This window comes from Bacillus sp. FJAT-50079, assembly GCF_018343515.1.
In the GTDB taxonomy this organism is placed as follows: Bacteria; Bacillota; Bacilli; order Bacillales; family Bacillaceae_C; genus Lederbergia.
The window spans coordinates 57,672-288,357 of record NZ_JAGYPD010000004.1 but is presented as its reverse complement, the minus strand read 5'-3'; the positions used below and the strand labels follow the sequence as shown (position 1 = coordinate 288,357).

Sequence of the window (230,686 nt, the reverse complement as noted above, 5' to 3'; positions counted from 1 at the left end):
TTAATAGCTTCCCTATAACAGTTAACAATATTTAATTTGACTCACTATATATTTCGAAGAAACATTGTATAAACTTTATACTGTCTTCAACCTTAATTAGCGAACAATGTCCCCCGCTTCATATTCTAGCAATAAATTTAATTCCTTCGGATTTGTATTAACAACTTCACCATATTGGCTTAACGCTAAAGCTGCTGTTAAGACTCCATATTTAAGCCCTTTTGCAAAATCTCCTTCTAACCAACCGTATAATACACCACCTGCCAAACCATCACCAGCACCTATTCTGTCAATAATCACAACCTTTCGTGCAGGTTCCTCATAAATCACATCATCTTCTAATCCAAGAACACCTGACGCTCCTCTTGACATAACAACCTTGGAAGCGTTTGATTTTTTTTGCAACTGACGGATGATTTCATGATCGCTACCCTCACACCCGAATAAAAATTCAGCATCGCGCTTCGAACAAAACAGCACTTCTACATTTTGTATCATTGGCAGCATGGTTTCATATGCTTCTTCTTTACTCCATAAAGTACTGCGATAATTGACATCAAAGCTAATTGGTACTCCCTTCTCACGTGCCCGCTTGATCGCTTCTTGAACGATTTCTTTTGTATTTTCGGATAATGCTACCGTAATTCCAGTTAGATGAATGATCTTTGAGTCTAATAAATAAGACCAATCTACATCCTCTTTACGAATATTGGTGAAACAAGTATTTTTACGATCAAAAATAACATTTGTCGAACGCGGAGGTGTTGCGTACTCCACATACAAGGTTGCAAGCCGATATTGATTGGACCAAATAATATTATCTACATTAATCCCATGGCTTCGGTATTCATTTCGAACCCTTTTACCTACTGGTGTTTCTGGCAAACAGCTAATCCATCCAGTTTTTCGACCTAAACGTGATAAACAGCCAACTACATTTGCCTCTGCACCAGAAACACCGATTTCAAAAGAGTTTGCTAGATTAAGCCTTTTTCCGGCTGGAACAGATAAGCGAAGACTTCCTTCTCCAATTGTTGTGACATCAAAGCCCATGTTCATTCCCCTCTCTTTTACAAAATTTCACAATTAGGAAATAATGTTCATTTTAATTATATTAAATTTTCAGATCACCATCAATAAAAATAAATAATTTTACCCGTTAATTCATGAATAATAAACGAATCGAAATACGGCAAGCATTTCTTCTTTAGGACATTTCCTTGTATTGAGCTTGCAAGCAGACTTTCTTTGGCTATGTCTGAGTAAATTAACACATCTAATGGAAGAGATCCCTCGTTAGCTAAGAATCAATAGTTGCTGCAAAAGGCCTTAAGGAATTGAATCGGAGGCTTTCCTTTCTACGAATAATTGGAAAGAACCGATGTTTCAATCGGCTATCCACTACGAAGAACAATTTTTATCCTTATTGATCTCCAATACAGCGTTCCCAACCTCTGGGGCTATTCTATCCCTTTTTATTTAATAGTTTTCTCCCTTTCGAACGAACCGATCACACTTTGATAGATATTTGCCGACTCAGCTTCGAATAACAATTCCTTAATTGTCTTTTGTTCCATTAATTCCTGAGCAATCTCCCTATTGCTCACGATGGCAGGTGCAGGATAACTTTCTTGCAATTTTAAAGGCTAATTCCTGCCCATCTATTTCCGGATTTCCTCTGCCAAATGCCCGACAATTTGAATGACTGTTGCCTGTGGAAAAGAAACATCAGCAAACGAATCAACAAAGGCTTTTATCGTCCTCCCCACGAGATTCCTCTCAATATGGAAGAAAACTACTTCGGCAACTATGGACACGGAAGCTTCCGGCTCCACATCCCCACTATCTGACACCAGCACACCTTTTAAGTTTAGCTTTTTACGTAGCGTTTCTGATAACTGGAAATCTAAAGAAACAGGAGTATGCGCTTTGATTTTCATCAATCCCTGTTTCTTTGCTTCTTTTAAAAGCCGTAACACTATGGGGTCTTGATCCCCCCTGATTTCCACAATCTTTAGTTACGTTAGATTTCTTGATAATATAATCCAACCACCTGAATATTCCGTTAATTACCCAGTCAACACCGACGCTCATTTAACTAAATCTTTTTTCTGACCGTAGGTATCATTGTAAATTTGATAGCCTCGTTCTACGACTTCTTCTGATAAAGGTTCAATTTTTGTTCTCAACATCGCATAATGAACGGATTGTGCTGTTTCCTCTAAAACAACGGCATTTTTTAATGCATTTTCCGACGTTTTCCCAATTGTAAAAACACCGTGATTGCGAATTAAAATTGCCGCTGATTTTCCGATTTTCTCCACTATCTCTTGCCCAATTTCTTCTTCACCAATAACGGCGAAATCAGAAATAGGAATCGACCCACCGAAAACTGCAGCAGAGGTAGTTGTGTATATATGCAACGGCTCCCCGGCAATTGCAAAACTCGTCGCATAAGGAGAGTGAGTGTGTACAATACCATTGACGTCATCGCGCTGGCGATAAACATATAAATGGGATGCTGTATCAACGGAAGGTTTAAAATCTCCATCAATTACCTTGCCGTGTAAATCCACAACTACCATCTTTTCAGGTGTAAGTTCATTAAATAATACACCACTTGGTTTAATTACAACATAATTGGTTTCTGGATCCCTTGCGCTAACATTGCCACTTGTCCATAAAACTAAGCCATTATCAACCAGTGCTTTATTTTGTGCGCATACGGTCTTTCTTAACTTTTCAAGCAGCACATCGCCACCTCCTTAAAGTGCTTCTAATTGAGATTCCTTGATTTCTTCATTTTCTACCTTAAAGTCAAATGCTTTAATATGTTCTTCCGTAATATTAAATTGCTTTCCTAATACTTCTTCAATCTTATTCAATAAACCAAAAGTATCTAGACCGAATTTACGCATCAAGTATTCTGCTGAAGCCCCATGTCCATAAGTGTCGGGAATACCAATTTTTGTTAATTTTGTTGAGATTCCATTTTCAGCCATCACTTCTGCTACGGCAGAGCCTAAGCCACCAATGGTCGAGTGATTCTCAATCGTAATAACTCCGTTTTTCGATTCCTTAAGAGCCTTAATAACACGTTCATCAGTGAATGGTTTTAAAGTAGATATATGAAGGTGTTTCACTTGGACACCTTTTTCTTTTAATAATTCGACCGCCCTCATTGCCTCTTCCGTACAGATCCCACTAGAAAATACAGTAATATCGTCGCCTTCATTTAATATTCTAGCTGTATTAAATTTAAAGGGTTCATTTTTCGAGAACAAACGTGGCAAACGTCCGCGTAGCATCCGAATGTATACAGGACCGTTGATATCATCGGTTGCATCTAGAACCGTTTCAACTTCAGTAGCATCTGCTGTTTCAAAGATCGTCATATTCGGTACGCCGCGTAATACTGAAATATCCTCAATTGCTTGGTGTGTTACTCCTCCAGGTGTCATGATTCCTGGAAGAAATCCAACTAAACGAACCTTTAAGTTAGGATAAGCTACGGACATAGATAACTGATCGAATGGTCTTCTATAAAGGAAGACAGCAAACGTATGCAGAAATGGAACATAGCCTTCTCTTGCTAAACCACCGGCCCAGCTTAACATATTTTGTTCTGCCATACCCATAGAAATAAATTTCTCAGGTAGTTGTTTTTTGAACTCAGTGATCTCAGTTGAACCTGTTAAATCGCCTGATAAAACAAGAACTTCATCTCTACTTCTTCCATATTTAACCATATTATGAGAGTGAGGATTATTTACAAATTCAACCATAATTACCTAACCCCTTTCTTCATATCTTCAAGAATCCCCTTGAATTGTTCTACTTCATGATCTCTAAATCTTACAAAATGAAGATTTGGCTTTCGATAATCCAATTCTGGTAATCCTTGGGCAGAGTTGGTATAGCATAAAACAAACAGTGGTTTTCCTTCAGTTGGTGTTTGGCTTGCCTTTACTAATTCTTCGATATTATGTCCATCAACAGTGACACAAGTTCCACCAAATGCCTCAATACGAGAATTGATTGGTTCGATATTCATGACGTCCTTTGTCCAGCCATCGTACTGTTGGCCATTAACATCGACATAAACGACAAGATTATCTAATTTATAATGAGCAGCAGCTTGGATTCCTTCCCAAGTTTGCCCCTCTTCTAGCTCTCCGTCAGACATGAATAAGAAGACTCTCCCATCTTCATGCCTCATTTTTCTAGCATGAGCTATCCCGCCTGCTTGACTGATTGCTTGACCAAACGAACCCGTTGTCAATTCAAAACCAGGGGAATGTTCCGCGCCTATTTGCTCGACAATGCTTCCATCCACATTAAATTCTTTAAAAGATTCTGGAGACAACCGACCGGTCTCGACTAAAGCGGCATAGATGACGACTGCATAGTGGGCAGGAGAAATTAATAAACGATCATACCCCGGTCCAGTTGGTCCATTATAAGCAGAACCTGTTACATAATCTTTATTATTTTCTCCAGGAACTCCGCCAAACGGAGGGGCAATATATGGCGCCTGACTTTTTCCTAACTTCATAACCCCGCCATATAAAGCGGCAACAGTTTCAGCACCGGAAAGGGCTTGACTCAAATAACATCCATTTTTATCAATCGTTAATTCCAATACCCATTGGCGAATCCCATGGGCTATTTTTTCTATTTTTTTATAATCATATTGCTCATTAAGTTTTGGCTGCGTGCTTGTTGCGGCATTTGATCCAATATCCATTTTCTTGCCTCCTTAATAATTTCTAAGCTATTTTCGCTGTTGTCGTTCCACATTTCTAATCCAAAAGGTCCATCATAGCCAACTTCAAAAAGGACCTCAAACACTGCTTTAAAATCGACGATTCCTTCTCCATATGGAACCCTTCTGAAAATCCCATCCTTAGTATCTTTAAGGTGTATGCCGATAATATGGTCGATACTCTCAACTAACGACTGCTTCACATCAAAATGATGCGCTGCTAAATTTCCGACATCTGGATACATCTTGAACCAAGGTGAGCGGACTTCTTCGATAATTTGTTTCATTTGCTCAATAGAAATGATGTCCCTGTCGACATTCTCAATGCCGAGCATCACCCCAGATTTGCCAGCAAGTTCGGCGGATTGATACATACCTTCTAAAAATCTTTTCTTTGAATCATCCGTTGCCTTTTCATGTTCAAGCGTATAATAACCGGCGATTTGGATTGTTCGAATTCCCATACTTGCCGAAAAATCAATGGCCTGTTCCATAATTTGAAGTGCTTGCTCCCGGATCTTTGCTTCCTTACTACCGAAAGGAAATTCACGATGGGCACTTAAAACCATATTGTAGAAGTTAACCCCGCTGTTTAAGCTAGCACGAAGCCAAGTGGCTTTTTGCTCTAACGACCACTGGAATCTTGATAAGCGGTCTTTGTCCAAAGATATTTCAAAAAAAGAATAACCTGCTTCAGCCGTTAAATGTAGAATACTTTCAATATCTTTGTTAAACGGCAATGCTTTCTCATAGATTCCTAGTTTCATTGTTTTCATCATCCCCTCCTCTATCACCCAAACACGCGGATGATTTCATCTTTATACTCTTTTGCCACTAGTAGGGGATTGGAGGAATTAGCGATTTTCCTACCAGCAATAAAGCAATAAACAGGGATATCTTTAAAAAGTTTGATTTCATCAACTGATAATCCGCCGGTAATACTCAAATTAAAGCCCTTGTCAGCTAAATTTCTTAATTCATTGATGACTTGAGGACTCCACTTTTCTTCTTCCTCTACTACTTCGCTGGAACGGTGATAAATTAACTGAGTAATCCCTAAAGATCGCCAGTAATCTGTTTGTTCACTCGTAAAGGATTGATTAATTTCTATCTGAACATCTTTGTTTTCTCTTGATTTTACTTCCTTAACTACTGCTTCAATCGTATCATTTGAAGCATCGCTCAATACCGTTACCCAATCAGCACCGGAGTCAAAGGCCAATTTGGCCAATTTGCCTCCAGCTTTGATAATGCGGATATCCGCTAGCAAGATGTGGTCTGGAAATAAGCTTCTCATAATGCGAACCGCTTGCATTCCATTTTCAATGGCGAGCATCGTACCGACTTCCATCACATCAACTAGTGATTGGGCTTTTTGAGCAGCAGCTAAAGAACTCGACAAATCATGGTTATCTAAAGCTAGTTGTAATTTGGGTCTGCTCATTTCGCACCTCTATTTTTCCATTTGGTAAACCCTTGCAGGGTTGTGAATCATAAACTTATCAAGCACCTCTTGACTGAATCCTTCTTCTAGCAATCTTGGTAAGAAGCGTTCTTTAATCCAATTAAATCCTGGTCCATATCCATACACTTTATGGTGAGATCTTCTTCCCATATCATTAGATAGCATAATTTGATCTTCATAACCATCCGCCACTAATTGTTTCAGCAATTCAACTCTCATGCTGTCTGGATAGTATTTTGCTTTACCTGGCCCATCATAAATAACATTGGCACCAGTTTTTAGAATTTGTCGGTGGTACCATAAATCAGGAACACGGTCTACGTGTGCAACGATGAACTTGCTCATATCAAATCCTTCTTCTAACACAATTTCACATTGCTCGATCCCCATCGTTCCCGCAGTTGTATGGGTGTGAAAGCAAGTACCAGCTTCTGTTGCTGCACGCGCCCCTGCTCTTAACACCTTCTCTTCATTCGGAGTGATGTGGTTGTAAGCAGTACCGGCTTTAATCCATCCAGCTTTTACAGACGTACCGTCCATCCCTACTTGAACATCGTGTAGCATTCTTTCAGCAATATAGTTAGCGGACCAATTCGTTAATTCTGGTTCCATACCGTGTTCTTCACAAATATAGCCTGTAGTAGCAAGAACATGTACACTAGATTCCTTTGATGCAATCACCATTCCCGGAGTGTTTCTTCCCCAAGATTGTGGAGTTGTTTCAATGATACATCCGCCACCGATTTCTTTAAATTCCCTCAACATTTGGATCGCTAATGGAAGACTGTCTAAATGGTGATCTAGATTATTTTTTGTTCCATCCCCCTGTGGATTTGTCAAAATATGCTCATGCGCCATTGTAAATCCCATTTCCGATGCATCGATATCTCCTAATACTGTTCTAACTTTTCCTTTTGCCATATAATAAACCCTCCTATTATTGAACAAAATTTCACACTAGTGAACATTTGTTAACCTTACATTTAATATAACACAAAAGATAACGTTTGCAATAAGTTTTTTTAAAAAATTTTGCATTAATTAAATAAATTGAATACCAAATTGTTTTTTTCCTTTATCAGGACCAAGGTGAAAAATAAATTACATACCTTAAAATATTGGCTACTATAAGAAAGCAGGGGATAAAAAGACAAAAAACAGCCGTAGCTCTGGCTATCGACTGCTTCCAATGTTAATGGCTCAAAAAAGATATGTCACAGTATATTTTTACCAAAAAAAATACCACAGCAATGCCGTGGTAACTCCCAAATTTTTAACCTTTTATAAGAGGATCGGAGAAAAGTTTTTTATCGAATCAAAATACAAACGTTAGCATCTGAAAATAACTCGCTTCGTAAATATACATCGCTTTCCGCGGGCGGCTGTTGAGCCTCCTCGTGCTACGCACTACGGGATCTCACCGATGTCTTTCCTCCCCCAGGAGTCTACATATATTTCCTACGCTAAGATATTGCATTGTTCGTCTATATAGAGTTGATCACTTTAGTTACGTCCCAGCCTCTTTCATACTAGAATTAAATAAATTACACCTAAAAGAATAAAAATGCCACATACAACGAATAGCACTTTTGCAAGTTTTTCCACAGTATCCTCCTATTAATGTATACTCGCGCCAATGACATAAGATAATCCAATGGAAATAACCATTGAAAGAAATCCGACGGCGCGGTTATTATTTTCTATTTCTTTATCAATCTTAAATTTTGGTGTTAAAAATTCAAAAATAAAGTAACCGGTTAATAAGAGGAAAAATCCGTACACGCCCCACCCGATCATAACAAGTAAAGAATCATGGTGCAAAATGGAATGCCTGAACACATTGGCAATCCCAAAAATCTTACCACCCGTTGCCATCGCAACCGCAATGTTTCCTTTTTTGATTTCGTCCCAATTACTATATTTTGTTACCAATTCAAAAATAAATAAAAATAAGACGATGCATAAAATGGTCACGCTATAATATCCAGCTGTCTGCACAAACGAATTTTCCCAAAAAGAGTTCATTCTCATCTCTCCCTTATCTATTGAGAAAAAGCTCGCGGCGCTTTATTTAAATTCTACCACGGTTACGCCGCTGCCACCTTCTCCTGCTTCTCCTAAACGTATACGTTTGACAGATCGATGTTGTTTCAAATATTCACTCACACCTGTCCGCAATGCACCTGTTCCCTTTCCATGAATGATGGACACGCGTGGGTATCCAGCAAGCAATGCGTCGTCGATGTACTTTTCTACCTTTAAGATTGCATTTTCATATCGTTCCCCACGAAGATCAAGCTCTAAACTGACATGATAATCTTTCCCTTTAATGGTCGCAAGTGGCTTTGCTTCTTTTTTCGGTTCAGATTTAATGAATTCAAGATCTTTTTCTTTCACTTTCATTTTCATAATTCCGATTTGCACTTGCCACTCTTGTTCGCCTGTTTTTTCCAGTAATTGGCCACTCTGACCAAATGTGGTTACTTTTACTTCATCTCCAGGCTGAAGCTCTCGTTTTTTTGCTTTCGCAATCGGTTGATCTTTTTGTTTATGAAGGGTTGGGACCGCCAAGTCAAGCTTACGTCTTGCTTCAATTAATTCATGTTCCTTCACTTGCGCTCCGCTTTCAAGGCGCATTTGTCGCAATTCTTTCATCACTTGCTCTGCTTCTTCCTTCGCCTTTTCAACAAGCTCAGCCGCTTTTCCCTCTGCTTTTTCGTATAATTTCTGTTTATGATCATAAAACTCGATCATTTGCTGCTGCAAATCCCGATGAAGCTTTTCCGCATGCTTTAAATAATCATGAGCTTCCTCATACTGTTCTTCCGCCTCACGGCGACTTTTCTCTAACGAGGCAATCATGTTTTCGACTTCATTGCTTTCCGTATCGATCATTGACTTTGCTTTTGCAATAACCGCTTCAGATAAGCCCAGCCTTTTTGAAATTTCAAAGGCATTGCTTCGTCCTGGCACACCAATTAATAGCCGATATGTCGGCCGCAATGTCTCTACATCGAATTCCACACTGGCATTCGTCACACCTGGACGATTATAACCATATGCTTTTAGCTCTGGATAATGTGTCGTCGCAATCACACGTGCGCCTCGTTGATACACGTCATCCAAAATAGAAATCGCTAAGGCAGATCCTTCCTGCGGGTCGGTCCCGGAACCGAGCTCATCGAAAAGCACGAGACTTTCATGATCGACTTGCTGTAAAATCTGAACGATGTTTACCATATGGGATGAAAACGTACTTAAACTTTGTTCAATTGATTGTTCGTCACCAATATCTGCGAATACCTGTTTAAATACAGCAATTTCTGAACCTTCCTGTGCAGGTATATGAAGTCCAGCCTGCCCCATCAATGTGCAAAGCCCAACTGTTTTCAGTGTAATTGTCTTTCCTCCCGTATTCGGACCGGTGATAACGATCGTTGTATAATCCGTCCCAAGGATTACATCGTTAGCAACGACTTCATCAATCGGAATAAGGGGATGGCGTGCTTCATGTAAACGAATGATGCCTTTATTATTAATCGAAGGTCTTGTCAATTTCTTTTCTTTCGCATAGCGTGCCTTTGCAAAAATAAAGTCCATATCCCCCATTGTCTCGACAATAACGAGTAGTTCATTCGCATACTCCGCAACTTCATTTGATAATTCAGCAAGAATTCGATCAATCTCGGCTTTTTCCCTCATTTGTAATTCTTTTAATTCATTATTTAACTCAACAACCGCCTGTGGTTCAATAAATAACGTTTGACCTGATGCCGATTGATCATGCACAATTCCTCCGTAATGCGAGCGATATTCTTGCTTTACCGGAATGACATAGCGATCATTTCGAATTGTAATAATTGCATCTGATAGCATCTTCTGGGCATTGCTTGACCTTGTATAGCTTTCAAGTCTTTCACGAATGCGCCTCTCATTCCTGCGCTGTTGCTGACGAACGCTGCGCAATGTTTCACTTGCGGAATCAAGAATGTCACCACCCTCATCAACCGCTTGCTTAATTTTATGCTCCAATTCTGTTAACGGAAAAATTCTACGAGCCTTCTCTTCCAAAATTGGAATCTCTACTTCATTTTCAAGCAGTTCTTCGATAAATTGTTTCATCATTCTACTCGTATGAATCGTACTCGCTGTTTGTCCGAGTTCAACGGCGTTTAACACACCACCAATTTCCGCTCGTCTAATATGTGGTTGAATGTTGTAAATCCCACTTAAAGGCGCATGTCCTTTTAAGCGGAGCACATGTGCCGCTTCATCTGTCTCATCTTGCATCTTCACAACTTCCTCAGACGATACAGATGGAAGCAATGCTTTAATTCGATCAATACCAAGTGAAGATGCGGCAAAGCCTTCTAATTCCGCAATAATTTTATGAAATTCCAACGTTTTTAGGATTTTATCATTCATACGTTTTTCCCTTTCTTAGCTACTAATATCAAAAAGGAGCTTTGAACAACTTTATTCATCATTTCGCTTCAAAAAAGCAAGCAGTTCGTCAGGCTCCATTGCATTGAGTACCGTGGATGGACGAATCCATCCTTTTCTTGCTGCTGAAACTCCAATATTCATAAATGATAATGATGAAATATTATGAGCATCTGTATTAATAGCAATTTTTACTCCAGCTGCTTGTGCTTTACGCAAATGCTCTGCGGCCAGATCTAAGCGCTCTGGGTTTGCGTTTAATTCAAGTGCCGTATTTGTCGATTGGGCAAGTTGAATAAGCTGATCGATGTCAACATCATAACCATCACGTCGACCAATTAATCGTCCAGTTGGATGGGCAATGATATCAACGTGAGGATTTTCAAATGCGTTTCGTAGACGCTCCATAATCTTTTCCCTTGGCTGTGAAAAGCTTGAATGAATCGAAGCAATGACAAGATCCAATTCAGCAAGAAGATCATCGTCATAATTTAACCGTCCATCTGGCAAAATATCCATTTCGATTCCTGATAGTATGAGTATATCATCATATTTTTCATTTAAATTGCGAATCTCTTCGATTTGTTTTCTTAACCGATCAGCCGTTAAGCCATTTGCCACTCGTAAAAATTCCGAGTGGTCGGTAATCGCCATATATTGATAGCCTTTTCGTCTGCATGCTTCGACCATTTCTTCCAATGAATAGGCACCATCAGACCATGTCGTATGCAAATGAAGATCACCTTTCATTTTGTCAATTGTAATTAGTTCTTCATCGGCACGGAAATGGTCGATTTCAGAACCGTCCTCACGTATTTCTGCTGGTACGAACGGAAGATCGAAATGGCTGAAAAATTGTTGCTCAGATTGAAATGTACGAATTTCACCTGTTTCAATATTTTCTACACCGTATTCACTAATCTTTTCCCCGCGTGCTTTTGCAATCTGACGCAGACGGACATTATGATCCTTTGATCCAGTAAAATGATGCAATGCTGTCACAAATTCTTCTGGCTTCACAAGACGAAAATCAACCGCAACTTCGTATCTTCCTTCAAGCACAACGCTGACTTTTGTATCTCCACTCGCAATCGCCTTGCTAAATCCCTCCAGCTGAAGTAATTGTGCTTTCACTGCTTGTGGATCATCCGTTGCAATCATGAAATCTAAATCTTTAATTGTTTCCCGAACACGACGCAGACTGCCCGCACGGGAAAATGTATGAATTTCCTTGATTTTTTCGAGCTCTTTCTCAATTTTTTCCGCAATTGGGAGCATGTAGGCAATTGGGAGTCGTTCCGGCTGTGTCCCGAATTGATTAATCGATTCAAGTATTTTATCCTGAGATTTCTTACCGAATCCTTTTAATTCAGCCACTTTTCCAGACTCGCACGCCTCTCTTAATAATTCGATATCTTCGATGCCCAATTCCTGATATAAACGGGAAATCTTTTTACCGCCAAGACCGGGAACTTGCAGCAACGGGATCAATCCTTGTGGGACCTCTTCCTTCAATTCATTAAAAACGGTTGACACGCCCGTTTCGATATATTCACTAATGACTGCCCCTGTCCCTTTACCGATCCCAGAAATTTTTGTAAAATCTTCAATTTCGGCCAGGCTGCGATCGTCCGCTTCCAGTCCTGCCGCCGCCTTACGAAAAGCCGCTGTCTTAAAGGGATTTTCCCCTTTTAGCTCCATATAAATCGCAATTTTTTCAAGTAAGCGAATGACATCTTTTTTATTTACTTTCAACATATCCACCAACCGTTCTCATATTCTCCTCATATCATTTTAGCAAATCTCCGTGTAAAAAGAAAAACTTCCCTTTGATTAAGAGAAGTTACTTCTGTACGTAATCAATCCACCATTTTGTTACTTCTGTGGAAAAATAAGGTGTATGTTCGAGCATAGCAATTGCGACAAATGAATGATTAATCGCTGTCTGCACGCTAGCAATTGGGAGCAAAGCGGCGATATATAGTACAATGAACACAAGCAAGTATATTTCGATTAAGCCTAACAGTCCCCCTGCCCATATATTAAGTGTTTTTAACACTGGCAGACTCGCAACAACATCGAGCGCAGACCCTATGATTCCAAGTACAATTCTCACCGCGAAGAAAATAATGACGAAAGCAATTGCGCGATAAAATGCTTCGTCCATATTTACACTATCAAATAACATTTTCATCGCACCGTCTCCATCAGGGCTTGGATATGGAATCCAAAGTCTTAGCTTCGGCGCTAAATCTTGATAATACATATGGGCAACAATAAATGCGATAATAAATCCAATCATATGAATTAATTGTAGAATAAATCCTCTTCTCAAACCAATGAGAAATCCCAAAAAAAGAATAACAATGAGTGCAAGGTCAAGCATTATATATATCAGTCCTTTAAGCGTTGAAGTTCTTGTTCCATGCGATCATACCGCTCCTGCAATTTCACAAGATCGTGAACAGCATTTACAGCAGTAAGCACGGCAAGTCTACTCGTATCCAAATTAGGATTGATCGAGCTAATTTCTTTCATCTTTGAATCAACCAATGCGGCAACTTTCATCACATGCTCTGCCGAATCGGTTCCAGTAATGGTATAATTTTGTCCATGAATAGTTACTTGAGTCCGTATCCTTTGACTCTGTGTCAAGCCAATTTCCTCCATTTCATCAGAATCCTATCGTTATCATAACATGAAAAAAATCGGATGGGAATACGATGCCTAGTCAAAAGGTATATAGATTACTACCGATTATTGAGCTTTTACTACCGATCTTTGGTAGTTTACTACCGATTTTAAGGACTTTACTACCGATTATTAGCTATTTACTACCGATCTTAGAAAGGATGTTTCCTATTGTCGAATATCGTCATTCAAGTGAGCGAAACAACGATGCAAAAAATGAACACCCATTATAAGCCGTTTCACACGGGTAAAACGCCACCCGGCAGCCTTTTTGTCGCGAAAAAAAACAACTGTACGATCACCGCCTATCGTTCTGGAAAAGTAATGTTTCAAGGGACGGAAAATGTAGAAGAGGCGAAGCTTTGGGGAACGCCAACTGCCAAGCCTGCACAAGCAGCGGTCGGAAAAACATCTGGCAAACCGTTACCTGCCAATCTTTCATCTCTATCGGTCATTGGCTCCGATGAAGTGGGAAAAGGTGATTATTTCGGACCGATGACCGTTGTCGCCTCCTACGTAAGAAAAGAGCAGATCCCGCTATTACAAGAACTAGGCGTGAAAGATTCAAAACATCTAACCGATCAACAAATTGTCAAAATCGCCAAAGATTTGCTCTCATTTCTCCCGTATAGTTTATTAACATTGCCAAACGAGAAATATAACCACCTTCAAGCAAAAGGAATGACACAAGGGAAGATTACAGCAATTTTACATAATCAAGCATTGAATCATTTATTAGGAAAAGTTGCCCCAGAAAAACCAGACGCGATTCTCATCGATCAATTTGCCGAGGCATCAGTCTATTTCCGTCATCTTCAAGGCCAAAAGACCATTTGCCGAGAAAACGTCTATTTTAGCACGAAGGCAGAGAGTATTCATCTCGCAGTTGCTGCTTCATCGATTTTAGCGAGATACGCATTCTTAAAAGCATTCGAAACCCTTAGCAAAAAAGCCGGATTCGAGCTACCAAAAGGAGCAGGGGCAAAAGTCGACCAAGTAGCAGCAAGACTGATTAGGGAAAAAGGTATTGCTGCCTTAAACGAATTTACGAAAGAGCATTTTGCGAATACGGGAAAAGCAAGAAAAATTGCTGGTATGTAAAAGTAATCCAAAATTTTCAGCATTGTTAGTGCAAGACAGTTCTTCCGATTTAGAATGAGGAGCTGTCTTCCCGATTGATTTTGCATATTTCCCATCCTATCTCTCTTATTCATTCAACTCCATTTTCAATAGCTGATCATCATTCGGTTCAGGCGTCCCTCTTCCATCGGTATTGTTTGTCATATAGAACAAATGCCCATCCTCAATGAAAATATCTCTTATTCGTCCATCTCCTTCCGTAAAAACAGATGCCTTACCGCTTAAGAGATCAAAGATCCGGACTGCTTCCCCGCGCAATGTTGCGATATATAATTTTCCTTGATAAAAGGCCACTCCACTCGGTGCCCATGTGTTCCCATTTGTATGGAAGATCGGCGACTCCATTCCTTCCATCTTTTCATCACCTTGAATATGTGGCCAACCATAATTTTTTCCTGCTTTAATGAGGTTGATTTCATCATGAGCACTTTGCCCATGTTCCGTTGCATACAATTGTCCTGACTCATCCCAAGCTAACCCTTGTGGATTGCGATGTCCATACGAATAAATCGGTGAATCGTGAAAGGGATTATCACTAGGTACTGTTCCGTCTAGATTCATCCGTAAAATTTTTCCTGCTAATGACTGAAGGTTTTGAGCTGATTCAGGATTTGCTGCATCTCCTGTTGTAACATATAACTTATCATCAGGCCCAATTTTGATGCGCCCGCCATTATGAATCGCTGATCCTGGTATCCCGTCAATCAATGCGGATTTCTCTACCCACTGATTCTCTTCCTTTGCAATCCGAACAACTCGGTTTAGCACCTCACCATTTTCTTCATATGTATGATAGCCGATAGCCTCTACGTTTGTATTTGGTATCAGCTCCAGCCCAAGCAAGCCACTTTCTCCTTCGATATGGAGGCTTTCTTTTAGCTTTACAGGCAAATGATCCATTTCACCTGTTGGTTCATGAATAGAAACAATCTCCCCGGTTCTTTCACTTATGTAAAAAAAATCATCTTTTTTCGTGATCGACCAAGGCACATTTAATTTATTCACGCGACTGTCAAAGACTGATTCCTCCTTTTTGCGAGCCGTACAAGCAGTGATGAAAATAAATACGAGAAGCAGAATAAAGAGTTTAAAAAGATTCATTTGCCAGCTTTTCATATTCCACACTCACCTTCTCTATTTCCTGTAATAACTTGCCAATCTCCATACTGCCCATGTCTAGTTGATGAATGTCATACAAATACGTATAAAGCTGTTGATATGATTCCATTTGTGATTGAGAAACTCGTTTATCTTCTTTATTGTAAAAGGAAACCGCAACATGTTCTAATATTTCCTCTGTTTTTGTTGCAGTCACATCATACAATTCATATTCTAGGGCGATCTCTTTTAACTCAATATAGTTTGAAAATATTCGGTCCATTCCTTCAATCAGACGATCAAGCTCCCTTGCCGATAATCCTTCATTTTCCTCAATCACATGCAACGGAACTTTTTTCAACATACGTTCAATCCCAACTCGCATGCCATTCGTATATTTCTCCTTCATTTCAGGCGTGTACGTGTCTGTACCCGCTTTTCCGTATACCGCCATCGCAACAACGAATAGTATAAAGAGGAATAAATATAGTATTAGTCGATTTTTTTTCATATGAATGAGCCTCCAGATGATCAAAAAGGGGCTATCGTTCATGGTGACAGCCCCTTTGTTCACTATTTAGGAAATAATAATACGTAAGTTTGTAGATAACTTTCTACTAAAACAATCCACGGCTAACTCTAGATACACAGTGACTAGCAAACTTCACTCTTCTTCCTACGGTAAACCACTTTAAGGCTTACCGTGTTTAGGCCTACAAGATGTTGCCACAGATTGTGGCAGTTTTAGCCGTTGGCCATACTACTAGTCAGAATAGTTGTACGTCACTTAGCGAGTGCCTTGCGCTTTTATTATTAGCCTCTTAATTCAGCTCCCGCTTTTTCTTTTAATGCGGCAAGCACTTTTTCATGTGCTTTGACAACTTCTTCGTCTGTTAGCGTTTTTTCTCGATCTAAATATGTTAATGAGAAGGCGATTGATTTCTTGCCTTCTTCCATATGCTCGCCTTCATAAAGGTCGAACATATGCACATTCGTCAATAATTTTCCGCCCGCATCTTTAATGATTTTCTCAAGTGAACCGGCTGTAACGTGTTTATCCGTCACAAGTGCAATATCTCTTGAAATCGATGGGAAGCGTGGAATTGGCGTATATTGTAGCTCTGGAAGTTCAACGTGGAAAATTGGACTTGCCTTCACTTCAAATACGTATGTGTTTTTCAAATCCAAATCCTTTTGCTTATTCGGGTGTACTTGCCCTGCAAAACCGATCACTTCACCCGCTAAGCTAATTTCCGCTGTACGCCCTGGATGCATACCTTCGCGCTCAGCTGCACGCCATTCGATTTGTTCAGCGACACCGAGTTTGTCAAATAGCCCTTCTAAAATGCCTTTAACGACGTAAAAATCAACTGGCTTTTTCTCACCTTGCCATTCGTTTTCTACCCATAGACCTGTAATCGCTCCGGCAATATGCTCTCGTTCTTCTGGTTGAACATCCTTGCCTTCATTTAAGAAAACAGATCCGATTTCATACAAAGCAACGGAGTCGTGCTGACGTGCAACATTATATGATAATGCTTCGAGCAATTGAGGGATGATGCTTACTCTTAAGCGGCTTCTCTCCTCACTCATCGGCATCGCTAATTGTACGGGCTCTCTTGCTTCGATCGCATAACTAGTTGCTTTTTCCTCAGAAGTAAGCGAGTATGTTGTCGCTTGATAAAGGCTCGCACCTTCTAAGTATGCTCTCGTTGTTCGGCGTTTTTCTTGAGTTGGATTTAATCCGCCTGGTGTTGCTGCTCCCTTAGGCAATGTTTTAGGGATATTATCATAGCCATATAAACGCGCGACTTCCTCAAGCAAATCTTCCTCGATTTTTATGTCACCGCGACGTGTCGGAGCAGTTACGGTAAAGACCCCCGCTTCAACGGTTACATCAAATTTTAAACGCTCGAAAATCGCGACAACTTCAGTTTCACTCAAATCTGTTCCGAGAACACGGTTAATTTTTTCAAGTGAGACAGACACAATAGCCGGCTCAATCGTTAAATGATCCGCTTCAATGAGTCCGTCTAATACTTCGCCGCCTGCAAGCTCAGCCATTAATTGAGCGGCACGTTCAGCAGCTGGGCGTACTCTTGCCGGGTCAACCCCTTTTTCATACCGGCTGCTCGCCTCACTACGTAAACCATGATATTTCGATGTACTGCGAATCGATCCACCTGTAAAATAAGCAGACTCTAATAAAATCGTTGTCGTATCTTCACGTACTTCTGAATCGGCTCCGCCCATTACACCTGCTAAAGCAACTGAAATCGTTCCATTTGTAATGACAAGCTGATCAGCTGTTAGTTTCCGTTCTGTATCATCAAGTGTTTTTAAGATTTCGCCCTCATGTGCATGACGGATGACAACTTCTTTTGAACCAAAGCGATCATAGTCAAAAGCATGGAGTGGCTGACCATACTCTAATAATATATAGTTCGTAATATCAACGACGTTATTATGGGGACGAATGCCGCTTGCCATTAGTCTCGTTTGCATCCATAACGGCGATGGACCAATTTTTACATTTTTAATTACTTTCGCCGTGTATAACGGATTATCTTCTGGTGCATCAATTTTCACAGAAATATAGTCAGCTGCTTTTTCAGAAGTCGCATCGACTGTGATTTCTGGTAATTTGACTTCTTTATTTAAAATCGCCGCTGTTTCGTAAGCCATCCCAAGCATGCTAAGCGCATCGGCACGATTTGGTGTTAAGTCTAGCTCAAGCACCTCATCATCTAAATTTAAAAGGTTCAGTGCATTCGCACCCACTTCGGTTTCTTCTGGAAATACATAAATGCCCTCAGAAAATTCTTTTGGAACGAGCTTTCCTTCAATCCCAAGCTCTTGAAGTGAACAAATCATTCCATTTGATTCCTCACCGCGTAATTTCGCCTTTTTAATTTTGAAATTACCTGGAAGTACAGCGCCAACAGTTGCAACCGCCACTTTTTGTCCTTTTGCTACATTCGGAGCACCACAAATAATTTGCACTGGTTCTGCTTCGCCAATATTGACAAGACATTTGTTTAGCTTATCTGCTTCTGGATGCTTTTCACATTCAAGCACATGGCCAACAACGACACCTTTTACTCCGGCGCTAAGTTGTTCTACTCCATCTACCTCAATTCCACTTCTCGTAATCTTTTCTGCTAATTCTTTTGCTGAAACGCCCGTTAAATCAACGTATTCTTGCAGCCATTTATATGAAACAAGCATGTATGCTACCTCCCGTAATTATTCTTGCACCGAAAATTGTTGTAAAAATCGTAAATCATTCGTGTAGAAATGACGGATATCATCGACGCCATATTTTAACATCGTAATCCGTTCAGGCCCCATTCCAAACGCAAATCCTGTATATTTTTTCGAATCAAAGCCAGCCATTTCAAGGACATTTGGATGAACCATACCCGCCCCTAAAATTTCAATCCAGCCTGTTTGTTTACAGACGCGGCAGCCATCACCACCACATATTTTACAAGAAATATCCATTTCAACCGATGGCTCTGTGAAAGGGAAAAAGCTCGGACGGAGACGGATTTCGCGATCTTGACCAAACATTTTCTTCGCGAATACTTCAAGTGTTCCTTTTAAATCGCCCATCGTAATGTTTTCATCGATAACAAGACCTTCGATTTGAGTGAACTGATGGGAATGTGTCGCATCATCATTATCACGGCGATACACTTTTCCTGGACAAATAATTTTCACAGGACCTTTGCCTTCATGCTTTTCCATTGTCCGTGCTTGAACAGGTGATGTATGTGTGCGCAATAAAATATCTTCAGTAATATAAAATGAATCTTGCATATCGCGAGCCGGATGACCTTTTGGCAAGTTTAACGCTTCAAAGTTATAATAATCTTGTTCCACTTCAGGCCCTTCCGCAACTTGATAGCCCATTCCGATAAATAAATCTTCAATTTCTTCGATTACTTTCGTTAACGGATGGCGGCTGCCTGTTTTCACTGGACGACCTGGTAATGTCACATCAATCGTTTCAGAAGCAAGTTGTTTATTCACTGCCTCTGCTTCTAGCTCTACATGCTTATTTTCGATTGCCTTCGTAATTGTTTCTCTGATCACATTGACGAGTGCACCCATTTTCGGACGCTCTTCCGCCGATAATTTTCCCATTCCGCGTAACACTTCGGTAATCGGACCTTTTTTCCCGAGATATGCAACACGAACATCATTCAATGCTTTTAACTCAGAAGCATCTTTAATTTTTTCAAGTGCTTCTCTTTCCAGTTCTTGTAGTTTTTGTTCCACGATAATTGACCTCCTTATTTTAGAAAACAAAAAAAGCCCACCCCCATAAAGGGACGAGGCTTTGGTCGCGGTACCACCCTTATAAACATTTGCATGTTCACTTCATTGTCATAACGGCATATGCCGGAGCATCTTTACGTTTAAACGGTCCCGATGCCGACTCAGGAGGTGAACTTCACACAGATTCCGCTGAAAATGCTCACAGTCACGGCATTTTCTTCCTGAAAACTTTCTCTGGTTACTTTTCTCCATCATAGTCATTCACTTTATTCAGATAAATAATATTATAGTCGTTTACAGCGCTGATTTCAAATTATTTTCGTAAATGATAAAGAAGGATGCCTGCTGCAATCGCAACGTTTAAAGATTCGCTTTGACCATAGATTGGTATATAAAGATTTTTCGTTGTTTTTGTTAGCAGATCCGGAGCAACTCCTGCACCTTCGTTGCCAACGATTAACGCGAATGCATCAGTCGCCGCAGCATCTGTATATGGTGATGCACCTTCGAGAGCCGTTCCATAGACAGGCATCCCCTCCTCCTTGATTTTTTCGACCCATTCATGTAAATTTCCGATTGCTGTATTAATATGAAAATGGCTACCTTGTGCCGAGCGAATCACTTTCGGATTGTACAAATCACCGGAACCCTCTCCGAAAATAACCGCATCCATTCCAGCAGCCTCCGCCGTTCGAATCATCGTACCGATGTTACCCGGATCTTGAACCCGATCAAATAAAAGCAAGCGTTTATGAGTAGAAAGATCAATACCGGGCTGGCTTTTTCGACAAATAGCAAAAATTCCTTGCGGTGTTTCCGTATCCGAAATATGGCGGCTAATTTCAGAAGATATAATCGTAATTGAGAAATTTTCAGGGATTGATGTGCGATCAAGCCCCTCTTCGATCATAATTTCTTCAACTGTTGCTTTTTTGATCGCCTCTTCAACGAGATGAAACCCTTCAACGATATAAAGATTGTGTTGATCACGCCCTTTTTTTGTAAGCAGCTTTTTCCACTCTTTCACGCGGGCATTTTTTGTTGACTGAATATGCTCCAAACTTTTCATTTCCTTTCCGTACATTCTTTCACCATTATACATATTTCTAACGATTTGCGAAAAGCTAAAGAAGAAACTTTTTGAAGGAGCGAACGGAATGAACTTAAACTTACGAAATGCGATCATTCACAATGTTTCTGGCAATAACCAAACACAGTTAAAAGAAACAATCGTCGATGCGATCCAGCGCGGCGAAGAAAAAATGCTTCCAGGACTTGGTGTTTTGTTCGAAGTCATCTGGCAACATGCCGATGAACAAGAAAAAAATATGATGCTTGAAACATTGGAAGAAGGATTGAAATAGGAGGGAGCGGCTCATGATTGGGCCGCCTTTTTTATTTATAAATAAAATGCTTGATCGTTTCAATCCCATAATAGGAAGCGATGCCGAACACAATCCCCCATAGAGCAAGACTGATCGTCATCCAAAGCAGCGTCCATCGCTTTGTTGCTCCAAGTGAAAGACCAAGAAAAGCTGAAATATGTGTACCAACAAGAAGTGGACCGAAAAGAGCTAGACCGGGAAAGCCATATTTATTCCAAATCTTCTTTGCCCGTTTTTGCCGCTTGCCATTATCTTTGATTGTACCTTTCTTTGATGCGATAAAATTCTTTATCTTTTCAAATAAATAAATGACTAAAACAATTGTCGAAAAGTTCCCGATAAACGCTAAAATTACAACGATTGCAGGATTGAGTCCACGTAAAATCCCAAGCGGAATCACCGTTACAAGTTCAAACCACGGTGTTGCCGCAAGTATAAAGACAAGAATATACTCCCAAAGACTCCCCATCTGTTTTCTCCTTAAAAAATAATCTTCTTTGACCATACAGGATTTTTCACTAGATGAAAAGAAATATTTACTCGAAAGTCTAAAATGTATTGCTTAACGAAAAAATAGGACGAAATATTAGCGCATAATGTAACTCTTCAAATAATTGAAGCAATATTCTAGTAATGATCGGTAGATTTATGTCTATAATTACTGATTTTATACGAGGTTTGGAGTATGAGAGTTTTGGATTGTATTTATTATGAGAGGGATAACAGAGAAGCCCTATTGGACACCATGACCAGTTTTTTCGATTTACGGGATATTAGGGCACTCCTATTAGACAACATTTACCGATTTTTACGTTCGACAGGATATTAGAGCACTCCTATTAGACAACATCTATCGCTTTTTACGTTCGAAGGGATATTAGAGCAATCCTATTGGACAGCATTTACCGATGTTTACGTTCGACGGGATATTAGAGCAATCCTATTGGACAACATTTACCGCTTTTTAGGATTTACGGGATATTAGGGTACTCCTATTGGACAACATCTATCGATTTTTACGTTCGAAGGGACATTAGAGCAATCCTATTGGACAACATTTACCGATTTTTACGTTCGACGGGACATTAGAGCAATCCTATTGGACAACATCTACCGATGTTTACGTTCGAGGGGATATTAGGGTACTCCTATTGGACAATCTCTACCGATTTTTACGTTCGAAGGGATATTAGGGTACTCCTATTGGACAACATTTACCGATTTTTACGTTCGACGGGAGATTAGAGCAAGCCTATTAGACAACATTTACCGATTTTTACGATCGACGGGAGATTAGGAAACTCCTATTAGGCAGCATTTACCGCTTTTTACGATCGACGGGAGATTAGAGAAGCGCTATTGGACAACATTACCCGTTTTTTCGATCAACAGAATATTAGAGAGATGCTATTGAACAGCGTTTATGAACTTTAACCATTAACGGGCAATTAGCCCCACACAAAGAGAAGGCTAAACCTCGTTCTAACAAGGTTTAGCCGCCGAATTGTTAAATCTTATTCGTACGTAATTGTATCAACCGTTTTGCGATCTAATCGTTTCACAACTTCTGTGATTAATTTGACTGCATTTTCATAATCATCGCGATGAAGGATGCCACCATGAGTATGAATATAACGTGTTGCAATCGTTATTGCGAGTGATGGTGCACCTTCACCAGCAACATGTGTAGAGCCGGCATCTGTTCCGCCACCTGGAAGAGCGTCAAATTGATGCGGGATATTTAATTCTTCCGCGACAGAAACAACTAAATCGCGCAAGCCTTTATGTGATACCATGGACGCATCATATAAAATAATTTGCGGGCCGTCACCCATTTTCCCTTGCGCTTCTTTCTCTGATACTCCTGGTGTATCACCAGCAATACCTACGTCAACAGCAATCGAAATGTCCGGCTGAACTTTGTTAGCCGCTGTTTTTGCACCGCGCAGTCCAACTTCCTCCTGAACAGTTCCTACTCCGTAAACAACATTCGGATGGTTTTCACCCTGTAAGTTTTTCAATACGTCGATCGCAATCGCACAGCCAATTCGATTGTCCCACGCTTTTGCAAGCAATAATTTCTCATTATTCATTACTGTAAAATCAAAATGCGGTACCACCATATCTCCCGGTGCAACACCCCATTCTCTTGCCTCATCTCGGCTTGATGCGCCGATATCGATAAACATATCTTTAATATCGACCGGCTTTTTCCGTGCTTCTGGTGGTAAAATATGCGGAGGCTTCGAGCCGATAATGCCGGTGATTTCGCCTTTTGACGTAACGATTGTCACACGTTGGGCAAGCATCACTTGGGACCACCAGCCACCAACCGTTTGGAATCGTAAAAAACCTTTCTCATCAATTTGCGTAATCATAAAGCCAACTTCATCTAAATGACCGGCGATCATGATCTTCGGACCGTTTTCCTCACCTTTTTTAACCGCGATTAAACTGCCAAGACCGTCCGTCTCCATTTTATCTGCATATGGCGTTATGTACTTTTTCATGACTTCTCTAGGTTCACGTTCATTACCTGGAATGCCTTTTGCATCAGTTAACTCTTTTAGCATTGTTAATGTTTCATCAAGTTTAGCCATCGTATAATCCTCCATTTTTATGATAATATAAAGCTAATTACAATTAATATCCGTCTCGCTGACGCTGATAATTCACTTCATTTTTTTGGCGATATGCTTTTTGTACGTCATCAATCGAAAAACCAAGTGATTGACCAAGAATAAAATATTGACGGAGCAATTGCTCATAGTTTTCAAATGTTCTTGATTCTCGCAGTTGGTCGACTAAATGAATGATCATTAGAAAACATTGATCCAATTCTTTGTTTCCTTCGGATGAGACGATATCAATTTTCTTTTCAGCAAAGCCAAGTTCATTACCAATGGATAAAATAAAATGAACACCGTCGACAAATTCTTCTAAAATGATCTCTTGTGCTGACGGTTCTTTTTTGCTCCAAAATTTAAAACATCTCGTTTCATTGGCAAGCTCACCAATTTCGACGAGTAAAGCAAGAATCTTTTTCTCAACAAGGTTTTGTGTTTGCAGACCATGTTCCTCGACAATAAAGCGGTCTAGCTCATGTTGCATCGCAAACCATTCTTGCAAGGTCATATTGATCACTCCTTCAAAAAAAATTATACCAATAATGAAACCTTTTTCCTAATCATCCGTATACAGAGTAATATTAACTAATTGGAGGACCTAGCCATGATTATTTTGCTGAGACTTGTCATTTTTGCAGCAATTATTTATCTCATTTACAAAATTGTCATGTATATTGTAAGCCCAAAACGGAAATTAGAATCAGCACATGAACAAAAGAAATTTTTCTTTTATGATGTTCCCGATAATATTCGCAAAAACTTTCTCATTACATTAAAAGGTGTCATGTTTGAAGGGGAAAAATATTTGGGAACAACGGATCGTGCCTTTGATGTTGTATCGATTTTTGTCTGGCCGAAAAATTCCGACGTACTTCAAGGTTTAACATACGATGATTTTATGATGATTGAAAATGAAATTAAACTAAGATACCCGCACGCAGTTATTGACTGGAAAAGCCCGATTAAAGAATTAATCGCGAAAAACAAATAAAAACCATTGCGCAGCTAAACATGGACAATGGTTTTTTCATGATTGTGCAGATTCTTTTGCAAAAAACTCTTTCCACGTGACTGTGACGATTTTTTCTCTTAACAAATAGAATAAAAGGGCGAGCGCAGAAATGATCATGACGGCCATTCCAGGTGAAAAATGGGTAATAAATTCACCGAATACCGTGTAGAAAAAAACGAGCGGCACATTCGTGATAAAAGCTCCTTTCATAAATCCATGAAAATCCGGCTTTCTTTCTAATAAGCAAATATTTAGCAAATGATAATGAAAAAAAGGAATAAGTCGTAAAACAGCAATTTGGCCAATCGTCATTTTATTATAGCGGCCAAACCACTTATATTTTACATTCATTAACTTGGCGTGTGTTCCTGGCATTTTTCCAATGGAGAAATAAAAGAGGGCAGATAATAAAAGTAGTCCGATCATTGAATAAATCATTCCAAAAAAGGATCCGAATAACATCCCTCCAATCATACAGACGAGGATGACCGGGACGAACAGAAACTGCCTTACAATATGGAACGCGATAAATAAAAACGGGGCGAGCAATCCACTTCCTTCCATAAACGCAAGCATGATCAATAATTGTTCGTTCATCGCTGATCACCTGCTTTCTACTACATTATATTTTTTGCCCTTGTCCGTTATGCCAGACACCTAAGAACGAAAATATAAACGAGCAAGTCGATTGCTGCAAGAATAGGCAGACCGTATTTAAATGTTACATGTTTCGTTTTATGCCGATACATATGCATGCCGACCGTCATTCCAGGAGCACCGCCGATCAAGGCAAACATCCAAAGACGCTTTTCACTGATGCGTTTTTTCTTCAGCCGCGCACTTTTTTTATCAATACCCATCAATTGCAAACCCCATACATTTATGACGATAAAATACCAAATCACTAGAAATCGCAGCATGATCGAGCTTCCCCCTTAAGAAACAAAAGACCGTTCTCCAAATAGAGAATGGTCTTTTAAATTTATTATAATGCAGATTTTGCTTTGTTTGCTAATTCAGCAAATGCTTTTTCGTCATGTACAGCTAAGTCTGCAAGCATTTTACGGTTCACTTCGATGCCAGCAACTTTTAAGCCGTGCATTAAACGGCTGTAAGAAAGACCGTTTAAACGAGCAGCAGCGTTAATACGTGTAATCCATAATTTACGGAAATCACGCTTTTTGTTGCGGCGATCGCGATAAGCATAGTTATAAGATTTCATAACTTGTTGTTTTGCTACTTTAAATAATCTATGTTTAGAACCATAATAACCTTTAGCTAATTTTAATATTTTATTACGACGTCTGCGGGTTACTGTACCGCCTTTTACACGTGGCATATTAATTCCCTCCTAATTGGATCTAACCTTTAAAAATTACTTTATATTGTCAAGCAAATGACGGATACGACGGAAGTCGCCTTTTGAAACCATCGCAGATTTACGAAGTTTACGTTTTTGTTTTGTAGATTTGTTTGCAGCCAAGTGGCTTACATAAGCGTGTGAACGTTTCAATTTACCAGACGCTGTTTTTTTGAAACGCTTAGCTGCGCCACGGTGTGTTTTCATTTTAGGCATTGGGTTTTCCTCCTCAAAACATTACTTTTCAGTTTTTGGTGCTAGTACTAAGAACATGCTTCTTCCGTCCATTCTCGGTTTGGACTCAACCGTCGCCACATCTTCACACTCTTCGGCAAAGCGAGTTAGAACACGCTGACCGATTTCTTTATGTGTAATGGCACGTCCTTTAAAGCGAATCGAAGCTTTCACTTTGTCTCCTTTTTCAAGGAATTTTCGACCATTGCGAAGCTTTGTATTGAAATCATGTTCATCGATCGTAGGACTCAAACGAACTTCCTTCACATTAATCACTTTTTGGTTTTTACGGGCTTCTCTATCTCGTTTTTGCATCTCAAAACGATGTTTTCCATAATCCATTACTCGAGCGACTGGTGGTTTCGCATTCGGAGCAACAAGAACGAGATCAAGATTTACACGAGCAGCGATTTCCAACGCTTCATTTCGGGATTTAACTCCCAATTGCTCACCATTATGATCGATTAGACGAAGTTCACGGGCACGGATGCCTTCATTTACCAACATATCTTTGCTAATAGTTAGCCACCTCCAAGGTTTTTTAAGGAATACCTTTGTTTGCAAAAGCTTATTTATACACATAAAAAAAGCACGGGCATAAGCAACCCGCACCACATTCACGCACAAATAGTCAAGAATGGATATGAAATCAATAACCTGTTAACAGCTTTATGCGTCAATCAGGCGAGAAGCGGGCAGCCTCTTCTTTTACAAACGAGTATTCATTTTCACCTTAGTAAATATATCATATGCAGATGGCTCTGTCAAATGTTGATTGCTATTTACAACGTCTTTCATCATAACAAACAGACACTTAGAAAGCAATGCCTTTTTTAAAAATGTTTAAATTTAGCTAGAAAGGAAAAACTTTAATATATATAAGTTAAAGTTAGTAATTCAACTAACCGCTGAGTTCCGTTCCGGGCATGGGCTCGGGCCAACAGGTGTTGGTCACGAGGCTGTTACCACACGATGTGGCGACTTCCTTTTAATGCGGTCCAGCGAGCTCTTCAGCCGTGCTATTCCCACGGGAGCCGCCGCTCTCCACTCCAGTCAGCTGGAAAGTGCAAAATTATAACTTCAACTTATATAGATTCTTTTCTTTGGAGGTCTGTCATATGTTAAAAAAATTGAGCTACACGTTTGCTAGCTTTGCTTTATTGTTTGGACTCGTCGCCTGTTCAAACGATCCATCCGTTGATAACAATCCAAAAGAGCAAATGGATGGTGCTACTGAACCGAAAACCCCTGATAATCAAAGTGTTACCGACAGCGGGGTAAAATCAAATGGGAATGTGAATGATCCAGGGGCAACCGATCAAATGGCTGATCTTGACTTCATAAAATTTGATTTAGAAGTAAAATATGGGCCAAATAAAAAATATGATGTTGAATATGAACAAAAAGATCCAAAGGGTGTTTATGAGGCTGAACTAGAAGATGATATCAATGGGCAGATGATGAAAGGCGCGGATGCTTTTAATGGGATATATAACGTAATGAAGGATGTTTCCCTTACAGCTAATACCCCACAAACAGAAGTAATCCAGACCATTTTAAACGCATTTCAGCTTGCTGAAGATTATACAGAGTTTGATCTTGATTATACAACGAAAGACGGGACAAAAATCGATATTGAAGATAAAAAATAGGCTGGCACAGTTGCCAGCCTGTTTTTTTATTGTCTCGATCTCAATTGAACATCTGCGTTTAGTTGCTCAATAAAGTCTTTCAGTGAGACTGTTTCAGATTTTTGCTCTCCGTATTTTCTTACATTTACTGCTTCAGCGGATACTTCATTATCTCCAACAACGAGCATATACGGAATTTTTTGCATTTGTGCTTCACGGATTTTATAGCCGATTTTTTCATCTCGTTGGTCAAGCTCGACACGGAATCCTAACGATTTCAATTGATCTCGCACTTGTTTTGCATAATCAAAATGCACATCAGGTGATACCGGGATTACTTGAGCTTGAACAGGTGCAAGCCATGTAGGGAATGCTCCTTTGTATTCTTCGATTAAGAAAGCAACAAAGCGTTCCATCGTTGACACGACCCCACGGTGAATGACGACTGGACGATGTTGTTTTCCATCTTCCCCAACATAAGTAAGATCGAATTTTTCAGGCAAGAGGAAATCAAGCTGCACAGTTGACAATGTTTCTTCTTTTCCTAAAGCTGTTTTCACTTGAACATCGAGCTTCGGACCGTAAAAGGCTGCTTCACCTTCTGCTTCGAAGTAGTCGACACCTAGCTCATCCATCGCATCTTTTATCATTGCTTGTGCTTTATTCCACATTTCATCATCATCAAAATATTTTTCCTTATCCTCTGGATCACGATAGGAAAGACGGAAGGCATAATCACTAATGTTAAAATCTTTATAAACTTCCACAATGAGCTCGACAACGCGGATGAACTCTTCTTTTATTTGGTCTGGACGAACAAAAATATGTGCATCATTTAATGTCATGCCACGAACACGTTGAAGGCCTGATAATGCGCCTGACATTTCGTAGCGGTGCATCGTTCCAAGCTCAGCAATCCGGATTGGCAGCTCGCGATAGCTATGGATGTCATTTTTATAAATCATCATATGATGCGGGCAGTTCATCGGACGAAGAACGAGCTGCTCATTGTCCATATCCATGATCGGGAACATATTCTCCTGATAATGATCCCAGTGACCGCTCATTTTATATAGTTCAACATTCGCCATAATCGGTGTATATACGTGATCATAGCCAAGTTCGACTTCTTTATCAACAATGTACCGCTCGACAATTCTACGGATTGTTGCACCTTTTGGTAACCAAAGCGGCATTCCTTGCCCAACCTGTTGAGAGTTCGTAAATAGACTTAACTCTTTCCCCAGTTTACGATGGTCGCGCTCCTTCGCTTCTTCCAACATTTTTAGATGCTTTTCAAGCGCATCTTTTTTGAAAAAAGCAGTTCCGTATACACGTTGAAGCATTTTATTTTTACTGTCACCGCGCCAATATGCACCAGCAATGCTAAGCAATTTAAATTCTTTAATTTTGCTTGTTGACGGAACGTGGACACCACGGCATAAATCGGAAAATTCGCCTTGTGTATAAATCGTTACTTTTTCATCTTCAGGAATCGCATCAATGAGCTCTTGCTTATATGGATCATCCGCGAACAGTTCTTTCGCTTCAGCACGTGATACTTCTTTACGTACAACTTCAATGTTTTCATTGATGATTTTCTTCATTTCTTTTTCAATTACAGGTAAATCTTCTGGTGTAATCGCATGTTCGATATCCATATCGTAATAAAATCCATCTTCAATGACAGGACCAACACCAAATTTCGCATCAGGATACAGTCTTTTCACCGCTTGAGCCATAAGGTGAGCTGAGCTATGGCGCATTATCTCAAGTGCATCCGCGCTATCTGGAGTGATGATTGCGATTGAGCCATCTTCCTCAATTGGTGTTTTTAAATCGATCAGTTTACCGCTTAGCTTCCCGGCAAGCGCATTTCGTCGTAAACCAGGGCTAATCGAAGCTGCAATTTCTTCTGTTGTTACTCCCTTTTGAAACTCCTTTACTGAGCCATCTGGGAAAGTAATTTGAACTTGTTCTGACATCATGTGCCACTCCTTTATTAGATGTATAGCATCCGCGCCGATTGATTAACAATAATCAAGGCACTTCTACTTTTTGAAATAAAAAATAAAAAACAAAAAAACCCATCCCTGGAAAGGGACGAGTTTTTATACACGTGGTTCCACCCTCATTTTCAACATACGAAACGTATATTGACTTTGGATTCATTGTAACGGATCATTCCGCCGATCATTACTTCGTTCACGATCGGAGTTCAAAGGTGGTAAATATCATGCCCGTGTTAGGAAGCTCACAGCAATACTTCCCTCTCTGAAAACCGTAGCAAAATACTCATGTCCTTATCGCAACTTATTTCATGTTCGTTTATGTACGTAATTATAGCGAGTTGCGTAAGGAAAATCAAGGCTTATTCACATATGCCTTTTTTAGTATAGAAAAATGGACAGGCGTCAACACAGAAATCCGTTCTTCAAAAATATTAGACAGTGTTCTGATAAGCGGTTGATCTGCTTTATCTGTATAAACATATACTTTTATAGCAGCGATTGATAGAAGTGGAGCAATCACCGCTGAATCGACATAGATCGGATGATTAGCTAAAAGGCGCTGATCCATCATCTCTTTTATTTCATCACTCGACAGTTCATGGAGATGCTCATCGTAAAACTTCGGTGTTTGATTAAGCAGGAGATGGATAACTTCCATTCTTGTCGCACGGTTTCTCAAATAATCTCGTAACATTTGTACAAATGTCTGATATTCTTGCTCCATTTTATACTCATCAATTGCGATCTCTAAATATTTTTCCACCCGCTCATAATAAGGTTTTAAACGAAATCGGGAAAATGATTCAAAGGAAACGGCTCCTCCAAAGCTTAGTAAATCGGAAACAGCTTCCTTAATCAGCCCCGATTCATCAATCACACCAGCAAGCTCTGATAAATCATGACGAGCACCAGAAAACATTTGTGTCGCTATTTCGATAATATGGCTGCGCTCATCTTCATTTTCATAATGAAATTTGTGTTGCAGCGTGTTATTTAACCATTCATTTCTTTTCACATCTTTAATAAACGTAATTAATGCCTGCTCATAACGGCTCCTCTTCCTTTGATCGACTTGAAATGTATACATAAACTGGTCTTGGCTTTTTACCAGCGTTTCTCGTAAGCCATTTGCTGTTAAATATAATTTCAGACGGATCGCATCTTTTATCGATGTAAATAGTAACTCCAAGCCCGTCCCCCCTTACCCGCTTTGTATCATTTATATGAGAGCTCGGACGGACTATACCAACGAATTTTTAATAGTGAGAAGCAAACGTTGCAGGGGATGGGCATAAGAAAAGCGCAAGCGCCCGTTTAGCGACGTACAAACTGGGGCTGTCCAGAAAGCAGATGAAAACTGACTTTCTATGATAGCACCTTTTTTATGTATGGAGATATAAAGAAAGATGACATCAACGAAAAATTCGAACGACGTCACCGGTCTATTGCTTTCCGTTCCGGCCCACGCTTTCCGCGGACAGCCTTGCGGGGTCTCCATTCCCGCAGGGGTCGGTGCCTGCACTACAAGTAACAACAGCAAGCGGCTAGATACTAGAAAGCATTCAACATCAAAGAAATGAAGTTACTATGAGCGACTTGATTATTAGAGGTAATTTGATAAAAAATTTGGAAATTTATGATACAATTAGATTAACTAAATTTGTAATATAACATTATATCTTATTCAGCGAACGGGGCAGGCTAATTATATAAAGAAGATTGAAAGGAAAGTAATTTACAAAGAAGGGAGGTATAAAAGGTGGACTTATTGCTCTGGATAACGATTGGTTTCATAATAATCGGATTTGTTGTTCTCACTTCTATGAAAAAAGGTATGGAAAGTAAGCTCGCTTTTATAACAGCAAATTTGAAAGACGAGGAAAGTTCAACAAAAGCTAAATCCATAATTTGGTGGATAGTGAGTACCACAGCTTGGGGAATAGTGAGTATGATTCTTATTGTTTGGTGGTTTCATAATCACTTTGGATAACTGTTGGTTTCAAATGTACTTAAACAAACGGGTGCGTTTAGTCTAAAAGACTATACTAAAAATTAGAACTTCCAGATAATCGGAAGTTCTAATTTTTTTATACATATCAACATTAAACTTTAACAGGGCCTTCTTGTAAAAAAGTGTCCTTCTCATTTGAAGGACACTCTCCTATTGATGACGGCGATTCGGCCCGTCCAATTTGACTGGTGTAGCAAGATAGCGAATTCTTTCCATAATCCGGGCTGCTTTCATTTTTTCCTCTTCCCCACGTTGCGTGTAGGTGAGATGATATTCAAGCCCGTTAAAATCAAAATTAGAAGAGAAAAAGGTTGGGAGTTGTTCATGCATCCGGAATTGGAGAATCGAGCCTAAAATTTCATCCCTTGTCCAGCTCGACATCGCTTCCGCGCCGATATCATCCAGCATGAGAATCGGGGCGTTTTTCACCGCTTCGAGTTTCTGATTTAACGTTTGGTCACCAAGCGATTGCTTCATTTCTCTGAAAAACTCAGGTACATAAACGATGAGCGAGGCAATTTCCTTTTCAGCAAGCTGATTGGCAATTGCTCCGAGTAAGTATGATTTTCCCACACCAAAGCTTCCGTGCAAATATAAGCCTTTCATCTCTTTCCCCGGCGCATACGAAGCGGCAAATCTTTCCGCATATTCGAAAGCAAGATCTCTGCCGGGATTATCGAGCGAAAAATCAGCGAAGGAAGCACGTAAAATGTCCTTCGGTACGTAAATGCTTTTAATCAGCTTTTCCGTTTTTCTCCGTTCATCATGGACGATCTTTGACGGACAGGGACGATAATGAACTTCAATGACTTCTTTATGCAAAACGAGAACAGGCTCGTACCCCGACATCATATTGATACAGCCTTCCAAATTGGGGCAATCCTCACATTTTCTCGTTTGCGTCGTATATTCATAAAGCTTCATCATGTTTTTTTCAATGATGCTGCTTGTGATCTGCCCTTTACTTTCTTCAATAAAAGCGCGTATATCACGGTTTGATAATACTTCTGCCTTCAATTGTTCATAGCTCTCTTTAAAGGATGAGGAGTTGGTAATTCGGTTCAATGTTCGATTAATCGGCTCCACCTTCTTCACCTCCGTTTTTCTTATACTTTTGTTGGATCGCTTCTAGTCGTCGGCGGCGCTCCTCGATTTCACTTGCATTTTCCGGTTCTGATTGATTCGTTTGATTTTGAGATGTAAACCAATCAGGTAATTTCTCGGTACGAATCGGCTTATTTTTCCGTTGCTTCGGCTCTTTATTGCCACTCGCCCATTCTTGGTATTGACGATGTTCATTTTTCGCTAATTCCATTGCCGCTGATACGGTTTTTATTTTTTTACGCGACCAATGCGAAGCGATTTTCTCCAAATAATTTTTCGTCAGCTTCATATCCGTTTTTAAAGCGACATAATGAATCAGGACATTTACCACACCAGGAAGCAGCTTTTGTTGAAATAAAATATCCTCTACCGCTTGAAGATCGGCTTTTGCTGGTGCTGCACCATCTGATAAATCAATCAGTAGCTGCCTTGGTGAGACGGTTTCCAAATAATGAATGAGCTTACTTTCCATCGTTTCCCCTTGCGTGACCGATTCACGGTGAAGGGCAGGCTGATGATGATCAACAAGCTCTGGCAATTGATCAGCGTTTTCCATTTGGTACCAATCTCTTGCCGCTTTCCTTAATTCTTCTAAATCGATCGTATCATTTGCATTTAGACTGGATAGGACGATATTTTTCATATCAATCGCATTTACTCCATATAAAAAGCTTAATTTCGCAATTGCTTCTTTTACTTCCTTAGTGAACAGCTTTCTCGGAACCATCATTTCCGTTAAACCAGCAAATAATAAATCAAAGTCGAAATCCGTTTCATCGATTCGTATCGGGGTCGTCCGTTCTTTTTTGAAAAATTGCTGGCCCTCATCAGGCTCACTTGCTTCATGCCCATCTGTTTGATGAAGCATTGCCGTTCCGTAAGAAGTAAATACATCTTGAAAGGATCTTGTAATATCATGAAATTGCTTTGTATCAATGCTTTTATCAGAAAAGAACCTTTTTAATTTTAAAAACTGCGACTGACCGAGCTTTTGATATAAATAAATATTTAACATCCCATCGGTAAAAAATTGCTCCGGGGAAAGTGGAGGATGAAGCTCGTATACGAAGGAGCGCGCATCTGGTTCATTTTTGATATATGTTTTAAGCAGGCCGATTCCTTCTAGCTTTAATCGCGCTTGATAAATTTCTTGTAAATTTAATCCAAGCAAATTCATTAAATGATAATGATTCCATTGCTCTGACCATAGTCGATTTTCCTCGACGGCATGCCAAAGTGTAGAATACATGCTTGTGCAAATCGGACCAATGAGCGGCTGATACAAAAAGGTGATGACTTTTTTATCATCATTATGTAGCATTCCCTTCATCGTCACGGAAAAAGAATCGACAGGCTGCACTTCATTCCAATGCTGTCTCATGTAAAACCACACTCATTTACTCTTTTTTAATTAAATCTTTCAGTTCATCAAGGAATACATTAATATCTTTAAATTGGCGATACACGGAGGCAAATCGAACATATGCGACTTCATCAATTGTAGCTAGTCTATCCATCACCATTTCTCCAATATGGTCGGATTTTACTTCTGCCTGTCCTTGATTGCGTAAATCTCTTTCAACATCATGGGTAATTTTTTCAAGTTGATCAAGAGAAACAGGACGCTTCTCACAGGCACGAATTAAGCCGCGTAATATTTTTTCCCGACTAAACTCTTCACGAATTCCCTCTTTTTTTACAACAATAAGTGGCGTTGCCTCCACCCGTTCAAATGTTGTAAACCGATAAGAACATTTCTCACATTCCCGCCTTCTTCGAATTGCTCTCACTTCATCTGCTGGTCTTGAATCGACCACCCTTGTGCCATTATGTTGACATGATGGACATTTCATCCTCATCAGCTCCGTTCAACTGCTTGTCATTATTATTACATTATACCTTACTTTTTCTTGGAATGTGAAGAAAAGCGGAAGCGACCGTTTGGGGTTATTGCAGAAGGAGCATTGATAGCTAAGCTTAGCTAGAAATAATGGTTGGGAACAGATAAAAAAAGAGTGCTTAGACACTCTTTATGGATTTAATTCCCATTTTTCAATTAATTGGTCGAGCTGGATTTCGCTCTCTTCTATCGAGCGATTATTATCGATGATTGCATCGGATAGACGTTTTTTATCTTGCAGTGGCCATTGTGACGCAATTCTTGCCAGAGCATCGTCTTTGCTCAGTTGATTCCTCACCATTAGGCGCTCGAGCTGGACTGATTGCTCGACGAACACAAGAATGATTTTACTGACAAGATGGGTCAGATTGCTTTCAAACAAAAGGGGAATGTCATAAATAATTGTTTCCTTACCTTCTGCAATCGCCGCTTCTTTCCAATCATTCATTTTTTCTCGAACAGCTGGATGAACGATTTGATTTAATTGCTGTCTTTTTTCCTGATCATGGAAAATGATGGAGCCAAGCTTTTTTCGATTGATCGCTCCATCCTCCAAAAGGATCTCGCTGCCAAATGCTTTAACAACTTGTTTATACGCTTCTTCCCCCGGTTCTACAACTGCCCGAGCCGCTACATCCGCATCGATGACTGTGAATCCTCGCCTCTTGAACATATTTGCGATCGTACTTTTACCACTAGCGATTCCGCCCGTCAATCCGATCAATGTCGCCATCATTCAACCTCTTTCATTTACATTTTTAACATTCCTATAACCATAAGGAGCACCCCAGGAAGAAATGCTAGCTTTTGCATCCAACTTGATTTAGAAAAGAACCGTCCGATATGCAAACCGCATGTAAGAAATAAACAACTCATCACTGCCGCACTCGTTGCTAAAAGAAGCGGAGAAAACCCGAGCATCGCAGCCCCAATTCCCGCACCAAACGCATCGAGTGATAAAGCCAAGCCGAGCAGTAAGGCTTCTAAACCTGTCACTGTTCCTGAGTCATCCATATCTGCCATCGTCGGTTTTTTTAAAATATGAATCACAACGCCAAGCGATTTTATTTCCCATTTCAACACTAGTTTTTCTTCGGATGCCTGAGGATGGTCCTTTTCTTTTTTTAAAAATTGAAAAACAACAAATGCTCCAATGAAGATTAAGATCAAGCCGCCAAGGCGATTGGCAAAACTTGGGCTAAGAAACTGCTGGATCAATTGACCGGCAAGCATAGCAATGCCTAATGAACCGGCTGTGCACATCGCTATAATAAAGATGGACCGAATCGGGATCCGCATTTTTCTAAGCCCATATGCAAGACCCGTACTAAAGCTATCGAGACTGATTGCCATCGCAAGCAGCAATAAGGCGAATGAAAAACCCATAATCAAGCTCCTTCCTCTCTACAAACCAATATCTAACTCATTGTATGAGGAAGCTTCTCTTCTTGTTATGGAATTCATCTAGATTGTCATACGCCTAATTTTTGGCAAACAGGACAAAAATGGGTTCCCCTTCCAGCCAATTTCATTTTTTCAAGTGGTGTTCCACATTGCTTGCATTCTTCCCCTTGACGACCATAAACAAGCAGGAGCTCTTGGTACGTCCCACTTTCTCCAAATGAATTCATATACGTATTCACGGAGCTACCACCTGCTTGGATCGACTCTTGTAAAGTTTCAACTGCTTGTTTACGCAAAAGAGCAATCTCATCATCCGTTAACGAGCTTGCCACCCGCCCTGGATGAATATTGGATCGAAACAACACTTCATCTACATAAATATTGCCAAGTCCTGTTACGACGGTTTGATCAAGGAGGACTGCTTTAATGACTCTTTCCGTTTTCATCAGCCGCTCTTTAAAATACACGTCGGAAAATTCGTTTGAAAAAGGCTCAGGACCGAGCTTTGAAAGCGGCAACTCGGCATGTTCCGTTCCTTTTGCAAATAAATGCATCGTCCCAAACTTGCGAACATCGCGGTAGCGAAGCTCCGTTCCATCCGTGAATCGAAACAGAACGTGAACATGCTTATCTTGCTCATCTCCCCGTCTTGCCAAACGATAATTTCCTTCCATGCGCAAATGAGAAACGAGTGAGTAATCATCGAGCATAAAAATTAAAAACTTGCCTTTTCGGTCGATGTCATCGATCGTTTGTCCTTGTAACGCATCGATAAATTGTTCAATTTCCAACGGATACTTAATGATTTTTGGCCAATGAATAACTACATCTTCGATTGTTTTTCCTTTGACAAGCTCAATTAATGACCTGCGCATCGTTTCTACTTCTGGTAATTCTGGCATTGCTTTTTTCCCCTCACTTATTTCGCGTCGAACCACGTAGGTCCGTAAGAATATTCCACTTTTATCGGTACATCTAGCTGAAGCGCCTGCTCCATTACCGCTGGTACAATTTCTTTTAATCGCTCAATTTCCTCCGGTGGTGCTTCGAAAATGAGCTCGTCATGGACTTGAAGTAATAAGCGCGTTTGTAATCCTTCCTCTTCAAGTCGCGCATCCATATCAATCATTGCTTTTTTAATAATGTCAGCAGCGCTTCCTTGAATCGGCGTATTCATCGCTGTTCTTTCCGCGAAGCTTCTCAAATTAAAATTACGGCTCGTAATTTCAGGTATATAACGTCTGCGATGGAGTAACGTCGATACATAGCCTTTTTCTTTTGCCTCCATGATAATGTCGTCCATGTAATGTTTCACACCTGGAAAGCTTTCTAAGTAGCGTTCAATAAATAATCCCGCTTCTTTCCGTGTAATTCCTAAGCTTTGGGATAATCCGTAATCGCTAATTCCATATACAATTCCGAAGTTAACCGCTTTTGCTTGCCTTCTCATATTTGCCGTTACTTCATCTGCATCAACATGAAAAACATCCATTGCCGTTTTCGTATGAATATCTTGATCATTTGTAAAAGCTTCGATCAATTTTTCATCGCCAGCAATATGAGCAAGTACGCGAAGCTCGATTTGCGAATAATCAGCTGCAAAAATGACCCAATCTTTTTCAGATGGTATAAATGCTTTCCGAATTCTTCGACCTTCTTCCAACCGAATCGGGATGTTTTGCAAGTTCGGATCGATCGAGCTTAGCCTGCCCGTTGACGTAAGCGCCTGATTGAAGCGTGTATGCACTTTTTTCGTATCTTCATGAACAACTTTTAACAAGCCTTCAAGATATGTTGATTGCAATTTTCCAAGCTGGCGATAGTGAAGGATTTCTTCGACGATCTCATGTTTTGGAGCTAATTTCTCCAAGACATCTGCCGCTGTCGAATAGCCAGTTTTCGTCTTTTTAATGACCGGCAAGCCAAGCGTTTCAAATAATATGACACCAAGTTGTTTTGGAGAGTTAATATTAAACTTTTCTCCGGCATGTTCATAAATTTTTGACTCGATTTCTTTCAGCCGTTCAGCAAGTTCTTCCTTCATTTTTTCTAAATAGTCCGTATCAACGGTAATGCCTGTATATTCCATTTTTGCTAAAATAAACGATAGTGGCAGCTCCAGCTCATAAAATAAATCAGATTGCTCATTTTTTTCCAATTCCGCCATGATTGGCTCATATAAAGCCGCAATTGCGCTCGCCTTCCTAACAAGATGCTCCGCTAGGACATCACCTTCCGCCACTTTCTTTTTTGCGCCTTTTCCGTAAATAGCCTCATCCGAAGAAACATCCGTATAGTGATGACGCTTCGCTACTCCGGAAAAATCTTCGTTCGACTCAGACGGATTAAGTAAATAAGAGGCAAGCAGCAGATCGAATTCGATCCCCTTTAATTCAATCCCATGTCGATGCAATGTAACGATTGAACGCTTCGCATCATATACTTGTTTCTTTTTCGTTTCATCCTCTGCCCAGCTTTTGAACCGTTCAGACTGAAGAGCAACATCTGTTGGAATGTAAAAATTTCCATGTTCGTTTACTAATGCAAATCCAGCAATCGGCTCGGTATGATAGCTGTCTTCAAGTACTTCTACGTAAAAAGCATTTTCTGCTGCAAACATCTCTTCTGTAATCGTCTCAATCGTTGTAAAAGAAATGTCCTTGATTTCTTCTTTTATCTCCTCTTCTTCCCCGCCATCCACTTTTTCAAGCAAGGAATTAAAGCCAAGTTCTTTAAAAATAGCTGTTAGCTTCGCTGGATCATAGCCTTCAAATTGTAGCTCGTCCACCGAGATCGTGACAGGTGCTTCCGTCGTAATTGTTGCTAACTCCTTACTCATCTTTGCTTGATCGCTAAATTCTGTAAGTCGTTCTTTCAACTTTTTCCCGCTTACATTATCAATATTATCAAGTAATTCCTCTAATGTTGGATATTCCTTAAGCAATTTGATCGCCGTTTTTTCCCCCACCCCAGGCACGCCAGGAATATTATCGGATTGATCGCCCATTAATCCCTTCATATCAATGATCTGCTCAGGTATCAGCCCGTATTTTTCTTGAATATGTTCCGGAGTGTATTCCTCAATATCGGTAATTCCCCGTCTCGTAATACCGACAGTAATGCGATCTGTCGTTAGCTGTGTTAAATCTTTATCTCCTGAAATGACTTTAACGTCGTATCCACCCTCAGCTGCTTTAACTGCCAAAGTTCCAATAATATCATCCGCTTCATAATTATCCAGCTCATAACGTTTAATGCCATAAGCATCTAGAAGCTCACGCAGAAATGGAAACTGCTCAGACAGCTCTGGTGGCGTCTTTTGTCTACCACCTTTATACTCTGTAAATGTCTTATGGCGAAACGTCGTTTTACCAGCGTCAAAGGCAACAAGAATATGTGTTGGCTTCTCATCCTCAAGCACTTTCATCAGCATCGTTGTAAATCCGTAAACCGCATTCGTATGTATGCCCTTATCATTATTTAAAAGTGGCAAAGCAAAAAAAGCACGGTATGCAATACTGTTTCCATCAATTAACATTAATTTCTTATTCATTAATCCTTAACCCCCATTTTGGAGTGCATTTGTTCTATCTATTTTAGCATGTAGAGTGATGAAAGTGAAAATAATGCTAGTACCCTAATAATTTCAACTTAAGAAACGTTAATAAAATGCCCTTTAAATGCGGACATACTTGTGTATCCAGCGGAGCAGCTAAAATTGGTATCATGAGGATGCCTTATAGACAAAGTCCGTCGTTTTAAACATGTTATGGGAGATTAGAGAACTTCTTATGGACAGTGTTTGCAGGTTAAAACATGTTACGGGAGATTAAAGAACTTCTTATCGACAGTGTTTGCAGGTTTAAACGTGTTACGGGAGATTAGAGAACTTCTTATCGACAGTGTTTGCAGGTTTAAACATGTTATGGGAGATTAGGGAACTTCTTATCGACAGTGTTTGCAGGTTTAAACATGTTACGGGAGATTAGAGAACTCCTTATCGACAGTGTTTGCAGGTTTAAACATGTTACGGGAGATTAGAGAACTCCTTATCGACAGTGTTCGCAGGTTTAAACGTGTTATGGGAGATTAGAGAACTTCTTATGGACAGTGTTTGCAGGTTTAAACATGTTATGGGAGATTAGAGAACTTCTTATGGACAGTGTTTGCAGGTTTAAACGTGTTATGGGAGATTAGAGAACTTCTTATCGACAGTGTTTGCAGTTTCAAACGAGATATGGGCTATAAGAGCTCACCCATTAGACATTGTTTGTATTGTTTTTATATTTAATGAATTGTAACACCTGTTCATTGACCTTAACGCTTTTTCCTGTGGCGTACCAAAATTATCTTTAGAAAAAAAAGACACCCTTGATGTATCAAGAGTATCCTTTTTTATAAATTTTTTTAATAAAGTAATCACATGCGGTACATCTTTATTGCGTGTATCCCATCAATAGACGAGCATAAGGTGAATCGGATGGGATGACGATAACTGTATCCTCACCGATCGTTTTCTTATATGTCTCAAGCGTTCGGAATAAATTGTAAAATTCCCGGTCTTTCGAAAAAGATTCATTATATATTTGCGCTGCTTCCCCTTCACCTTCAGATCGAATGACATCTGCATCCGCTTGAGCTTTCGCAAGCATTTCACGTACTTTTCGATCCGTTTCAGCTGTGATTTCGTTTTTCTTCGCGTCCCCCATTGACAAATACTCTTGCGCTTTTGATTCACGCTCGGAAACCATTCGCGTATATACAGAGTTTTCGTTCTCCTGTGGCAAATCGGTTCGCTTCGTTCTAACATCTGTAACAACGATCCCATAATTATCTCTTGCAAGCAATTCATTCACTTTCTCTGTTACACGATCATTTAGACTTCCGCGTGATGATTTCTCATCATTAATGATTTCGTCATAGTTTAATTGACCTAGCTCGGCGCGAACGACGGAATGGATAAACTCTTGCATCCTCGACTCCGCGTTAACAACAGTTCTCGCATTTGCAATCATTTTGCGTGGATCATCAATTTTCCATACGGCATAATTATCAATGATCATTCGTTTTTTATCTTTCGTATTGATTTCTTCTGTATGTGATACATCGTATGTCATTTGATATTTTGGCAATGTCGCTACCGTTTGAATAAACGGTACTTTAAAAGAAATTCCCGGTGTACTTTTAATGCGTACAACTTCACCAAATTGACGTATAACTTTATGTTCTCCCTCTTTTACAACGAAAACACTGGCCATGAAAAGGATGAATAAAACGAGTAAAATAACGAAAAACAGACCAAACTTCGTATATTTCTTCCATTCCTTTTCCATGCCTCTACGCGCTTCTAAATCAATAATATTCTTATCCATTATTGATTCCCTCCCTCTTCTTCTTTTTGAACGGCTTGTTCACGTTCCAATGGACGAATAGGGAAGTATTTCAGCGTATTGCCATCATCATTCATAATATAAATTTCTGCATTTGGTAGAACTTGTTCCAATGTTTCAAGTGTTAAACGCTCACGCGTAATTTCAGGATTTGTTTTGTATTGTTCATACAATTTATTAAAAACAGCTACATCTCCTCGCGCCGCCTCAAGCCTTGCCGCTCTTTCCCCTTCAGCTTTAGAAATGATCGCTTTCTTTTCCCCTTCAGCCTCATTCATTCTTTTATTCTCATATTTTTCTGCTTCATTAATTTTTGTGTTCATCATTTCTCTTGCGTCTGTTACAGCTGTAAATGCTTTGCGCACATCATCGTTAGGGAGCTCAACATCTTTCAGATTTACCGAAAGAATTGAAATCCCAATATCATACTTATCAATGAGCGACGCTAATAACTCACGTACATCTGCTTCGATCTCCGCTTTTCCTGATGTTAATGCATCGTCAATCTTCGAGTTACCAATGATGCTTCTTAGTGAAGCCGATGTCGCATTATACAGAATCACTTCTGGCTCCTCAGAATGGAATAAATACTTTTTCGGATCAGTAATTCTCCATTGCACAACAAGGTCTGCAAGTACAATGTTTTCATCCCCAGTGATCATTTTTGTTTCACTCGTATTTCCTTCGCCATCCTTAAAACCAAACTCCAACTTTAACGTTTCTCTTGCAAGCTTTTCTACATTTTGAATCGGCCAAGGCAGTTTAAAATGTAAGCCTGGATCCGTTACCGTTTCCTCTGCTTTTCCAAATGTTAAAATAACTGCTTGGTCAGACTCATCCACGGTATACCATGACGTCAATAAAATAAGTACAAGTACTAGAGCAGCAACGACAAGTGCTGTGACCGTATAAACCCTTTTTAAGCTCATTATCCACTTTCCTTTCTATATTTCTCTTATACTTCTATACGAACAAGTAGGGATAAGGTTTCATTATGAAAGGAGAGATTCAAATGAATCTCTCCTTATTAATCGAAATGAAGCGGCGGGCTTACAAGTAACTTGCCTTTAATGACCGCTTCCTCTGTTTCATTCATTGCTTCCACATAAATTGTTACGGTTTTATCTGCATGATTGACATCGACAACTTCAAATAAAAATTGAACAATCGCATAATGGTGAACTGGTTGGAGAAAATCAATTTCTTGTTTTAAAATATGCGAGCCGGGGCCAGGTAAATATTTTGATATGGCGGCAGTAATTATTCCTGTGAGCATGATCGTGGGTACAATCGGCTTTTTGTACGTTGTTTGTGAAGCATAGTCATGTTGGATATACAGTGGATTTGCATCATTTGTTAAGCCAAGAAATAACAGCAAATCTTTGTCTTCCATTTTTTCAGTTAATGATAATTTTTCACCAACTGATATTTGTTCGAGCTTTTTGCCGAGCTTGCGTTTTTTTCCCAATAGCAAAACATGCACCCCCATGATAATTAAAAGTTTTCAAAATAAACTTTCTATTATCATACCATGTTCTTACTCCTTTTTAACAAGAAAAAAAGGTGTTCACTGATTTTTTTCAGGAACACCTTCTGATGATTAAGCTAAAACTTTCATCACTTCTTGAACAGCATTAGCTGATTTTTGCAATGCCCCTTTTTCTTCCTCTGTTAGCTCAAGCTCGATAATTTTTTCGATTCCATCTTTTCCAAGGATTGTTGGAACGCCAAGATAAATGCCGTCGAAACCATATTCCCCCTCAAGATAAGCAATTGCAGGAAGGACACGACGTTGATCTTTAACGATTGCCTCAACCATTTCAACAAGAGATGCTGCCGGAGCGTAATAAGCACTTCCGTTTCCTAGTAAATTAACAATCTCACCGCCGCCTTTACGTGTACGCTCAACGATCGCATCAAGACGGTCTTTTGGAATAAGCGTTTCCAACGGGATTCCACCAGCATATGAATAACGTACGAGTGGAACCATCTCATCTCCATGGCCACCGAGAACAAAACCGGTTACGTCCTTAACCGAAAGATTCAACTCTTGAGCAACGAATGTACGGAAGCGTGCCGTGTCAAGTACTCCTGATTGTCCGATCACTCGGTTTTTCGGAAAGCCGGATTCTTGGAAAACCGTATATGTCATCGCATCAACTGGATTTGTAAGGACGATGATATAGCAGTTAGGCGAATGCTTCGCAATTTCTTTTGTTACACTTTTCATTACCTTTTGATTCGTTTGAACTAAATCATCGCGACTCATTCCAGGCTTACGAGCAATTCCTGCTGTAATGACGACAACATCAGAATCTTTCGTATCTTCATAATCGGAAGTACCGATGATGTTTGCATCAAACCCTTGAACTGGACCCGCTTCAAGCATATCAAGTGCTTTTCCTTTTGTCGGATTTTCCATTTGCGGAATATCAACAAGTACGACATCACCAAGTTCTTTTTGTGCAAGCAAAAATGCAGTTGTTGCTCCTGTAAAGCCGCCGCCAATAACTGAAATTTTTTTCCGTTTCATCGTCATAAGAAATCCCTTCCTTCTTAAAAGTCAATTGTGCCTCGGCGTAATAGCGTTCAGGTTTTCGAGCCCGTGCCCGCAGGATGCGGCAAACTTAGGTTGCCTTCCTAAACTTCTCTAAAAATCTACAACATCCGCCCGAGGTTTAACTTGAGTCAGCAAATCTTCTTGTACCGAAAGTGAAGCGTCAGAGACAGGAAGTTTGAACTCCCCCTAATTTGAAAAGTAATACGACCCCACCCTTATAGAAGTGAGGGACTTCCGCCCATTCGAGTTAAAAATATGTATGGAACGAGCGCAGCCGTTACAAAGACGAATGCGCTCGCTTCTTGGCATAAATGCCAATTTCATACTACTTACATGTTTTCGATTAATGCGTTCGCAAATTCAGATGTTTTCACTTCAGTTGCGCCTTCCATCAAGCGTGCAAAGTCGTAAGTAACTACTTTTGATTCAATTGTTTTTTCAACAGATTTAATAATTAATTCTGCTGCTTCTGTCCACCCTAAATGCTCAAGCATAAGTACTCCTGAAAGAAGAACAGAAGATGGGTTTACTTTATCAAGACCAGCATATTTTGGAGCTGTTCCATGTGTTGCTTCGAAAATAGCGTGTCCTGTTTCATAGTTAATGTTTGCCCCTGGAGCGATTCCGATTCCACCTACTTGTGCAGCAAGTGCATCAGATACGTAGTCACCATTTAAGTTCATTGTTGCAACAACATCGAACTCTTTTGGACGTGTAAGGATTTGCTGTAAGAAAATATCAGCAATTGCATCTTTAATGATAATTTTCCCAGCTGCTTCTGCGTCAGCTTGTGCTTTATTTGCAGCATCTGTTCCTTGCTCTTCTTTAATTTTATCGTATTGGCCCCAAGTGAATACTTTGTCACCAAACTCTTCTTCAGCAAGCTCATAGCCCCAGTTTTTGAACGCGCCTTCTGTAAACTTCATGATGTTCCCTTTGTGAACTAAAGTTACAGATTTACGGCCTTCTTTAATCGCATAATTGATTGCCGCACGAACGAGACGCTTTGTCCCTTCAGCTGAAACCGGCTTGATTCCAATTCCTGAAGTTTCAGGGAAACGGATTTTGTTTACGCCCATTTCATTTTGAAGGAAATCAATAACCTTTTTAACGTCTGCCGTACCTTCTTGATATTCAATTCCTGCGTAAATATCCTCTGTATTTTCACGGAAAATAACCATATCTGTGTCTTCTGGACGTTTGATTGGTGAAGGAACACCGTCAAAATAACGTACTGGACGCAAGCATACGAACAAGTCCAATTCTTGACGAAGTGCAACGTTCAATGAACGGAATCCGCCACCGATCGGAGTTGTAAGTGGACCTTTAATCGCGATAAAGTACTCACGAATCGTTTCTAATGTTTCTTCAGGTAGCCATTCACCAAATTTATTGAACGCCTTTTCACCCGCGTATACTTCTTTCCATTCGATTTTCTTTTCTCCTGCATACGCTTTTTCAACCGCTGCGTCTAATACTCGTTGTGCTGCCGCCCAAATATCAGGACCTGTGCCATCTCCTTCGATAAAAGGAATGATCGGATTATTTGGAGTGTTTAATACACCATTTTCAACAGTAATTTTTTGACCTTGTGACATCTTTTTCCCCTCCAACTGTATTCTCAACTTCATATGTTATCAGAAATATTGACAAATTTCTAATCCTATTCGATTTCAGCGCTCTGAAATCGGGATATATTTTTGCATCCCTGGCCCTGTATACTCAGCGCGAGGACGAATAAGACGATTATTTTCATACTGCTCTAAAATATGTGCTAACCACCCTGACACCCGGCTCACTGCAAATATCGGCGTGAATAAATCATGGTCAATGCCAAGGCTATGATAAACAGACGCTGAATAGAAATCAACGTTTGGCGGCAATGGCTTCTGTGAAGTAAATACTTCTTCTACCTTCGCAGAAATTTCATACCATTCAGGCTCGCCTGTAATTTCTGTCAGTCTTTTAGACATTTCTCTTAAATGCTTCGCGCGTGGGTCGCCTTTACGATACACACGGTGACCAAAGCCCATAATTTTCTCTTTATTATTTAACTTGTCAAGAACGTATTTTTCCGCATGATCGACTGTACCGATTTCAGAAAGCATTTTCATAACTTGCTCGTTTGCTCCACCATGAAGTGGTCCTTTAAGAGCGCCAATCGCAGCTGTAATTCCAGAGTAAACATCAGAAAGCGTAGCTACGCAAACACGCGCAGTAAATGTAGATGCATTTAGTTCATGATCAGCGTGTAAGACCAATGCCTTGTCCATCGCTTCGATTTCGATTTGATCAGGTTGTTTTCCCGTCAACATGTATAGAAAGTTCTCAGCAAACCCCATATCTTCGCGAGGGGCAATCGGTTCAAGACCTTTACGCACACGCGAAAATGCCGCTACGATTGCTGGCATTTTCGCCTGCAAACGAATCGCCTTGCGGTAATTAGCTTCTTTATCCATTACATCTGCTTCATCGTCATATAGTCCAAGCGCCGAAACAGCTGTACGAAGCGCTGCCATTGGATGTACTTTGTCAAGTCGGTATGTTTTAAAGCTTTCAATTAATTCTTGTGGAAGCTCCATATTTTCCGCCAATTGCTTTTTAAGTTCCTGAAGCTGAGCTTCATTCGGCAGTTCTAAATGCCAAAGTAAATAAATTACTTCTTCAAAACTTGCATTTTCAGTTAAATCATCAATATCATATCCAACATATGTAAGGGTGTCGTCGATGATCGAACTGATCGAAGATGTCGTAGCTACGATACCTTCAAGTCCGCGTGTTGCTGTCATTCATAATCTCTCCTTTTACTTTCTTTTCGTATGAAAATGCATGTTGCAAATACAAATAGACTGCTATGTAAATATAACGTTTTTAGCAATCGATCATTTGCCTGATCAAATCCTTCTTTCTACTCACATGCAAACTGCTTCCCTAAACATTATAACCAACTCTTCGCCATTTGGGAATGGAAACGCTTATAAAAAGACAATACTAGACTTTTAACCTGATTTCTAAAATCTATTAATCGTTCATGAAAAGGTAAAAGCTACCTTTCGCCCTGAAACCAGGTAAGGGACTTCCGCGAGGTTCTCACTTCGTTCGATCAGAGGAGGTATGAAATCTCCTATCGTACAAGATCATCTAATGGTGTGTTAGGGACTCCACACACCATTTTAGTATAAATAAAAAAGTAATTAAACAAACGTTTTATTATGTTTTAGTTTTCAACCGTTCAACCTCCCAAACCAGACCCTGATTTTACCAACTCAAATATTTTCATTGCCATATAAGCAATACCTGCGCCGATAAGTGGACCAACAGCAACACCTTTAAATACAGCCACAGCTAAAATTGTTCCAATGACGAGGGCAGTCGTTATATGAGGATCTGCCGCAAGCAGAGCCACCCCATATTTAGCAATCATTGCAACTGCCATTCCGGCCCCTAAGGCAATCCATGCATATGGCGATTTTACAGCAGAACCTAATTCTTTAAAGCCGATATAACCACTTGCAATCGGCGCGAGGACAGCGATTGTAATGACGGTAACTCCCCAGTTAATTCCTTTTGTCTGTATCATCGTAAATACCTTTTCATCGACTCCGATTAATTTTAGGAGAAGTAATGCCCCAACAGCTACCATTAATGATTCGTTTTTTGCGACAAAGCCGATGCCAAGTAATAAAAGCATAAATAACATTGGTTGATTAAACAATTTGATCATCCTTTACAAATTTTATAACCGTTCCATCTTTCACATGGTATTATATGTATTAAGATCATATAAGGTGGGAGATATATGAATCGGGACACATTCGATAAAATCATTCGTTTTTTTATTGTCATACTAACAGTCGTCGCTTCCCTTTTTCTATTATTTATCATTTGGAAAGTGACGTATCCGTTTATCCTGGCGATTATTTTCGCTTTGTTAATGAATCCTGTTGTCCACTTTCTAGAAAAAAAGTGGAAATTCCCTCGTACGCTTGCGGTCATCACGACGCTAATCCTAATGATTTCCCTTTTCGCTGGCTTCATTACATTATTAATAGCCGAAATCGTTGCTGGAACAACATACTTAGCAACCGTCGTTCCAGAGCATGTTGGGACTATGATTACGTATTTGGAAAATTTATTCGCCAGTCAAGTCATTCCATTTTATAATAAAATGGTCGGGTTGCTCAAAGGTCTTGATAGTGGGCAGCAAGATACGATTATGAATAGTATTACAACGACTGGAAATAAAATCGCCGCAAGTGCGTCAACATTTTTACAAAACTTTTTCTTAAAACTACCTGCGCTTGTTTCTTGGATTCCTAACGCCGCAACAGTGATTGTCTTCTCTTTACTTGCTACCTTTTTTATTAGCAAGGATTGGGATAAGCTCAGGGCAACATCTAGCCAGTTTTTGCCGTCAAAAGTGAAGTCCAGTGGAAGCAAAGTATTTGCCGATTTAAAAAAAGCATTCGCTGGCTTTATTAAAGCACAGCTCACTCTCGTATCAATTACGCTTGTCATAGTGTTAATTGGTTTGCTCATTTTGCGCGTCAATTATGCGATCACGATCGCTTTAATCACAGGGATTGTTGATATATTACCTTATTTGGGAACGGGTGCCGTGTTTGTGCCTTGGATCATTTACGAAGTTGTGATGGGTAATTACGGACTAGCTTTAGGGCTAGGCATTCTATATACCGTTGTTGTTGTTCAGCGTCAAGTGATGGAACCGAAAATTCTTTCGTCAAATATTGGCCTGACTCCACTTGCAACACTCGTTTCTTTATTTGTTGGGTTTAAGTTAATTGGATTTCTTGGTCTTATCATCGGCCCTGTAACTCTTGTACTCCTTACAACATTACATAAAGCCCATGTTTTCAAAGATATTTGGAATTATATAAATGGAGCACCAACCAGCAAATAGTAGACAATAAAAAAATCGTCACTTCTAGAACAACATTTAGAAAGGACGATTTTTTTTATTAGTAAAAAAGATGTCACTTCAATCGCAATTTCCGCTCTCCATTTTATCGGTATATATAAAAACGCCGATGACCCGAGAACCAATTTTTAATGACTTTTAAGAGAATTGGGCGAATATACTTTTGCATAAACGGCAGGAGCAGTAACAATCCAATAGCATCTGTAATAAACCCTGGACTTAACAATAAAATTCCGCCAACGAATCCACAAACACCATCCAATAATGCGTTGCCGGGCGGCTGTCCTAAGCGTAACTGCTCTTGAACTTTTCTTAGTGCACTCATTCCTTGACGCTTAGCAAAATAAGCACCGAGAATGCCTGTGGCGATAATGAGCATCACCGTTGAAAAGACCCCAATCGCTTTTCCAGCCAAAATAAACATGCCGATCTCTAGTGCAGGTACTACGATGAATAGTAATATTAATCCATATTTCAAACGGATCACATCCCCGTCATTTTTCTAGTTGAACAACTCTATTATATCAAAAAGGCAGAAGAGCTGTCTAAAAATCCCTTTCAATAAGCATGGTGCATTTTGTCAAAAGCACTCTTATCGATGTATTCTCGTAAATAAAAAGCAGGTGAAGAGTTTTTCTTCACCTGCTTTAACTAGTAGGCTAATGGGCTAGCCTCTTATATTCATATTACAATACGCTTGCGTGACCGTTATAAACAATGCCTCTTGTTGCATCAACGGTAATTTCTTGACCATCTGTAAACAAGGTTGTTGCGTTTTCTACGCCAACAATAACAGGAATACCGAGATCAATGCCGACAACTGCTGCATGACTCGTTAATCCGCCTTCTTCAGTAATTAGCGCTGAGCATTTTTCTAACATTTTCACCATATCGCGATCTGTTCCGATTGCTACCATGACAGAGCCTTGTTCAATTTTTGCATTTGCTTCTGCTGCATCTTTGACGATAACTGCTTTGCCGAAAGCCGATTTGCGACCGATTCCTTGTCCTTTTGCAATGACATCGCCAACGACATGTACTTTCATTAAGTTGGTTGTACCTTTCTCACCAACAGGTACACCAGCAGTAATAATGATCAAATCTCCATGTTTAACAAGTCCTGTATTTAAGCTTTCTGTTACTGCATTTTCTAACATTTCGTCCGTTGTTTCTACCGTTTGACTAATTTGAGGATACACACCCCAAACTAGTGCAAGTCTGCGAACAACGTTTTCATTAGATGTAACTGCAACAATTGGAGCTTTTGGACGATATTTTGAAATCATGCGTGCTGTATGGCCAGTTTCTGTCGGTGTGACGATTGCACCAACTTCTAAATTGATTGCTGTATGTGCAACAGACTGGCAAATCGCATCTGTCATATTATGATCGCTGCTTTTACTAATGTTTGATAAAATTTCTTTATTATCAAGTGCTTGCTCTGCTTTTAAAGCAATGTTACTCATCGTTTGCACTGCCTCAACCGGGTATGAACCAGCAGCCGTTTCACCGGATAACATAACTGCATCTGAACCGTCAAAAATGGCATTCGCCACGTCACTTGCTTCGGCTCTAGTTGGGCGAGGGTTGCGCTGCATTGAATCAAGCATCTGTGTCGCTGTAATAACTGGCTTACCAGCGCTATTACATTTTTGGATGAGGTGCTTTTGTACAAGTGGTACATCTTCTGTCGGTATTTCTACACCAAGATCACCACGAGCGACCATAAGACCATCTGACACTTCCAAAATTTCATCGATATTATCGACGCCTTCTTGGTTTTCAATTTTAGGAATAATATTAATATGTGATGCATTGTTTTCTTCAAGCAATTGGCGGATTTCTAATACGTCTGATGCTCTTCTAACGAATGAAGCAGCAATAAAATCAACGCCTTGCTCAATTCCAAACAAAATGTCTTTCGCATCTTTTTCAGTCATTCCTGGCAAGTTAACGGAAATTCCTGGACAGTTGACACCTTTCTTATTCTTCAATGTTCCACTATTCAATACTTTCGTTACGATTTCATCGCTCTCTCTCTTAATTTCCGTTACTTCTAAAGCGATCAAACCATCATCAAGTAAAATGATCGAGCCAGTATGAACGTCATTGAGCAAACCAGAATAAGAAACTGAAATCTTTTCCGTTGTCCCAGCTACTTCTTCCATTGAAACAATCAATTCAGAACCTGCAACTAATTCAACTTCTCCTGTTGCCATATCATGCGTTCTAATTTCAGGTCCTTTCGTATCCAATAAAATTCCAACATTTGTTCCTGCTTTTTTAGCAGCTTCACGAATGTTGACGATACGAGAACGATGCTCATCGTGATCTCCATGAGAGAAGTTTAAGCGAGCAACATTCATTCCAGACTTAATAAGTTGTAATAATGTTTCTGGATTTTCACTTGCAGGACCTATCGTACAAACTATTTTTGTTTTCTTCATTCCTTATTCCTCCTAAAATTCTTGCCACAATTTAAATCGATAATTCTTTCGATAATGAGTACATATCTTCATGGAAATAATGCGGTTGGTCTAACACCGTTAAAATGTCTTCATCAACAATCATATCTTGTTTAATACCCACAGCACGTCCCGCTTTTCCTTCCATTAACAGTTCTACGGCCTTCGCGCCAAATCGGCTCGCAAGCACGCGATCGCGCCCTGTCGGAACTCCACCACGTTGAATATGACCGAGGACAGATACTCTTGTCTCAATGTTTGTCAATTTATGTAATTCCTCCGCAAACTGTGGACCACTCATTACACCTTCAGCAACAACGATAATACTATGCTTTTTCCCACGCTTTTGACCATTTCTTAACCGATCAGCAATGTCTGCCATATCATCTTTTGCTTCCGGGATCAAAATCGTTTCAGCACCGCCAGCAAGACCTGCCCAAAGTGCGATATCTCCCGCATCGCGTCCCATTACTTCAATAATAAATGTTCGCTCATGAGATGTTGCTGTGTCACGAATTTTATCGATCGCATCAAGAACTGTATTTAAAGATGTGTCAAATCCAATCGTATATCTTGTTCCAGGAATGTCATTATCGATCGTTGCTGGTACTCCAATACATGGAAATCCTAGGTTTGTTAATTTTTGCGCTCCCATATAAGAGCCATTACCACCAATGACAACTAGTCCATCAAGACCAAATTTCTTCAATTGCTCTAGGCCTTTAAGCTGACCTTCCTCCGTTTTAAATTCTTCACATCTTGCCGAACGTAGAATCGTTCCTCCACGTTGAATAATATCACCTACAGAGCCAAGTTCAAGCTTTTCGATGTTTCCTGTAATTAAACCACTAAATCCTTGGTAGACACCATATGCCTCTAATCCATGATAAATCGATTTTCTGACAACGGCACGAATCGCCGCGTTCATTCCCGGGGCATCGCCACCACTTGTTAAAATACCAATCTTTTTCATTATTTCACCTCTAATTATGAACTAAATAAACACTATTCAACCTAATGCTGCCATTACAGCCTCAGATATCTACATAATATAAAAATACCATTTAATCAACTTATTCTCAAATTTCGACTCGTTTCTACACAAATCAATTACACCCTGACAAAATTACGTCCAGATTTTTTTCGAGCTCGCTCTAAATAAATATGTGACACTTGAATTCGCAAAATTTGTGACGAAAGCGAAGCATCAAGTACAGGAGTTTGAACTTCCCTAATTTGCATTCATCCTGCCCTTTTAGAAGCGGGATTTCGAGCCGATTCGAGTTAAACATAAATAAAGCACTACCCCGTGGGCAATGCCTTGCAGAGGATGTTCAAAAAGTCGAAGTATAACAACAGATCAAACTTCTTCGGTTGCTTGCCTTTTTCGCATTTTTTGCGATGCTAGAGAGCAGCCCTTATCTTAATGTATCTTACATAAATAACTGGCAAGGTACATTATAAACAAGTTGCTGCTCAAAGCTGGTGCCACCTCGAACTTTATGATCCTCCTTTTTGAACACATCTTTATATATGAATATTTTCATAATGAGCTGAAGCGGTGAACTTCCCCATCTTTTTATATTTTTCATAACGTTCTTGAATCAATTGGTCTGGATCCGTTCCTACGAGTTGCTTTAATGCTGATAAGAGCACTTCGTCAATTTGCTTCGCTTGCCCTTCGATATCTTTATGGGCACCGCCTCTTATCTCTGGAATAATGTCATCGATGATGCCTAGCTCCTTTAAATCTGGTGCTGTAATTCTCATCGCTTCTGCTGCCTGCTTTGCAAGTGACGCATCTTTCCATAAAATCGATGCTGCTCCTTCTGGTGTAATAACGGAATACGTGGAGTTTTCTAGCATAAACAGCCGATCACCGACACCAAGAGCCAATGCACCACCACTTCCTCCTTCACCCGTTACGATACAAACGATGGGCACCTTCAAGCCAGCCATTTCAAATAAATTTCTAGCGATTGCTTCACTTTGCCCGCGCTCCTCAGCTGCCTTCCCAGGGTAAGCCCCTTTCGTATCAATGAAACAGATGACTGGACGATTAAATTTTTCCGCCTGTTTCATGAGTCGAAGTGCTTTGCGATACCCTTCTGGATGTGGCATACCGAAATTGCGGCGAATGTTTTCTTTCGTGTCTCTTCCACGCTGATGACCGATAATAGTAATCGGAACACCTTTATATTTAGCAATCCCACCGACAATTGCCTCATCGTCCCCAAAAAGACGATCACCATGTAGCTCGATAAAGTCAGTAAACAAATGCTCAATATAATCAAGTGTCGTCGGTCGATTAGCATGACGAGCCATCTGAACACGATCCCACGGTGTCATGTTTTCATACACATCTTTTTCTAATTTCTCAAGGCGAGCTTCTAATCGATCGATTTCCTCAGATAGATCAACATCCGAATCTTTCGTAAACTCTCGAAGCTCGGCAATTTTATTGCGTAGATCAAGGACTGGCTTTTCAAATTCAAGTCCATTTACCATGTTGGTTCACCTTCTTGCTGATGGATTTCTAGCACAGTTGCCAGTTTGTCCTTAAGCTCGTGTCGATGAATTACCGCATCAAGCTGCCCATGATTTAATAAAAACTCAGCAGTTTGGAAATCATCAGGCAAGTCTTCACGAATCGTCTGTTCAATCACACGGCGTCCCGCAAATCCGATTAAAGCACCAGGCTCCGCAAAATTGAAATCTCCGAGGGAAGCAAAGCTTGCAGATACTCCACCTGTTGTTGGATGTGTCATGACAGAAATAATTAAACCGCCTTGATCACTAAATAATTTTAAGCCCGCACTCGTCTTTGCCATTTGCATTAATGATAAAACCCCTTCTTGCATTCGGGCTCCACCAGATGCTGTAAAAATAATAAATGGTACATGCTTTTCAGCTGCCTTTTCAATGGCTCTGGCGATTTTTTCACCAACGACGGACCCCATGCTTCCCATTCGGAAATGTGAGTCCATGATCGCTGTAACAACGTTAATGCCATTGATCGTTCCTTCACCTGTTAATACAGCCTCATCAAGCTTTGATTTTTTACGATCACTTTCTAGTTTTTCTAAATATCCTGGAAATCCTAATGGATTTTCAGAAGCGATTCCTTCATCAAATGGTTGAAAGGAGCCTTCATCAAATATACTGTCAACGCGTTCAAACGCAGTCATTTTATCGTGATATCCGCAATGAAGACAAACTTTCTCGTTTTTTAGAAAGTCCTTTGTATACATAATTTTCTTGCAGCCCATGCATTTCGTCATAATGCCTTCGGGAACATCTTGCTTAGCCGCTTCAGATGGTATCGCTGCATATTTTCTTTTCTTTGGTTTTGTAAATAAATCTCTAAGCAAGTTTTTCCCCCCTTAGTCATGCTCTTTGCTTTTAAAGTTTGTTCAAAAAATGTGGGAGTAATACACGCTCGAGCTGCATCGCCTTGAAGCGAAGCATATGCGTATATGTTGTCCTACTTTTCTTTTCCGATTACGGCGAGCCGCATTGTTCGTTCCCGTACTTCGTTAGGATCGACCTTGATTCTTGCTACGCCAGTTTCCATCGCTGCTTTTGCAACTGCCGCCGCTACATGTGGTGCAACCCGCGGATCAAAGGGCCCAGGAATGATATAGTCTGATGTTAACTCTTCATCCGTAATTAATTCCGCAATTGCCGCAACGGCTGCTTGTTTCATTTTTTCATTGATATGTGTCGCACGAACGTCCAATGCACCTCTAAAGATGCCTGGAAATGCAAGGACATTATTCACTTGGTTCGGGAAATCGGATCTTCCTGTACCGATCACCTTCGCACCAGATGCGATTGCGTCTTCCGGCATAATTTCGGGCTCAGGATTGGCCATAGCAAAAATAATCGGATCTTTATTCATTGACTCGACCATTTCCTTCGTTAATGCGCCTGCAACCGACACTCCAATAAATACATCGGCTTCTTTAATCACATCGGCAAGCGATCCCGATTTTTTATCACGATTTGTATATTTTGCAACAGCTGCTTTCACATCGTTCATACCTTCAGTGCGCCCTTCATAAATCGCGCCTTTTGAATCGCACATAATAATGTCGCGAACTCCATAACTATATAATAATTTAATGATGGCAATTCCTGCTGCACCTGCACCGTTTGCCACAATTTTAATTTCCTTCATATTGCGTCCTGTGATCTTCAATGCATTCACAAGCCCAGCAACCGTGACGATCGCCGTTCCATGTTGATCATCGTGAAAAACGGGAATTCCAACCTCTTTTTTCAATCTTTCTTCTATGACAAAACAACTCGGTGCTGCAATATCTTCTAAGTTGACGCCTCCAAAGGTTGGCTCGAGAAATTTCACTGTTTCAATGATTTTTTCCACATTCGTCGTATTGAGGCAAATCGGAAAAGCATCGACGCCAGCAAAGCTTTTAAAGAGCACAGCTTTTCCTTCCATTACAGGTAAAGCTGCCTCGGGTCCGATATTGCCAAGCCCAAGAACAGCCGTCCCATTTGAGACGACAGCAACCATATTGCCCTTCATTGTATAATCATATACCGTTTCCGGCTTTTCATAGATTTCTTTGCATGGTTCAGCTACACCAGGTGAATACGCAAGACTTAAATCAGTAGCATTTTTCACTTCTACTTTGGATTTAGATTCCAACTTCCCTCTATGCATTTTATGCATATGTAAAGCTTCTTCACGCAATGTCAAAGAGATCCTCCCCTTCATTTCCCACATTTGTCCGCCTATTTCAGAAAACTATGTAGTCACGATGATGGCAATTGTATCTCGCATTAACGGTCAGTAAGACTCCCGATCAATTACTCCTCTGCGTAGCGTCCAGATTTTTTCAAACTCCTCTAAAACCTGTAACATCCGCCAAAGGCTTAGCCTGAATTAGCACATCTTTTTGTACCGAAAGCGAAGCGTCAGATACAGGAAGTTTTCACTACCTCTTTGAAGATGGCAATCTCCCGTCGCTTATACAAGTGTTGGAGTTCTGCTAATTCAAGTTAAAGTTATGTTACATTGATAAAAACGGGAGGTCGACTACCCGCAAAAGCCCAGTTTGTTCAGAATTATTCCCACACTGATTGAAGATCCATTTTATCTCTTACACAATATATCATATTTTTTACAGTTTGAAAAAATTATTTTAAGATGACACATTCATTCCCCAATAGATTGGCAATTTTATCTAGACAGGTTATATTCGCATCTATCCAATCCCTTTGTCCAAGCTGAATCGTTTGCTTTGTCGCTTCATAATGCAAAACGACTGGAGTATCACCTTTATGTTCCTTTAAAATATCTTGAAGCTGGTTTAATGTGTCCTTGTTCTGTAAATGAGCTCGTACTTTTACAAATAAAGTTTGCGCATCAATTATTTCGACCGGTTTTACTAATTTTTGGACGATCATTTGGCGATTTCCGTCTCTACTTTCTACATGTCCGTTTATGAGTGCGATTTCTCCCTGTTGACAAAGCTGATGAAACCTTTTGTAGACATTTGGAAAAACAACAGCGTCGATTTCAGCTGTTGCATCGCTCACCGTCACAAAGGCCATTACTTCACCTTTCTTTGTTCTAATGGTTCTTACTTGTGAGATGTAGACCCCAATTGCAACATTTCGCTGCCCTTCTTCTAAGGACATGATCGGAACCGTACGCATTTTACGGAAATACTTCTCATAAGAACTAGCCGGGTGTGCCGACAGATAAACACCTGTCGCCTGTTTTTCAAAAGCAAGCTTTTCAGCTAAACTATGGGATTCTACCTCAATATACTTCGGCCTCAATTGGAACATTTCCTCTTCGACAAATAAATCAGCACCCGTCTGTGCAGGTTTCATTAATTCGGCATGATCAAGTGCGACATCTAACGTGGCTAACAAGACTGCTCGATCTTGACCAAATTCATCGAAGGCACCAGCAAAGACGAGCGCTTCTAGCACTTTGCGGTTTGCTACCTTTGATGGGACACGTAGGCAAAAATCAAAGATATCTTGAAATGGCTTGTCCTTCCTAATCTGTAAAATTGCCTTTAATCCAGCGACACCAATGCCTTTAATTGCAGCAAGACTAAAACGAATTCCCGCTTTTTCAACGATAAAAGGATAATGACTTTGATTAATGGAAGGCGGCAGAATGTTTAAGCCAGTCTGCTTTGCTTCCGCAATATATTGAGCAATTTTATCTTCGTTGCCAATTACGGACGTTAGCAATGCAGCGGTAAAAGCATGCGGATATGTTGCCTTCAAATAGGCCAACTGCCATGAAATCATACTGTATGCAACAGCGTGGCTACGGTTAAAGCCATAATTAGCAAAACGAAGAATCAAATTATATATTTCATTCGCTATTTCTTCCGAATATCCTTTTTGCAATGCCCCAGAAACAAAATGAGTTTTTTCCCGGTCAAGCACATCCCTTTTTTTCTTACTTACCGCCCGCCGTAAAAGATCGGCTTCACCTAGTGAAAAGCCTGCCATCACGGAAGCGATTTGCATAATTTGCTCCTGATAGACAATGACGCCATACGTTCCTTCCAAAACCGGTTTTAAATCAGGATGTGGATAATGGATTGACTTTTGTCCATGCTTCCGAGCAATATAGTCTGGAATTTGTTCCATCGGTCCTGGTCGATATAAAGCATTTACGGCAACAATATCTTCAAACTCTGTCGGCTTTAGTTCTCGTAAAACCTTTCTCATTCCTTCTGACTCTAGCTGAAAAATACCAGTCGTATCTCCCCTTTTTAATAATGAAAATGTTGCTTCATCAGAGAGCGGCAATGCTTTTAAATCGATTTTTTCCCCTGTGTTGATTTCAATGCTTTTCACAATTCGTTCAAGCAACGATAAATTACGCAAACCTAAAAAGTCCATTTTCAATAGACCGATTTCCTCTAAATCTTCCATTGGAAATTGTGTTAAATAACTGCCCTCATCATGACCCATTTGCAATGGAACGAGATTGACGAGCGGCTCACCCGCGATAACAACACCAGCAGCATGTGTCGATGTATGGCGTGGCAGCCCTTCAAGTGTAAGTGCCGTTTCAAATAATTTCTGATTCTGTTCTGAAGCTGACACGAAATTTTGTAGCTTTGGAGACTCCTGATACGCCTGTCTTAAATGAATCCCCAATCTGGATGGGATCATTTTTGAAAGCTGATCCATTTCCTTCGTCCCAAGTCCAAACACTCTTGCCGTATCCCGAAGTGCCGCCCTTGCTGCTAACGTTCCAAATGTAATAATTTGGGCAACATGTTGTTTTCCATATTTGCGAACGACATAATCAATCACTTCATCACGACGATGATCTGGAAAATCGATATCAATGTCTGGCATCGAAATCCGCTCGGGATTTAAAAAGCGTTCAAACAATAAACCGTACCGAATTGGATCAACATCGGTAATATGTAATAAATACGCTACAAGTGACCCGGCGGCAGATCCGCGTCCAGGTCCAGTTAAAATACCATGATCACGCGCATATTTCATAAAATCCCAGACAATGAGAAAATAATCATTAAACCCCATCTCATTTATAACTGAAAGCTCATAGTCTAGTCTTTCCATATAAACATGGTCTGCTTCAATTCCTCTGATGGTCAAGCCTTCCAAACAAAGCTCTCTCAGCATCCCTACCGTCGTTTGGTGCTCGGCAAGCGGATACTCTGGAAGAAGCTCCTGATTTGTTTTAATGGCCACATTGCAAGCATCAACAATTTTCAGTGTGTTTTCCAGCGCTTCTGGCATATTTGCAAATAGATCAGCCATTTCCTCTTTGCTTTTAAAATTATAGTTTTCATGCTGTTCCATTTCCTCAATCTCTGCCAATTTTGCACCGTCACGGATTGCCGTTAAACACTGATAAGCAAACGCATCTTTATGATCTAAATACTTTACATCATTCGTTGCCACGATTGGAATGTCAGCTTCTTTTGCTAAGTGAGTTACTTGCTCGATTATCTGTTCACTTGCATGTCCATGATTTTGCACAGCAAGATAAAAGTCCCTTTGAAAAAGTTGCTTATATTTTTCAGCGGCATGTAAAGCAGCTTCCACCCCCTCATCAAGAAGTTTTTTCTCAATCTCGCCCTCCAAGCCTGGCGTAATCGCAATTAACCCTTCACTATAAGCGGCAAGCCATTTCCACGAAATCGCTTCGTTCGGCTGTGTTTTAATGACACTTGAAATTTTCAGCAAGTTTTTATAAGCAATGTCGTTTCTAGCTAGCAGGATGATTGGATGAATGGATGTTTCATCTGTTTCTACATCTGCTGTTAAGCCGATAATTGGTTTTATCTTTGCTTCTATACATGCTTTATAAAAAGGAAGCACCCCATATAATCCGTTCCGATCTGTAATCGCGAGTGCTGAATAATCCATTTGTTTCGCTCGTTCCACTAAGGCTGGAATGGAAATTGTACTCGAGAGCAGACTGTAAGCCGTAGAAATTTGCAAATGGGCAAAATCCATGCCCTCATCTCCTTTCACCATTCTCTATACGAGTTTGTTCAAAAATACGATTGTGCAACATTTTTGTACGTAGCGTTTGAACACAGTATACCTCTATTATGAACTAGTTAATGAAACTTGTCCTCTCCTTTCATACATTTCTCGGTTGTCCCATATATATAAACAGTAGGATTATATATATTGGAGTTGGTCGTCATGAATGAAGCTTTTTTACCAACGTTTTTCAATAGTTATTTCATCGCATGTGGAGTCGTGCTCGGTGGTTCCCTCATTGGCGGACTTGCAGCTTTTATTACTGGTGAGCCATTAATGACAGAAATCGCCAGAATTGCTACCCGTGTACGAATTTGGGCAATTATCGCCGCTATTGGTGGGACATTTGATACCGTGTACAGCTTCGAACGAGGATTTTTGGATGGCGGGACGAAAGATCTTTTCAAACAATTATTGCTCATTTTATCAGCAATTGGCGGAGCAAAAACTGCCGCACTCATTATTTCATGGTTAACACAGGAGCATATATCATGAGAATTCCCCCGCTTTATCACAAACCCGGCTGGCAACGTTTTTTAGCAGGGGCGGCTGTTGGCGGTTGTATAAGTTGGCTTATCTTTTTGTATATGTTTGGCTCCATCCAGGAAAAAAGCAGCTTTATTATTAATAAGCAGGCGAATGACATCAAGGAACTACAAGAAGACATTAATATTTGGAAAAAAGAGTACGACGAACGTAATAAAGAGAATGCCGACTTATTAACAATCCAACAAATTGAAGTCAAGCTTGTTCGTTATGAAAAATACAATATTACAGATAAACAAAGCATTATTGAAATCGAAGAAGCGATCAAAGAAGACTTAAAATCATTGATCGCAAAAGACATTAGCTCCGTTTTCAAAAATAAAGAAATTGTCAAAAAAACAATTGAAAATAAAATCGTGAACGTCAATAGTAAGAAATATCAAATTGTCGTAAGTGAAATCTATTTTTATACGACATTAAGCATCGAGGTCGAAATCAAATTGGCCGGCTAATTTGCCGGCCACTCTTATTCAGGACGACAAACTGCGGCAATTTCCGCTTTGACTTGCTCGGCCTCTTCCCACGAGTAGACGGATGCACCTGCAGCAAGCGGATGACCTCCTCCGCGATACTTCATTGCAATCGTGTTAATGATCGGCCCTTTTGATCGTAAACGTACACGAATTTGGTCTTCTTCTTCAATGAAAAAGCACCATGCTTGGATGCCCTTAATATTGCCGAGCGAACCGACAAGCAATGACGCCTCTGATGGACTGACCCCAAATGCATCAAGTGTTTCCTTGCGGATGTCAATTGTCGCCGCTCCATCTTCATTCATCGTAAAATGCTCCAACACATATCCTTGAAGCTTAACCACCTGCGGTTCTAGCTCATACATATGGTTAAATAATTCAGTTCGGTCAAATGAATAGCGGATCAATTCCCCTGCATAATCAAATGTACGCCCTGTCGTACTCGGAAACAGAAATCTTCCTGTATCACCAACAATTCCGGCAAAAATAAGTCTGGCTGCCTTTTCATTCATGACCAAACCTTGATCCTTCCCAAATAAATAAAACTCATAAATCATTTCACTAGTTGAAGAAGATGTCGTATCAACCCATAGAATGTCGCCATACGCATCCTCATTTGGATGATGATCAATTTTAATCAGCTTTTCGCCTTTCGTATACCGCTCATCACAAACACGTTCCTGATTAGCCGTATCACAGACGATGACGAGCGCTCCTTCATATACATCATCAGCAATCGTATCGGGAACGAATAAATAGTCTAAGCCTCGATCACGTTCTCCAACTACGTACACATTCTTTTCAGGGAATGACGCTTGAATGATTGCTGCCAGCCCTCCTTGGGAGCCGTAAGCATCAGGATCTGGCCTCACATGCCGATGAATGATAATCGTATCAAATTGCTTAATCGCCTCAATGATTGTCTGCTTCATTTTTTCGCCTTCTTTCAACTGTCTGTCTCATTGTTCAATAATTGTCCATGTATATGCGCTAGCATTCGGCTTTTTTTCCCGTTACAATGGACATAAGAAACGGAGGATTTTAAAAAATGCCATTTTTAGTTTTTTTAATCGTTATATCATTTTCTTTTTATGTATTTTATAAAGTGAAGTATGTCCGTAGCAGAATGCCGATGGAAAGAAAAATGCTAAACGGAAAATCGAGTGTCGCTCTCGGTTTATTCGTTGCCTTGTTTGGTCTCAATCAATTTTTTATGTTTTCCACTGTTACAACATACATCATTGGCGGTATTTTCATCCTTTTAGGCTGCTTAAGCGCTTGGAATGGATATCGAATTTATCGCCATCACGTGCCGTACGCTATTAAAGAAGCAGAGGAAGCAATAAAATAAACCTCCAACTCTAGTGGGGGCTTCTTCATCCCCACTAGATAAGAAGATATAAAGGCTGAGAGCAGAAGATGGAGCAACCACTAGCGTCGACACGTCCTGCGGCAACCTCTGTGACTCGCTACATGCGAGCCATCTGTCCCAATGCCTTTGGACCTGCATCGCGCAACATCTTTACTTTTAAAAGTCTGTATTTGCGTTAAACACTTGCACTTCGCTATCCAATTAATCGGCACATCATGAGTGCCTTTCCAACGAGTTTGTTTTCGTTATATACTTCCACATCGACTTTTCCAAACTTTCGTCCTGCCTCAAGGATCAATGGATGCACTTCAATGACACTATCCATCTGCACCGGTTTAATAAAATAAATCGTCATACTTTCAACCGCTAATTCGCCCTTTTTCTGTTGACGGAACATTCGATTGGCCGCCTCGGTCACAATCGTTGTGAACACTCCATAAGAGATCGTCCCAAGCTGATTCGTCATTTGTGGGGTAACTTCAAAATCGAATGACGTTTTCCCTGACTTGTCAGCAGCTGAGAGCTGATTCGATATCGTATCATCGATCGTTTCTCCTACTTGTGGTTGCCTTTGTACCATTTGCAAAGCTTTTAATACATCTTGCCTGCTTATGATCCCTTCGAAGCGTTGCTGGCTATCAACGACAGGGATCACCTCAATCCCTTCCCAAATCATCATATGAGCAACAGACGCGACACTTGTCTTTTTCCCAGCTGTAAGTGGATTTTTCGTCATCACTTTCTCAATCAATAATTCATCATCTTGCCCAATCACATCTTTACCGGTTACGATTCCCTGAACCTTTCGATTCTCGTCAACTACTGGAAAGCGGCTGTGGTTCGTTTCCTTTTTCTTTTTATACCAATCTGCCACCGTATCGTTTACGGACATGCTCGCTGCTTCTTTAGCAGACGTTAAAATATCTTCTACAAGGATAATTTCTTTTTTTATCAGTTGATCATAGATTGCCCGATTGATCATCGTCGCGACCGTAAACGTATCATAGCTCGTTGATAAAATCGGTAGCTGAAGCTCATCTGCCAGTAGCTTTACATGTTCATCTGTATCAAAACCACCTGTAATAAGCACAGCTGCCCCTGCACGTAAAGCTTGTTCATGTGCTTGGGTTCGGTTTCCAACAATTAATAAATTCCCAGCCCCTGTATACCTCATCATCGCATCAAGCTTCATCGCACCGATAACGAATTTGGTGAGCGTTTTATGCAAGCCATCCTTGCCGCCGAGCACTTGTCCATCAATGATATTAACAATTTCTGCGAAAGTCAGCTTCTCAATGTTTTCTTTTTTCTTGCGCTCGATTCGGATCGTCCCTACCCGAGCAATTGTACTAACATATCCTTGATTTTCAGCATCTTTAATGGCCCGATACGCCGTTCCTTCACTTACACAAAGTGTTTTTGCAATTTGACGAACGGATATTTTTTCTCCGATCGGCAAACGATCAATATGCCGAATAATTTGTTCATGCTTCGTAGCCAAGCGTTTCACCCTTTTCTTGAAAACTAACTAATATCAGTATATCGAGAAAAGTGAGATTCTTCAATTTTGGCTATTATCGTGCTCGCAAGCGTTTGTTCATTTTTACTGGTCCCTGCAGTGGGCGTTTCTTTTTTGGAGCAAATAATAAAGCTGATAAATTTCCGGCCGCAACAATGAGAGCGAATGCAACCCATGCGATCGCAAAGATTCCTTCTAGTCCATCTGCCCACATATTGATTTTCGGCAACGCAAAGTAAATCATCGCCACAGATAATAATAAGCATAATAAATAGCGATTTCTCATCGTAAACCTCCTGTTATACTGTTTTCCACAGTATATGCAAGAATTAGGCTTATATTTCTAGGATGTCCCCAGCATTCATTACTTTTCCTGTAATCGTTGAATCTAGCATTTCAACAAATACATGCGGATCTTGTTTAATTGGCGGGAATGTATTGTAATGGATCGGAACAACCATTTTGGCTTTTAAAAATTTTGCTGCTAACGCGGCATCTTCCGGCCCCATCGTAAAATTATCGCCAATCGGTAAAAAAGCCACATCAATCGGATGACGCTCACCAATTAATTTCATATCCGAAAATAGCGCCGTATCTCCAGCATGATAGATCGTCTTGCCTTCGGCTGTGAACAGCACTCCCCCCGGCATCCCCATATAAATGATTTCCTTTTTATCTGTAATTACTGCTGAGCCATGGTATGCCTGTGTGTATTTCACCGTTCCAAAGTCAAATGTATAGGCACCCCCAATATTCATCGAATGTGTCCGTAATCCTTGCCAGCCTAAATAAACAGCAAGCTCATTCAATGCAATAACGAGTGAATCCGAGCGTTTCGCAATCGTTTCCGTATCACCTACATGATCCCCATGACCATGGGTTAAAATAATTGCATCAGCATGTTGCTCTTCAGGTTTTAAATCACTTAATTCATTTCCAGTAATGAACGGATCGATGAAAATCACCTTTCCATTCGTTTCGATTTTAATAGCAGAATGACCATGATATGAAATTTTCATCATTACAACACTCCTTACAATCATTTTCGTACTCTATTATACCATTTCGTTACTTTTGACTTTTTTCCTTTATTTCCGACTTTGTTTTTCTCGAAAAAACTGTTAGTCTCTAATGGATAGGAGATGATGATCATGAATCAAAGATTAACTAAATTAATCGCATGGCTAAAACAAGAACAAGTCGATGCCGCGTTCATCACATCACCGGATAATGTGTTTTATTTAACAGGTTTTCACAGTGATCCACATGAACGATTGCTCGCTCTTGCTGTCTTCCCAAATGCGGAGCCTTTTCTTGTTTGTCCAAAAATGGAAGAACTCGATGCAAAAAACGCTGGCTGGGAACATGAAATTCTTGGATATAATGATACAGATCCCACTTGGGAGCTTGTGGATAAATTCGTCCAAAAACGCGTGAACAAGGTAAATACATGGGCGGTAGAAAAAGAACATTTAAATGTGGAAAGATATGAAGAGCTCTCCCAGCGTTTCAACGGTGCATCATTCATCCGAGCTGAACAAATATTGAATGAGCTGCGCATGGTAAAAGATGAACAAGAGATTGCATTGCTGAAAAAAGCATGTGAACTAGCCGACTTTGCTGTCCAAGTTGGAATGAATGAAATCGCGGAAGGAAAAACCGAACTAGATATCATCGCAGCAATTGAATATGAAGTGAAGAAAAAAGGCGTTTCAGGCATGTCCTTTGACACGATGGTATTAACCGGTGCAAATGCTGCTATGCCCCATGGAACACCAGGATTAACGAAAATTAAGAAAGGCGATCTCGTCTTATTTGATCTCGGTGTCATTTATGAAGGATATTGCTCCGATATCACGAGAACGATCGCATTTGGTGATATTTCCGAAGAACAAGCTCGAATTTATAATACGGTATTGCAGGCTGAAGAAACTGCATTGAAGGCGGTAAAACCTGGAATGAAAGCATCTGAGCTTGATTTAATGGCAAGAAAAATCATTGAAGATGCGGGTTATGGTGACTTTTTCCCACATCGATTAGGTCATGGACTCGGGATTAGCGTCCATGAATTCCCATCGATGACTGCGACAAATGATTTAGAATTGAGATCAGGAATGGTGTTCACGATTGAACCGGGCATTTACGTTCCAAACGTCGCTGGTGTACGAATTGAAGACGATGTCCTTGTTACCGAAAACGGCGTGGAAGTACTAACTTCGTTCCCAAAATCATTACAAATTGTTGAATAAGCAAGTGACTGATTAAATTTCTAAGCCATAGGCAAGATTTCTAAGCCATTGAGCGGATTTCTAAGCCATTGAGCGGATTTCTAAGCCATTGAGCGGATTTCTAAGCCATTGAGCGGATTTCTAAGCCATTGAGCGGATTTCTAAGCCATTGAGCGGATTTCTAAAAACCAAGCTGCCCTTCGGACAGCTTGGTTTTTTAGATTAATTCCCTCACATCTTGGAATGGTAGATTAAGAGAGTCAGCAACTGCTTTATATGTTACTTGACCATTGAACGTATTGATTCCTTTTAATAATGCCTCATCTTCTTGACATGCTTGAACAATGCCTTTATTAGCAATTTTAAGTGCATATGGAACAGTAACGTTTGTTAATGCCATCGTTGCTGTGCGAGGAACAGCTCCTGGAATGTTTGGAACAGCATAATGCACAACACCATGCTTTACAAATGTTGGGTCGGCATGTGTCGTTGTTGTATTGGCTGTTTCAAAAATACCGCCTTGGTCAATCGCAATGTCTACGATGACAGACCCAGGCTTCATTGCCTTCACCATTTCCTCTGATACTAATTTCGGTGCTTTAGCTCCCGGAATTAATACAGCCCCAATGACTAGGTCTGCCTCAGCAACCGCTTCGGCAATATTATAAGGATTCGACATTAAGACAGTAACGTCAGTGCCGAATAAATCATCTAGCTGTCGTAAACGATCAGGATTTACATCTAGAATTGTCACATGTGCTCCAAGTCCGATTGCCATTTTAGCCGCGTTCGTTCCCGCAATTCCACCGCCAATGACTGTAACTTTCCCGCGTTGTACACCTGGCACTCCAGATAATAAAATACCGCTGCCGCCATGAATTTTCTCAAGGAATTGTGCTCCTACCTGTGCAGCCATCCTTCCTCCAACCTCGCTCATTGGCGTTAATAGCGGCAAAGTGTTATTAGCAAGTTGCACTGTTTCATAAGCGACCCCCGTTACGTTGTTAGCATTCAATGCTTCAACAAGTTTCGGTTCTGCTGCGAGATGTAAATAAGCGAATAAAATAAGACCTTCGTGAAAATATTTATATTCTGCTTCTAACGGCTCTTTAACTTTCATCACCATTTGAACGGACCAAGCCTCTTCCGCATTGTTTACAATTTTAGCTCCAGCTTCCACATAATCGTTATCAGTGAATCCCGAACCGAGCCCAGCCCCTGTTTCAATATATACTTCGTGGCCGGCCGCCGAGAGCGTCAATACGCCCGCAGGGGTCATCGCAACCCGATTTTCATTATTTTTTATCTCTTTCGGTATTCCGATCCGCATTTCTTTTCCTCCTGTTCGATGATTCTACCTTACTAATATAACATTATGAGGAAACGTTGACAGCATTTTTTTAGCTTAAAAGACGAAAATTCAGATCATTCGACAATAAACATAATAAATGTAACCCAATAATTCTGAGGAAAATCAAGATGAGTAAAAAAACAATCGAACTTGTCCTTCATCACTATGACGAGGGGAAAGTTCGATATACAATCCGTTTATGGACGACTGAGTAGATGAGCTTCGATCGTCTTCGCTATTCTTCAGGCTGATTTTGCTCATATTTTTGCTTATGCTCATCCATTTCTTCTACAACCCCCAATGAATAAACATCCATAATTTGCTTCATCGTTTGACGATTTTCTTCTTCTGAATAATGTATACTTTCATCTATATTTTGTTTTTTCATTTTTCGACAGCTCCTTTTCCCATAGTATTCGTCACTAAATATGAGATATACTGTCTAATTCATGTTAAAATAAAATTAAGGAGGGGATGATTTTATGTCACGAACATATCAAAATATTTTAGTCGCAGTCGATGGATCAAAATCAGCAGAATGCGCATTCAAAAAAGCGGTCTATATTGCCCTTAGAAATAATGCACAGCTTACACTCGTCCATGTCGTTGATACGCGATCATTTGTATCGATCGAAGCGTACGATGGAACGATGGCTGAAAGAGCCGAAAGATATGCCGAAGAACTCCTTGAAGATTATAAAAAAGAAGCAGCAGCCAAAGGTTTACAAACATTAAATACAATTATTGAGCATGGTTCACCAAAAACAATTATCCCGAAACAAACCGCTAAAAAAATAAACGCGGACTTAATTATTTGTGGAGCAACAGGATTAAACGCCGTAGAACGATTGCTCATCGGAAGCGTTTCAGAACAAATTACACGATCCGCTTCATGTGATGTTCTCGTCGTCCGGACTGATGACGATGTGACTCTTTAAAATGTGAGTTGAAAAAATGCCTAGTCAGTATAAACTGCTAGGCATTTTTTATTCTAAATGAAGTTTCGCTTGCTCCAATTGCTTTTCGACTTGGGCAAATCCGGTTCCACCGTAAGAATTTCTCCGTTTTACCGCTTCTTTTGGTGATAATACGGTAAAGACATCTTCCTCGATTTCGAAACAAGCTTGTTTCAATTCATCTAATGATAAGTCGAGCAAAAAACAATTTTTATGAATACATGTGAGCACAAGCTTTCCAACGATTTCATGCGCGTCACGGAATGGAATGCCTTTCGTCGCTAAATAGTCAGCAAGCTCCGTCGCATTGGAAAAATCCTGATTAACCGCCGCTTCCATTGACTTTGTCTTCACCGTCATCGTCTCGATCATCCCAGTGAAAATTTTCAAAGAGCCGATCAGCGTGTGGACTGTGTCAAACATTCCTTCTTTGTCTTCCTGCATATCTTTATTATATGTGAGCGGCAAGCCTTTTAAAATGGTGAGCATGGACATCAAATTCCCAAATACTCGACCGCTTTTTCCTCGAATTAACTCAGCCATATCAGGGTTTTTCTTTTGTGGCATAATGCTGCTTCCTGTTGCATACGAATCATCTAGTTCAATAAAATTAAACTCTTTACTCGCCCATAGAATGATTTCTTCTGCAAATCTTGATAGGTGCGTAATTGTTAGAGCAGCATTGCTTAAAAATTCAACGATAAAATCTCGGTCACTGACCGCATCCATACTATTTTCGTACACACCGGAAAAACCTAATAGCTCTGCAGTATAATAGCGATCGATGGGGAATGTCGTTCCTGCCAAAGCACTTGCTCCAAGCGGTGATAAGTCGATTCTTTTTAAGCTTTCCCGGAATCTTTGCTTATCACGTTCAAGCATCCAAAAATAGGCAAGCAAATGATGGGCGAAGGAAACCGGCTGAGCCCGCTGCAAATGGGTGTACCCTGGAAAAATCGTCTCGATGTTTTTTTCAGCTTGAATCGTTAACACCGTTTGCAGTTCTTGAAGATGCTCAATAATTGTTCCGACCTGCTTTTTTAAATAAAGATGCATATCTGTTGCCACTTGGTCATTTCTGCTTCTACCTGTGTGCAGTTTTCCGCCAACAGGTCCGATTTCAGCAATCAACATCTTCTCCAAATTCAAATGAATATCTTCTTCTGAAATCGAATATTCCAATTGGCCTACTTCAGCCTTTGCTTTTAATTTCAATAGTCCTTCAGCAATTTGTTTGCTTTCTTCTACTGGAATGATGTTTGTCTTCCCAAGCATTTTTACATGAGCGATGCTTCCTTCAATATCTTCAAAAACAAGCTCTTGATCAAAGGAGATAGAGGCGCCGAACTCCTCTATCCATTGCTCCGGTGATTTTGCAAAGCGGCCTCCCCATGCTTTTTTCATGATTTTAAACCGTCCTTTTTATGAATCGTACTATGAACTTCTGTCGGCAAGCCCCATAATTTAATGAACCCGACAGCGGCGGATTGATCAAATTTATCAGCAGATGTGTATGTCGCTAGTTTCTCATCGTATAATGAGTTAGGCGATTTTCTTCCTTCAACGATTGCATGACCTTTAAATAATTTTACTCTGACGACCCCATTCACATACTTTTGGGTTTCTGCAATAAATGCCGTCAACGCTGGCTTTAATGGAGAGAACCAAAGTCCATCATAAATTAATTCCGTCAATTTCTTTGAAATGACCGGCTTAAAATGGGCTAGTTCTTTTACTAATGTTAAGTCTTCCAATTCTTTATGCGCTGTTAAAAGCGTCATCGCCCCAGGGCACTCATATATTTCACGTGATTTAATTCCAACAAGTCGATTTTCCACATGATCAATACGGCCAATTCCATGTTTCCCCGCGATTGAATTTAGTTCTAAAATCAACTCGCTTAACGGATATTGCTTCCCGTCAAGCGATACAGGTACACCATTTACAAATTCGATTTCGATAAGTTCTGGTGTATCAGGTGTATGCTCTAATGCCGCTGTTAAATCGTAAGCTTCTTCTGGTGGAGCAGCCCATGGGTCTTCTAAAATTCCACATTCATTCGCTCTTCCCCATAGATTTTGGTCAACAGAGTACGGGCTGTCCAAATCGATTGGGATCGGAATCCCTTTCTCTTTTGCATACTCGATTTCCTCTTCACGTGACCAGCTCCACTCACGCACAGGTGCCAAAACCTCTAGATCAGGATTCAATGCTTTAATCGAAACTTCAAAGCGAACTTGGTCATTTCCTTTTCCTGTGCAGCCATGTGCAACGGCGTCCGCATTTTCTTGTTCCGCCACTTCAACTAATTTTTTCGAAATTAACGGGCGTGATAACGCCGAAACTAATGGATATTTATTTTCATACATTGTATGTGCCTGCAATGATAATAACGCATATTCATTCGCAAATTCTTCCCTTGCGTCAATGACATAACTTTTTGATGCGCCCATATCCAATGCTTTTGATTGAACAAACGCAAGATCTTTTCCTTCCCCTACATCTAAGCAGCATGCCACAACTTCATAACCTTGATCAAGGAACCATTTAATGGCTACGGACGTATCTAAACCACCGGAATAAGCGAGAACAACTTTCTTTTTCATTGTGTGAAAACCTCCTGCTTGATGTATATATATACAACCAAACTTATTTTTAATCATTTAATGAAAGAATATTATCATACTTTAATAGCACCTTTCAATACTTTTTTTCAAAAAAATGTATAAAAAAATGAACAAGGTTAATCCTTGTTCATTTCGTAAGCTCCCTAATAAGATGTCCAAGCTCTTTTATAATTAATTTTTCCATAGCAAGCTTTACTGCCCCAGAAGAACCCGGCATAATAAAAATAACCTTCTGACCATATGTTCCCGCCGCTGCTCTTGACATCATCGCAGCCGAGCCAATATCTTCTGTATAACTAAGCATGCGAAATAATTCTCCAAAGCCAACAATCTCTTTATGAAACAGTGGAGAGACGGATTCAATCGTCACATCCCGCTCAGAAATACCCGTTCCTCCCGTTATAAGGATCGCTTGAATATCAGTTTCATCCCCAAGCGTTTCAACCGCTGAGCGAATCAATCCTCGTTCATCCTTAACAATTTGCTGCTGCTTCACTGTATGTCCAGCTTCTTCAACATATTGCCTGATGAGCCGACCGCTTTTATCCGTCGCTTCCGTTCTCGTATCACTTACCGTTATGATCGCACAGTTAATCGTTTGTGGCGCTTGTTGTTTATGTTCGTTCACACTCACCGCACGTCACCATTCTTTTCGAGTAAATACTTGTACTGATAATATTTTAAAGCGAAGTTTGTAATCTTTCTCGTCGTGTTATAATTCATCCCTGCCCCGACCGCCATCGAGACAATTGGTAAACCAGATATTTTCTTTTTTGAAAAACAGACGATGAAGCCAAGTTTAATCAACTGTTTAATCGGTTCATCGATCCATGTTTGGTCGATGATTCGCTCATGAACATTAAAGTAAAATTGCTCCGTACCTTTTTGTAAATCATCCATTAAATCTTCCCAACCGAACATTTTTATCCGATCAGGCATCGTCGCTGTATTAAATACTTTCACCGTTTCGAGCACCCCTGCCGGTGATTGCACATCATAGCCAAATGACATGGCTGTTAATTGAACAGCGCGCATATTAATAACGAACATCGATAAAAAGTCACTGCCGATTAAAAGCGGCTGCCCAGAACCAGCAATTCCCCCTTGCATCAATGAATAAAGACGATGTTTTGCAGCCTGCTGTTTTGCTATAAAACTGAGCTGATCAATCGGCATCTTTCTCATATCCGCAAGTGAATGAATGTCATCATTCATTGCTCGGGCCGCATCAAGAATCCGATCGCTTGCTTCATTTTGAATTTGCATTCCTCGGATCAATGAGCTTACTTGAAAAAACCAATTATCCATCTTTTCAAAAAATTGGGATTGCACAGACTCTGGAATAAGAGCAAATGCACGATCAACCCATTTATCATACGTGTTTTCAAAATCAGTTGCTTCATACTCATAAAATGACTGACGCCAATCTTCCAAAGACTCTAAAAGAGTTTCATCTCTTTTAGTCAGATTCATTCAAGCCACCCCTTACCTTTATATTACTGTCTTCTCTTTTATCGAATTATACAGTTAACATCGTTTCGATTGCAAATGATTCGAGGATTCTTTTTATGCGTAGCCCATCTAGACGGTAGATGTTTTCCACGTCCCTTGATATGATCGTTGAAAGGGACAAATTCCTAAAAAATGTTAGGAGGATACTCATGTTTCTCTTTCATATGCTAGCAGCAATCATTGGTATGACTATTTTGATTTGTTTTCTGATTTTCTTTGTCTATGACATGCTACGAAGCAAAAAAAATGCTTACACGTGGTTTATTTTAGTAATTACACTCTTATTTTTAACACTTGCTCTTCGACAAAGTTTTAAATTTTTCGGAGTCCTGATGTTTCGATATTAAAAAAACGAGGCTGGAACAAAAGCTTTTCATCAAATCCAAATGCGAACGATAGCAACTGCAAATAACTCGCTCCGGAAATATACTTCGCTAAGTTATCCCATTGTTCGCCTTTAGATTTGATCGCTTTCGTTATGTCCCAACCTCGTTAAGAAATTCTTTCGTTTTTATCACTTTTACTCCATGCCGACCGCGTCGCGCACTTGGCCAGCTAAGGTAATTACATGTGGACCGTAAATGATTTGGAATGCATTTCCACTTCTAACGACTCCGCTTGCACCCAAATGATCGACCCAATGATCATTCGGGGCAACAAGCTTTTCATTAACTACTTTAACTCTTAATCTTGTCGCACAGTTTGTAATGCTGACAATATTATCTTTCCCACCGAAAGCTTCAACAATGGCTGGGATTTGATCATTTGTCACAGCACCTTTTTGATCGAGATAATCTTTCTTCGTAAACAGCTTAATTGTATCCGCTTCCAATTCTCTTCCTGGTGTTTTTATATTAAACTTTAGAATCGACCATTTAAAAGCGAAGTAGTAAGCGGCAAAATAGGCCGGAATTAATAGAAGCATATACATTGCATGAACTTTCTCCGGTTGAAGCAAGTTCGGGAACATATCTCTAACAGCCGTCCCCATTATTGAAATATTCATCGCTTCTGCTAATACGTATGATAAACCTGAAAGTGGTACATGAATTAGAAAATAAAGCAGTGGTTGAACGAATAAAAATGTATACTCGATAGGTTCTGTAACCCCAATTAATACAGCAGTCAGTACAGCTGGGATTAATATACTTGCAACTTTCTTACGATTTTCGGGCTTAGCCACATGATACATTGCAAATGCAGCGCCAGGAAGACCACCAAAATGAAATAGAATTCTTCCAGTTGTAAAGTTCCTGACAATATACTCAGATTCATTTGGGGAACCCATTTGTGCTAGCATAATGTTTCTTACGCCCTCATAAACGGTTCCATCTACTAGCATTGTACCCCCAACCTTCGTATATTCGATAGGAAAAGCAATTAAATGATGGATCCCGATTGGCAATAATGCTCGATCCAACGCACCAAAGACAAATGTTCCAATGAGTCCGCTTGCGGTAATGAAATGACTAATACTTGATAATCCCATTCCGATGAATGGCCACACATAGTATAAAATAATTCCTACCGGAATCGTTACGAAAAAAATAAGAATTTGCACATATCTTGGTCCTGAGAAAAATGAAAGAGCATTTGGAAGTTGCTTTTCGCAATATTTATTATGAACGATACTAGCCACAACTCCAGCAATAAGTCCCGAAAAAATCCCCATATCATAACTGAAGATTCCTAAAACATGCCCAAAAAGTGCGTTAAAGTTTTTTGCACCAACTTCGGAATAACCAGAAGCGATTAAAGCTTCCACAGTTGTTGTTTCTGGATTTAAGTTATTAATAGAAAGCATTGTATTAATGACCGTATTTAACCCTAAAAATAAAACGAGCCCCGCAAGCGCCGCCCAGCCCTTTTCTTTTTTAGCAAGCCCAAAAGCAAGTCCTACCGCAAAGAATACAGCTAAAAATCTCATAACCATAAAACCTAAGCTATTTACGATTGAAAAAAATCCGTGAACAATATTTCCTTCTTTAATTAACCAACCCAATCCCAATGCGTTAGCGTTATCAATATTAACAAGTGCGGCGCCAATTCCGATAAAAATCCCGGCTACTACTAATAAAATAATTGGAATCATCATCGAACCAGCAAAAGCTTGAACTCTCTCTCTCATTATACTCCCTCCCATTCGCTGCTTCTTCTAATCTAAGTTTGCTAACAATCTAATTGCTTCACAATAAATGATGACTGATGTATACAGTGTTTCAATCCGTATTCTTTCATTTGCTAAATGTGTATTCGTGATTTCATTTGGAAATGTAGGTCCGAAAATCACACAATTGTTAATTGCCCGAGCATACGAAATGCCGCCCTTTGTGATACATTCAGGTTCATCGCCCATTACGTTATAATAAGCAGTTTTCAATCTTTGAATAAATGGCTCCTCTTCATTAACAAAGTGTAAATCCTTCAAAAAATGATCCGATATTTGGAAGTTTTGTTCGATAGCAAACGAAGAAGATAATAGATTAAATGCCGTAGTCGCTTTTATTTTTTGGGTATATCGATAATCAAAGCCAAACTCAAAATTCCGATTATTTAATAGGCAATATGTTAGGGCAATAGTTGACTCCCCCATGTCAGGATCTATATAATTTAGACCTATTTTCTCTCCATACGCATCATCAAGTAAATATTGTTCCAAAAAACTCACAAATGACTTCCCCATTAAATCCAAATGATTTTGAAATGTGATTAAATCCCTCCCCAACTTAAAAATTGCATTATCACCTTTATGAGGATTTCTGGAAAGTACTTTGTCTGATTTGTAAGTTGCGGTAATAACACTATCTTCCACGTTAATTCCCGCTGATTCTTTCAAAAATTCCAATAATTCACTAGGTCGTTTACTTTTGAATTTAACCGTAATTTCATTGCACACAAATCCAAACTGCTTTGCACTTTGCAACTCTATGATCGAGTGAAGGTTCGCCTCTTCACCATTCATTCTATTAAGGGAAAACGTTCCTTGAACGACCCCTTTTTCTCCGTTTACAATTGGAAAATTGCCATCTGGAGAAAATGAATATTTTGGTTCGGGCTTCTTCTTAAAATAGTGATCCATACATTCCCAAGTTGTTTCCTCGGCTCCACCTAAAATAAGGCGTATTTTACTTTGAACGGGTATATTTAAATCCCTTAAAATTTTGATTGCGTAGTAGGCTGCTAGAGAGGGTGCCTTATCATCATTAACTCCTCTTCCATATAGAAATCCATCTTCGATTCTTAATTGATATGGGGTGGAATCCCACTCGGCTAAGTCCCCCTCTTCTACAATATCTAGATGGCCAAGTATACCGACCAGCTTTTCACCTTTCCCTAAATCTATTTGAAGTGCGTAGCCATCCACATCTTCAAATTCAAATTGATCGCGTCTTGCCATCGTAATCATTTGGTCAAAAGCCTTCCTGACTCCTAAACCAAAAGGTGCATTAATTGTTTTTGTTTTGTGATCCGCAACAGATTTAATTGCTGTTAAATCCGCTATATCATCTATAAGCTGATTTTCATATTCCTTAAGTTTTTCCTGATAAAGAGGTATATAGTTAATCATTTTGATGCCACCTCAAGGCTGCTAATTAAATCTTTTTGAAATTTTTCATTACCGGAAACTGTCAGCGAGTGACGAAAACTATCCTCGATAAGTAAATACGGAACCGCCGCATAATCCGCATATAGAGCTGCCTGTTCCAACTGCCTTTGATTTCGTAGGCTTGCAGCGATTATTTTTGTTTTATAACCGTTCTTAACAATAATCTCAGCAACATTTTTTATAAATCCAATGCCATCTTTCCCCACATCTTCATTTCTCGCTACAAAGAGAAAAAGATAATCTACTCCAGCTTGCATAGACATAAGGGCTTGATTGATATCGAATACAAGGGTTACTGCAGTTATAATACCTGTTCCAGATACTTCCTTTATGAATTGCAAGCTTTCTGCCGAATAATTAAGCTTCAAGATAATTTGATCTGAAATCGATTGTATGTTTTGGGCTTGATCATACAATTCCGTTAAATGATTTCCAATGACTTCTCCTGTTAATAACACATCTTCAGTTTTGTATTTTTCAAGAAAGTGCAGAAGATTCACTTTTTCGTTCGCATAAAGTGATGGATTTGAAGTAATCCCTACTACTCCCATTTGTAACGCTAATTGTATTTCTTCCTCATTGGCGGAATCTATAAAATATTTCACTTGTTAACTCCCTTCTTCGCGAATCAATTTACCATTATTTTGACAGCGGTTACACAACTGTCATATGTTAGACGATACTGTTGACCTTCTTAGGAAAACAGCATCATCCAATGCATTACATACTCTTTGAAAAGATCTCTTTCATTTGATTGGCATTCGTGATCGGCATATTGAAACTAAGCTTACTCATTATTTCTTTTGCCATCCGATCATCCAAAGCTAATCCTTCAAGTGTTGAAGATAAACCAAGCTTTTGAATAAATAATGTAAATGTAGCAAACGTTATTTCACTTAAAGTGTGAGAGTGACCCTCGGGTTTGTAATTTTCAAATATAGCAAGAAGATCTTTTATCTTGACTTCGTTTTGCTCACTTGCATGTTCCATGAAACGCGGATAAATATAAGCTAGCGTCTCTCCGTGCGCTAAAGCTGGATAATAGCCATTAATTATTTCAGCAATTGGGTGCGGTGCTTCCGCTCCCGCATTCGATAGACATATTCCAGCAAGAGTATCAGCATATGCCATATGCTCTCTTAGAGAAAGATTTAATGGATCGTTTAGAAGCTCTGGCAAAGATTTTACTATAATCTTAATTGCCTCTAAAGAAAGCAATTCTGTTAAAGCTGACGCCCTTGGATTTAAATAACTCTCAATCGAATGGCAAAGCGCGTCAAAACCAGTCGCTGCTGTCACTTTAGTTGGTACAGTTATCATCAATTGAGGATCCACTATGGCTTGTTTAGGAATAAGACAAGATTGAAATAGTGTAACCTTCTCGCTTTTAGCACTATCTGTAATGACTGCTGCTTGGGTAATATGCGAGCCCGTTCCCGATGTAGTTGGAATCGCCACGATCGGCAACGCTCTTCTTGTTTGATCCGTGTCTTTAAATGGGTTTGAGAATTCTGCAAAACTTTCATCCCAACTTAACTCCGGGTTGATCGCTAATAATGCAATCGCTTTAGCAGCATCTATCGTTGATCCGCCGCCAAAAGCGATCACAAAATCAACATTGTTTTCATTTGCGATCTTAACTCCCTTATCCACTATTTCCGTAGTCGGATTAGGAATCACCTGATCGAAAATTGAAAATGCAATTCCATTTTGCACTAGATTTTGCGTCATATCGTTAAACAGCTGCTCGCGCTTCTGATCTTTCATTGGCGTCCGAACAATCAGACAGTGATGTCCATATTGTTTTGTATATAATCCAACGTTCAGTCTCTCACCAGAGCCAAAATGAACTTTCACAGGCGAGAAAAAGGAAAATTCCATATTCTTTCCCCCTTTATTCTCCAAAGTGTTCAATACTTGCTTGATCAATCGCTTCTCTGCATGCTTTCACACCCGCTGTAATGCCTTCCGGATGTTTGAAAATTCCTGAAGAAAGAACGATGACATCTGGTTCTGCAGCTACCATGTCTGATAAATTATTCGCTCTTAATCCTCCATCTACGGCTAACTCACATGTTGGATTTTTTTCGTTAATAAGCGCTCGAGCCCGTCGAACTAAATCGAGCGATGATCTGCGCCATCCCCAGTTATCGCGTCCATCTGTTTCGTCCACACCGTGAACGACAATATGCAAGCGATCAATATCGTAAATAGCTTCTTCAACAAAAGAAAGAGGCGTGTAACAACCGATAGTCAGCCCAACCTTCATGCCAAATTCACGGCAATAATTAATGATGTATGCTAGCGGCGCTCCTAGAAATTGTTCGGCAGGAATAATAAGCATATTGGCTCCAGCTTCAGCAATTTTTTCTATAAAGAGCCTGTCACATTCACGCGTATAAATATGGCATTCAATCGGCTTATCTGTAACCGGACGGATGCCTTCAATAATTTGATGTCCTCCCATTAACTGTTGGTTTCTTAAATCATACATATCTGCCGCATCTGAATGAATATAATCCGCGCCCGCATTAGATGCTTCTTTTACAATATCTGCAATATGACCATAATCTACATGTGCAAGACCAGCAGCAATTTTAATATATTTTTTCATTGTGAAACCTCCATTAATCAATTCTAGTTTTTGTCACTTTTATAGAAGCTCAAATCCCGCGGTAAAATGTCTTAATGAAGTGATCGGACCTTCATAAACAAGTTTCATACCTTTATATTGATCTCTTTTTTCATAAATATCGCCAAGCGCATTTGCGATGACATCCATATGACTATTTGTATATACTCTTCTTGAAAGTCCAATTCTCATCGTCTCAACTTCCGGCCATATTGGCTCTCCCGAAACGGGGTCTTTAGAACCAAACGCACAAGCGCCTAGCTCAACTGCTCGTACTCCCGCCTCTTCATAAAGAGCTGTAACAAGTCTTTGCGACGGAAATTCATGCTGGGGTATATGAGAAAAAAACCTTCTCCCATCGACATATACTCCATGCCCGCCTGTGGGTTCAATAATTGGGACACCTCTCTCAAGCAATTGGTCGCCTAAATATTTCACCTGATTAATTCTGTATTCAAGATATTGTTGATCGCATCCTTCTTGAAGACCAACAGCAAGTGCTTCAAGGTCCCGACCAGCCAAACCACCATATGTAATAAAGCCTTCATGAACGATTGCTAATTGCTGAGCGTGTTTAAATATTTCCTCATTGCGTGTAACAAATAAACCACCAATATTGACCATTCCATCTTTCTTCGAACTCATTGTGGCTGTTTCGCAATAAGAAAACATTTCCCGAGTAATTTCCTTGATTGACTTATCTTGATAGCCCTCCTCTCTTTGTTGAATAAAATAGGCATTTTCAGCTAATCGAGCGCTATCAATAACAACTGGAATGTTGTAGCTTTTCGCTAATTCACTTACTTCACGAATATTTTCCATAGAAACCGGCTGACCGCCATTATTATTACAAGTAACTGTGATAATAACAACCGATATTTGGTCCGATCCTTTTTCTTCAATTAATCTTTCCATTTTCTTCAAATCAATATTCCCTTTAAATGGTTGAGCTGGACTTGTGGTATCTTTCCCTTCATCAACAACATAATCTACTGCGAGAGCACCTAACACTTCCGCATTTCCTCTAAATGTATCAAAATGCATATTTCCTATCGCGTATTTTCCTTCCTTAGCATATAACTTTGCCATAATATAATCCGCTGCCCTACCTTGATGAGTAGGTTGGACAAATGGCATCCCAAATATATCTTGGACTGATTTTTCAAGTTTATAGAAACTTTTTGACCCGGCATACGATTCATCCCCAAGCATCATCGCCGACCATTGTTCGCTGCTCATCGCTGATGTCCCGCTGTCCGTTATACAATCTATATATACATTTTCAGCTTTTAACTTGAATGCATTATAACCTGCTTCTTTTAACCATTTTTGTCGTTCTTCTTTCGTTGTTTTTTTTACTCTTTCAACTACTTTTATTCGAAATGGTTCCGCTGTCATATATTTCATTCTGTTCCCCTCCAACTACTGTAAAAATATTTACACCGTATTAAAATATTAACATGACGGTTTACATTATTCAACATATTCCGAAAATTAAATTCAAAAAAGAGTAGACATAAAAGCAAATGCTTCTATCTTCTACTCTTTCGCAAATTTATAATTTATTTATATAACGATATACGGTTGTTTCAGTCGTATTTAAAATTTTGGCAAGTTCTGTGACGGATCCTTTTATTAAAAAGGTACCCTTTTCGTCTAACATTCGAATCAATTCCATTTTCTCATGATGAGACAACCGATCCGGCGGCAAATTAAACTTGGTGAGCGCTTCTTGGATTGTATTATTCATCATGTCTTCAAACGATAGCTCAAAATTTTCAAAGATGTATTGATCTGTCTGCGCCGTTTTTTCTGAGCCACTGATGAGTCTGTTAATGATATCACGGAGTTCGATTAATTCATCTACTTTTAAATTTATCGTTAAAACTCCCATTAGCTCCCCTTCTTCGTTTTTAATAAAATGGGTTGCCGATCTTAGTTTTTTTCTCTCCGATGACAAAGCACGGTAGTTTAACAATGAATCCGTCTCATTGAAAACCTGTTCCTTAATGAATTTTCTTTCAATACTAGGAAGATCCATACCAACTTTTGTTTCATCAGTAAATGAATGTTTAACATAGACCGCCTTTTTCGTTTTCATATCATATAAAATGATTTCGGCATCAGTACCAAGAAAACGCCCGATAAAATCTATCAGTGGAATGTATGATTGAAGCTGGCTCAGAAAACCACATCCTTTGCTCATCCTGTTTTATTAATTAGACAACCTTACAACATCTCTTGCAATCATGATTTCTTCGTCCGTTGGAATCACGATTACTTTTACAGGTGAATGCGGGTAACTCAAGAACGTTTCTTCCCCGCGGATTTTATTCAGGTCTGGGTCCCAATAAACACCCATAAATTGAAGTCCTTTTAATACTTTTGCACGGATAACATCACTGTTCTCTCCGATTCCAGCTGTGAAAATAATCGCGTCAACTCCACCCATTTTCGCTGCATAAGAACCAAGATATTTGTGAATACGATCGGCAAAAATATCAAGCGCTAATTCTGCGCGATGATTTTCATTCGCTGCTTCGATTGTAATGTCACGCAAGTCACTTGAAAATCCAGAAACACCTAGCATTCCTGATTTTTTATTAAGGACATCTAAAACTTCATCCGCTGTTTTTCCTGTCTTTTCCATCAAGAACGGAATAAGGGCTGGGTCGATGTTTCCTGATCTTGTTCCCATTGTTACTCCCGCTAAAGGTGTAAAGCCCATTGACGTATCGATCGATTTTCCACCTTTAATGGCAGCAATACTAGCTCCATTTCCAAGGTGACAGGAGATAAGACGTAGTTGAGAGAGCGGTCTTCCTAGTAACTCAGCCGCACGCTCAGACACATATTTATGTGATGTGCCGTGGAATCCATATTTTCGAATGCCATATTTCTCATAATACTCGTACGGAAGACTGTATAAGTAAGAGCTATCTGGCATTGTTTGGTGAAATGCTGTATCAAATACTGCAATTTGTGGAACATTCGGCAATGCTTTGCTAAATTCCTTTATTCCAGTTATATTTGCTGGATTATGAAGTGGTGCAAGCTCAGAAAGCCCCTCAATTTGTTCCAATATTTCATCTGTGATTAATACAGATTCATCGAAAATTTCACCACCGTGAACCACTCGATGTCCTACTCCTTCAATCTCATCAAGTGATTGGATGACACCTAATGAAGTAAGACGGTTAAGCAACATCTCAACTGCTTGTTCATGGTTGGCAATATCCAATGTTTCCTTATGTCTTTCACCATTGACAGACATAACAAAAACAGAATCTAGTAAACCAATTCGCTCGATCATCCCTTTTGTGATAACCTCTTCACTCGGCATATTAAAAAGCTGGAATTTCAATGAAGAACTTCCGGCGTTAACTGCAAAAATCTTTGCCACGATTAGCACCTTCCTATTGTTTATTTTCTTTAAACCACTTTTCCATCCCATGAAGCATTGTATCAAGTGCAGCTTTGTTTGACAATTTCGGGAGGGATGCGAGTAATACTTCTTTTGGAGCCTTGCTGTCAGCTGTTTTCTTTTGAAGGATGAATATACTCTTTGCTGCTTGCTCATTAGCAAACATAGATAATGGCAATTGAATGACAGCTTGAATATGTGCTGTTTTTTGCAAATATTCATGGAGCTTTCTCGCTTCTTTAGATTCAAATAAATCATTTGGAATCAAGAAAAACAAATAACCGCCTGGCTTCGTATATTGAATGCTTTGTTCAATAAATAAATGATGGGCAAAAGCATGTCCTTCATCACTATGAAGCTGAAAAGATGCCGCCTGTTCATCATTTGGATAATAGCCTACAGGCAAGTCACAAACGACCGCATCAACGGGATCGATGAATAACGGTCCAAGCCCATCTTGATGAAAAAGTTCAATATGCTGTTTTTGCAAGCTTGCACCTACGTAGGCGAGCTTCACTAGCAGATCATCCACATCGACACCATATGCTTGAATATGCTCCGATTCACCGTGGCGATTGAAGATCGTTGATAATAAATTGCCTGTTCCAACAGCCGGATCTAGTATGGTCAACTGATCACGTTCGCCTAAAAATTTCCCCGTCAAATAACTAATGATGTATCCAATTGAATCAGGTGTCATTTGATGATTCGCTTGTACATGACCCTTCATTCCTTTTAAAATTGCCATTTGATACGCTTTGCGAATATCCTCGGCGTCAAAGGCGTCTAAAGAGATCTCATCGTATTTCTTTTGAAGTCGACGCTTAGTCACTTCACTTATTTCTTCTTGTAAAACCGTTACTTGAAAAAGGTTTTCGCCCGTTTCGGCTAGAGCCTCTAAATATGTACATTCAAGTTCTTCTTGTAAGATGGATGCTGTTTCATCAAATACGGAAAATAAACTTTCCATGGGGGTTAATTTCATGATCTTGCCTCCTCGTTCGCATCAATCTATATTTTAACGCTCTGACCGTGCGAAAAACAAGGATTAAGCCCTATTTTGAAAGAGGTTTGAATTGAGGGAAAATTGCCTCGGAATCAGTTTCCGAGGCAAAGTTGATTATTTCGCTTGTTTTGCTGCTTCTAACGCTTTTTCATAATCTGGGTGGTTCGTCACTTCAGACACGTATTCCACATGAACAATTTTGTTATCACTATCCACAACAAAAACACTGCGAGATAATAAGCGTAGCTCTTGGATAACGACTCCATATGCTTCACCAAAGGATAGGTCACGATGGTCTGAGAAAATTCTCGCTTGTTCTAAGCCCTTTTCATTCGCCCAACGCGCTTGCGCAAATGGAAGATCCACAGAAATTGTTAGTACGGATACATTATCAAGATTAGCTACTTCATCGTTGAAGCGTTTTGTTTGAACAGCACACACACCTGTATCCACAGACGGAACAACACTAATGATGCGCACTCCGTTAAAGTCACTTAATTTTACTTCTTGTAAATCATTTGTAAGGACCGTAAAATCTGGTGCACTATCACCTACTTTTACTTCATTTCCCACTAATGTAACTGGATTTTCTTTAAATGTAACAGATGCCATCTCCAACCATTCCTCCTTTTATGTACTATACCTCTCTATCATTACCGATTTTTCCCATACATGCAAGCGTAAACAACTAAATCTCGCAAAGGGGTGCGAGATTTTTAAATATCGTAATCGATTGTACTTTCTTTTTTTATTTCCTTTTCCACTTCTTCATGTTTAGAGTGATTCGTCATTTGTTGAATTTTCTCAATCGTGCTCGGAGCGAGGTCGATCAGTTTTTCAATTAATTGCGGTTTTTGCTCAAGATGGAGCATATTTACACCATGCTTATTTACAATTAAAAATGCAATCGGCGTAATCGAAACACCACCACCGCTTCCGCCTCCGAACGGAAATGCTTGACTATCCCCGTCAGAGCTCGCGTTGAATTCACTTCCTCCCATCGCAAAGCCAAATCCAACCTTAGATACGGTTAAAATGACACCTCCGTCAGGGGTTTCAACTGGATCACCGACGATTGTATTTACATCAATCATCTCTTTTAAATTTTCCATCGCCGTTGTCATCACATCTTTAATCGGATGATGGTCAGCCATCTAAACTCCTCCTATCAGCCGCATGAACGCGGGATGTATGTGCTTTTTGTGTTTTCTTCCATAATCGATACAGCTTCCAAGCCGTCAATATAGCATCCCCCGCTTTAAAAGAGATCATACATTGCAAATGCATCCGCCATGTATATTCGTGAACATTTTGCACGACATCTACGTCTGGCTTGCTTTTCCAACGCATATGCGTTTTTAAGAAAGTGAGCACGATCCCCTTCAATGAATAGATCATTCCAGCAGCAATTGCTGTTGCGTGGGCGTCACCGAGTCCAATCATCGTTTTCCAAGTAAATACGCGCCTGCGGGTTTTTAAAAAAAATCGATCTACTTGACGAATCATCGGCTTTACATCACAGTACTTTTGTTTCAGATTGTCTAATCGCTGATCTAATGAAATATCTTTCCTTTCAGGGATATTCAGCAAATCGAGTTCTCTTTTTATACGAATCAAATGAAAGAAAGTACTTATTTTTATTTTTACATGTGTGTTTTTTAACGTAATCGTTATATGTATTCTCAAGAAATACAAGAAAATAAGGGCGACTGCAACAATAAGGATGATGACGGGAAAAAGCATATGATCCCTCCAACATGTTAGTATGCCCCGCTGAAAATAAAATAAACCCGCTTAAATTAAGCGGGTGTGTTGTATCGTTCTTTATCTTTCATGAACAACCGTTGTATCGGCAAATAAATCATGCAGCGCTTGTTTTTTCGGTGTAAAAGCAGCAATGATGTATAAAAATTGCAATGTTGCCGAAATATAGCGGCCGACTCCTTCTCTGAAAATGATCGTACTCCATGAAAGTTTATTGGCTTGCAAGGAAACAACCTTGAGACCGAAGACCATTTTTCCGAGTGTTTGGCTAAAATATTTCGTCATGAGAATAAAATACAAATAAAAAATCAAGCCCGCTGCAATTCCGTAAGCAGATATGATCCCTGCTTTTGATAATGAAATATCAAATGCCCGAAATATCGGTTTAACGAGCAGGCCATTTAAACTAAAGATGATGATTAAATCAAGTAAGTATGCCCAAAACCGCATCCAAAAACCTGCATACCGCTGTTCCGGTACTTCTGTGTGGATTGCCTGTGGCTCTATTCGTTCTTGATGATTTTCCTCCATAGTCATTCAACCTCCTTCTGATCATCATTCAGAGTATAAATACATAAGCCTTGGCGCATTTGGTTTTGATAGAAGGTGTAAAATCCCTGACATCTCTGCCTGCTTACCGGCGATTTTTTGAGCCGTTAGCCCAAGCAATGATCCAAGTCCACCAAGATTGGATGTGTAGCGAATGACTTCTGCATCCTCTAATTGATGATCTGCTTTCAACTGACTAATCACATCTTCCTCATAACCAAAATCGTCGATAAGATCAACTTCCTTTGCCTGCCTGCCGTCATACACTCTGCCGTCCGCAAGCTCTCTTACTCTTTCTTCCGTCAATCCCCGACCTTCGGCAATGATACGAACGAATTCATTATAGGAATTATCGAGCATCGATTGTAAAATATCTCTTTCATCATCCGTCATCTCGCGGTATTGGCTCATAATGTCTTTATAAGGTCCACTTTTAATCGTCATAAAGTCGACTCCATACATTTCCGCAAGCTCACCGATGTTCACACCTTGCATAATAACCCCGAGTGAACCTGTTAATGTTTCAGGACTTGCGAAAATTTTATCAGCTGGAGCGGAAATATAATAACCGCCTGATGCCGCCATCGCTCCCATCGACACATAGACTGGCTTTTTCGTTTCTTCTCTAATTTGCACGATTTTTTGATGGATTTCTGCTGATTCATTCGTACCGCCGCCTGGTGAGTTCACTCGAAGAACGATCGCTTTGACGTTTTTATCATCCTTCACTTGATTCAGCTGTTTCATAAAATCGCGATGTAAATAGCCGCTAGAAAAAATTGAAGCTGTATCACCTGTATCTTGAATAACCCCGTTCACTTCAAGAACAGCGATTTTTTTCAATGGATTACCAACTTCAATCGTTTCCTCAGCAAACGTATTACCAGACATAAAATTCCCTTCAAACGCCTTTGAAAAATCAGTAAACAAAAAGGTGCTTGCTGCATTAACAATGGATGATACAAATAATACTCCTGCTGCGATCGCTAATGCCGCCCAACGTTTTCCATTCATATAAAATCTCCTCCCTACACATGTACATACGTGTCATTCTTTTAAAAAGTTTCAATCTCATGTTAAAATGAAAGACATGTTCATTATTGTAACAAATATATAGGATTTTTTCCGAGGAGGACTTTTAAATGACACAACGCAAAAACATTTTCTTTTTTCATAAAAACGATTCGGTCGTGAATGATAAAATTATCGCATTACATGAACTTGCAGAAAGACATGATTTCACGATTGTGAAAAAACACGAAGAGGCAAATATTATTGCTAGCATTGGTGGAGATGGCACATTTTTGCAAGCAGTAAGAAAAACAGGGTTTAGACAAGATTGCTTATACGCGGGCATTGCTGAAGATGGTACAAAAGGACTTTACTGTGACTTCCACATCGATGACCTCCATTCAATCGTAGATGCTATGACGATGGAACAAATCGAAGTAAGACGTTACCCAATTATTAAAGTCGATGTTGATGAGGAAGGATCTTTTTACTGCTTAAACGAATTCACGATCCGTTCTGGAATCATTAAAACACTCGTTATGGATGTGTTTATCGATGATTTACATTTCGAAACGTTCCGCGGTGATGGCATGGTCATCTCAACACCGACAGGAAGCACAGCCTATAATAAGTCGATTAAAGGGGCGGTTGTTGACCCACTTCTTCCTTGTATGCAAGTAAGTGAAATGGCTTCACTAAACAATAATTTATATCGCACACTTGGCTCTTCCTTTATTTTAGGGGATGACCGTAAGCTTCTTCTAAAAGTCGTTCAAGACGGAAATGACTATCCTACAATGGGAATGGATAACGAAGCATTAAGCGTCCAACAAGTAGAAAAAGTAGAAATCCAATTAACAGATAAACGAATTAAAACAGTTAAACTCAAAAACAACTCGTTCTGGGAGAAAGTAAAAAGAACGTTTTTATAAGAAGAAGAAAACGAGCACCTCAATCAATGAGATGCTCGTTTTTGTTTTAGCGATTTTAAACTTTTTCCCTTTGTCGCTCCTTTGACCGCCGCAAATGTTACGAGGGCAAGGGCACCCCAAATGAGAGAGAAAGCGAGGATTTGTGTTGACTCAAAGGGCTCTTTATAAAGAACAACTCCGATAATAAGCATAATGGTTGGAGCTAAATATTGTATAAACCCTGCTAAATAGAGGGGAATTCTTAGCACCCCTTTGGCAAAATATAAAAGTGGTATGGCCGTGGCCGCTCCGGATCCGATTAAAAGTAATATCGTGTGAAGTGAACCCGAAAACAGAGCAGATTCTCCTTTGATCATGCCGTATATCATATAAATAAAGGCAAGCGGCATAATAAACATTGTTTCTAGTGTTAAACCAATTCCAGAATCTACTTTTACCATTTTTTTCACTAAGCCATAGAAACCAAATGAAAGGGCAAGGAAAAAAGCAATGAACGGAAATTGTCCATATGAAATGGTTAAAACGAGAACACCGGCTAATGCGAAAAAGAAGGAGACAATTTGAATCCGTAATAATTTTTCTTTTAAAACGATGACACCTAGTAAAATGCTTACTAGCGGATTAATATAATACCCAAGGGACGCCTCTACGATTCTCCCTTCATTCACTGCCCAAATATAAATAAACCAGTTACAGCTAATCAAAATCGAAGCCCCTGCAAGGGCAAAAAACGTTTTGGGCTGTTTTACAATCATGCGTAAACTTGTTACAAAACTACTCCATTTCTTTCCGATGAAAAGAACGAGTATCATGAAGCAAAACGACCAAAAGATCCGATTTGCTAATATCTCTTCAGCTGTTACATGCCCAAGAAACTTCCAATAAATCGGCAAAAATCCCCATACGAGATAGGCGATTACCGTATAAACTATTCCGAGCTGTTCGTTTTTTCCCATCATTAAAACTCCCCAATAAAACAAAGCCACCTTCTTACGATTGTCGTTGAAGGGGCTTTGTTCTTCTAATAAACAATATTATAAAATTTTATCATAGTTTTTATTTTTTATAAACGGGTTAGTTTCTCTCTAACTCACGCTTCCTTAATTCCACACGCATAATTTTCCCAGAAACAGTTTTCGGTAATTCATCGACGAATTCAATTTTCCGCGGGTATTTGTATGGAGCAGTAATTTCTTTTACGTGATTTTGCAAAATGGAAATTAGGTTAGGTTCATTTTCATCGATGTTGTCTTTTAGGATAATGAATGCTTTAACAACATTTCCTCTTATTTCATCAGGACTTGCTACAACCGCACATTCCTTTACGTATGGGTGCTTAACGAGCGCATCCTCTACTTCGAATGGTCCAATTGTATAACCCGAGCTTACAATGATATCGTCTCCTCGACCTTCAAACCAAAAATATCCATCTTCATCTTTTCTTGCTTTGTCGCCGGTAATATAATATTCGCCTCTAAATTGCATCGCTGTTCGTTCCGGCTCCTTGTAATAATGTTTGAATAAGGCAGGTGTTTCCACGTGAACGGCAATATCACCGATTTCGCCGACCTTACACGGGTGCCCAAATTCATCAATAATTTCTACTTTATTACCAGGTGTAGGTTTTCCCATTGACCCTGGTCTTAACTCCATCTCTTTCGTAATCCCAACAAGTAATGTATTTTCGGTTTGTCCATAACCATCGCGTACATCCACTTGAAAATAATGGCGAAATGTATCAATCACTTCACGATTTAATGGTTCTCCAGCTGAGACTGCACTGTGTAAATGAGAAAGATTAAATTCATTTAAATTATCTACTTTCGCCATAAGGCGATATTCGGTCGGTGTACAGCATAATACATTAATATTATATTTTTCAAGCAGCGATAAATATTTTAACGGATCAAATTTTCCATGATAAACGAATCCTGTTGCGCCCATTCCAAGCACAGATAATAAGGGACTCCATACCCATTTTTGCCATCCAGGACTTGCCGTAGCCCAAACGGTATCGCCTTCTTGGATACTTAACCAATTTGGTGCTGCTGTTCTCAAGTGAGCGTAACCCCAACCATGTGTGTGGACGACTGCTTTTGGATTGCCCGTGGTGCCCGATGTGTAGGATAAAAACGCAGTGTCTGTGCTAACTGTTTTAATAGCTGCATAATCATGTGATGCTTTTTCCATTTCTTCATCAAGGTACGTCCAGCCACTTACATTTTTACCGATGACAAACTTTTTCACATCGTCAATATTTTCTACCTGATCAAATTGATCAACATATGGGAAATAATTCACAATTGCCTTTACATCACCATGATCAACTCGATATTGCAAGTCTGCTGGTTTCAACATTTCGGAGCTTGGAATGAGTACGAGTCCTGCTTTTAATGCTGCGGTATATACTTGATACGCCTCGATAAGTCTAGGAACCATAATGAGAATGGCATCGCCTTTTTGTAAACCAGCTGCTGTAAATACGTTAGCGATTTTATTCGCCGCATTCATCAGCTTTTTATATGTAATCTCTTTTGTCTCCCCTTGATCATTTTCCCACTTCAAAGCAACTCGATTCGAATCAGCTGCAAACCTTTCAAATTCCTCGGTAATATTATACATTTCAGGCGCAAGTAAATCTTCTCGTTTCATCGTTGCCCCTCCTTCTTTTTTACTTATTCCTATTATACAGAATGATGCTCATAATTAATATTCAAGACTACTAGTTTCCGAGACAAAAAAAGACAATTCATCATTATTACACTGCAAAGAAGCGGGATTGCTCCCGCTTCTATATCCATTGAATATACGAATGTTAGTGTGCGCGGCCACCAAGTTGTTGTTCAGCCATTTGAACAAGGCGTTTGGTGATTTCTCCACCTACTGAACCGTTTGCACGTGAAGTTGTCTCTGCTCCCAATTGAACACCGAATTCTGTTGCGATTTCGTATTTCATTTGGTCTAGAGCCTGTTGTACTCCTGGTACTAGAAGTTGATTGCTATTGCTGTTGTTTGGCATGTGTTTTCACCTCCTTGTATGGATAGATTGTGCGAAAACACATGCCATCATTCAATATTTTTTTGGTAACATTACCATTTTTTTCTTAAAACAAATCATCCATTTCATCTTTTTTCTGGCCATTAACAACAACAGCTTCGGTTTTTTCAATTGCTTCAGCTACAAGTGGTGCCCAATCAAATTTGTTTTCAAACATTTCCATTTTATCTACTCGTGGTTTCGTTGTTGGCGCTGGCGGAGTAAAGATCGTACAACAATCTTCATAAGGCCGATTTGAAATTTCCATCGTGTCTAGTGTTTCAGCAATAGAAATAATTTCAAGTTTATCCATTGTAATTAGCGGGCGTATAATTGGCGTATTCGTCACATCATTAATCGTAAACATACTATTCATCGTTTGACTTGCCACTTGTCCCAAACTTTCCCCAGTGACAATCGCGAGCGCTTTTCGCTGTTCCCTAATTTCATCCGCGATCCGCAGCATCATTCTTCTTGTCGCTGTCATCGTATAGGCGGCAGGAATCTCTTTATGAATCGTTTCCTGTATAGCCGTAAATGGTACCATATGAATTCTTACTTTTCCTGTATATTGGGCAAGCTTATCCGCAAGATCGATTACTTTTTGTTTTGCTCGTTCATTCGTAAATGGTGGGCTGTGAAAATGAACAGCCTCAATTTCGACGCCACGTTTCATCGTTAAATATCCGGCAACTGGACTATCGATTCCCCCAGATAACATGAGAATCGCTTTTCCAGATGAACCTGCCGGGAACCCGCCTATTCCTTGAATGACTTCTCCGGAAATATAAGCAGCATCATGACGAATTTCAACGATCAAATTCACGTCCGGTTTTTTTACATCTACTTTAATATCGTCCATATGGATTAAAATATGCGCACCAACCGCATGATTTAAGCCGTTTGTGTCATAGGCAAAATTTTTATCCGATCTACGTGCGGATATTTTAAACGTATTACCTGGAACATGGGCTTTTTTCATAATCTGCAAAGCCGCCTCACGAATTTTTTCTATCTCTTTTTCTGTTTTAATCGCTGGACTAAACGATTGAATACCGAATACTTTCTTCAATTCCTCCATGACCGGCTCTGCTCGTTCGCCGTTTAGCAAAACATACATGCGATCCCATTCAGATTCAATTTGTACATTCGGAAAATCTTGTAGCATTCTCTTTATGCTTTTTCTTAATTTTGTTACAAAATGTTTTCTATTTCGCCCTTTTAAGGACATTTCTCCATATCTAATTAAAATTCGATCATAATTCATTATTTTCGCCTCATTACATGATTTAATCTTTGCAATACTTGATCCAGCCGCTCAATGAATTGCTTCGCTTCCTCAAGCGTATTTTCATATGAAAGGCTGATGCGAACTGCACTTTCTGCTATTTGATCAGAAACACCAATCGCTGTCAACGTTTTACTCGGGCGTTGATCTTTTGATGAACATGCGCTTGTCGTTGAAATAATGATTCCTTCTTCTTCAAGTGCGTGAACGAGTACTTCTCCTTTTATACGCTGCACAGAAAAATTAATAATATGTGGAGCAGCATCCATCGGTGTATGAACGATTATCTCTTGATTTTGCTTCAGTTCATCATATAGACAATTCCTAATTAATTCTAAATTATCCATTTCATGAACACGCTTTTCTTCCGTTAAACGTAACGCACGTGCCATCGCAACGATCCCAGCAACATTTTCCGTTCCGCTTCGCATCTTTCCTTCTTGATTTCCTCCACCAAGAAGTGGATTGATTTTCACACCTTCGCGAATATAAAGAAAGCCTGTCCCTTTTAAGCCGTGGAATTTATGGGCGGAAACACTGCATAGGTCAATCGCTGCCTCTTGAAAATCGAGGTTTATTTTCCCGGCTCCTTGAACATGATCAACATGAAAAAGTACTTTTGAATATTGCTTTAACATATTACCAATCGTTTGGATCGGTTGAACCGAGCCAATTTCATTATTTACATGCATGACGGATACGAGAATTGTTTGATCCGTAAGAGCAGCTTCGATATCAGCCACCGACACTCTTCCTTGCTGATCGACTGGAACATACGTAACCTCGAATCCTTGTTCCCTCAGCTGTTCCAACGATTCAATCACAGACGGGTGCTCAATTACAGTAGAAATAATATGATTTCCACGTCCTTTATGCATCATTGCCGCACCCTTAATCGCCATATTATTTGCTTCTGTTCCACCAGATGTAAAATAAATTTCCGCTGGTTTGGCATTGCATAGGTTCGCGATTTGCTCTCGAGCTCGTGTAAGTAGTTGCTCAGATTTCCCGCCAAAATTATGCAAGGATGACGGATTGCCAAAAAACTGGCGATTTACTTTTACATATGTGTCCAATACATCATCATATGGTTTTGTCGTTGCACTATTATCAAAATAGATCAAAATAAACACCTTCTACATTATCTATTCACAAAATAAAAAGGTTGGAGAGATTTTGTGGGCACTGAAAAAGTCATCTTAATAATACTGTTGCTTTCCGCCTGCGGAAAGCAAGTACCTGGAACGGAAATCAACACTCATATTAGAATAGGTATAACATTTTTGAAGAGACTAATGTTTTTCGGCGCCCTCGAAATTTGATACGTCTTTCTCTCTCGGCTTTTCAAATACGCTTTAAATAAAATTCTAATGCCAATTGTATATGTTATCATATCTGTCTTTCCAAAGAAATAAAAACATGGCGATGCAAACATGCACCACCATGATCGATTATACGTGTATTTTTTCATTCATAATTTCTTCGATTCGCTTTAACGCACCAGGCTCTACTTGCTCAACAGCCGTTGCTGCTTGCTCAAGCGCTGATTTATATTCATAATTGCGAAAAGCTTGTTCTGCCTCTTCAAGCTTTGCTCTCAATTCTGGATTGCGTGCACGATAACGATTTCCATATTGAATGACTTTTTCCGCAAGCCTTGAATTTTCAATATGCTCATCTGTCCGGGTATATAGATGCTCCACCGTATCGATCGCTTCGTATAAAAACTTTTGGACCGATTTCATATTTAATGGTTTTTCATTCAGACTTTTGTACACATCATCGATATTTTCTTCTGCTTGTTCATACAACGATTCAAAATCAGCTGGAAGCCCTGGCATCTTGCTCTTTCGAACCATCCGAATAATTTCGTTGATTCTTCTTTGCAAGCCTTCTAATTTTTCTCTCGCTTCTAATTCATCTTTTCGTAAACTTTGCAAGCGCTCGGTAAACTCTGCCTGTTGAACTTGCATTGCCTCTAGTTGCTTTTCAATTTCTTTTAATTCCTCGCTTAAAACCGAATATGCGGAACGCTCCTCTGACATTCTTGCCTTTAATAATTCATAGCGTTGTGTCAATTGGGCAAGCGTTTTTTCAAATGATTTCGGAGCTTCCAGATCATCCTCTAACAAATGATAACTATTTTTCACTTCATTTGTTTCTGTTACGATTCCAAGATTCACTTCTTTTAATTGCTCTAAAATCATTCCCGCCTTCTCATTTTCCTTTACGAGATAATGTTTTTCCAATACTTCCTTCTCTAGTACATCGTAAAGTGAATCGAGCTTTTCAGTCATTTCCCCAAGACCATTTTCAACTTCGCCTACCTCGGCATTTTGCAGAAACTCACGATACGCCTCAAGCTGTTTTTCAATCTTTTCTACCTGTGTTTCAATTTGTAAATGGTCTAATATAAATCCCGCTTGCTTCATTTCTTCATAGCCATCTTGCAATTCATTTATTTGCGCGGGGATGATTGTTTGACATTCTGTTAAAAGATCAGGGATTTTCTCCATCTTCCCTGTCAGTTGGTCCATTTGTTCACCCAGTGTAAGGACAATTTCGCGCGCTTTTAAATAGTCCCCTTGATTTGTTAATTCATCAAATGCTTCAATATTTGTAGAAGTTTCCTCTAAAAGCCCATCTAGCTTCTTCGTTGCTATTCCAAAACTATGGCGATGAGCGAGTAGATTCTTTTTTGCAATTTTATATTTTTCTAAGATATCTTCCATTTCCAATCGGCTTTTCTCTTCACTTCCAACAAGCTCCGTCAATTGATCAAGGATCTGTTCGATTTGTTCACCAATTTCCTCAAGAAGACGTTCAATTTTTTCATGTACTGCTTTCGCCTGATTGAAGCGATATTTATCAGTCATTTCCTCTGCATCAAATAGCCATTCATCAATCGTCGGCAGCTTCTCAGTCACAATCTCATCCCAAGATTTACGCCAGCCTTCAAATAATTTTTCTGCTTCTCCTGTCATATTCAGTTGTTTCATCTTTGCCAACTCTTCAATCACAGGGCGATGCATTAGTTCCATCTTCTTCGCTTCTAGTCGATCAACCTCTTTATAATACCGTTTTCTTAGTATGTATCCAGCTACAATTATAATAAGTATAAGAACAATCGTTGCAATCACGATTTCCACGCCGTATTTCATTATTAGCCCCCTGTTCAACCCAATTCATTTCAGCCATATATGTGAATTTATTATCATTAAAGTTATGTTCTTCTATGATAACATGAGAACGACATTTTTTGACTATTAAAAGCATTTATTTCTTATTTTTCTTTTAGAAAAAGAATAACATCTGTAAATGACCGATTTTCTTTTTGAAATTTGAGGAAAAAAGGAATGTTGAACCAACTTTTCGATTTTCGCCCGCAAAAAAACACACCTCCAAAAGTTGAAGTGTGCTTCCCTTTAAATCGTATATGAAATCGGCATCGCGCTGATATGATTGGGTCGAACATACCCATCTAGCATCACATCAAGCCACTTTTGAATGACTTGAAAATATTTATCTGTATAATATTGCTCATGTGGGCGCATACTCCATACTTCCATTACGTATTGACTGTTTAAGTATGGCATCATTAGCATACCTTTTAGCTGAATAACAAGCATATCGACCATGACCGTTGTCCTTTGTTCCTTCAATGCTGCTTGAATTAATTTCTTCAAATAAAAACGCTCTTTCATTAAATAGGAGGCGATGATTTCTCGAGTTAATTGTGAGTCAATTGAAATTTCTCTCCATACGAACCGGGTAAGCAAATGATTTTCCATTTGAAATTGTATGATTTTTTTTAATGCTCTACTCAGACAGATGTGTGCGTTATCCATCTTCATCTTTCCACTTTCTTCTTCAAGACAAGCGACATAGGGATCAAAGAAGCGAACGAGACAAGCTTCAAGCAGCCCTTGCTTCCCTTGGAAATAATACGATATATTCGCCGCATTCACATTTGCCCTTTTTGCGATGTCTCGAATGGTTGTCCCTTGGAAACTCTTCGTATTAAAAAGCTCAATCGCCGCCTCAATGATTACATCCTTCGTCGTAGCTTGAACAGTCATAGGCTCCTCCTACTCATGTCTTGAATATTTTGAAATGATATGCAAAAATAAAACATACTACTATATGACTTCTCTCTATGATCAACAATTCCTTTGAATAGTTCTCGACAGTTTCATTCAAAGTTTGTCATATATTGTTTATTTTTGAAAAAGAAAGGTAGGAAGATCAATGTTTGAAGTGAAGCAGTACAGTGAAGACCGAGTAAAAAGCTATGAGTTAGTCATACAACAACTACGCGCCTTGCTTGATGGAGAAACAAATCAAATTGCTAATTTAAGCAATGCCTCTGCATTACTTGGCCAGTTTTTAGATCGAATTAATTGGGTCGGCTTCTACTTAATCGAAGAGGGAGAACTTGTACTCGGACCTTTCCAAGGTTTGCCGGCTTGTGTAAGGATTCCCTTAGGAAGAGGTGTTTGTGGAACTTCGGCCGCTCAAAAAGAAACGATCGTTGTTCCTGATGTTCATGCTTTTCCAGGGCATATTGCATGCGATGCTGCTTCCCAGTCGGAAATTGTTATCCCATTAACAAAAGATGGAAATGTCATCGGCGTTTTGGATATTGACAGCCCAGAAAAAGATCGCTTTGATGAAATCGATAAAGAATATCTCGAAAAGTTCACAGAAGCTTTGCTTGCTTATCTTTAATTTAAAAGGAGGCCGCTTGAATCAAGCGGCCTCCTTTTAAATGATGCCTTAACGTCTAAATTTGCCAAGCGGCGAACTTAGATTGTCTTCCTAAGCTCCTCTAATAGATCTGTGAGATTCACCGAAGGCTTCGCTTGAATTAGAAAATCTTTGTACCGAAAGCGAATCGTTAGGGACAGGAAGTTGAATTAAAAGCCACTTGCGGGTACCTCTGCTAATTCGAATTACAATTGTTTAATCGCAATTTGATTTTTCCCGCCACGCTTAGCTTCATAGAGTGCAGTATCTGCGCGGTTAAATAAGTTTTTCACTTCATCTTCTTGCTCGTACTTCCAGCTTGAAATACCACAAGAAATTGTCACTTTTGGGGATGTTTCTTTAGGGACATATTCTCTCAATCTTCGCGCAACAGCAATCCCATCTTCCAACGACACCCCTGGCAAATATATGGCTAGTTCTTCACCGCCCCAACGCGCTCCGATATCTGTGCTTCTTAAGTGTTTTCTAATCGATTCCGCTACTTGTATTAACACTTCATCGCCAATCTGGTGTCCATATGTATCATTAACGGCTTTAAAGTCGTCTAAATCTACTAATATAAACGTACCTTCTTGGTCAATTTTCATCGAGCGCTTAATCGCTTCATCCAAATAATTTCTTGCATATAACTGAGTTAATTGATCCGTAATGACCATTCGTTGAAGTTCTTCTCTCAAGATTGAATTTGTTACAGCTAAAGTTGAACGCTGAATAAATAATTGGAAAAGCTTGTACGTATCGAATGTAAAACAATAAGGCTTATCACCTAACGCAATAACAATTCCTTTCATTGCTTCTCCTTCAATCATCGGGACAACCATAGCTGTCGCGTATGGGCATATAGTCCCAGCCATTGATTGATGAATGTTCCCAATAAATAAAGCCTCTTTCGTTTCATTTACTTTATGAAATATTTGCTGAATAAATGGCGTTGCCGATTGTTCGAAAAAATAACTAGAGCTCTCTTTTAAAATATCCGGTTCATTATCAACTTTAAATACAAAGCCAATTGCGGAGGCTGAAAAAGAATTTAAAATTTGATCATACACGTATTCCAATGTTTCTTTTACAGTGGCTCGTGAATTTAACTCATATGAAGTTTCGTTGATAAACTTTAAATCTTCAATCAATTTCCGAGATTGTTGATATAACTTAGCATTCTCCAATGCTCCACCCGCTGTATTCGCCACTAACTTTATGAAATCAATTTCTCCCTCTGTTAAAGGAAAGCTGTGATCCGCCTGCACTTGAAGCACACCATAAACAGCCTGCCTCCCATTTAATGGCGCATATAATAGCTGTGCCCCATTTATATCATTGATTTCAACTGTTCCATTCACATATGCGGAAATTGCAGCAGTATTCTCAGAATGGTACTTTAATTCTTTTATGGGCAATTGCGCAGTGGCCTCACTATCATTGGACATAAGTAAATGATAGTCATATTGAGGAAAAACTTTATGGAGGGTCTCTATGACTTCTGTAAGTATACTCGTTGTTTCCATTGTCGCATGAAACTTTTCCGTCACTCGGAATAACTCTTTATACTTATTGCCTTCTTGCTGCTCGTTATTTAATATGAAAGTTGAGTTATTTTTGCTCACAATCATCACCCGCCACTAAATGATAAAAAAAGCTATCCTATTTATATAATGACCTTTTTCCCATTAATCATATCATGAATAGATCTTTTAACCTAGAGCAAAACAACATTTTCCATTCTTAACAATGCTTGACTTCTCCTTTTATTCATCATATAATGGTCGTTGTGTAAAATAATGCAGCCTGGATGAATACTTGGTGTCTGTATTTTGTTCCTCTTTCTGAGGTGCATCGCGTAACCCGCCGCTGCTAGGGCGAGGGTGCATGAAAACAAAATATTCATCAAAGTGAATTCATATCGGTTTTTATTTTACAAAAATAAAAACAAAGGAGGAGACTTATATGTCTCGTTATACAGGTCCAGCTTGGAAAATTTCCCGTCGTTTGGGTATTTCTTTAAGCGGTACAGGTAAGGAATTAGAAAAGCGCCCTTACGCGCCAGGACAACATGGTCCAAACCAACGTAAAAAACACTCAGAATATGGATTGCAGTTACAAGAGAAACAAAAACTTCGCCATATGTACGGAGTGAACGAACGTCAATTTAAAAACTTGTTCGTAAGAGCTGGTAGAATGAAAGGGAAACACGGTGAAAACTTCATGATCCTTTTGGAGCAACGCCTTGATAACCTTGTATACCGTCTAGGTCTTGCACGCACTCGTCGCCAAGCGCGTCAGCTTGTAAACCACGGTCATATTCTAGTTGACGGACGTCGCGTTGATATTCCTTCATTCCGCGTAGCAGCTGGTCAAACGATCGGTGTTCGTGAAAAATCACGCAACCTTGCTATCATCAAAGAATCCGTTGAAGCAACAAACTTTATTCCTGAATACGTAACATTTGATGCTGACAAGCTTGAAGGTACATTCACACGTCTTCCAGAGCGTTCTGAATTACCATCAGAAATTAACGAAGCGTTTATCGTTGAGTTCTACTCACGTTAATAAGTTTGCTTTAATTAACAAAACCCCAAACCTTTACTATATAAAAGGTTTGGGGCTTTTTCAACGTAAAATTTGGGCACCTTTCAGGAAAAAGCTATCAAATGCATAATTCTTTCCTGACCCTCCTCATTAGTACAGGATAATGTTAGGGTCCTTCCCAACCGATCCCCTTTCCACCACCACTTTTTAAAAATGATACCATCCCAACTATTACCCATACATCCACCATTTAACTACATAAAATAATGAAATGCTACAGTTAGGAAGTGAGAAAATGCCAACAAAAAGGAAAAGTCGTATGAAAGTTGACCCATCCAATCCCGATACAATCCCGAAGTTCGTGGATGAACTTCCCATACCACTGGCGGCTGAACCGAGGGCAATGATTAAAGGTAGTCGATATTACGAAATTTCAATGAGACAGGTAAAACACAAATATCATCAACATTTTCCAGCGACAACGATATGGGGATACGATGGGATGCAACCCGGTCCGACGATAAAGGTCAAACAAAATGAAAAAATTTATGTGAAATGGAAAAATAAGCTCCCCAGTAAACACCTTTTGCCCATTGATCGAACGCTTCATGGATCTGCCGGCCCCCCTGACGTTCGAACAGTCGTTCATTTGCACGGTGCGAATGTAAATTGGGAAAGTGATGGACATCCTGATGCATGGTTTTCAAGGGATTTTGAAGAGACGGGAGCAAAATTTAACCGGAAAGTGTATGAATACACGAACAGGCAAATGGGAGCAACTCTCTGGTATCACGATCACGCCGTCGGCATTACGAGACTCAATATGTACACGGGTTTAGCAGGTTTTTACTTAATTGAGGACGCTGCGGAAAAGCACTTAAAATTACCAAAGGGGCATTACGATATACCATTAATGATTCAGGATCGATCTTTTAATTCAGACGGCTCTTTATATTACCCGGAAAACACCGACCCGCCGGCACCTGTAAATCCTTCTGTCCAACCATTTTTTATTGGAAACACGATAGCGGTTAACGGAAAGCTCTGGCCAAAATTAAAAGTGGAGCCCCGCAAATATCGTTTTCGCATATTAAACGCCTCCAACACAAATGCCTATACGTTAAGGCTTGGAGACGGACGTACCTTTTATCAAATTGCGACAGACGGAGGTTTACTGACAGAACCTGTTGAATTGACAACCATTCCTCTGGAACCAGCCGAACGCACTGAAGTGATCATTGATTTTTCAAAACTAAAAGGGAAAAGATTAATATTGCAAAATACAAATGATGAAGGAAATACAGGGGTTATTATGAGATTTGATGTCTCGCTGCCTTTGAATGGAAAAGATACGAGTAAAATCCCCGCAAAACTCATTCCGGATGAGAAGACATTGGATGAACATAATGCCAATAAAACTCGATTATTAAAGCTAGATGCGATGACTGATGAGTATGGCAGACCTATGCTTTTGCTTGATGACCGAATGTGGCATGACCCTGTTACCGAAAAACCGATAATCGGCGATACAGAAGTTTGGAAACTAATCAATGTCACAAACTTTCCCCATCCGATTCACATCCATCTGATTCAATTCAAAATTTTACATCGAACACCATTTAACTTGGAAAGATTCAATCAGGATGGCTATATTGAGTATACTGGCCCTGCTACCCGGCCCGAAATTCACGAAAGAGGTTGGAAAGACACGGTAAAAGCTGAGCCTGGAATGGTAACAAGCGTCATCATGCAATTTAAGGAAAACCCCGGCGAATACGTCTGGCATTGCCATATACTGGAGCACGAGGACTATGATATGATGCGTCCGATGAGAGTGGTTGAGAAAGAAGATAGCGAAGATGAAATATAAGGTTGGGCATACTTTAGTGTGTTTCGTATAGGGGATAATTCCAGGAGTGATCTTCGATTTACTCATACAGAAATCGTTCATTCTTTAAATGAGTTATGACGACTACATTTACCAGATTGGACGATTTTTATGTGCGTGTTTTTCGCTAGAATCAATGAATATTTAATGAATGTTTTAGGCAATAATAGCAATCCATGTATGGAAACTTAGAAATATCTTGATTAAAAAAAGAGTGATCAAAATGGAGAAAAATGAAAAAAAATTCTTTGACACTCGCTGGTAGAACGTATGAAGTTCAGGATTATAATCGGAAAGATACTTTGTCATCAGGACTTGCAACTACTCACGAGCAAGTTTCCGAAGTTTATATGGAAGGTGAAATTAAAGCGGTTGTTGACGATGTTAATGGATCAGATATTGAATTAAATAAGAAGGATCAGAAGTAATTGATATATCCAAATTCGATCTAAAAGGTAACACAAAAGTTTTTATCGGTAAGTAACATGTTTTTCAGATGGGAATTCCCCCTAGTTTGTTGCTGAATACGTAACTTTTTTGAAGGTACATTCACACGTCTTTCAGAGCGTTCTGAATTACATCAGAAATTAACGAAGCGTTTATCGTTGAGTTCTTCCTCACGTTAATAAGATTGCTTTGTCTTTTAAAAGCCCCAATACCTTATTAAATCAAGGTTTTGGGGCTTTATTAAATAATTGAATAGGATTTTAAATTTCACCTTGAATTAAGATACCTCTTATGATTACTTCTCCAAATGATAGATTAGTTGTACAACACCAGAAGAAAACTTTCTTGACCTTACCATTTTTAGATTTACTCTCTGTTTAATGTCAGTAAATAAAGGCTTTCCTTCCCCTAAAATAACAGGATGAACAGATAATCTAAATTCGTCAACAAGCCCTAAATTGATGAATGTTGTAATAAGACTTGCCCCACCATATAGCCAGATATCTTTACCAGGCTTATCTTTTAATTTATTTACTTCTTCAAGAATATTGTCATTTATGTATATTGCTTTATTGTCGATCCCTTTTTTCGTATTAGAAAACACATATTTTTCTTTACTATGAACGATTTCCCACATGTCTTTTTCAGTACCGGAATCTCCATTTTCCGGAGTATATTCTCCCCATAAATCGTAGCTTTTTCTTCCATATAAAATAGTATCAATTTGGTTTAAGAAATCGATAAATCCCATCTCAGAGTCCAGGATGCACCAATCAACTTCTCCTTTTGAACCTTCAATGAATCCATCTAAAGTAACTGCTAGATCTAGAATTATTTTTCTCGGTCTTTCATTATTGGACATTGTTTTTTCTCCCTTACGTGTATATTTTTCACGTGGCTTATTACTGTTGATCAACTTTCCTATAATAATCCCTCAACTTCATTAATACCTACCCAATACACAAGAAGAAGCCTCACGTGCCCTTTCAATCACTTTAATAAAGTTAATCTTAAGTAACCATTTCTTTATCAATGATTTTATTACTATATTCAATTTCTCGATGTACCTTCTTTATAAAATGATTTTCTATTTACACTCAATACTGCAATTGAAAAAATAATAGCTGATAATAACATCAAAAATGCCAACACAACAATCGTTAACCTCAAGGAAAGCAGATCGGCTGTCACACCAATCGCTAAAATAAAAACAACTTGGACGGCACTTTGGATCAGTTGAAAAATGCTCGTTACCCTTCCCATCACATTGATAGGTACATTATTTTGGTAAAAGGTCATGATTCCTGCATTTAAGAACGTATTAAAAAACCCTAAAATAATAAATCCAACGACAATTGACATAAAAGACCAAGAAAATGCGTAAATAACATATCCGATTGTCATCATAATCAGACCGATCACAATCATATAACGAATCGATAATTTATTTGAAAAAAACGATAATAAACCAGCACCGATGACAGAGCCAATTCCTGTGATACTAATTAATAAACTGTAATCAAATTCAGAAAGGCCGATCACTTGTTGTGTGAAAACAACTTCTTGTGCATCCATGGCAAAGGAAAAAATCATGAGCAATATAAAACCGAGGTAAATAAATGACACATATTTATTGTTTCTTATAAACTTTTGGACAACCGTAAAGTCACGAATCACTTGGGAAATAGTCAATGCTGGTATTATTTCTTTATCAATGCTTTCTTTTTCAGGAAGAAATAATAATAATATGGCTGAAATGAGAAAGAATATGGCATTTAACCATAGCGTTGCTTCAATAGAGGTGAGTAAGATAAGTGAGCCCGCAATTGCGGGACCGACGATAAATGCCCCAGAATCTGCAAAGGCGCGGATGGAATTGAAGCGCCTTCTCTTTTCTATTGGAACAAGAATTGTAACATATGTCATTGATGATGGATTAAAAAACGCTTTTGCGCCACTTAAAACAATGAGAATCATATAAATTACGATTATGTTTGGTGCAAATGGAATAAAGAATATGAACACTGCTCTTAGTATGTACGTTACTACCATTATTCTTCTTTTACTTCGGTAATCAATAAAGCTCCCTGTCCAAAACTTCGTTACAATATTTGTTAACGGTCCAATTATCCAAAGACCTGCTACTGCCGCCGCTGATTCCGTAAGTTGATACACAATAATGTTAATTGCAACTAAGTAAATAAAATCTCCAATACTTGAAATCCCAATTGATGAGAGCAATATTGCTGGGTCTTTCCAGTCTTTTAAGTTTTTCATCATAGGAAAAACCTCCAAACCTTCATTCTTTGATCATACGATAGTAGTTCTTTCATACATCAAGCATTACCTGCTAAGACACATATTGTTCATATCTCATTCACAAAAAGTTCCTCTATTTATATCTAATAAACGCATTCGATACTTAATCTTTTTCAATTTTTAAAAGTGCGTCGATAAAGATTGTTTTGAGACTTTCCGTTATTGTGATTGGCCGCTTTTTCAAATAACCTTACTCTTCATCGTTGTCACTGATCGGTACTTTCTTCCCTTTTAACCTCCTAAAAGATTGCTATACTGAATACGATAGAGAAATAGACTAATTTTACCTTTTATCCAAATACGAAGGAGGGGATAAAATGGGGGAATACCTTATTCGTTATTTCATATTTTTTTGCGTGATTGCGTTATTTGTCTTTATATCAGTAATGGCACGGAAGTTTCCAATTGTTGGAGCCCTTTTCTCTTTATTACGAAAGCTGCTCATCTTGTTGATTACGATTATTTTTATTGGGGTCTTTATTTTTTCCTTAAGTTTTCTTGCTTGTATTGGGATTGGCTTGGCTGCTTTTTTCCTTGAGGAAAATCTTTTTGTCTATGCAGGTGAACGTATCAATCCTTTCGATACTGATCATAGTCCAGCAGTCATTAAACTATCTGCTACATATGCTATATTATATTTCTTTGCTTATATCGCCTGTATTCTTTTGTATTCACGTGTTCGTGTACATCAATGGTTCGTAACAGCACTTGCTACGATCACTGCAACTTTTATCGTCGTACTGATCTATCCAATGATCATTCACAGCTTATTTTCTGATCTTACCGTTTCGATTAAAGGGGCACTTTTCCTCGTTATAACTATTTTTCTCACCATTCTTGGGCATAGGCGAAAGCAGGATGAAGATACAAATGTCAACACGCCTATACTTAATGTTTTATCTCAACTTATTCCATTTCTCCCAAAAAGGAAAAAGTCGGTCAACAATAATAGACCACAAAGCTTCTGAGATTCTCGCTTCTAATAGATATTTCAAAATCAATACAGCCCTTTCTCAAAATGGATGAGAAAGGGCTGTATTTTCCATTATACATAGGTTACAAATTCACCAATTGGTTTACGATAACCTCTTAGCCTTCGACTGCTTTCTTTTTCCTTACCTATTGTGATCATTAAAACAACTTCACGGCTAGTAGGTATATTTAATAACGTACGTATTTGCTCTTGGTCAAATCCAATCATTGGGCACGTATCCCACCCACGATTTTTCGCTGCCAACATAAATAACATAGCAGATAGAGAGCCATTACGGATTGCATCTTCCTTTTGAAATTCTTCCCCACGCTCTTCGTAGAATTCGTAATTTTCATCGATCATTTTTCTTAATTCAAATTCTGTTAACACTCCTAGATGCAACATTCCTTGATGTAGTCTTTCAGTTTGTTCGTATGCTTGCCGATCTGCTGTAACCAAGATGACAGCAGAGGAGGAATGTATTTTATATTGACCGTAAGCTGCTTCACGAACTTTTCCCTTCATTTCTTCATCCAAAACAACTACGTATTCCGTCGGTTGTAAATTGAATGAAGATGGTGCAAGCTTTACGTCATTGAAGATCAAATTTAAATCCTCAGGAGTGATTTTGACATCCTTTAAAAAGTTATTTGCCGAGCGACGCTTTTCAATTATCTTTGTAAATTCCATTTTCCAATCCCCCATCCAACCGATCATTTACTTAAAAATCATATTCCGCATCTTTTGCCTGCCGAATCTTAACATATGCATCTACAAGCAGCGCGGTATCGTCTACTAAGCGTTCGATTCTAAACAGAATATCATCATTTACGATTTCTTTCCGGTAAAAATCTTTTTCTTCTATAAATACATACGTTGGGACAATATGAGCCTTCATATAAGCTAATATTGGCTTTAGCTGCTGCTCAGCCATTAAATAATGCTTCGCTGTTCCAGCTGTCACAACCATACTTACTACCTTATCCCGGAAAGCATTAACGGGTAACAAGTCAAAAATATTTTTTAATGTAGCAGGAATAGATGCTTGAAATACAGGAGTCCCGATAATAATCGCGTCCGCTCCCATGATTGTCTCTGTTACATACTTTGTATCACCATCATATTCCCAATAATTGCGTCCATCGCTAAAGACGATTTCATACTCAGCTAAATCTAGCAATATAATCTCTGCATCTGGATATTTTTCTCGAGCTTTATTAAGTGTGTAATCCATCGCTATTCTTGTTTTGGATCCAACATTTGAGCCTGCGATTCCTACAATTTTCATCTTACTTACCCCTCGTATATTTCTTAATTGCCGGCATAATATCCGTAGCAATTAACTCAATATTTTTCGCGATTTTATCAAAAGGTACGCCACCAAAATCAATTTGAGCCATAAAACGTTGGTGACCGTATAGTTCATATTGATAAATCATCTTTTCAATAATTTGTTGTGGACTGCCAATCATTAACGCATCTCGATGATCTGTCGCTTGTGCAAATTGTTGTTTTGGATAGCCGCCGCCTCTTAACGCCAGCATACCGGCATTCAAGTGTGGGTAAAATTCTTTAAGTGCATCTTGAGTCGTATCTGCTGTATAAAATAAACTTGTCGTTGCGATTGGTAACGTTGCAGGATCAAAGCCGCTACGCTCCGCTGCCTCACGATACGCATCAACTGAGACTTTAAAGTTGATGGCGGGACCACCTAGCGTTGTCAGCATCATTGGTACTCCTGCATAACCAGCTTTTATAGCACTAGCAGGCGGTCCACCGACTGCACGCCAAATCGGCAAATGTCCATTTAAGGGTTGCGGGAGAATCATTGCATTATTTAGTGGTGCGCGGTATTGACCTTCCCATGTTATCTTATCTTCATTATTTAATTTCAGAAGAAGCTCCATTTTTTCTTCAAATAATTCCTCATAGTCACGGACATTGTATCCGAGCAAATCGTATGCCCCTGTACGTGAACCGCGTCCAGCGACAATTTCTGCTCGTCCTTTTGAAATTAAATCAATGGTAGCAAAGTCTTCATACACACGAACAGGGTCTGATACACTTAATACCGTTGCTGAGCTGGCGATTTTAATATTTTTTGTCGCCTGTGCAATCGCCCCTAAAATAACCGTATGTGCCTGTGTTGCAAAATGCGTTTGATGACTTTCACCGACCGCAAACACATCGATCCCCGCCTCATCCGCAAGCTTACTTGCATCGATTAATTCTTGAACTCGCTGCTGTGCACTAATCATATCACCTGTATGCGGGTTAAATAGGTGATCTCCAATCGAATATAAGCCAAACTCAATCCCTTCGCTTGGATCGATACGATATTTCTCCATGTTCATACTCTCCTTTTTTAAAGCGTCCAGATTGCTCGAAAAAATTGTGACACGCGCGGAGGCTTAACTTTTACTGGTGATGGTAGCACGCTTTTCATTAACTTCCGCGGAACTGGACACATCTGCGATGTCTTCCATTTATCGTCTTATCCCGTAGGGTTCTGACACAATCAACTTAGTTAAAAGTTAACAATATGGTTTAATCTATTGGTGCTAATTTCGCTTCAATTTCAGTACGTCTTTCTTCTAAAAATGGCGGTAAATCTAATATTTTCCCTAATTCTTCAACTGTCGAATCGACAGTAAATCCAGGACCATCCGTTGCTATCTCAAATAAAATTCCATTGGATTCTCGGAAATATAGGCTTTTAAAGTAAAAACGATCGACGATCCCACTTGAGTGAAAACCACGTTTCTTAACAATTTCATCCCAATATTGCAATTCTTCATCATTGTTTACTCGAATTGCAAGATGATGGATGCTTCCTCTACCAGGTTTTTCTCTTTCTCCGTCCTGCTGCTTAATGACAATTTCTCCAAATGATTGTCCTTCAACAGACTGATAAATCGCTTCTGTATCTGAACGACTCACTTCAAAGTAACCAAACATTTCTTGCAACGTTTTCGCTATTTTTCCTAAATGACGGACGGTTATTTCTACTGGCCCCATTCCTAAAATACGGTGCCCCTCTTCAACGGAAGAGTCTTCCCATGCTGACCAATACTCAGGAATATATTCACTGTTATTATTGATTAAGACCATTCGCAATCCTTCAGTGTCTTCAAAATGGAGTGCATCCCGCCCAACATATTTTGTAATCTCATCATGCTTCACATTCATTGATTCAAAACGATTTTTCCAATATACGAGGCTTTCAAATGATGGAACAAGTAAACCAATTCTTGTTATGGCATTTGTACCGCGATATGTCCTTCCTACCATAGGCATTTCAAAAAACGTCAACTCTGTTCCCGCACTGCCGGTCAAATCCCCGTAAAATAGATGGTACATTGATGGATCGTCTTGATTCACGGTTTTTTTCACTCTGCGAAGTCCTAATATATTTTGATAAAATTGGTTGTTTATTTGGGCGTCTTTCGTAATCATTGAAATATGGTGATGACCAGGTATTTTATACATATTGTTTCCTCCTCTTATAAATTGACTAATCAAGTGATAATGTAAAAAAAATTACTCAGACGGTAATTCTCTTTTTTGACTATATTTGTGGACACGGGTCATAAGTGTATACAATGTTTTCTTCTCTTCTTCAGTTAAAACATCATCAAAAAATGACGATTGAAATTCAAGTTGTGCTGGCATTGCTTCTTTTAATACTAATTCTGCCTTCTTTGTTAAACGAATCGTTTTCGTTTTCCAGTCTTGTTTCCGCGTAATATAACCTTCTTTCTCAAGCCTTGCGAGCATCCGGGAAATACCACCTTGTGTGACTGTTACCTTTTCTGCTAATTCGCTTTGTGTAAGTGGCTCATATAACTGAATTTGAACAAGTACATCAAATTGGGCAGTTGTTAAATCAAATCGCTTTAAAAAATCATTCGACATTTGGTTACTTTGGTTTGTAAAACGTATTAAACGTAACCAGATTAACGATCCTAATGTGTTATTACGTATTTTGTTCTCCTCCCTTTCAGTAACCTCACTATCACTTTACCAATCAAATGATAATATGTCAAATGATTTTATATCGTGAGAACAAAATAGTAACTGGCCTTATTCACCCGTATTAATTGGATAGAGGTTCCCTTTAAATCCAAATGAAACCTTACCTGTTTCTTCAGAAACTACTAGTACGAGCGCATCACTACGCTCAGATAAACCTAAAGCAGCACGGTGCCGAGTACCAAATTTTTTATCACCGACAGCCCTGTCCGAAAGTGGAAGAACATTTGCTGCGGAAACGATCTGATTACCCTCTATCATGACAGCACCATCATGAAGCGGATTTCCCGGATAGAAAATCGACTCTAATAAAGAATGCGTCAAGCCGGCTCCGATTGGAATACCCGGCTGAATAAAGCCATCTAGCGAATCTTCTCGTTGAATAACAATTAATCCACCATGTCTGCGTTGAGACAAATTTTGAACACAAATGGTTAATTCAGGATATTTGTCTGTAAATGGAGCTAAATAACAATTCAAATAAAAATTGGAAGCTTTCATATCAATAGATATAAAATGTTCCTTAATTTTTTCTAAATTCCCAAGGAGACAATAATTTTCATCGTCCATTGCATCTAAATTATTCTGAAGCGCCAATATTACTTGGTAAATCTCCTCTTTTATCGTCTGCTTCATTGGAGAAAAGTCACAATTCGCATAGTTCACGAAGGTACACCACCTACAATAGTTTGTCACGTATCTTTATTATGTGTACATACGACTCGGTTCATTCGATTATGAGCTATTCAGCGCTCTTTGAATAAAATTAGATAAATGTAACACGCTAATAAACCTATAAACCGTTTCAAATTTAGTTGACATCATATTAATAGAAAAGAGGAATGAACATGCCATACGTAACCGTATTAGGAGGAGTAACCTTCGAAGTAGATATGGGGAAAAAATTAGTATTAGCTCTTGAAGATAGCGGGATAAATATTCTTCATCGCTGCGGCGGAAATGCAAAATGTACTACTTGCCGAGTAGAAGTATTGGCCGGTGATTTTATGGAAGTCACTAAAAAAGAAAAAATAGCCTTTGCTAACAAAGGCATTGATGAAAACTTATTTGAAGATTGTTTACGTTTATCTTGTCAAATTCGGGTGAATGGGGACATAACCGTTCGACCAATCATGACAGTTGAAAATACTGGAAAAAAGGCAGGCCCAAGACCAGCTGATTAATGAGTGAGAGGTGTTTCAAAGGTCATGGCTTTTGTACGCGTTAATCACATGTATTATTAGTTTCTGGATTTAAGTATTTAAGCTACACCTTTTTCCAGCATATCTCCATCATCCATTACTTTTTCTCCTCTCATCATACTTTTAACAGTTCGATGTAAAGTTCATGCATCCAATTGTTCCGTTTTATGTTTCTGTGAATTTTCTCCATTAGCGATCATTTCACCACCAATATTGAACTGCATAACTTCGCCGCCCTCCAATGCGTAATTTGTAACATTTTCTCCATAAGTAACGATGTCACCTTTAATGGTCAAACTTTCAACTTTGCCTCCTGATTTAATACTAATTGCATTTGCCGCAAGCTTTGTTATTACGCCTTTAACTAAGGAATTACCCACAGAACCATATGTTGTTACGTTTTCTTCCACAGTGACATTTCCGATCGGTTTGCTAACTTGTATACCTATTGAGCCATCACCATAAGTTGTGATCGATTTAAACTTAATATTTTCAACTGTGCCATCATATTGATTAAAGCCTCTCGCGCCTAATCCATATGTTGTAATGGCTTGTGCCGTGAAATCTTTTACGATGCCAAAGTTCACGAACCCTATACCACTTGGGCCATAGGATACGATTGAAGCATGGCTCACCCATATCTCAACTTTGCCCCATGTATCAAGAACCATGTCATTTACACCGTAAGTTATAAGCTCACCATAATGTTCAACTCTTTTTGCCTCAACCCCATAAACAATGAAAATAGCAGCGGTAATAATATCCGCTGTCCCATAGGGTAACATCCCATTTGAATACACGGCACCAGTAGTTAGTGTTTCCAAATTAACTTTGCCACCTTCATCACCGAAACCACAAATAAAAATACCTGAGCCAATAACAGGAGCATTTTTAAACCCAATAGAAATATTCGTTAATTTACAATCAATTCTACTGTTTTCATTAGGATTAAAATTATATACAGTTAGTGCACCTTGGTATACATTAACGCCATACTTTTGTGGTTGCTCACTATAATGTCTAGAATCACAAGAAGTAATGTGTATATGATTTGCGATAAGGTTTATCTTATCCGTTCCTTGCCTAGAAATAATTGAAACCTGTCCCGTAATATATAAATTTTCAAGAACAATATCACCCATATTTGGCATGCCATAAACCGTGTATATTGCCCGATTCGTATGTTTTGTCATAACAGTTACGTTTGAAATGGTATTATCGCGAGTCACACCAAAACCATCACTATTGTTAAAGCTCACAATACATGAATCGTTACTTTTCCCTGTTAATTTGTAACCTTCGGGTAAAGTAATGGAGTGAGGAGACAGAATCGATGCTAAGATCTCCAAAACTTGTGGTATATTTTCGGAAATTGCTTGCATCAATTCTAAAAGTGTAGTTACCTTTGTAATTTTCATTTAAAAAAGCTCCCTGTATTTATTATTATCGCTTCGCTCGCTATCATTAACTACAATCCGACCATCATTGATTGAATCCACAAAATTATTCTGTCCTGAGAACCTCTCCCACATACAACCGCAAATTTATTAGCTAATTGCATGCCTAATATTGTGTAGTAATTGGATTTTAGGGAATTAGAAAGCTTTTTGTATTGAACTGTTGGTATATTTGACGAACGATTCCCTTCATTCTTACCAATAAAAAATCCGATTCAATTAAACTGAACCGGATTTTTATTATATTGGTGTAAAATAAGCATTTAATCTTATAGCAATTCCCGCGCCAATAATCGATAAACATTCAAACGCTTCTCTTGTGAATGGGGAATGCTGACAATCATCGCTTCATCGAATCCATATTGCTTCTGTTCTTTTTGCAGCAGCATGGCTATTTCTTTCACGTCTCCAACTAAATGAATGTTGCGATTTTCTTTTATGATCATGCGATCCATTTCCGTTAATGGATAATCGCGAGCTTCCTCTGGTGTTAACAGTGGTGTGATTCTGCCTCTTGTAAACAGCAAACGCCAAATGTCTTGAGGCTTTGCTTCGAATTCAGCTTCTTCTTTTGTTTCAGCTGTTGTCACCATATAGGAAACATTGATTTCTGGCTTTTCCAAGAAAGCAGAAGGTTGGAAGTTCTTTTTGTATGCATCTAAAATTTCTCTCGTCATCTCGCCATTGAAAAATTGTGCAAATGAATAACCCACACCCCTAACTCCAGCTTGAATGGCACTATTTCCAGTCGAACCTAGCAGCCAAGCCTCTGGCAAAACAACTTGGGATGGTGTAGCAATTGTTTGATTATATAGATCATCTCTAGGTACTTCATCATTGATTAACTGTAATGCTGTATCAAATTTTTCATACATATTATGCAGGAGCGGTTGACGCCCTTCGGATAAAGCATAGATGGAGCGCTGGTCCCCACCCGGAGCCCGGCCTACACCAAAATCAATCCTGCCCGGTGAAAAGGCGCTTAACGTTTTAAATACCTCAGCAAGTTTTAATGGTGAATAATGCATCATCATTACTCCCCCAGTGCCGATTCGGATATTTTTCGTTTTAGCCGCCAAATGAGCTGCTGTCACTTCGGGGGCTGAGCTTGCAAAATCATTTGTTCCGTGATGCTCTGCCATCCACATGCGATGATAGCCTAATTCATCGCCTAAAATAGCTAATTCTTCCGCTTTTATTAGAGCATCTGCTGCTTTATTCCCTTTCGTAATCGGGGCTTGGTCCAATATACTTAATTTCATCCATTCTTCCTTCCCATCCGTTTATTATTTTTCTTTCGCCTATATTTGTTTCAACGCATCTGAAATCGCTTTTTCACCAGACACTAGATCAAAAGAACGATTAAACGTATTTTCCATTGCTAACGCAGTAATGATCGTTTGCGCTACATCTTCACGAGGGATCGAACCTCTTTCTAAATCTTCAGCCGCAGAAATTTTTCCAGTCCCTGGCTCGTTCAATAAACCTCCAGGACGGATAATCGTATATGTTAGACCACTTTGTTCAAGGATTTTATCTGCATGATGTTTGGCAACCATATAATGTTTAATCGCTGTCCATTTTTCTCTTCTATGTGCATGAATCGCGCTTACCATCATAAACCGCTTAATGCCTATTTTCTGAGCAGCCTCGATCGTTTTAGCCGCACCGTCTAAATCAATTAAAAGGGTCTTGTCAGCCCCAGTATGACCGCCAGATCCCGCAGTGAAAACGATGGCGTCACAGCCTTTGGCCGCCTCTGCAATTTCATCTACACTTCCTTCCAAATCGGCTAATCTTGTTTCTACTCCTATTTTTTCAAATGCAGCTGCTTGTTCTTCCTTTCTGACCATCGCTCTTACTGTATGTTCCTTACTATCTTTTAATAAATCAATAAGCTGACGTCCAATCTGTCCATTTGCTCCAACAACAAAAACGTTCATCATCATTCAACTCCCTTTTTAATTAGTATGCTAATTATTTTTTAATAAAAGGGCTGAGCTTACGAAATATTATCAGCCATTCTTTTTAAAAGCTTTTTTAATAATAGACGTTCCTCTGCGGATATACCTTCTAGCAATTTATCCTGCTGTTTACGCCAAACTTTTTCGATCGGTGCTTTTACTTCCTTTCCTTTAGCGGTTAAATAAACCCGGTTGACTCTTCCGTCTATTTCATCGCGTTGGCGATAAATAAGACCATAGTTTTCTAAGGCTTTTACCGTATTTGCGACTGTCGGCGGCTCACACTTCAAACGTTCGCTTAGCTGGATTTGGGTAATCCCATCCTCTTTCCAAAGACGGCATAATAATTGATCTTGCCCAACATGCAAATTTAGTTCGCGCAACATTTCCGAATAATTTCTACGCATTTTCGTAGATAAACCATCTAATATTTCTCGAATTTCATCTTCGATCAAAAGCACACCTTCTTTCAAGCATATTAGGTAGCATGCTAACTATATCAAGTGATGATTGTGTTTTCAAATAATTGGTTTCGTGAAGTGAAAGAAATGGTAAATAGAAGTTATACTATTCACTTAGTTTGTATATAGTATTAAAATCAACATTCTTATTTAAGTTTATTTGTAAGCATTGTAAAAAAAGAGGGGGTACATAAAAATGGATAAAAAATTGCTAGAAATTGAACAAAGAGTAAATAAGGAACATAAAGATATTACGAAGTTCGTCAAACATGTATTCGATGAATTTGACAAAAAGGTAGAGGAACACCGACGGCTCGCTGCTTCTGATGCTTTAGCTGGAATAAAGACATCTGGGATTGAAGAAAAAGTATTCTACGATATGATAAAAGAAACCAAGCGCTGGATAATAGACGTATTGGAACGTACGACACAAGATTTCGAACACGTTGGAGATAAAAACTGGAAGAAAAATTTTAAAGACGGTGTAAATGAGTAACTATGTATGAATATAAATGAAACCAGCTTTCCCATTTAAGAAGGCTGGTTTCTTTTCATTCATATTAGTTCATACCTATATCCCGTTTTGTATCATCTAATGGCTGAATTTCTCCTCTTCTAGAGAAAAATGGCCACCAATTCGCTTTTCCAAGCATGTTGATCAATACTGGTACAAATAACGGAAGAATGATCAAGGCGTAAAATAATAGTCCTGTCAGCACGACCGTAGCAATTTGAAGCATTGATAATACACCTGAAGGGAGCATCGCTGCAAATGTCCCCGCTAATATGACCGCTGCGCTCATAATGACGGTTCCCATATTTTTCATCGCAAGAATGATGCCTGTTTTCACATCCATTTGTTTATATTCAGAGAAACGATCCATCAGGAAGATCGAATAATCGACCCCAAGTGCAATTAAGATAACAAAGCCGAAAAATGGAGTCGCCCAGTTAATGCCTGGATAGCCTAAAATATTGACAAAAATCACTTCTGTCATCGCAATCGAAGAATAATAGGTTAACAGTAGCGATGCAATGATATAAATAGGCATAACGAGCGAACGGAGCAAAATGATTAATATGAGTACAATTCCAGCCATCATAAATGTGACAGTTTTTGTATAATCGGAATTGGACATCGACTCAAGGTCACGGTTAATGCTTGTTACACCACCGATACCGATATTTGCTTGTTCGAGTTTCGTATGCTTGGTTGCATCAGCTAATGTTTGCTCTAATTTAGAAATCATATCCATCGATTGCTTTGCATATGGATTGGAATCGAGTACCACATCTAATGTAGTCATTTTTCCATCTTCAGACATATACAGATCGAATACTTGCTGGAATTCCTCATTTGTTAAAAGTTGATCTGGTATATAAATGCCCGATTGCTGCAAATCTGTTTCGTTCGCGAGATCTGAAAGGTAATTTTCCGCCTCTCCGAAGCCATCCTCAATTTGCCCCAGTCCTTCACTGCTTTGCGCAAGTCCATCACTTAATTGATCTAGCTGACCACCCATATTACCAAAACCTGATTGAAGCTGCTCCTGACCAGTCGCAATCTCCCCAAGTCCAGAGGCGATCGCTGGAATTTGTTGAACAACTTGGTGTTGCCCAGAAGTTGCTTCACCTAAGCCAGATTCCAATTGGGCAAGACCATTTGAAATTTCTTTTAAGCCATTTGAAAATTCTCCGAGACCTGCAACAACTTGTGCCAAATGTTGATTCGCCGTCTCTAATCCCGTCCGTACAGCATCCAATTGCTCATTTAATGCCGCCACGGTTCCACCGGCAATCGCCACTTGCTTTGTTGCATTTCCGACAATCGCTTGGATTTCTGCAAAATGAGGATCCCCAATGATTTCCGGATGGTTTTGAGCAAGCTTTGTTAATGGCTCCTCAAGGGACATCAGCTGTGCCTGTGCTTCTTCTAGTATGGTCGGCACTTTTTTATATTCAGCAATTAATTGCCCCAGTCCCGCTTGCGCTTGTTCATAACCTTCTAATAATTGGCTTACACCTGCTTGTAGTTCCGCTGCTTGATTACTAGCCTCAGCAGCACCTTTTTTTAATTCCCCTGCGCCTGCTGTTCCTTGGCGGATACCATTTTCAATCGCACTTAATGCTGTTTGTAAATCTCCCATTCCTGACTGCAATTGCTTCGTTCCTGATTGGAGATCGCCAATTCCCGCAGTAGCCTTTTCGAGATCAGGCTTAGAAGCATGAATCGAGCTGGCTGCTTCATTTAGACCATCCTTAATTTGAGCAATTCCATCGGTTCCTTCTCCGATTCCTTTTCCAACTTCATCAACTTGTTTTTTTACATAAATGTCTTCCAGCTTATCACCGGTTGGACGAGTCACACTACGAATCTTGTCTACATGATCGATCTTTTCAAGCTGATTACTGATCGACTCGATTAATGTTAAATATTCCTTCGTTTTCATTGAGTCATCATTTTCGATTACAACTTGAATCGGCATGATTTCACCGGGACCAAAGCTATCAGCGATTAAATTAAAGCCTTTGACTGAATCATACTCCTCACCAATTTCATCGAGCGAGTTAAAAGACAACTCACCATCATAAGATACGAGGAGCGGAACGGTCAGTAAGGCCACAATTCCTAGAGCGATGAGTGGTCTTGTAATCGCGAGATTCCCCATCCATCCCCATAAACGGCTTTCTTGATGTGATATATTCTTTTTAATCGGCCAAAAAATCGCCGATTTTAATGTGTACATAAAAAATGGGACGATCGTGAATAATGCGATTAAAAGGAATAATACTCCTACCGCTACACCGACCGCGGATTGATAAAGCTTAAACGATGCAAAACCAATCGATGCAAAGCCGATTAATACAGCAAGTGCACTGTAAATAACCGTTTTTCCAGCTGTTTGATAAGTTGCTACAATCGCTCCCGGAACATCCTGACCGCTTGCGAGCTCTTCCTTATAGCGGCTTAATAGCAAAATACAATAGTCGGTGCCAACCCCGAATAAAATAGCAACCATAAATGTGGCGGTAAAATTCGATACTGGAAAATTAATGCCATCAATAAGAAATGCAACAACTGCCTGACTAACAACGTACGTAATCCCGACCGTCAAAAGCGGAATGATTGGTGCGACGACCGAGCGAAAAACGAGCACAAGGACAACAAGGATAAAAACAACAGTAATGATTTCTGTCTTTTTTAATCCTTTCTCTGAACTAATAATAACATCCTCATTGATCAAGGAGTTTCCAGTCATATATGTTTGCACATGATCCGTTTCAAGTGCCTGATCTAACCGTTCACGTACCTCTCTAACCTCTTTTCCCGCCATTTGTACATCTAATAAAGCAATGATTGTATTCCCATCTTCGGAAACAAGCTGCTCCTCCAACGCATCGTCTGTAAAATGAGTAGTCAGTTCACTAATGCCAAGCTCTGCTTTCTCATTCTTCAATCGTTGCATCGTCGCTTCGATGTCCGTTAACTGCTCTTCCGAAAAAGCTTGGTCATCGTGGAATACAACAATAAACGCCTCTGTTCCGCTTTCCTTCGTTGAATGCTTATTAATAATATCTGACGCTACCGTTGATGGATATCCATCAACGACCGCCAGCTGCCCTTTATCTCGAATTAACTGCGCCATATCAGGCGAATTCCATACTAAAACAACTGCCGCGATGATCCACGCTGCTAATATCGCCCATCTTAAGCGCAACACTGCTCTCACTTTTCTTCCCCCTCATAATTCTCAATATAAGTTGCAATCTTTTCATAGACATTTAAAAAGCTTTCCATTTCTGCTTCGGAAATATCATGTAAAATCGATTCTACAAATCGATTAATATTTTTTTCTAACTCCTCATATACCATTCTTCCTTCTTTGGTAAGGGTTAAAAAAACATTCCTGCGATCTTCTTCATCTCTCTCTCTTTCTACCAATCCTTTTTTAACAAGCTTTTCTACCCTGGCGCTGATCGCACTCTTATGTACCAATTGCTTCTCGGCAAGCTCAGATGAACGAATTGGGCCTTGCAAGTAAAGCATTCTTACTAACGAAAACTGTTCAAGCGATAATTCCTCCATCAATTGCTCCGACATAAGTGAGGAAATACTTCTTCTCCCATGTAAAAAAATACTCATATACTTATCGAAAATATATTGAATTTTTTTCTCATCCAAAATAATTCACCCCATAAATGGTTCATACCATAAACTATATAAAAATTAGGTAGGCAGGTCAATGAGATTTTTGTGACTGAATGATGAAATTCAGTTCACAAAAAGAAAAGCGCAAGGCGGCCGTTTAGCGACGTACTTCCTTTTGCGACACATCAACGGCGAAGGAGCCATTCGCCACGTCCAGTGGCAACGCCTTTGTGACTCGCATCGTGCAGGTCTAAACACGGCGAAGAAAGAGCCGATGTTGACTTATCATATAGCTAGTCGCTGGGCGCCTAAGTATACACGGAAATCTGATTTTTGAAATGAAAACGATAAAATTTTTATACTTTCTTTACTTTAAAAAACACACAATTTTTTAGATCGTGTGTTTTTTATATTTATGTGAAGTATTCTAATTTAGCATTTGGAAAAAATTTTTCCATGTAGGAATAGAGATGACTTTTTATATCCTCTTCTTCTTCTTTTTGATAAATATATTTGCCAATCCCATATTTCCCCCACTTATACCTTCTCGCAGACTCATCTAATTCTAATTTGGTCATCGGGTAATTTTTTTCAATCACGCGTTTGGCTGGTTTTGTAAACCGATGTTGGATGAACTCAAATGTGATGTTATCCCTTGCATCCATTGGTAGTTGTTCATCAAGCTGTTCAAATAAATGATAGTATCCTTCCTCCCACCCTTCATGCAAGTAAATGGGAGCAACGATAAAACCTAAAGGGTAACCAGCTCTTGCCACTTTTGCCGCGGCCTCAATTCGTTTGATTAACGGAGAAGTACCTGGTTCGAAATATTTTATGACATAATCAGCGTTGACACTGAAACGAAATCTTGTTTTTCCATTATGCTTTGCATCAAGTAAATGATCAACATGATGAAATTTCGTTACGAAACGCAACCTTCCCATATCAGTTTTTCCAAAATGCTCAATCGCTCGTTTTAATGTATGGGTCAGATGGTCAATTCCGACAATATCGGAAGTACATGAAGCCTCAAATCGGGTAATCTCTGGTGCTCGCTCCTCCATATATCGATCCGCCGCATCCAGTATCTCCTCGACATTCACATATGTACGAATGTAAGGCTTTGACCCCATCGTTGTCTGCAAATAACAATAATGACAATGTCCCATGCACCCTGTTGCAAAAGGAATCGCATATTCAGCTGAAGGCTTTGATGTGTCAAATTTAAGGGTTTTTCTTATCCCGACCACCAATGTAGACTTGGCATTCCGGTATCGTTGAAAATCATTGTCGCCGGGGAGGTTTCTTACTTGATTATGTGAGGTTGTATATCGTATTTCCACGTTCATCTTTTCGAATTTTTTCATCAATTCCTGCCCTAGCGGATAGTCAAGCGCAGCCGGTTCAAAGTAAACAAGCTTTGGGCTAAACGGTTTATTCATGACATAAGCTCCATTCCTTCTTTATCCAAAATACTGTTCGTACGCTTGCATTGCATCCATCTCAGTAGCATACACTGCCATCTCATTCGTTAAAGGATAATACGTTTCATACAAAAATAATGCCAGTTCATTTGGGTTCTCAGGGTGCTTGACAACGGCAGCTTCTTGAACATTTGCTACGTCTTGGGTATGTGGGTTTCGATAAAACACATAGACAATATCTCCCGGATGATAGGTGGTATAATCATTATTTCCTTCCACTATTTTCACCGCCCTCTTGCAATTTCTAATATTTACAACAGAAAAAACGCCTTTTATTTCTTATCACTTTTGCACCTTTCTCTCCCTAGGATTTGTTACATTTGGGAAGTTATTCGAAACATTGTATGAATGAAAGAATATACCATTTCCTTATTGAAACAGACTAACTTTTCAAACAGGTATTTTATTCAATTTCTGGTGAAGAATAGTAATATACTTACGATTACAGGAGTGAAGTGAATATGTTTCAAATCCAATCAGAGATCGAAGGAAAAAGGGCCTATTTTGGTCTCGTTCGCGATATTTTTAAGTCTTATGGGTGTAGTTTTTGTAGTAATTTCGAATACGATCAAGGGAAATTCGATGCATTGTTGTGGCGCGAGAACGGAGAGTCTATTTATTTAAGGATTCCCATATATGTTTTAGACGGAGAATTAGATCATTCCAATGCGTTTATTGAGTTTGGAACACCTTTTATCATCAAGCATGTAGTGAATATTGGGTTAGATTATGATGAAAACTCATTTGTAACGGGTACTACAACAGGGCTTAATCAATTTCAAACACCATTGGATCAAGATGACTATATCTATGATAAAAGTAGATGGGCTAAAGCTGGCGAAGAAGCCATTGAACAAGTAATGAGTTCTATAACTGGATTATTAAGTTCATGAAAATGGGATTCAATGACAATGAACGACCGCATGGAATTGACATAGAAAAATTAATGAGATGATCTCTCAAGGCTCTTCCAATCATATTAAATGAAACGAAGAGCCTTCAATGATTTCTGCATCATCCCACGGAACAGGGATTCATCGTTTTTTTCCACCTCTATCACAAGTATTCACTTATTCCATCTGCGCTCACCATTCCACCGCTGAGCTTGATAGACGTTTGATTCCCCGGACAGCAGCTATTTCTTCGATAAGCTTCAGCATAGCAAGGTTCTTTTGCTTTGCTTCAATCATAATATCAAAGTCCCTATTTATTACCTTTGCCATTTTCAAAAAAGGAAGTATATATTCTAAAGAGACATAATCGGCGTGTGAACGATAGGCTTGATCTGATTTTGGAGACGATAGATGGACTTTTGGTATTGCAGAAAAACGATCCCATGTATCAAATATACGCGACAAATAATTTGATAGGTCAGTCCCTCCCTTATTAGCCATATGGTGATGATAATCAAGAACCATCGGGATATTTTCTTGTTCACAAGCAATCAGTGTTTCTTCAATATCGTATGTTTTATCATCATTTTCAAGCGTCATATGTTTTTTAATATTTGCAGGTATTTTTTTTATATTTTGATGAAAACGCCCTAACGCACTTTCTTTATCCCCATATGCTCCACCAATATGAATATTGATGATGCCTCTTTCAAGGGCATCCATCGCTTCAAGCATTTTATAATGGTATTCCATATCCCTCATTGCATTTATCGTCACTTCATCCCGCGGACTCGTAAAAAGTGTAAATTGGTTAGGGTGAAAACTTGTTCGCAGTTCAAATTGTCGGATGAGCTGCCCTAGTTCTTCCCACTCCGCTTTGAATGGCGTAACGAAATCCCACATTACTTCCGGATGTGTTGCTAAGGGGACAAGTGAACTTGAAAACCGATATAATTCAATTTCATGTGCGATATTATAATATAAGATTCTTTTCGAATGCTGTAAATTTTGAGCGGTTACTGACTTGAGCTTGTCCATTCTTTCGCTTTTTGAAAGCGCTGAATATCGAGCAAATGTTATTGTTTTGGAAGGGCTCGCGTCCCATAAACCTAATGCATTGGCTACATATCCAAAGCGAATCTTCATCTCTTCTTCTCCTTTAATACCGCAAATCTGAGCATTGGTTCGAAGTTACGTTATCAGTTTTCCATCTATGATGAAATGTATGCTATTTACGAAAAACAAGGTATAGCCCCCTTTTGATTTAGGGTACTATACCTTGTTTATGTCCTCCATTCCGGAGACTAGTCAGTTTTTATTAATAGCGAATCATAAAGTATTTTTTCTTCCCGCGGCGGATGATTGTGGATGCTCCGCCGAGTCGATCTTCTTCTGTTAATTCGTATTGCACATCTGTAACGCGCTCTCCGTTGATGGAAACTGCTCCATTTTGAATATCTTCACGAGCTTGACGTCGAGATGATGAAATTTTCGCAGCAACAAGGACATCGACAAGTCCGAGCTCTTCCCCTTCATACAGATGTGTCGGCACATCCTTAAAGCCTTGTTCCACTTCCTCTGCTGACAAACTTTTCACATCACCGCTAAATAATGCTTCTGTAATGCGAATGGCTTGTTGCAAAGATTCCTCTCCGTGGATCATACGCGTCATTGCTTCTGCCAATGCTCGCTGTGCATTCCGTAAATGCGGCTCTGTTTCGACCGATGCTTCCAACGCTTCAATTTCTTCTTTTCCTAAGAAAGTAAAGTATTTTAAATATTTAATGACATCTGCGTCCGCTGTGTTAATCCAAAATTGGTAAAACTCGTAAGGAGTCGTCTTTTTCGGGTCAAGCCAGATTGCGCCGCCTTCCGTTTTTCCAAATTTCGTTCCATCCGCCTTCGTGACGAGTGGAATCGTCATTCCGTACGCTTTTGCCCCTTCGCCGGCCATTTTTCGAATCATTTCCAACCCAGTTGTAATATTGCCCCACTGGTCACTGCCGCCAATTTGCATTTTACAATTGAAGTTCTTATATAAATGCAAGAAATCGATTGCTTGTAGCAATGTGTACGTAAATTCTGTAAAAGAAATCCCCGTATCAAGGCGAGATGCAACTGTATCTTTCGCAAGCATGTAATTAACACCGATATGTTTACCATAATCCCTTAAAAAAGTAATTAAGTTCATCGGACCAGCCCAGTCATAGTTATTCGTCATGACTGCCCCGTTATCACCTTCGAAGTCAAAGATCTTTTCCAATTGGCTTTTGATTCCTTGAACGTTGAGCTCCACCTGCTCCATCGTTTGCAGTTTACGCTCTTCCGACTTCCCGCTCGGGTCACCAATTAGCCCCGTAAATCCGCCAACTAATACAATCGGACGATGACCATGCTGTTGAAATCGTCTTAATGTTAAAAATGGAAGCAAATGTCCAATATGCATACTGTCTGCTGTTGGGTCAACACCACAATATAAGGAGATTTTTTCCTTTTCGAGCGTCTCTTCCATCCCGTCTGCATCTGTTTCTTGGTATATAATTCCGCGCCATCTAAGGTCTTCAAGTAAATGTCCCATTTTAAATAACTCCTCCATTTTTTTGAAAATAAAAAACGTCCCTTCGTTAAAAAACGAAGGGACGATGATTCACCGTGTTACCACCCAACTTGGGATTAAAAATCCCCACTCAACATGTTAACGATGTCGCTGCACCGTTTGCTGCTACTATCATGTTTCACAGCAAAAGCTCAAGGAGGTAATTCATCACGCTGTTTGTACCGATTTCCACCAACCACCGGCTCTCTTTCAACAGGGACAGCTGACTACTTATTCCTATCAAAGCATTGTCGTATGAATTTACATATAACGTATTTTAATCATATTGTAAAAGATTTGTCAAATAATCCGTTCAAAAAATGATAGGTGAAATTAATATTGCTTTTCTAATTTATTGTACACTATGATATTTAAAGTACTTAATCCATCACCAATCCACCATCAACTACTAAATTTTGTCCCGTTACAGCTCTGCTCCACGGAGAGGCAAAGAACAAAATAGCGTCAGCAACATCTTCTGGAGTAGTCACTTTTTGAAGCGGAGTGTTTGCTTTAATAATGTCGAAAACAAGATCAGGAGTTGCAGCACTTGCATCTGTTTTTTCCAATAGCCCACCTGAAACCATATTTGCAGTAATTCCTGCTGGACCTAGTTCTTTCGCAATATTCCTTGTTAAACCAAGCAGGGCTGCTTTGCTAGTATTGTAATCATGATAAGGAACAACCGGATTTTGAAAAAGGTTTGTACCAATATTAATGATTCTTCCGAAATGTTCTTTTGCCATATCCGCTTTACCAGCTTTAACAGTATGTAGCGCTGCCATAATGCTACCTTCAAATTGGGTATTAAAATCCTCCCATTCGATCGAATCCAAATTTTTTCGATCATCTCCATTAAATGTAAAATTAACTAATGCGTTATTTACAATTGTCGAGACAGATTGTCCAAAATGTTCTTTTGCTTTCATAAACATTTGGTTTACTTGTTCTTGATCGCGAATGTCAGCTTGAATGGCCATTGCTCTTTCTTGACCGATACTCTTAACGACTTCATATGCTTTTTCTTCATTATTAAAGTAATTAACGATTACTCTCGCACCTTCACGCCCAAATGCTTTGGCCGTTGCAGCTCCCAGTCCTCTGCTACTCCCCGTAATTAATACAACTTGTTCTCTAATCTCCACATTCAACAGCTCCTTTTCTCATTTACAATAAAAAAGACCACTAGGGACAGTGATCTTGATCTGAAAGAAGCATTTCAATAGATTCACTTTCCTACGCCGGCGTTAACCGGATCAGGTACAAAGGGTCGGAGTTTCCTCCTCTCAGCAAGTAGCGCCCCCAGTGATCGAAAATATTGTATTTTAATATGATAGTATCATAGACGAACTATAACAATGCTAAAATAATTTGTCAATTCACAAATTTATGATATAGTTAAAATCAGAAAACTAAAAAAGATTTACCACTAGGGGTGTCTTGTAAAAGGCTGAGACGTGTATATATATGCGGACCCTCGGAACCTGATCTGGCTCATACCAGCGAAGGGAAGTGGTTCGCTTCTTTCATATGTTTATTTCCTATGATTTTGCGAGCCGCTCCTTCAACGGTTGAGTTGGAGGTGCGGCTTTTTTACGTTTTTAAAAATCATGGGGAGTGGAGAACATGTCATTTTGTGAAGAAGTACGAAAAGAATGTAATGATATTTGGGAAGCAAGCTTTCAGCATCCTTTTATTCAATCACTTGCGGAAGGTACATTACCGGAGGCTGTGTTTAAACATTATGTTTTACAAGACTCATATTATTTAAAGCATTTTGCAAAAGTACATGCTCTAGCTGCGGTTCAAGCGAAAGATTTACGAACCGTTCAACGGTTTGCTCAGCATGCAGATGGGACATGCGGAGCGGAGATCGCCTTGCATGAAGGCTTTTTCGAATTACTCGGGATTACAGAAGGGGAGCTTGCAGCATTTAAACCTGCGCCAACTGCCTATGCGTACACGTCGCATTTATACCGGGCCGCACTTGAAGGTGATTTAGCGTATACATTATCTGCCTTACTTCCATGCTACTGGCTTTATTATGAAATCGGAGAGAGACTAAAAGATACGAAGCCAAATCATCCGATCTACGATAAATGGATTGCAACATATAGCTCTGATTGGTTCGAAAAGTCGACACGTGAACAAATAGATCGCTTGAACGACCTTACAAAAAATCTTCCAGCAGAGCGGATAAATGAATTAAAAGATCAGTTCATTATGAGCAGTCATTATGAATTACAATTTTGGGAAATGGCCTGGAGTCAACAAGAGTGGAAGATTATTCGATCAGCGGAGGTGCATGCATAATGAATAACCAACCTTTCATTAAACAGTTGCGTGAACAAAATCCGCTCGTTCATTGCATTACAAATTTTGTTGTGGCAAATTTTCAGGCGAATGGCTTACTCGCGCTTGGCGCCTCCCCGATTATGGCTGATGCGGTTGAAGAAGCCGGGGAAGTGGCAGCCATTTCATCTTGTACATTGCTTAACATTGGTACCCTTCATCCCGCTTCGGTCGAAGCGATGATCGTCGCTGGCAAAAGCGCCAACGAAAATGGACATCCGCTCGTTCTTGATCCAGTTGGCGCAGGGGCAACTATATATAGAAGAAAAACAGTTGAACAGCTTCTTAACGAGCTAAATGTATCATTAATCAGAGGAAATGCGGGGGAAATTGCAGCGATTGCTGGTGTAGAGTGGACAGCAAACGGAGTGGACGCTGGTGATGGTACAGCCGACATTGCAGCAGCAGCAAAAAGCGTTGCCAATCAGCATCATTGTATCGTCGCTGTTACAGGTGAAGCGGATATTGTTACGGACGGCAAGCAACTCGTTCGAATTACAGGTGGACATCCTTTTATGGCACAAGTGACTGGCGCTGGTTGTCTTTTAAGTGCTGTTGCTGGGGCGTTTTTATCCGTCGGGAAGCAGCAACCATTCAATGCAGTCGCAGAAAGTCTTGCCTTTTACAAAAAAGCGGGTGAATTAGCCGCGACAGACTCAGAAGGACCAGGGGATTTCGCTGTTCGATTTTTAAATGCGCTCCATACATTAAATGAAAAAACGTTCACGTATACGGATCATATACACGAAAAGGAGGAAGTGATATGACCGCTGTTGCTTTAACGATTGCCGGCTCCGATAGTGGTGGAGGTGCCGGCATTCAAGCCGATTTAAAAAGTTTCCAAGAATTAGATACATTCGGCACTTCTGCTCTCACCGCAGTGACCGCCCAAAATACACTTGGAGTCTATAAAGTTCAGCCGATTGACCCCGATATCGTCATTGCACAAATCGATGCAGTGCTAAAAGATTTTAATATAGGCGCGATCAAAACAGGAATGTTATTTTCGGCGGAAATTATTGAAGCTGTTGCTGACACATTAAGCAGCCATCCTTCTATTCCACTCATTATCGATCCCGTCATGATCGCAAAAGGTGGAGAAGATTTGCTGCAACAATCAGCCGTTGACACATTGAAAAAGAAATTAATACCACTCGCTACCCTTATCACACCAAATATTCCAGAGGCGGAAGCCCTTGCTAATATGGAGATCCAAACAGAAACGGATATCGAGCTTGCCGCAAAGCGAATGATTGAATTGGGGGCAGATGCAGTTGTCATCAAAGGCGGGCATCGCAATGACCATTTCGCAGAAGACTTTTTCCTTTCTGCAGCCGGGGAGAATTTCTATATGCGTAGTCCGCGAATCAACACGAAAGATACACATGGAACAGGGTGCACATTTTCCGCCGCGATTACCGCTGAGCTGGCGAAAGGAAGTCGAATACAAGATGCAGTTGTAACAGCGAAACAATTTATACACGCTGCCATTGATGACGGTCTGTCCATCGGACATGGCCATGGTCCAACGAATCATGCTGCATATCGAAATCGTGCAGCGAATCGAAAGGATGTTGAATTAATTGGCAGATATTGACTATTCCCTATATTTTATTATGGGTTCAGAGAACACCGAAAATCCGCTTAATGTTCTTGAACAAGCTTTGCTTGGCGGGGTTACCTGCTTTCAATTTCGCGAGAAAGGATCACAAGCACGACAAGGCTTTGAAAAACATTTCTTTGCGAAAAGTTGTCAATTATTATGTAAGCATTATGAAATTCCATTTATCGTCAATGATGATGTTGAATTAGCAATCGAACTAGATGCGGATGGTGTGCATATCGGGCAAGATGATGAAAGTGCATTATCGGTACGAAAAAAAATCGGTAATGATAAATTACTTGGTGTTTCCGTTCATTCTATACAAGAAGCGATCGAGGCAAAAGACGCTGGCGCCGATTACGTCGGAATCGGTCCTGTCTATCCGACAATTTCCAAGGCTGATGCAAAGCCTGTTGCTGGTACAAGCGTGATCGAAGAAGTATCTGCATATTTTCCTAATTTACCAATCGTCGGCATTGGCGGGATTACCCCAGAAAATAGTTTGCCAGTCTTTCAAGCAGGAGCAGCCGGCATAGCGGTCATTTCAGCAATTGCTGCTGCCAATAATCCTAAGGAAGCAGCACGCCGTTTTATCGCCGCGGTAAATAAAGAAAGGAAACTTATGAAACAATGAATACGAAGAAACTCATTCTTATGACTGTTTTCGTCGCGATCGCTGTGATTGGTTCCACCTTCATTTCGTTTCCAGCAGGAATTGCGCGCGCATACCCAATCCAACATGCGATTAACGTCATTGCTGCTGTTGTGCTTGGACCGATCCCCGCGATCACGATTGCATTTATAACCGGGCTTATTCGCGTCTTAACAGGAACAGGGTCCCTGCTCGCTTTCCCCGGTGGGATGATCGGTGCCGCATTAGCTGGTTTGTTCTTTAGACGAACAGGTCGAATTTGGATCGCTGCTTTAGGTGAGATGATTGGCACTGGTGTGATCGCCTCCTTATTTGCCGTACCATATGCTGCCATCTTAATGGGCACTACGGTCACAGCTCTTTTCTTTATGCCTCCCTTCCTTGTTTCCAGCATAAGTGGAGCAATCATCGGTGCAATCATAGCACGGAAACTAGAACAATTACCAAATGTGCGAAGAATTCAACAAGAATTTTTTTCATAAGTAAATCCCTCGCTAGGTTGACTCTATCCGTTCTCAACCTAGCTCCTCCCCTTCCTTTTAAAAAGAAATCCAAACAAATTTAGAGCAACCACTTCACTATCAATCATTTATGCTATAATAAAAAGTAATTTTGGGGGGATTTAACAACATGAACATAAATGAAAATAGTTTGTGGAGGCGGATCAAACAATCTGTTTCTTCATTAAAATATAAACAGATTGTGAGAGGAATTCGAATTACATATGGCGTTATTTGGAATTTGGCACTATTATTCGCTCTCGTCGCCGTGATTGGTGGTGCATTTGCCGGTGGTGTCGGTGCAGGATATTTCGCCTCACTCGTTAAGGATCAAAAGGTGTTACCTGCTGATCAGATGATTAAAGATATTCATCAATACGAAGAAACATCAACATTATATTTTGCTAATAATATTCCACTTGGAAAATTACGCGCAGATATCGACCGAGAAGAAGTGAAAATTGATCAAATATCGGATTACTTAAAAAAAGCGGTTATTGCAACAGAAGACGAATATTTTTATGAACATGATGGCGTTGTTCCAAAAGCGGTCCTTCGAGCCGTTTACCAAGAATTTACGAATGCTTCTGTGCAAACAGGCGGAAGTACATTAACGCAGCAGCTCATTAAAAATCAAATTTTAACGAATGAAGTATCCTTTGACCGGAAAGCAAAGGAAATATTACTCGCACTACGTTTAGAACGATTTTTAGAGAAAGACAATATTTTAGAAGCTTATTTAAACGTATCTACTTTCGGACGCAATTCATCTGGGCAAAATATTGGTGGAATTCAAGCAGCAGCAAAAGGAGTTTTCGGTGTTGAGGCGAAAGACTTGAATTTGCCTCAAGCGGCTTATCTTGCAGGAATGCCTCAAAGTCCATTTAGATATACGCCATTCACAAATACGGGAGAAGTGAAAGACCCTGAGCTATTGCAGCACGGGCTGAATCGAATGAAAACCGTTCTACATCGTATGCATCGTGAAGGCTATATTACAGATCAGGAATTAGCTGATGCGCAAAACTATGATGTCACAGCGGATTTTATCGAAAAGCAACCACGAACATTTGAAGAATATCCATACCTTACGTTTGAAATTGAAGATCGTGCGAGAAATGTCATGATGGAAGTTTTAGCGGAGAAAGATGGATATACAAAGGAAGATTTAGAGAACGACAAGCAACTTTACGGCAAATATAACACGTTAGCTGACCGGGATATTCGCCAAAACGGCTATGAAATTCATACAACGATTCATAAAGACATTTATGATGTGTTTCAAAAAGTGGCAGCCGAATATCAGAATTATGGTCCTACATTAAAAAGGGAAAAGCAAAATGAAGAAACGGGTGAAATCGAAATTGTTGATGACCCTGTACAAATCGGTGCCTTTCTACAAGAAAACGAAACGGGGAAAATACTCGCCTTCGTTGCAGGGCGCGATTATAACTTAAGCCCGTACAATCACGCGACACAAGCGAAACGACAAAATGGTTCGACGATGAAGCCATTGCTTGTTTATGCACCAGCGATGGAGCTCGGGGTAAGTGCACCAGGTGCAGTAATTGCCGATGTTCCATACAAAATTGGCGGATGGACACCGAACAACTTCGTCTACGGGAAATATTACGGACTTGTAACGGCACGAAGAGCGTTAGCTAGTTCCTATAATGCCTCTGCTATTGGAACATATATGAAAATTATGAATCAAAAGCCGGCACAGTTTTTAGAAAAAATGGGCTTCACTTCACTAGATCCTGAGGAGTATCATAATCCATCGCTAGCAATCGGTGGGATGAAGTATGGTGTTACGGTTGAAGAAAATACAAATGCGTATTCAACATTCGCCAATATGGGACAGTTTAAAGATGCGTATATGATTGAAAAAATTACTGACCATGATGGAAATATCATTTATGAACATCAAGTTGAACCAGTTGATGTGTTTAGCCCACAGACGGCTTACTTAATGATTGATATGATGCGTGACGTATTTAAAGCCGGTGGAACTGCTGCTACTCTTCCAGGCATGTTAAAGTTTTCCGCGGATTGGGCTGGAAAAACGGGAACGACGAACAAGACGGTAGATTCATGGCTTGTTGCGACAAATCCAAACGTTACATTTGGTACTTGGAATGGATACACATCCAATAAATCGCTTGCCTCTGGCGAAGCACAACGAAATTACCGTATTTGGGCGAATTTAATAAACGCCGCTTACGATATCGAGCCTGAACTAATTGCACCAAAGCAAAGATTTGACATGCCTGGTGGAATTGTTAGCCGATCATTTTGTGCAGTATCCGGGATGCTGCCATCTGAAGCTTGTTCGAAAGCAGGGCTCATCCAAACCGATATTTTCAATGCAAAATATGTGCCAACAAAAGTCGATGATAGTTTAGGTACTGGACGTTATGTAAGAGCAAACGGGAAAAGCTATATGGCCCTTTCATCAACGCCAGAAGAATTTACCGATACCGGTGCATTGCTAGATCCCGACTTTATTAAACGAATTACGCTCGGACTTGTCACCGACTATTCACAATTGATTCCAAGTAATGACCGTTGGAAAAATATATTTGTCGCTGATGCGAAACTAGCCGATGATGGAAAAGCGCCAAGTGCTGTTAACGCAAGCCTTTCCGATCGTACGCTAACGTGGTCAGCGTCGGCAAGCTCCGATGTGATTGGCTATCGAATTTACTCGGAAGATGGCAAAAAAATTGCTTCCATACGCTCTGGAGAAACATTAGCCTATACAGTTGATGATGCCGCTTATTATGTCGTGGCCGTTGATGTTGCAGGGCGTGAATCAGAACGTTCTAACCAGATTGGCAAAGACAATGAGACGAAAAAGTTAGAAGAAGAACAAAAGAAAGCAGAAGAAATGTTGAAACAAGAAGAAGAGAAGAAAAAAGCGGAAGAAGCGAAAGCCGAAGAGGATAGGAAAAAACAAGAAGAACAGAAAAAGCAAGAGGAAGAGAAAAAGAAACAAGAAGAAGAAAAGAAAGAAGAGCAGCCATAACCCTTGCCTCTCATCACATTTGATGAGAGGTTTTTTATTAATAAACATAGAACCTCTTTCAGTGCGGCAGTTCCTTCTCCCTCACTAATAAGGCTAACCATATCGAAGTTCAACATTTTGAGAGCCTTCCCTCACCATAATTGGAGAGAAAAATGTCTGTAAACCATAAAAATAAAGCAGGCATATCACCTGCTTTATTTTTTAATCTTCCATTGTTGACAAATCCCCTGTTGGGAGATTCAATTCCCATGCTTTCAACACACGGCGCATAATTTTACCACTGCGTGTTTTCGGCAATTTATCACGAAATTCAATTTCACGTGGAGCTGCATGGGCCGCTAATCCTTTTTTCACGAAAATACGAATATCTTCTTTTAGCTCTTCTGTCGGTTCGTTTCCATCGAGCAATGCGATGAATGCTTTTATAATTTCCCCACGAACCGGATCCGGCTTTCCAATGACACCTGCTTCAGCAACGGCCGGGTGCTCAAGCAATTTACTTTCTACTTCAAATGGTCCGACGCGTTCACCAGATGTCATAATCACATCATCAACACGACCTTGGAACCACAGATAGCCATCCTCATCCATATAAGCCGAATCGCCTGAGACATACCAATCACCTGCTAAGAAATAGGAATCATACTTCTCTTTGTTATTCCATATTTCATGCATCATCGCTGGCCAGCCTTTTTTAATTGCAAGATTCCCCATTCGGTTCGGTGGCAACACATTGCCGCGATCATCAACAATCGCTACCTCAACTCCAGGTATTCCTTTCCCCATCGATCCAGGTCGAATTTCCATAGAAGGATAGTTTGCAATTAATAATGCCCCTGTTTCAGTCATCCACCATGTATCGTGAATTCGCTTTTGAAATACTTTCATTCCCCAGCGAATCACTTCCGGATTAAGTGGCTCTCCAACACTAACAATATGACGGAGTTCTGATAAATCAAAACGTTTAACCACTTCATCTCCAGCACTCATTAGCATTCGAAATGCAGTAGGAGCGCTATACCAAATCGTCACACCATAGTCCTCCAACACTTGGTACCACGTTTCTGGATTAAAACGCCCACCAATGATGACATTTGTTGTCCCTGTTAACCAAGGGCCAAAAATCCCGTATGATGTTCCTGTTACCCAGCCCGGATCCGCTGTACACCAATATACATCATCCTCTTTCATATCGAGGATCCAGCGCGCTGTTTGATAATGTTGAATCATTGCATTATGTACGTGCAATACTCCCTTCGGCCTACCCGTTGAACCAGATGTGTAATGAAGAATCATCCCATCTTTACGATCGACCCATTCAATCTCAAAATTCTTATCTGCTTCAGCCAATTTTTTATTAAAATCAATATATTGTTCTGATTCTTCGATGTTTTCTCCAACAAGAAAAATATGTTTTAATTGCGGCAATTCGTCTACTGGTACACGCTGAAGTAAGTCTGGCGTCGTTACAAGTACTTTCGCCTCGCTATCTTCAAGCCGATCTTTTACAGCCCCTTCCATAAACGCTTCAAATAAAGGGCCAACAATCGCTCCAACTTTAATCGTTCCTAATATAGCAAAATATAATTCAGGTGTTCTCGGCATAAAAATAAAAACTCGATCACCTTTTTCAACATTCCCATATCGCTTTAACGCATTTGCTGCTTTATTCGATTGTTCCTTCATCTCACGGAACGTATATTTTTCCTCTCTCTCTGCGTCACGATAATATAATGCAATCTTGTTTTTTCGAAAAGTTTCCGCATGGCGGTCAATCGCTTCATAAGCCATATTTACTCGGCCAGTTTCATGCCATGAAAAATTCCTCTCTGTTTCGGACCAATCAAAGCTTTTACATGTTTTTTCATAGTCTTGTAGATTGTATTCTCCTTTTATGACTGGCAACGCTTCCAATTCCATGTGTACAACTCCCCTTTGTGTAAAAGATTACTCTATTATAATATCATAGAACAGAAAAATTTTCCCAATTTTTTAACAATGAGGTATAATTAATTATATGTCGATATCAATTACGCCTTGGCCTGTACTCAGTTTTTTTCGAGCTCATGACCGCAGGATGGGGTGAACTTAGGTTGCCATCCTAAGCCCCTCTAAAAATCCATGACATCTGCCACTTGAATCGGTATGGAGTTTGATTTGAAAGGCAATACGACATTCATTTCACCACTTATAGAAGTAGTGGAATTCTGCTCATTCATGTTAAAAGAATTAAAAACGGTCAAGGTCGTGCAATTTTAGTTCTGAGCATTTTTAAGACGCAACCTGACTTTTTTCTAATAGAATTTCATCACATATGGGGGTGATTATGTGGAGCATGTAAAGACGTATTATCAAATGGAGTTAAAAACTCCAAATGGCAGCGTCATCATTGAAGGCCCAATTTCTTCTGTCGAGCTTGAAGCGTTGGATTTTCACGAAGATTTAAAAGCATTTAGACAAGCTTCTGATCAGCATCAAGCTTTAATAGAAATCGCTCGTCTTCCTGAAGGAAGAATCATTGTTGCTCGAGAAAATAATCTTGTGATTGGCTATGTTACTTATGTTTATCCCGATCCACTTGAAAGATGGTCAGAGGGGAAAATGGATAATCTGATTGAACTTGGAGCTATTGAAGTCATTCCCGCCTTTCGGAGTGCTGGTGTCGGTAAAGGCTTATTAAAGGTTTCGATGATGGATGATGCAATGGAAGATTACATCATTATTACAACGGAATATTATTGGCACTGGGATTTAAAAGGGACGGGACTCGATGTGTGGGAATATCGAAAGATAATGGAGAAAATGATGAATTCAGGCGGATTAGTCTGGTACGCAACTGACGATCCCGAGATTAGTTCCCACCCAGCAAACTGTTTAATGGTGCGAATTGGAAGTCGTGTCGATACTGCATCGATTCAGCAATTCGATTCGCTTCGATTTATGAATCGCTGGATGTATTAAGTGAAAAAGGAGTTGAATATCGATGAAGATCGAACAAATTATGACAACAGATGTCGCTGTGTTAAAACCGACGGATACGATTCGATTAGCGATCCAAATTATGCGCGATCGAAAGATTCGTCACCTGCCGCTCGTAAATGATCAGCAGGAAGTCATTGGGCTCGTCACTGATCGAGATATCAAAATGGCTACACCCACAATGCTTGAAGGTGAAATGATTAAAGAGATCCATAATATGCCGCTCTCATCTATTATGACAAAAAATGTAATAACGGGGCATCCACTTGATTTTGTGGAGGAAATCACTGTCCTTTTTTATGATTATAAGATTGGTTGCTTGCCAATTGTCAACGCTGGAAAATTGGTCGGTATTGTTACGAGTACAGATTTATTACATACGATGGTCGAATTAACAGGAGCAAATAAACCTGGTTCGCAAATTGAAATTAAAGTTGAAAACCGCCTTGGCATTTTACATGATGTCACCCGTGTCTTTCTTCAAAACAATATAAATGTTCATAGCGTTCTTGTTTATCCTGATCCAAATGATGATGCATACAAAATTCTTGTTTTTCGCGTTGCAACAATGAATCCGTTATCAGTAGTTGAACAATTAACAGCAGAAGGGTTTCAGATTATCTGGCCCAATCTTTCAAGGACGCAACTATGAAAAAAAACGCCGTTTTTATCTATTCCGATGAACTACTTTCGTATCGCTTTTCGGATACACACCCATTTAATCAAAAACGGATTCAATTAACACTTGATTTATTAAAAAAATTACACGCGCTTACTGATGGCGACATCATCCCTCCGCGGATGGCAACCGATGATGAACTTTTACTTAATCATGAAAAAACATATATAGATGCGGTAAAGCAAGCTGGCCGCGGGGAACTTCCAATGGGAAAAGCAGAAAGTTTTGGAATTGGAACAGAGGATACTCCCATCTTTTCGCAGATGCATGAAGCCAGTGCTTTATTAGTTGGCGGAACGTTAACCGCTGTTGATCAAGTCATGCAAGGAAAAGCTAATCATGCCTTGCATTTAGGCGGAGGGCTCCATCACGGATTTAGAGGAAAGGCATCGGGGTTTTGCGTATATAATGATAGTGCAGTAGCAATTAAGTACTTGCAAAAAAAATACGGTGCACGCGTACTTTATATCGATACTGATGCGCATCATGGAGATGGCGTCCAATGGTCTTTTTACGATGACGAAACGGTTTGTACGATTTCCATTCATGAAACAGGAAGGTACTTATTTCCCGGGACAGGAAATGTGAATGAATGGGGGCAAGGAAAAGGATATGGATATTCATTCAATATCCCACTCGATGCTTTTACTGAAGATGAATCGTTTCTTGAAGCATACAAAACTGCTTTAACCGAAATTACTGACTACTTCCGACCCGATGTTATCGTTAGTCAAAATGGAGCAGATGCCCATTATTACGATCCTTTAACACATTTATCCGTATCAACGGAAACGTTTAAAGCAATTCCAAAACTGGCTCACGAACTTGCCCATAAATATTGTGACGGCAAATGGATTGCAGTTGGCGGTGGTGGTTATGATATTTGGCGAGTCGTACCACGGGCATGGTCCCTTATTTGGCTTGAGATGACTGAGTATGGACCTGTTTCTGGAGCCTTACCTCCTGAATGGCTAGAACACTGGCAACCATTATCACCAGTACCGCTTCCTGAACATTGGGAAGATGCAGCTGATATGTATCCTCCGATTCCACGAAAAAAGGAAATTGAGGAAAAAAATCGCCAAACTCTTGATCGAGCATTATTTTTTGTCAGGCAACACCAAGAACAACGAAAAAAAAGAAAGAACTCATAAATCTTGAAAATGCAGCCGGGTCTTATGGACAGTGATTTCGGGGGTAATCGATGAACGGGACATTAGAGGCCTTCTTATCAGCGGAGTTCGCGATTTAGAGTGGAGATCCGTCCATTAGAGAGATTCTTTTCGACTGTGATTGCTGATTCAATAGCGGAGCGGGATATTAGCCACAAGTCAATACACCAATAACACGATACAAATTGAGGCTAGGTCACTCGGTTAAGTTTCCGCTCTTATTTGAATTTGCGCCATTCAAAAAGGTTCAAATCATAGATGATTTGAACCTTAAGGCGCTTAAGCGGAGCTAGTCCGCTTTTGTCACACCATTCTTATTCTTTTGTCGAGCCTCTCATTTCGATTCGGTGTGGAAGGACAACAATTTGCTCACTTACTTCTTCCTTGTTCATTAATTTTGTTAACAACCTCATGGCAACAGCGCCGATGTCGTAGACAGGCTGAACGACAGAAGATAATTGTGGTCTAACCATTAATGATAAGCGCGTATTATCGGATGTAATTACTTCTACTTCATCCGGGATGACGAGCCCTTGGTCTTGTGCACCATGCATAATGCCAAGTGCCATTTCATCATTGCTTGCGAAAACAGCAGTTGGTCTTTGCTCGAGTGCACTAAATTTTTCCCAAGCTTCGAGTCCTGATTCGTATGTGTCATCGCCTTCGATTACATACTCCTCTTTAAATGTCAGACCGGCCTTTTCTAATGCTTCCTTATATCCGAGTAGCTTTTGGCTGCTATTGATCGGATTTTCCATTGGACCGATGATGCATGCAATTTGCGTATGACCTTTTTCAATGAAAGTTGTCACTGCGTCAAACGCCCCTTGATGATAATCGATATTTACAGAAGGTACATTACCTGCTTCTTCAATGGAACCCGCTAGCACAATCGGCACAGGAGATCTTTTGAATTCAGATACGAGCTCTTCTGAAATCGCTCCACCCATAAATACGATGCCGTCTACTTGTTTCCCTAGCATCGTGTTCAGTAAGTGCAATTCCTTATTTTTGTTTTGGTCTGAGTTACTTAAAATGATGTTATACTTATACATCGTTGCGATATCTTCAATTCCTCGTGCTAATTCCGCATAATATACATTGGAAATGTCCGGGATAATTACACCGACAGTTGTCGTTTTCTTACTTGCTAATCCACGTGCAACTGCGTTTGGACGATATTCTAGTCGATCAATAACATCTAGCACCTTTTTTCTTGTTGCTGGTTTTACGTTAGGGTTTCCGTTCACCACTCGTGATACGGTAGCCATTGATACATTTGCTTCTCTTGCTACGTCATATATTGTTATATTCATCAAAACATCACTCCTTATTTACAACTTTACACATTAAGATCCTATAATGATTCTTCTCCTAATCATACGATACAGACCCCTTAATCTGCAAACGTTTCCCCTTATATGTGAAAAATTTATCATATTTACAGCGAAAATGCCAACATTTTGTCGATTATTTATTATTCTATCTATTGTTTGATAAAAGCGATGCTTCAATTCAAGGTGACGATATGGTACATTTTAGTAAGTATGTGAACGAATAAGTAGGTGAAGCATTATGCAATCAGAAAAAATATTTGCCCTTGATATTGGTACCCGGTCCGTCGTAGGAATTATTCTTGAGTTCGTTGATGATCAATATCGAGTTCTTGATTTAATTGTAAAAGAACATAAAGAAAGAGCAATGTTAGATGGACAAATTCATGATATAGCTGCAGTTTCAAATGTGATTACTGAAATAAAAACAGAATTAGAACAAGTTTATGGTCCTTTACCAAAAGTGTGTGCGGCCGCGGCTGGTCGTGCATTAAAAACAGAAAAATCAAAAGCCGAAATTTCTATCATTGATAAACCGATGTTATCAAGAGAAGATATTCTTCACTTTGAATTAACAGCGGTCCAGCAAGCACAGGCGCTCGCAGCAGAAAAACAAGCAACAACGGATACCCATTCGTATTATTGCGTCGGCTATTCCGTTCTCCATTATTATTTAGATGGTGAACGTATTGGCAACTTAATCGATCAGCAAGGTAAGTTCGCTGCCGTAGAAATTATTGCAACATTTTTGCCAAAGGTTGTCGTTGACTCTTTGATGAAAACTCTCCATCGTACCGGATTGGAGCTTGAAGCGTTAACACTCGAACCGATCGCTGCAATCAACGTGCTTGTCCCTTCCTCTATTAGGAGATTAAACGTCGCCTTAGTCGATGTAGGAGCGGGCACATCGGATATTGCCATTACGGATGAGGAAACGGTTGTCGCTTATGGAATGGTTCCAGTTGCGGGGGATGAAATTACCGAAGCGATTAGTGACGAGTTGCTTCTTGATTTTCCTGAGGCTGAGCGGGTGAAACGGGAACTATGGACAAATAACACAGTTATAACAACAGATATTCTTGGCTTCGAGCTGGAACATCAGAAAACTGACATCGTCAGCCAAATTGCTCCGGCAATCGATCGACTAGCTACATCCATTTACGAGGAAATACTCGCTTTAAATAATCAGCATGCTCCAAAAGCGGTCATGCTTGTTGGAGGCGGAAGTATGACTCCTGAATTATCTGAACGCCTTGCTATAAAGCTTGGTCTTCCAACAAACCGGGTCGCAATCCGCGGAGCTGATGCCATTCAAGGATTAATGATTGCTGACCATATTCTTGGCGGGCCAGATCAAATTACACCAATTGGAATTGCCATTTCTGCTACTAATGCGCCCATTCATTATGTAACAGCTACTGTTAATGGACGAACCGTTCGCTTGTTTGAAGCAAAACAGCTCACGGTCGCTGATTGTTTACTCGCATCTGGGATTTCTATTGGAAAATTGTACGGTAAACCGGGAATGGCGATGATGATTACATTAAATAATCAGCAAGTGACACTCCCTGGACAATACGGGGAGCCACCTCTCATTTTAAAAAATGGTCAACCTTGTAGCATTGAAGATCCAATTGTAGATGGAGATCAAATCATCGCTGAAAAAGGGAAAGACGGAAAACCACCAATGATAAAAATTGGCGATCTCATTGATGTCGTTCCAACTCAAGTCGTTACAATTAATCAAAAGCGTTACGAAGTGCACTCTATGCTTCTTAATCATGGTGTGGAGGCGAAGATTTCAGACTTTGTGAAAGATCGTGATCATATTATCGTTTCCTTCCCGGAAACGATTGACCAATTGTTAACATCTTTACAACAATCGCATCTGCTTAAGCCGTTTCGGATCATTTTAAATGGAAAAGAATCATTCTTTCCCGCTTTTTCGGCTACGGTATTGATTAATGGGGAGGAAAGAAAATATTCTGATCCATTTCCGGCAAATGCGAAGATCACCATTGAACGAAAGCTTGAACCAACCGTTGGCAATTTAGCTCACGTAAAAGGATATATGCTGCATCAGTCCATCTCTGTCACATTCAATCGTCAACCGATTATATTGGAGAAAGCCATTACCGAGTTCTTACGGGGTGAAAAAGCGTTAGTCGCATCTGATAGCATTCAGTATGGTGATTCCATAACGGTCAAGGAAATTGAATACACCCCATTTATTTTTCAAGATATCTTTTCATATGTTGAGGTGGAAAAGCCACCACATGCAAAGGGGAATTTTTCTTTGCTTATCAATGAAAGTGAAGCAACTTTTTACAGCCCCATTCAACACGGGGATCATTTACAAATCATTTGGGACACCGTTCCTTCAAATCAATAAAAAGAAGGTGTGAAAAACAATCGTTTTTCACACCTTCTCTATTTTTAAGCAAGTTTTTTCTTTTATTTTTTTACGAGATCTTCTACTTTTTCTTCGGCAGAGTCAGCCGCCTCTTTTGCTTGGTCTACCTTTTCATTAATCGTTTCTCCTACATCACTGGCAGTTTCTTGAACCGTTTCTTTCCATTCGTCTGCCTTATCAGCTAGTTGCTCAGTCGTTTCCTTTGCTTTGTTTAACAATTGATCTGCTTTCTCTTTTACCGTTCCAGCTAGGTCATTTCCTTTTTCCATTGCAACTTGGCGGACCTGTTCTGTTTTTTCCATTGCATTCGATGTCAACTCAGTCCCTTTTTCCATAACTGTTTCTTTCCACTCACCCGTTTTTTCTTTCAACGCCTCTACTTGCTCATTAATATCACTTCGAAGCTCTTTACCAGATTTCGGTGCCATTAACAATGCTGTCGCAGCTCCAACGATACTTCCAACAATAATTCCTGTCATAAAATTACTCGTTTGATTATTTTTATCATTACTCATTTTCCATCATCCTCCTATATAAAATGAATAAAGTTTTTAGTGAGTTTGGGCGATTCTTTTAAGTTCGGATCGCTTTTTTTCATCCTCTTCTTTCTTTGATTTATCAAACCATTTATCCCTGATTTCTTTAATCACCGCCCCCCATTGGACGACTTGTGCGACTTTATCTTGATTGCGCACCATTGATGTGGAGACAGAAGTTGTTACTTTTTTTAGCGATGTGTTTAACTGTTGAACCGTTGTTCCTACATCTTGAACAGCATGTACAACAGTGTCCAACTTTTCGACCTTCCCTTGAATATCCTCTGCAAGGCCATTCGTTTTATGTAACAATAATGTTGTTTCCTTTGTTACACCTTGTAGCTGTGACTCAAGACCATCAAGCGTTGTTGCAACACTTTCTAATGTCCCTTTCATCGCCTTTAGTGTTTTTGTTAAGCTGAGAACAAGAATGAAAAAAGCAATCGCAATAACCGCGACACTTAAATAAAGAATGATAATCATTTTGCAGCACCTCCTAGATACAATTAACTCTTCCCTGTTTTCAAATAGATAAACACGGCTTTCTACTACTTCTAGATTGAATCACACTTCTCCTTTTATTTTTTCAAAAAATAAATGAGATTAAAAAACTGTCATTTGAAAATGACAGTTTATTGAGCCTTTTTAAGCTGTTGTTGCAATAATTGTTCATAAGAGGTTTGGAATTTTTGAATATCGCCAGCTCCCATGAATATGAGAATTGAATTATCAAAATGTAAAAGTGGCGACGTGTCCTCCTCTTTTAACATCTCGGCCCCTTCGATTTTAACAAGTAAATCTTTAATCGTTAGTTTGCCATGATTTTCTCTTGCTGAGCCAAAAATATCGCATAAATACACTTGATCCGCTTCCCCTAAACTTTCAGCGAATTCTTGCAAAAATGTTTGCGTTCGAGTAAAAGTGTGTGGCTGGAACACAGCGACAATTTGTTTGTCTGGATATTTTTGCCGTGCAGCATTAATCGTTGCCTTGATTTCGACAGGATGATGAGCATAATCATCAACGAGAATTTGGTTACCTACTCGTTTTTCCGTGAAGCGTCGTTTTACACCTTTAAAAGTTTTTAATTGTTTTTGAACGATTTGTGCATCGATCTCTTCGTAATGGCAAATGGCAATCACTGAAAGTGCATTTAATATATTATGGTCCCCAAAAGTGGGTATTTCAAACGAAGCATAGAAATTATTTCTTACGTACACATCGAATTTTGTCCCTGCGGTTGATTTTTCTATATTACGTGCTTGAAAATCATTTGTTTCCGCAAACCCATAAAATAATACAGGTGCTTCAGCATGAATTTTTTGTAATTGCTCATCGTCACCATAGGCAACGATTGCTTTTTTTACTTGCATCGCCATTTGCTGGAATGCGCTAAACACATCCTCTACATTCGCAAAATAATCAGGGTGATCAAAATCAATATTCGTCATAATTGCATAGTCAGGATAATATGAGAGAAAATGTCTGCGATATTCACATGCTTCAAACACGAAATAGTTCGCATCCCTGTCTCCCTTCCCAGTTCCATCTCCTATTAGGAAAGATGTTGGCTTCGCTCCCTCCATTACGTGAGAAAGCAATCCCGTTGTTGATGTTTTCCCATGTGATCCGGTCACAGCAATACTCGTAAATTCATTCATAAAATCACCTAAAAAAGCGTGATATCTCACAACCGGGATTCCTTGTTTTTGCGCTTCTTCGATTTCTTCATGTGTATCAGGAAAAGCATTTCCGGCGATGACCGTCATACCCTGCTTAATGTTTTCCCTGTTAAAAGGTAAAATTTTAATATTAGCATCTTCAAGGGCCGTTTGTGTAAAGAAAAACTTTCCCACATCTGAACCTTGTACGTTGTATCCCATATCGTGAAGGATTTGTGCGAGCGCGCTCATACCTGAGCCTTTAATACCTACGAAATGGTACATAGTCATAGTAGAACCTCCAACTATTCTCTATCTGTATGTATTATATGAAGACTACGTCATTTTGCTCAATTTGCCCGCCATCTTTACATGATTTATTCTAAACAATCATAAGCTTATTATGTAAGTTAAGGCATTATGCACGAAAAGCAATCGTATTCCTTTATAACCAAATGTACAGATAGATGATTTATATTTGCCCATTATAACATTTATCAAAAGTGCTGACTATTTCGCATGCTAATACCGCTAAAGTTTTAGCATGTGCGTATGTCATTCATGGTCATTGTATATCATAACATAGATCACAGAATGTAATATTAAAAATATGTTCCAATTTATTGACCTTAGATTTCGTTTTGTTTTTCAAGCTCCGCTTCACTTATTAAGACATCCCTTGGCCGACTTCCCCGAGCTTCTGAAATAATTCCTCGCTGTTCAAGCATGTCAATTAATCGCGCAGCACGATTATACCCAATTCGAAATTGCCTTTGCAATAATGAAGTCGATGCGGATCCTTGGCTAACAACGAATTCGCATGATTCAAGGAACAGTTCATCCTCATCCTCTTGGATTTGAGCCTTTTTCAAAAGCTCTTCTTGCTCAAAAAGATAATGCGGCTTTCCTTGACTGCGAGCATGTTCAATTACATGATCAATTTCTTCATCTGAAACATATGTCCCTTGTAACCGAATTGGCTTGGACGTGCCACTTTCTAAAAAGAGCATATCACCGCGACCGAGCAATTTCTCCGCTCCACTTATATCAATAATCGTTCGTGAATCAATTTGTGATGAAACAGAAAATGCAATTCTCGTTGGCACATTTGCTTTAATTAACCCAGTGATGACATCAACAGATGGTCGCTGTGTAGCAATAAGCAAATGAATACCGCATGCACGTGCTTTTTGGGCGATCCGACAAATTGATTCTTCTACATCAGCTGGGGCCATCATCATTAAATCTGCTAATTCATCAATGACAACGACAATAAATGGCAGCTTATTTCCCGGTTGCCCGTTCATTTCCGCTATTTCGTTAAAGCGGCTAATATCACGAACACTTGCATGAGCAAATAGCTCATAGCGGCGTTCCATTTCTTCCACTGTCCATTTTAAAGCTGCTGTTGCGGCTTTTACATCCGTAATGACAGGGCTAATAAGATGCGGGATATGATTGTATGGAGCTAGCTCAACCATTTTCGGATCAATGAGCAAAAGCTTTACCTCATCAGGTCTCGCTTTATAAAGCAAACTTACAAGGATCGAATTGATGCACACACTTTTCCCTGAACCTGTCGCCCCAGCAATTAAGCCATGTGGCATTTTATTAAGATCGGTCACGACCGGAGCACCCGAAATATCGAGTCCAAGCACAGCAGTTAGTGGTGATTGAGCTTGTAAAAATACAGGATTCCCAATAATTTCACTAATTTGTACCGGTCTACTTTCGGCATTTGGCAACTCGATTCCGATCGAACGTTTCCCTGGAATTGGTGCCTCCATCCGAATGTCTTTTGCTGCCATGCTTAATTTAATATCATCGGTTAAGTTTTTCACCCGACTTACTTTTACTCCCGGTTCAGGTTGAACTTCAAATCGAGTTACAGCAGGTCCTTGGCTAACATGTACGACGTTTGCATTCACATTAAAGTTTTTAAGCGTCTCATCAAGTAGAGCTGATTGTTCGTCTAACCATTCCCTGTTTTCAGATTTAATGATTGGAGGATGGAGTAGCTTTAACTCAGGAAACTGATAGACTGTTTCTTCCGCCGTAATGGCCACTTCCTCCATCGCCATTTGCACGGGTGATGGCTCTGTTTGCTTTTCTTCAACGATGATTGGATTGTTTTCATCCACTTTCTGTTCTTTTAAAACTTCCGTTCTTTCCGAACGTTGCTTTTCACGTTCTTCCCATTTTCTGCGGTCTTCCTTCAACATCAAGACATTAAACGGAAGATGTGCACGTCGTTTATTTTCCGTAGAAGTCCGTGTAGAAGCTGCTTTTTCCAAGGAAGAATTATCCTCTTGGCTATTTTGTTCTCCATCATTTTGATGACTCATCTCAGTTTGTTCGTCTTCGGTTCTATCCGTAATTACTTCTAATTCAGTTTCTTCCTTCACTTCGATTTCTTCTATTTTGGCTTCCACGTTCTCATCAGACTGATTTTCGTCTTCTCGTTGGGCTTTAAACTTTTCAACATACTCTACTTCGTTCGTTTCGTCTTCCTTTGTGTCATTTTGGAGATTTATCTCTGCTTCTTCAATTTCGTTTTCTACTTCAAAATTTTCTTCCTCGTTTGGATGGGAGTGCTCTGATTGCTCGTAACCCAAATCTTCCTTGGAAGAAAATACTTCTTGATAGTCGCTTTCTTCACTTCCATGAATTTGTTCTGCTTCAAAATTTTCTTCCTCGTTTGGATGAGAGTGCTCTGGTTGCTCGTAACCCAAATCTTCCTTGGAAGAAAATACTTCTTGATAGTCGCTTTCTTCGTTTTCATGAATTTGTTCTGCTTCAAAATTTTCTTCCTCGTTTGGATGAGAGTGCTCTGGTTGCTCGTAACCCAAATCTTCCTTAGAAGAAAATACTTCTTGATAGTCGCTTTCTTCACTTCCATGAATTTGTTCTGCTTCAAAATTTTCTTCCTCGTTTGGATGAGAGTGCTCTGGTTGCTCGTAACCCAAATCTTCCTTAGAAGAAAATACTTCTTGATAGTCGCTTTCTTTGTTTTCATGAATTGGTTCTGCTTCAAGATGTTCTTCTTCTTTTTGTTTTGGTTCCTTATAATCCTCTTCTTCTTTGGAAGAATAAACTTTCACGTCTTGATATTCACTTTTTTCATTTTCATCAATTTGTTCTATTTCAAGATGTTCTTCTTCATTTTGACGGGATTGTTCCGCAGTCCAATATTCCGGCTTTTCTTCTGGGAGAATTGCTTCCACTTCTTCAAATCGTTTCTCATTTTTCCCTAGCATTTCAATTGAATTGCATTCTTCAATACGCGTTTTGGGGTTGTCTTTCGCTAACGTACGTTCGTCTTCGATATCTATAAATGAATGTTCAAGTTCAAATTCGTACTCTTTTTTCTTTCTTTTCACAGGGCGTTGAAATCCATAAATTGGAGATGGAATTTCTGCCGGTTTAAATGGCTGTATATTTTTTGGCTGGATCGTCCGTGAAACGGGGCGAGAGTCTTGTTTCTTTTCCTGTACTTGAGGTTGCTCATTCTTTTCCATGCTCTGCTCTGAACTACGCTTTGAATTTGAAGAAGGTCGCATCGGACGGTCTTGAATAAGCGGAAAACGATATTGTCCTGTTGGATATTTATATGTCATTTTTGTTTTCATTTCTAATTGTTGGTATTGTTGTTTATTTTCTCGTTGTTCTTGAAACTCTTCATGCTCATCTTCAATATTCCATTTTGAAAAGATTCGCTTTAACCAGCTCATTTTTATCACTCTTTCTTTCGTATCAACTTTCCACCACATGTAACTATTGGCATTTACCTATTATAACAAAAAATCGGCATAAAAAATTGGGCCATTAGGAACATTAACTATGAACCACGAAAAAAAAGGAGGATCTTTTCATGAAACTTGGAAAAATCATGTTATCCGTTGGGCTTGTTTCTGTCATGCTAATGGGTTGTGGTACAGCAAATAATGACCGTTTTGCAAATGATACTAACAGGCCAATCGGTGTTAATTATACCGACAATAACCGCCATGCTGACAACTACACATATAATGATGGATATAGAAATGTCGGTGTGAGAAACGGTATGAATGGTACAATGAACACTACTACTCGTGGAACAAAATATCGAGATGCAAAGGATATTGCCGATAAAGTCGCCGATCTTCCTGAAGTAGATCGCGCACATGTTGTCGTAACTGACCATACGGCATATGTAGGTGTAAGATTATCTGGTACAGAAACAAATCGAATGGATCGTCATTTAGAAGACAGAATTGACAAAATTGTGAGGGATACTGATCGGAGCGTTAATAATGTTCATATTTCAGAAAGACCGGAGTTCTTCCAACATTTAACTTCCCTCCGGGGCGGAACATTGACAAACGATTTCTATAATATGGTCGATCGTATCTTCCCGAATAATCGCGTCGTTCGATAATAGGTATCGCCTATTTAAAAAAGGGCTGACTTGATTTGTCAGCCCTTTTTATTATCCTTTCACGGAACCTGCAAGTAATCCGCGAACAAAATATTTCCCTAATATAACATACACGAGCAATGTCGGCAGTGCCGCAAGGAGGGCACCAGCCATTTGCACGTTCCATTCAACAATTTGACTTCCCGATAAGTTTTGCAATGCGACCATTACAGGTTGTTGTGTATTTGTTGTGATCGTCACCGCAAATAAAAATTCGTTCCAAATATTTGTAAACTGCCAAATACCAACGACGACAAAACCGGTTATTGATAAAGGCATAATAATATTCCAATATACACGTAAAAAACCAGCACCATCGATTTTTGCAGATTCAATCAAATCTGTTGGGATATTCGCATAAAAATTCCGAAACATGAGCGTTGTAACTGGAATGCCATATACAACATGAACAAAAATCAATCCAGGAATGCTATTATAAAGCCCGATACTCCTTAAAAATTCAATGAGAGGGATAAGGATACTTTGATACGGAATAAACATGCCGAATAATAATGCGGTAAAGATCCACTCTGAACCTTTAAATCTCCACTTCGACAATACATAGCCGTTCATCGAACCAATCATAGCAGCAATTATTGTAGCCGGAATGACGAGATAAAAACTATTCATTAAGTTCGGCGCAAGCTTCTTAAAAGCGAAGCTGTAACTTGAAAAATCCAATGCGGAAGGGAGTTTCCACATATTAGACAAAGTTACTTCTTCAAATGGTTTTAAACTTGTGATAATCATGACATAAAGCGGCATGATATAAAACAAACTAAATAAGATTAATAACAAATAAAGAATCGACCGAAGTCCCACCCGCTTTGCAGTCATGACATTTCACCTCTGCGGTTCTTAATTAAATATGGAACGATAAAAATCGCGACGGATAAAAGCATGATGATCGAAATTGCTGATCCATTTGCGTAATAATTACCTCTAAACGTCGTTTCAAACATAAATATTCCCGGCACATCGGTCACAAAATTTGCACCTGACCCTGTCATCGCATAAACTAAGTCGAAGATTTTCAATGATATATGAGCCATAATAATGATGACACTGACCGTAATCGGAGCTAATAGGGGAAAAATAACTTTCCGATACAATTGAAATTCGGTAGCCCCATCGACGCGCGCCGCTTCCCTTACTTCATCAGGTATCGCCCGTAACCCTGCTAAATACATTGCGACCGCAAAACCCGTCATTTGCCAAGTTGCAGCAATAACAAGAGCAATTATTGCGACCGGAACTCCAAACTCAATATGCCCCCACTTCCACGCAGGAATAACCGTAGTATCAACATACCACATCGGTTTGATCCCGAACTTTTGTAAAAATATGTTTACACCTGTCGTCGGATTCAGCAGCCATTGCCAAACAACCCCTGTCACGATAAAAGATAACGACATGGGGAAGAAAAATACATTTCGAAAAAACGATTCTCCTTTTATTTGTTGATCAATTAAGATTGCAAGCAATTGCCCAATAATAATTACAACTCCAATAAAGAGAACGGTAAAAAAGAGCGTATTCCGTAAATCGGCCTGAAAGCGGAATTGATCAAATAAATAAGCGTAATTTTTGAACCCTGCAAACGATAAGTCTTTAACAATCGAATTCCAGTTACTTAATGACACATACCCACTCCATGCGATAAATCCATACACAAAAATGGCAATTAAAATAATTGAAGGCAATAAAAACAAAAGTGATAAAATTCGATCTGTCGACATTTTTCGTTTCGTTACTTTCCCGACAGGAATAGCTGTTATTTTTGTATTGACCTCACCATTGACTTTCATCGCAACCATCTCCTCTAAGTTGAATCAACGATCTATATATAGATAGAAAGAAAGGGAAGATTTCTCTTCCCTCATTCGCTTTTCTATTGTCTAGTTGAAGCGCCTAGCTCCTTGATCTCACAAACCATATAGAAAGAAGTTTGTGAGATTATTCGAAGAGATTATGTTTCCTCGTCGCAAAGCAGGCGAGGCGCTTTCGCTTTTTTACAACTCCTTAGAAGCAGCGACTAATTGTTCAATAAAGTGATCAATATTCTTTTGTGTTACAAACATCACCATTGCATCATTTACCTTTGTTACAAATCCTTCATTTGCTGCTGAACCATGCGCAAGACTTGGACCTAAGTCATTCGTCTTAAAATCTTCCATTGCCGCTTTTCCGTATTCATCATACTTTTCTACATCCGCATCAACCCTCGCAGGAATCGAACCTTTCTTTGGATTGAAAGCGTCTTGCCCTTCGACAGATGCAAGAACAGATAAAAATTCTTTGACTGTGTCGGGGTTCTCTACTTCATTCGGCAAACCAAATGTATCCGTAATGACCGTGAACATTCCCCCACTATTTGGTGTTGGTACCCAGCCGTAATCTGTTCCAACTTTTAAGCCATGCCCATCAAAATATCCTTTCGCCCAATCTCCCATCACATTCATTGCAGCTTCGCCTTCCGCGACAAGTTGAGCTGCATCTTGCCAGTTACGCGCACTATGATCATCATTTACGTACTCAAGCATTTTAGCAAAAATTTCTGTTCCTTCTTTTACTTTCGGATCATCAAATGCAAGTTCGCCTGTCCAAAGCTTGCCATAATCCGTGGTGCCTAAATGGCCCAACAAAACACTTTCGTACAAGTGAGTCGCAGTCCAAGCTTCTTTATCTCCTAAAGCTAATGGAGTAATGCCATTTTCCTTTAACTTTTCAGCCACATCAAAAAATTCGTCAAACGTCGTTGGCGCTTCTAAATCTAGATCCTCAAATACTTTTTGGTTAAACCAAAGCACGTTTCCGCGGTGAATATTAACTGGAACAGAATAAATTTCACCGTCTTTACTTACAAGTTCAATTAATTCTGCCGGAAACTTATCGTTTAGCCCTTGTTCATCAAAGAAATCATTGAGAGGTGTCATCTTACCAGCTACAACCCAACTCTCATTCAATTCAGCTCCGCCGTGCACTTGAAACGTCGATGGTGGATCTCCACCTTGCATTCTACTTACTAATACCGCTTTTGCATTCGTTCCCGCACCCCCAGCTACTGCCGCATTAATAATTTCAATGTCAGGATGTTTTTCATTAAACACATCGATTAGCGCTAATAATCCATCTTCTTCCCCCGCACCTGTCCACCAGCTAAATATTTCCAAAGATGCTTTTTCCGTTTCGGCAGTTGGAGGTTTCTCTGCTGGCTTTTCTTGTTCAACCGGCTCAGCAGGATCGTTAGAAGCCTGATTACCACTGCAAGCCGCAAGCACAATCATGAATACACCTAATAAGATCGTTAAAAACCAATTTCTTCTCATACATGATTCCCCCTTATATTTGGAAGCGCTAACAAATATTATTATATTACTTTGTTCAACTGTATCGAACATCAGAAAGCTAAACAATTTTACTTCTTTCTTTATATACTTGTGCTGCACTAAAAAAAAATTGTCTTACTCCTTCCTTATAAGCATTTTTTTACGATTCATAGCATTATTTTGTCATCGTTGCCTAATGACATATTTTGAAGCTGTTTACTTCGATATTCCGTTGGAGAAAAACCGGTATTTCTCCTAAAAACACGACTAAAATAATTTGGATCTTTATAGCCAACATAGAAGCATATTTCCTTTAAGCTTTTTCCTTTTTCCATTAACTCTTTCGCTCGCTCCACTCGAACTTCCGTTACATAATCAATAAACGATTTTCCACAACGTTCTTTAAAAAGCTTGCTAAAATAATGCGGACTAAATTGAACAACTTCTGCCACTTCTTCAAGTGTAAGTGATTTTTCAAAATGTTGTTGAATATATCCTTTAGCCAATGAAATCATATCTTTACTATCGGAACAATGCAGGGATTGGATCATTTTCGCAGTTCTAATTACTTTATCATTCATGAGCTCTTGTAATTGATAAATAGATGTCGCTTGAAAATACTTTTGATGGAACACTACTTCTACTTTTTTCTCATATACTTGCCGATTTAATAGGACAAAAAATTCATTCAGCTTCTCTTTTATTTTTTCAAGTTTTCCGCCCGTTGACCCGATCAGTTCATCAAAGTATTTTTTAAATGCTACCGTAGACTCTTCCACTTGTCCAAAAATAATATGTTCTAACAGTTGTTTCTCTAAATCGAATAAATTATCGATCGACTCACTCTCTGAGAGCAAGTGATTATAGTACGTATACGAATATGGTCGACCCGTTTTCGCTAGGGCAAAAAGCGCTTCATGGTAGGACTGAACAAAATCATCTATTTCATCATAAGGCGTGCCAATTCCAATTTTCACTGGGATAAACGCAAGCTGCTGTTGAATTTTTTTAATGAGAATTTGCACAATCTTTACTGCCTGGCTCATCGTTGATTCTTTTTCTTTATCGTGACTTTCTGCTTGAATAAGGATCGGAAGCTGATTCAAATGAATGATGCCAACAAAGCTTTGAGTTACAATCATACTTAATTGATTCGCAATAAAATTCATGATCTTCTGCCTATCCTCGTTCATAATTTTACCGCTAGCAAATTCAAGTACGATTACATAACTTGTTTTTTCATAAACATCCAGCCAATGATCTTCATTGTCTGCGGTCATCCCGTAGTCACCATTTCCAACGATTAATGAAGTAATCTCACGTGACTGAATGATTGATAATGCCCGTTTATAATTATCTCTTATGTTAATTTGATGATTTCGGTTTTGCCTCTCGATTACAATTTCATTAATAACATTGTGTAGCACATCGATGATTTCCTGATTAGAATACGGTTTTAATAAATACTCTTTGACACCCAGCCTCACCGCTTGTCTTGCGTACTCAAATGCCTCAAAAGCCGTAACCATAATGACTTTCACCGTATTGTCCATTTTTTTTATTTCTTCGGTCGCCTCAATCCCGTCAATGCCAGGCATTTTAATATCCATAAAAATAATATTTGGCCGGAACTCCGCCGCCTTCATGATCGCTATTCTGCCATTTTCGGCCTCTTCAAACATAATCGCGTCCGTCCCCAACTCGTCTTTGATAATCTTTTTTAGCCCTAGTCTTTCGATCTCCTCATCATCAACAAGTAAAATTCGATACATTATAATCCCCCTCTTGGTAATCGAAGTTCCACAATTGTTCCTTTACCTATTTCAGAATGAATGGAATAAATATGTTCACATTGGTAAAAGAGCTGTAATCTGCGAATCACATTCCCTAACCCCAAACCTGTTGAATGCCCAGTACTTGCATGCTTTTGCGTATGTGCACTGTTTATTAATGACTGCTTCGTTTCCTCACTTATCCCTACACCGTTATCGATAATTTTTAATATGACCTGTTCAGAGTCCGCATGACCAACAATTTCGATCAGCCCTTCACTTTCCAAAGATTCCACTCCATGTATGAATGCGTTTTCAACAATTGGCTGAAGGGTTAAAATAGGAATGTTCAAAGACAAACATTCTTCATCAACAGATACAACAAAATTAACCCTAGGACCAAACCTAGTTTTTTGAATGAAAAAATAATCTTGCACAACATGTAATTCATCCTTAAGTTTTACAGGTTTTTCAAGTTTACTTAAGTTATAGCGTAATAGTTTAGAAAGCGACATAATTAAATTTTGCACCCTGTCAGAACCTTCAATATAAGCCAACTTTCCAATTGTATTGAGCGTATTAAATAAGAAATGAGGATTAATCTGACTTTGTAAGCTTTTTAGCTCCATTTCCTTGATGAGCTGCTCTTGCTCCGATTTTTCTTGGATTTGGGTAAATAGTTCAATTAAATCTTTTCTCATTTTATTAAACGTAGCTGTTAAAAATCCTAATTCATCTTTTTTATAATAATTAATTTCCTCACCATCTAATTTTCCTAGTGCAATTTCATGCGCTGCTTTCGTTAATTGGTAGATCGGTTTCGTAATATTTTCGCTGAATAATAAAGAAAACAGAAGAACGATAAAGAACGAAGCAGAAAATAACGCAAAACCCATATATTCCATATGTTGGTTTCGACCATTCATTTCCAAATAATATGATTGAAATTGGGTGAATTCATCATTTAACAACTGCAATGTTCGATCTTGCAGAAAAGATAACAACTTGAATGATTCAGCTTGCCGCGTCGGATAGCTTTCAATTTGTTCACTCATAAACAGTCCGATCGTCACATCTGTTTCTTCAATAAAACTTCCAATCATCATCTCGTAATTTTTAACAGATACAGAATTCTGGCCATTCATAATCGTCCTTTTTAAAGCCCGTTGTTTTTCCTTTAGTTGCTTGCGATACGTATAAAAAGCAGTTAAATCATCTTGTGTCTTATGTAAGAGAAATGAATTCATCGAATCGAAGGTATCCTGTGAAACTTGAGATATATCATTAATCAAGAAAAAACGATCTAACAGATGATCGTATTGTGACAATGTATGCTTATGATTGATATATAAGAAAGCAGAAACACCATTCATTAATACAAAGATCGTAAGAAAAAAAATCATCAGTTTTACTTTTATTTTATTCATAGGACATCAACCTGACTATTCCAGATCTTTTTTACGTAGTATATTTGTCGTTGTGTAGTACGTTGGCTGAATTCGCTCGCCAGTAACTGCTTTATATAACAAAGAAACACCTTGATACCCCATTTCATATTGATTTTGTTTCACCGTTGCTTGGATTTTATCTTCTTTAATCAATTCGAGTGTTTCTTCTAAATCGTCAAATGCGTAAACAAGAATGGGTGAAATTGGATTAATCTTATCGATCGCTTGGGAAATTCCCATGCCATCTAATGCACTTGTCCCAAAAATTGCCGTGATCTCGGGATACTTCCGTAGCATTTGATGTGCCTTCTCTGCCGCTTGAATTCTACTTATGTTCGAACTTTCGATGGCAATTACTTTCATATTAGGTGTTTTCTCAATCGCATCCAAGAATCCTTGCACCCGTAATACCAAATTGTTTGAATAGAGCAATCCCGTAATAATCCCTACATTCGCTTGACCATTTGTATCCTGAATGAGCGCTTCACCGATTTGGTATCCAGCTTGATAATTATCCGTTCCGATATAAGATAACCTTTTACTATCTTCTAAGTCCGTATCAAATGTAATGACAGGAATACCTTGATTGACCGCGTGATCAATTGCAGGTTTAAACTCTCGGTTTGTCAGCCCCTGGGTTAAAATTCCATCAACCTTCGCAGCCGCTGCCATTTCGATCATTTTTATATGTTCTTCTACATTCGTTTGCTGCGGGCCGATATATTCAACATGAATATTTTTTCCTACTGCCGCCGCTTGGCCCCCTTCAAAAATCTTTTGAAAATACGGGTTGTCTACTTCTTGCCCAATTAAAACGAAGTGATAATCATATTTAGGAATAGGTTTATCGCTATGGAAAGAAATATCATGCGAAAGTGATTTAGATAGAAATAACGCGGCCACTCCTAATGAAATACAAATTCCAATACTAAGACAGAGATAAAGCAAATTAATCTTTTTCACCGGCTCCCCCCCGCCCTTGTAGTTTTCTCAATTGTACCACAATTCAAACTACTTTCTAGATACGATGGTCCTAAAAACAGCTCTTATCAGCAACGAAAGACCCGGCAAATAATGAAGGATCATTCGCCGGGTAAAGAATAACTTTTAACTTTAGACATGTAGAACCGGGATTACGTTTGATCTGCTTTGTTGATTAATCATTGGACATGTACAAGATTTACTGCCATTTCTTAATTAGAGAATCGGCGGCGTCCTTAAGCGAGCCATACGCCTTTCCTGAAATCAGCTTTTTATCCTTTTGTTGGTCAAGCAACAGGTGAAATCCTTCCATATGTTTGATCACCTTCTGTGCTGACTCTTGTTCTTCGTAAAGACTCAGTGCTGTTAAATGAAGCTTCAACGTACGAAGGGTGGCTTCATCTGTGAATGCCCCTTCTTTCTCGAATTGCTCCATAAGTTTCATCAATCCTGCTGTATTTACAGGTGGATTGTGCCCAAGTAGCTCAACTTCTGCTAAAGCCGTCGAATTGCCTCCCTCATTTTCAGTAACCTCCAACCTGTAATATAAATATTCCGCTGGCTCTTTGATTTCAAATGCCCGAGTAAATAGGCGCCATTTAAACGATTCATTCTTTCGTCTGTCTAGCTCCGTCCAATTTTCTCCGTCGTTGGAACCTTGTAGAGTCCAGCTTTTTGGATCACCTGTTTCTAGATTCCCAGAAGTAAGCGTATACATACTAACCTTTTGTTTCCCTTCTGTAAATTGATATTGTATCCAAGGAGTCTTGCTATTTAGCGTTAACCGTGTATTAGATGTATTATCAAATAACAAGCCTGTATTGCTGCCTTCACTATCGGTCGCAGTCCCTTTCTCCTTATCTGTTAAATCTCTGAGCGGCTCAGGACTTAATATTGACCCATCCTTTGATTTAGGGGTGATCGAATCAAGCAAATCCTTTACTTCACTTCCCCATTTTGATGGCTTCGGGCCCATATCGAAATCTAATATTCCACCATTTGCAATATCCTCATGTAAAAGGTAATTTTTGTTATAATTTTCACCATTTAACTTTAAGCTTTGGACATACTTATTCTCTTTACTATTTTCCGGAGCATTAATAACAATCTTCTTTCCATTCTCCAGATGAATCGTTGCTTTCTTAAACAGCGGTGCACCAATCGCATATTCTTGGCTGCCCATTTTAAGCGGATAGAAGCCCATGGCACTTAAAATATACCATGCAGACATTTCACCGTTATCTTCATCACCTGCATACCCTTGTCCTATTTCACTTCCGATGTATAGCCTATCCAACACTTCGCGCACTTTCTCCTGTGTTTTCCAAGTCTCCCCAGTGTAATTATACATATAAGGGATATGATGGGATGGTTGATTGCTATGACCGTACTGGCCCATTCTTACATCTCTTGCCTCTCTCATTTCATGAATGATCCCGCCGTATCCGCCGACGTATTTAGCTGTTTCCTGTGTACTGAAAAATTGATCCAGTTTTGCCGATAAGCCTTCCCTCCCACCATAAAGATTAGCTAGGCCCTGCCCATCTTGCGGTGCATGGAATGCCATATTCCAAGCATTTGTTTCTGTATAATCTCTGCCCCATTCCTCTGGATTAAAGTTTTCCGGTGTTGAACGCCAAGCTCCAGCTGAAGTTCTCCCATTGAAAAATTCTACATTCGGATTAAACATATGAATATAGTTTTGTGCTCGATTCATAAAGTATTGGTAATCTTGTTCGTAATAATCATTGTATGGGTCTGACGAATCGTTTAATTCAGCAAGTGCCTTCGCCATATTCGCTATACCGTAATCGTTTATATAACCATCCAATGCCCAAGATAGGCCTTCGCCAGTACTTGTATTCGTATATCCATCAAAGATGGAAGTAGCCATTCCTTTTCTTCCAACATTTGCATTAGGCGGATTGACCGCCGCATTTTTTAATGCTGCTTGATATGCACCTCGAATATCGAAATTTGTAACACCTTTAAGATAAGCATCAGCAAACGCAACATCAGAGCTAGTGCCCACCATTAAATTGGCATATCCTGGGGAAGACCATCTGGAAATCCATCCTCCGTCCCGATAATGTTGAACAAATCCATCGATTAGCTCGCCAGCCATAGTCGGAGTAAGTAGGGCATATGCCGGCCATGTCGTCCGATACGTATCCCAAAAGCCATTATTAACGTATACTTTTCCATCTTTTACTTCAGCACAACCGACCGTTGCAGTCGCTGAAGTACATGTATTTAGCGGGAATTGGGTAGCATATTTATATTCTGGATTTTCAGCAGTCCCGACATTTTCAAATGCTGAATTCGGGTACAGGAATAAACGATACATATTAGAATATAAAGTAACTAGCTGATCTTCAGTCGCTCCCTCAACAGTAATCGTCCCTAGCTTCTGATCCCATGCGATTTGTGCCCTTTCCTTTATCGTTTCAAATGTATCATTTGTGGAAATTTCCATTTCAAGATTTTTCTTTGCTTGTTCTACACTTATTAAAGATGTGGCAATTTTCATTGTTACTACTTTGTCTTTTGAGGTATCAAATTTATAGTATGCTTGGACATTTGATCCCCCGCCTCCGCTTCCGGATAGTCTTTCTCCCTTAATGATCGGCTTATCAAATTCCGCGTAAATAAACATTCTCGAAGCACCTTGAGATAGGCCGCTTTTTTGATCGGAATAACCGGATATGGTTCCATTTTCGGGATGAAGAGTAATTCCGCCATTATTGCTTTGATTGTCAAAAATAAGATTAGATGTATCACCAGTAAAAGTAAATTTGAACATGGCTGCGTGATCTGTCGGCGCTATTTCTGTTTGAATGCCATTTTCAAATGTAACGCCATAATAATGAGCTTGTGCGACTTCATTAGAATGCTGAAAAGTTAATGCACGGGTATTTCGATTAATCGGAGGGGTTCCAGTTGCATCATTCGGCATTACATGAAACGTTTGTCTTTCGCCCATCCATGGACTTGGCTCATGACTCAATCCGAACGCTTGAAGCCTTGGTAAATTTGCGTCAGTATTGCTAGCGTGATATTCATAAAGCCAATTGGATCCTGCATTTGTTAACGGCGTCCAGAAGTTAAACCCGTGTGGAACTGCAGCAGCAGGAAAATTATTTCCTCTAGAAAAAGATCCGTTGGACAACGTCCCTCTCGTCGTAATGACATAATCAGAAAGCCTTGAATATTCCTTTGCGACAGGATTCCGTTCTATTTTAATATCATCAATTGTTCCTTTAAAAGCTTGTCCTTCTATTGCTTCTGGGTTATCGTATGCGATTAAGATTCTTTTAATTGTTTTTCCGGCAGCGACCGCACCAATATTTGATTTTTTAAAATTCCATTGGTTATTGTACAATGTCTTTGAATTTCCTTGATCTTGAGGGTTTACCTTTATACCATGCTGATCAACAGCACCTAATTGATGAAGATATGTCCCGTCTGAAAATAGCAGATCAACAGCTGCATACGTACTTGGATATTCAATCTGTGCTTTATCAGCAAACTCTGGTGCAATAAAATAAGATAATTCGGTATTAGGCGTTACTTCGATGTCCACATCAAATATTTTATTATACGAGTATCCTCTTCCATCAATTAAGTGTCGACCCGAATAGGTAAATGCTTTCAATCCGGTCCAACCAACATTCGATTTCGCATTATAAAGACCTGTTGGCCCGTTTGATATCGCTGATTTCATATCAGCTGCAGGCGGAGGCGGAAGAACAACGCCGTTTGATAATTGAAATTCGGCCAACTGAATGTATGAGTCTCCACTATTTGCCGTAATATTTAAACGGTAATATAAATACTTCGTATCGTTCTTAAAATCATATACTTTCGTTTGAAAACGCTCATTAAATTTTTCATTTTCCCTTAAATCTAGTTGAACCCAATTCACTCCATCGTTTGAGCCGGCAAAATTCCAATCCTTTGGATCCCTTCCTCCAAAGTCATTTGCGGATGTAAGAGCGTATTTTATTACGGCTTCTGGTTCAGTTAGTTTAAATTGAACCCAGCTTGTCGAACTTGTATCTAGCCATTTTGTATTTTCATTCGAGTCTATTAAATTACTAGCAATTTCACCGGCAGACGTATATTCTCCCCTTGCTTTTACTTCAACTACTTCGTCAGTAATACTGCCAGGGATTCCGGTGAAAGGTGTATTGCCATCGATCCCTTCACTCATTTTTTTCCCCGAAGCATCTATTTCTACTGTATTTTCCCATGTTGGCTGTGGGTCATTTGCTTCAAATGAAGTAATGAAATCTGTATTTGCTGTTTCTTCTGCTGCTACCCTCATCTTAGGTGACGTGGACAATGTTCCCATCAGTAAGGCAATACTTAATCCGATTGAAAGTGCTCGCATAGCAATTCTTTTTTTCATTTCTTTAAGTGCCTCCATTTGGTTTTTATAATGAATCGCTGTCTCTAAGATCCAATTGTATAAATAGTTGCTGCAATTGAAATCATTGGAGCTACATGTAAACATCCCCTCGAATACTACAAAATTTCCACAATAGCAAAATACTCGTTATCTGCACTTCCCATTCGTTTACTGTTGCATTAAATGTCCATGTAAGATCTTGGAACTGATTTTGATTTTCTCCATTATTAAAGGAGATTTTAACAATTAGATCGTGCGAGGAGCCAGCAGGCCATCCTCGCTTCCTTAAATCCGCTTAAAAGATGTTTTGGTTGACCACCTCTAGGGCAATATTCTTTAACTTTAATAAAGTAGTTTCAAAAATATCTTCATCAAAGTTATCAACATTCATTTTTTAAATATTTTTATAAAAAATCATTTATTTCCACTTCTTAATCAATGAATTTGCAGCAGCCTCAAGCTCGTTATGCGCCTTCTCCGAAATCAACTTATTATTTTTTTGCTGATCGATTAACACTTTAAAGCCCTGCATGTGCTTGACTATTTTTTCAGCTGCTTTTTCCCCTTCATAAAGCTCCAGTGCGGTCAAGTGCAGTTTTAAAGTGTGAGCTGAGCGATCGTCTCCGAGCTCTCCCTCTTTTTCAAATCGCTCCACTAATATCCTTATATCAACACTTGAAATTTCTTCATCCTCCTTTTCCAATGATTTGGCTGCCATCCATTCCATGATTGTTGTTGTTTTTCCATTAATCGTTGCTTCAACTTCATTGTTGTAAACATAGATCCAGGACCAATGACCATCGTATTGATATGGTGTACCATCGGCATTTTTGTATAAACCTGTAGTGTCATGCACATCATTAAATAGAGTTAATTGAACATCTTGTGCGCCAGCTTCAATCAATCGTTCATACGTTGGAAGTGTATTATTTTCCGGCCGTAATGTTGAATCATTTTTTGCTGCTACAAACCAAATCGGAGTTTTTCCTATGTTCTGGATGTCTGCTTCAGTTATTAATGAATCGTTTAAGCCTTCACATACTGGAAATGCAGCTGCAAAATACCCCGGGTAATCGCGAACCATTAGCATTGTCATATACCCGCCGTTGGATGCCCCACCGATATAAATCCGATTGGGATCAATATCAGGGTTGGTGGCTACATAATCTTTAATTAATGCCATAAGTGCTTCCTCATATTTTGAAGTTCCGTCCGCTCCACCAGTCAAATAACCATCCATCCATCTAGTTGGTGCCTGTGGCACTAAAACATATGCTCCATCAAAATAAGATTGTATGTCATCCGTGATAAAGTTAACGGCTTTGTTTGCCGATAATGGAATAGTTGCGTCTATACCACCTTCACCACCACCATGTAACCAAATGATTAATGGATTTTTTCCCTTGTCTTTCTTAGGTGCGTAATCTGCATAGGTTAGAGTAACACCATCATAAGTTGCTTTTCCAGTTGAGAAATCATCCACAAGTTCCCTTGTTCCCCCATCAAACGTATTAATAACGAGACCTGAAATTGTTCCCGTATTTAAATCAATATCTTGCACTTGTGTAATTGTGTATTCGGAATCAATCCATACATTAGCCCCACCATAATAGTTCAATGCTGAACCTAAAGATAAGTTGGGGCCGATTTCCATTTCTAATACAACGTAATTTCCCCCAACAGCTGCTTTTCCATCTTTATCAGCCACATAAACATTTGTTACTGTACGGTAACCTTTTTCTAACAATGGATTCTTTAACCTGTCATCACTTCTTGATACATGAACTTTAAACGTATCCTTCGTTACTGAGTCTGGTTCTAGTGGATTACCTATATCCACAATTAACTTTGTAATCGCTGCACCCCAGTCATGTATTTCTGTAACAGTTCGATAAGATGTTTCTTTCCCTTCCACTTCCTTTGCAAGCGCAATGATACTAAACGAAAGTGTCATTGCTACTATTAAAATAAACAACACAATTTTTTTTCCGTATTTTTTCATTACATTTATGCTCCTCATTTGATATTTGTATTGAATCTATTTCTTATGCGATCAACTTGTACAAATAGAGCTGCAATTAAAATAATTGCAGCTGCATGTAAACATCCTTTCTCTGATACTATATTTTTTTCAAAACTGTAAGATATTTATTACCTTTGCTCACCATCCATTTGCTGTGCGTTAAATGTCCATGTAAGATTTAAAGATGCTCCTTGGAATTGATTTTGATCTTCTCCGTTATCAATAAAGGTAAATTTGACGATGAGATCATGCGTTTTACCAACAGGCAGTCCTTTATCACCGAAATCCGGATAAAAAATGTTTCGATTGACTGCTTCTGGTGTCATATTTTTTAATTCAGCCAGAGTCGTTTCAAAAATAACCTCGTCAAAATTATCGACATTATATAAAAATTCAACTTGAATATGCTCGCCAAAGTCATCTGAGCCTTCTACACCATCAGCTGTATAATCCGTTTCCAACAATACTTTTCCGATATCAAGGCTGCCGTTATTTATCAGTTCAAAATCACGAAGAAAAGAATCGCCTGGCTTTATATTGTTTACATTGATTAATTGGGTTGGATTCACAGATAAATCCAACGTACCTGCCGCAAATGTATTGTTTGTCACTTCACTATCGCTAAAATATGCGTACGTTCCCCCACCAATTAAACTAATGCCAAGCACCGCAGACATTAACCCCATGCTCAATTGTTTTTTAATCGTCATCATTTTTCCTCCTCAAATTTTATATGATTTGTATTTAGAACTTAATTTGCTTCCTTTGGAACTTCAATAAGTCGCAAAGCTCTCCAGATTGTAATTGCTGAATATCCTAAAAATATGAAACCAGGAATGATTAAAAATAATACTGCTCCTTGCCCTGTATTGAGATAATGAAGCGCGTAACCCGCATAAGGGATCGTAAATCCAGAATATTTACCGACGATATTTTGAGCAAGAACTGGCTCTACATCTGGTCCATTATTGTTATCACCTTGGGTAATATAGCTTTGGCCTTTGTTTTGGACCTCTATGATTCTATGTGTAATTAAAAGATTCTCTTTTGTTTTGAAGGTAATAACATCGCCCTTATTAAATTCGGCCGTATTTTCGGCTTGTTCGATTAAAATGACTGAACCCGTCTGCATTTCTGGCTCCATTGAACCAGATAGAACCGTCTTAAATTGGTAACCGAACAAGCTTGGTTCTCCCCCGGCAGCTCTGGAGGATATGACAATAAACACAGCCAGAAGCAGAAGGATGATTAATACGGTTGTGACAATATTGCTAATCCAACTCAACATCGTCTTCAATTTCATCGCCACTTTCACTCCGTTCCGTTTGATTTGCATCGGGTTGATTCTCAGCCGCTTCAGTAATATGCTCTTCAATCAGCTTATCGACTATATCTACTTCTTCAACATCAACAATTTCTGTTGGCTCATTGTCCATGCTCATCTCTTTTTGCTCGTCCTCGTCCTCCTTATGAACATTCTCAGCATCCACATTCCCAATATTCAGGAAATTCTCATCAACTAAAATCGTTCCTTCTATTTTTGTAACATCATTGAAACTCGCTCCAGTCGGGGAATATAACTGTGAGACAGTAAAAATAAGTAAGTACAAGAGAAGGAGCGTTTGAAAAAGCTTCCTGGGTCCCTTTTTATGCACACTCCTCTCCATTTCGATATTTCGATTTCTTTCCATTTGCTTCTTCCTTTCAATTTTCCAAATTTATATAGTCCCTCCCTATGGGAAATCACTGACTACCATAGGGAGGTCTTCTATATTAACGCAATTTGACCATGAATGAATCTGTACTTGTTTTAAGTCTGTTATATCCCTTTTCAGTAATTATTCCATTTGCTTTCTGTTGATCAAGCAACACCTTTAAGCCTTCCAAATGTTTAATCACTTTTCCCATGTCTTGTTGTTTTTCATAAAGTCCGACCGCAGTTAAATGAAGCTTCAGAGAGTGAGCAGCATTCCCATTTGTAAATTCTCCATTAGCTTCCATTTGTTCAACCAATCCTGTTAAATCATCCACAGTCCGAATTTTATATAATTTATCAATTTCTACTTGTGGGTAACCATCTTTTACGTATTCTACGACTAAATCCTCGTCGACTGTAAACGTAGTTTTTAGTTTGATATCTTCTGAAGAAGCTCCAACTCGCACTTCGTACGTACCTTTTTCTACTACCCAAGCTGAAAGCTCTTCGTTGAAGGAAGCAATATCGCGCGGATCAAGCTCAAATTTCAAGTTCTCTTTATTACCCGGTTCGATATTTTCTGTTTTCTTGAATGCCCTTAATTCCATTTCCGGCTTTTCAAGTTTTCCATCAGGCGCACTGACGTATAACTGCGCAACTTCTTTTCCAGCTACATTTCCACCGTTCGTTACAGTGGCAAAGACCGTTATGTTCTTTTTAAAGTTTCCATTATTCGTAATTTTAATGTCGCTATAATCGAAATCTGTATAGGATAGACCGTATCCAAATTCATAGGCCGGTTTTACATCAAATGTTGTATAGTATCGGTATCCGACATAAATATCCTCTTGATATTCAACCTGCAATCCATTGTCGCCGGTATGGGGGAAATTATCATATGTCGGGACATCTTTTATCCGTTTTGGGAACGTTTCAGGCAGCTTTCCAGATGGATTTATCTTGCCCGATAATACATCGGCAATTGCATTTCCGGCTTCCATTCCCGGTTGCCATGCAAGTAAGATAGAATCTGCATAGTCTTCCCATTCTTCAGTAATGATCGGCGCACCGATATTTAAGATGACAACTAGCTTTTTATTTTCAGCATGGTATGCCTTTGCAACCCTTTTTATCAAATCTATTTCTTTTGGACTTGTTTCAATGGATGCTTCGGTTGCATCCGCACCTTCTCCAGAGCCTCTTGCAATGACTAAAACACCAATATCTGTGTTTTCTGCCATATACTCCGCCTCTGCAATAGTCATATTTTCCATCAATTCTTCACCATTCTCATTTTGATAGAACGGTGTATAACCCGCATTTGCCAGTCCTTCTGGAAGCTGAACCGAATAAGGTGGTGTTACATAGGCACTTCCAGTTCCCATAAGGAACATTTTGGTTGCAGCGTTTGGCGTCGTACAAGCGGAGGCTGGCGTACCAAATCCACAACTAGGCATTGAATAGGAGTTTCCAACTAGACCGACCGTTTTCACATTTTCAGTAAATGGAAGTGCAGTCCTGTCATTTTTCAAAAGCACCATCCCCTCCGGTGCGGCTTTGCGGGAGAGTGTAGCATTCGCTTTGGACAGATCTTCAGTCACTTTATTTTTTGTATTGTCAACGATACTTTTTCCTTTAAAAGTAGGTGCTTTAACTACTAGCTCCAAAAAATTTCGAACAGCAGTATCTAGCTCAGCCATCGATAGAGAACCATCATTAATAGCGGTTTTAATGCCATTTTTACCGCTATTATTTAGTGATGGCATGGACAAATCATTTCCGCCTTTTAACATCGCGACGCCATCATTCTTTGACCCGCCCCAGTCTGACATAACTAAACCATTAAATCCCCAATCCGTTCTTAATACATCATTTAGAAGCCTTGGATTATGGGATGAATAAGCTCCGTTAATAGAGTTATATGAACTCATTACTGTCCAAGGCTTGGCTTCTTTTACAGCCATTTCAAATCCCGGAAAATATATTTCCCTTAATGCACGCTCTGTTATTACCTCATTGACTGTCATTCTATTTGTTTCCTGGTTATTAGCCGCAAAATGTTTAAGGCTAACCCCGACCCCTTGATCCTGAACACCTTTTGTAAACGCTGTACTCATTACACCATTTAAATAAGGATCTTCTGAATAATATTCGAAGTTTCTTCCTCCTCGCGGATCTCTATGGATATTGAGTCCAGGACCTAAGATTACGTCAACACCGTACTCTAGCGTTTCTTTCCCCATACCACTCGCGACTTCATACATTAAATCTTCATTAAAAGTTGCAGATAGCGCAGTTGGAATTGGAAATCCGGTTGTAGATTTATTGGCGGTTGAACCAAATCGTAAGCCTGCTGGTCCATCTGCAAACGTAAGTCTAGGGATTCCTAAACGCGGGATGGCGAAAGTGCCGCCAGCCGCACCGGTAATCGCTGATCCAGCTCCGCCTAATAGATCCACCTTCTCGTCCAATGTCATAGCGTCAATTACAGCATCAATAGAAGATGTATCGACTAATTGTGGCATTTCCTCTTTTGCTGCAATCGAATAATTTGAATTAAAGCCTACAATCGCAATTGTAAAAGCAAGTGCAAATGAAAATCCTTTTTTCAACTTACTCACGCTCTCCCACCTCTTTTCTTCTTAAAAGTCCCCCCTGTGACAAAGTCACTTTGCCGCAGGGAGAAATCATTACACAATAACGTTTATTGCCACGTCACAATTAGGGAATCCGCGCCAACTTTAAGTTTATTATAAGCCTGTTCAGAAATGCCCCCTTTCGTTTTCTGTTGATCAAGCAGTAATTTAAATCCTTCCATATGCTTGACCACTTTTTCAGAAGCATTTTGTTTTTCATATAAAGCTACTGCTGTTAAATGTAGCTTCAAGGAATGAGCAGCCTGACTATTTGAAATTTCACCTTCTTTTTCAAATTGCTCCACAAGTTCATTCATACCAACAGCTGTCGAGATCGATGGAGCATAGACCTCAAACGAAGCAATATTGAAACTCGTAGATGCAGGAGCTGCGTCTAATCCGATCACCCCGTTGCCTCTTCCTCCTGGACCGATTTGCGGACCACCCGGACGTTTTCCGGACATCGTTAATCTGATATATCGCTTTTTCACTGGGGTAAACTGCAAATCACTTACAGACGAACCGTTGATGTTTTTGACATTGTAAATCGGTACCCAATTTTTATCATCATCGGAGCCCTCAATAATCATCTCCTGTGCATAATTCGCATAGTCCCATCTAATAATTGCACGGTCGAAGATGGTTGGCTCTCCGAAATCAACTTTGAACCATTGCGGATCGGTACCCGTACTAGCATTTGTCGAGCTCTGCCATTTTGTATACATGGAACTTTCCAATGCTCTGCTTGCAGTATTTGACCCTTGTGTTGTTGATGCTGTTGCTGCTTTCCCAGCAGCCAGATTTTCCTTAGTCGGCCTTGGATCATTTTTCGATGTTAAGTTATTGTAGCTATCAACCTCAACGAACGGGACTGCATCACCAAGATCAGATAAATTGTATGTTGCAGTAAGAGTTCTTTGTTCGCCTGGTAACAGCATGAAATAGTTATCCTCCATTCTTACCGGAGCAATTAAATCACCATCTGTACCTTTCTTAATCTTGGCAAATACGGCATACGCAATTGATGCTCCATTGTTTTTCACCGTATACGTAAGCGTTTGCTCTTCTCCATCCGTTACTGCTTCAGGGTTGCCGACGATCTCCAAGTTGACCTTATCCAGTAACTGCAAATGAGTAAAGTCAGCAAACTGATCTTGAGGAGTATAGTTCCAAGCCTTATTCTGATATCTCATTGCATCCTTTCTCGTTGTGAGAGCATAGGAATTCACACTGACAGGATTGTCATCCGCGTCTTTTAATTCCAATCGCAGGAAATAAGTAGGTGATACATTAAGGTCACCTTCTACAATTTTGTCAACAATCGTAATCCCGTAGGCCTCTTCGATCTTCCCATCGAAATTGATCATCTGATAACCAATTTGCTTCGGTTGTCCCCCGACAGCTGTACTTGCTCCGTCTGGAGTCACGGCAAGGTTTGTAAATTCTTTATCATACACTTTATTGCTATCGATATTGTAAACTTGTACATTTGCTTTCAAATCGCCGTAATCCTTATTTGTACTATTAAGGATTTTGACTTCATGAGTTACGTAGTCGTACATAATATGGAGCGGCTCGTTTCCTTTTTTCGCTCCGAAATAAGAGCCGTTCGGATTGAAATAAAAATCAAACAGATTCCAAAACATACTCGGCCACGCGTTGTTCAGCATCCATTGAACCCAACCAGTAGCCTTCGTATATTTGTTGGCATTTAGCGCTTCAAACATTGCGCGCTGTGAGTCATATTGTTGAACTTGCGCCTTGATATTATACTCTTCAAGACTATTAGATTCTCCATAATGGTTGTCAATTGCTAGATTGAATTTTGAAAGATCAAGGAAATTGGCTCTAGCATTATGGTAATTCCATTGTTGATAATTTTCTCCTCCAACATTGTAGGGCCATAGATTCTCTTCGGGCAAAATCTTCTTCATCGTCTCAATAACTGGAATGCTTGGTCCTGGTCCCGCCTCCGACGTAAATCCGAAAGCGCCACCGCGATCCATATCTTCATACCACATCACAGGCGGAGCATAATCATAGGAAGCGTCCATATGCATCCCCCCCGTCGTTCCGGTTAACTCTGCTATTTTTGCAGATCCGCTGGAGATGATGGCACCGTACTCATCCCAGTGCAATCGATTTTCAATATCTAGAAAAGACTGCTCTACCTCTTTTCCACGAGCAAGGCTTCCTCCTGAAGGAATGCTGCTTCCATACGATGGAGGATTGTCGCTCCCGTTCATCCAGGCAATCATGCTTGGGTGGACCCTTAATTCACGAAGTTGAGAAATTAACGAATCATTTGCGATATCCAAGTCCTCATCGCTATATGCCGCAGGTTGCTGCCATTTACTGCAACATGTCCATCCGCCCATATAAAGCATGCCGTTTTCATCTAGAAGGTCGATCAGGCGATCATCAAAGAAAATCCCTTCATCCCTAATTGCATTTAAGCCCATATCTTCTAGGTATTGGACTAGAGCAATATTTGTGTCCATATCTCGGCGGAGGTACAAATCAGTAGGTGAATAACCTCCCGCCTTAATAAGTACAGGCTTATGATTCACATAGAACTGCACCATATCTTTAAGTGGCGGATTCGTTCTAGTTGATGGAGATACATTCATCTCGGTCGTTAGTTCACGAATACCAAATCTTTGTGTAATACGATCACTTACGGCGTTATCCTCTGTTCTAAATTGGAATTCTATCGTATGCATGGATGGCTCACCCATATCAATTGGCCACCATAATTCAGGGTTTTCTATGTTTAGTTCCTTGAAAGCATCTGAAGTAAAAATAACTTCATATTCCTTTTCACTCGCTTTAAGATTTACAACCTGCGAAATGGTTGCGAGTTCGGAACCAGACGGGTCTTTAATCGTTGCTTCTACTATCCCAGAAACTGGTTCTTCAGAATGGTTTGTTACATCTACGTATGCGTTGAGACTTGCATTAGAAAGATCCTTATCAACTTTTGACGTTACAAATGGATTGCGAGTCGTGACAGCACCACTTGTTGTAATGAAAACATCTCTCCATAAGCCCATGTTATTATCAGTCGGTCTAGGTACCCAGTCCACCCAATAAATAGAAAAATCTTGTCCAAAATTGGATTTAGTCACCTCGACTGCAATCGTGTTTTTTGTTAAACCATCAGCAACTACATAATCGGTAATATTCAATTCGTACGTTCGGAATGAACCAACGATATCTTTTTTATCCGCAATTTTCTTTCCGTTAACCCAGATGTCCGCTTTATAACCAATCCCTTGGAAGTTGACTAATATTTCTTTGCCCGCCTCACTTGCTGGTAAGACAAATTCAGTGCGATACCACCATGGAACTTCAAATCTACTTTCATCGGTAAATGCGATACGATCATGAATAAACGGATCTTCAATATCTCCCGCTTCAATAAGAGCCCCCATCACCGTATTAGGAACCGTCGTAGGAAACCAGCCTTCTGTATTGTAGCTATTGGTTGAAAGGGATTTTCCTTCCTCAGTAGCAATGGCTGATGATTGGATGTACCAATTGCTATTTAAATGATAGACATTGTCATACGTAATCGCCTTCTTTAATGAGTTCCCCTCACTTGAAAGAGGCAATTTGGAATTTGTGCCGTTGGAACTAGTTGATTCAGCTGACATTGATGAGCTTGTTGTAAATAAACTAGAAGTTACTATTAAGAGAGCGGCGGAAATACTAAGCATCTTTTTCAATGACTTTTTAACATGCATGTTACCTATCCTCCCTTATTTTCACCTACCATAATCCAAATAAAGGATTGTGATAAGATCCCCTTTCCGTCAACACTTTGCTTACAGTCACCCCCTTACCACATTTAACCCATGTGAATACTCATGTATAGAAACGACCTCCCCCCTCCCTTTTAATTCGAATGTATCTCAAATAAAAAATCCGAGTTTACATCACGATGAAATAGTAGTTTCATTCACGAAATGCCATGGCTCGGAAAACTGGGAATTTTATGTAATTATCACGATGTAAAATAATTGGTTATAAAAATTTATGCTTATCTATCGTGTGAAACAACTTTATTGTAACAGATGATAAAACGCTTACATAAGTTGGTATTCTGTATTTTTACTATGATCAATAGCATTATTTAGCTATCAATCGACTCGATTCGCATTAGCTAGTGGAACATTTTATTAGATAAATTCGTTTAAAAATAGAAAAGTCTAGAATTTAACCGAAAGTCCCAGATCATAAGAATCAGAAAAAACATTTTATCGAAAAATCACCTAGGCTAAAAGGTTTACATAAAATAATCCTCACATTCACCGAGTCATCTTTGAATGAGTCCCTTCATTCAGAATATACATCACATCTTAGGAGGTAAATTAATGTAAAAATCTAGAAAGATCATCTTAATCACTTAAAAGGATGAAAAGCTGGAGCCATAACATGAATAACATGTCCTAGCCCCAGCTTACTTTCAACAAAATTCAATATTGCCTTTCATCTGCCGAATTTCCATTTTAGCAATGGTGGTGTAACAATTGTTGTTAAAATCAGTACAAAGATAACGGCTGTGTAATATTCTTGCGGAAGCAATTGTAATTCAAGTCCAATCGCTGCGATAATGAGCGCAACCTCACCTCGGGAAATCATCCCAATCCCAATGCTCATTGATGAATGATTATTAAACCCAGTCAATCTTGCGCCAAGTCCACTACCGATTAGTTTAGATAAGATCGCCATCACTGATAAAACAACGACAAACCAGATCTGATCGGAAAACCCTTCAAATGAAACAGCCAATCCGATGCTTACGAAAAAAATCGGAACGAAAACAGCATAGGCAATTGGCTCCAGTTTTTCTTCAACCTTTTTCTTATAAGATGTTTGAGAAATCGCAACACCAGCCGCGAACGCACCAATAATGCCTGCTACTCCTAGCTTTTCGGCTAAAAAGGCGAATGCAAAACAGATAATAAGACCGGCACTAATGACGGCTTCTGTCACTTTTAATGGAGCAAGCCATTTCATAACAAGCGGAACAACTTTCCAGCCTAATAAAACAATGATAATAAAGAAAGCAAATTTTTGACCAATAACTATGCCAAGGCTTGCATCGCCAACGCCTGTGAAGCTCATTAAAAATGCCAATAGCACAACAACGAGTACATCATCGACAATGGCAGCGCCTAAGATAGTTACGCTTTCTCTAGAATCCAATTTCCCCAAATCTCGTAATGTTTGTACGGTAATACTAACAGAAGTAGCGGAAAATAATAAACCTAAGAAAATGGCAGGAATATGATCCATCCCAAAGAGTATTCCTACATAATATCCACCTACGAGCGGAACAATTATCCCACCAATTGCAACCGCTAATGACGATTTTCGGTTTCGATTTAACTCCCCGATATCTGTTTCAAGTCCTGCTAAAAACATCAAAAGCAAGACCCCAATTTGGCTTAGCTGTGTGATTAAATCAGAATTATCAATCCATCCAAACACAGCCGGCCCGATAATAATCCCAATGATCAGCTTCCCTAATACAGCCGGTTGTCCTAAACGGACACTAACATCCCCCGCTAATTTTGTACTTAAAAGAATGATGAGTAACTGGAAAAAAAACAAAACAATAACATCCCTTCTTCTATCAATCTATTTAGTTGAAAATGGAAAAAATACCTAAAAAAAGACAAAAAGAGCCCGTCAGTGACAGGCTCCTCCAAAAAAACAGATCTATTCAAATGTATGATTTCACTTTCAACCTCTCAAAAGGTAACATGATTTTCAAATTTAGTCAAACTTTTTAGTCATTTCAAACGCTACCCTATCGATGCTTATTTTTTCTCAGGCAATTGAATGACAATTCCTTGAACAACACGAATATTTTCGTCTTCTCTCTCTTCCTCTTCCTTTGCCCAACGGCTTATTAAATAAAAGAGAGCCGTCCCATAGCTAAGTAACTGAATCGATTTCAAAATCCCCCCGCCAAGCTGTTGGTCATAAATCGCAGATAATGAGGGGAATATTTGATAGGCAGCCGCTTCATAAACAGGATAATACGCTTGATTCATTGTCAAAAGTAAAAAGAAACCAATCGGCAATAATAGAATTGCATTTAGAAACACGAAGGCGACCCTTGCAAAATAAGAAAAGCGCGTTACTCCTGGCACAGGCACAATAATCGTCCACCACATAATAATGGCGGTCAAAACGAGCACTACTTGGCTAATAAAAGATAAAATTACACTTTGTTGAATTTGATTAAAAAATGTCGGCACAAGATAAATCGTTAACGCCCCATTAAAAATAATAGCGGCGATCCATGGATGGGCGAATATTTTTATGATATTTCGTAAGCGATAATCCCAAAAATATTTCCTTAGTAATTCTGTTGGCATGCTTAAAATGAGTAAAGGCAGTATCGCAAAAAAGACAATCGCCAATTCAAAAATATGCGCGCTAAATAAATATTGATCAGCAATAACCGTTAATGGGCTCCCTTTTACTATATAAAATAAACATGCAGCTACGAAGAAGTATTTCACCTGCTCCTCAGACACTTTATAATAATTCGATACAATGATTTTTTTATAATACAAATACGCCATGAACACGGTTACAGCTAAACATATTGGTCCCCAAAGCTCATGCCATGATTGGTTTGAAAAAATAATCACTGTTTTCGCTCCCTATCCCTTTTTACTACATCCATTCTAGCATAGATGGCCACTTATGAGAGGAAATTGAACATTTTCATCATAGAACTTCTAACGTGGCGGAATCAGACACCTAGATTTTGACAACTTGTGTTTTCGCAATGGTATCATACAGGGACTGCTTCTTTTTTGAGAAAATAGCCGTCAAAATATATAAGAACATGAGCGCATAGATAATTCCACCAACGCTGATATAAAAAACGGGCATTTCCCCGTCGCCAAGATGAGCAAGTCGATACGCGAGATAATGCGATAACTCCCATGGCGCAAACTTTAGCATGGTTCGAAAGATAGAACGTTTCAGTGAAAGATATTTTCCGTTTTCATCAACTACTCGAATGCCCATTTTCTTTTTCCCAAACGACTGCCCGACGATCACCGAATCGCTAATAATAAAATAGAGCGAAACCGGCAAGGTCACCATTATAAAGCCTGTAAATTGCGCTACAACTAGCGAGCCATTGAAAAAATTCTGCAAAGACGGAAATAAGAATACACTTATGACAATTAGCAAAGTTAAATAAGCGAGTATGAATAAGTAATCAATCATAAAAGCTTTCAGGCGAAGTAAAAATGTGGCATTCATTCACAAAGCCCTCCATTTGCTATTGTTTTGTTTAGATTACCATTTTGGAAAAAATCCTGCGAGCAAAATTTCGGTACATATACAATTTCAATTTCTAGTGATAAAGTGATAGTAAAATAAAAGACTGGAGCGTCAACTATGTGCATCGTTTTCGCTGCATACAGCAGCCATCCGAATTATCGCCTTATCATTGCCGCGAATCGCGACGAATTTTATGGACGCCCTACGGAGCAAGCTCACTTTTGGCAAGATGAACCAAACGTGCTTGCCGGCAGGGATTTGCAGCAAATGGGAACTTGGATGGGGATCACCACATATGGAAGATTCGCCGCATTGACAAATTTTCGTGATCCCACCGAAGAGATTGGCCTTAAACAATCAAGAGGGCATATTGTTCAAAATTTTTTAACAGGAAATGAAAAACCAATTGAATTTTTACAAAAATTACAGCATGATCGAATGAATTATCGAGGATTCAACATACTACTAAGCGATTATGATTCATTTTTCTATTATTCTAATGTTGAAAATAAGATTACACAATTGAAACCCGGATTATACGGCTTAAGCAACCATTTATTAAACACCCCATGGCCGAAAGTTGAAAAAGGGAAAAAGTTTATCGAGGAAGTAATTTCGAAGGATGAGACGATCAATGAGGAAGAACTGTTTCGATTACTAAATGATCACGAACACGCACCAATAGAAGCACTACCGACTACGGGAGTTTCGTTAGATTGGGAAAAGAAGCTTTCCTCCATCTTTATAAACACTCCTAACTATGGAACGAGATGTTCCACAGTGCTAACGGTCAATAGCGAAGGATTCGTTCGTTTTACAGAAAGAACGTTTCCAATCTCTAGGAAACAACAACGACATTTTCAATTTAAAATTAAATAGTACCTGACCGTCACTATATATGGATTAGGAAGATTTTTTATGAATGCCCAATCCTTTCTTTTCCCATTGCATTTACTATATGAGGAAGGAGTTGGGTGTTTTGAAAGATCAAAATTTTAAGGACTTTGCTGATGGTCTTGTAGAAAAAGAAGTTGAAGTCATTACATTTGATGGGACTTATACGGGGAGACTTTTGTCTGTTGGCAGCGACTCGATTTTTGTTGAAACGACAATTCAGGGGCGCAGCGTACAATTAGCAATTCGCATCTCCTTCATCGTCGCACTATTCCAGTTAGTGCCTAGCACTAGAAGAGGGCCTTTTTGGGCGCCTTATTCTGAAGTTGAGGAAGAAAATGAAGGTGAAACAAACTAATAAAATAAGATGGATGGGACAACTTATCAAAAGCATTGTTTTTGAAGTTATTTGATCTTATATCAGGAATATAAGATCAAATAGCCAAGTGCGCGAACACCCAGTCCATGCCGTTGCAAGCCATGAAACGGCTTGTTAAATGTTAAAGAATAACCGTCAAGCTTTGGTTGTAGGGACGGTTATTTCTTTTTGTTCTAGATGAGCAGTTTTACGATTGGAGAAGAGTTGTGTTTATTATGATGGGATTAAGTGGGGTAGTGGTCTCATGAAACTGGATTTATGGCATCATCAAACAGAAGATCAAATTAACTAACTTTTCTTCTTTGCCTTTATTCCTATAAAGGCTTCAAAAAACAGCCATGAAATCCATTCGTTTCATGGCTGTTTTTGCAAGAAGTGATAAACGGCACCAATCATGCCTGCATTGTTAGCTAATTTAGCAAGAACAATTTCCGTATTATTTAAAAAAGAAGGTTGTAAATATTGCTTAATTTCGAGCTGAAGCTCCTGCAAGAATGCTTCTCCCCTAGCTGTTACCCCTCCACCAACAATCACCTTTTCTGGATTAAAAATATAAACTAAATTCGCTATTCCGATCGATAAATACTTATAAAATTGTGTAACTGCTAAAGCGATATCCTCATCGCCATGATCATATAATTCAAAAATTTCCTTCCCTGTCCAGCTACGTTTTTCTTTAAACTGTTGTGCAAAACAAATTAATCCTGATATTGACGCATTTTTTTCAAATGCTTCTCCGTCAATGAGCATATAGCCCCACTCACCTGCACTATATGAATGCCCAGAGTACAACTCACCGTCAATCACAATTGCACCGCCAATTCCCGTTCCAACTGTTAAAGTAATAAAGTTATTCACTTCATGATTTCCGAGCCATTGCTCTCCAAGTGCAGCACACTCTACATCATTTCTTACCTCAACATCCAAGCCTAGGGCATTACTTACAAGCTTCTTCACTTCCACACCTGTATAATTAGGGATCGTTTCACTTGCACCAACGATTATTCCTGTATTTACATCCACTTGCCCAGCAGTACTAATAGCAACCCCATTAACCGGATAGCTTTCGATAACACTCTTACTCGTAGCAATGACTTTTTCAATAATAGCTTGACCACCTAGATGGGCATCAGTATCCATTAAAGCCTGTGACAGGATCTGACCTGCTTCATTCACGATCCCATATTTAATTTGCGTTCCGCCTATATCAAATGCTAGGTAGCGCTTCATTCATTTGAATTCCTTTGACAAATGATTGAGTGATCAACTGCGGTCTTGTGATGGCGCTGCCAACAACAATTGACCATGCACCTAAATCTAACATTTTTTGCGCTTGCTCCGGTGTGTTAATTCGGCCTTCCGCAATAACTGGAATTGATGAAATCTTCGCTAGCTGTTCGACTAGTTTAAAATCAGGTCCTTCAAGCTTTGGACTGTCAGATGTATAACCTGATAGTGTAGTAGATATCATATCAACGCCACATTCAATTGCATATTCGGCATCTCTTATCGTCGCAATGTCCGCCATAACGAGTGCGTCACTATTTTCGTGAATATAATCCACCAAATCCTTTAACACCTCATCATTTGGTCTCTTCCGGATTGTTGCATCAAGCGCTATAACCGCTGGTTTTACTGCAAGTAACTCCTTTACCTCTTTTAAAGTCGCAGTAATAAAAACCTCGCTATCCGAATAATTTCGCTTCACTAGACCGATAACAGGAAGACCTGTTTGTTTTTTAATTGCCGCGACATCAGTAGCTGAATTGCTTCTAATAGCAATAGCTCCACCTTCTTTTGCCGCTTGTGCCATCTTCGCCATCATCTCAGACCCGTGTAATGGCTCGTCTTCAAGAGCTTGGCATGAAACGATTAAGTTTTGATGTATGTTCGTAATAATTGAACGATTTCCCACTTCATCACCCCAAAAGTTTATAATTTCTAAAAATCGATTGCATCATTACTGCTTAGGCTTCTCCCTTTGACTATGTGCAAACCTACTGGAAGCCGCAGCACCAATAGCCCCCACAATATCATCAAGAAATGTATGACACTTTCCATTAGAAAGATTATTTAATTTATCTAGAATTCCATATTTCTTCTTGTCTATATAGCCGAAATTTGTAAAGCCAATAGAACCATAAACGTTCACAATTGAAAAGGCTAAGATTTCATCAATACCATACAAACCTTCATCAGTTGCAATTATTGATTGTAACGGTTCTTCAAGTTGCCCATTTTCAGCCAGTATATCTAATTGAATACCTGTTAAAATAGCATTTTGAACCTCTCTTTTTGCCAATACACGTTCGACATTATATAAGCACTCTTTCATTGTTAAATCTGGATGATGTTTTTTTTGTAAGTACATTACAAGTTCCCCAATGTCTTCTATCGTTACACCACGCTCTTTTAAATACCGACGTGCTGTTGCTTCTAAATTACTCATTTCCTCCATCGTTTTCACGATCTCACTCATTTCTAATTGATTAGACTAGTCTATTCCCATTTCTAGATATTTTAATCCAGCAGGTATTCCCAATAAAACACGGTCATTGTCAATCAAATTTCTCACCATGACCGTGGCTAAGTAGAACAGATAGAGTTTCACCGAAAATTTCTATTTTTAGATACTGATATTTTATTATAGCCTACCCCTTAGTATTTTAATTTTTGACATTCAAATTCACCTCTAATTGCATATACTTTCGCCTTATTAAAGGTAATATGCAGGCTGGCTGGTAAAGTGCGTAAGTCCGTTAACTTTTTACCTTTAAAAGTTACTTTGTAATAACCGCTTTCTTGTTTCTCTATAATACAATTTTCATCTTCAAACCCTTCGTACACTTTTCCATTTTTATTACCTATCGCTACTGATAAATGTCCCTTTGGTTCGATATCTGCCAATATAGATAGGTAATCTCCATAAACACTAAAATGGTAGGTTACAAGTTTTGCATCACGGCTATTATCAACTGCCTCGTATCCCGCAAATTTATCCTTTTCCAAATACCCTAACGCAAAGGAAGTTTCTCTAAAGTTCGTATGTTTTCCATTCCCTCCCATATAATAGACACGGAGTTTTCCATCTACTTCAATCGGTGCTGCTGCATAAATGCAGCCACTATCAAATTCACCCGTTGGATACGTTCCTAAACCCCGTTCTATCACATATTGCCCATCAGATACGGAATCCCAAACATCGGGAGTTGATGCATATTTCAATTCAACATCAACCGTATCATAATTGTCTGCTTCTGTATTTCCTTCATGATACATAGAGGCTAGTCCTAAATATATCCCTGCGTATTGTATGATTGGCATAGAATACACTTGATTTTCATATCCACTGCCTCGCAATATTTCCTTCGGCTCACTCCAATTGATAAAATCCGTACTCTCACACAATGAAGATACTCTCAAGCCATTCTTCCAAGTCCTCGTAATAAGCATAAACTTTCCAGTCTTCTTATCTCTAAAAGGAAAATTATGTGAATCAGCAGCTGGATTATATTTGTTCCATTCTTGGAGTTCACTAAAATGAATTCCATCCTCTGAAAAAGCAACTGCCATATAATGTCTTGCATTTGAATATTCAACCTTGGTCACCAACTTATATCTTTTCTTGGGATCCAATTCTTCTTCATCCAAAAACACACCCGTACCATGAGCATATCGAAAAAGAATATTATTTTCTTTATTCCCCTCGAAATCAACAAGTCCCAAATTAGGCTTTGTCCATTCTATTCCATCTTTACTTTCTGCATAACACAAGGAAGTAATTCTTGAACCAGTTGGAATATAATCCGTAGAAGCTCTTTCCTTTAACGAAGTGTTCTCGGCACTTTCATCGTAAGTAAATAATGTATAGTAACATCTATATATTTTATACTTTGGATCGTAAATAACATTTGGATAGCTGTTATCGTAACGAACTTCCCACCTTTTAGCGGGATTCCCAAAGAACTCTTCGCCAAATAATGGATTATTTTCTGTATCTTTCTGAATCTTATTTACGGTTATTTTGGAATTCGTAAGACTGTAACCTACCAAGATTCCTCTATCCAGCATTAGGTATTTATGCATTTTTAGTCGACCCAACCCTTCTTTTTTAACAAAACTATATAGAATTAGACAGTAATAAACACCGCCTAATTCTTAACTATTAACCTTGTCATTGTGATCTATTTAGCTTTATATTCACTATATGCAGTATTGTACTCTTCTACAATGTCCAGCAATCCTTTGCTTTCTACTTCATCGACAAATTTATTCCACTCGTCCATACTTCGTTTGCCTTCTATGAATTGAATTAAATTTTGATCTACATATGTGTTTAATGCATTTTCCATAGTTGCAAGTTTTTCTTGGACTTCAGTAGTAAACGATACTGTTGGTGTTGCCGGTCTAAATCCACCTAAATCATTGTTAATATGATCAATTTGAGCATACATAACCTCCGGATATGTTCCCGGAAAGCTTTGCATATCAATTGGAGTTTGCAATCTTGTAAAAGATTGAATACCGTGTGTAAATAACAGCTCAGCATTTGGATTATTAGCATTTTCACCATAAATTTGAATTAACCAACGAATTCCTGCTAATGTATTAGGATCTTCGGTAGTATAAGTTTCATCTTCAAAACCTAACGTAAGAGTTTTGTGATTATTTTCATCATAAAGAAAATTCATGAACTCTAAGGCCTTATCAATCTCTTTTTGATCTGCCTTTGCATTAATTACCCACGAAGTAGTGGATATAGTTTTTGCTTGATTTGGTTGTAAGAAAGCTTTTCCTTGAATTTGCGGATAATCAACAGGTAACCAATTGAATTCTTTAGAAAAGTTTCCATCCCCAATGATACTCATACGATCAATTGTAAAGAATCCATTATTAGATGCTAATATTCCCTCCCAAGTTTCATCTGTCATAATTGCCCAGTCAGGATGAATTACATTCTTTGTTCGCAAATCTTTTAACCACTGAATATAGTCTTTTGCTCTAGATTCTAAAATAAGATGCGTAAATTTATCTTGTTCATAATCATAGAAGGTTTTATTAGATAAATTCCATAACAATCCGCTTTTTTCCATAAAAGAATCATATCCGTTTCTTTGGACCCAAGCTGGGTAGCCCGTCTTTTCTGTAAGATATTCAAGGGCACCGGTTAAATCTTCAATTGTTTTTATACTAGTGTTAGAATATTCACTGCCCTCTAATAGATCTTGACGAATGATTGGAGTTGTATACATAATATTCCCATCAGTGTATACTTTTGTAAAACCATAGATATTACCATTGGAATCAGATATTTCACTACGAACATAATTATCTTCAAGATATTTTGCGTAATTTGGCACTTTGTCCAAATAATCGGTTATATTCAAGAAAACACCTTTTTCACCCAGTTTGTTTATTTCTGTAATGCTATTAGAATCACTTGTTTTTAACAATAATGTTGGTAAATTTCCGCTTGCTGCTAACGAATTAATTTTAGTGGAAATTGCTTCCCCCGGAATGGTCACTAATTCCATATCCATATTCAGTTCTTTCTCTAACCATTGGCCAACCTTTGTTTCATCTTTAGAAGGACGAACATCACTAATTTCCCAAGTCGTTAAAATAGATAATTTTTGTTTTTCTCCATCTCCTCCTTGTTCACTTGCTTTTTCTGTTCCTTTGCAACCTACCAGTAGTAAAGATACAATCGAGATGCTAAGTAAAAGCAACCATAACCTCAGTTTCATTCTTATTTCCTCCTTTAAATTTATTCTTTATTTTAACCTTTAACTGAACCTAGCATTACACCCTTAACAAAATGCTTTTGGATCAATGGATAAATCAACATAATTGGTAGAATACTAACTATAATCGTTCCCATTTTCATTGCAATTCTCATACCAATTCCACCACCAGCGGATGCTATTGCCTGATAGTAAGAGGTTCCCATCGTTAATTCACTAGTATCCATCGTATTAGTTATCAATAGATTCCTTAAATAAATGGACAATGGCATTTTTGCATCATCCGACAAGTACAATAACGGTGGAGTAAAACTGTTCCAGGAGTCTACAATTGAAAATAACGCTATTATCAAAAGTATGACTTTAGATAAAGGTAGAACAATCAGCCAATATATTTTAAAATCACTAGCCCCATCGATTATTGCCGATTCACGAAGTTCCATGGGTATCCCCTTCATATATGTTCTAATGAGAATTACATAGTAGGCTGAAATAGCACCTGGAAGCATCATCGACCAAACAGTATCTAACATTCCTAAATTTGCGATCTGCATATATGTCGGTATCATTCCACCTGAAAAAAACATCGGAATAATAAGCAACAAGTTGAAAAATAACTTTCCTTTAAATTTCGGCAAAGTAAATGGATACGCATACAAACTACAGACTATTAATGTTACCACCGTACTTCCCAGCGCATAAATAGCACTATTCAAGTACGAAGTCCATAATTTCCCTTCTGATAAAATAAATCTATATGCATCGATCCCAAATTTTCCCGGCCATAATACTACTGTATTAGTTGAAAGCCATACAGGATCGGCTAATGAGGTCATAAGCACCCACCATAAAGGATATAACATAAAAAGTCCTAGTAAGAGTAAAAAGGCAGCCAATACATACTCTGTTAAACTTACTTTTACTTTTTTTCGTTTTAATGCAATCATTATCTGTCCTCCTATACAATTCCGTCTTCTCCAAGTTTTTTTGCTAATTTATTTGCGGCCAAAAGAAATATTAGTGCAATAATATTATTAAACAAATCAACCGCAGCACTGTAACTATAATTAGCATCCAAAATACCTTGACGGTAGACATAGGTCGAAAGTACATCTGCAACTTCATAAGTCGCGGGACTATACATCAAAAATACTTTTTCAAAACCAACTTTCATAACACCTGCCACATCAAGTATAAATAATGTTACAATCGTTGGTTTTAGCCCTGGTAAAGTAATGTGCCATATCTTATGCCATCTATTTGCACCATCCACTGAAGCTGCCTCATACATACTTGGATCTATTGCAGATAAGGCACCGATGTAAATAATCGACCCCCACCCTATCCCCTTCCAAATTGCTGAACCTATATAAAGTGACCTAAACCATTCCGGACTTGAAAAGAAACTAATAGAATCAAGACCTAAAAAACTTATTATGCTATTTACTATTCCATATGAACCAAAAAACACATACATTATACCTACCATGACTACCATTGGAATGAAATGAGGCAAATAACTAATTGACTGAACTATCCCTTTAAATTTCCTGAATTTAGATTCATTAATCATCAAGGCTAAAAGAATGGGAGCAGGAAAAGCAAAAATAAAGGTAAGAAAACCTAACAAAAAAGTATTCCTCAATAATTTTAAAAAGTATGGATCTGCAAACAATGCCTTAAAATGTTTAAATCCTACCCATTGGCTTCCAAAATATCCATCAAAGACATTAAAGTCTTGGAATGCCATGATAACTCCATACATTGGCACGTATGAAAATATTACTAATGCAACCACGCCTGGAAGCATCATTAAATACAGGCTACTATTATTTTTTATTTGAATAGCTAATGGTACTTTCCGTTGTAATGTATCTTTTTTTCTATATGACATAACAGCACCTCCCTAGTTGTCAGCTCTAAATGTGTTGATTATACATTTGTCAATATTTCTGAATTTTTCCATTATCATAAGGGATATCCATACCCGATGAAGATAAGCCTGGTCCTCCCCCACCGGTATACCCTCTGCTCTCCCCAGTTTCCCAGGGCGATATCCAAAAGGCATATAAATCTGCGCTATTCAAGTAAAATTTTAGTTGAATTGGTTTCCCTACCAACGAAACGACATTAGATTTATTTTTCCAAGTTATCATTTGCTTTGTGCTGTTGATATTAATCGCATTACAGTCTTCTTTTCGATATCCCTCAATCACGGTGCCATACTCATCAATCAATTCTACAGCCAGGCTCTTCTGTACATTTGCATTCACAAAAAGGTATTTCCCATCGAATATCACTTTTTCAGTGGTCAAAAATCCTATGTCATCTGCATGCATGGAAACAAATCCATCTCTACGAAGTTTAGCTAACCCTGTCGAAACTCCAGCATCCCACCAGACTTTATTGCAACTACGCCCACTTGAATAAAAGTATAAGTAATCTCCGACAACTAACGGAACCCCATTGATCGATTGCATATTCCCCCAATTCCAAGCATCATCAGTTTCGTTAACTTCCATAAATGACTCGTGAGTCGGCCTTGCAAAATGAAAGCCGTCACGGCTATACCCCAACTGTATCTCATTCCGTTTAGGTATCACTAATTCTTTACATATTTTATTATCAGGCCCTTGCCACTGGCTATAAAAACCTAACATGATACTTTCATAAGCAATGGCGTCAAAATTATAAATGCCGGGATCTACCTCCGAATATTTTGGATGTCTTTTTTCCTTATTATCAGGGGTAAACCAAACTACTATATGCTTGTCCTTCGTTCCTTCGCGAAGCCTATGTGCTAGACTTACAGCTTCTTCCGGATCTTGATGTTCAAGATACATTCTAGATCGATTTGAAACCGATGATACTTGATGACGCATACTTAATACCCACTTATTAGTAAATGGATTGAAAAATGCTGTGCATCGATCCGATATACTTCCTGATTGTGCGACACCTTCAGACCAATGAATTCCATCAGATGAATATTTCAGAACAAATTGGTAGTGTATTTCATCAGCCTTATATTCCACATTAAAAAATTTAAATCTTTTTGTTGGATCTTTTTCAAATTTATCTAACCAAACTGTTGAAGAATCCCTGTTTGATTTATCAACAATATTTGTTCCTGCCACAACGTCCTGAACAATTTTATTCCAAACTACACCGTCCGTTGATTCAGCATAACAAGTACACAAACTATGCCTTGATTGATTAATCGTACCTGCACCTGTCAAATACCACATTTTAAATTTTTGATCCTCTTCGTCATACCAAATACCATCGCTAAAAGGAGCTGCGTAGGAATACCCCTCTACTGTTTTTTCCCATTCCTGATCCTGTTTTAAAACCGGATTATTAATATGGAACTCGGGTTTGTGATAAACAGAGCGTAAATTTGTTTCAGCAATTAGAAATTCGTCAACAAAAAGTTGCCGTCCAACATTAATCGGAATTACCTCCGGTTTTGTTTTCAGATAAGGCACAGGCATTTCTATACGTTCCTTAGGTTCTTCATACCTAGGGGGCCATTCTTTTGTAAGTTCGATCCCATTATGTAGTATTTGAGTTTTCACTTTTTGCCTCATCTCACTTTCTCAATTGTAATTAAGTATTTTTTTGTTAAATCCACTATTTCATTATTCAACTCAGATAATGACTGATGGTCTGAAACTGATACCGGTAATAACGGCAATCTAGGCTCCCCCGTGTTAATACCTCTTAGTAATAAAATATATTTACAAGCACCATATAAAGACGGATAGCTTAACAATCTCTTGATTATTCGATTAATTTCAAATTGAAGCCTTTGAGCATCATTCAGCTTGTTTTCCGTTATTAATTTATTCAACGCGCAAAATAGCTCTGGCATTACTCCGTATGTTCCGCCAATTCCTCCGTCTGCTCCCATTGTTCTTCCACCCAAAAATTGTTCATCTGGCCCGTTATAAACTAAAAAGTCTTTCCCTGCATTTACTTTAAACTGTTGGAGCTCAAAGACGCTTTCACCAGACATTTTGATTCCAATCACTTTCTCTTGCTCTGCCATCCTTCTAAACAAAGGCTCTGTCAAATGAAAACCAGTTGTTTGTGGAATATTATAAATAATGAATGGTAACGATGAACTATCAATCATTTCTTGCCAATGCTTTTCCACAGAACTTTCGGACAATCGATAATAAATTGCTGGAACAGCTGAAATGGCATGAGCGCCAAGTTTTTCCGCATGACCTGCAAGTTCAACGCTTTCTCTTGTAGAATTAGCACCGATATGAACAATAATTGTTAATTCTTGTCCAACTTCTTCCAATACCGCTTTTAATACTTTTTTTCTTTCTCCTACTGTTTGAAGAATTCCCTCTCCCGAGCTCCCTCCTACGTATAAGCCTTTTACTCCTGAGCTTGCATAATATCTAGCAAGCTTCTTTACCCTTTCTTCACAAATTTCCCCTGCTTCATTATAAGCAGAATACATTGCAACGAATACCCCTCTAAATTTGCTTAAATCCTCAACTTTCATAAATTCATCCCATTCCTTTTTTTAAAATTTATACATTCATAGTATGGTCTTACCAGTAAGAACTCGCTCTAAAAATCTTTTCTTTTACTTATTGATTAAAAATACTAGAAAGTATATTATGGTCTTACCACTTTGGTTAACTTAAAATTAATCGCTTTCATTTAAATTGTCAAGTAGTATTTCAAAAAGTTTCAGAATAATTTTTATTAATATTCACAAGGGCCTTTTTCAATATTCATTTAGTGTAATATATAAATAAACAATTTCTTACTAGATTGGAGAGAATGTAGCATGCAATTACGCAAGCAGACATTAGCAGAAATTGTAAGCAATCGAATTAAAAATTATATTGCCGATCATAATTTCCAACCGGGTGATCGCCTTCCCTCTGAAAAGGAAATGATTGAAATGTTGGCTGTAAGTAGAACGATCGTTAGAGAAGCATTAAAAACCTTGCAATCACAAGGCATTATCGACATAAAACAAGGAACCGGTATATTTGTAAAGGAAATAGAATTACATAGTTATCTAAAAAATATTTCTCCCTTTTTAAAAGTAAATAAAGTTAAATTTAAAGAGCTGATTGATTCAAGAATTATATTAGAGTTAGGGGCGATTGAACTTGCTATTGAAAATTACCATTTAGAAAAAATTAATCAGATGTCATACTGGAATGATGCTTTACTTGAAAAGACCAAAAGGGGCGAGAAACCAAAAAGCGAGGATTTATATTTTCACAAGGCTCTATTTCATGCGACGGGAAATGAAACATTTATTCAGCTATCTTCGATCATTACAGAATACTTTAATATGAATCACCTTGAAGAAGTGGTTAATCTTGATGATTATACCACTTCTTATAAGGAGCATAAATTAGTAATCGATTCCATAATTAATAAAAATATGGATGATGCAAAACTAGCAATGAGAACGCACCTTCAGCACCTATATAATCTGCTTTAGATAAAATATATATTGACCTTTCTATTAAAATATGTTTGAGTTGGTGATCCTATTGAAACCCATAGAGGTAAATGAAAGATTTACATTAAGTAAAATTGTAAGTGATAGTCTACGGCAATTTATTATCGAAAACAACTTGTCTACTGGTGACAAACTTCCCTCAGAAAGGGACCTCGCCCGTATGTTCGATGTAAGCCGGGTCATTGTAAGGGAAGCATTGAGATCTTTAGAATCAACTGGGATTCTTTCTATCAGGCACGGAGAGGGAGCTTTCGTTAATACAGATGATACAAGTGTTATTTTTAACAATTTACTATTCTTCTGGCAATTGAATGATGATAAGAGTGGGGAATTATTTGAACTAAGACATCTTTTAGAAAAATCAGCGATCGAGCAACTTATTGCTAAGGGAGATACTGATCGCTTACACAAACTTGAGGACATCATTATTGAAATGAGCAAAATAGATGATACATTACAGTTTAAAACACTCGACATTGAATTTCATAAAGCATTAATTCAAGCGACCGAGAATGATTTATTTATTCAATTAATGGATATTATTACTCAATATTTTTCTGGTGTATCCCATTCACACATGAATCAAGATAACAGAAATAAAACTGTATATGAGCATAAGCTGATCCTAAAAGCATTGAAAGATAAAGATGTAAAATTAGCACTTCACTATTTAAATGAGCATTTACAGAACTCGCTTGGTGCCGTAAATAAGCATTAGTTTTAAGCAAATATGCTTAACGCTATCGCTAACACCTCGAATATATTTTCAATAAAAGATATATCGATTGGGCTAAAGCTTTTGCAATAAAAAAAGGTACACCATCGCTAGCTCTAGTGTACCTTTTCCTTCACTCATCTGAACTTTCATTATCACCATTATCGCTTATTAAGCTCGCTAAGACATGCACTCTTAAAATGATTCCTTCGATATGATTATCTTCATTGACAACAACTAATGGATACTTTGAGTCTAATGCTTTTGGAATAATATCTTGAACATAGTCGCTTGGATCGACCGTTTGAACATCCGTTTCCAATAATTCTTGTAATGTTTTCTTCTGTTTTAACCCTTCAATCGCACGATCAATCGTAACAATTCCATGTAAGCGCCGCTTTCGATCGGTAATAAAGGCGCTGGATATGCCGTGCTCTCTCATTACTTTAATCGCCACATTTACCCCATCTTTAAGTGAAACCAACCCATGCGGCTTCACCATAATATGTTCTGCTTGAAGAATTTTTGAGCGGTCAATCTCTCTTATAAATTCAGTAATATATTCATTGGCTGGATTGTCTAAAATTTCTTCCGGAGTGCCAATCTGCTCTACTTTTCCGTCCTTCATGACTGCTACGCGATCACCAATTTTAAATGCTTCATTGACATCATGTGTAATAAATATAATTGTTTTTTGCAATCGATTTTGAATGTCTAATAACTCCAGCTGCATTTCCCTACGAATTAAAGGATCGAGCGCACTGAATGGTTCATCCATTAATAAAATATCCGGATCATTCGCCAACGCCCGTGCAATTCCAACTCGTTGCCTCATTCCACCCGAAAGCTCATCAGGATATTGATTCTCATACCCTTTTAAGCCTACTGTTTCTAAATGATGTTGGGCGATTTTTTTCCGTTCTTCCTTTGGTATCCCTCTTATTTCTAGACCATATTCAATATTTTCCAATACTGTGCGATGACTAAAAAGACCAAAATGCTGGAAAACCATGGCGATTTTCTTTTGCCGATAAAATTTTAACTGCTGGGCATTATATTCAACGATATTTTCACCGTCTACATAAATCGCGCCAGCCGTAGGGCGATTCAGTAAATTAAAGCAACGAATCAATGTAGATTTCCCACTTCCTGAAAGCCCCATAATAACAAAGGTCTCACCTTCCATAATTTCCATCGATGCATTATAAACACCAACAGTATGGCCTGTTTTTGCTAATATGTCTGCTTTTGATTCGCCTTTTTCAATCATCGGGATCACTTTCTTCGCTCTTGCACCAAAGATTTTCGACACATTTTCTACCTGTAACTTCACCTTCATGCGACATTCCTCCTGTGTTTCTGCAGACGCTCAGCAATTCCACCTGTAATTCGGTCAATGATAATCGCTAAGAAAACGATGCTTACTCCGGCTTCGAATCCAAGGGCAATATCGATCCGGTTAATCGCAAATAGTACGCGCTCACCAAGTCCTTGTGCACCAACCATTGAACCAACTACTGCCATTGCTAAGGCCATCATTGTTGTTTGGTTAATCCCGGCCATAATCGTCGGCAGTGCCTGTGGAAGTTGAACCTTCGTTAACATTTGCATCGTTGAAGAACCGAATGATTGTGCAGATTCAACTACCTCTTGACCAACATTACGAATACCTAGCTCTGTTAGGCGGCTGACGGGAGGCAATGCATAAATAATTGTAGCAATGACAGCCGGAACATTTCCTAATGGGAAGAAGAATATAACAGGAATTAAATAAACAAAAGTAGGCATCGTCTGCATCGCGTCGAGGATGGGACGCATCGTAGCGGAAAGTGCTTTATTAAACGCCATTAAAATACCTAATGGAATTCCAATTAAAAGGGATAAAACAACCGATATTAAAACGACTGCAATTGTCGTCATCGTCTCGGGCCATAAATTAAATGTTCCAATTGAAAAAATAAAAACTGAAAATAATAATCCACCATATAGACTTGTAAAATACCATCCTAATAAAAAGATAATAATGATGAATATCCACCATGGAATCATTAACAATAACGACTCCAAACCTTTGATCGAACCCGAAGCAATCACAAAAATAAAATCAAAAAATGCTGAAAAATGCTTCGCCAAAAAATCGATAAACTTTTCCACACCAACACCAATTGGTAAACGTATATCGGGAAATTCGTTCATCCGTTCCCCCACCTCACAGTTAGTTAAATTTCTTCACAAAATAAACAGGGGATATTGGCTGCAGATCGAATTGTCACAGCCTCACTATCCCCTGCCTTCCAATATTATTTATCTGCTAATGCTGCTTTTACTTTTTCCGCAATCTCATCTGGCACCCATTTCGTCCATATATCTTCATATTCTTTCATCCACCAAATCGCGGCCTCATCTGCTTCTACATCGTTTTCTTCCATATAGTCAAGCGCTTTTTCTGTTAGTTCATTGCTTGTTTCATAGTTTTTTAGAAATGCCACTACATCCTCTGCTTGAGTAGGCAAATCTTTGTGAACAGCAACAACGACATCATTAGGAGGGAACTCGGTTCCTTTATTTTCCTCCCATACACTTTCTTCATATGGATGATCCTCGAGAAGTGTTAAATCATAACCCGCTGTTACCCATGTCGGTGACCAATAATAGCCTACCCATGGTTCACCTTTTTGATAGGCACTTGCTAAAGAAGCAACAATTGCTGAATCGGATCCCGGTGCTAAATAATTAAATTGCTCATCTAAGCCATATGTTTTCAATTTTTCATCTAAATGTTCACTGACAACCCAGCTGGAAGGTGCACCAACAACTCTACCTTTGTTTGTATCTTCTGGATCTTTGAAAATTTCAGGATATTTTTTTAAGTCTTCAACCGTTTTTAAATCGGGCGCTACCGGCTCAATCCCTCTTTCCGCGTCCCCTTCAATGACATATGTTGGAACATACAAACCTTGAGCATTATCATCAAAATTTGTTGCTAATTTAACAATATCTCCCTTATCAATCGCTTTTTCATATACATCTTTTATATTGTCCGTCCAAATTTCCATATAGACATTAATATCACCTTGCTGTAATGCTTGGATCGTTGCAGCGGTTGTACCATTTGTTACTTCTGTATCGTAGCCGTATCCTTCCTCAATAATTTGTTGGGCAACACTATTATGGAAGCGAATACTATCCCAACCAGCATCAGCAAATTTTATCACCTTGATGCTATCCTTATTTCCTCCACCACTACATGCAGTAAGAAAAATAAGCATACAAATCGAAAGCATCGTTAACCATTTACGCATCATCAATAAACTCCTTTTATAATTTTGTAAGTACTTTCTCCTCAATGAAAACCAATCGTACAAGCAGATTTAATAGGCAGGAATTAAAGAAGCAAAACGAAAGGAATTAGGAGTGATTTGAATACATATTAATGTTACGGTTATATGAAAATCATTGCAAACGGATAAAATGAACATATACGTCCATATGCTTCCATAAAATTTACTCACATAAATTTTTCCAGACAATTCACTATAATTACTCTAGAATACGGCTTGATGGTCCGTATTCTTACCTAATTGGCGATCTTAGTCGACGGATCTTTAAAGGAAACACGGCTTCGATAGAGCCGATGTTGACTTATCGCAGGAAGGAGAGTGAAGTTTGCTGGGCGCTTGGAGCTAGACGTAGATTCCTCCAGACGAAGTTGTTCACAAGCAAGGATTCTATAATTATGTATAAAAATACTTTTTGACCAGAAGGCAACACTAAAGTAAGCCCCCCATCCCCTTTGATGTATTCAGTCGATCAATTAAGCAGTTTGTTATTCAGATGGTTCGATTGTATAGTCTTTCTTTTTTAGACATTCAATCATTTTTACTTCTTTATTTTGTTGTTTTTGCTGAACGTATCGGGGCCTAGTTCCTTATACGGTCCACCTGTTTTCAAAACGCTGTATGCATTGTCAGAACTAAATGGACGGAAGCGACGCGTGCCTTCATTTTCTAGATAATAAAAAATGGCCCAGTTTACTATACAGGGCCACATTTTACATTCATTTCCTTAGGTTTATTCAACTTCAACTCATTTACCTTTACTTTACGTACAGTTGTTTCATGTATCATTTAGTAAAGTCAATTTCAACGGCATCCTCGAATCCAGCCTCAGTAAATATTCGTATAGATGCCTGAGTGTTATTTGTCCAATCAATATAAAGTTGGTCAGCCTTGTAACTTCTATCTAGATGGTTATATTCTTTATATTTATTTAAACTACTTCCGTTATCTCCGTAATAAATTCTTAAAAACCTTTTAGGATTTTGCCCCTGGGACCTGATTATTTCTCTTACTTCGATCGTTTTTTTATTGTCGGGAGATTCGCTTGTCGTTAATGTATTGGAATCGAGTTCGATTTGCACATTTTCGAAAAGCTCACGTTTTTCTTTATTAAATTCAATGGTTTCGGGAAATTGTTCTTCTCCATATAAAGTAATGATTGCAGTATCATCACTTTTCCATTTTACAGTAGCATTCGAATCATTAAGTGTTTTCCCATCATTACTAATGCTTCTGACAATATATTGATTCCGATATTTAATCTTGATAGTTGATGGACCGAAAAAGAATGGTTCGCCCTTTTCCACAATTTTAATTGTGTTCTTACCGCTCGGAGAATGACTAACCATCAACGTGCGTTCCTTAATCTCAGTCTGGTAATGGAAATAACCGGCAAATAAAAAAATGGGTCCAAAAAATAGAATAACGACCCATATCAAACAGCCCCATTTAGCCCGTTTTTTTGTGCGTGCAATATCTTCCTCTATACCCACATTTTCTTCCTTAGTAGCGCCTTGCTTTCTTCTTTTAAGGAATGTTCCCCACCAATAAATAAGATATAAATAACCTATAAGTGAAAGAATAGCCCATATAGAACCATGCTCTAATTGTGATAAGAAAAACTCCGCTTCACTTGGACCTCTTCCATTTCTGTTCACATTGTTAAATAATTTGATTAGGGCTATGACAACGATCACTATGACAGTTCTTTTAATATTTTTCTTCCAGAGAAGACTTAATATCGCCGCTGGAACCGTTACTATAGGCAAATATTGTATTATTATTATTACAATCATTAATACAAAGAAGTACATAAAAAATGTCAATATCGTCACCACCGATGATTTCTTAATTATTGTTATTTTTAGATTGATTCATAAAAACCTTGAAATCTATTATGTCTTCAAATCGTTGGATTTCTATACAATAGTACCATATATATACATAGAAAAACTATGTATGTTTAACTTTTCAAAAATAGCCCATAAAAAAAAGAGCTTATGCGCTAAGCTCCGGAAACTTTTTTTAATATATTACATCGGTCAAATTTGCTTCTTCGATAGTATATTCCAACCGTTGCTGGAGCATTGATCATCAGCTGTTCTCCGGGTACAATTCCCTTAAAAATACAATCGATTGTTTGATCAACGCTTTTAAAACATCGACATCAATATCTGCTACTTTATTAACATACACACACGCTTTGCCAGTTGTATGTTTGCCAAATTCCTTTAGCAATTCTTCACGCTTTGGATCTCCGACTGCAAAATATAAGCTAATTTTTGCTTTTCGTGGTGAGAAGCCGACGAGCGGTGCATCTCCTTCATGACCAGATTCATATTTATAATGATACGAACCAAATCCAATGATGCTCGGCCCCCACATTTTAGCTTCATATCCCGTTGTTTCTGTAAAAATATCCAATAACCGGTAAGCATCTTCACGTTTTTTGATGCTGTCGACCCGCTCGATAAACTCAATAACACTATTGTCTGTTTCCTTCGTTTTCAATTCATACATATAGAAATTCCTCCAAATGATTTACCTTCATCATACACATTTATTGCTTCGCAAGTAAATCCCTTCCCGAAAATGAACTTTTTATTTTTTTTCATCATACGATACGGTATATGACTGTTTAAGGAGGTTATGCATATGTCTGAAAACTTGCCGGAAAAGCACTCGCCGAAAGAAGCACAGGAGCAGGTCAATTCATTAATGAAAGCGATGAATGAATTTTTTCAACATCGTCCAGTAAAAGGTTTTTTAGAAAGTATTGATGAGTTATTCACAACTTCCCCGTTTGGCGGCGGATTTCCAGTAGAACTGGATGAAAACGAGAAGGAGTATATTGTCCGAGCGAAGCTACCTGGTGTTAAAAAGGACCAAATTGAAATCGATATGTTGCCGCAGCATATGACGATTTCTGTTCAACATCGAGAAACATTTGTTAAAGAAAATGATAAGCAAGAGACTGTGCAGCGAAAAGAAATGTTTAAGCACTATTCCCGAACCATTCCATTTACAAAAGCGATCGATGCAAGAAATATACGCGCCAAACATGAAGATGGTCTATTAACGGTTAAAGTTCCAAAAATAAAAGGAAAAAGAATTGATATTAATTAATTGAGGATGGTTACGGATGGCAAAAAGATATCGTGGAAAATCATTAAAGAAAATGTCTTCACGCGGACGGGGTGAATGTCCTTTATGCGGAACAAAACGAATTAAATTATTATATCCACATCGAACAGACACAAATTTGATCATACAAGTATGTAAAAAATGCCGGAATAAATAAGATGGAAGGAAAGATTCCTTCCATCTCATTTCATTTGCCAAGTTTTAATAAAATCGGATCAACCTTTCCTTTAAATGTAAAAAAATGCGGTTTATTTTCATTATCAAACATCATTAAATAAGGGTCTTCTTTTGGAGGAATGATAATGATCACCTCATCTACAAGATCATGGAACAAACTATTTTCCACTAGAACAGCAGGTTGCAACGGGACTTTAATCATCATTCCTTTATTTGGGATCGGCTCCATCCTACGATACACATCTGTAATTCCGTTAATTAAATTCCCTGCCTCTTGTTGGATATCCTCGTTCAATGGTACATTTTTTTCTATTTTTCCATTATTAATATTGAAAATCTCCACTTGATTCGATTGAGCCGTTGCAACCGTCGAACTTAAAAATAAGATCATGAAGCAAAATACAATTTTTTTAATCATTGGGAACACCTCAATCCAATTATTCCCTATGGGTATAAAAAAATGTATAAAAAATAAAGGAAAGCATCTGCTCTCCTCCAATAAACTACAATGATTCATTTTCCCCGATAATCCTTACTTCTGTTTCAAGTTCGACATCAAATTTTTCCTTTACGGTTTTTTGAACGTGGCGAATTAAGGAAATATAATCCGTTGCCGTTGAATTATCAATGTTGACAATAAAGCCGGCGTGCTTTTTCGATACTTGTGCACCACCGATAGTACACCCTTGAAGCTTGGAATCTTGAATCAATTTCCCCGCAAACATTCCTGGCGGGCGTTTAAACACACTGCCGCAAGATGGATATTCTAACGGTTGAGAGTTTCTCCTTAACTCATTCAAATGGTTCATCTTCGCCAAGCTTTCCTCTTTATTTCCCTCTTTCAGTGAAAAGTAGGCAGCAAGTACAAGATATTGTTTTTCTTGGATAATACTGTGGCGGTACCCAAGTTCCAGTTCTTCCGCATCCATAAAGAAGATTTCGCCTTTCAGATTCATCACTTTTACCTTTTGTAACACATCTTTCGTTTCTCCACCATACGCTCCAGCGTTCATAAATACCGCACCGCCCGTAGAGCCAGGAATTCCGCACGCAAATTCAAGACCTGTTAAACCTTGTTCCTGCGCAAAAAAGGATACGTCAATGATTTTCGATCCACTTTCAGCCATAATCGTATTTTCGTCAATTTCAATTCGCTCTAATCGCAACGTCGAAACGACAATCCCCTTCATCCCACCATCACGAACAATGATGTTTGAGCCATTGCCAAGCACAAATACCGGTATCTCATTTTCATACGTATAAGCAAGGACCTTCTGCAATTCCTGCTCATTCTTTGGAATAAATAGGCATTCTGCCTTTCCACCTAATTTTGTATATGTGTAATGTTCCAACGGTTCATCAAATTTAAAAGTAAGATCTGGGAACAATTTGAGTAATGTTTCTTTCAACTACAAGCCCTCATTTCCTTCTAAGATCAAGTTGTTCACAGCACAAGCATCGATCCACAATCTTTTTCATTCATATTATACTATGGGAACGCACAGGAAGCGACACCTAGGACAAGGTTGATTTAAAACTGTTAATGTTTCGTAATAAATTACGCCCTGTCTTTCATACAAAAGATCAATCGATGCAAGTATCATTTAATCACTTATTTCAATTATTTTCACTAAAAAAAGCCGATATACCCTCATTAGAGTAATCGACTTTATATCCTTTTCTTAAATATACGGCTCAACTTTTTCCCATGTTTTATTTTGAGCGGATCGCTCTACTGCTTCCATAATCGCCTGGTTAATGTGGCCATCTTCAAAATTTGGAGATGGAGATTTACCATCTTCAATTCCCTTCATTAATTCAACAATTAGATTAATGAAAGTATGTTCATAACCAATGATATGTGCGGCAGGCCAATATGCGTCAGCATACGGATGAACTTCTTCCGTACAATTAATCGTTCTAAATCCTTGTGTCCCCTCTTCATCGGATGCAAGATATAACTCAAGCTCATTCAGATTTTCAGCATTCCATTTTATCGAGCCTTTTTCACCGTTGATTTCAAATTTATTGGCATTTCTATTACCACCAGCGAAGCGAGTCGCTTCGAATGTACCAACTGCTCCATTTTTAAATCTAGCCATAAAAATACTTGCATCATCGACTTCTACTTTTCGATAGTCCGTTACCGAAGCAACTCCACTCAATCCAGAACTATCTGCAACAGCTGGTCTTTCTTTAATGAACGTTTCTAGTATTCCTGATACTTCATCAAATTCGCCAACCAGGAATCTAGCTAGATCAATGAGGTGTGCTGCTAAATCCCCATGTGATCCGGAACCACTTATTGATTTTTCAAGTCTCCAGACAAGTGGAAATTGGGGATCCATAATCCAATCTTGAAGATAGTTCGCTCTAATATGATAAATTTTTCCTAGCTTTCCTTCCTCAATTAACTTTTTCGCATATTGAACCGCTGGCGCGAAACGATAATTATAGTTCACCATATGAACAACATTGTTTTTCTTTACCGCTTCAAGCATACGTTTGGATTCTTCTAATGTCATGGCCAACGGCTTCTCACAATATACGTGCTTGCCAGCTTCAGCAGCAGCAATCGCAATTTCCGCGTGCCGATTATTAGGGGTAACAATATCAATGACATCAATATCATCCCTAGTAATCAACGCTCGCCAATCGGTCTCATAGCTATTCCATCCATATCGCTCTGCGGCTTCCTTTACTCCCGCTTCATTCCTGCCACAGATTGCTTGTTTTACTGGCTTCACTCCCATTTCAAAAAAGAATGGTGCGTCCTGATAAGCATGAGAGTGAGCCTTTCCCATAAATTTATAGCCAACCATCCCAACTCTGACTTCTTTTTTTATGCCCACCATAACTCTTTTGCTCCTTCTGCAATAAGCATATCCTGTAGGAATGCTACCGCTTTTGTAAAGCCTTCGTCTACACTCATTAAGCCATCTTCGTGTTCGATACTGACAGCACCTTCATACTCGATCGTTTGCAGAGCACCAATAATCTCTCTCCATACATCTTCACCATGACCATAACCAACAGTCCTAAAAACCCAAGAACGATTAGCAATATCACGATAAGATTTTGTATCAAGTACACCATTATACGAATTATTCAATGGATCAATCCTCGTATCCTTCGCATGAAAATGGAAGAGAGCATCTCCCAATGCCTTAATGCTATTTACAGGGTCCATTCCTTGCCAAAAATAATGGCTAGGATCAAAGTTAGCACCAATTCTTTCTCCACACTCACTTCTTAAGCGGAGAATCGTTTCCGTATTATAAACGACAAATCCAGGATGAGGTTCGATTGCTACTCTTACATTATATTGTTCTAGTAATTCTACTTGTTTTTTCCAATATGGGATGACTTTGTTTTCCCATTGCCATTCGACTACGGTTGAAAAGTCAGTTGGCCATGGACATGTAATCCATACTGGATGTTTAGAGTATTCAGATTCACCAGGGCAGCCAGAGAATGTAATTACATTTTCAACACCTAATTTAGCAGCCAATTTTACTGTGTTTACGAATGCTTCATGATGCTCGTTTGCAATGTCTTCATTTGGATGCAAAGCATTTCCATGACAGCTTAATGCACTAATTTGCATGCCTCTCGTTTTGAAAGCTTGCTTAAATGCTTCTAGTTTACTATCATTTTCCAGCAACTCTTTTGGATTGCAATGTGCATTTCCAACATAGCCGCCCGTTCCAATTTCAACCGTATCCAAACCGCTTGCTTTCACATAATCTAACATTTCTTCTAAAGTCATTTTTGAAAACAATACAGCAAATACTCCTAGTTTCATTGTTCATCTCTCCCTAAAATATTATTTTTCTGAACCGGCTGTAATTCCGCTAACTATATATTTTTGCATTAATAGGAACATGATTATAATAGGTGCCGCAGCTATAGTCGATACCGACATCAAGTTATCCCATTGTGTTCCATACTGGCCAATAAACTTCGTTAATCCCATCGTGAGGGGTCTTATTTTTTCATCCGTTGCTAATGTTAACGCAAAGATCAAATCTCCCCATGCGAAGAGGAAGCTGAATGTACCTACTGTCAAAACGGTCGGCTTTGTTAATGGCAGGATAATTCTAATGAAAGCCGTAAATGCATTACACCCATCTACTACTGCTGCATCTTCCAATCCTCTTGGTATTGATAAAAAGAACGGTCTCATCACAATGATTGCGAAAGGGAGTGCGGATGTAGTATTTCCAATAATTAATGCCCAGTAACTATTTAAAAGTCCTATTTTGCTAAACAGAATAAATAAAGGCATCGCCATCATAATCCCGGGAATCATTTGTGTAATCAATAATATTAATATGAAGATTGATGCTCCTTTTAATCGGAATCTTGCAAGAGCGTATGCACATGGTAAGGAGATTAGTAAAGTAAATATCGTCGTTCCCGTAGCAATAATGAAAGAATTCTTCAAGTATGGGAGTAAACTGCGATCTTCAAATAAATTTTTAATATAGGCATCAAATTGAATATGCTCAGGAATAATCATCGGCGGCGTCGCAAACACATCTTGGATTGGTTTGATAGACGTTGTTATCATCCAATAAATTGGAAATAGAAATACAGTTGTAAAGAAGATAGCGACTAGAAGGAGGCCATATTGTTTTGTTGTATACTTTCTCATGCCGACTCCTCCTTCTTAACCAAGTATAGATAGACAAGTGAAATACACATTAAAATAAACAAGATAATTGTTGCTACTGCACCGCTAGCCCCAAAATTAAAGTTAATAAACGCTTGTTCATATCCAAAGAATGGAAGTACTTGTGTCGCGTTAACCGGTCCTCCCCCAGTCATAATTAATATAATATCGAACACTTTAAATGTATAAATAATTCCAAGCACTAAAATAACATAAAGGGTAGACTTCATTAATGGCATCGTAATTTTTGTAAAAGTTTGTAGCTTATTAGCACCGTCAATCTTTGCAGCCTCATACACTTCTTCTGGCAAACTTTGAAGAGCGGATAAAATTAAGATCATATTGAATGGTATACCAACCCAAATGTTTGTAATAATAACTGATGTTAGAGCTGTACTTTCTTGTCCGAGCCAATTAACTGGTTCACTAATAATATGAAGATTCATTAATAAGTAATTAATCACACCATAGTCAACATCAAAAAGCCATTTAAACAATGTTCCAGTAATGACTAAAGGAGTCATCCATGCTAACAGAAGAATGGATCTAAAAAAGTTTCTAAACGGGAAATCTTGGTTGAAAAATAGTGCTAATAAATAGCCGATAATTACTTGAAAAAAAATACAGGCAACCGTATATATAAATGTATTTTTAAGCGCAATCAAAAACTTTTCAGATTGTACAACTTCGATATAATTTTGAAGTCCTATAAATGGACCGCCTTCTTTTAAATTCAAAATTGTTAAGTCTTGGAAACTAACAACGATATTATAAATAATAGGATAAATCATAAAGCATATAACAAAAATAATCGCGGGTACCATAAATAGATAAAGTGGCAAGCTTTTTTTCATTGTGTCGTACATGTCGAACCTCCTTTAACTAAATAGGAGGGGAATTTCCTCCCCTATTTATTTCTTCGGTAGCAGTGGCTCAATTTTCTTCGCTGTATCGTCCATTACTTTATTGATGTCTTCGCCAGTCATAGCGCGTTGAATTGCTTCTTGAACATTGCTGGAAATCTCAGGATACTTTGTTCCATACGCACGTGGTTTTGCCGTTTTTAATTGCTCCATAAAAACCTTTACGTTTTCGTCTTTTTGCCATGTATATTGTGAATCGGATCCAATGTCTTCCCTACTTGGTAATCTTCCACCCAATTCATGCATCGGCCCTAAAATTTCCGGTTGTTGCGTCCACATTAAGAAATCCCATGCCTCTTTTTTATTTTGTGAATTGGCGGTAATTGCCCAGTTTTCTCCTCCCAAAACAGAAGCTGGATCCTTGTCAGAAGGCATGAGAAAAACTCCCCAATTTATATCCTTTGATTGCTCTTCTAATACAGGAATTTGCCAAGGTCCGTTTTCCATCATCGCTGCTTTTTGCGTTTGGAACTGAACTAAGACGTCCGATTGATCCCAGTTGATCATATTTTTTGATAATGATCCGTCGTTTATCATCGTTTGGATGAAGGTCATTGCATTTTTTGCCTCAGGACTATCAAAAGAATCTAAATCTGCGCCTGCTTGCCATAAATAGGGCAAGAATTGAAATGTACCTTCTTCACTTTTTTTCCCAGACATTGCAAAGCCTTTTACGTCTCCGTTCGTTAATTTCTTCGCAGCTTCGGCAAATTCGGCCCATGTTTTAGGAGTTTCAGTGATGCCAGCTGCTTCAAATAAATCTTTGTTATAATAAATTGCCAATGCGTTGCTGTTATTTGGAATACCATAAAATTTATCATTCAATTTTGCTGAATCTATTGCTCCAGGGTAATACTTATCCGCTTGTCCCCATTCTTCCACTTCCTTCGTTATATCAGCAAACACACCTGCTTCTGCAAAAGATTGATGATCTGGGTTATCAATCACTACAATATCTGGCAAGTCGTTTCCTGCTATACCTTGAAGAAGCTTCGTCTTAAGGTCCGCAAATGGGATATATGTTCTCTCAAATTTAATGTTTGGATGATCTTTTTCATATTGTTCAATAAGTGCTTTTTGTTCCCTATCTGATGAGGAATCAGGAGCTAAGTAGTCCCAAATGGTTATTACAACTTGTCCATCCGCTTTGTTATTATCCGGTTTGCTTGAGTCAGTATTATTACAAGCCGCTAATAGGATTAAACATAAAAAGCCTAGAAACAAAAATATTTTCTTTTTCATATAAGATATCTCCCTTAATTAAATAATTTCAAAGTTTTACGCTTTTCCCATAAATTCATCCATTTGAATTTCTTTTGCTTGTTTTATAGATTCCAACGCTGCACCAACGATCGCAAAGCTCTTAATATTATCAGCCAAATCCGTTACAGGCTTTCTGTTTTCCTTCATTGCTTGAACCATTTCGTATATTGAATACTCACGATCTTCAAATTTCATAGGATCTACTTGGAGTTTTTCAGTCGTTCCATCCTCATAAGTTACTAAAGGTATGTCATCCATTAATTCAATGACACCTTTTTCACCAACTAGTTTACATTCACCGTTCCAAGGTGTTTCTTTTCCTCTAGTAACCCATGTTCCAAAATAGTTGATCAGAATATCGTCAAAATTCATAATCGCACTAGCCGTGCTGTTTCCATTAAACCAACTCCATGATGGCTTCATGCTTTTGGCAAAAATCGTTGATAGTTCAACACCTAAAATATGGCGCATTAAGTCAAAGTGATGGATGCTCATATCTTCGATCAATATTTCACTATATTGATCTCTCCAACCGCCAAATTTTGTCGCTCGACGGAAATTCCATTCGACAAAATTTACTTTTCCAATCAGACCCTCATTTAGAGCTTTTTTGATTGCTTCTATTTCCGGTCTCCAACGATAGTTTTGACTAATCATAATAAATTTTTCATATTGTTCCGACTTCTTCAAAAGTTCTAATGCATCGGCAAATGTATGTGCAATTGGCTTTTCCATGAATACATTTAAGTTATGTTCCAATGCATCAAGTGCTAACTTTTTATGCGTTTGCGGTGGAGTGATAATGACCGCGATATCTGCCTCTACTTTCGAAAAGGCTTCCAAATGATCAGTAAAATACTCTACCGAACTATTTTTTAGAAACCCTTCAGCATTTTTTAGATTCTCCGAATTTACATCTACGACTGCTACAAGTTCTATGTCCTCAAATCGATCTAATATTTCAAGCCAAGATATGCCAAATCCCCCAGCACCGACTTGAATGGCTTTATATTTACTCATACGCACTCTCCCTATTACTGAATTTTCAATATTTTGATGGACGTATATCATTTTTATTTAAAAAAAATGTACATCACTGGAAGCGCTTCACAACCATACTTTAAATCATAGGATGATGTACGTCAATCATTTTTTTAATTTTTATCAAAATTTATGTAATATTGTGCATTTGCTTTCGTTACGATTTCCAATTTAATGATTGTTTCAGCATTTAATTCCTTATCTCCTTGTAATAAGTAATCGAATACATTTTGTACGGTTATCATCGCTTGGCTCGCTGGATCTTGGCATATAGTGGCCCTAACAATTTGCCTTTCAATATATTGATAAATTTTTTCACTCATGTCATGTCCGATCAATATTTTGGAATCGTTATATTGATTTTCATGAAGATATTCCGCAATTTCTCCTAAAATCCCATTTGCCACATAAATAGCATTTGTTGAACGCAAAATTTCTTTTTTCCACACTTCATCTAGTTGAATATGATCACTAATGACAGGAATCGTCTTTATCTTAATATTTAATCCATTGAATTGAAAATAGTCCCTAAAGCCTTTTTCTTTATTCGCCATTTGGAAAGAATCCTCATCTTCCCTAATTAAAATTACTTCATTTAATTCTTTAGCAAAAAGATAAATCAACTCCGCTGCCAAAAAACCTGCCTGATAATAATCTCCACCTACAAATGAGATTCGATTACTTTTCGGTACATCATTATTTAATGTGAATATAGGAATTCCCCTTTGGATGCCTTCATTGATTACTTCAGTAAACGGATCCGCATCGATCGGAGATATTACAAGCGCATCATAAGGATTATTTTCAATCATTTTTTTGATATAATTGATTTGTCTTTCCTTCGGTAGAGCCTCAACTCTATGAATATGAGCACCGAAACCAAAATCCGCATATAGTTCAGCAGATTTTTCAATCGCCTTTTCAACCTCATCCCAAAAATACTCTGGAAGAACGGGTAGTATAAACCCTACTTCTGTTCTTTTTTGGGTTGATAAAAATTTCGCCGCTGTATTCGGGCGATACCCTAATTCATCAGCCTTCTCCTTGACTCGCTTAATTGTTTTTTCACTTACTCCTTTTCTATTGTTCAACACTCGATCAACTGTTGCTGTTGATACCCCCAACTCTTCCGCGATCATCTTTGCCGTGATTTTTCCTTGCATTTTTACCACCTACTTTTTTGATAGATTACATTCCTGTTTCCATAGCCTAGGTTCCATCTAATCATATATTATTTTATTAATATAGTCACAAGCACATATTGCAATATGATGATGAAAACATTCCCGCAATGTACAAATCCATTATTCATCAACTTCAAAAAAAGCAGAAGGATACCGCAATTCTCCTTTAATGCGATTAAGTTCCCCTGCCCGAAGTTCACAAACCATAAACACCTCTTCCGGGACATCGAATTGTTTTAAATCTACTCCATATTGTTTGGCCTGCTTGAAGCCGAACTTCGGATAATACGTTGGATGTCCAATCAAAAAAACTAAGTCATAGCCTAATTCCTTTGCTCTTTTCAATCCTTCATTCACCAACATACGGCCAATCCCTTTTTGCTGCCATACGGGTTGTACAGCAATTGGTGCTAATGTAAGCACATCATGCTCGTTTCCCTCTCCACTTACTTTTGCTTTACTTAATACAATATTACCTACAATTTCACCATCCTTTTCCGCTACAATCGAAAGCTCAGGTATAAAGCCTTTTGATTTTCGAATGCGTTCAATCAATTTAGATTCATCTTCCCGCTGATCAAAAGCCTGATAATTTATATGAAAAACTGCACTATAGTCCGCGGGTGTTTCTGTCCGAATGATCATATTGTCACTACTTTCTATTATATAAATTTAGAGTAATTACTCTTTTTTCCATCTATTTCTTTTCAAAAACTACAATCAAAAACGTTGCAATTGGTCCAAAAAGCAGGGAGAGTAAAAACCAATTTAATCCGCTTCGGTTTTTAGATTGTGCCAAACCAGCATTAATAAGCGCCAATGTTCCCCAGCCAACAAAATAACTATTACTATCCATCACAATCACTCCTTCTCTTACGGATACGTTCTAATCGAATAATAAGTTTCATTTATACAAGGCGCATCTAGTACCTTGTTCTCTTTTAGTCTTTGATAGGACTTTACTCTCTAAAGTAATGTTACAATATATATCAATAATCTGTTAATAGAAGACTCTGTTTGAAAAAAATTCGCGAACAAGCTTTGATTTCATACATATTGCCAATGATTCCGGCACTTATTGTTTTATTCATGCCTGACTATGACAAACAACTCGGATTGCTCACAATAATCAATTTTTACACCTTCTGTTTCTTTTTTCCATTCCCGCTTTTAACAATTCTTTCTGGCCGTATCCTCTGCAGATCATCCTTATTGTAATTTTCATCAGAGTTCGAATCAGCCAATCATTGCATCAAAGGACTGTGAAAGGGATCCTCCACTAAAGTCGTATGTATTTATCATTACTCAGTCATTCTAGTGCCGAACTGTGGAGGAGGAAGTATTGCTAAGGCTAGCTTATCGTTGATTTACTTGGTCAATCAGCTGGATCGCTGCTATTTTCCATTGTTCTTTATTTATCAGCATGAGGATATTCATACAGCTACATCTCACATGTGAAGGAAGGATTATTTTAACTTAATGCTGATGAATTTGGCATTTCATATTTTTAGTGATACCGAAACCAAGGAAACCATTGTCCTTGGTTATTTTTCAAGATAAATAATTCACCTAATGAAGCACTTTGTGCAGGAAGAAGGTGCGGGAATCTGATTCTGACAAACCACGAATGATTTGCCACGTTTTCCCCGCAAAAGTGAACAGCCATATCTCGGTAAATTTTTTCGTATCCACTTAGGTCTACCATCGGGCTTAACACCTCAACTCTCCACTCTTTATATTCAGTACGGTCGTCATACATTTCTGGAATGATCGTTTGTAATGCTCGGAGTAAATCCTCTTTTTCTTGGCTACTCGTTTTCATTATTTCTTCGGCTTTTGGACAGTTTATTCCGTATTCTTTTGCCATGATTGAAGTAGGTGTGACTGCATAGAGAAAAATACTTATAATTAACACTATCTTTTTCATATAATCCCTCACATAAATCGTATTAAATGATTGATTCGACCTAATATTGTATAATAATTATTATTAAGAGAAAGGGAGTTGTATCAATGGAGGCGTTAAAGCTTTTTAAGTATTCACGTACTTCTACCTTGATCGCATTATCAAAGATTGATGAGAAAGAATGGGACGTGCAACCTTCCGGATATCCGAACACCGTCCGCTGGAATGCAGGCCATGTATATTTTACTGCTGAAGAATTTCTAAATAAAGCCGATCATAAGTATAAAATCACTCATCCAGAATGGAAAGACCTTTTCTTGGATGGTACACACCCGGACGATTGGAACGATCAAGCACCATCTACTTCAGAAATTATTGAAGCATTGAAAAAGCAGGAAGATCGGATTTTCACCTTTTTTGAAAGTAAAATGAATAATGCGGCCTCTGAAGTCCTCGATATCCGCTCACTTATGTTAGATACGGTTGAATCCTCACTTCAATTTGTCACTTGGCATGAAGGTATTCACCTCGGCATCATCAAATCATTGATCATTGCGCTCAAAGAAAAGTAAATTTACTTATAGTTTTACCTTAATGATGATTTATATAAACAAGGATAATCCCCTAACAGGAAGGGGATTATCCTTGTTTTGGCAAAATTTCAAATGTGTAGCGCTATCATTTAAAACAACATTATTCTCCAGTCTAAAAATAGCCCCTTTTGACCACTATTCCGTTTTATACTTGTATTTCCCCCATCCTTTTTTCCTATTTATGTATGAAAATCTTTAATCGAGTTTAAATAGTGCTACAATCTTTTATAATACTTTCTATTTTACTGAGATAAGGAGACATTATGAAATTAAAACACTTTTTCCTATGGACTGTTTTCGTTTTCATCCTCACTGCCTGTGGTGATAAAACAGAGGTTGAAAAAAATTCAGTCTCAAATGAGCCCATTGCCCTAGATAAGGTAAAAACATCTGAAGAAGAAAAAGTATCTGAAGTTGAAGGTGAGAGTAAAAATAAAGCCAAGAACGAGACTGAAAAACAAACGATAGCTGAAGACATTGAGCCTGCCCCACTTCCGCAAACATTGGCTGAATTAGCTGCTTTGCCTTCCGGTTATACAGGTCCGCAGTTATTTGGCATTCATGAAGAAGACCATCCAATGCTGGATGAATTAACAGCACACCTGCCCGATATTTCTGGTGAACCCACAGAGGCACAGCTTAATCATTATTATAATGAAATATTGGCGGTTTTTCAGCATGATTTTATTGGTCCTGAGGAGCTCCTTGCCAAATTGCGCTTCCAGGCGATCGGCAATCCTGATATTGAAGATCCACGGATGCAATTTAAAGAAAATTTAAATGTACTTGTACTGCTAGATGCTTCTGGAAGCATGCGACAAGATCTTGGCGGAGAAACGCAAATGGCAGCAGCGAAAAAAGCAATCACTAATTTCGTGGAAGGCCTGCCTGCTGAAGCCAATGTTGGACTTCGAATTTATGGACATGAAGGTACAGGCAGTGATTCTGATAAAGCACGATCATGCGCAAGCAGTGATCTTATCTACCCAATAGGAAAATATGACAAGGCTGGCTTTCAAACTTCTCTAGAAAAAGCGCAGCCAGCGGGATGGACGCCGATTCAATTGGCGATCAACGAAGCTCAAAAAGATTTAGCAGAATTCCAAGGAGACCATAATACGAATATTGTTTATTTAGTCAGTGATGGAGTTTCTACTTGTGATGATGATCCTGTTGCCGCTGCAAAACAGCTGTACGAATCCGATATTACACCTATTGTTAACGTGATCGGCTTTAATGTCGACAACGAAGGACAAACACAATTAAAAGAAGTAGCAAAAGTAACAGAGGGAACATATGAAGACGTGCAAAATGCAGAGAGTCTGCAAAACGAGTTAGATCAAATGAAGGAAATTGCAAAAAGCTGGGAAAAGTGGAAAAAACAAAAAGAACAAGGGATAAGTCATGATAGGATTAAAAACGATCTTGATATTTTTGTCTATGAATCAAAGGAATACAAAAAAAGAGTGGATGAAGGCAGTCAAATTGGAACTGCTTTACAATATTTATACCAACAACGAAAATTAATGTCCCGTGAAAGCCATGACTACTTAAGAAAAAGAAATTCTGAATACCATAATTGGATTGAAGAAGAATATATACTTTTAAAAAGAGAATTAAAAGATCTTAATGAAATGAAGATTGGAGAAGCTCTTCAATTAATCGAAGAAAAGTTTAATCAAAATGTGCCGGGAGATTCCTAATATAGGAATCTCTTTTTTACACAATCGCTAAATCGGAATAGAAAAACCTTTTCTTAGATAGAATGCATCGTGATGAATGGAACAAACAAGTGCCATTTGCTTCATATATTATCGAAACATCAAAAATTAGAAAGATTGAATTATTAGCTTTTTTGGAGGTCAAATGGAAAATACGACTTCCGATATCCGCTAGTCGAATCCTCATTGCAATTTAGGCCATTCACCTCGGCATCATCAAATCATTGTTCATTGCGCTTAAGTAAACGCAAATTTTCTCATAGTTTCTCTATAAAAAAAGCTGTCCGAATGTGGACAGCCTTTTTATATTCACATTGTAACAATAATCATCGTAATAAATAAAATCGCTAAATAATTAACTGAATAAAGAAACATCACGTACGCCCATTTGATGTTATCTTTAACAAAAAAGCCACGAATGCTAATAACGAGCCAAACGAGAGTTAAAAATGTAGCGAAGCCAATAAAAAACGTACCAAGCGACTTTAGAAAAAATGGAATGGGCAATAAGCAGACAATATAGACGACATTATGCCATTTCGCCACGGTAAAGCCGCGAACGACCGGAAGCATCGCAACGCCAGCTCTTTTATAATCATCATGCTTTCTTATTGCAATCGCATAGGTATGCGGCATTTGCCAAATAAAGATAATCAAAGCTAGCATCATTGGCACGATATGAAAACTCGAATCAATCGCGGCCCAACCAATTAATGGAGTGACTGCTCCAGAAACACTACCAATGACCGTATTGATCGTATATTTCCGTTTCGACCACATCGTATATGGGAAAACATAAACAACCCAGCCTATAAAAGCATAGATCGTTGCCTCAAACGTCGTAAACAACATGAAAATGAAGCCAACAGCGCTTAGTGCGATTCCGAGGATAAGAACGGAGCGTAAGGAAAAGTTCCCTGTAACCGTTGGACGATTTTTCGTTCGTTCCATGACGGAATCAATATCGACATCATACCAATTATTTAGGACAAGCGCTCCCGCCATCACCAACGTACTTCCAAGCATCGTTAGTACAAATACATTCCAATTTGCGAAGAATGAAGCATTTGTAAAATAAATGGCTAACCAAAACCCTGTAAGAACAGGCAATACATTAACGATTAATACAATTAATTTAAAAAGTGATTTTACATCGGCTAAAAATGTAGAGGACTTTTTTTCATCCATAAAACCTACCTCCGCCGGAGAAGGCATTTTCACATTTGTCAAAAACAATCCACTCCTATGAAAAACAGTTCGAAAGAATCATATACAATACTTACAATATAACACTTCTCTACATTAAAGATAAATAGTTGCCGTGACTTTGTACGAAAAACTTCATAATTAACTTTTTCCAGAACAAAAGCGCAAGCGCCCGTTTAGCGACGTACTTCCTTTCGCGATTCTGACGAGATTCTATGAGATCAACGGCTAAAACTGCCACGTCCTGTGGCAACGCCGTTGTAACCTGCATCGTGCAGGCCTAAACACGGCTTCGATAGAGCCGATGTTGACTTATCGTAGGAAAAAGAGTGAAGTTTGCTAGTCGCTGGGCGACTGGAGCTAGACGTAGATTGCTCCAGTTGAAATTGTCTATAAGCAAGTATTTTATCATTTCCTAGATAATAAAAAAGCCAACTTTCCCATCTTAAGAGAAAGTCGGCAAACATAGGCGCATCATTATTTAACAATTAACACCGGGCATTTTACCCGCTTTGCCACCTTATGACTTACACTTCCAAGTACCATCTCTTGAAGCGTATTTAAACCGCGGCTACCGATAATCACCATACTACATGATTGTTTATTCGCATATTCGACAATAGTTGGACCTGGTTCACCATGAAGCATCGTCAATGTATGAGTGATTTTTGCCTGTTTAAACACCTCTTCAACAGGCTGCAGCTTTTTATATCGTTCTAATTCAAGTTCTTCTGCGCTCCGGCTTTGAAGAACTTCCGATTTAACCCTCGAATAATCGATCACATAAACAATCTCTACCGTTGCTTGCGATAATTGCGCAAGTTTTGCTGCTTCTTCCGCTGCACGTACCGAGTTTTCCGATCCGTCAGCGGCTAATAATAACCTCTCATACATTCCATTCCCCGCCTTTCCGCCAGTATACTAGTTTTCTAAATTACTATGGACAGTCAATCGTTTAAGCAGTTTCGAGCTCGGTTGATTTAAGCCAGAAATTGTAGCCGTGATCCCGTTTTCTCGTAATCTAAGGATGATTTTATCAATAGCCGCAACACCTGAATCATCCCATACATGTGCTTGACTAAAATTAATTTCTACTTCCTTTTCCTCACTGTTTACATTAACTGCCGCAACGAGCGCATCAACCGATGCAAAAAATACTTGCCCTTTTACTTCATATACCCGTTTTTTTCCGATTACATTCGTCGTCACTCTTAATTTTGATATTTTTGCAACAAAGAAGACCGCACTTAAAAGAACACCAGCTAAAACACCTTTTGACAAATCGTTTGTTGAAAGTACGGTAATAACTGTAACAATCATGACAATTGAATCGGTTAGCGGCGCTTTCCGCAACACTCTGAATGTCGACCAATCAAACGTACTTACACATACCATCAACATCACACCAACAAGTGCTGCCATTGGAATCCGGAAAACAACATCCTTTAATACAATAATCAATACCATGAGAAAGGCCCCTGCAACAAATGTAGATAATCTACCTCTACCACCAGATTTAATATTGATAACAGATTGACCAATCATTCCGCAGCCAGCCATTCCGCCAAATAATCCCGATACGATATTTGCCAGCCCTTGTCCGCGTGCTTCCATATTTTTATTACTTTCTGTACTTGTCATATCATCAACAACAGATGCCGTTAATAATGACTCAAGCAACCCAACAATCGCAAGTGAAATCGCATATGGAAAAATAATTTTCAGCGTCTCGAGATTCAATGGAACGTCGGGTATGAAAAATGATGGTAATGTAGATGGTAAGTTCCCAATATCACCAACCGTTTTCACATCACTTTTTGTTAAAACAGCAATAATTGTAATAACGATAATCGCTATGAGTGAAGATGGAACAATTTTCGTTACTCGTGGGAATAGATAAATAATAACTAATGCCCCCACTACCATTGCGTACATCACCCATGTTTCCCCAACGAAATGCCGCAATTGGGCAATAAAAATAAGAATAGCTAATGCATTCACAAACCCCATCATGACAGAGCGTGGAATATACTTCATAAAACGGGTTAATTTACATAATCCAATAACCACTTGCAGGATCCCCGTTAAAATCGTTGCTGCGAACATATACTGAATGCCATGATCTGCAACAAGGCTCACCAACACAAGCGCCATCGCTCCTGTTGCTGCTGATATCATCCCAGGTCTGCCACCGACAAGTGCAATCATCACCGCAATACAAAAAGAAGCATACAACCCAACCATTGGATCAACACCAACAATAAAAGCAAAGGCGATCGACTCAGGAATCAATGCAAGAGCCACAACAATCCCTGAAAGGATATCTCCTCTAATATTGCCGATCCATTGTTCTTTTAATGATAAAACCCGCAAAAAAACACCCCATTCATTAAAAATAGACCTCGAACTCTCATCGAAGTCAAGCTTATATGATTATATCATAGATCGAACTGTTGTGATTGAAGTTTTTTTTAGAGGTTAGCTTGAAGTGGGGCAGAATGATTCATTGATCTTTATTACCGGATGAAGGCAAAAAAGCCGAACTCGATTCGAGTTCAGCCTTTTTACTTATAAACATATGCCTTGGCGTTGGATTTTCGAGCCCGTTGCTTTCTAGCTCCTCTAAAATCGATGACAGTCACCCGAGGCTTAACTTAACTTATAGAAGTGAGACTTCTGCTAATTCGAGTTAAAATATAAATGCTTGTCCTACTTCGTATTTCTCATCTTCTAATACAAGAATACCCTTTTCTTGTGGAGCATTTGGAAGCTCTAGCTCACGGGCTGCGCAAATCATTCCGCTGGATGGAACGCCACGTAGTTCAGCATCTTTAATTAGCATTCCACTAGGCATCACTGCACCAACTTTTGCGACAACGACTTTTTGACCTGCGTCAACATTCGGTGCGCCGCAAACGATTTGCAACACTTCTGTCCCTACATCTACTTTACATACACTTAGCTTATCGGCATTTGGATGCTTTTCTTTCTCCTTAATATAGCCAACAACAAATTTCGGTGAAAAATCAGCCTCTATTTTTTCATCGAACTCATTTTTCACTAGCGCATCATTGATCTTGGCAACGATCTCTTCGTTCAGCTCCACTTGTCCGTTTGCATCAAGTTCAACATATGAAGATGCTTGGAAAAGATTAAAACCGCCCGTTTCGTTTGTCTTTTCATCGTATATACGAGCGACATCCCCCTTACGATCAAATGCTACATGTTCAATTTCTTTTAATGTAATAATCAGCGTATCACCGATTCCTTTTTGGTTATAAAAAACGTTCATTGTTTCTTCCCCTTTCATTGATCCACTCTACGATTTTTCCCCATTATAAAAATAGGGTCAAGCTTGCCATCCTCATAAATAAACGATAGCGCTGTGATCGGAACATTCCCCGATGCGAAAAAGCTCATCGTCATTTGCTGTAACACATCATAGCCTGTTTCATTACGAATATCGGCAATAATCAGCACATCTTGGTGTGGAACAGCTACCGCCATATCTCCTTCAATAACGGCTGCCTGTTCTTGTAAAAACTTCTCATTTAAAATTCGGCTGCCGTCATAGCCATCATTCGTATTGAGAAAATAAAAAACATTCCCGGCCACGGTATCTTTTTTCATATTAGTCGATAAAGAACGAACATTAAAGCGAGCCATTTCGCGAATCTCTTGCGGATCAAGCCCCTCTTTCTCAATTAACCTTTCATCAAGCAGACGATATGTATTACCAAGATCGAGCGCATAATAAATTCTCGTTTCGGCCGTATGATCATCCGTCATAAACTTGATGCCCTCGTCTGATTCGGTCGGAAAAGATGTAGAACGAATAACCGGATAAATTTTCTTTTCGCTGCCAGCTACCTGTTGTTCTTTCCCCATGACCTGCAATGCTTCTTCCACATAGTAAACAACTTCATCAATCGCTTTTTCCTTTTGCGTGTGCCATTTCGCTACGATTCCAGGTAAGGATACATCAATCCCTTTACCTGTTTCTTCATTTTCAATCCGAAAATTTTCTTTTTCACGATTATATATGAATACCCTGCCAGATTTTTGTAAGCGACTTTCAAGCTCTTTTCGTAATTTACTTTCATTCATTTTTGACATCGTTCACCCCTCCTTGGGCTAAAATAAGCTACCTACCATTCTACAACAAACTCGTTCATCGCTCAAAGAAAGAGGAATGTTAAAATAAATTGATTTCTTTAAAACTTTTATGAATTTAATTTCGTTAAAGCTAACGAGGTGAAAAGATTGATTCCTGATTATGACTTAATTCAAGAAATTAAAAATGGTAGCCATTCTGCAATGGAAGTACTCGTGAAACGCTATTACAAACAAATATATGCGTTTGTTTACAGACGTACTGGGGATAAAGATACGGCTTACGATTTGACTCAAGAAATTTTTATTAAAATGATGAAATCCATTTCGACCTACAAGGAAAGGGCTCAATTTAAAACGTGGCTTTACACACTTGCAGTCAATCATTGCAATGATTACTTTCGCTCAAAAGCATTTCAAGTAGCAAAATTAACTGAAGAAATGAATGATTCCTCGGCGTCTCCCGTCGATGTTCCTTTTATTTTCGAAAGAAAAGAAAAACGCCGTGAACTAATCACAGCGATTAAAACATTGCCTGATTATCAATGTAACACAATTCTTTTAAGATATTATCATGATTTTACAATCAAAGAAATTGCCGGAATCATGAAAACGAATGATTCAACCGTAAAGTCAAGGCTGCGGCAAGGATTGGAAAAGTTGAAAGGTATTCTACAAAGAGGTGATGACAATGACGAAGTTTACAGATCATGAGTTGGAGGAATGGTTTTCCGAATTTAGCGTTGAATATCCGGATGAGGAGAAAGTAGAAGATACAATGATTGTATTGCATCAATTCGTTCCAAAGAAAAAAACAGCTCCGTACACCAAACTGATTCCTGCACCATTAAAAAATGCTTGGATCGAATCATTACAGTTTTCACATTCATTTTGGATAAGTAATCTTCTTTACTTAGCATTAGGGTTATGTTTAGTATTCCTTGTAAACGGCGATCCGTATATAACACTTTTATTTGTTGCTCCATTGCCAATCTTAGTTGGGCTAATTGAAATATTCCGTAGCCGAGATGAAGGACTAATTGAGTTGGAATTATCATGTACATTCTCTCCTACTCATATTATCCTTTCAAAACTTATGGTCGTTGGTTTTTTTAATCTCGCATGTACACTTTTTCTTATTAGCGTTTTTCATTATTGGGCTGAACCAATTGTTCTAATCAAATTATTGCAATTTTGGGCCGTTCCATACTCCGTAACAATCGCTATTAGTTTATTTTTATCACTTAAATTTAAGGCGATGTTTGCGATCCCTATTACAATTTTTATATTAGTATTATTCGAGCTATTTATCGTCAAAATCAAAAATATTGATCTGCTATTACCATCAGGTTTAGCTATTACCATTGTTTGTTGCGCTCTCATTGGAATTGGACTTTCAATTAAAATGATTCAAAAAGGAGTTTATCATGAATTTAATCATTAATAATTTATCAAAACGGTATGGACAATATTTAGCTTTAAATAATATTTCATGCCAATTTACAAATGGAGTATACGGGATTTTAGGTGCGAATGGGTCGGGAAAAACGACACTCATGAGAATATTAGCTACGGTTGTAAAGCCAACTGAAGGCTCTATTCGCCTAAATGATGTAAATATTTTTGAGCTTGGGGACGATTATCGTGATTTAATCGGCTATCTTCCCCAACATATCGGTTTGTATAAAAATTTTACCGCCGAGAAATTCCTCCATTATATTGCCGCCTTAAAAGGATTGGACAAACAATATGCGTCATTAAAAATAGAGGAACTTTTACAACTTGTAAACCTTACACACGTTCGTAAAAAGAAAGTCGGATCATTCTCTGGAGGAATGAAACAACGGATTGGGATCGCCCAAGCATTATTAAATGATCCGAAAATCTTAATCGTTGATGAACCAACAGCTGGACTTGACCCAAAAGAAAGAATTCGTTTCCGTAATTTATTATCGTCCATTAGTCGAGACAGAATTGTTTTATTATCCACACATATCGTCTCAGATATTGAATTTATTGCCAAGGAAATTATTATTTTAAAAGCAGGGAAGTTATTGCATCAACGCGACCCACAAGAACTACTTCAAGAAATGGAAGGTAAGGTATGGCTCGTTACAGCAGACGACCATGATATTCCAAAATACCAGTCTGAATTTAAGGTTGGAAATATGATTCGAACAGAGGACGGAGCTGAGTTGCGAATTATTAGTGATGAGCAACCTTCAAATCATGCTGTTGCAACAAAACCAAATTTAGAAGATTTATATTTGTATTTTTTTGAGGAGGATCAACATGTTGCCATTGCTCAAGTTTGAATTGTATAAAATCTATCGGCAAAAAAGTATTTATCTATTATTTACATTGCTATTAGTTATTATTAGTCTAGGACTTCACATGGACCGCGACCGTGAACGAGATGTTTATCTTTTATATAAGCCATGGGAAGGTAAAATTACCGAGGGTAAAATCGCACAATTAAAGAAATTTAAAATAGAAATAGAGAAAAAGTCTGAAAATGGAACAGGTACTTGGAGTTTGGAAGATCAAGTGCGATACGGGATTTCCGAAAGCTTTAGCTCTCGAAAACAAAATGCCGAAATGAGAGCTCAAGAGATTACAATGTTAACAAATACAACTGATCTTTCCACATCTTCTTTTGAGAAAAGGAATACTGAATTACATAAAAAATTATTATCTACGATCGACACATCCCTATTTTATTATCAAAAAGGGCCGAGTCAAATGATCGATATGATATACACATTTGGCTTTGTCATCACGGCCTTTATGTTAATCATCGGTATCTCACCGATATTCTCAAAAGAATATAGCTCTGGGATGGATCAATTTTTACTAAGCTCAAAATATGGTCGGTCAAAGGCAGTGACAGCAAAATTGCTTGCGGCAATGATTTTCACTCTACCTGTAATAGTTGGCTGGATCGCATATAGTGTGGCCACCTCCTTGTATGCATACGGAAATCACGGATGGAATGCACCATTACAATCAATACACGCGCATTATTATGCACCATATCCACTTACATTAGGCGAATCCTATGTCATAATGTTGTTTATGCATACGATCGCAGCTATTAGCTTTGCACTCATTATTGTGTTCGTATCAGCGATATGCAAACGAGTGCTTACTTCACTGCTCGTATCAGGATTTATATTTGGTATCCCTTTTGCCATCAATGTTATTCCAGGGCTTAATTGGCTGGAAGAAGTTGCTTGGAGCAAAAGCTTATTAAATCTGTCGACGTATCATTTAATGAAAGTGAAAAATCAGTGGCTTGATTTTAGCACCTTTAATCTAATTGGATATCCTATTCTATACCCAATCGTAGCTGTAGTGTTTTCATTAACGACTATTATGGTCTTTATTTATTTAACGAAATGGGTCATGAAGAAAAAACAAGTAACAATGTAATACTTGAATGAATCAAGAAGAAATCCGTCTAGGCGTTTTCTTCTTGATTACTTATAGAGACTTTCGCAATTGCCGCACTTCCTCAAAGCTCAATTTTGATCATTTAGCAACTCCTGGATCAGCAAACTGGTCTAAAAAAAGCAGCCTTACGAGAACTTACCTCATAAAGCTGCTTCCTTCACATCTTATCCAGCTAAACCATTAATAAAATCTTCAATTTCTTCCAATGTTTTACGATCTTTGCTGACGAATCTGCCTACTTCTTCTCCACTATGAAAAGCAATAAAACTCGGAATGCCGAAAATATTAAGGTCTCCACAGAGATCAATAAATTGATCACGATCCACTTCCACAAATGTATATTCCGGATAATCCGCTTCTAGGCGAGGCAGAAATGGCTCAATAAATCTGCAATCTCCACACCAGTCTGCTGAAAACATAAAGATCGTTCGTTCTTCCTTTTTTAATTCCTCAAATTGCTCAATTGATTGTAATTTTTCCATTTTATTTCCCTCCTGTGTTAATCAGCGTTTTGCCGGGTTTCATCCAGCCACGCTTTCACATAAATTCAAATATGATTAAGCTTATCACAGATGGGGCGATAATATGGAATACAATGACTTGAATAACCGATTCATTCAGATAGCTGCGCTGACGCAACCATTTCCATTAAATAGCCTGCATCAGATTCTAATTGTTTAACGGTCGACTCTGTTGTCGCTTTTACCCCACCGACTCCAGCAGTTACCTCATACTTATTATCACCCGCATCCATAATTAGCAAGTAACCGAAACGATCTTCAACAGAAAACGTCTTGTCAACAATCATCTGTCCCTCTTGATTTTTTTCAAGTTCGTACAATTCCTCACTACTGGATGGAACAATTGGATTATAAAAGAGAATGTAAGGATGTGAGCCCTTCTCCAAAATAATATTATTTGGTTTATCCTCCTTAACCGTTAATCCTGAAGGTCGATGGAATGCAATTGCTTGTAATGTTTCATTTTTATCTAATTTATTTGTAAATGCTTGCTCAGCTCGCACGATTGCTTTCTCTTTTTGTTGTTCTAACGAACCGCCGCAGCCAGTAAATAAAATAGTTATGACAACCATTACTAGAAATACTGCGATTTTTTTCATTGAATGTTCCTCCCATGTATCTTTTCCTTCTCTATCATACTACTATGAAAAACCAATTGACAACCCTAAATGAGTGAAAAGTCCCATTTAGAAGAATATTAGTAGGTTCAATGTTACAATGTAGGCATGACAGATTGGAGGGATGTTTCATGAAATTAACAGTCTATTTAGCCGGTGAAATCCATAGTAATTGGCGAAATGAAATGAAAGAAAAAGTAAAAGCGTTACAGCTACCAGTTGATTTTGTCGGTCCGATGGAAGATCATGACCGCTCCGACGGAATTGGGGCGGAAATTCTCGGTGAACAGCCGAATGCAATTTTTCATGACGCAGCTGCTTCAAGTTTTAATAATTTACGGACAGAAGTGCTCATGCAAAAAGCGGATCTCGTCATTGCCTTGTTCGGAGAAAAATATCGTCAATGGAATACAGCAATGGATGCAAGCGCGGCTGTTGCCCTTAACAAACCATTAATTTTGATTCGCCCTGAACAATTACACCATCCATTGAAAGAGCTATCAAGAAAGGCGAATGTAACGGTCGAAACGGTAAATCAAGCGATCAAAGCCCTTGCATATATTTTTGAATAATGAAAGCGCACGAGGAATAAAGGAACAAAGGCGTTGCCACATCCTGTGGCAACGCCGATGTGACCCACGTCGTGTGGACTGAGGAAGGTTATAAGCTACCTGCCTCTTTCATGCCGATTAGTTGCTTAATAATATGAGCAAACATCTCAGAGCGGTTCACCGCTCCATTCGTAAAAATGCCAATTGCTCCTTCGTTCGATCGAACATTTACTCGATTACTATATTCATCCATAAGTGGTCCAAGTTCCTCTCCAGCCCTTAGCCTTTGAGCAATCTCTTCAGGAAGCTTGATTCTTGCACCCCCAGCGAGAAAGACATCTTTATCCCTAACAGCAAGCGCACCCCAATTGCACAAAAACAAACCGAAAGCCGTTTCCATTACTCCGCCTTCAAGACCAAAGGCCAGCTCTGCTTCCGAATGCTTTAAGCAATACTGCGCTCGATTAATCGCTCCTTGCATCGTTTCTTCATCTGAAAACGGCATATTGCTTACATTTGATGGGGCGTCGATTGGTACAATCGAAGCAGTGTAACCCATTTCGTGTAAAGTGTCTGTGACCGCTTTGACCTTCGCTTGGTTTTTAGATCCTATTGAAACAATCATTGTTGTTTAATCGAATCAACCGTCGTACGATCAGTCGATTTCACAAGCTTCACGAGTAATTCTTTTGCCGCTGCATAATCATCGACGTGGATGATCGATGCATGTGTGTGGATATAGCGTGAGCAAATCCCAATCACTCCGCTTGGTATCCCCTCATTTGCTATATGTACACGTCCCGCATCCGTACCGCCTTGGGATACAAAATATTGGTATGGAATATTATTCGTCTCAGCCGTATCCAAAATAAATTCACGCATTCCTTTATGTGTTACCATCGACCGATCATAAATACGCAGCAATGCACCTTTTCCAAGTTGACCAAATTCTTGCTTATCTCCCGACATATCGTTTGCGGGACTCGCATCAAGCGCATAGAAAAGATCCGGTTTAATCATCGCTGTTGCCGTTGCTGCCCCACGCAATCCAACCTCTTCCATGACCGTTGCTCCAGAATACAAGATATTTGGTAGCCCTTCATCTTTCACTTCTTTTAAAAGCTCAATTGCCAATCCACAACCATAACGATTATCCCATGCCTTCGCCATAATTTTCTTCGGATTTGCCATCGGTGTAAACGGACAAACCGGCACAATTTGCTGACCAGGTTTAATCCCGATTTTTTTTGCATCTTCACGATCATCGGCACCAATATCAATCATCATGTTTTTGATGTCCATCGGTTTTTTCCGCTGCTCTTCACTTAATAAATGTGGAGGTATTGAGCCAATCACACCTTCCACAGCCCCTTGATCCGTGATGATTTGCACTCGTTGAGCAAGTAAAACTTGACTCCACCAACCACCTAACGTTTGAAAACGGATCATTCCGTTATCTGTAATATTCGTTACCATAAATCCAACTTCGTCCATATGCCCCGCGACCATCACAGTCGGCCCGTTTATATCGCCAGTTTTTTTGCCAAAAATACTCCCAAGACGATCTTGAACAATTTCATCTGCATATATTCGTAATTGCTCACGCATAAAAGAGCGCACCGCATGCTCGTTTCCAGGTGTCCCTGGCAATTCCGTCAATGTTTTAAATAAATCCAATGTTTCCTGTTTCATATCTATCACTCCACTTTTTTTGAATGATCTCCTTTTTATTTTACAGAAGATCGAACTTCAACGCTACAAAACCGTGTTTTTTACAAAACAGTTCCTGTATACTAGAGCTAGCAATCCATTCGGAGGTGTACGATTTTGAATTGGAGAATATTCCTATCTGGAGCAGCTGCCGGTTTAATCGGAGGCTATTGCCTTAGTAAAAAATTGAATGAAATGATTCCAATCTCAGCAGAATCCGTATTAACAAACGTAAAAAATGCCTTTCGAAAAGATGGGCGTATCGATGGATCTTGGATGCAAATGACCCCGGAAGACTATCAGCATTATGCAATCAAAACAAAGGTATATCGCGGGGGCATTACTCGTAATAAAGATGGGATCCGCGAACAATTTGAATTTATCGCTGATGTGTATACGGGCACAGTGATTGATATTTATCCTATTTAAAAGTAAGGGCTATCTAAAAAGTAATACTAATTGGTTTTTTCGTAAACATCGTGCGCTCGATTGCCCATACTGAAGACTTTTTACCGGAAAGGGGCATTCGAACGGATTCCGATTGACCGTATCGGAGATTTTTTGCCGACGAGGGGCAATCGAGCGGGTTTCGATTGACCATTTCGGAGCGTTTTTACCGGAAACGGTCATTCGAACGGATTTCGATTGACCGTATCGGGGATTTGTTGCCGGCGAGGGGCATTCGAACGAATTTCGAATGACCCTTTCGGAGCGTTTTTGCCGGAAAGGGGAAATCGAACGGATTTCGATTGACCGTATCGGAGGTTTTTTGCCGGCGAGGGGCAATCGAACGGATTTCGATTGACCGTATCGGAGCGTTTTTGCCGGCGAGGGGCAATCGAACGGATTTCGAATGACCCTTTCGGAGCGTTTTTGCCGGAGAGGGGAAATCGAACGGATTTCGAATGACCGTATCGGAGACTTTTTGCCGACGAGGGGCATTCGAACGGATTTCGATTGACCGTATCGGAGATTTTTTGCCGACGAGGGGCAATCGAGCGGGTTTCGATTGACCATATCGGAGCGTTTTTGCCGGAAAGGGGCAATCGAACGGATTTCGATTGACCGTATCGGAGATTTTTTGCCGGCGAGGGGCAATCGAACGGATTCCGATTGACCGTATCGGAGATTTTTTGCCGACGAGGGGCAATCGAACGGGTTTCGATTGACCGTATTGGAGATTTTTTGCCCGAAAGGGTCATTCGAACGGATTTCGAATGACCGTATCGGAGCATTTTTGCCGGAAAGGGGCAATCGAACGGATTTCGAATGACCATATTGAAGACTTTCCGCGGGAGAAGGGAAATGCGGATGAAATTCGATTGACCAAAATGATGTAAATATGCTCTAAGGGGGAAATGGATAACTACCACTACCTGTGCATAAAGAAGGGGCTATTTTAAAGTCAATAAAGGTTTGACTTTAGAATAGCCCTTTTGGCTAAACAAAGCTTCAATTGGGTCTTTCACGCATGACTGCTGCAATCACATTTCCTTCCCTATCCCATTTTAATGCTCGGTAATGGCCGTCATGGTAAAAAGTGAACCACGCACTGGCTTCGATCGCCTCTGTTATCCATTTTTGTTTCGCCCGAATCGAATCCATTGGGTAGTCATCATAGGCAAGCACCCATAATACGTTGCGGTGAGCATTCGTCGGCATTAAGTCCCCCATATGGATCAGCTGCTCGTCACCGCTCTGAATCGTAATGATGCAGTGACCATCACTATGCCCACCTGTATGAATCATTTTTATCGCACCTTCGAGCTCTAACTCTCCCGTAAAAGTATGTACTTGATCAACGATTGGCTCCCAATTTTCCTTCCAATATGTATTGCGTGAACGTATATTTGGATTTTGCATTTCCTGCCACTCTGTTTCCGACGCATAGATGACAGCATTCGGAAACATGGAGACAAGCGTTTCATCCTCCCGTTTCGTCAATCCACCTGCATGGTCGAAATGAAGATGCGTCATGCATATGATATCAATATCTTCTCGTGTCAACCCAAGCTTTGCTAACGACTTTTCAATTTGTGATTCTTCTGTCACACCATAATTACGCTTTTGCTTATCAGATAATTTTCCGAATCCTAAACCAGCTTCAATCAAAATATTTTTTCCGTTTAATTGAAGAAAAATCGGATCTGTACGTAATTCGATTTGGTTTTTCTCATTAACAGGATATTTTTTTGACCATAATGGCTTTGGAACAACGCCAAACATCGCCCCGCCGTCCATAAACGTATCCCCGCCATTTAGCCATGTCAAAGTCAAGTTTCCAAGCTTTAATCGTTCCACACTCTCACCTTCTTATCCCTTTTTCCAAATTATAGCATAAAAAAACTAGATTCCTCTTTGAAAGAAATCTAGCGTTCATTTTGATATTTCACTTCACAGCGGTAAATCGGTTGTCCTTTTGCAGAGAACTTCTCTTCATACTCAGTCATAATATTTCCAGCAAAATCACTATTGTGCAAATCTAGACTAAGATATGTTAATAAAAGCCCGTATGCGGAAAAGCTTTGCAATGAATATTCAAATAAACCGCGATTATCGGTTTTGAAATGAATTTCGCCACCATTCACTAATATATCTTCATAAATATTTAAAAACGCTGAAAACGTCAAACGTCTTTTTTCATGACGTTTTTTCGGCCACGGATCGGAAAAATTTAAATATACCCGTTCCACATCACTTTTCGCAAAAAACTTACGCAAGTCTTCGCCATTCGTATGCAGCAACTTTACATTTGGTACATCTGCTTCGATTAATCTGTCAAGAGCGGAAACAATTACACTTTCCTGTAATTCGATCCCAATATAGTTAATTTCCGGATTTGCTTTGGCCATTTCTGTAATGAATCGGCCCTTTCCTGTCCCTACTTCAATATGAATGGGAAAGCCATTATCAAATAATGCATTCCATCTTCCGTAATACTGTTCAGGGTTTGGAATGACGTACTGCGGATGTTGCTCAATTTTTTCCCTTGCCCACGGTTTATGTCTTAAACGCATCTTTCTACTCCTTACTTATATCATCCGAATAAATTGTTCAACTCAAACCTATACTAGTTACATGTTCATTGAAAGGGTGAGTCATATGACACTTAGCCATCGTGACCAAATGCAATTATTACAAGATATACTAGTCAACCATTTGGAAGATTGCTGTGGATCTGTATCTGAATGTGAGCAACTTGGACGACTGATCAAATCGCTTCTGATGAACCCCTCAATTCCGCGGGAGATACAGCCATTGCTTACAGACATATACACATATTGTCAAAACGGCCAATATAGTGCAGATCTCGATCAACATATAAATTCCCACCAAGATCAATTATCCCAGTGGGTTGGCCAAATCAATACTTATTCATAAAGAATCTTTTCCAAATAGGTAAGCCAGTGCTGCATTTCCTTCTGTCTACCTTTTTCTTTATGCCATTGAATCCATAGCAAAGTTTGTGCTGTCACATACCATTTCATTCGTAATTCTAATTGGGCCGTCATTGTACGGCCATATTTTTTTAACCAATCTGCCCAATCTTTTCGGGGAACATACCAATAAAGCAATAGTCCAAGATCAAGGGCTGGGTCAGCAATCATTGCTCCATCCCAATCAATTAAATATAGCTCGTCACCTTCTGATAAAAGCCAATTGTTATGGTTTACATCTCCATGGCAAACAGCCCATTCATCACAACTGACATTTTTAACTTCTTTTTTTAATAAAATAAGGGATGTTTGAACAAGCCTATGCTCCAATAACTCGGCATCTAAGCTTACATTGACTTCCGCTAGCATCATCTCTGAATCTGTCGGTGTCTTTCCCATTCGCCTTAACATAGTCAATAACGGGATGGAATCATGAATTTTCTTTAACAGTTCCGCTACCCGTTCATCAGCCATTTCGCTTGGTTTTATTTCCCGGCCATCCAAACATTGTTGAGCCGTAATAACATCGCCATTTTCCAATCGCTTCGTCCAAATAAGCTTTGGAACTATCCCTTCCGCTGATAGCACCGCAAGAAAAGGAGATGAATTTCGCTTCAAAAACAATTTTTGATGACTATTTGTAGCAAAGAACGCCTCACCAGTCGCTCCACCGGCTGGAGTAATTTCCCAGTCTTGCTCGAATAAATGTTCCACCGATCTTCACCTTCAATTATATCACCGGAGAGATCCTCCGAATTATCTATCTGAAAAGAAAAAAGCAGCTATTGGTACAAATGAACATCAATAGCCACCCTTTCATAAATATTATCTCGTTTCGACTTTTTTCGTCAAGTCTGTTTTGCAAATTTCATTCAAATTTTTTATGAAAGTTAGCATTTCGCTTATTTTATTGGAGGATTTTCCAACTTTTTGGAAGTATTTCTATCGTTAATGGGATCTCCCCAATCGATTCACCATCTGCATGAACATCAACTGGACGGTCATTAAAAATTTGAATGTTTTTGCCTTTGAATTGGATTACTTCCTTAAAACGCAAATGTCCACCCCAAAACACAGTTATAAATACACATAATAATTTCATCTTAGATAAATGATGGACGACTGTCACACAAAATTCACCATCAGTAGGGTTTGCGCTTGGAGCAATCATCATGCCTCCCCCATAATAAGGTTGATTTGAAACTGTGACAAACCATGTCTTTTCAAATTGAAAGCGCTGATCATCTATTTGTAATTTAACCGTTTGCGGCTTGTACGAAAAAATCTCTCTTACTAAATATACACCATAAACAGCCGTTCCGAGCGAAAAATAATTTAACCATTTTTTTAAACGCGATTGATTAGCCTTTTTGGCAATAAGTGCATCGAATCCCACACCAACACTATTGACAAAATATCTCGGAGTTTTTCCGCTTATCACACCACTATCTACATGCTCGACTTTATTAGGAATTAAATGTAAAATAGCCTCCAAACATTTTGCTGGATGAGCTGGAAGCTTGTATCCCTTGGCAAAATCATTGCCTGAACCTGTTGGAATATAAGCAAATGTGACATGACTGTGTCCGATCGCACCATTGATTACTTCATGAATTGTCCCATCTCCACCAACAGCAACAAGCAAGAGTGGCAAATTTGTATTTGTGGCGATTCGTTTTGCTAGCGCCACCCCATCCCCTTTTTCTTTCGTGTAATACACATCGTGGGGAACCCCATCTACTATTCTCCGAATCTTATTCCACACTTTTTGACTATATCCATTTTTAGCAGCTGGGTTGATGATAAATACAAGCTTTTTATTCATTCATCAGCTTCCTTATTCCAGTCAGGGCGTTTAAAAGAAGTCGTTTGACAATATTCTAACAATGCCTTTGCTGCCTTTAGCTGCATCATTTTTAATGGTGAAACAGACACGCGCATCCGCTGAAACCACTCTTCATACGATCGCTTATCAAGCAGCAATAGTTCCGCTGGGGCATCAGGGTAGTCCAAATAGCCGTCTCGAGAAACGACCGCTTTTCTGATCGGTAACTCCACTTCATACAAGGTAAAAAGCTGTTTCACAATCTTCTCCATCCTTGAAGCGGATAAACTTGGATTTAACACTTTTGACTCTGTCTCCCCCACTCGCTTTTGCCAAAAATGGTCAGGTGAACCGATGTATACAGCATTTTCTTCCTCTTCGATAAATGCTAGACACCATAATTCAGTCGGTGTAAGCAACATGACTTCCACTTCAACAGGCGCTTTCTTTAATAAAAAAATCGGTTCATATAAAAGAAAATATGAATCCGGGAAACGCTGCAAAAAATGTTTTAATCGCTCATCATGATAATACGATGAATCGACAAATGATTTTTCCGCTATCGTTGAGCTTGCCCATCTCATCTGAAATTGAAATAAATGATCAAGAAATGATTGCTTTAATTCCATTTCAGATTTGGCAAGGAGAAGCGAAGGAACGATTTCTAACTCCACATCATCATAGGTCAATTCTTCCACTTGTATTGAGTTGGAGCTCTCTTTTTTAAATAAATTTTTCACTTTATGAAATAGTCCTTGCCTTTCTTCGCTATCCATCTCAGGAAATATTGCAGGCTCCTTTTCAAACGAGTCCTCATCTTCCCAAGCAGTGTGTATTTTTTCCCATTGCTGCTTTTTTAATCGAATAAATTGGGAGGGATAGCGGGAGAAATCAAGCTCATAGCGGGATATATAATCTTGTAATTTAATTAGTTGCGCCATTGGCATGACCACCTTTCATGTCATGATAGAAGCGAAAATGATTCAATCACCTTATATTTTGGCGTCCGTTCTGGAAATGTTTGATAGAGAACGACTTCTGTTACATTAAAAATAAGTGGTTGATCAAAATGAGGTAATACATCTATTTCAAACTCATCCGTTCCAGTCCACTTTCTCCCAAGCGTAATATGTGGACGATACGGGCGTTGATCAAGTTGAAACTTAGCTGCCTCACACGCTGTAAATACATGTTTTTGCAAATGATTCAATGGATTAGAATCTTCCATGCCCGCCCATAAAATTCTTGGGGACTTAGAAAGACCAAATGTTCCAATATGATTCACTTCTAATCGAAACGTCTTAGCACCCTTTAAGGCGTCATCCGTACGCTCGATCGCTTCCCTTATCTTTATATCGGTCGCATGTCCAAGAAATGTAAGAGTAATATGTAAATCTTCGGGATGGACCCAGCTTTTAAACGGAGCTGTGGCCTTGAGTCTTTCTTGTTTGTTAGCAAGTTCATCCTTCACTTCAAGCGGAAGCTTAATTGCGAAAAAATAATGGGACATCGCGCATCTCCTCCTAATTTCGAAATTTAAGGGTATTCCAAGTGTAGACTCACAGCCTTAATTTAAAACTGTAAAATGTATAAGTTTCGATTTCAAACGTTCTTGAGACATTAAACAAGACCTTATGGACTCTATTTGCCATTTCTAACGCATATCGAGATATTAGACTTGGCCTTATGAACCGAATCGCCGTTTTAAATGCGATTCAGACCATTAGCCAAGACTTTCTCCTTATCTGCCAATTTCAGCGAAAAATAAAGATTGAAGCTTCTTTGTTATAGGGCCTGGTTTCCCCGTACCTACCGTTTTCCCAGCAACCCGAATGATTGGCATCACTTCGGAAGTTGTGCTTGATACGAAGACCTCATCGGCCGCTAGCAATTCATCAACTGTAAATGCCTTCTCCACAAATGGGATTTGATGGTCTTTACATAAAGTTGCGATTACTTGGCGGGTAATTCCATTTAAAATTAAATTCGTTGCAGGGTGTGTTTGAATGACGCCATCCTTAACAATATAAGCATTTGAAGCTGAGCCTTCCGTTACCGTTCCATCGCGGTGAAGAATTGATTCAAAGCAACCTTGCGCGACTGCTTCCTGCTTTGCGAGTAAGTTTGGCAATAAGTTCAAACTCTTAATGTCACAGCGTAACCAACGAATGTCATCGGCAATGATCGCCTCCACTCCATCTACAAGTGCAGCTTCAGGTCTTGCAACCACTTTCGTATTCGCTGTCAAAACCGGCAGAACGTTTTCTCCAGGGAAGACATGATTTCTAGATGAAGCTCCACGTGTCACTTGCATGTAAACGGAGCCATCTTCAATCTGATTTTCTTTTATCAGTTGCTCAAGCAAACCTCTTAATGTTTCTTTCGAATAAGGAACAGTCATTTTGATTTTTTCGGCGCTGCTATATAATCGCTCCAGATGCTCATCACCTGTAAATAACTGACCTGAGTACACCCGGATTACTTCATAAACCCCGTCACCAAATTGATAACCTCGATCCTCAATATCGACCTTTGATTCATCACGATTCAAAATTTGATCATTAACAAGCACTTTTTCCATTTCGACCATCTCCTTTACTTCGCAAGCTCATAAATCGCTTGAGCATAAATTGCCGTTGCTTTAAATAAATCTTCCAATTCAATGTATTCATCCTTTTGATGAGCAACATCCGGTCTTCCTGGGAATAGTGCGCCGAAAGCAACACCAGATGTTAATGAGCGCGCATATGTACCACCGCCAATGGCAATGAGCTTAGCCGGCTCATTTGTTTGCATCTCGTACACTTTTTTTAGCGTTTGAATGAGCGGATCATTCTCCGGGACATGATGTGGCTTCGAATCTTTTAAATTGGCAACGGAATATCCCATTTCCTTTGCTTTATTTTTCACTTCTTTTAAGCCTTCCTCAAGCTTAAATGTCACAGGATAACGCATATTCAAGCCAAATTTTTCGCCATCTTGTTCATTATACGACATGACTCCAACGTTAATTGTTAATTCTCCTGTAATCTCATCTTGATATTGCACGCCCAATGCGCGCCCTCTTGAATCCCCGAAAAAGAAACGAATCGCCGCTTGAATAAATATTTTTCCATTGGAATCAAGTTCGATCGTTGATAAAAAGTTCGCTAATAATAGGCCGGCATTTTTCCCTTGATCCGGTTCCATTCCGTGGGCAGATTTTCCGTTAAGTTCGATAACGAAATAGCCGCTTTCAACATGATAGCTTCCCGTTAATTGCTGAGTTTCTAAAAAACTGTCAAATCGCTGCATAATTTTCGTATGGTCACGTTGAAGATCGAGCACAGCTTTTGCATAATCAGGCACCATGTTGTATCGGCGGCCAGCAGTAAACGATAATAATGTCACATGCGCATCTTGGACATCTATTTGTTCATTTTTGCAAATAAGGTCGAAATCTGCAATTCCTTTTTCCGCATTAATAATTGGAAAATCAGCATCAGGGGCGAAACCCATGCCCGGCATTTCCTCTTCCTGAAAATAGCGGTCTACACAGCGCCAATCGCTTTCTTCGTCTGTTCCAATGATCATCCTTACCCGTTTGGTTAACGGAAGACCAAGCTTTTTAACAATTTTCATGCCATAGTAAGCAGCGAGAGTCGGGCCTTTATCATCGATCGCTCCACGTGCATACATTTTTCCATCTTTCACTTCCGCGCCATACGGATCAACGGACCAGCCGTCACCTTCTGGAACAACATCCACATGGCATAAAACACCAATCAAATCCGACCCTGCTCCCATTTCAAGATGACCAGCTACATTGCCTACATTTTTCGCAGCAAATCCATCCTTTTTACCAAGTGCAAGCATATAATCCAACGCTGCCTTTACTTCTTTACCAAGCGGAGCGTCTTTCGTTGCATTCTCTTCATTAAGCACACTTTTGATTCTAAGTAGCCCTTGCAAATCAGCAAGCAGCTCTTCCTGATGTTTCACTACTTCGGCTTTCCAATCAATATGAGACATCGTCACGACTCCTTTATCAAGCAATAATCGTTCTGCCTTCTATTGTATCAAAAAAAAGGAAAAAGGCTTTGTATCCACATTCTAAAAATAAATGAACTTGCAATAATGATTATATATGGAACCGATAAAGCGATGATGACCTTCTTTTTCGCTTGAAAATACGCATTGACCTCTGCGTACCTTTTTGTAAATGGGTGACCGCCAATCACTTTATACCATACACTTCCAATCCAAGCACGTAAAAATACGTACCCAAAGCAGGCGATCGATATTTTTAACCAAATAGGTGGTAAAGCAACGATCGCTACTGTTGTCCACCCACTAATTTGTAAAAAACCAATGATAAATTCCACACTTCTCGTCGTTGCCTTTATAAATAATTCGATAAAGCCATTTTCAGCCGTTCGCTTCGTAAAAATTCGGTTCGATTTTGCATATAGACGTGGTTTTTTCCTAGATGTTGATGGTTTTGGCAGCTTTTCCATGTCCATCGACATGCCGAAAATCAGATTAATCATTTTCGTTTTTTCCAATTCGTCAATCGAAACATCTTGTTCAAATGTTCTAATCGACGTAAAGCGACGCCTGATGAACAGAATGGAAAGGAGGATCTGAATGATGATCATCCCTATCATCATATACATATTTTCACTCATAAACATTTCATAATTAACACTCCAAATAATGAAAGCGGCAATGAACAATGGCAAACTATGCAACAAATTTCTCCACCCTTTTAGGTGAATGTTCATTTTCCCTTTTACACCCATGACTACCCATTTTAATGTAAGCCAAATAAGGATAAAATAGATAAGGCTTTTCATATTCTGCCCATAATGGAAAAGCCAAAAAGGAGCAATTACAAATGCAAGCATAATGCCAAAAACCACTTCAATCAAATACGTATAGATGATGCCCCTCTGCTTCAGACCTAACATAAGACGTTCATTTTTCATTAAAAAGATTCGGTCCGCTTCCCTCACATATGTACGAAAATGCCCGCGCCATAATAAAAAGAAGAAAATAATAAAATGAAGTTCAAACGGAATCACTTCAATCCATGGCGGAATATCTAGCCACCATGATCGATAAATCGCTCCACCAATGATTGTCGCGGGAATGACAAGATAAACAAGAACTGTCCAATCGAGCACGCTTTTTACAAGCTGATATTGAAAGATCCAATTTTGCCAAATCCTTTTGAATAATAACTGTCCACTAGTCACTTACATCATCCCCATCTGAAATACATGAATATAAGCTACCATCTTCCGCACCGCATGTTTCTAATACTTCAGACAAAGTACCCGCCGCTTTCATTGTCCCTTTTTCAATAATGACAAACGAATCACATACGCGTTGAGCTGTATCCAAAATATGTGTACACATTAAAATTCCCGTTCCGTTCGCCCGTTCTTCTTCCAATAAATGAAGCAATAGCTTTGTTGACCCTGGATCCAATCCCATAAACGGTTCATCGATGATTAACAAATCGGGGCTTGTAAAAAGAGCAAGCGCCGTCATCCCTTTTTGCTGCATCCCCTTTGAAAAATTCCCCGGAAATTCATGAATATGATCCAATAACCGAAACTTTTGCAAAATCTCTTTTGCATATCGCAAGCTTTCCTCCCCTAACTGCTCAACCGCCGCAACAAATTCAAAATGCTCCCATAATGTTAATTCTTGATAATAAATTGGGCGTTCCGGAATATATGAATACGAGCTTTTCTCTTTTCTTTTGATCTTTCCTTTAACATACGTTAACTGTCCAAGAATCGCCTTAATGGTTGTACTTTTTCCGGCGCCGTTTGGGCCAATCATTCCAACAAGCTCCGAAGGTTCGATCGCGAAGTTCACATTTGAAACCGTCGTTTTCTCTGATTCATATCCAGCACTCTTAATTTGAACATCCAATAACGCCAACTGCATTCACTCCCATTACATTCTTACTCGTTCTACGAATTTTTTTCGAAAAGGTTTCACAATTCAAAAGAAACCGCTAACGGATCATTTCTTTTTCAATTGGAACATGCTTTAATAAAATGGAAGATGTATAGAGGAGCTGTTCATTCGTTGTTGCATTATCGTTTATTTAGATCTAATCCTTCACAGCCTTGGGTTACATTAATTCACGGGGCAGGGGGAAGCTCGAGCATATGGTATAAACAATTAAAAGAATATCGTAAATCATTTAATGTACTAAGCATTGATCTTCGCGGGCATGGCCGCTCGCAAAAAGACATTTGGAAGAAAAACGATTCATTCGTTAATGTAGCCACCGATGTTATTGAAGTACTGGATCACCTACAAATAAAAACAAGTCACTTTATTGGCATTTCACTCGGAACGATTGTGATCCAAACGATTGTCCAAGCATATCCAGAACGTGTTTCATCGCAAATTTTAGGCGGAGCAGTCATAAAGCTAGATATTCGTACTAAATTACTCGTTATGATTGCAAATATTGTGAAGCATATTGTTCCATATATGCTTTTATATAAACTGTATGCGTGGATTTTAATGCCAAATGAGAATCATAAAGAATCTCGGCTCGCTTTTATCACTCAAGCAAAAAAAATGTGTCAAAAAGAATTTATCCGCTGGTTCGCTTTAACAAAATCAATTAACCCGTATTTATGTTCCCTGCAATTAAAAGTAAACAATATCCCCACCCTTTTCGTTATGGGTGCAGAAGATTATTTATTCTTAGCCCCTGTCAAAGAACTCGTTCAAAAACAGCCTGATCTCCAACTCATTACGATTGAAAATTCTGGACACGTTTGCAATATCGATCAGCCTGAAATTTTTAACAAAGTGACCGTTCAATTTATTCAGCAAACACACCGTCTATTGCCTGAAACACAAGTGCAATAAATAAGTAAAACAAAGATGTTTTTTCCTTTCAGTTGTCAATTTGTCTTGCAAATAAGACGGATCAAAAGTGAATTAACGGGTTCGGTTTAAGAGTACAAATCCTTAGATAATACGCAAATCAGCAGTCCAATTAGCATATAATTGAACTGCTTTTTTGAAATTTTAATCCTTATTAGATAAAGAATAAGTAATTTAACATCTGAATTGGCACTTGAATTAGTAAAACAACAAGGTTTCTTCATTTGCATATTCATGTATTCATAAATACGCTATTTGTTAAGTGAAAAATTCATATTTATTAATTGTAAGGTGAGCGAAGTAACAACTACTCAGATTAAGCGTTGGAAAGATAATGCCTTGATTTACTTTTTCGTATTAATGCCCAGATATGATGTAACATCTTGGAGGTCCTGAAAGTAAAGAACAAATTTTGAAAAGACACAAACAGTATCTTGAGCTAAGTAGTAGGGCTAGATTGTGGAAGATAGGAAGGAATAATCCATGAGCTAAGAGAAGTTGTTATGTAACTTTAACTATGGGGAGGATATACATGAAACAAATTATAGCCCTTGGTGGTGGAGGATTTTCAATGGAACCCAAAAACCCACTGTTAGACAAGTATATATTAAAACAGGCTAAAAAAAATGATCCTAAAATCTGCTTTCTCCCTACTGCAAGTGGTGATTCAGAAAATTACATTTCCAGATTTTATGATTTTTTTAATCAACAGAAATGCAGACCC

The 230,686-nt window shown here is 39.0% G+C and carries 213 protein-coding genes, 5 pseudogenes, 2 riboswitches and 4 other annotated features (1 of these 224 running past the window's edge); of the genes and pseudogenes, 49 read left to right on the top strand and 169 right to left on the bottom strand.

Annotated features, from left to right (window positions below; all coding sequences use genetic code 11):
- Positions 1-96: 96 nt before the first annotated feature.
- From KHA95_RS12315 to zapA, 13 genes are all read right to left on the bottom strand, one after another.
- A complete protein-coding gene (locus KHA95_RS12315) occupies positions 97-1,053 on the bottom strand; it encodes a sugar kinase (protein ID WP_213137802.1) in 957 nt (318 codons plus the stop codon).
- A gap of 608 nt (positions 1,054-1,661) precedes the next feature.
- Positions 1,662-1,979 carry a sugar-binding transcriptional regulator gene (locus KHA95_RS12305; protein ID WP_213137800.1) on the bottom strand — a complete coding sequence of 106 codons (318 nt, stop codon included), beginning with the start codon at positions 1,977-1,979 and terminating at the stop codon, positions 1,662-1,664.
- A 111-nt stretch (positions 1,980-2,090) separates the two neighbouring features.
- Positions 2,091-2,753 carry an L-ribulose-5-phosphate 4-epimerase gene (locus tag KHA95_RS12300; RefSeq protein WP_213137799.1) on the bottom strand — a complete coding sequence of 221 codons (663 nt, stop codon included), beginning with the start codon at positions 2,751-2,753 and terminating at the stop codon, positions 2,091-2,093.
- A gap of 12 nt (positions 2,754-2,765) precedes the next feature.
- On the bottom strand, positions 2,766-3,785 hold the full coding sequence (locus tag KHA95_RS12295; RefSeq protein ID WP_213137798.1) for a transketolase family protein: 1,020 nt from the start codon (positions 3,783-3,785) through the stop codon (positions 2,766-2,768).
- A 2-nt stretch (positions 3,786-3,787) separates the two neighbouring features.
- Positions 3,788-4,747: a transketolase gene (locus tag KHA95_RS12290; RefSeq protein WP_213137797.1), complete on the bottom strand. Its 960-nt coding sequence runs from the start codon at positions 4,745-4,747 to the stop codon at positions 3,788-3,790.
- Positions 4,675-5,541, bottom strand: a complete 867-nt coding sequence (locus KHA95_RS12285; RefSeq protein ID WP_213137796.1) for an L-ribulose-5-phosphate 3-epimerase — start codon at positions 5,539-5,541, stop codon at positions 4,675-4,677. Before KHA95_RS12285 ends, KHA95_RS12290 begins: the two co-directional genes overlap by 73 nt.
- Before the next feature lie 14 nt (positions 5,542-5,555).
- Positions 5,556-6,209, bottom strand: coding sequence for an orotidine 5'-phosphate decarboxylase / HUMPS family protein (locus tag KHA95_RS12280; protein WP_213137795.1), 654 nt, complete (start codon positions 6,207-6,209; stop codon positions 5,556-5,558).
- A 9-nt stretch (positions 6,210-6,218) separates the two neighbouring features.
- On the bottom strand, positions 6,219-7,151 hold the full coding sequence (locus KHA95_RS12275) for a phosphotriesterase family protein (RefSeq protein WP_213137794.1): 933 nt from the start codon (positions 7,149-7,151) through the stop codon (positions 6,219-6,221).
- A gap of 696 nt (positions 7,152-7,847) precedes the next feature.
- Entirely contained in the window at positions 7,848-8,255 is a 408-nt protein-coding gene (locus KHA95_RS12270; protein WP_213137793.1) for a DUF350 domain-containing protein, read from the bottom strand.
- Between the two features lie 42 nt (positions 8,256-8,297).
- A complete protein-coding gene (locus KHA95_RS12265; RefSeq protein WP_213137792.1) occupies positions 8,298-10,655 on the bottom strand; it encodes an endonuclease MutS2 in 2,358 nt (785 codons plus the stop codon).
- 51 nt (positions 10,656-10,706) lie between these two features.
- Positions 10,707-12,428 carry a DNA polymerase/3'-5' exonuclease PolX gene (gene polX, locus KHA95_RS12260; RefSeq protein ID WP_213137791.1) on the bottom strand — a complete coding sequence of 574 codons (1,722 nt, stop codon included), beginning with the start codon at positions 12,426-12,428 and terminating at the stop codon, positions 10,707-10,709.
- 88 nt (positions 12,429-12,516) lie between these two features.
- Positions 12,517-13,059, bottom strand: a complete 543-nt coding sequence (locus KHA95_RS12255) for a CvpA family protein (protein WP_213137790.1) — start codon at positions 13,057-13,059, stop codon at positions 12,517-12,519.
- Positions 13,060-13,067: 8 nt separating this feature from the next.
- Complete coding sequence (zapA, locus tag KHA95_RS12250) at positions 13,068-13,328, bottom strand: cell division protein ZapA (protein WP_213137789.1); 261 nt, start codon at positions 13,326-13,328, stop codon at positions 13,068-13,070.
- A 207-nt stretch (positions 13,329-13,535) separates the two neighbouring features.
- Between zapA and rnhC the strand changes: the two genes are divergently transcribed.
- A complete protein-coding gene (rnhC, locus tag KHA95_RS12245; RefSeq protein ID WP_213137788.1) occupies positions 13,536-14,465 on the top strand; it encodes a ribonuclease HIII in 930 nt (309 codons plus the stop codon).
- Between the two features lie 105 nt (positions 14,466-14,570).
- Here the strand turns inward: rnhC and KHA95_RS12240 are convergent, their stop codons facing one another.
- The 5 genes from KHA95_RS12240 to KHA95_RS12220 form a co-directional block, all read right to left on the bottom strand.
- A complete protein-coding gene (locus KHA95_RS12240) occupies positions 14,571-15,620 on the bottom strand; it encodes a PQQ-dependent sugar dehydrogenase (protein ID WP_249316852.1) in 1,050 nt (349 codons plus the stop codon).
- Complete coding sequence (locus tag KHA95_RS12235; RefSeq protein ID WP_213137787.1) at positions 15,592-16,113, bottom strand: hypothetical protein; 522 nt, start codon at positions 16,111-16,113, stop codon at positions 15,592-15,594. Before KHA95_RS12235 ends, KHA95_RS12240 begins: the two co-directional genes overlap by 29 nt.
- 302 nt (positions 16,114-16,415) lie before the next feature.
- Positions 16,416-18,830, bottom strand: coding sequence for a phenylalanine--tRNA ligase subunit beta (gene pheT, locus KHA95_RS12230; protein WP_213137786.1), 2,415 nt, complete (start codon positions 18,828-18,830; stop codon positions 16,416-16,418).
- Positions 18,831-18,848: 18 nt separating this feature from the next.
- Positions 18,849-19,886 (bottom strand): phenylalanine--tRNA ligase subunit alpha, encoded by a 1,038-nt coding sequence (gene pheS, locus KHA95_RS12225; protein ID WP_213137785.1) that lies wholly within the window; start codon positions 19,884-19,886, stop codon positions 18,849-18,851.
- A 46-nt stretch (positions 19,887-19,932) separates the two neighbouring features.
- Positions 19,933-20,150, bottom strand: a binding site (T-box leader).
- Between the two features lie 49 nt (positions 20,151-20,199).
- Positions 20,200-20,946 carry a TrmH family RNA methyltransferase gene (locus tag KHA95_RS12220; protein WP_213137784.1) on the bottom strand — a complete coding sequence of 249 codons (747 nt, stop codon included), beginning with the start codon at positions 20,944-20,946 and terminating at the stop codon, positions 20,200-20,202.
- A 97-nt stretch (positions 20,947-21,043) separates the two neighbouring features.
- On the opposite strand from KHA95_RS12220, the gene sspI reads away from it, so the two are divergent.
- Complete coding sequence (gene sspI / locus KHA95_RS12215) at positions 21,044-21,250, top strand: small acid-soluble spore protein SspI (RefSeq protein WP_213137783.1); 207 nt, start codon at positions 21,044-21,046, stop codon at positions 21,248-21,250.
- 31 nt (positions 21,251-21,281) lie between these two features.
- On the opposite strand, the gene KHA95_RS12210 is transcribed toward sspI, so the two are convergent.
- The 3 genes from KHA95_RS12210 to KHA95_RS12200 form a co-directional block, all read right to left on the bottom strand.
- On the bottom strand, positions 21,282-21,740 hold the full coding sequence (locus KHA95_RS12210; RefSeq protein WP_213137782.1) for a small multi-drug export protein: 459 nt from the start codon (positions 21,738-21,740) through the stop codon (positions 21,282-21,284).
- 1,045 nt (positions 21,741-22,785) lie between these two features.
- On the bottom strand, positions 22,786-23,871 hold the full coding sequence (locus tag KHA95_RS12205) for a M42 family metallopeptidase (RefSeq protein WP_213137781.1): 1,086 nt from the start codon (positions 23,869-23,871) through the stop codon (positions 22,786-22,788).
- A gap of 43 nt (positions 23,872-23,914) precedes the next feature.
- Positions 23,915-24,406, bottom strand: coding sequence for a dUTP diphosphatase (locus KHA95_RS12200; protein WP_213137780.1), 492 nt, complete (start codon positions 24,404-24,406; stop codon positions 23,915-23,917).
- 96 nt (positions 24,407-24,502) lie between these two features.
- Here KHA95_RS12200 and KHA95_RS12195 point away from each other — a divergent pair, with 96 nt between their 5' ends.
- Positions 24,503-24,889 carry a sigma-w pathway protein ysdB gene (locus tag KHA95_RS12195; protein WP_213137779.1) on the top strand — a complete coding sequence of 129 codons (387 nt, stop codon included), beginning with the start codon at positions 24,503-24,505 and terminating at the stop codon, positions 24,887-24,889.
- Between the two features lie 36 nt (positions 24,890-24,925).
- Here the strand turns inward: KHA95_RS12195 and KHA95_RS12190 are convergent, their stop codons facing one another.
- The 5 genes from KHA95_RS12190 to infC form a co-directional block, all read right to left on the bottom strand.
- Positions 24,926-25,507, bottom strand: a complete 582-nt coding sequence (locus KHA95_RS12190; RefSeq protein ID WP_213137778.1) for a TVP38/TMEM64 family protein — start codon at positions 25,505-25,507, stop codon at positions 24,926-24,928.
- 47 nt (positions 25,508-25,554) lie between these two features.
- The gene (locus tag KHA95_RS12185; RefSeq protein WP_213137777.1) at positions 25,555-25,830 is read right to left on the bottom strand and encodes a DUF1294 domain-containing protein; all 276 of its coding nucleotides are present in this window, start codon (positions 25,828-25,830) and stop codon (positions 25,555-25,557) included.
- A 65-nt stretch (positions 25,831-25,895) separates the two neighbouring features.
- On the bottom strand, positions 25,896-26,249 hold the full coding sequence (gene rplT / locus KHA95_RS12180; RefSeq protein ID WP_213137776.1) for a 50S ribosomal protein L20: 354 nt from the start codon (positions 26,247-26,249) through the stop codon (positions 25,896-25,898).
- Positions 26,250-26,285: 36 nt separating this feature from the next.
- A complete protein-coding gene (gene rpmI, locus KHA95_RS12175; RefSeq protein ID WP_213137775.1) occupies positions 26,286-26,486 on the bottom strand; it encodes a 50S ribosomal protein L35 in 201 nt (66 codons plus the stop codon).
- A 21-nt stretch (positions 26,487-26,507) separates the two neighbouring features.
- Positions 26,508-27,011, bottom strand: coding sequence for a translation initiation factor IF-3 (gene infC / locus KHA95_RS12170; RefSeq protein WP_213137774.1), 504 nt, complete (start codon positions 27,009-27,011; stop codon positions 26,508-26,510).
- 70 nt (positions 27,012-27,081) lie between these two features.
- Positions 27,082-27,218, bottom strand: a sequence feature (ribosomal protein L20 leader region).
- A gap of 404 nt (positions 27,219-27,622) precedes the next feature.
- On the opposite strand from infC, the gene KHA95_RS12165 reads away from it, so the two are divergent.
- Complete coding sequence (locus KHA95_RS12165) at positions 27,623-28,156, top strand: YusW family protein (protein WP_213137773.1); 534 nt, start codon at positions 27,623-27,625, stop codon at positions 28,154-28,156.
- A gap of 26 nt (positions 28,157-28,182) precedes the next feature.
- Here the strand turns inward: KHA95_RS12165 and thrS are convergent, their stop codons facing one another.
- Both thrS and KHA95_RS12155 read right to left on the bottom strand, forming a co-directional pair.
- Positions 28,183-30,120, bottom strand: coding sequence for a threonine--tRNA ligase (gene thrS / locus KHA95_RS12160; RefSeq protein ID WP_213137772.1), 1,938 nt, complete (start codon positions 30,118-30,120; stop codon positions 28,183-28,185).
- Positions 30,121-30,231: 111 nt separating this feature from the next.
- Positions 30,232-30,454, bottom strand: a binding site (T-box leader).
- A gap of 45 nt (positions 30,455-30,499) precedes the next feature.
- Entirely contained in the window at positions 30,500-31,336 is an 837-nt protein-coding gene (locus KHA95_RS12155; RefSeq protein WP_213137771.1) for a putative sporulation protein YtxC, read from the bottom strand.
- 359 nt (positions 31,337-31,695) lie between these two features.
- Between KHA95_RS12155 and KHA95_RS12150 the strand changes: the two are divergent.
- Together KHA95_RS12150 and KHA95_RS12145 are read left to right on the top strand one after the other, a co-directional pair.
- A pseudogene (locus KHA95_RS12150) lies at positions 31,696-31,818 on the top strand (IS1595 family transposase); the annotation flags it as partial.
- Positions 31,819-31,906: 88 nt separating this feature from the next.
- The gene (locus KHA95_RS12145) at positions 31,907-32,137 is read left to right on the top strand and encodes a hypothetical protein (RefSeq protein WP_213137770.1); all 231 of its coding nucleotides are present in this window, start codon (positions 31,907-31,909) and stop codon (positions 32,135-32,137) included.
- A 171-nt stretch (positions 32,138-32,308) separates the two neighbouring features.
- Here the strand turns inward: KHA95_RS12145 and dnaI are convergent, their stop codons facing one another.
- From dnaI to KHA95_RS12075, 14 genes are all read right to left on the bottom strand, one after another.
- Positions 32,309-33,244 carry a primosomal protein DnaI gene (dnaI, locus tag KHA95_RS12140; RefSeq protein WP_213137769.1) on the bottom strand — a complete coding sequence of 312 codons (936 nt, stop codon included), beginning with the start codon at positions 33,242-33,244 and terminating at the stop codon, positions 32,309-32,311.
- Entirely contained in the window at positions 33,231-34,643 is a 1,413-nt protein-coding gene (locus tag KHA95_RS12135; protein ID WP_213137768.1) for a replication initiation and membrane attachment family protein, read from the bottom strand. Before KHA95_RS12135 ends, dnaI begins: the two co-directional genes overlap by 14 nt.
- 16 nt (positions 34,644-34,659) lie before the next feature.
- The gene (nrdR, locus tag KHA95_RS12130; RefSeq protein WP_213137767.1) at positions 34,660-35,115 is read right to left on the bottom strand and encodes a transcriptional regulator NrdR; all 456 of its coding nucleotides are present in this window, start codon (positions 35,113-35,115) and stop codon (positions 34,660-34,662) included.
- Between the two features lie 177 nt (positions 35,116-35,292).
- Positions 35,293-35,895, bottom strand: coding sequence for a dephospho-CoA kinase (coaE, locus tag KHA95_RS12125; protein WP_213137766.1), 603 nt, complete (start codon positions 35,893-35,895; stop codon positions 35,293-35,295).
- A gap of 17 nt (positions 35,896-35,912) precedes the next feature.
- On the bottom strand, positions 35,913-36,548 hold the full coding sequence (gene ytaF / locus KHA95_RS12120; RefSeq protein ID WP_213137765.1) for a sporulation membrane protein YtaF: 636 nt from the start codon (positions 36,546-36,548) through the stop codon (positions 35,913-35,915).
- 86 nt (positions 36,549-36,634) lie between these two features.
- A complete protein-coding gene (gene mutM / locus KHA95_RS12115; RefSeq protein WP_213137764.1) occupies positions 36,635-37,468 on the bottom strand; it encodes a DNA-formamidopyrimidine glycosylase in 834 nt (277 codons plus the stop codon).
- Between the two features lie 17 nt (positions 37,469-37,485).
- Complete coding sequence (polA, locus tag KHA95_RS12110) at positions 37,486-40,119, bottom strand: DNA polymerase I (protein ID WP_213137763.1); 2,634 nt, start codon at positions 40,117-40,119, stop codon at positions 37,486-37,488.
- Between the two features lie 883 nt (positions 40,120-41,002).
- Positions 41,003-41,938, bottom strand: a complete 936-nt coding sequence (hflC, locus tag KHA95_RS12105) for a protease modulator HflC (protein ID WP_213137762.1) — start codon at positions 41,936-41,938, stop codon at positions 41,003-41,005.
- The gene (gene hflK / locus KHA95_RS12100; protein WP_213138081.1) at positions 41,938-42,888 is read right to left on the bottom strand and encodes an FtsH protease activity modulator HflK; all 951 of its coding nucleotides are present in this window, start codon (positions 42,886-42,888) and stop codon (positions 41,938-41,940) included. The genes hflC and hflK overlap by 1 nt, the downstream gene beginning before the upstream one ends.
- A 95-nt stretch (positions 42,889-42,983) precedes the next feature.
- A complete protein-coding gene (locus KHA95_RS12095) occupies positions 42,984-43,430 on the bottom strand; it encodes a MaoC/PaaZ C-terminal domain-containing protein (protein WP_213137761.1) in 447 nt (148 codons plus the stop codon).
- Positions 43,431-43,556: 126 nt separating this feature from the next.
- The gene (gene mdh / locus KHA95_RS12090) at positions 43,557-44,495 is read right to left on the bottom strand and encodes a malate dehydrogenase (protein ID WP_213137760.1); all 939 of its coding nucleotides are present in this window, start codon (positions 44,493-44,495) and stop codon (positions 43,557-43,559) included.
- 350 nt (positions 44,496-44,845) lie between these two features.
- The gene (gene icd / locus KHA95_RS12085; RefSeq protein WP_213137759.1) at positions 44,846-46,114 is read right to left on the bottom strand and encodes an NADP-dependent isocitrate dehydrogenase; all 1,269 of its coding nucleotides are present in this window, start codon (positions 46,112-46,114) and stop codon (positions 44,846-44,848) included.
- A 75-nt stretch (positions 46,115-46,189) separates the two neighbouring features.
- Positions 46,190-47,305 carry a citrate synthase gene (citZ, locus tag KHA95_RS12080; protein ID WP_213137758.1) on the bottom strand — a complete coding sequence of 372 codons (1,116 nt, stop codon included), beginning with the start codon at positions 47,303-47,305 and terminating at the stop codon, positions 46,190-46,192.
- Positions 47,306-47,748: 443 nt separating this feature from the next.
- Entirely contained in the window at positions 47,749-48,231 is a 483-nt protein-coding gene (locus KHA95_RS12075; protein WP_213137757.1) for a DUF441 domain-containing protein, read from the bottom strand.
- An 84-nt stretch (positions 48,232-48,315) separates the two neighbouring features.
- Between KHA95_RS12075 and ytvI the strand changes: the two genes are divergently transcribed.
- Positions 48,316-49,437 carry a sporulation integral membrane protein YtvI gene (gene ytvI / locus KHA95_RS12070; protein ID WP_213137756.1) on the top strand — a complete coding sequence of 374 codons (1,122 nt, stop codon included), beginning with the start codon at positions 48,316-48,318 and terminating at the stop codon, positions 49,435-49,437.
- Positions 49,438-49,540: 103 nt separating this feature from the next.
- Here the strand turns inward: ytvI and KHA95_RS12065 are convergent, their stop codons facing one another.
- The 7 genes from KHA95_RS12065 to dnaE all read right to left on the bottom strand — a co-directional run bounded on the left by KHA95_RS12065 (position 49,541) and on the right by dnaE (position 60,419).
- Entirely contained in the window at positions 49,541-49,942 is a 402-nt protein-coding gene (locus KHA95_RS12065; protein WP_349305473.1) for an FxsA family protein, read from the bottom strand.
- 199 nt (positions 49,943-50,141) lie between these two features.
- The gene (gene pyk, locus KHA95_RS12060) at positions 50,142-51,902 is read right to left on the bottom strand and encodes a pyruvate kinase (RefSeq protein ID WP_213137754.1); all 1,761 of its coding nucleotides are present in this window, start codon (positions 51,900-51,902) and stop codon (positions 50,142-50,144) included.
- Positions 51,903-51,933: 31 nt separating this feature from the next.
- On the bottom strand, positions 51,934-52,893 hold the full coding sequence (pfkA, locus tag KHA95_RS12055; RefSeq protein WP_213137753.1) for a 6-phosphofructokinase: 960 nt from the start codon (positions 52,891-52,893) through the stop codon (positions 51,934-51,936).
- Positions 52,894-53,447: 554 nt separating this feature from the next.
- Positions 53,448-54,428 carry an acetyl-CoA carboxylase carboxyl transferase subunit alpha gene (gene accA, locus KHA95_RS12050; protein WP_213137752.1) on the bottom strand — a complete coding sequence of 327 codons (981 nt, stop codon included), beginning with the start codon at positions 54,426-54,428 and terminating at the stop codon, positions 53,448-53,450.
- On the bottom strand, positions 54,422-55,291 hold the full coding sequence (gene accD, locus KHA95_RS12045) for an acetyl-CoA carboxylase, carboxyltransferase subunit beta (protein WP_213137751.1): 870 nt from the start codon (positions 55,289-55,291) through the stop codon (positions 54,422-54,424). The genes accA and accD overlap by 7 nt, the downstream gene beginning before the upstream one ends.
- A gap of 113 nt (positions 55,292-55,404) precedes the next feature.
- Positions 55,405-56,643 carry an NADP-dependent malic enzyme gene (gene ystJ / locus KHA95_RS12040; protein WP_213137750.1) on the bottom strand — a complete coding sequence of 413 codons (1,239 nt, stop codon included), beginning with the start codon at positions 56,641-56,643 and terminating at the stop codon, positions 55,405-55,407.
- Positions 56,644-57,083: 440 nt separating this feature from the next.
- A complete protein-coding gene (gene dnaE / locus KHA95_RS12035) occupies positions 57,084-60,419 on the bottom strand; it encodes a DNA polymerase III subunit alpha (RefSeq protein WP_213137749.1) in 3,336 nt (1,111 codons plus the stop codon).
- Between the two features lie 195 nt (positions 60,420-60,614).
- Here dnaE and ytrH point away from each other — a divergent pair, with 195 nt between their 5' ends.
- Both ytrH and ytrI read left to right on the top strand, forming a co-directional pair.
- Positions 60,615-60,947, top strand: a complete 333-nt coding sequence (gene ytrH, locus KHA95_RS12030; RefSeq protein ID WP_213137748.1) for a sporulation membrane protein YtrH — start codon at positions 60,615-60,617, stop codon at positions 60,945-60,947.
- The gene (ytrI, locus tag KHA95_RS12025) at positions 60,944-61,450 is read left to right on the top strand and encodes a sporulation membrane protein YtrI (RefSeq protein WP_213137747.1); all 507 of its coding nucleotides are present in this window, start codon (positions 60,944-60,946) and stop codon (positions 61,448-61,450) included. Before ytrH ends, ytrI begins: the two co-directional genes overlap by 4 nt.
- A gap of 14 nt (positions 61,451-61,464) precedes the next feature.
- On the opposite strand, the gene KHA95_RS12020 is transcribed toward ytrI, so the two are convergent.
- Positions 61,465-62,403, bottom strand: coding sequence for a DHH family phosphoesterase (locus KHA95_RS12020; RefSeq protein ID WP_213137746.1), 939 nt, complete (start codon positions 62,401-62,403; stop codon positions 61,465-61,467).
- Positions 62,404-62,519: 116 nt separating this feature from the next.
- On the opposite strand from KHA95_RS12020, the gene KHA95_RS12015 reads away from it, so the two are divergent.
- Positions 62,520-62,822: a YtpI family protein gene (locus KHA95_RS12015; RefSeq protein ID WP_213137745.1), complete on the top strand. Its 303-nt coding sequence runs from the start codon at positions 62,520-62,522 to the stop codon at positions 62,820-62,822.
- Positions 62,823-63,036: 214 nt separating this feature from the next.
- Here the strand turns inward: KHA95_RS12015 and KHA95_RS12010 are convergent, their stop codons facing one another.
- From KHA95_RS12010 to KHA95_RS12000, 3 genes are all read right to left on the bottom strand, one after another.
- Positions 63,037-64,344 (bottom strand): CBS domain-containing protein, encoded by a 1,308-nt coding sequence (locus tag KHA95_RS12010; protein ID WP_213137744.1) that lies wholly within the window; start codon positions 64,342-64,344, stop codon positions 63,037-63,039.
- Between the two features lie 73 nt (positions 64,345-64,417).
- Entirely contained in the window at positions 64,418-64,648 is a 231-nt protein-coding gene (locus KHA95_RS12005) for a hypothetical protein (protein ID WP_213137743.1), read from the bottom strand.
- A 49-nt stretch (positions 64,649-64,697) separates the two neighbouring features.
- Entirely contained in the window at positions 64,698-65,381 is a 684-nt protein-coding gene (locus tag KHA95_RS12000; protein ID WP_213138080.1) for a metal-dependent hydrolase, read from the bottom strand.
- A gap of 132 nt (positions 65,382-65,513) precedes the next feature.
- On the opposite strand from KHA95_RS12000, the gene KHA95_RS11995 reads away from it, so the two are divergent.
- On the top strand, positions 65,514-66,611 hold the full coding sequence (locus tag KHA95_RS11995) for a M24 family metallopeptidase (protein WP_213137742.1): 1,098 nt from the start codon (positions 65,514-65,516) through the stop codon (positions 66,609-66,611).
- Between the two features lie 196 nt (positions 66,612-66,807).
- On the opposite strand, the gene ald is transcribed toward KHA95_RS11995, so the two are convergent.
- Entirely contained in the window at positions 66,808-67,920 is a 1,113-nt protein-coding gene (gene ald, locus KHA95_RS11990; protein ID WP_213137741.1) for an alanine dehydrogenase, read from the bottom strand.
- 256 nt (positions 67,921-68,176) lie between these two features.
- Complete coding sequence (locus KHA95_RS11985; protein WP_213137740.1) at positions 68,177-68,329, bottom strand: hypothetical protein; 153 nt, start codon at positions 68,327-68,329, stop codon at positions 68,177-68,179.
- Between the two features lie 94 nt (positions 68,330-68,423).
- Here KHA95_RS11985 and KHA95_RS11980 point away from each other — a divergent pair, with 94 nt between their 5' ends.
- Positions 68,424-68,879, top strand: coding sequence for a universal stress protein (locus KHA95_RS11980; protein ID WP_213137739.1), 456 nt, complete (start codon positions 68,424-68,426; stop codon positions 68,877-68,879).
- Positions 68,880-68,927: 48 nt separating this feature from the next.
- On the opposite strand, the gene argH is transcribed toward KHA95_RS11980, so the two are convergent.
- From argH to sppA, 18 genes are all read right to left on the bottom strand, one after another.
- Complete coding sequence (gene argH, locus KHA95_RS11975; RefSeq protein ID WP_213137738.1) at positions 68,928-70,301, bottom strand: argininosuccinate lyase; 1,374 nt, start codon at positions 70,299-70,301, stop codon at positions 68,928-68,930.
- Positions 70,298-71,503 carry an argininosuccinate synthase gene (locus KHA95_RS11970; RefSeq protein WP_213137737.1) on the bottom strand — a complete coding sequence of 402 codons (1,206 nt, stop codon included), beginning with the start codon at positions 71,501-71,503 and terminating at the stop codon, positions 70,298-70,300. The genes argH and KHA95_RS11970 overlap by 4 nt, the downstream gene beginning before the upstream one ends.
- A 148-nt stretch (positions 71,504-71,651) precedes the next feature.
- Positions 71,652-72,158 (bottom strand): MogA/MoaB family molybdenum cofactor biosynthesis protein, encoded by a 507-nt coding sequence (locus KHA95_RS11965; RefSeq protein WP_213137736.1) that lies wholly within the window; start codon positions 72,156-72,158, stop codon positions 71,652-71,654.
- On the bottom strand, positions 72,155-72,997 hold the full coding sequence (locus tag KHA95_RS11960) for an EcsC family protein (RefSeq protein ID WP_213137735.1): 843 nt from the start codon (positions 72,995-72,997) through the stop codon (positions 72,155-72,157). Before KHA95_RS11960 ends, KHA95_RS11965 begins: the two co-directional genes overlap by 4 nt.
- 559 nt (positions 72,998-73,556) lie before the next feature.
- A complete protein-coding gene (locus KHA95_RS11955; protein ID WP_213137734.1) occupies positions 73,557-75,164 on the bottom strand; it encodes a PTS transporter subunit EIIC in 1,608 nt (535 codons plus the stop codon).
- A 27-nt stretch (positions 75,165-75,191) separates the two neighbouring features.
- On the bottom strand, positions 75,192-76,604 hold the full coding sequence (locus tag KHA95_RS11950) for a Sapep family Mn(2+)-dependent dipeptidase (RefSeq protein WP_213137733.1): 1,413 nt from the start codon (positions 76,602-76,604) through the stop codon (positions 75,192-75,194).
- Positions 76,601-77,248 (bottom strand): transaldolase family protein, encoded by a 648-nt coding sequence (locus KHA95_RS11945; RefSeq protein ID WP_213137732.1) that lies wholly within the window; start codon positions 77,246-77,248, stop codon positions 76,601-76,603. The genes KHA95_RS11950 and KHA95_RS11945 overlap by 4 nt, the downstream gene beginning before the upstream one ends.
- Before the next feature lie 115 nt (positions 77,249-77,363).
- A complete protein-coding gene (locus KHA95_RS11940) occupies positions 77,364-78,524 on the bottom strand; it encodes an iron-containing alcohol dehydrogenase (RefSeq protein ID WP_213137731.1) in 1,161 nt (386 codons plus the stop codon).
- 13 nt (positions 78,525-78,537) lie between these two features.
- Complete coding sequence (locus KHA95_RS11935; protein ID WP_213137730.1) at positions 78,538-79,257, bottom strand: ribulose-phosphate 3-epimerase; 720 nt, start codon at positions 79,255-79,257, stop codon at positions 78,538-78,540.
- 39 nt (positions 79,258-79,296) lie between these two features.
- Entirely contained in the window at positions 79,297-80,682 is a 1,386-nt protein-coding gene (locus KHA95_RS11930; RefSeq protein ID WP_213137729.1) for a tryptophanase, read from the bottom strand.
- A 148-nt stretch (positions 80,683-80,830) separates the two neighbouring features.
- Positions 80,831-81,481, bottom strand: a complete 651-nt coding sequence (locus KHA95_RS11925) for a helix-turn-helix transcriptional regulator (RefSeq protein ID WP_213137728.1) — start codon at positions 81,479-81,481, stop codon at positions 80,831-80,833.
- A gap of 9 nt (positions 81,482-81,490) precedes the next feature.
- Positions 81,491-82,678 (bottom strand): acetate kinase, encoded by a 1,188-nt coding sequence (locus KHA95_RS11920; RefSeq protein WP_213137727.1) that lies wholly within the window; start codon positions 82,676-82,678, stop codon positions 81,491-81,493.
- Between the two features lie 13 nt (positions 82,679-82,691).
- The gene (locus KHA95_RS11915) at positions 82,692-83,684 is read right to left on the bottom strand and encodes a class I SAM-dependent methyltransferase (protein ID WP_213137726.1); all 993 of its coding nucleotides are present in this window, start codon (positions 83,682-83,684) and stop codon (positions 82,692-82,694) included.
- 135 nt (positions 83,685-83,819) lie between these two features.
- Positions 83,820-84,317 carry a thiol peroxidase gene (gene tpx / locus KHA95_RS11910; RefSeq protein WP_213137725.1) on the bottom strand — a complete coding sequence of 166 codons (498 nt, stop codon included), beginning with the start codon at positions 84,315-84,317 and terminating at the stop codon, positions 83,820-83,822.
- Positions 84,318-84,421: 104 nt separating this feature from the next.
- Complete coding sequence (gene ytfJ, locus KHA95_RS11905; protein ID WP_213137724.1) at positions 84,422-84,859, bottom strand: GerW family sporulation protein; 438 nt, start codon at positions 84,857-84,859, stop codon at positions 84,422-84,424.
- Positions 84,852-85,448: a DUF2953 domain-containing protein gene (locus KHA95_RS11900; RefSeq protein WP_213137723.1), complete on the bottom strand. Its 597-nt coding sequence runs from the start codon at positions 85,446-85,448 to the stop codon at positions 84,852-84,854. Before KHA95_RS11900 ends, ytfJ begins: the two co-directional genes overlap by 8 nt.
- An 81-nt stretch (positions 85,449-85,529) precedes the next feature.
- Entirely contained in the window at positions 85,530-86,006 is a 477-nt protein-coding gene (locus tag KHA95_RS11895; protein WP_213137722.1) for an RDD family protein, read from the bottom strand.
- Positions 86,007-86,024: 18 nt separating this feature from the next.
- Positions 86,025-87,032 (bottom strand): signal peptide peptidase SppA, encoded by a 1,008-nt coding sequence (gene sppA, locus KHA95_RS11890; RefSeq protein ID WP_213137721.1) that lies wholly within the window; start codon positions 87,030-87,032, stop codon positions 86,025-86,027.
- A 128-nt stretch (positions 87,033-87,160) separates the two neighbouring features.
- Here sppA and KHA95_RS11885 point away from each other — a divergent pair, with 128 nt between their 5' ends.
- Complete coding sequence (locus KHA95_RS11885; protein WP_213137720.1) at positions 87,161-87,961, top strand: NAD kinase; 801 nt, start codon at positions 87,161-87,163, stop codon at positions 87,959-87,961.
- A gap of 23 nt (positions 87,962-87,984) precedes the next feature.
- On the opposite strand, the gene rarD is transcribed toward KHA95_RS11885, so the two are convergent.
- From rarD to refZ, 7 genes are all read right to left on the bottom strand, one after another.
- Positions 87,985-88,917 (bottom strand): EamA family transporter RarD, encoded by a 933-nt coding sequence (gene rarD / locus KHA95_RS11880; RefSeq protein WP_349305472.1) that lies wholly within the window; start codon positions 88,915-88,917, stop codon positions 87,985-87,987.
- Positions 88,918-89,035: 118 nt separating this feature from the next.
- Positions 89,036-90,613 (bottom strand): acyl-CoA synthetase MbcS, encoded by a 1,578-nt coding sequence (gene mbcS / locus KHA95_RS11875; RefSeq protein WP_213137718.1) that lies wholly within the window; start codon positions 90,611-90,613, stop codon positions 89,036-89,038.
- A 163-nt stretch (positions 90,614-90,776) separates the two neighbouring features.
- On the bottom strand, positions 90,777-90,980 hold the full coding sequence (locus KHA95_RS11870) for an alpha/beta-type small acid-soluble spore protein (protein ID WP_213137717.1): 204 nt from the start codon (positions 90,978-90,980) through the stop codon (positions 90,777-90,779).
- Positions 90,981-91,065: 85 nt separating this feature from the next.
- Positions 91,066-92,265 (bottom strand): tRNA uracil 4-sulfurtransferase ThiI, encoded by a 1,200-nt coding sequence (thiI, locus tag KHA95_RS11865; protein WP_213137716.1) that lies wholly within the window; start codon positions 92,263-92,265, stop codon positions 91,066-91,068.
- Positions 92,265-93,410, bottom strand: coding sequence for a cysteine desulfurase family protein (locus KHA95_RS11860; protein WP_213137715.1), 1,146 nt, complete (start codon positions 93,408-93,410; stop codon positions 92,265-92,267). The genes thiI and KHA95_RS11860 overlap by 1 nt, the downstream gene beginning before the upstream one ends.
- Before the next feature lie 327 nt (positions 93,411-93,737).
- A complete protein-coding gene (gene ezrA / locus KHA95_RS11855) occupies positions 93,738-95,447 on the bottom strand; it encodes a septation ring formation regulator EzrA (protein ID WP_213137714.1) in 1,710 nt (569 codons plus the stop codon).
- Positions 95,448-95,711: 264 nt separating this feature from the next.
- On the bottom strand, positions 95,712-96,365 hold the full coding sequence (gene refZ, locus KHA95_RS11850) for a forespore capture DNA-binding protein RefZ (protein ID WP_213137713.1): 654 nt from the start codon (positions 96,363-96,365) through the stop codon (positions 95,712-95,714).
- A 169-nt stretch (positions 96,366-96,534) separates the two neighbouring features.
- On the opposite strand from refZ, the gene KHA95_RS11845 reads away from it, so the two are divergent.
- A complete protein-coding gene (locus KHA95_RS11845; RefSeq protein ID WP_213137712.1) occupies positions 96,535-97,014 on the top strand; it encodes a GAF domain-containing protein in 480 nt (159 codons plus the stop codon).
- Positions 97,015-97,238: 224 nt separating this feature from the next.
- Here the strand turns inward: KHA95_RS11845 and KHA95_RS23270 are convergent, their stop codons facing one another.
- Positions 97,239-98,657 carry a sensor domain-containing diguanylate cyclase gene (locus tag KHA95_RS23270; protein WP_213137711.1) on the bottom strand — a complete coding sequence of 473 codons (1,419 nt, stop codon included), beginning with the start codon at positions 98,655-98,657 and terminating at the stop codon, positions 97,239-97,241.
- A 340-nt stretch (positions 98,658-98,997) separates the two neighbouring features.
- On the opposite strand from KHA95_RS23270, the gene rpsD reads away from it, so the two are divergent.
- From rpsD to KHA95_RS23380, 4 genes and pseudogenes are all read left to right on the top strand, one after another.
- Complete coding sequence (gene rpsD, locus KHA95_RS11835; RefSeq protein WP_213137710.1) at positions 98,998-99,600, top strand: 30S ribosomal protein S4; 603 nt, start codon at positions 98,998-99,000, stop codon at positions 99,598-99,600.
- 274 nt (positions 99,601-99,874) lie between these two features.
- The gene (locus tag KHA95_RS11830; RefSeq protein WP_213137709.1) at positions 99,875-101,449 is read left to right on the top strand and encodes a multicopper oxidase family protein; all 1,575 of its coding nucleotides are present in this window, start codon (positions 99,875-99,877) and stop codon (positions 101,447-101,449) included.
- 251 nt (positions 101,450-101,700) lie between these two features.
- Complete coding sequence (locus KHA95_RS11825) at positions 101,701-101,895, top strand: YozQ family protein (protein ID WP_213137708.1); 195 nt, start codon at positions 101,701-101,703, stop codon at positions 101,893-101,895.
- A gap of 111 nt (positions 101,896-102,006) precedes the next feature.
- Positions 102,007-102,134 (top strand): annotated as a pseudogene (locus KHA95_RS23380) (hypothetical protein); the annotation flags it as partial.
- A gap of 75 nt (positions 102,135-102,209) precedes the next feature.
- Here the strand turns inward: KHA95_RS23380 and KHA95_RS11820 are convergent.
- Entirely contained in the window at positions 102,210-102,776 is a 567-nt protein-coding gene (locus KHA95_RS11820; protein ID WP_213137707.1) for a dihydrofolate reductase family protein, read from the bottom strand.
- 188 nt (positions 102,777-102,964) lie between these two features.
- Complete coding sequence (locus KHA95_RS11815; protein WP_213137706.1) at positions 102,965-104,194, bottom strand: MFS transporter; 1,230 nt, start codon at positions 104,192-104,194, stop codon at positions 102,965-102,967.
- Positions 104,195-104,550: 356 nt separating this feature from the next.
- On the opposite strand from KHA95_RS11815, the gene KHA95_RS11810 reads away from it, so the two are divergent.
- Positions 104,551-105,201 carry a hypothetical protein gene (locus KHA95_RS11810; RefSeq protein ID WP_213137705.1) on the top strand — a complete coding sequence of 217 codons (651 nt, stop codon included), beginning with the start codon at positions 104,551-104,553 and terminating at the stop codon, positions 105,199-105,201.
- A gap of 77 nt (positions 105,202-105,278) precedes the next feature.
- Here the strand turns inward: KHA95_RS11810 and KHA95_RS11805 are convergent, their stop codons facing one another.
- The 6 genes from KHA95_RS11805 to cdaS all read right to left on the bottom strand — a co-directional run bounded on the left by KHA95_RS11805 (position 105,279) and on the right by cdaS (position 109,904).
- A complete protein-coding gene (locus KHA95_RS11805) occupies positions 105,279-105,896 on the bottom strand; it encodes a nitroreductase family protein (RefSeq protein WP_213137704.1) in 618 nt (205 codons plus the stop codon).
- A gap of 31 nt (positions 105,897-105,927) precedes the next feature.
- A complete protein-coding gene (locus tag KHA95_RS11800; protein ID WP_213137703.1) occupies positions 105,928-106,494 on the bottom strand; it encodes an NADPH-dependent FMN reductase in 567 nt (188 codons plus the stop codon).
- Between the two features lies 1 nt (position 106,495).
- Positions 106,496-107,554 carry an LLM class flavin-dependent oxidoreductase gene (locus KHA95_RS11795; protein ID WP_213137702.1) on the bottom strand — a complete coding sequence of 353 codons (1,059 nt, stop codon included), beginning with the start codon at positions 107,552-107,554 and terminating at the stop codon, positions 106,496-106,498.
- A gap of 199 nt (positions 107,555-107,753) precedes the next feature.
- Positions 107,754-108,695, bottom strand: coding sequence for a ring-cleaving dioxygenase (locus tag KHA95_RS11790; RefSeq protein ID WP_213137701.1), 942 nt, complete (start codon positions 108,693-108,695; stop codon positions 107,754-107,756).
- A 51-nt stretch (positions 108,696-108,746) separates the two neighbouring features.
- The gene (locus KHA95_RS11785) at positions 108,747-109,190 is read right to left on the bottom strand and encodes a MarR family winged helix-turn-helix transcriptional regulator (protein WP_213138079.1); all 444 of its coding nucleotides are present in this window, start codon (positions 109,188-109,190) and stop codon (positions 108,747-108,749) included.
- Positions 109,191-109,289: 99 nt separating this feature from the next.
- Positions 109,290-109,904 carry a sporulation-specific diadenylate cyclase CdaS gene (cdaS, locus tag KHA95_RS11780; RefSeq protein ID WP_213137700.1) on the bottom strand — a complete coding sequence of 205 codons (615 nt, stop codon included), beginning with the start codon at positions 109,902-109,904 and terminating at the stop codon, positions 109,290-109,292.
- A gap of 182 nt (positions 109,905-110,086) precedes the next feature.
- Here cdaS and KHA95_RS11775 point away from each other — a divergent pair, with 182 nt between their 5' ends.
- Complete coding sequence (locus KHA95_RS11775; RefSeq protein ID WP_213137699.1) at positions 110,087-110,422, top strand: 2Fe-2S iron-sulfur cluster-binding protein; 336 nt, start codon at positions 110,087-110,089, stop codon at positions 110,420-110,422.
- 161 nt (positions 110,423-110,583) lie between these two features.
- Here KHA95_RS11775 and KHA95_RS11770 read toward each other — a convergent pair whose 3' ends face one another.
- The 4 genes from KHA95_RS11770 to KHA95_RS11755 form a co-directional block, all read right to left on the bottom strand.
- A complete protein-coding gene (locus tag KHA95_RS11770; RefSeq protein ID WP_213137698.1) occupies positions 110,584-111,858 on the bottom strand; it encodes a hypothetical protein in 1,275 nt (424 codons plus the stop codon).
- Between the two features lie 308 nt (positions 111,859-112,166).
- Positions 112,167-113,159 (bottom strand): LLM class flavin-dependent oxidoreductase, encoded by a 993-nt coding sequence (locus KHA95_RS11765; protein WP_213137697.1) that lies wholly within the window; start codon positions 113,157-113,159, stop codon positions 112,167-112,169.
- A gap of 39 nt (positions 113,160-113,198) precedes the next feature.
- Positions 113,199-113,840 carry an SDR family oxidoreductase gene (locus KHA95_RS11760; protein WP_213138078.1) on the bottom strand — a complete coding sequence of 214 codons (642 nt, stop codon included), beginning with the start codon at positions 113,838-113,840 and terminating at the stop codon, positions 113,199-113,201.
- A gap of 59 nt (positions 113,841-113,899) precedes the next feature.
- On the bottom strand, positions 113,900-114,316 hold the full coding sequence (locus KHA95_RS11755; RefSeq protein WP_249316846.1) for a MarR family winged helix-turn-helix transcriptional regulator: 417 nt from the start codon (positions 114,314-114,316) through the stop codon (positions 113,900-113,902).
- A gap of 202 nt (positions 114,317-114,518) precedes the next feature.
- On the opposite strand from KHA95_RS11755, the gene KHA95_RS11750 reads away from it, so the two are divergent.
- Positions 114,519-114,818 (top strand): hypothetical protein, encoded by a 300-nt coding sequence (locus tag KHA95_RS11750; protein WP_213137696.1) that lies wholly within the window; start codon positions 114,519-114,521, stop codon positions 114,816-114,818.
- 64 nt (positions 114,819-114,882) lie between these two features.
- Here KHA95_RS11750 and KHA95_RS11745 read toward each other — a convergent pair whose 3' ends face one another.
- The 4 genes from KHA95_RS11745 to KHA95_RS11730 form a co-directional block, all read right to left on the bottom strand.
- Positions 114,883-118,053 (bottom strand): MMPL family transporter, encoded by a 3,171-nt coding sequence (locus KHA95_RS11745; RefSeq protein WP_213137695.1) that lies wholly within the window; start codon positions 118,051-118,053, stop codon positions 114,883-114,885.
- The gene (locus KHA95_RS11740) at positions 118,050-118,505 is read right to left on the bottom strand and encodes a MarR family winged helix-turn-helix transcriptional regulator (protein WP_213137694.1); all 456 of its coding nucleotides are present in this window, start codon (positions 118,503-118,505) and stop codon (positions 118,050-118,052) included. The genes KHA95_RS11745 and KHA95_RS11740 overlap by 4 nt, the downstream gene beginning before the upstream one ends.
- A 380-nt stretch (positions 118,506-118,885) precedes the next feature.
- Positions 118,886-119,914: a spore photoproduct lyase gene (gene splB, locus KHA95_RS11735; protein ID WP_213137693.1), complete on the bottom strand. Its 1,029-nt coding sequence runs from the start codon at positions 119,912-119,914 to the stop codon at positions 118,886-118,888.
- Positions 119,915-119,935: 21 nt separating this feature from the next.
- Entirely contained in the window at positions 119,936-120,175 is a 240-nt protein-coding gene (locus KHA95_RS11730; protein ID WP_213137692.1) for a transcriptional regulator SplA domain-containing protein, read from the bottom strand.
- Positions 120,176-120,417: 242 nt separating this feature from the next.
- Here KHA95_RS11730 and KHA95_RS11725 point away from each other — a divergent pair, with 242 nt between their 5' ends.
- Positions 120,418-120,849, top strand: coding sequence for a YugN family protein (locus KHA95_RS11725; RefSeq protein ID WP_213137691.1), 432 nt, complete (start codon positions 120,418-120,420; stop codon positions 120,847-120,849).
- 192 nt (positions 120,850-121,041) lie between these two features.
- Here KHA95_RS11725 and uvsE read toward each other — a convergent pair whose 3' ends face one another.
- The 3 genes from uvsE to KHA95_RS11710 all read right to left on the bottom strand — a co-directional run bounded on the left by uvsE (position 121,042) and on the right by KHA95_RS11710 (position 124,590).
- Complete coding sequence (gene uvsE, locus KHA95_RS11720) at positions 121,042-121,995, bottom strand: UV DNA damage repair endonuclease UvsE (protein WP_213137690.1); 954 nt, start codon at positions 121,993-121,995, stop codon at positions 121,042-121,044.
- 172 nt (positions 121,996-122,167) lie between these two features.
- Positions 122,168-123,427, bottom strand: a complete 1,260-nt coding sequence (tyrS, locus tag KHA95_RS11715) for a tyrosine--tRNA ligase (protein WP_213137689.1) — start codon at positions 123,425-123,427, stop codon at positions 122,168-122,170.
- Between the two features lie 54 nt (positions 123,428-123,481).
- Positions 123,482-123,698 (bottom strand) — a binding site (T-box leader).
- Between the two features lie 127 nt (positions 123,699-123,825).
- A complete protein-coding gene (locus tag KHA95_RS11710) occupies positions 123,826-124,590 on the bottom strand; it encodes a 3-oxoacyl-ACP reductase (protein WP_213137688.1) in 765 nt (254 codons plus the stop codon).
- A gap of 71 nt (positions 124,591-124,661) precedes the next feature.
- Positions 124,662-124,759, bottom strand: a riboswitch (TPP riboswitch).
- A gap of 107 nt (positions 124,760-124,866) precedes the next feature.
- Positions 124,867-124,973, top strand: a riboswitch (TPP riboswitch).
- Between the two features lie 98 nt (positions 124,974-125,071).
- Between KHA95_RS11710 and tenA the strand changes: the two genes are divergently transcribed.
- The 6 genes from tenA (at position 125,072) to KHA95_RS11680 (ending at position 131,580) form a co-directional block, all read left to right on the top strand.
- A complete protein-coding gene (gene tenA / locus KHA95_RS11705) occupies positions 125,072-125,758 on the top strand; it encodes a thiaminase II (RefSeq protein ID WP_213137687.1) in 687 nt (228 codons plus the stop codon).
- Positions 125,758-126,564, top strand: coding sequence for a hydroxyethylthiazole kinase (thiM, locus tag KHA95_RS11700; RefSeq protein ID WP_213137686.1), 807 nt, complete (start codon positions 125,758-125,760; stop codon positions 126,562-126,564). The genes tenA and thiM overlap by 1 nt, the downstream gene beginning before the upstream one ends.
- Entirely contained in the window at positions 126,561-127,394 is an 834-nt protein-coding gene (gene thiD, locus KHA95_RS11695) for a bifunctional hydroxymethylpyrimidine kinase/phosphomethylpyrimidine kinase (RefSeq protein WP_213137685.1), read from the top strand. The genes thiM and thiD overlap by 4 nt, the downstream gene beginning before the upstream one ends.
- Complete coding sequence (gene thiE / locus KHA95_RS11690) at positions 127,381-128,034, top strand: thiamine phosphate synthase (protein WP_481748438.1); 654 nt, start codon at positions 127,381-127,383, stop codon at positions 128,032-128,034. Before thiD ends, thiE begins: the two co-directional genes overlap by 14 nt.
- Positions 128,031-128,534 (top strand): energy coupling factor transporter S component ThiW, encoded by a 504-nt coding sequence (gene thiW, locus KHA95_RS11685; RefSeq protein ID WP_213137684.1) that lies wholly within the window; start codon positions 128,031-128,033, stop codon positions 128,532-128,534. Before thiE ends, thiW begins: the two co-directional genes overlap by 4 nt.
- Before the next feature lie 148 nt (positions 128,535-128,682).
- On the top strand, positions 128,683-131,580 hold the full coding sequence (locus KHA95_RS11680) for a transglycosylase domain-containing protein (protein WP_213137683.1): 2,898 nt from the start codon (positions 128,683-128,685) through the stop codon (positions 131,578-131,580).
- Between the two features lie 201 nt (positions 131,581-131,781).
- On the opposite strand, the gene acsA is transcribed toward KHA95_RS11680, so the two are convergent.
- Complete coding sequence (gene acsA / locus KHA95_RS11675) at positions 131,782-133,500, bottom strand: acetate--CoA ligase (protein ID WP_213137682.1); 1,719 nt, start codon at positions 133,498-133,500, stop codon at positions 131,782-131,784.
- 408 nt (positions 133,501-133,908) lie between these two features.
- On the opposite strand from acsA, the gene KHA95_RS11670 reads away from it, so the two are divergent.
- The 3 genes from KHA95_RS11670 to KHA95_RS11660 are packed head-to-tail and all read left to right on the top strand — an operon-like array spanning position 133,909 to position 136,392.
- Positions 133,909-134,541, top strand: coding sequence for a GNAT family N-acetyltransferase (locus KHA95_RS11670; protein ID WP_213137681.1), 633 nt, complete (start codon positions 133,909-133,911; stop codon positions 134,539-134,541).
- Between the two features lie 22 nt (positions 134,542-134,563).
- Positions 134,564-135,211, top strand: coding sequence for an acetoin utilization AcuB family protein (locus KHA95_RS11665; RefSeq protein ID WP_213137680.1), 648 nt, complete (start codon positions 134,564-134,566; stop codon positions 135,209-135,211).
- Positions 135,208-136,392: an acetoin utilization protein AcuC gene (locus KHA95_RS11660; RefSeq protein ID WP_213137679.1), complete on the top strand. Its 1,185-nt coding sequence runs from the start codon at positions 135,208-135,210 to the stop codon at positions 136,390-136,392. Before KHA95_RS11665 ends, KHA95_RS11660 begins: the two co-directional genes overlap by 4 nt.
- A gap of 332 nt (positions 136,393-136,724) precedes the next feature.
- Here KHA95_RS11660 and ccpA read toward each other — a convergent pair whose 3' ends face one another.
- A complete protein-coding gene (ccpA, locus tag KHA95_RS11655; protein ID WP_213137678.1) occupies positions 136,725-137,729 on the bottom strand; it encodes a catabolite control protein A in 1,005 nt (334 codons plus the stop codon).
- Positions 137,730-137,985: 256 nt separating this feature from the next.
- Here ccpA and pilM point away from each other — a divergent pair, with 256 nt between their 5' ends.
- On the top strand, positions 137,986-140,136 hold the full coding sequence (gene pilM, locus KHA95_RS11650; protein ID WP_213137677.1) for a cell division protein FtsA: 2,151 nt from the start codon (positions 137,986-137,988) through the stop codon (positions 140,134-140,136).
- Between the two features lie 62 nt (positions 140,137-140,198).
- On the opposite strand, the gene KHA95_RS11645 is transcribed toward pilM, so the two are convergent.
- The 4 genes from KHA95_RS11645 to KHA95_RS11630 all read right to left on the bottom strand — a co-directional run bounded on the left by KHA95_RS11645 (position 140,199) and on the right by KHA95_RS11630 (position 146,085).
- Positions 140,199-140,672 (bottom strand): YtxH domain-containing protein, encoded by a 474-nt coding sequence (locus KHA95_RS11645; RefSeq protein WP_213137676.1) that lies wholly within the window; start codon positions 140,670-140,672, stop codon positions 140,199-140,201.
- Positions 140,673-140,708: 36 nt separating this feature from the next.
- Positions 140,709-141,176 carry a DUF948 domain-containing protein gene (locus KHA95_RS11640; protein ID WP_213137675.1) on the bottom strand — a complete coding sequence of 156 codons (468 nt, stop codon included), beginning with the start codon at positions 141,174-141,176 and terminating at the stop codon, positions 140,709-140,711.
- A 149-nt stretch (positions 141,177-141,325) separates the two neighbouring features.
- The gene (gene murC, locus KHA95_RS11635) at positions 141,326-142,645 is read right to left on the bottom strand and encodes a UDP-N-acetylmuramate--L-alanine ligase (RefSeq protein WP_213137674.1); all 1,320 of its coding nucleotides are present in this window, start codon (positions 142,643-142,645) and stop codon (positions 141,326-141,328) included.
- 338 nt (positions 142,646-142,983) lie between these two features.
- Positions 142,984-146,085, bottom strand: coding sequence for a DNA translocase FtsK (locus tag KHA95_RS11630; protein ID WP_213137673.1), 3,102 nt, complete (start codon positions 146,083-146,085; stop codon positions 142,984-142,986).
- Positions 146,086-146,225: 140 nt separating this feature from the next.
- Here KHA95_RS11630 and KHA95_RS11625 point away from each other — a divergent pair, with 140 nt between their 5' ends.
- Positions 146,226-146,771 (top strand): YhcN/YlaJ family sporulation lipoprotein, encoded by a 546-nt coding sequence (locus tag KHA95_RS11625; RefSeq protein WP_213137672.1) that lies wholly within the window; start codon positions 146,226-146,228, stop codon positions 146,769-146,771.
- Between the two features lie 51 nt (positions 146,772-146,822).
- Here KHA95_RS11625 and KHA95_RS11620 read toward each other — a convergent pair whose 3' ends face one another.
- The 18 genes and pseudogenes from KHA95_RS11620 to KHA95_RS11540 all read right to left on the bottom strand — a co-directional run bounded on the left by KHA95_RS11620 (position 146,823) and on the right by KHA95_RS11540 (position 172,402).
- Positions 146,823-147,647 carry a carbohydrate ABC transporter permease gene (locus KHA95_RS11620; protein WP_213137671.1) on the bottom strand — a complete coding sequence of 275 codons (825 nt, stop codon included), beginning with the start codon at positions 147,645-147,647 and terminating at the stop codon, positions 146,823-146,825.
- Entirely contained in the window at positions 147,644-148,549 is a 906-nt protein-coding gene (locus tag KHA95_RS11615) for a carbohydrate ABC transporter permease (RefSeq protein WP_481748444.1), read from the bottom strand. The genes KHA95_RS11620 and KHA95_RS11615 overlap by 4 nt, the downstream gene beginning before the upstream one ends.
- A gap of 273 nt (positions 148,550-148,822) precedes the next feature.
- Positions 148,823-150,139: an ABC transporter substrate-binding protein gene (locus KHA95_RS11610; protein ID WP_213137669.1), complete on the bottom strand. Its 1,317-nt coding sequence runs from the start codon at positions 150,137-150,139 to the stop codon at positions 148,823-148,825.
- 167 nt (positions 150,140-150,306) lie between these two features.
- Positions 150,307-151,911, bottom strand: a complete 1,605-nt coding sequence (locus KHA95_RS11605) for a response regulator (protein ID WP_213137668.1) — start codon at positions 151,909-151,911, stop codon at positions 150,307-150,309.
- On the bottom strand, positions 151,911-153,338 hold the full coding sequence (locus tag KHA95_RS11600; protein WP_213137667.1) for a sensor histidine kinase: 1,428 nt from the start codon (positions 153,336-153,338) through the stop codon (positions 151,911-151,913). Before KHA95_RS11600 ends, KHA95_RS11605 begins: the two co-directional genes overlap by 1 nt.
- Before the next feature lie 15 nt (positions 153,339-153,353).
- Positions 153,354-154,322: a sugar-binding protein gene (locus tag KHA95_RS11595; protein ID WP_213137666.1), complete on the bottom strand. Its 969-nt coding sequence runs from the start codon at positions 154,320-154,322 to the stop codon at positions 153,354-153,356.
- Positions 154,323-154,539: 217 nt separating this feature from the next.
- Positions 154,540-158,751, bottom strand: coding sequence for a GH92 family glycosyl hydrolase (locus tag KHA95_RS11590; RefSeq protein ID WP_249316844.1), 4,212 nt, complete (start codon positions 158,749-158,751; stop codon positions 154,540-154,542).
- Between the two features lie 91 nt (positions 158,752-158,842).
- Positions 158,843-159,019: pseudogene (locus KHA95_RS23375) on the bottom strand (hypothetical protein); the annotation flags it as partial.
- A 150-nt stretch (positions 159,020-159,169) separates the two neighbouring features.
- Positions 159,170-159,409 (bottom strand): annotated as a pseudogene (locus tag KHA95_RS23370) (FIMAH domain-containing protein); the annotation flags it as partial.
- Between the two features lie 39 nt (positions 159,410-159,448).
- Positions 159,449-160,771, bottom strand: a pseudogene (locus KHA95_RS11580) (prolyl oligopeptidase family serine peptidase); the annotation flags it as partial.
- Between the two features lie 131 nt (positions 160,772-160,902).
- Positions 160,903-161,484 carry a CalY family protein gene (locus KHA95_RS11575; RefSeq protein WP_213137664.1) on the bottom strand — a complete coding sequence of 194 codons (582 nt, stop codon included), beginning with the start codon at positions 161,482-161,484 and terminating at the stop codon, positions 160,903-160,905.
- A gap of 41 nt (positions 161,485-161,525) precedes the next feature.
- On the bottom strand, positions 161,526-162,077 hold the full coding sequence (gene sipW, locus KHA95_RS11570; RefSeq protein WP_213137663.1) for a signal peptidase I SipW: 552 nt from the start codon (positions 162,075-162,077) through the stop codon (positions 161,526-161,528).
- Complete coding sequence (locus KHA95_RS11565) at positions 162,046-162,465, bottom strand: hypothetical protein (RefSeq protein WP_213137662.1); 420 nt, start codon at positions 162,463-162,465, stop codon at positions 162,046-162,048. The genes sipW and KHA95_RS11565 overlap by 32 nt, the downstream gene beginning before the upstream one ends.
- Before the next feature lie 82 nt (positions 162,466-162,547).
- On the bottom strand, positions 162,548-165,091 hold the full coding sequence (locus KHA95_RS11560) for a glycoside hydrolase family 3 C-terminal domain-containing protein (protein ID WP_213137661.1): 2,544 nt from the start codon (positions 165,089-165,091) through the stop codon (positions 162,548-162,550).
- A gap of 83 nt (positions 165,092-165,174) precedes the next feature.
- Positions 165,175-168,852, bottom strand: a complete 3,678-nt coding sequence (locus KHA95_RS11555; protein WP_213137660.1) for an FIMAH domain-containing protein — start codon at positions 168,850-168,852, stop codon at positions 165,175-165,177.
- A 745-nt stretch (positions 168,853-169,597) separates the two neighbouring features.
- Positions 169,598-170,731 carry a cation:proton antiporter gene (locus KHA95_RS11550; protein WP_481748443.1) on the bottom strand — a complete coding sequence of 378 codons (1,134 nt, stop codon included), beginning with the start codon at positions 170,729-170,731 and terminating at the stop codon, positions 169,598-169,600.
- Between the two features lie 203 nt (positions 170,732-170,934).
- Positions 170,935-171,777, bottom strand: coding sequence for a cytochrome c oxidase assembly protein (locus KHA95_RS11545; RefSeq protein WP_213137659.1), 843 nt, complete (start codon positions 171,775-171,777; stop codon positions 170,935-170,937).
- Between the two features lie 112 nt (positions 171,778-171,889).
- The gene (locus KHA95_RS11540; RefSeq protein WP_213137658.1) at positions 171,890-172,402 is read right to left on the bottom strand and encodes an RDD family protein; all 513 of its coding nucleotides are present in this window, start codon (positions 172,400-172,402) and stop codon (positions 171,890-171,892) included.
- A gap of 138 nt (positions 172,403-172,540) precedes the next feature.
- Between KHA95_RS11540 and KHA95_RS11535 the strand changes: the two genes are divergently transcribed.
- Complete coding sequence (locus KHA95_RS11535) at positions 172,541-173,302, top strand: NRDE family protein (RefSeq protein WP_213137657.1); 762 nt, start codon at positions 172,541-172,543, stop codon at positions 173,300-173,302.
- Between the two features lie 100 nt (positions 173,303-173,402).
- Positions 173,403-173,675, top strand: coding sequence for a hypothetical protein (locus KHA95_RS11530; RefSeq protein ID WP_213137656.1), 273 nt, complete (start codon positions 173,403-173,405; stop codon positions 173,673-173,675).
- A gap of 375 nt (positions 173,676-174,050) precedes the next feature.
- On the opposite strand, the gene KHA95_RS11525 is transcribed toward KHA95_RS11530, so the two are convergent.
- The 9 genes from KHA95_RS11525 to KHA95_RS11485 all read right to left on the bottom strand — a co-directional run bounded on the left by KHA95_RS11525 (position 174,051) and on the right by KHA95_RS11485 (position 183,962).
- The gene (locus KHA95_RS11525) at positions 174,051-174,926 is read right to left on the bottom strand and encodes an ROK family protein (protein ID WP_213137655.1); all 876 of its coding nucleotides are present in this window, start codon (positions 174,924-174,926) and stop codon (positions 174,051-174,053) included.
- Complete coding sequence (locus tag KHA95_RS11520) at positions 174,904-175,611, bottom strand: N-acetylmannosamine-6-phosphate 2-epimerase (RefSeq protein WP_213137654.1); 708 nt, start codon at positions 175,609-175,611, stop codon at positions 174,904-174,906. The genes KHA95_RS11525 and KHA95_RS11520 overlap by 23 nt, the downstream gene beginning before the upstream one ends.
- A 45-nt stretch (positions 175,612-175,656) precedes the next feature.
- Positions 175,657-176,154: a phosphatidylglycerophosphatase A family protein gene (locus KHA95_RS11515; RefSeq protein WP_481748442.1), complete on the bottom strand. Its 498-nt coding sequence runs from the start codon at positions 176,152-176,154 to the stop codon at positions 175,657-175,659.
- Between the two features lie 200 nt (positions 176,155-176,354).
- Positions 176,355-177,782 carry a hypothetical protein gene (locus KHA95_RS11510; RefSeq protein WP_213137652.1) on the bottom strand — a complete coding sequence of 476 codons (1,428 nt, stop codon included), beginning with the start codon at positions 177,780-177,782 and terminating at the stop codon, positions 176,355-176,357.
- Between the two features lie 98 nt (positions 177,783-177,880).
- Positions 177,881-179,443, bottom strand: a complete 1,563-nt coding sequence (locus KHA95_RS11505) for an extracellular solute-binding protein (protein WP_213137651.1) — start codon at positions 179,441-179,443, stop codon at positions 177,881-177,883.
- A gap of 32 nt (positions 179,444-179,475) precedes the next feature.
- Positions 179,476-180,387, bottom strand: coding sequence for a carbohydrate ABC transporter permease (locus tag KHA95_RS11500; RefSeq protein ID WP_213137650.1), 912 nt, complete (start codon positions 180,385-180,387; stop codon positions 179,476-179,478).
- A gap of 11 nt (positions 180,388-180,398) precedes the next feature.
- Complete coding sequence (locus KHA95_RS11495) at positions 180,399-181,334, bottom strand: ABC transporter permease (protein WP_213137649.1); 936 nt, start codon at positions 181,332-181,334, stop codon at positions 180,399-180,401.
- 49 nt (positions 181,335-181,383) lie between these two features.
- On the bottom strand, positions 181,384-183,018 hold the full coding sequence (locus KHA95_RS11490; protein WP_213137648.1) for a hypothetical protein: 1,635 nt from the start codon (positions 183,016-183,018) through the stop codon (positions 181,384-181,386).
- An 8-nt stretch (positions 183,019-183,026) separates the two neighbouring features.
- Positions 183,027-183,962 (bottom strand): dihydrodipicolinate synthase family protein, encoded by a 936-nt coding sequence (locus KHA95_RS11485; protein ID WP_213137647.1) that lies wholly within the window; start codon positions 183,960-183,962, stop codon positions 183,027-183,029.
- A gap of 291 nt (positions 183,963-184,253) precedes the next feature.
- On the opposite strand from KHA95_RS11485, the gene KHA95_RS11480 reads away from it, so the two are divergent.
- Positions 184,254-184,925, top strand: coding sequence for a FadR/GntR family transcriptional regulator (locus KHA95_RS11480; RefSeq protein ID WP_213137646.1), 672 nt, complete (start codon positions 184,254-184,256; stop codon positions 184,923-184,925).
- A 31-nt stretch (positions 184,926-184,956) separates the two neighbouring features.
- Complete coding sequence (locus tag KHA95_RS11475; protein ID WP_249316842.1) at positions 184,957-185,664, top strand: FadR/GntR family transcriptional regulator; 708 nt, start codon at positions 184,957-184,959, stop codon at positions 185,662-185,664.
- A 130-nt stretch (positions 185,665-185,794) separates the two neighbouring features.
- On the opposite strand, the gene KHA95_RS11470 is transcribed toward KHA95_RS11475, so the two are convergent.
- The 5 genes from KHA95_RS11470 to KHA95_RS11450 all read right to left on the bottom strand — a co-directional run bounded on the left by KHA95_RS11470 (position 185,795) and on the right by KHA95_RS11450 (position 191,519).
- Positions 185,795-187,000, bottom strand: a complete 1,206-nt coding sequence (locus KHA95_RS11470; RefSeq protein ID WP_213137644.1) for a quaternary amine ABC transporter ATP-binding protein — start codon at positions 186,998-187,000, stop codon at positions 185,795-185,797.
- On the bottom strand, positions 186,997-187,857 hold the full coding sequence (locus KHA95_RS11465; protein WP_213137643.1) for an ABC transporter permease: 861 nt from the start codon (positions 187,855-187,857) through the stop codon (positions 186,997-186,999). Before KHA95_RS11465 ends, KHA95_RS11470 begins: the two co-directional genes overlap by 4 nt.
- A 104-nt stretch (positions 187,858-187,961) precedes the next feature.
- The gene (locus tag KHA95_RS11460; RefSeq protein WP_349305470.1) at positions 187,962-188,966 is read right to left on the bottom strand and encodes an ABC transporter substrate-binding protein; all 1,005 of its coding nucleotides are present in this window, start codon (positions 188,964-188,966) and stop codon (positions 187,962-187,964) included.
- 818 nt (positions 188,967-189,784) lie between these two features.
- Positions 189,785-190,825: a hypothetical protein gene (locus KHA95_RS11455; RefSeq protein WP_213137642.1), complete on the bottom strand. Its 1,041-nt coding sequence runs from the start codon at positions 190,823-190,825 to the stop codon at positions 189,785-189,787.
- A gap of 268 nt (positions 190,826-191,093) precedes the next feature.
- On the bottom strand, positions 191,094-191,519 hold the full coding sequence (locus KHA95_RS11450) for a DUF1801 domain-containing protein (protein WP_213137641.1): 426 nt from the start codon (positions 191,517-191,519) through the stop codon (positions 191,094-191,096).
- Between the two features lie 135 nt (positions 191,520-191,654).
- On the opposite strand from KHA95_RS11450, the gene KHA95_RS11445 reads away from it, so the two are divergent.
- Complete coding sequence (locus tag KHA95_RS11445) at positions 191,655-192,125, top strand: Hsp20/alpha crystallin family protein (RefSeq protein ID WP_213137640.1); 471 nt, start codon at positions 191,655-191,657, stop codon at positions 192,123-192,125.
- 205 nt (positions 192,126-192,330) lie between these two features.
- Here KHA95_RS11445 and KHA95_RS11440 read toward each other — a convergent pair whose 3' ends face one another.
- The 12 genes from KHA95_RS11440 to KHA95_RS11385 form a co-directional block, all read right to left on the bottom strand.
- Complete coding sequence (locus KHA95_RS11440) at positions 192,331-192,738, bottom strand: hypothetical protein (protein WP_213137639.1); 408 nt, start codon at positions 192,736-192,738, stop codon at positions 192,331-192,333.
- 85 nt (positions 192,739-192,823) lie between these two features.
- Positions 192,824-193,729: a UDP-N-acetylmuramate dehydrogenase gene (gene murB, locus KHA95_RS11435; RefSeq protein ID WP_213137638.1), complete on the bottom strand. Its 906-nt coding sequence runs from the start codon at positions 193,727-193,729 to the stop codon at positions 192,824-192,826.
- 273 nt (positions 193,730-194,002) lie between these two features.
- Positions 194,003-195,175, bottom strand: a complete 1,173-nt coding sequence (locus KHA95_RS11430) for a Gfo/Idh/MocA family protein (RefSeq protein WP_249316841.1) — start codon at positions 195,173-195,175, stop codon at positions 194,003-194,005.
- On the bottom strand, positions 195,163-196,125 hold the full coding sequence (locus KHA95_RS11425) for a sugar phosphate isomerase/epimerase family protein (protein WP_213137637.1): 963 nt from the start codon (positions 196,123-196,125) through the stop codon (positions 195,163-195,165). Before KHA95_RS11425 ends, KHA95_RS11430 begins: the two co-directional genes overlap by 13 nt.
- A gap of 21 nt (positions 196,126-196,146) precedes the next feature.
- Entirely contained in the window at positions 196,147-196,977 is an 831-nt protein-coding gene (locus KHA95_RS11420; RefSeq protein ID WP_213137636.1) for a carbohydrate ABC transporter permease, read from the bottom strand.
- A complete protein-coding gene (locus KHA95_RS11415; protein WP_213137635.1) occupies positions 196,974-197,861 on the bottom strand; it encodes a carbohydrate ABC transporter permease in 888 nt (295 codons plus the stop codon). The genes KHA95_RS11420 and KHA95_RS11415 overlap by 4 nt, the downstream gene beginning before the upstream one ends.
- 45 nt (positions 197,862-197,906) lie before the next feature.
- Positions 197,907-199,160 (bottom strand): ABC transporter substrate-binding protein, encoded by a 1,254-nt coding sequence (locus KHA95_RS11410; RefSeq protein ID WP_213137634.1) that lies wholly within the window; start codon positions 199,158-199,160, stop codon positions 197,907-197,909.
- A 36-nt stretch (positions 199,161-199,196) separates the two neighbouring features.
- Positions 199,197-200,201, bottom strand: a complete 1,005-nt coding sequence (locus KHA95_RS11405; RefSeq protein WP_213137633.1) for a Gfo/Idh/MocA family protein — start codon at positions 200,199-200,201, stop codon at positions 199,197-199,199.
- 134 nt (positions 200,202-200,335) lie between these two features.
- A complete protein-coding gene (locus tag KHA95_RS11400; protein WP_213137632.1) occupies positions 200,336-201,385 on the bottom strand; it encodes a LacI family DNA-binding transcriptional regulator in 1,050 nt (349 codons plus the stop codon).
- Positions 201,386-201,526: 141 nt separating this feature from the next.
- Positions 201,527-202,051, bottom strand: coding sequence for a GNAT family N-acetyltransferase (locus KHA95_RS11395; protein ID WP_213137631.1), 525 nt, complete (start codon positions 202,049-202,051; stop codon positions 201,527-201,529).
- Positions 202,052-202,103: 52 nt separating this feature from the next.
- Entirely contained in the window at positions 202,104-202,262 is a 159-nt protein-coding gene (locus KHA95_RS11390) for a hypothetical protein (RefSeq protein ID WP_213137630.1), read from the bottom strand.
- A 651-nt stretch (positions 202,263-202,913) separates the two neighbouring features.
- Positions 202,914-203,333: a hypothetical protein gene (locus KHA95_RS11385; protein ID WP_249316840.1), complete on the bottom strand. Its 420-nt coding sequence runs from the start codon at positions 203,331-203,333 to the stop codon at positions 202,914-202,916.
- Positions 203,334-203,419: 86 nt separating this feature from the next.
- On the opposite strand from KHA95_RS11385, the gene KHA95_RS11380 reads away from it, so the two are divergent.
- Together KHA95_RS11380 and KHA95_RS11375 are read left to right on the top strand one after the other, a co-directional pair.
- Positions 203,420-203,884, top strand: a complete 465-nt coding sequence (locus KHA95_RS11380) for a DinB family protein (protein WP_213137629.1) — start codon at positions 203,420-203,422, stop codon at positions 203,882-203,884.
- 284 nt (positions 203,885-204,168) lie between these two features.
- The gene (locus tag KHA95_RS11375; RefSeq protein ID WP_213137628.1) at positions 204,169-205,608 is read left to right on the top strand and encodes a vWA domain-containing protein; all 1,440 of its coding nucleotides are present in this window, start codon (positions 204,169-204,171) and stop codon (positions 205,606-205,608) included.
- A 327-nt stretch (positions 205,609-205,935) separates the two neighbouring features.
- Here the strand turns inward: KHA95_RS11375 and cyoE are convergent, their stop codons facing one another.
- The 5 genes from cyoE to KHA95_RS11350 all read right to left on the bottom strand — a co-directional run bounded on the left by cyoE (position 205,936) and on the right by KHA95_RS11350 (position 210,939).
- Positions 205,936-206,814 (bottom strand): heme o synthase, encoded by an 879-nt coding sequence (gene cyoE, locus KHA95_RS11370; RefSeq protein ID WP_249316839.1) that lies wholly within the window; start codon positions 206,812-206,814, stop codon positions 205,936-205,938.
- 495 nt (positions 206,815-207,309) lie between these two features.
- Positions 207,310-207,726 (bottom strand): universal stress protein, encoded by a 417-nt coding sequence (locus tag KHA95_RS11365; protein WP_213137627.1) that lies wholly within the window; start codon positions 207,724-207,726, stop codon positions 207,310-207,312.
- A 27-nt stretch (positions 207,727-207,753) separates the two neighbouring features.
- The gene (locus KHA95_RS11360; RefSeq protein ID WP_213137626.1) at positions 207,754-209,205 is read right to left on the bottom strand and encodes a SulP family inorganic anion transporter; all 1,452 of its coding nucleotides are present in this window, start codon (positions 209,203-209,205) and stop codon (positions 207,754-207,756) included.
- 316 nt (positions 209,206-209,521) lie between these two features.
- A complete protein-coding gene (gene ytpR, locus KHA95_RS11355; RefSeq protein ID WP_213137625.1) occupies positions 209,522-210,124 on the bottom strand; it encodes a YtpR family tRNA-binding protein in 603 nt (200 codons plus the stop codon).
- A gap of 14 nt (positions 210,125-210,138) precedes the next feature.
- The gene (locus KHA95_RS11350; protein WP_213138068.1) at positions 210,139-210,939 is read right to left on the bottom strand and encodes a DUF1444 domain-containing protein; all 801 of its coding nucleotides are present in this window, start codon (positions 210,937-210,939) and stop codon (positions 210,139-210,141) included.
- Between the two features lie 156 nt (positions 210,940-211,095).
- Here KHA95_RS11350 and KHA95_RS11345 point away from each other — a divergent pair, with 156 nt between their 5' ends.
- From KHA95_RS11345 to KHA95_RS11330, 4 genes are read left to right on the top strand one after another with little or no spacing between them, the layout of a single operon-like run.
- On the top strand, positions 211,096-211,659 hold the full coding sequence (locus KHA95_RS11345; protein ID WP_213137624.1) for an RNA polymerase sigma factor: 564 nt from the start codon (positions 211,096-211,098) through the stop codon (positions 211,657-211,659).
- Positions 211,637-212,389 (top strand): hypothetical protein, encoded by a 753-nt coding sequence (locus KHA95_RS11340; RefSeq protein ID WP_213137623.1) that lies wholly within the window; start codon positions 211,637-211,639, stop codon positions 212,387-212,389. Before KHA95_RS11345 ends, KHA95_RS11340 begins: the two co-directional genes overlap by 23 nt.
- Complete coding sequence (locus KHA95_RS11335; RefSeq protein ID WP_213137622.1) at positions 212,373-213,260, top strand: ABC transporter ATP-binding protein; 888 nt, start codon at positions 212,373-212,375, stop codon at positions 213,258-213,260. The genes KHA95_RS11340 and KHA95_RS11335 overlap by 17 nt, the downstream gene beginning before the upstream one ends.
- Positions 213,238-214,377 (top strand): ABC transporter permease, encoded by a 1,140-nt coding sequence (locus tag KHA95_RS11330; protein ID WP_213137621.1) that lies wholly within the window; start codon positions 213,238-213,240, stop codon positions 214,375-214,377. The genes KHA95_RS11335 and KHA95_RS11330 overlap by 23 nt, the downstream gene beginning before the upstream one ends.
- 185 nt (positions 214,378-214,562) lie before the next feature.
- On the opposite strand, the gene KHA95_RS11325 is transcribed toward KHA95_RS11330, so the two are convergent.
- Positions 214,563-214,880: a thioredoxin family protein gene (locus KHA95_RS11325; RefSeq protein ID WP_213137620.1), complete on the bottom strand. Its 318-nt coding sequence runs from the start codon at positions 214,878-214,880 to the stop codon at positions 214,563-214,565.
- Between the two features lie 131 nt (positions 214,881-215,011).
- Positions 215,012-215,518 carry a hypothetical protein gene (locus KHA95_RS11320; RefSeq protein ID WP_213137619.1) on the bottom strand — a complete coding sequence of 169 codons (507 nt, stop codon included), beginning with the start codon at positions 215,516-215,518 and terminating at the stop codon, positions 215,012-215,014.
- Between the two features lie 149 nt (positions 215,519-215,667).
- On the opposite strand from KHA95_RS11320, the gene KHA95_RS11315 reads away from it, so the two are divergent.
- Positions 215,668-216,108, top strand: a complete 441-nt coding sequence (locus tag KHA95_RS11315) for a YtoQ family protein (protein WP_213137618.1) — start codon at positions 215,668-215,670, stop codon at positions 216,106-216,108.
- Between the two features lie 88 nt (positions 216,109-216,196).
- Here the strand turns inward: KHA95_RS11315 and KHA95_RS11310 are convergent, their stop codons facing one another.
- Together KHA95_RS11310 and KHA95_RS11305 are read right to left on the bottom strand one after the other, a co-directional pair.
- Positions 216,197-216,712, bottom strand: coding sequence for a DUF84 family protein (locus tag KHA95_RS11310; protein WP_213137617.1), 516 nt, complete (start codon positions 216,710-216,712; stop codon positions 216,197-216,199).
- Complete coding sequence (locus KHA95_RS11305; protein WP_213137616.1) at positions 216,709-217,779, bottom strand: M42 family metallopeptidase; 1,071 nt, start codon at positions 217,777-217,779, stop codon at positions 216,709-216,711. Before KHA95_RS11305 ends, KHA95_RS11310 begins: the two co-directional genes overlap by 4 nt.
- 135 nt (positions 217,780-217,914) lie before the next feature.
- On the opposite strand from KHA95_RS11305, the gene KHA95_RS11300 reads away from it, so the two are divergent.
- Positions 217,915-218,226, top strand: a complete 312-nt coding sequence (locus KHA95_RS11300; RefSeq protein ID WP_213137615.1) for a hypothetical protein — start codon at positions 217,915-217,917, stop codon at positions 218,224-218,226.
- Between the two features lie 1,023 nt (positions 218,227-219,249).
- On the opposite strand, the gene KHA95_RS11295 is transcribed toward KHA95_RS11300, so the two are convergent.
- On the bottom strand, positions 219,250-220,098 hold the full coding sequence (locus KHA95_RS11295; RefSeq protein WP_213137614.1) for a YtnP family quorum-quenching lactonase: 849 nt from the start codon (positions 220,096-220,098) through the stop codon (positions 219,250-219,252).
- Positions 220,099-220,166: 68 nt separating this feature from the next.
- On the bottom strand, positions 220,167-220,814 hold the full coding sequence (trmB, locus tag KHA95_RS11290) for a tRNA (guanosine(46)-N7)-methyltransferase TrmB (protein WP_213137613.1): 648 nt from the start codon (positions 220,812-220,814) through the stop codon (positions 220,167-220,169).
- A gap of 85 nt (positions 220,815-220,899) precedes the next feature.
- Here trmB and KHA95_RS11285 point away from each other — a divergent pair, with 85 nt between their 5' ends.
- The gene (locus KHA95_RS11285) at positions 220,900-221,178 is read left to right on the top strand and encodes a YtzH-like family protein (protein ID WP_213137612.1); all 279 of its coding nucleotides are present in this window, start codon (positions 220,900-220,902) and stop codon (positions 221,176-221,178) included.
- Here the strand turns inward: KHA95_RS11285 and KHA95_RS11280 are convergent.
- The 8 genes from KHA95_RS11280 to KHA95_RS11245 all read right to left on the bottom strand — a co-directional run bounded on the left by KHA95_RS11280 (position 221,169) and on the right by KHA95_RS11245 (position 228,993).
- Positions 221,169-221,948: a phosphotransferase family protein gene (locus KHA95_RS11280; RefSeq protein ID WP_213137611.1), complete on the bottom strand. Its 780-nt coding sequence runs from the start codon at positions 221,946-221,948 to the stop codon at positions 221,169-221,171. The two genes, KHA95_RS11285 and KHA95_RS11280, sit on opposite strands and share 10 nt — an antisense overlap.
- 193 nt (positions 221,949-222,141) lie before the next feature.
- A complete protein-coding gene (locus KHA95_RS11275; protein ID WP_213137610.1) occupies positions 222,142-223,059 on the bottom strand; it encodes a diacylglycerol/lipid kinase family protein in 918 nt (305 codons plus the stop codon).
- Positions 223,056-224,000 (bottom strand): NERD domain-containing protein, encoded by a 945-nt coding sequence (locus tag KHA95_RS11270; protein WP_213137609.1) that lies wholly within the window; start codon positions 223,998-224,000, stop codon positions 223,056-223,058. Before KHA95_RS11270 ends, KHA95_RS11275 begins: the two co-directional genes overlap by 4 nt.
- A 20-nt stretch (positions 224,001-224,020) precedes the next feature.
- Positions 224,021-224,569, bottom strand: coding sequence for an RNA 2',3'-cyclic phosphodiesterase (gene thpR / locus KHA95_RS11265; protein ID WP_213137608.1), 549 nt, complete (start codon positions 224,567-224,569; stop codon positions 224,021-224,023).
- Positions 224,570-224,800: 231 nt separating this feature from the next.
- Entirely contained in the window at positions 224,801-225,640 is an 840-nt protein-coding gene (gene dat / locus KHA95_RS11260; RefSeq protein WP_213137607.1) for a D-amino-acid transaminase, read from the bottom strand.
- Positions 225,641-225,654: 14 nt separating this feature from the next.
- Positions 225,655-227,070 carry a dipeptidase PepV gene (gene pepV, locus KHA95_RS11255; protein ID WP_213137606.1) on the bottom strand — a complete coding sequence of 472 codons (1,416 nt, stop codon included), beginning with the start codon at positions 227,068-227,070 and terminating at the stop codon, positions 225,655-225,657.
- A 47-nt stretch (positions 227,071-227,117) separates the two neighbouring features.
- Positions 227,118-228,296 carry an ABC transporter permease gene (locus KHA95_RS11250; RefSeq protein WP_213137605.1) on the bottom strand — a complete coding sequence of 393 codons (1,179 nt, stop codon included), beginning with the start codon at positions 228,294-228,296 and terminating at the stop codon, positions 227,118-227,120.
- The gene (locus tag KHA95_RS11245) at positions 228,289-228,993 is read right to left on the bottom strand and encodes an ABC transporter ATP-binding protein (protein ID WP_213137604.1); all 705 of its coding nucleotides are present in this window, start codon (positions 228,991-228,993) and stop codon (positions 228,289-228,291) included. The genes KHA95_RS11250 and KHA95_RS11245 overlap by 8 nt, the downstream gene beginning before the upstream one ends.
- A gap of 150 nt (positions 228,994-229,143) precedes the next feature.
- Between KHA95_RS11245 and KHA95_RS11240 the strand changes: the two genes are divergently transcribed.
- Together KHA95_RS11240 and KHA95_RS11235 are read left to right on the top strand one after the other, a co-directional pair.
- On the top strand, positions 229,144-229,944 hold the full coding sequence (locus tag KHA95_RS11240) for an alpha/beta fold hydrolase (RefSeq protein WP_213137603.1): 801 nt from the start codon (positions 229,144-229,146) through the stop codon (positions 229,942-229,944).
- A 550-nt stretch (positions 229,945-230,494) separates the two neighbouring features.
- Positions 230,495-230,686, top strand: the beginning of a protein-coding gene (locus KHA95_RS11235; protein ID WP_213137602.1) for a Type 1 glutamine amidotransferase-like domain-containing protein. Its footprint extends 507 nt past the window's final position; the window shows 192 of its 699 coding nt (coding positions 1-192); its start codon is at positions 230,495-230,497; its stop codon lies off the right edge, out of view.

Coding starts and splice junctions, on each gene's coding strand:
- KHA95_RS12315 (WP_213137802.1), bottom strand. CDS start 1,053: ATGGGCTTTGATGTCACAACAATTGGAGAAGGAAGTCTTCGCTTATCT.
- KHA95_RS12295 (WP_213137798.1), bottom strand. CDS start 3,785: ATGGTTGAATTTGTAAATAATCCTCACTCTCATAATATGGTTAAATAT.
- KHA95_RS12290 (WP_213137797.1), bottom strand. CDS start 4,747: ATGGATATTGGATCAAATGCCGCAACAAGCACGCAGCCAAAACTTAAT.
- KHA95_RS12285 (WP_213137796.1), bottom strand. CDS start 5,541: ATGAAAACAATGAAACTAGGAATCTATGAGAAAGCATTGCCGTTTAAC.
- KHA95_RS12280 (WP_213137795.1), bottom strand. CDS start 6,209: ATGAGCAGACCCAAATTACAACTAGCTTTAGATAACCATGATTTGTCG.
- KHA95_RS12275 (WP_213137794.1), bottom strand. CDS start 7,151: ATGGCAAAAGGAAAAGTTAGAACAGTATTAGGAGATATCGATGCATCG.
- KHA95_RS12270 (WP_213137793.1), bottom strand. CDS start 8,255: ATGAACTCTTTTTGGGAAAATTCGTTTGTGCAGACAGCTGGATATTAT.
- KHA95_RS12265 (WP_213137792.1), bottom strand. CDS start 10,655: ATGAATGATAAAATCCTAAAAACGTTGGAATTTCATAAAATTATTGCG.
- KHA95_RS12255 (WP_213137790.1), bottom strand. CDS start 13,059: ATGCTTGACCTTGCACTCATTGTTATTCTTTTTTTGGGATTTCTCATT.
- KHA95_RS12240 (WP_249316852.1), bottom strand. CDS start 15,620: ATGAAAAGCTGGCAAATGAATCTTTTTAAACTCTTTATTCTGCTTCTC.
- KHA95_RS12235 (WP_213137787.1), bottom strand. CDS start 16,113: ATGAAAAAAAATCGACTAATACTATATTTATTCCTCTTTATACTATTC.
- pheT (WP_213137786.1), bottom strand. CDS start 18,830: ATGCTTGTTTCATATAAATGGCTGCAAGAATACGTTGATTTAACGGGC.
- sspI (WP_213137783.1), top strand. CDS start 21,044: ATGAACTTAAACTTACGAAATGCGATCATTCACAATGTTTCTGGCAAT.
- KHA95_RS12210 (WP_213137782.1), bottom strand. CDS start 21,740: ATGGGGAGTCTTTGGGAGTATATTCTTGTCTTTATACTTGCGGCAACA.
- KHA95_RS12205 (WP_213137781.1), bottom strand. CDS start 23,871: ATGGCTAAACTTGATGAAACATTAACAATGCTAAAAGAGTTAACTGAT.
- KHA95_RS12200 (WP_213137780.1), bottom strand. CDS start 24,406: ATGACCTTGCAAGAATGGTTTGCGATGCAACATGAGCTAGACCGCTTT.
- KHA95_RS12195 (WP_213137779.1), top strand. CDS start 24,503: ATGATTATTTTGCTGAGACTTGTCATTTTTGCAGCAATTATTTATCTC.
- KHA95_RS12190 (WP_213137778.1), bottom strand. CDS start 25,507: ATGAACGAACAATTATTGATCATGCTTGCGTTTATGGAAGGAAGTGGA.
- KHA95_RS12185 (WP_213137777.1), bottom strand. CDS start 25,830: ATGCTGCGATTTCTAGTGATTTGGTATTTTATCGTCATAAATGTATGG.
- rplT (WP_213137776.1), bottom strand. CDS start 26,249: ATGCCACGTGTAAAAGGCGGTACAGTAACCCGCAGACGTCGTAATAAA.
- rpmI (WP_213137775.1), bottom strand. CDS start 26,486: ATGCCTAAAATGAAAACACACCGTGGCGCAGCTAAGCGTTTCAAAAAA.
- infC (WP_213137774.1), bottom strand. CDS start 27,011: ATGTTGGTAAATGAAGGCATCCGTGCCCGTGAACTTCGTCTAATCGAT.
- KHA95_RS12165 (WP_213137773.1), top strand. CDS start 27,623: ATGTTAAAAAAATTGAGCTACACGTTTGCTAGCTTTGCTTTATTGTTT.
- thrS (WP_213137772.1), bottom strand. CDS start 30,120: ATGTCAGAACAAGTTCAAATTACTTTCCCAGATGGCTCAGTAAAGGAG.
- KHA95_RS12135 (WP_213137768.1), bottom strand. CDS start 34,643: ATGAGACAGCATTGGAATGAAGTGCAGCCTGTCGATTCTTTTTCCGTG.
- nrdR (WP_213137767.1), bottom strand. CDS start 35,115: ATGAAATGTCCATCATGTCAACATAATGGCACAAGGGTGGTCGATTCA.
- coaE (WP_213137766.1), bottom strand. CDS start 35,895: ATGGCGACATTGATCGGATTGACGGGCGGAATCGCTAGTGGTAAAAGT.
- ytaF (WP_213137765.1), bottom strand. CDS start 36,548: ATGGGTTTTTCATTCGCCTTATTGCTGCTTGCGATGGCAATCAGTCTC.
- mutM (WP_213137764.1), bottom strand. CDS start 37,468: ATGCCAGAATTACCAGAAGTAGAAACGATGCGCAGGTCATTAATTGAG.
- polA (WP_213137763.1), bottom strand. CDS start 40,119: ATGAATAAGAAATTAATGTTAATTGATGGAAACAGTATTGCATACCGT.
- hflC (WP_213137762.1), bottom strand. CDS start 41,938: ATGGATAAGAATATTATTGATTTAGAAGCGCGTAGAGGCATGGAAAAG.
- mdh (WP_213137760.1), bottom strand. CDS start 44,495: ATGACGATGAAACGGAAAAAAATTTCAGTTATTGGCGGCGGCTTTACA.
- icd (WP_213137759.1), bottom strand. CDS start 46,114: ATGTCACAAGGTCAAAAAATTACTGTTGAAAATGGTGTATTAAACACT.
- citZ (WP_213137758.1), bottom strand. CDS start 47,305: ATGACAGCAACACGCGGACTTGAAGGTATCGTAGCTACGACATCTTCG.
- ytvI (WP_213137756.1), top strand. CDS start 48,316: ATGAATCGGGACACATTCGATAAAATCATTCGTTTTTTTATTGTCATA.
- pyk (WP_213137754.1), bottom strand. CDS start 51,902: ATGAAGAAAACAAAAATAGTTTGTACGATAGGTCCTGCAAGTGAAAAT.
- pfkA (WP_213137753.1), bottom strand. CDS start 52,893: ATGAAAAAGATTGGTATTTTAACAAGTGGTGGCGATGCCCCGGGAATG.
- accA (WP_213137752.1), bottom strand. CDS start 54,428: ATGGTAAATGGACTTGAATTTGAAAAGCCAGTCCTTGATCTACGCAAT.
- dnaE (WP_213137749.1), bottom strand. CDS start 60,419: ATGGATTTTGCCCATTTGCAAATTTCTACGGCTTACAGTCTGCTCTCG.
- ytrH (WP_213137748.1), top strand. CDS start 60,615: ATGAATGAAGCTTTTTTACCAACGTTTTTCAATAGTTATTTCATCGCA.
- ytrI (WP_213137747.1), top strand. CDS start 60,944: ATGAGAATTCCCCCGCTTTATCACAAACCCGGCTGGCAACGTTTTTTA.
- KHA95_RS12020 (WP_213137746.1), bottom strand. CDS start 62,403: ATGAAGCAGACAATCATTGAGGCGATTAAGCAATTTGATACGATTATC.
- KHA95_RS12015 (WP_213137745.1), top strand. CDS start 62,520: ATGCCATTTTTAGTTTTTTTAATCGTTATATCATTTTCTTTTTATGTA.
- KHA95_RS12005 (WP_213137743.1), bottom strand. CDS start 64,648: ATGAGAAATCGCTATTTATTATGCTTATTATTATCTGTGGCGATGATT.
- KHA95_RS12000 (WP_213138080.1), bottom strand. CDS start 65,381: ATGAAAATTTCATATCATGGTCATTCTGCTATTAAAATCGAAACGAAT.
- KHA95_RS11995 (WP_213137742.1), top strand. CDS start 65,514: ATGAATCAAAGATTAACTAAATTAATCGCATGGCTAAAACAAGAACAA.
- ald (WP_213137741.1), bottom strand. CDS start 67,920: ATGCGGATCGGAATACCGAAAGAGATAAAAAATAATGAAAATCGGGTT.
- KHA95_RS11985 (WP_213137740.1), bottom strand. CDS start 68,329: ATGAAAAAACAAAATATAGATGAAAGTATACATTATTCAGAAGAAGAA.
- KHA95_RS11980 (WP_213137739.1), top strand. CDS start 68,424: ATGTCACGAACATATCAAAATATTTTAGTCGCAGTCGATGGATCAAAA.
- argH (WP_213137738.1), bottom strand. CDS start 70,301: ATGAAAAAAGCATGGGGAGGCCGCTTTGCAAAATCACCGGAGCAATGG.
- KHA95_RS11970 (WP_213137737.1), bottom strand. CDS start 71,503: ATGAAAAAGAAAGTTGTTCTCGCTTATTCCGGTGGTTTAGATACGTCC.
- KHA95_RS11960 (WP_213137735.1), bottom strand. CDS start 72,997: ATGAATCTGACTAAAAGAGATGAAACTCTTTTAGAGTCTTTGGAAGAT.
- KHA95_RS11955 (WP_213137734.1), bottom strand. CDS start 75,164: ATGAGAGAGAGAGTTCAAGCTTTTGCTGGTTCGATGATGATTCCAATT.
- KHA95_RS11950 (WP_213137733.1), bottom strand. CDS start 76,604: ATGATTAACTATATACCTCTTTATCAGGAAAAACTTAAGGAATATGAA.
- KHA95_RS11940 (WP_213137731.1), bottom strand. CDS start 78,524: ATGGAATTTTCCTTTTTCTCGCCTGTGAAAGTTCATTTTGGCTCTGGT.
- KHA95_RS11935 (WP_213137730.1), bottom strand. CDS start 79,257: ATGAAAAAATATATTAAAATTGCTGCTGGTCTTGCACATGTAGATTAT.
- KHA95_RS11930 (WP_213137729.1), bottom strand. CDS start 80,682: ATGAAATATATGACAGCGGAACCATTTCGAATAAAAGTAGTTGAAAGA.
- KHA95_RS11925 (WP_213137728.1), bottom strand. CDS start 81,481: ATGAGCAAAGGATGTGGTTTTCTGAGCCAGCTTCAATCATACATTCCA.
- KHA95_RS11915 (WP_213137726.1), bottom strand. CDS start 83,684: ATGAAATTAACCCCCATGGAAAGTTTATTTTCCGTATTTGATGAAACA.
- tpx (WP_213137725.1), bottom strand. CDS start 84,317: ATGGCATCTGTTACATTTAAAGAAAATCCAGTTACATTAGTGGGAAAT.
- ytfJ (WP_213137724.1), bottom strand. CDS start 84,859: ATGGCTGACCATCATCCGATTAAAGATGTGATGACAACGGCGATGGAA.
- KHA95_RS11900 (WP_213137723.1), bottom strand. CDS start 85,448: ATGCTTTTTCCCGTCATCATCCTTATTGTTGCAGTCGCCCTTATTTTC.
- KHA95_RS11895 (WP_213137722.1), bottom strand. CDS start 86,006: ATGACTATGGAGGAAAATCATCAAGAACGAATAGAGCCACAGGCAATC.
- sppA (WP_213137721.1), bottom strand. CDS start 87,032: ATGAATGGAAAACGTTGGGCGGCATTAGCGATCGCAGCAGGAGTATTA.
- KHA95_RS11885 (WP_213137720.1), top strand. CDS start 87,161: ATGACACAACGCAAAAACATTTTCTTTTTTCATAAAAACGATTCGGTC.
- rarD (WP_349305472.1), bottom strand. CDS start 88,917: ATGGGAAAAAACGAACAGCTCGGAATAGTTTATACGGTAATCGCCTAT.
- mbcS (WP_213137718.1), bottom strand. CDS start 90,613: ATGAAACGAGAAGATTTACTTGCGCCTGAAATGTATAATATTACCGAG.
- KHA95_RS11870 (WP_213137717.1), bottom strand. CDS start 90,980: ATGCCAAACAACAGCAATAGCAATCAACTTCTAGTACCAGGAGTACAA.
- thiI (WP_213137716.1), bottom strand. CDS start 92,265: ATGAATTATGATCGAATTTTAATTAGATATGGAGAAATGTCCTTAAAA.
- ezrA (WP_213137714.1), bottom strand. CDS start 95,447: ATGAAATACGGCGTGGAAATCGTGATTGCAACGATTGTTCTTATACTT.
- refZ (WP_213137713.1), bottom strand. CDS start 96,365: ATGACTGTTCAAGCTACGACGAAGGATGTAATCATTGAGGCGGCGATT.
- KHA95_RS11845 (WP_213137712.1), top strand. CDS start 96,535: ATGTTTGAAGTGAAGCAGTACAGTGAAGACCGAGTAAAAAGCTATGAG.
- rpsD (WP_213137710.1), top strand. CDS start 98,998: ATGTCTCGTTATACAGGTCCAGCTTGGAAAATTTCCCGTCGTTTGGGT.
- KHA95_RS11830 (WP_213137709.1), top strand. CDS start 99,875: ATGCCAACAAAAAGGAAAAGTCGTATGAAAGTTGACCCATCCAATCCC.
- KHA95_RS11825 (WP_213137708.1), top strand. CDS start 101,701: ATGAAAAAAAATTCTTTGACACTCGCTGGTAGAACGTATGAAGTTCAG.
- KHA95_RS11820 (WP_213137707.1), bottom strand. CDS start 102,776: ATGTCCAATAATGAAAGACCGAGAAAAATAATTCTAGATCTAGCAGTT.
- KHA95_RS11815 (WP_213137706.1), bottom strand. CDS start 104,194: ATGATGAAAAACTTAAAAGACTGGAAAGACCCAGCAATATTGCTCTCA.
- KHA95_RS11810 (WP_213137705.1), top strand. CDS start 104,551: ATGGGGGAATACCTTATTCGTTATTTCATATTTTTTTGCGTGATTGCG.
- KHA95_RS11805 (WP_213137704.1), bottom strand. CDS start 105,896: ATGGAATTTACAAAGATAATTGAAAAGCGTCGCTCGGCAAATAACTTT.
- KHA95_RS11800 (WP_213137703.1), bottom strand. CDS start 106,494: ATGAAAATTGTAGGAATCGCAGGCTCAAATGTTGGATCCAAAACAAGA.
- KHA95_RS11795 (WP_213137702.1), bottom strand. CDS start 107,554: ATGGAGAAATATCGTATCGATCCAAGCGAAGGGATTGAGTTTGGCTTA.
- KHA95_RS11790 (WP_213137701.1), bottom strand. CDS start 108,695: ATGTATAAAATACCTGGTCATCACCATATTTCAATGATTACGAAAGAC.
- KHA95_RS11775 (WP_213137699.1), top strand. CDS start 110,087: ATGCCATACGTAACCGTATTAGGAGGAGTAACCTTCGAAGTAGATATG.
- KHA95_RS11770 (WP_213137698.1), bottom strand. CDS start 111,858: ATGAAAATTACAAAGGTAACTACACTTTTAGAATTGATGCAAGCAATT.
- KHA95_RS11765 (WP_213137697.1), bottom strand. CDS start 113,159: ATGAAATTAAGTATATTGGACCAAGCCCCGATTACGAAAGGGAATAAA.
- KHA95_RS11760 (WP_213138078.1), bottom strand. CDS start 113,840: ATGAACGTTTTTGTTGTTGGAGCAAATGGACAGATTGGACGTCAGCTT.
- KHA95_RS11750 (WP_213137696.1), top strand. CDS start 114,519: ATGGATAAAAAATTGCTAGAAATTGAACAAAGAGTAAATAAGGAACAT.
- splB (WP_213137693.1), bottom strand. CDS start 119,914: ATGAATAAACCGTTTAGCCCAAAGCTTGTTTACTTTGAACCGGCTGCG.
- KHA95_RS11725 (WP_213137691.1), top strand. CDS start 120,418: ATGTTTCAAATCCAATCAGAGATCGAAGGAAAAAGGGCCTATTTTGGT.
- uvsE (WP_213137690.1), bottom strand. CDS start 121,995: ATGAAGATTCGCTTTGGATATGTAGCCAATGCATTAGGTTTATGGGAC.
- tyrS (WP_213137689.1), bottom strand. CDS start 123,427: ATGGGACATTTACTTGAAGACCTTAGATGGCGCGGAATTATATACCAA.
- tenA (WP_213137687.1), top strand. CDS start 125,072: ATGTCATTTTGTGAAGAAGTACGAAAAGAATGTAATGATATTTGGGAA.
- thiM (WP_213137686.1), top strand. CDS start 125,758: ATGAATAACCAACCTTTCATTAAACAGTTGCGTGAACAAAATCCGCTC.
- thiD (WP_213137685.1), top strand. CDS start 126,561: ATGACCGCTGTTGCTTTAACGATTGCCGGCTCCGATAGTGGTGGAGGT.
- thiW (WP_213137684.1), top strand. CDS start 128,031: ATGAATACGAAGAAACTCATTCTTATGACTGTTTTCGTCGCGATCGCT.
- KHA95_RS11680 (WP_213137683.1), top strand. CDS start 128,683: ATGAACATAAATGAAAATAGTTTGTGGAGGCGGATCAAACAATCTGTT.
- acsA (WP_213137682.1), bottom strand. CDS start 133,500: ATGGAATTGGAAGCGTTGCCAGTCATAAAAGGAGAATACAATCTACAA.
- KHA95_RS11665 (WP_213137680.1), top strand. CDS start 134,564: ATGAAGATCGAACAAATTATGACAACAGATGTCGCTGTGTTAAAACCG.
- KHA95_RS11660 (WP_213137679.1), top strand. CDS start 135,208: ATGAAAAAAAACGCCGTTTTTATCTATTCCGATGAACTACTTTCGTAT.
- pilM (WP_213137677.1), top strand. CDS start 137,986: ATGCAATCAGAAAAAATATTTGCCCTTGATATTGGTACCCGGTCCGTC.
- KHA95_RS11645 (WP_213137676.1), bottom strand. CDS start 140,672: ATGAGTAATGATAAAAATAATCAAACGAGTAATTTTATGACAGGAATT.
- KHA95_RS11640 (WP_213137675.1), bottom strand. CDS start 141,176: ATGATTATCATTCTTTATTTAAGTGTCGCGGTTATTGCGATTGCTTTT.
- murC (WP_213137674.1), bottom strand. CDS start 142,645: ATGACTATGTACCATTTCGTAGGTATTAAAGGCTCAGGTATGAGCGCG.
- KHA95_RS11630 (WP_213137673.1), bottom strand. CDS start 146,085: ATGAGCTGGTTAAAGCGAATCTTTTCAAAATGGAATATTGAAGATGAG.
- KHA95_RS11625 (WP_213137672.1), top strand. CDS start 146,226: ATGAAACTTGGAAAAATCATGTTATCCGTTGGGCTTGTTTCTGTCATG.
- KHA95_RS11620 (WP_213137671.1), bottom strand. CDS start 147,647: ATGACTGCAAAGCGGGTGGGACTTCGGTCGATTCTTTATTTGTTATTA.
- KHA95_RS11615 (WP_481748444.1), bottom strand. CDS start 148,549: ATGTCGACAGATCGAATTTTATCACTTTTGTTTTTATTGCCTTCAATT.
- KHA95_RS11610 (WP_213137669.1), bottom strand. CDS start 150,139: ATGAGAAGAAATTGGTTTTTAACGATCTTATTAGGTGTATTCATGATT.
- KHA95_RS11605 (WP_213137668.1), bottom strand. CDS start 151,911: ATGTATCGAATTTTACTTGTTGATGATGAGGAGATCGAAAGACTAGGG.
- KHA95_RS11600 (WP_213137667.1), bottom strand. CDS start 153,338: ATGAATAAAATAAAAGTAAAACTGATGATTTTTTTTCTTACGATCTTT.
- KHA95_RS11590 (WP_249316844.1), bottom strand. CDS start 158,751: ATGAAAAAAAGAATTGCTATGCGAGCACTTTCAATCGGATTAAGTATT.
- KHA95_RS11575 (WP_213137664.1), bottom strand. CDS start 161,484: ATGACGATTAAAAAACAATTGAGCATGGGGTTAATGTCTGCGGTGCTT.
- sipW (WP_213137663.1), bottom strand. CDS start 162,077: ATGAAATTGAAGACGATGTTGAGTTGGATTAGCAATATTGTCACAACC.
- KHA95_RS11565 (WP_213137662.1), bottom strand. CDS start 162,465: ATGGAAAGAAATCGAAATATCGAAATGGAGAGGAGTGTGCATAAAAAG.
- KHA95_RS11555 (WP_213137660.1), bottom strand. CDS start 168,852: ATGCATGTTAAAAAGTCATTGAAAAAGATGCTTAGTATTTCCGCCGCT.
- KHA95_RS11540 (WP_213137658.1), bottom strand. CDS start 172,402: ATGAATGCCACATTTTTACTTCGCCTGAAAGCTTTTATGATTGATTAC.
- KHA95_RS11535 (WP_213137657.1), top strand. CDS start 172,541: ATGTGCATCGTTTTCGCTGCATACAGCAGCCATCCGAATTATCGCCTT.
- KHA95_RS11525 (WP_213137655.1), bottom strand. CDS start 174,926: ATGAAGCGCTACCTAGCATTTGATATAGGCGGAACGCAAATTAAATAT.
- KHA95_RS11515 (WP_481748442.1), bottom strand. CDS start 176,154: ATGGAGGAAATGAGTAATTTAGAAGCAACAGCACGTCGGTATTTAAAA.
- KHA95_RS11510 (WP_213137652.1), bottom strand. CDS start 177,782: ATGCATAAATACCTAATGCTGGATAGAGGAATCTTGGTAGGTTACAGT.
- KHA95_RS11505 (WP_213137651.1), bottom strand. CDS start 179,443: ATGAAACTGAGGTTATGGTTGCTTTTACTTAGCATCTCGATTGTATCT.
- KHA95_RS11500 (WP_213137650.1), bottom strand. CDS start 180,387: ATGATTGCATTAAAACGAAAAAAAGTAAAAGTAAGTTTAACAGAGTAT.
- KHA95_RS11495 (WP_213137649.1), bottom strand. CDS start 181,334: ATGTCATATAGAAAAAAAGATACATTACAACGGAAAGTACCATTAGCT.
- KHA95_RS11485 (WP_213137647.1), bottom strand. CDS start 183,962: ATGAAAGTTGAGGATTTAAGCAAATTTAGAGGGGTATTCGTTGCAATG.
- KHA95_RS11480 (WP_213137646.1), top strand. CDS start 184,254: ATGCAATTACGCAAGCAGACATTAGCAGAAATTGTAAGCAATCGAATT.
- KHA95_RS11475 (WP_249316842.1), top strand. CDS start 184,957: ATGTTTGAGTTGGTGATCCTATTGAAACCCATAGAGGTAAATGAAAGA.
- KHA95_RS11470 (WP_213137644.1), bottom strand. CDS start 187,000: ATGAAGGTGAAGTTACAGGTAGAAAATGTGTCGAAAATCTTTGGTGCA.
- KHA95_RS11465 (WP_213137643.1), bottom strand. CDS start 187,857: ATGAACGAATTTCCCGATATACGTTTACCAATTGGTGTTGGTGTGGAA.
- KHA95_RS11460 (WP_349305470.1), bottom strand. CDS start 188,966: ATGATGCGTAAATGGTTAACGATGCTTTCGATTTGTATGCTTATTTTT.
- KHA95_RS11450 (WP_213137641.1), bottom strand. CDS start 191,519: ATGTATGAATTGAAAACGAAGGAAACAGACAATAGTGTTATTGAGTTT.
- KHA95_RS11445 (WP_213137640.1), top strand. CDS start 191,655: ATGTCTGAAAACTTGCCGGAAAAGCACTCGCCGAAAGAAGCACAGGAG.
- KHA95_RS11440 (WP_213137639.1), bottom strand. CDS start 192,738: ATGATTAAAAAAATTGTATTTTGCTTCATGATCTTATTTTTAAGTTCG.
- KHA95_RS11430 (WP_249316841.1), bottom strand. CDS start 195,175: ATGGTGGGCATAAAAAAAGAAGTCAGAGTTGGGATGGTTGGCTATAAA.
- KHA95_RS11425 (WP_213137637.1), bottom strand. CDS start 196,125: ATGAAACTAGGAGTATTTGCTGTATTGTTTTCAAAAATGACTTTAGAA.
- KHA95_RS11420 (WP_213137636.1), bottom strand. CDS start 196,977: ATGAGAAAGTATACAACAAAACAATATGGCCTCCTTCTAGTCGCTATC.
- KHA95_RS11415 (WP_213137635.1), bottom strand. CDS start 197,861: ATGTACGACACAATGAAAAAAAGCTTGCCACTTTATCTATTTATGGTA.
- KHA95_RS11410 (WP_213137634.1), bottom strand. CDS start 199,160: ATGAAAAAGAAAATATTTTTGTTTCTAGGCTTTTTATGTTTAATCCTA.
- KHA95_RS11405 (WP_213137633.1), bottom strand. CDS start 200,201: ATGAGTAAATATAAAGCCATTCAAGTCGGTGCTGGGGGATTTGGCATA.
- KHA95_RS11400 (WP_213137632.1), bottom strand. CDS start 201,385: ATGCAAGGAAAAATCACGGCAAAGATGATCGCGGAAGAGTTGGGGGTA.
- KHA95_RS11395 (WP_213137631.1), bottom strand. CDS start 202,051: ATGATCATTCGGACAGAAACACCCGCGGACTATAGTGCAGTTTTTCAT.
- KHA95_RS11390 (WP_213137630.1), bottom strand. CDS start 202,262: ATGGATAGTAATAGTTATTTTGTTGGCTGGGGAACATTGGCGCTTATT.
- KHA95_RS11385 (WP_249316840.1), bottom strand. CDS start 203,333: ATGAAAAAGATAGTGTTAATTATAAGTATTTTTCTCTATGCAGTCACA.
- KHA95_RS11380 (WP_213137629.1), top strand. CDS start 203,420: ATGGAGGCGTTAAAGCTTTTTAAGTATTCACGTACTTCTACCTTGATC.
- KHA95_RS11375 (WP_213137628.1), top strand. CDS start 204,169: ATGAAATTAAAACACTTTTTCCTATGGACTGTTTTCGTTTTCATCCTC.
- cyoE (WP_249316839.1), bottom strand. CDS start 206,814: ATGGATGAAAAAAAGTCCTCTACATTTTTAGCCGATGTAAAATCACTT.
- KHA95_RS11365 (WP_213137627.1), bottom strand. CDS start 207,726: ATGTATGAGAGGTTATTATTAGCCGCTGACGGATCGGAAAACTCGGTA.
- ytpR (WP_213137625.1), bottom strand. CDS start 210,124: ATGAACGTTTTTTATAACCAAAAAGGAATCGGTGATACGCTGATTATT.
- KHA95_RS11350 (WP_213138068.1), bottom strand. CDS start 210,939: ATGAATGAAAGTAAATTACGAAAAGAGCTTGAAAGTCGCTTACAAAAA.
- KHA95_RS11340 (WP_213137623.1), top strand. CDS start 211,637: ATGACGAAGTTTACAGATCATGAGTTGGAGGAATGGTTTTCCGAATTT.
- KHA95_RS11335 (WP_213137622.1), top strand. CDS start 212,373: ATGAATTTAATCATTAATAATTTATCAAAACGGTATGGACAATATTTA.
- KHA95_RS11330 (WP_213137621.1), top strand. CDS start 213,238: ATGTTGCCATTGCTCAAGTTTGAATTGTATAAAATCTATCGGCAAAAA.
- KHA95_RS11325 (WP_213137620.1), bottom strand. CDS start 214,880: ATGGAAAAATTACAATCAATTGAGCAATTTGAGGAATTAAAAAAGGAA.
- KHA95_RS11320 (WP_213137619.1), bottom strand. CDS start 215,518: ATGAAAAAAATCGCAGTATTTCTAGTAATGGTTGTCATAACTATTTTA.
- KHA95_RS11315 (WP_213137618.1), top strand. CDS start 215,668: ATGAAATTAACAGTCTATTTAGCCGGTGAAATCCATAGTAATTGGCGA.
- KHA95_RS11310 (WP_213137617.1), bottom strand. CDS start 216,712: ATGATTGTTTCAATAGGATCTAAAAACCAAGCGAAGGTCAAAGCGGTC.
- KHA95_RS11305 (WP_213137616.1), bottom strand. CDS start 217,779: ATGAAACAGGAAACATTGGATTTATTTAAAACATTGACGGAATTGCCA.
- trmB (WP_213137613.1), bottom strand. CDS start 220,814: ATGCGTTTAAGACATAAACCGTGGGCAAGGGAAAAAATTGAGCAACAT.
- KHA95_RS11285 (WP_213137612.1), top strand. CDS start 220,900: ATGACACTTAGCCATCGTGACCAAATGCAATTATTACAAGATATACTA.
- KHA95_RS11275 (WP_213137610.1), bottom strand. CDS start 223,059: ATGAATAAAAAGCTTGTATTTATCATCAACCCAGCTGCTAAAAATGGA.
- KHA95_RS11270 (WP_213137609.1), bottom strand. CDS start 224,000: ATGGCGCAACTAATTAAATTACAAGATTATATATCCCGCTATGAGCTT.
- thpR (WP_213137608.1), bottom strand. CDS start 224,569: ATGTCCCATTATTTTTTCGCAATTAAGCTTCCGCTTGAAGTGAAGGAT.
- dat (WP_213137607.1), bottom strand. CDS start 225,640: ATGGAAAAAGTGCTTGTTAATGATCAAATTTTGAATCGTGATGAATCA.
- pepV (WP_213137606.1), bottom strand. CDS start 227,070: ATGTCTCATATTGATTGGAAAGCCGAAGTAGTGAAACATCAGGAAGAG.